This window comes from Nonomuraea jabiensis, assembly GCF_014204795.1.
Lineage (GTDB): Bacteria > Actinomycetota > Actinomycetes > Streptosporangiales > Streptosporangiaceae > Nonomuraea > Nonomuraea jabiensis.
On sequence record NZ_JACHMB010000001.1, the window covers coordinates 1536483 to 1767168 of the forward strand.

The window sequence follows — 230686 nt, forward strand, 5'->3', positions numbered from 1 at the left end:
CCCCAGCTGATCCGGCGGTCTGTTGGTGGGTCGCAGGGATTTTACTGAACGCCAGGTTAACTTCTGACTTCGCTGTGTAATGATACAAGTGCAAGCCGTTACCCACGCGAAAGGATCCACATGCGCCGATCCGCGCGCCTGGTCACCGTCTCCGCGGACCCACTCGCTCCCCCACCCCCCATGGCGCGGGTAGCACGAACGCGGTCAGGTCGGCATGAGCTCGCGCGCGGTTCGGCGTCATGGCGCCTGAGGTGAGTGCGGCGGAGCCCTGATGTCCGTGACCGATCCGGCTTCCCACACGGCCCCTACGGGTTCGTGACCCTCCGGCCGGTTCGGTCCGCCAGGCCCGTGCATGTGCCCGTGCCATGCTCGGTGATCCCACCGGCGCTGATGGTCAGCACACCCCCTCCAGGGTGCTGAGCCGGCGCCGGTGGGTGAGCACCGTGGCACGTCGTCCGGCAGCGCCGAGCCGTAGCCGGGGGCCGAGTTCAGGGCGCAGCTATCGGTAATGCCGAACCGTGGCCGGGAGCCGAGCGCTGGGATCTGGATACTCCACGGTGGTGGCCGACCGCAGCGCCGCGTGCCGTACTGCTTGCTTGAGGGTGAGCTTCAGTAGTTCGCGTAAGGCCGGGGCCCGTGCGCGGGCCGGCTCTACATTGCTTTCGCTCCTTCCATCAGCGGCGCCTCGATCCAGTGAGGGCGAGACGATCACTGCGCCGTCAGGGGCTCGGCCTTGCCGGGAGTGCTGGTGACGGGGGTGACGGCCGCGCCGTCCTGCGGCAGCAGGTTCATTACTTGATGTCCCATAGCGCCGTTGGCTCCAGTGATCAGGATGGTGTTCCTTGGCTCGATGTGCGGATTGCAGCGAGCCTGGCCCGATCGGGCGGGTGCCGGAGATCAGGTGTCCGCCAGACCGGGGAGACGTTCGGTCACCAGGCAACGGGGCCAAGGCGATCGATGAAGATGCCGGTCGGCCCGTCGGCGTCGAGCATCGCCAGCTTGACGATCGGGTCGGTGCCCTCGGTGACCGTCAGCTGGCCGGTGTGATTGTTCATGTCGGTGGCGGCGAACTTGTGGTTGGCGACCTCTCCGGGGGTGACCAGGTTGAATTTGATCTCCGGGAGCGCCTGGGCGTACCGGACGGTGATCATGTTCAGCGCCGCCTTCGACGAGCTGTAGGCGAGCTCGTGCATCTTCGAGGCGCGCTGCTCCGGATCGGTCACGACCGAGAAGGCTCCGACGGCGCTGGACACCATCACCACGCGTGGGTTGTCCGCCGCCTGCAGGAGGGGAAGGAACGCGTGCGTGACTCTGACCGGGCCGTACACGTTGGTGTCGTAGACGGAGTGAATCTCGTCAGCCGTCGCGTCCGCAGGTGCGATGATCCTTCCCGGGGCGCCGGCGTTGTTGATCAACACATCCAGGCGGTCGGTGTGCTCGCGAACGAGCCGTACCGCGTCCTTCACCGAATCGTCCGAGGTCACGTCGAGCGGGACCATGACCGCGTTCGCGCCGTTGTCGGTCAGCTTGGCGGCGGCCGCCCGCCCTCGCTCTTCGTCGCGCGAGCCGAGGAAGATCGTCCAGCCCAGCTCTCCGAGCCGCCGGGCCGCCTCAAAACCGAGTCCCTTGTTGCCGCCGGTGATCAGCACTGTGGTCTGTTCCGAGTTCGTCATGCTCTCTGAGACGAGACAGTCCGATGAGCTGTGACACGGTGTGAGCGGCCTCACAACGGGAGTCCCGTTGTGGGCCGGCAGCTGGTGACGGCGAGGGCGTGCCCGAGACGCGGGTGGTCGGAGATGTCACTGGCGGGGGGTGCTGTCTCGTCTTGAGGGGTGCAGGCAATCCTCTGTCAAGGAGTGGACGATGAACCTCGCGTTGTGGATCGCTGCCGGGCTGCTGGCCGCGGTGGCGGTGAGCGGCGGGATCAGCAAGACGTTCGTGCCCAGGGAGAAGCTGGCTGTGATCCGTGGCGGGGGATGGACCGCGGACGTCGGTGCCGGCTTCGTCAGGACCTTGGGCATTCTTGAGCTCCTGGCTGCGGTGGGCCTGATCGTGCCCGCCGTGCTCGACATTGCGCCGGTTCTGGTGCCGGTGACCGCGGTGTGCTGGATCCTGCTGATGGTCGGTGCGATGGTCACTCACGGCCGGCGCGGCGAGGCGGCGTTCGTGGTGCTGAACCTGTTCTATCTCGTGGTTGCGGCGTTCATCGCGTGGGGGCGCTTCGGTTCTTGGCCCTTCGCCGGATGACCGCTCATCTGGCCCCGGTCCGCGGGGCACGGAGAGAGATGATCATGCGAAGTGCCCATATGGACGGCCCTGATGGTGGGCGGTCAGGTGGCGGTGGCGATGATAGGCGAGGGTTGTCCAACGTCACGGCCAAGCGGGAGCTCGGCCGGCGGCTGCGCTGTCCCTCGTGGTGGCTGGGTTTCAAGGAGGAGTTGGCATGAGCAGGGCCGAAGAGTTTCAGGGGCTGCGGCCGCTGCTGTTCTCGCTCGCGTACCGGATTCTGGGCAGCGTGAGCGAGGCCGAGGACGCGGTCCAGGAGACGTGGCTGCGTTTCGAGGCCGCCGAGACCGAGCCCAGGTCGATCAAGGCGTTCCTGTCGGCCACGGTGACCCGGATCTCCATCGACGTGCTGCGCTCGGCTCGCGTCCGGCGGGAGGAGTACGTCGGGCCGTGGCTTCCCGAGCCGCTGCTCGCCGACCCTTACCAGGACCCGGAGCGGTCGGCGGAGCTGGCCGACTCGCTGTCGATGGCGGCCCTGCTGCTGCTGGAGCGGCTCTCCCCGCTTGAGCGGGCGGTCTTCGTGCTGCGGGAGGTGTTCGACTTCGGCTTTCCGGAGGTCGCGTCGGCCGTGGGGCGCTCGGAGGCGGCCTGCCGTCAGCTGGCGGTACGGGCGCGGCGCCATATGGCCGCAGGCCGGCCGCGCTTCGAGGCGGATCGCAAGGAGCGGGAAGAACTGGCGTCGCGGTTCTTCGACGCCCTCCGCGAAGGCGACGTCGTCGGCCTGCAGAACCTGCTGGCCGCCGACGTGTCGATGGTCGGCGACGGCGGCGGGAAGGCCCCGCAGCTGGCCAGGGCCGTCGTCGGCGCCCAGAACGTGGCCCGGCTGCTCGCCTCCGCCTTCCCCCGGATGGCCCTGGTCGGCGTGACGGGCGAACCGCACGAGGTCAACGGCCAGCCGGGCGCGATCTTCCGCGACCGGGACGGCAAGGTGCTTCACACCCTGACGCTCGATGTGCTCGACGGGCAGATCCAGACGATCCGCGCGGTGATCAACCCCGACAAGCTCGGGCACTTGGGCTCAGTGGCGGACGCCTGGGCAATCGACCGCGAAGTGAGGCAGGTACGCCGGCCCACGAAGTAGCCGCGACTACCGGCGGCCCGTCGAGCGGTTCCGAGCTGCTGCGGATTTCTCGGCTGCGGCGGCCTGTTGGGCCTGTTGGCCGGCCGGTAGGAGTCGGTGCCGGTCTTGAGGGGCCTTCTCCCCCGGAGCCGACATCGCGCAGGCTGTTCAGGTGAGGCCCGCGAGGAGGGCGTGGACGCCGTCGGTGAGTACGCGTTCGCCTTCCTCGCGCGAGTTCAGGAACCAGCCCGGTAGCGGGCTGCGGAGTGAGCAGGTCAGCTCGATGCTGACGATGCCGTGGATCGTGGTCCACACCAGGTACGCCGCGCGTACCGGGTCGTTCGACTGGATGAGCCCGGTCTGGGCTGCGGCCGAGGTGGCCTGGGTGAGGAGGTCGAAGGTGAGGCCGAGAGCGTCGTTCCGGCGCTGGGGTGACGGGTCGAAGTCGGGGAGCGGGCGCTCGAACATCAGCGCATAGAGAGCGGGATCCGCCAGCGCGAACTCCCGGTAGCCGCGCGCCACCGCCATGATCCGGGCGAGCGGGTCGGTGTGGCCGTTCAGTGACGTGGTCATGGCGTCGTGAAGGATGCTGAAGCCGTACTCGTAGATCGCTTCCAAGAGGCCGGCGCGGCCGCCGAAGCAGGTGTAGATGCCCATGGTGGAGGTGCCCGCGACGTCCGCGACGCGGCGGAGGGTGAGGTGGAGGGCGCCCTGTTCGCGCAGGACGCGCATGGCCGCGTCGAGCAGGCCCTGGCGCAGCGCGCCGAGTTCTTTCGGGGTGCTTACGTCTCTCGGCACACTCTCACCATATCTGGCGATAACGCGCATCATAACGAGCGTTATCGCTTGATATCACCGAGAGAAAGGGCTCCAAAGATGGGTGTCCATCGGGTCACGGCGGCGGCGGGGTTCGTGTGCGCCGTCCTGCTCGTGGTGAACTCGGCCCGACGCGCCGGGTTGCTGCCGGAGACGGCGTTCACGCACGCCATCGCGCCGTTCGGGGCGCTGGCGGGTCTCCTCGCGATCACTGGCATCTACCTGGTCATCCGGGGTACGGCAGGCAGTCTCGGACTCATCGGGTACGTGCTCAACTCGGCCGGGCTGGCCGGGGCGTTCGCCGTCGAGTACATCCTGCACTTCGTCTTCCCCTACCTCGGCGGCGGCACGGTCAGCGGGCTGCTGGCCGGGGACACGGGGCGGGCGTTCCTGGTCACGTCGGCCGTGCTGTTGGCGGGGGTGCTGACCTTCAGCGTGGCGGCGATCAGGAGCGGGGCCATGCCCGTGGTCGGCGTGGTGCTCTATGCGGTGGGGATGGTTCCGGGGTCGTTGCGGAGCGTGGTGCCGGTGCCGGTGTACTTGGCCGGGCTCGTGGTGGCGGCGATCGGGGTCGCCTGGATGGCGGCTCGGCTCTGGCGCGTGGAGGAGGAGTTCGTCGGGCGTGGGTCACGGACGACGGGCGTACGGCCGGCGGCCTGAGCGATCATGGCCATGAGGTTCCGGGGTCCGGGACCCGGAGTCGGGGCCTGCGGTTCCGGCTCCTGTGACCGGGCTCCTTGAACCGGGGTTCGGTGCGGGGGCGGGTCGGGCCTGCGATGCGGGCTTCGGGGGGCTGGGTTTCGGGGCCGGGCTTCAGGGGGCCGGGCTTCGGGGGCCTGCGGTGCAAGGTCCGGGGTCCGGTGCGGGTCGGGGCCTGCGGTGCGGACTGCGGGGGCCGGGCTTCGGGGGCCGGGTCGGGGGCCTGCGATGCAAGATCCGGGGTGGGTCTGCGGTGTGGGTTGCGGGGTCCCGGGTTTGGAGGGCGAGGTTCGGGCTCCGGGTTGCAGGGGCCGAGGCGCGGGATACGGGAGTCGAAATGCCGGGTCCGGAATGCGGGGGCCGGGCTCCGGGATTCGGGGTTCGGGGTTCGAGAGCTGGGATGCGGGAGCCGGGATGCCAGGTTCGGGATGCCAGGTTCGGGATGCCAGGTTCGGGATGCCAGGTTCGGGATGCCAGGTTCGGGATGCCAGGTTCGGGATGCGGGGGGCGGCATGCGGGAGCCGGGATGCCCCCGGGTCGGGGTGTAAGTGCGGAGAGCCGGGCGCTTTGGGCGCCCGGCTCTCTGGGGGATCTGGGGGGAGATCCTGCGCCGGCGGCAGGATCTCCCCCGTCAGACCTGGCGGCTCAGGGCTTCGCGGAGGCGGTCGTTCGCCCGCTGGACCCTGCGCCGCGCACGCTGTACGCGCATGACCCGCGCGATGAGGCGCTGCTCCTCCGCCTCTCGGTGGAGGGTTTGTATTCGGTCATTCACCAGGTCATGGATGAGATCCGGCACTGCTCGGCTCCTTGTGATGTGAGTGCTCATCGTTTTGTTCGCTTTCTGGTTGAAGGTGCGGTGTTCAGGCAGCGACCGGGTGCTTGCGGGGACGCCCGCGCGGACGCTTGCGGGGAACGACAGCCCCCCTGAGGATGAGTTCGCCGCCCCAGACGCCCCACGGCTCCTCGCGCTCGAGCGCGCGGGCCAGGCAGGCCTTCTGGATCGGGCAGCCGCCGCAGAGAGCCTTGGCGAACTCGACGTCCTCCGGCGACTCGGCGAACCACAGGTCGGGGTCGGTACGGCAGGGGATCTTGGCTTCGTCGATCAGGTCCATGATCGTCTTCGCCCCCATCTGCTTTCTCCTTTTGTCAGATCTTTTTGATCTTGGTCGGACACCTCGTAGGTGGTCGGGAATCGCGGACAAATAAGTAAGGCCGCGGATCCGTCTGCAGGATCCGCGGCCTGGGGGGCTGTAACGCCGGTCAGGTTATGACCGGTGTATCCCTCCAGGGTTGCGGACCCCACAGTCCACCCTTGGTGAGCTGGTAGGCCGGCAGTTCGATACGTGCGTTGTAGGCAGGAGCAGCTGGCGTGGCAGCGCCGAAGTGGGCGCGCGCACGGTAGGCGGCGGCCTGGCTACGGGCAGCCCTCTCCTGCCGCAGCTTGGCGGGACCATCGACGAGTCTCACCGAGACACGGCATGCGGAAGCGAGCCCCTGCTTAGCTGCCATCTGAATGCTGATCACCGGTGACTCACCTCCACTCTCGAGATCGTCGGAACAGTAGTGTCCGACTCGCTTGACCATGACCCTAAACCGGGAACCCGGGAAGGGGCAACATATTTTCTACCTGCGATTTTGTTACATTGACCGCGCCTGACGGGCTATTGCACGCGGCGTGTCGGCACTATTTCGTCAGGCGGATCATGGCCTCCTGGACGACCGAGACCACGAGCTCGCCCGACGCGGTGAACATCTCGCCGCGAGCGAGCCCACGGGCTCCCCCCGACCAGGGGGACTCCTGAGCATAGAGCAACCAGTCGTCGGCCCTGAAAGGGCGGTGGAACCACATGGCGTGGTCCAGCGAGGCGCCCGCCACGTTGGAGGCGCCCCAGGCCATGCCGTGGGCCAGCAGGATCGTGTCGACCAGCGTGAAGTCGGACGCGTACGCGGCCAGCACGACGTGCAGGAGCGGGTCGTCGGGCAGGTCGGCGTGGTAGCGGAACCACACGTTGGTCTGGGCGCTGCGCAGGTCGGGGTTCTTGAACGCCTCCCAGGTGAGCGGCGAGACGTACCTGGCGTCCACCGGGCGGGGGCGCGAGAACCACTCGAGCAGGTCGGGGTGGTCGCCGACCGCGTCGAGCATCCGGTCCCGGAACGTGGGGAGCGTCTCGGGGTCGGGCACCTGCGGCATGACGGACGCCTGATGCGTCACGCCCTCCTCGGCGATGTGGAACGACGCCGACATCGTGAAGATCGCCTTGCCGTGCTGGACGGCGACGACCCTGCGGGTGGTGAACGAACGGCCGTCGCGCAGGCGCTCGACGTTGTAGACGATCGGGATGGAGGGGTCGCCCGGGCGGATGAAGTAGGCGTGGAGAGAGTGGACGTTACGGTCCTTCGGCACCGTACGGCCGGCCGCGACGAGGGCCTGGGCCGCCACCTGGCCACCGAAGACGCGCTGGATGCGCTCCTCCGGGCTCCGTCCCCGGAAGATGTCGAGCTCGATCTGCTCCAGGTCGAGCAGATCCAGCAGCTCCTTCAGCGCCTCGTTCACGTGTTCGTCCCCCTTGGGGTCTCGGGTGTTGGGGACAAGTCTGACGTGCCCCTTATGTGGGACTAAAGGGGGGCTGTCAGTCGGCGCGGCAGAGAGACAGCACGGCCTCGCCGTAGCGGTCCACCTTGATCTTGCCGACGCCCGCTATCGACAGCAGCTCCTGCTCCGTGGCAGGCGCGCGCTCCGCGATCGCCTGGAGGGTCACGTCCGTGAAGACGACGTACGGCGGGACCTTGGCCTCCTTGGCGGTGGCGGTGCGCCAGGCCTTCAGGCGTTCGAGGAGGGCCTCGTCGTAGTCCGCCGGGCACGTGGAGCAGCGCCCCAGCTTCTGCTCGGCGGCCGCCACCAGCGTCTTCGCGCACACCCGGCAGCTCACCGGCGCCGCCACCGCACGCCGTTCGCGGGGTGCGGTCGAGACGCGGGGCGGGGACGAGGAGGTGCGGGGCCCGAGGCCGTCGAGGAAGCGGGAGGGACGGCGGGTCCTGCGGGCGCCGGGGGCGCGGGCGCCGGCCCAGGACAGGGAGAGGTGCTCCCGGGCGCGGGTGACGCCGACGTAGAGGAGGCGGCGCTCCTCCTCGATCTGCTCCGGGGTCTCGGCGTAGATGATGGGGAGCATGCCGTCGGTCAGGCCGACCAGGAAGACGGCGTCCCACTCCAGGCCCTTGGCGGAGTGGAGGGAGGCCAGGGTGACGCCCTCCACGGGCGGGGCGTGCTGCTCGGAGGCCCGGCGCTCCAGCTCGGCCACGTACGCGGGCAGGTCGGCGCCCTCGGCCGCCAGGTCCTCCGCCAGGTCCGCCAGCGCCTTCAAGGACTCCCATTTCTCCCTGGCCTTGCCGCCGCCCGGCGGGGACGGGGTCAGGCCGATGCCGGTGAGGATGTGGTGGACCTCGGCGGCCAGGGGCTCCCCGGCATAGGAACGGGCGGCGCCGCGCAGGAGGACGACCGCCTGGCGGACCTCCGGACGGTCGAAGAAGCGCTCGGCGCCGCGCAGCACGTACGGGATCTCGGCCTTGGACAGGGCCTCCTCGTACGCCTCCGACTGCGAGTTGACGCGGAACAGGATCGCGATCTCCCGCGAGGGCACGCCCTTGTCCAGCAGTTTCCTGATGGCGCGGGCCACCCCGGCGGCCTCGGCGGGCTCGTCGTCGTAGTCGGAGATCGACGGCTTGGGGCCGTCGGGGCGCTGGGCCACCAGGTCGAGCCGGTGCGGCGATCTGACGATCAGCCGGTTGGCCAGATCGACCACCTGCGGGGTCGAGCGGTAGTCGCGCACCAGCTTGATGACGGTGGCGTCGGGGTGCTCGACCGCGAAGCCCGTCAGGTAGCGCGGGGTGGCGCCGGTGAAGGAGTAGATCGTCTGGTTGGGGTCGCCGACCACGCAGAGGTCGTCGCGGCCCCCGAGCCAGGTGTCGAGCAGCAGCTTCTGCAGCGGGTTGACGTCCTGGTACTCGTCCACCACGAAATAGCGGTACTGCTGGCGGATCTGCCCCGCGACCTCCTGGTGCTCGGTCATCACGGCGGCGGTCAGCTCGAGGATGGTCTCGAAGTCGACCAGGTGGCGTTCGCGCCTGATCTGCTCGTACGCCTCATAAAGGCGAGCGACCTCCTCCGGCGGGACCGGGGGCGTGCGGTGGTGTTTCGCCGCGGCCGCCACGTAGTCCTCCGGCCCGATCTGGGTGACCTTGGCCCACTCGACCTCGGCCGCGATGTCCCGCAACTCGGACCGATCCGGATTTTTCCGGATCTGGCGGCAGGCTTCCACCAGCACCGGAAGCTTGGACTCGATCACCGAGGGCGCCTCGCCCCCGATGACCCTCGGCCAGAAGTAGGTGAGCTGCCGCAGCGCCGCCGCGTGGAACGTGCGCGCCTGCACGCCGGGCGCCCCGAGCGCGCGCAGCCGCTGGCGCAGCTCCCCCGCCGCGCGAGTGGTGAATGTCACAGCGAGCACGCTCTGCGCGTCGACCACCCCGCTGCGGACCGCGTGCGCGATGCGATGGGTGATCGCCCTGGTCTTGCCGGTGCCGGCGCCGGCCAGCACGCACACCGGACCACGCACCGCCTCGGCCACCGCGCGCTGCTCGGGGTCGAGACCGGCAAGGACGTCATCCATGTTGTTCACCCGTACATACTCGCAGGTGTAGCGGACAGCCTCTTTATTCTGGCAACATGCGGGCCGACGTATGTTCATAGTCACCAGATGCAAAGAACTGGTCTCTTCCCTCACAATGGGTCCGACCATCTGCATGGGGGAAAGGAAGGCCGTGCGAACTGCGGTTTTCGCGGGCGTGCTCGCGCTCGCTGCCGTCGTGCTCACACCCGTGGCCGCCAGCGCCAACAAGGAGCCGACGCCCGGCCCCACGGACATCATCGACCAGTACGGGCTCGGCGACTTCGCCTCCGAGACCGTCTCGTACGGCCCCCAGGCACGTCAAGCCATGGACGTCTGGTGGACGCCCGACGGCCAGCAGCGCCCCGGCGTCTTCCTGATCCACGGCGGCTGGTGGTCGGGCGGCGACAAGCGTTACATGAAGGAGATCGTCCGCCAGTACGCCGAGCTGGGCTACACGGTCTTCAACCTCAACTACCGGCTCTCCGGCGACGCGGCGTGGCCCGCGCAGCGCTCGGACGCGCTGGCCGCCATCGCGCTGGCCCGCAAGCACGCCGAGCGGTGGGCGTTCGACCCGAGCAACTACGTGGTGGTGGGCTTCTCCGCCGGCGGCCACATCGCGGCGGCCGTGGGCACGTACGGCGACGGCATCTCCGGCCTCAAGGGCGTCGTGGGGCTGTCGCCGATCATCTCGCCCCTGCGCGCCTACACCGACGGCGAGAAGTCCGACGACCCCAACAAGCGCAAGCTCCGCACGGCCGCCATCCGCCTGGCCGGGGGCTGCGCGCCCAAGGGCAAGTGCTCGCGGATCTGGGCCAGCATGGAGGTGGCCTGGCACGCCAGCCGCAAGGACGCGCCGATGCTGACCGTGCACTCCAAGGACGAGTTCGTGCCGCCGGTGCAGAGCCAGCTGCTCAAGACGATGCTGGGGCAGGTCGGCGTGCCCGTGACGGTGATCACCCAGCCGGGGATCAACCACAGCAACCCGCTCTACCGCGAGCCCGGGGTGGCCGAGCAGGTGCAGGCCTGGATCGCCGACCGCATCGGCTGAGCGGCCGAGGCGGGACACCCCCGCCTCAGGAATGAACTTGCACAGTCCGGTTGTTGCATGGAACGCCTATTTTCCTGACCTCCGGAGGGATCCCCCGACATGGCGCTCACCGTCTACAGCACCACCTGGTGCGGCCCCTGCAAGCGGCTCAAGTCCCAGCTCACCCGCGAGGGCATCAGCTTCAAGGACATTGACATCGAGCGCGACCCGTCGGCCGCGGAGTTCGTGATGAGCGTCAACAACGGCAACCAGGTGGTGCCGACCGTGGTGATCGACACCCCCGACGGCCGCGTGGTGCGTACCAACCCTTCGGCTCTCGAGGTCAAGGCCCTGCTCGGGGCCGCCTGATCACCAGTCGCCGGTCAGCTCGCCGCCGTACCAGGTCTCGATGAGGCGGCGGGCGATCGACACCGGCGGGGGCAGGCGCAGCTCGCCGGACTCCAGCGCCCGCGCCAGCTCCTCGCGCGAGAACCAGCGGGCCTCGGCGATCTCCTCGGCGTCCGGCGTGAGCTCGGTCGAGATCGCCTCGGCGAAGAAGCCCAGCATGAGGCTGCGCGGGAACGGCCAGGGCTGGCTGCCGAGATAGCGCGGGCGGACGACGGTGACGCCGACCTCCTCCGCCACCTCGCGGGCGACGGCGTGCTCCAGCGACTCCCCCGGCTCCACGAACCCTGCCAGGATCGACAGCCGCCCCTCCGGCCACTGCGGGCCGCGGGCGAGCAGGCAGCGGTCGTCCGCGTCGCGGACCAGCATGATCACCGCGGGGTCGACGCGGGGGAAGTGCTGGCTGCCGTCCTGCGGGCAGACCCGGATGTGCCCGCCGGCCTGCACCTCGGTGCGGGTGCCGCAGCGCGGGCAGTATTCGTGGGTCGTGTGCCAGGCCTCCAGCGCCACGGCGTAGACCAGCAGGCCCGCGTCGCGGTCGCCGAGCAGGCCCCCGACCTGGCGCAACCCGGCCGCCACCGGCTCGCCGTCGGGCGTGTCGCGCAGGCTCATGGGCACCGTCACGCGCCCGTTGACGTCGCCCCCCGGAACGCCGGGCAGCGGCGCGGCCACCGCGAAGTAGGCGACCCCGTCCTCGACCCCGAGCAGGTAGCGCTCGCCCGGCGGCGCCTCGGCCGGCGCATAGAGCACCGCCTGCACCGCGTCGCCCGACCGCCGCACCAGCGTGTGACCGTCGTCGATCACCAGCACCCTGGTCGACGGATCGGTCCACGCCCGCTCCAGCCACCGCTCGTTGGCCCGCAGCGCCGAGGATCTGTCGATGGTGCCGCGTGCCAGAAGCAGAGGCCCGATGAGTTGCTCTTCCGCGGTCGTCTCCACAGGCCGCCCCCTCCCGAAATCCCCTGTCATCCTATGACCTCGCAGTTAGCCGGCGATTACGGTATCCGGGCCCCGGGGTGATCTCTCTCGGGCTAAGATCGACGAGTTAGGTTAGCCTTACCTGATCCTTCGGGGGTGCCTTCGCGTTGCGGCTCTACCTGACCGCGCTCAAACCAACCGATTCCGTGACGGACGGCTTCCTGCCCGCGGCCGAGGCGCTGGGGCTGGAGGTCACGGTCCTGACGGATCGGCCGGAGCGGCATCCGTACGCGGTGGCGTGCGACGTCCGCGACCCGCGGGCCCTCATCGACGCCGTCGAGAGTCTCGGCAGGCCGGACGCGATCTTCACCAACTCGGACCACCTGCAGGCGGAGACGGCGCTCGCGGCGGCCTATTTCGGGCTGCCCGGCAAGGACTGGCGGGCCTGCGTGGCCGCCAAGAACAAGTTCCTGATGCGTCGCAGGCTCCTCGAGGCCGGCGTCGAGCAGGTGTGGTCGATCCGGCTCGCCCCCGGCGATCCGGTGCCCGGGCGCCTCCCCTATCCGGTCGTGCTGAAACCGCGTGAGGGCGTGGCCAGCGAGGACGTCATGCTCGTCGAACGCGACCTGGCCGGCGCCGTGGCCCTGGTCAGGAAGCGGCGGCCGGGCGAGACGCTGGTCGTCGAGGAGTACCTGGAAGGGCCGCTGCGGACGCTGGAGACGCTGGGGGACGCGTCCGTGACGCGGGTGCTCGGCGGGTTCGAGACGACGCTGGGGGCGCTGCCGTACTTCATCGAGGAACGGCTCGACTGGGCTCCGCGGGACGGGACGCACGAGCACGTGCTGGCGGCGCTGGGGGCGCTGGGCGTCGGGTTCGGAGCCTGCCACACCGAGTACGTGGTCACTGCGCGAGGGCCCCGGATCGTCGAGGTGAACTACCGGGTGATCGGCGACAACTGCGACTTCCTGCTCGGTGACGTGCTCGGGGTGCCGCTGTTCGAGTGGATCCTGCGGGTGCATCTCGGGGAGGCCGTGCCCGACATTCCGGAAATTTCGTCGTACGGGAGTGCGGTCAGCCTGGTCGCCGGCCGGGCCGGGACCGTCAAGGACGCCCCCGGGGCCGAGACCCTCGTCGAAGGGGACGTCCGGTTGTGGCACCGGCCGCTGCGGGCCGTCGGGGACGTCATCTCGCTCACGCACACGAACCGGGACTATCTGGGCGTCGTACGTGCCGTCGGGCCCTCCCGGGCCGCCGTGGACGCGGCCGTCGAGTCCTACCGGGCCGCGCGGCCGTGGGTGGTCGAATGAGCGATCGGGAGGCCTATCTGGCCGCCCGGGTCCTGAACGCGTTGCTGCGCGAGGACTACGGCGGGCTGTCCTCCCGGATCAGCCGGACCAAGGACGGCGTGGGGCTGCCGCTGGCCGACGGCCGGTGGGTGCGCCTGGAGCCCGGCGCGCTGTTCCAGGACTTCGTGGTCGCGTCGGAGGAGCGGCTCGGGCTGGAGCAGGTGCTGGAGACGCTGGCCGAGGTGGCGGACCCGGCGGACTCGGAGGGCGTCGCGGCCTTCTTCGAGGAATGCCTGGCGGCGCTGACCGCTCTGGAGCTGCACGACTCGCGGGCCGGGGAGGTGCTCGCGCGGGGGCCGTCCTATGAGGCGCTGGCCGCCTTCGTGGACCATCCCGTCTATCCGACCTCGCGGGCGCGGGTGGGGCTGTCGGAGCAGGAGCTGCTGGCCTACGCGCCGGAGTTCGCGCCCTCGTTCGAGCTGCGGTGGGCGGCCGTACCTCGCCGGACGCTCGCGCCCGGCGCCGCCGATCGCCTGCCCGCCGACGTGGCGCCCTGGGAGAGCGACGAGGCGCTGTTCCCCGTGCATCCGCTCGCCGTTGGGGAGGTGCGGAAGATCGACGGGGTACGGGTCCTCGACGAGGCCCGGGTGACCGTGCGGCCCACCCTGTCGATGCGGACCGTCGAGCTCGATCCCCGCACCCATCTCAAGCTCCCGCTGCCGATCAGCACCCTGGGCATGCGCAACCGGCGTTCGATCAAGCCGGGCACGCTCGGCGACGGCGCGAAGGCCGAGCTGCTGCTGCGGGAGCTGGCCGATCCCGACGTCCTGCTGGCCGACGAGCAGACCTACGGGCACGCCGGGCACGAATACCTGGCCTGGATGGTCAGGCGGCTACCCGAAGGCAGGATCGTGCCGGTGGCCGCGCTGGGGGCGCCGGGGGTGCTCGACGAGCTGGGCGACGTCGTCCCCGCCTACCTGCGGCTGCTGCTGCGCTGGAACGTACGGCTCTTCGTGCGCTACGGCGTCGCCCTCGAAGCCCACCAGCAGAACCTCGCCCTGGTCTTCCAGGGCGAGCGCATGCGGCTGCTCGTCAAGGACAACGACGGGCTGCTGGCCTCACCCGCGAGGCTGCGGGCGGCCGGGATCGAGGTGCCCGGGTTCGCCGACGAGCGGATGCTGAACGACGATCCGCACGCGCTGGCCGACGTGTTCGTGACCATCACGCTGCATCTCGCCGCCGCCGCCGTGGCGTTCGGGGCGATGCCGCACGCCGAGGCCGCGGCGCTGCTGCGCGGCACGCTGGCCGAGGCCCTCGACGAGTACGGCGAGGACCCCATGGCCAGGATCCTGCGCGCCAGGACTCTGGACGCGGCCAGGCTCACCGGCAAGTCCATGATCACCGCTGGGACGCTCGTCGCGAAGGAACGCTCCGGCGCCCGCGACGTCAACAAGTTCTACGGCACCAGCGGGCCCAACTACCTGAGGAGAGCTTGAATGCACGCTCCGGCCCTCGACGCGCCCTCCGCCCCGGCTGACGAAACAACTGACGAAACAACGGCTGAGGAAACAGCCGAGGAGGCGACGCTGGCGGCCCTGCTGCGCTGCTGCGTGCGGGAGGTGGCCGGGCCGCGCGGCCTGGTCTGGCCCGCGCCGCCGTACCTGCTGCTGCGGGTGGCGGGCACGCTGCTGCGGGTCCGCACCCACGGCGGCGCCGCGCTGCGCTTCGACGGCCGGCCTGAGCGCCTGGAGGAGGGCGCCTGGCGGCCGCTGACGACCGACGAGCTGGTACGGCTGGTCGAAGGCGACCTCCACGGGGCGAACGGCGAGTTCGCCGCGCAGGTGGCGGCCAGCCGCGAGGCGGTGGCCGCGATCCTGCGCGCGAGGCGGGACGCCGTCCCGCCCGCCGATCCGTGGCTGGCCTCGGAGCAGTCGCTGGTCTACGGCCATCCCTTCCACCCCAGCCCCAAGGCGCGCGGCGGGGACGGCTGGCTGCGCTACGCGCCCGAGGCCCACGCCGAGTTCCCCGTGCGGCTGCTCGGCGTGCGCGAGGACGTGCTGGCCGAGGGCGGCGACGCGGCGGTGCTCGACACGATGGGCGCGGCGCCGCCCGGCTACCGGCTGCTCCCGGCGCACCCGTGGCAACTGGAGCTGCTGCGGCCCGCGTTCGGGGCCGAGCTGATCGACCTGGGGCCGGGCCCGTTGGTGCTGCCGACCTCGTCCGTGCGGACCGTGTACGCGCCCGGGGCGGAGGCGTGCCTGAAGTTCTCCCTGGATGTGCGGATCACGAACTGCGTGCGCAAGAACGCCTGGTACGAGCTGGCCGGCGCCGTGGAGCTCACCTCCCGCCTGGGCCCGATCCTCAAGGAGGTCGCCAACAGGCACCCCGCCACCCGCTGGCTCCCCGAGCCCGGCTACCGCTCGGCGGCTCTCGGCACCCGGCTCCACGAGGGCCTGGGCGTGATCGTCCGGCAGAGCCCCTGGACCGCCTGCTCCCCCGGCGTGACGCCGGTGCTGGCCGCCGCGCTCGCCCTCGGCGCGCCGGTCAAGGACCCGCTCGCCTGGTGGCGGGCGTACGTGGCGGCGGTCGCGCTGCCCGTCCTGGAGCTGTATTTCTCCTACGGCGTCGTCCTGGAACCCCACCTGCAGAACGTCCTGGTCGGCCTGGACGCGGACGGGCTCCCCGCGGAGGCGGTCTTCCGTGACCTGGAGGGCACCAAGCTCGTCGCCGGCCGCCACGACCTCGCCGGCCTGCACCCCGAGGTGGCCGCGGCCCTCACCTACGACGCCGAGCGCGGCTGGGCCCGCGTGGTGTACTGCCTGCTCGTCAACCACCTCACCGAGATCGCCGCCACCGTCGCGGGAGCGGACGACGGGCTGCTGCGCGAGCTGTGGCGGATCGCCCGCGACCTGCTCGCCGGCCAGGCGGACGAGCTCGGCCGGCCGCTGCCCCTGTCGGACCTGCTGGCCGGCGCGCCGCTGCCCGCCAAGGCGAATCTGGGCGTCCGCTGGGCGCGGGCGGCCGACCGCGCCGCCGGTTACGTCCCGATCGCGAACCCGCTGGCATGATCACCGACCGCGTGCAGGACGCCGCGCCGCGCCTCGGTGAGGTCCCCGCCTACCTGTACGACCTGCCCGCGCTGGACGAGCACGCCGCCTCCGTACGGCGGGCGCTCGGCGGGATCGAGCTCTACTACGCCGTCAAGGCCAACCCGGACGCCGAGCTGCTGCGCGTGCTGGCCGGGCACGTGGACGGGTTCGAGGCGTCGTCGGCGGGCGAGCACGCGCACGTCACGACCCTGTTCCCGGGCAAGCCGGTCGCGCTCGGCGGCCCCGGCAAGACCGACGCCGAGCTGCGCCTGCCGCACCACCGCATCCACGTCGAGTCCCCGAACGAGCTGCGCCGCCTCCTCGCCACCGGCCTGGAGGCCGACGTGCTGCTCAGGCTCAACCCCGACCTTCCCGTCGAGGGCGCCGCGCTCACGATGAGCGGGCCGTTCGGCATGGACGAGCAGGGCGTGGCGGAGTGCCTGCCGCTGTTCACCGAGCGGGTACGCCTGCGCGGCCTGCACACCCACCTGGCCAGCGGTCTGGACGCCCCCCAGCTCCTGACCCTCGCCCGGGCCCTGCTGGACCACGAGCACGAGGAGGTCAACCTGGGCGGCGGCATGGCGGTGTCGTACGCGGAGCCGGAGTCGAGGTTCGACTGGGCGGCGTACGGGGCGGGCCTCGCGGCCGTCCGGGGCGGCAAACGCCTGCGGATCGAGCCCGGCCGGGCGCTGACTGCGTACTGCGGCTACTACGTGACCAGGGTCGTGGACGTGAAGCGGGTGCGCGGCGAGGCGTACGCGATCCTGCTGGGCGGCACCCACCACCTGCGGACGCCGGCGACCAAGGGCCACGACCAGCCGTTCACGATCCTGCCCACGGGCAAGGGGCCGGGCCTGGCGGACGAGCCGATCACGTTCGTCGGCCAGCTGTGCACCCCAAAGGACGTTTTTTCCCGAAAAATCGTGACCTCGGCCCGCGTCGGGGACACCGTGGTCTTCGAGATGGCCGGCGCCTACGCCTGGAACATCTCCCACCACGACTTCCTCATGCACCCGAAGCCGGCGTTCCACCATCTACGAGCTTGACCCCCTCGATGAGGGCCACCAGGCCGTCGGCGTCGAGCAGGTCGACCGGGCGCACGGTGCGGTTGGCGCGTACGTAGTGGAAGGCCGCCCGCACCTTCTCCAGCGGCACCCCCGCCAGGTGCGACCAGGCCAGCCGGTACGCGGCCAGCTGCACCGACGCCACCCTGGCGGCCTTCTTCCCCCTGGGCGGCTCGCCGGTCTTCCAGTCGACGACCTCGTAGCCGCCGCCGGGCAGGTCGAAGACCGCGTCCATCCGCCCGCGCACGAGCCGGTCGGCGATCATGGTCTCGAACGGCACCTCCAGATCGACCGGCCGCCGATCGGCCCACTCGCTGGCCTCGAACCGCTCCTGCAGCTCGGCGAGGCGCACATCCGCCTCTTCGAGCTCCTCGTCGTACAGCTCCAGGTCGTCGATCAGCCGCTGCTGGTCCCACCGCGTCTCCAGCCACTTGTGGAACGACGTGCCCCGGCGCGCCAGCGGCGCGGGCTTGACCGGGACGGGGCGGCGGATCCTGCGGGCCAGCTCGCGCGGGTCGCCGGCCAGCGTGACCAGCGACGACACGGTCAGCTTGGCCGGCAGCTCGACGATCGTGGCGGGCCTGCGCCGGTGCAGCTCCCGCTCGCGCAGCAGCAGGTCGGTGTCGCGCTCCCAGGCCCGCAGCCGCTCCTCCTCGAACGCCCGCAGCGGCTCGTCCTCCTCCTCGTCGGCGAGCGCCCCGGCCAGGGCGTCCTCGACCAGGCGGGCGCCGTCGAGCACGGACTCGTAGCGCAGGCCCTCGGGCGTGACCGGCCAGATGGCCTCGGCGGGCTCGGCCAGCAGCGGGTTGGTGGCGCCGTCGGCCAGGTCGCCGGCCCAGACCGAGACGCGGTCGGCGGTGTCGCGGATCTCCAGCAGGAAGTCGGACGGCTCCAGCGGCTTGGTGGCGCTCCCCCAGCGGTAGCCGGAGGCGATCAGGTGGTAGTGGGCGCGGGTCACCGCCACGTACGCGAGCCTGCGCTCCTCCATCAGGTCGCGCTCGCGGCAGTGCTCGTCGAACGCGCCCAGCTCCTCCTTGCTCAGCCCGCCCAGCCGCGGCAGGTCGGCGGCGTCGCCGCGGAGCGGGTAGGGGAGCTTGCGCGGGTTTTCGGTCCAGCGGCTGTTCATGACCGGCGTGGCGGGGAAGATGCTGCCCGTCGCGATCGTCCCCTTCGAGCTGACGAGCTGCGACAGCCCCGGCACGACCACGATCGGCCACTCCAGCCCCTTGGAGGCGTGCACGGTCATGAGCTTGACGCTGTTGCTGTCGCCGACCCGGCCCGCCTCCAGCCCGAACTCCTCGCTCTCCGCCGCCTGCAGGTAGGCCAGGAACGCGCCCAGCGTCGGGTCCTCCGCGTCGCCCGCGAACCTGGACGCGGCGTCGAGGAACGCGTCGAGATCGGCCCGCGCCGCGAACGTGCTCGTCGTGCCGCTGCGCGCGGCCACCTCGACGTCGAGGCCGAGCGTCCGTTCGACCTCGCTGATCAGGTCGGGGAGCGGCTGCGCGGTGTGCGCCCGGAGCCGGCGCAGCTCGTGGGCGAGCGCCACCAGCCGGGTGCGGGCCAGCGGCGAGAACGCCTCCAGCCACTCCTCCCGGTCGGGCAGCTCGTCCAGCGCGTCCACCAGGCTGCCGCGCTCCCCGGCCAGGTCGGCCACCACCTGGTCGAGCGGGTCCTCCTCCCGGCCGCTCTCGCTCAGCTCGCGGGCCAGCAGCCTGGCGTGCTCGCCCAGCACGCGCAGGTCGGCGGGCCCGATCCGCCAGCGGGGCCCGGCCAGCAGCCTGGCCAGCGCGTCGCCGGCCGTCGCGTCGTACAGGACGCGCAGGGTGGCCACGATGTCGGTCACCTCGGGCACGGTCAGCAGGCCACCGAGACCGACCACCTCGACCGGGATGTCGCGCTCCTCCAGCGCCCTGCGCAGCGCGGGGAACTGCGAGCGCTTGCGCGCCAGGATCGCGACGTCCTGGGGCTGCACGGCGAGCGTCTTCTTGCGCTCCTTCTCGCCCCAGGGCAGGCCGTCGGGCGCCGTCTCCGTGCCGAGGATCCTGGCGATGCCGTCGGCGATCCACTTCGCCTCGTCCTCGGCCGTCTCGTGGAAGGCGCAGGTGACCCGGCCGCGCTCGACCCGGTTGGGGCCGGGGACCAGGACGGGCACCTCGCGGGCCTCCATGCGCAGCGGGAGCTGGACGCGGGCGGCGACGTCGAGCACCCGATCGCCGTTGCGGAAGCTGACGCTGAGCTGGCGGACCTCGGCGGGGTCGCCGGTGCTGTTGCGGAAGTCCCGGGGGAAGCGGCGCAGGTTGCCCGCGGAGGCGCCGCGCCAGCCGTAGATGGACTGGCAGGGATCGCCCACGGCGGTGACCGGGTGGCCGCCGCCGTAGAGGGAGCGCAGCAGGACGAGCTGGGCGTGGCTGGTGTCCTGGTATTCGTCGAGCAGGACCACGGAGTAGCGGGCGCGCTCGATCTCGCCGACCTCCTTGTGGTTGGCGGCGATCCTGGCGGCCAGCGACATCTGGTCGCCGTAGTCGATGACCTCCCGGCCGCGCTTGAGCTTTTCGTACGCCTCCACCATCGGCAGCAGCTGCTCCCTGGCGGCCTGGACGCCGAGCGGCTTGCGCTGGGCCACGGTCGTCCTGCCGGTCAGCACGTCGAGCCTGCCCCGCAGCCACTCCCCCACCCGCCGCACGTCGCCGGCCGAGCGCAGGTGCTCCGACAGCTCGCCGGCCAGCTCCAGCACGGCGGCGGTGACCGACGGCGGGCCCAGCTCGATCCGGTCCATCGGCCCGTCGTACATCGCCACCACCCGCGAGGCGAGCTGCCACGACACCGCCGGCGTGACCAGGCGCATGGTCGGCTCCAGCCCTTCGCGCAGGGCGTGGTCGGTGACCAGGCGGGCGGCGTAGGCGTGGTAGGTGGACACGGTCGGCTCGTTGTCGAGCGCGCCCGGCTCCACGAGGCCCGCCTCGGCCAGGCCGTTCAGCCGCTCCCTGACCCGGGTGGCCAGCTCGGCGGCGGCCTTGCGGGTGAAGGTCAGGCCCAGCACGTTCTCCGGTTTGACCAGGCCGTTGGCGACCAGCCAGACCACGCGCCCGGCCATGGTCTCGCTCTTGCCCGAGCCCGCGCCGGCCATGACGACCATGGGCTCCAGCGGGGACTCGATGACCGTGGCCTGCTCGCGGGTGGGGGGCAGGATGCCGAGCTTGCCGGCGAGTTCGGCGGGGGTCAGCACACCTGGCCCCCGTTGTCGTTGACCGGGCAGCTCGCCCTGGCCGCGCACGTGCGGCAGCCGTCGTTGACCTTGGCCTGGAAGAACGGGCCCGACATGCCGGTGGCCACCGTGTCGACCAGGTCCTTGGCCCAGCCCGGGTCCTTGTCGTCGGCCAGCGGGGGCTGCGCCTGCTCCAGCGCGTCGTTCTTGCCCGCCGCCTTGCCGACCTGGACGAGCGCGGCGCCGCCCGGCTCGGTCATGCCGTGCCGCGCGAAGGCCCCGAGCAGCGCGGCGAGCTGGTAGACGCCGAGCTGGGGGTGGCGGTCGAGGTCGCCGGCCTTGGGCTTGGAGCCGCCGGTCTTGAGGTCGATGATCACTGCGCGGTTGTCGGAGTCGCGCTCGACCCGGTCGACGCGGCCCTTGATCTGGACGCCCTCGGTGACCATCGCCGTGAACGCCTCCTCCAGGGCCACCAGCTCGCGCGGATTCTCCTTGTGCCAGCGCAGGAACTTGCCGATCATCTGCTCGGCGACCTGGCGCTGCTTGCGGTTGTACCAGACGCCGCCGAAGTCGAGGTCGCCCCAGACCTGGTTGAGGCGGTCGCCCAGGAGGTCCTCGCTGGGCAGGTCGGTGGCCGCCAGGACGGCCAGGGCGTGGATGATGTTGCCCAGACCCTGGGCGGTGCTCGTGCCCGCCGCGCCGACGGCCGTCTCCAGCAGCCAGCGCAGGCCGCACTTGGTGAAGCTCTCGACCGCCGAGGGCGAGATGCTGACGACGTCGTCGGGCCAGCTCAGCGGGCGGTCGTCGGAGATGGGCGTGAGGGCGTACCAGTCGTTGGGGTGAGCGCCCTGGACACCCGCGGCGGCGAGGCGGGCGAGCTGCCTGGCCGCCTTCTGCCGCATCTTCCTGGGCTTGGTGGGGTCGGTCACCGCGCTGCGGAGGTCGGCCACCAGGGCGGACATGTTCAGCCAGCGGGCGCGGTCGTCCACCGTGGCCGACTCCACCGCTCCCGGCATCAGCTCCGACAGGAACCTGGACGGGCGCTCGTCGGTGTCCTCACCGCCCACCGCGGTCACCACCAGCCTGCGCCTGGCCCTGGTGGCGGCCACGTAGAACAGCCTGCGCTCCTCGGCCAGCAGCTTGGAGGCCAGCGAGGCGGCGTTGGGCTTGGTGCCCTCGACCACCTCGACGAGGTCTTCCACGCCGAGCAGCGACCCGCGCAGCCGCAGGTCCGGCCAGACGCCCTCCTGCACGCCCGCGACCACCACGACGTCCCATTCGAGGCCCTTGGAGCGGTGGGCGGTCAGCACGCGCACGGCGTCGCCGTCGGGGGCCCGGTCGGCCAGCGTGTCGCCGGGGATCTCCTGGGCGGCCAGGTCGTCGATGAACACCTCGGGGCCCGCCTTGGGCATCCGGTCCACGAACCGGGCCGCGTGGTCGAACAGGGCCACCACGGCGTCGAGGTCGCGGTCGGCCTGCGCGCCCCTGGGGCCGCCCTGCAGGCTCAGCTCGGTCCAGCGCTGGGCCAGGCCGCTGGCGTGCCACACGGCCCACAGAAGGTCTTCCGCCGTCCCCTCCTGCTGCGCGGCCTCGCGGGCGGCGGCCAGGAGCTTGGCCACGCGCTCGGCGGGGACGGCGACGTGGTCTTCGACGCGGATGAGCTCCCTGACGTCCTGCACGGCCGCGACCAGCAGCTCGCCGGACGAGCGCGTGCCCTCCGCCTCGTTCTCGGCGATCTTGAGGGCGCGGCGGAGGCGGCGTACGCCGATCATGTCCGTGCCACCGAGCGGCCCCGTCAGCAGCTCCTCGGCCACGCCCTCGTCGAGCTGGGCGGGGTCCATGGCCACGCGGAGCATGGTGAGCAGCGGCCGCACGCCGGGCTCCTGCGCGATCGGCACCTCGTCGCCCGCGATCATCGTCGGCACGCCCGCGTTGACCAGCGCCCGGCGCAGCAGCGGCACCTGGCGCTTGGCCGAGCGGACCAGCACCGCCATCCGGTGCCACGGCACCCCGTCGATCAGGTGCGCGCGCCGCAGCGTGTCGGCCACGATCGCCGCCTCCTGGCTGGTGCTGTCGGCCAGCAGCACCCGCACGTCGCCGGGGTCCGCGTCGGGCAGCGGAGCCAGGTCGCGGTGGTCGTGCTCGTGCCCGTAGGCGTGGTCGGGCATGGGCGCCACCGGCAGCCGGGCCGCCACCCGGCGGGAGGCCTCCAGCAGGTCGGCCCCGCTCCTGCGGCACACCCGCAGCGCCAGCACCGGCGCCTCGCGGCCGTCGACGGTCTTGAACCGCTCCGGGAACTTCATGATGCCCTGCACGTCGGCGCCCCTGAAGCCGTAGATCGACTGGTCGGGGTCGCCGACGGCGACCAGGTCGGCCCCGTCGCCGGCGAGCTGGGCCAGCAGGAACTCCTGTGCCGGGTCGGTGTCCTGGTATTCGTCCACGAACACCACGTCGTGCGCCGCCCGCTCCCGCTCGCGCACCTCCGGCCGGGCCAGTAACGCCGAGGCGGCGCCGATCAGCTCGGCGTAGTCGTAGGTCTCCTCCGGGTCGAGGTCGAACCTGTCCTGGTAACGCTCGGCGAACCTGCCCGCCGCCACCCAGTCGCTCCTGCCGTGCAGCCTGCCGAGGGCGATCAGCCGCTCGGGGTCGAGCCCGCGCTCGTTGGCCCTGGACAGGAAGTCGCGCAGCTCCTCGGCGAAGCCCCGCGTCTTGAGCGGCTCGCGCAGCGACACCGGCCAGTCGAGCGCGCCGCCCTCCAGCTCGCCGTGGAGCAGCCGCCGGATCTCCAGGAGCTGCTCGGGGCCGGTCAGCAGGCGCGGCGGGGCCTTGCCCTCCAGCACGGACTCGCGGCGCAGGAGCGCGTACGCGTAGGAGTGGAAGGTGAGGGCCAGCGGGGTGCGGGTCGTGCGGCGCAGGCGGGCGGTGACCCGCTGGCGCAGCTCCTCGGCGGCCTTGCGGCTGAAGGTGAGGATGAGCACGCGCTCGGGGTCGACGCCGCGCCGCTCGATCCTGTCGACGACGCTCTCCACTATGGTGGTGGTCTTGCCGGTGCCCGGACCTGCGAGAACGAGCAGGGGGCCGCTCTGGTGGGCGACCACGGCACGCTGGTGCTCATCGAGCACAGGGGGCACAACAGGGCCAGTGCTACCGCGCCGCACCAATCGCCAGGTCTGACCACTCACAACACTAGATTCCACCAGACCACAGGGACAGATCGTGCCGTCTTGCCCGGTCTCCCCACGCAATCCGCCTACCGTATCGGGCCGAATCTCCACTTTCTCGCGCGACACGCCGCCTCATGTTCGCCCACGGCGTTGCCCTCTCGCCCCTGGCAATCTCGCTCACCAAGCGTAGGACCTTGTAACTTAGGGTCATGCGCTGGCAGGTCCACTCCGAGAGATCCCTGTACGCGGACCCGTGGCTGGACATCCGGGTGGCGGAGGTGGAGCTGCCCGACGGGCGCCGCCTCGACCACCGGCTCGTACGCACCGCACCCGGCGCGGGGGCGGTCGTCACCGACGACCAGGACCGGGTGCTGCTGATCTGGCGGCATCGCTTCATCACCGACAGCTGGGGCTGGGAGATCCCGCTGGGCCAGGTGGAGGAGGGCGAGATGCCTCAGGCGGCGGCCGCGCGCGAGGTCGAGGAGGAGACGGGCTGGCGTCCCGGCCCGCTGCGCCCGCTGCTGTCGATCCAGCCGACCAACGGCTTCACCGACAGCCTGCACCACATCTACCGCGCCGACTCCGCCACCCACCTCGGCCCGCCGTCGGACCCGTGCGAGGCGGAGCGGGTGGAGTGGGTGCACGCCTCGCGCCTCCGCAAGCTCATCGAGAGCGGCGAGATCGTCTGCGGCACCACCATGTCATCCCTGCTCTACCTCCTGGTGGAGCACCTCCCGAACGGCGGCTTCCACCGCGCCGAAGACCTCACCTTCGACTACGACCCCAACCGCCGCTTCCTCCTCCCCGACCTCCCAGACCTCTTCTGACACCACCGAAAGGGCGGGCGTCCGGGAGCGAGGTGCCGGACGATCGGCCCGGCGGTGGTGCGGGACGGCGGGCGAGCGGAGGCGTGGAGTGGCGCGCTTTTGACCACGGAGCCGGCCAAGAATGCGCGTCGTCACGGCGATCAGCCCGTGAGCCTTCACTACCGGCCAGGACGGACGGCCACCGACGTCGGCGCGTGCGGCCCACCGTGCGCAGCCGTAAAGAATGAAGGCCGTGACGGGCGCACGGCCCGCCACGGGAACTAAGAGAAAAGATGATCGACGACGCGAGCAGTGGCCTTCCCGTCGTCGCGGGGGGCGAAGGTGGCGCGGAAGGCTTCGTAGCGGTCGGTGTGGGCCGCCGCCACGGAGTCGATGTCGCGCAGGGCCTCGATCACCTCGGCCGACGTCGACAGCACCGGCCCCGGCGCCTGCTCGGCCAGGTCCAGGTAGAGCCCCCGCTTGGTCGAGTATTTGGCCAGGTCGTAGCCGTAGAACACGATCGGCCGGCCGGTGCACACGAAGTCGAACATGACCGACGAGTAGTCCGTCACCAGCACATCCGCCACCAACAGCAAGTCGGCAATATCGGGATAAGTGGTGACGTCGTGGGCGATGTCCGGGACGGCGGGCACCGCCTGCATCGGATGCGCCCGCACCAGGATCTCGTGATCGGCCCCGAGGGCCTCGCGCGCCTTGGCGAGGTCGAGCTTGACCATGGCGTTCTTGCGGTCGTAATCCCGCCACGTGGGCGCGTACAGGATCACCCGCTTGCCCTCCACGAGCCCCAGCCGCTCGCGCACGGCGGCGGCCAGCGCCTCGCGGTCGGGCGAGTTGAGGACGTCGTTGCGCGGCAGCCCGCTCTCCAGGATCTCGCCCTTGTAGCCGAACGCCTTGCGCAGCACCGGCGTGGCCCACGGCGACTGTGACAGCAGCAGGTCCCAGCCGCGCACCTCCGCCGCCTGGCGGTGCCAGATCGGCGGCTTCGGGTCGCGCGCCATGTGGGACTGGTCGTTGCCGATGTGCTTGGCCGGGGTGCCGTGCCAGGTCTGCAGCACGACCTGGTCCTCGCGGGCCCTGAACCAGACCGGCAGGAACGAGTTGGTCACGATGTAGCGGGACCTGGCCAGCGCGGCGTGGTGCTCGCGGCTGCCCGCGCGGATGACGGTCGCGCCGCCGGGCGGCACGAAGGCGCCGTCCTTGACGACCCAGATGTGCTCGCGATCGTCGCCCCGCCGCAGCCGCTCCTCGTAGATGGCGCGGACGCTGTCGGCGTAGAGGCGGCCGTCGTTGACGACGTAGACGGTCGCGTCGTTCAGCGGCTCGGTGCGCTGGGCCGGGTAGAACACGCGGCGCAGCACGTGGGTGCCGGCCACGCCCCGCTCGTCGGCGGGCCGGGCCTCCTCGACCGTCACGACAGGCACGTCGAACCGGGTGGAGATCATCCGGTACGTGCGCCCGTCGAGCGTGCGCGGGTCCTCGTCGAGTCCCGGCAGGGCCGCGTGGTCCATGCGCAACGGCACGATCTCGCCCGACGGGTGGCGGATCGACATGTTCCAGGTGCCGGAGGCGAGCGGCACGGGCTCGCCGAAGCGGTCCATGGCCGAGGGCTCGACGCGTACGGAGAACTCCTCGCCGGAGCGCTCCATGGGAAGCAGATAGGACAGCCCGGAGCGGTGCCGCAGCGTCAGCGTGCGGGGACCGGGGGCGTCGGGATAGTGGCCGCGCAGCAGGAGCGCGGAGCCCTCCCAGACGGCCGAGGTGATCACCGGACGGATGCGGTGGGCGGAGACGACCACGCGGTCACGGCGGTCGCCGAGCACGGTGATCTCGCGGTCGCCCACCGGCGTGCGGGTCTCCACGAGGTCGGCGAGCATGACGGACGCCGCCGGGTCGCCCTTGGGCTCGACCCAGAGCCGCCGCCCGTCCTTCTCCTGCAGCAGGGTGGGCACGGCCAGCCCCACCGTGACCTCCGTGCCGTCGCCGGACGGGGTGAAGTCGGCGGCGATGCGGTGGCCGCCCAGGCGGGCGTGGCCCTTGGTCACCGTGCGGCCGGACAGGAAGATCTTCAGCTCCAGGCGCTCGCCCTCGACGGACACGCCCTTCAGCTCGGCCCGGTTGGGCTGGAGCACGATCTGCAGCGCCCGGTCGGACGTCCACACCGGCCGGATCCACAGGCCCGGCTTCACCTTGAGCCCGGCGGGACGCTCGGGCCGGCCGACCGAGGAGCCGCGCAGCAGGCCCGTGGCCCGCGCGCCCCGGCTCCAGAACACGATCTCGGCCCGCCAGGTGGTCGTGTCGGGCACCGACGGGCGGTGCCGCATCCGCCGCCGCACGGCCGACACCACATCGCGTACGGCGCCGCGCCAGCGCAGCGGCCACGGGCTCAGCTCGGCGCTGAACCCGGACCAGTCGTAGTTGCAGCCGGGCTCGCGCGCGCCATGGGTGGCCTCGGGCGCGAGCACGCGCCGCGTGCGCATGCGGATGGGCGGCAGCCAGCGCGGCCCGCGCAGCACCACGGTCGCCCAGTTGAACCTGCGGCTGCGGACGGAGAGCCCCGCCAGGTACGCGAACCCGGTGACGCGCAGCTTGCCGTCGACCCAGACGATGTCGTCGATGTGGGTCACCGGCACCATGTCGGCGCGCCGCAGCCGGTAGAGGTCGGGCGGCAGCTCGTCGCGGAAGGGCAGGTCCGCGTACCAGCGCAGGCCCTTGCGGATGCGCTTGGACGGTTCTGCGGCGGCCGTCACGACCTTGGTGAGCGTCTCGCCCTCGACGAGCTCCTCGTCGGGCCGGTGCTCGATCAGGTGACATATGACACGCCGCGCGACCGGCAGGTCGTGCTTGACGCGCGCGTCCACGGCCGCGAGGTAGGGCCGGACGAGGTCCAGCATCTCGCGCCGACGTGCCGCGCCGCGCTTGACCGCGAGGTCCATGCGGGACCCGAGTGGGCCGCTCAGCACCTCGGTGTCGTACGCCGCGTCGCGACCGCCGGGGCCGACGGCTCGCATGACCGCTTCGAGGGGCTCTCCACGATCGCAAAGATCCTGGACAGCCTTGAGGCGGTCGGCGAGCGAATCGCCGCCCTGGCTCTGGGCTGTGACGCCGGTTGCCATTGGGGTGGCACCGCCTTTCGGGCCGCCATTCAGTGTTCTGCCCATGGTAATGCGAGTCACATGTCACGAATTCGCCGGTTCGGCGAAACGGCAGGTCATGACCCTTACTGAAAATCCGCTGAAGGCCCGTCCCAGCGCGCCTGTCTCATGTCCACCCGATCGCCCCGCAACGGCGTGCCTTCCTCACGCCAATGGGCCAGGCAGCGTTGCAGGTGGTCAGGGGCCGCGCCGGAGCCGTCGGCGTGGACGACGCGCCACCACGGCACGCCGCCGCCCCACGTCGACATCACCTTGCCGACCTGGCGAGGACCGCCCTCGCCCAGGTATTCGGCGATGTCGCCGTAGGCCATGACCTTGCCGGGCGGGATGCGCTCGACGAGGTCGAGCACCCGCTCGGCGAAGGGGTTCAGGGGGTCCATGCGGCCGGGCCCGCTTCGATGATCTCCTCGAACTTGCCGATCTCCATCGCGCTGCCGCCCGTCACGACCTCGATGACGCCGTCGCGCAGCGTGTAGACCTCGCCGTCCTCGCCCACGAGCCGGGCGCCGAGCGCGGCCGAGAGCCGGACGAGTTGAGCGACCTGCCAGTCGGAGCCGGGCTCGCCGACCAGCTGGCCCTGCCAGCGCGCCACCGCATGCGTGCCGCCCCTGTGCGCGGCCACGATCTCGTCATCTCCGCGCAGCCCGAAACCGGCCGGTGCGATGGCCTTCGCGAGCTCCGCGAAGGCGAGTGGCGAATCGCGCACCACCCGCAGCTCGTATCCCATGACGCGGGACCATAGCGGATCTTTACTGTTCCTTGCGCTGATTGAGCACGATGATCGCGCCGCAGAACATGACCAGCGCGACCAGCACTCCTCCCCCGTACAACCACAGCCGCAGCGGATCGGGCCCCGGCCTGGTCGGCACGGGCGAGTCCTCGCCCTGCCCGAAGTGCTCCTGACCTGACATGACGCTGCGCTGCTCCCCGGTCAGCCGCTCGGCGGCGTTGAGCGCGGCGGCCGCGTCGACCACCCCGAACCCGGTCTGGTCGTCGTATCCCGGGGCCGGCCGGCCCCGCGCGCTGGCGGCCAGCGCCTGCGCGACCTGCTCGGGCGGCAGATTCGGATAGCGCGACTTGACGAGCGCGGCCACGCCCGCCACGAGCGCGGCGGCCGAGCTGGTGCCCTCGGACAGCTCGTAACCGCTCTTGCGCTTGACCACGGGCACGCCCACGCCGGGCGCGGCGACCAGCACGGAGAGGTTGTCGCTGCTGAACGTGGCCCGTTTGCCCTGCTTGTCGGTGGCCGCCACGCCGATGACCCCCGGGTAGCCGGCCGGGAAGCTCCAGTAGGAGGTGCCGTTCTCCTTGGCGTAGCCGGTCAGGCCGTCGTTGCCCACGGCGGCGACCAGGACGACGCCCTTGCCGAGCGCGTACGAGACGGCCTCGCGCTCGGACCTGAGCGGGCCGTAGGAGCCGATGGACATGCTGATGACCTGGGCGCCGTGGTTGGCCGCGTACCGCAGGGCCCGCGCGAGCGGGCTCTCCGAGGTCTGCTCCTCGTCCTCCACCGGCGGGACGCTCAGCTCGGGGCTGTCGTCGGTGACCATGGGCAGCGACAGGATGCGGGCCTCGGGTGCGACGCCGACCAGCCCGTCGTCCTCCCCCGATGCCGCGATCAGGCCGGCCATGGCGGTGCCGTGCCTGCCCGGCGCCGTCTCCCTGACCACCGCGCCCGCGCTCATGTCGGGCCCCGCGGTCACCCGCCCCTTCAGCTCCTTGACCTGGTCGTCCACGCCGCTGTCCACGACCGCGACGGTGATGCCCTCACCCTTGGTGACGGTCCAGGCCTGTTCGACGTTGAGGGCGTCGAGCACCCACTGCTGCTGCTCCCGGACGGGGGCGGCGGTGGGTCCGGCCAGTACGAGGAGGGCCGCGGTGAGCGCGCGTACGGTCGCTAGCACACATTCCCCTGGGTGCAGGGCGGCACCTTGGGCGGGTCCGCGAGGAAGTAGGCGATCTGGTTGCCGACGGACTTCGCGGCCGGCCACAGCTCGGAGTGGAGGATCTCCTCCGGCGGGATCGCGGCCCTGGTCCGGCCGTCGGCGTAGCCGGCCGTGGAGAACACGATGTACGGCCCGGCGCCCACCCAGCCGGTGCGCTGGCGCTGGTCGGGGCCGAAGCGTTCGGTCACCGTGCCGGGGAAGGCGACGGGCAGCACGCCCACGCGGTCGTCCTGGGTGAGCTCCTCGCTCGCCGAGACCCTGGACGCCTCGTCCTTCAGCACGGCCACCCCGACCGTGATCACGAACGTGGCGGTCTGGTCGACGTACGTGGCCCGCAGCATCGTGACGCAGCCGTGGTTCTCCAGCACCCCGGCCACGGAGGCGTCCACGCCCTTGCCGCACTCGGTCTCGGGGGCGATGCCGACGCGCCTGGCGTACTGCTGGGCCCGGTCGAGCCCGAGGTACTTCACCTCTTCGGGGAAGACGCCCGTCGCCGGCCACGCCTGCCAGCGCCTGGCGATCTCCTCCTGCTTGTACTGGTTCTGCTCGGCGGGGGTCAGCGGGCGCGAGCGGGTCTCGGCGAACAGCCCGATCGTGCCGAGCAGCACGACCACGGACGAGACGACCACGATGACGCTGAGCAGCATCACGAAGATGCGCCGGTAGCGGACGCCCTGCTGGAGCGCCTCCCTCTCGGCGCGGTCCCTGGCGGCCGCACGCGCGCGGGAACCCGCCGCCGGCCACGTACGCACACGCGACCGCCGGCCGGTGGTGGCGCCGAGCGGATTCCTCCGTTCCGGCGTGGCCCCGCCCTCGGCGCGCGGTAGCCCTGAAGTCGACCTACGAGCCTTCACCACCGCCTCATCCTCGCCCTCCCTGCCCGTCGCCTCGCTACGTAAGGCGGGCTGGGGAGCCGATGCCGTCCCGTGTCTATTTCGTCCCCCTTAGTAGGCGGATCATGCATCTTGTGAGCTGTATGCCCGACGTACGCGCCTGACCAGGATGAATATGACGCCCAGGGAAGCGAACGCGCCGACGGCCGCCGCGGCGGCGATGGCCGCGTACACCGTGACGCGCTTGTCGTCCCTGACGATGACCTCGATGGGGGCAGTCCGCCCGCCGGCCAGCGGCTCGGCCGGGTCCTGGGCCTGGTCGCCCGCGGCGGTCTCGGTGTAGCCGGCCAGCTTGCGGGCCTCGGACAGGGCTCTGGCCGCGTTCACGACGCCGAAGCCGGTGCCGGTGTCGTAACCGCCCGGGGGCCTGTCGGTGGCGCCGGCCGTCAGGGCGCGGGCCACCAGCGGCGGCGACATGCCCGGATATTTGGCCTTGATGAGGGCGGCTATGCCCGAGACCAGCGCGGTCGCCTGCGAGGTGCCCCTGCCGACCCAGTACTCGTCGCCCGGGCCCGCGCCCATGATGTCCACGCCCGGCGCGGCCACCAGCACGGAGGAGTTCCAGTTGGAGAACGTGGCCCGCCGCAGCAACCGGTCCGTCGCCCCCACCGAGACCACCCCGGGGAACGCGGCCGGATAGGAGTAGGGGGCGAAGTCGCCGTCGATCTTCCGGTCGCCGTCGTTGCCCGCGGCGGCCACGAGCACGACGCCCTTGGAGATGGCGTAGCGGATGGCCGCCCGCTCCTCCCTGGTCGCCAGCTCTTTGGAGATCGACATGTTGATCACGTCCGCACCCTCGTCCACCGCGTAGCGAATGCCTTGGGCCACCACGTCCTCGAAGCGCTCGGCCGAGTTGAACTCCCGGAAACCCGGCTCCTCGTCCTCAAGGATGACCCTTACTGACAGTACGTCCGCTTCGGGCGCGACGCCGATGATCCCCAGATTTCCCCCATTGCCGTGCCCGTGCCCGGCGATCAGAGAGGCCATGTACGTGCCGTGCAGGCGGCTCGGGGCCACCCCCGGCGGGTTCGCGCCCTCGGTGAAGTCCTTGCCCACCCGCACCGAGCCGGCCAGGTCGCGATGGTGCGGATCGACGCCCGAGTCGAGCACCGCCACCGTCACCCCGTCGCCCTTGCTGGTGCGCCAGGCCTGGGTCAGCGCCAGCGTCTTGATGACCGGCCGCTGCCCGCCGCGTACGTCGTCCGCCCACGCCGGCGCGGCCCCGCACAGCAGCATCGCGACCGCCACGGCCGCCGTTCCCCGCCTGAGCATGACCCCCGTACTGCCCCGGCTCAGCACCGCCACTCCTCGGCCGCGCAGTCGGGCATCCGCGGCGTGCTCAGGTCGGTCAGCACCCGCTCGGAGATCTCGGTGGCGAAGGCGAAGATCGAGGGCCGCTGCTCGTCCGCCGCGTCCGCGGGCCGGCCGTCCACCTGGCCCGCCGTGGTCAGCACCAGGTACGGCCCCGCCTGCCGCACCGAGCCGGCCTGGCGCACGTCGGGGGTGAAGCGGTCGGCGACCGTGCCGCGGAAGGCCAGCGGGTACAGGCCGGGCACGGGTTTGCCGCTGTCGGAGAAGGCGGCTTTCGCGCGTACGGCGTCCGGCTCGTCGCGCAGCGCGACCACGCCGACCGTGACGAGCACGCCACGCAGCGCGTCGATGTAGGTGGCCCGCAGCAGGCCCTTGCAGCCCGCCTGGCGCAGGGCCTTGACCGCCTTGGGGTCGACCGCGTCGCAGGCGGTCTCGGGCGAGATGCCGATCCGGCTGGCACGTTCCCGGCCGCCCTGCTCGGCGGAGTACGGCAATGTGGCGGGGAAGATACGTCCGCTGGGCCAGGTGCGCCAGCGCTCGGCGACCTCGCGTCTGGCCGCCGCCTGGAGCTCGGCGGCGCTGGGGCCCCGGGTGAGCTCCGTGCCCGCCGCGCTGCCCGACACTCCGGCGGCCACCGCGCAGACCAGGGTCAGCGCGGAGGCCACCACGAGCGTCGGCCACGGACGGGCAGTGTTCACCCCATCGACCTTAATGGCGCCTTCCGGGGAACACCCCCAGAAACCATCAGTAGGAGGGCAGGCTCGGGTCGACGGTCTTGACCCAGCTCAGAACACCCCCACCGACGTGGACGGCGTCGGCGAACCCGGCGTTCTTGACGACGGCCAGCGCCTCGGCCGAGCGCGCGCCGGACTTGCAGTGGAGCACGATGCGCTTGTCCTGCGGCAGCTTCTCCAGGGCCGAGCCGTTGAGGAACTCGCCCTTGGGGATCAGCGTGGCGCCGGGGATCGAGACGATCTCGTACTCGTTGGGCTCGCGGACGTCGACGAGGAAGATGTTCTCGCCGCGGTCCTGCATGCCCTTGAGCTCCAGCGCGGTGATCGTGGAACCGCTGGCGGCCTCGGCGGCCTCGTCCGAGATCGCGCCGCAGAAGGCCTCGTAGTCGTCGAGGAGCTGCGTGACCGTCGGGTTCTTGCCGCACAGGACGCACTCGGGGTCCTTGCGGACCTTGACGTCGCGGTACTTCATCTCCAGGGCGTCGTAGATCATCAGCCGCCCGACCAGCGGGTCGCCGATGCCCGTCAGCAGCTTGATGGCCTCGTTGACCTGGATGGAGCCGATCGACGCGCACAGCACGCCGAGCACGCCGCCCTCGGCGCACGACGGCACCATGCCGGGAGGCGGGGGCTCCGGGTAGAGGCAGCGGTAGCAGGGCCCGTGCTCGGCCCAGAACACGCTGGCCTGGCCGTCGAACCGGTAGATCGAGCCCCAGACGTACGGCTTGCCGAGCAGCACCGCGGCGTCGTTCACCATGTAGCGCGTGGCGAAGTTGTCCGTGCCGTCGACGATGAGGTCGTAGCCGGAGAAGATCTCCATGACGTTCTCTGTGGTCAGCGCCGTGTTGTGGATGACGACGTCGACCAGGGGGTTGATCTCGCGGACCGACGCCGCGGCGCTCTCGGCCTTCAGCCTGCCCACGTCGGACTGGCCGTGGATGATCTGGCGCTGCAGGTTGGACTCATCGACCACATCGAAGTCGATGATGCCGAGGGTGCCGACGCCCGCCGCCGCGAGGTACATCAGCGCGGGCGAGCCCAGGCCCCCGGCGCCCACACACAGCACCTTGGCGTTCTTCAGCCGCTTCTGCCCCGCCATGCCCACATCGGGGATGATCAGGTGGCGCGAGTAGCGGCGCACTTCGTCGACGGTCAGCTCTGCGGCCGGCTCGACCAGCGGTGGCAACGACACGTTCTACGCTCCCGTTCCAGGGGGTCCTATCTCACCTTGAAACCTAGCTGGCGAGTGGGGCATTCCCCAATCGAGTCTCACGGATCAGACGGCGTGCTTCGGCCGCCACGACCTGCGGCATCTCCATCATCGCCACGTGGCCCGCCGTCGGCAGCAAGACAAGCCGCACCTGCGGGAACGTACGGTATGCCTTCGCGGCCATGGCGGGCCGGACCAGACGGTCGTGCTTGCCGTGCACGATCAGGGTCGGGGCCTTGACCTTGGCCGCCTGGCGCCACAGGTTGTCCTCGCCGCGGCGGAAGTATTCGGCCACGATGCCCCTGGCCGACCTGATCATGGCCTCCCCTGAGTAGGGGAGGTCGTCGCGCCTGCGGAGCTCGTCGATCGCGTCGCGCAGGCGTACGGGGTGGACGGCGCTGGTGTTGGCCCAGACCATCGCCACGGAGGCGTTGATGCGGTGCTCGGCGGGCACCAGGCGGAGCCTGCTCGCCACCCATTCGCCCAGTACGGGCACCGCGGCGGCGGCCACCCGGACGGGGCCGTACCTGGGGAGCAGGTCGGGCAGGGCCGGGGAGACGAGGGTGAGCGAGCGGACCAGGTCGGGGCGGGTGGCGGCCACGCGGACGGCGATCGCGCCCCCGAGCGAGTTGCCGAACAGGTGGGCCGGGCCCGTGTGCTCCATCAGCTCGGTCACGGCCCTGGCGTGGCCGGCGACGGTGTAGTCGCCGTCGGCCGGGGCGGGCGAGAAGCCCGCGCCGGGGAGGTCGAGGGCGTGACCGGTGACCGTGTCCTTGAGCTCGTCCATGAGGTCGGTCCAGTTGGTGGCCGACCCGGCCAGGCCGTGCACGAAGACGGCCTGCTCGCGCTGTCCCCGCTGGTCACTCGTCGATCGGACGTGCACCGAGCCGACCATGCGGCCCGGCCAGTCCGGGACCGGTTCCGCCATCGTGGGTCCTTTCTGACGTTCCTTCCTGTTCCCTCAACGATAACCAGCGCGTCTGGGTGGGGTCTGGATTCCGTACAGAAGCGCGCTTACTCCACCTTTTCCGGCATCAGGTACATATGGCCACACATGCCTCAAACGTCCCGCTGGTGTGATCGTCTGCGGCCGCGATGGCATCTCGGGGCCCGGTGCGGCACCCAGATCGGGGCCGGCGGGCGGATCGGTGGCGATCATCGCACGGTTCGGACAAATCGCCATATATCGCGACTTAGAGGTCTAATCGATCTCATCACGCGCCAAGAGTGTGGCAAAAGCCACCGTTCATCGTTTATGGCGCACCAAGGTCGGAAAGCATGACAACCAGCAGCACTTAGCGTGACGGTTGAGGAACGCACCGTTAATGGCGGGACAGACCAGCCTCGAACGCACCACCGCCGGGTGCCGCACAAAAGCGGGAGACATTTTCGGAGGGCGCACAATGCGTCCTCCGAATAATGACGCCGGGCGTCGGCGAAGCGCCCGGCGTAATGGCCGTTGATATGTTCGCGGACTTTCATCGGTCCGGGGGCGGCACCGCAGGCAGGCAGCTCACCACTCGCAGGACCGGCATGGCCGATGACGACAGGCCGGGCCGGGGCGCGAGCATTGCCCTGCGTGGCCGCCCTATCAATTGCGCCGCAATCGGACATATCATGCCATTTCATTGGATAGATCTTTAATGCGAGCAATAAGATTCTTAATGCATAGCAAAATAGGGTCTCTCCAGTTTGCCCGCCCGTCGCCCCGGAAATGACATTCAATGGATGACTCTTCAGCAGCCGTCCAAGACCTGTTTTCAGGTACCCGGAAACGTCGAGAACGGGGCAATCGATCCTTTAGGGGGAAAACGCAATGCCCAAGCTCAAGAGTGTTATCGCAGGCTTCGCCGTCAGCACGGCGCTGACCGGCGGCATGGTCAGCGCGGGCGCGGCCACCACTGCGGTCAGCGCCGACGCCATCAAGCTCAACACCTCATCCATCCTCACCGGCATCGACGACGACTTCGACGAGGGCATCGACGACGGCCTTCTCGATGACGACCTCGGCCGCAGCATCGTCATCGACCGTCGCGACCGTGACCGTCACCGCCGGCAGTGCCGCCGTCACCACGGCTGGGGCGGCGGCTGGGGCGGCGGCGGCTGGGGCTGGGGTCGCCACCGCCGCGGCGGCGAGGTCTGCGTCGTCATCCGCAACGACAACGTCAACGACAACAGGCCCGAGCGGCGTCGGGCGCGTACCTGGTAACAGAACCGTGCATTAATGGCGGGAAGATAAGCGTCCGCACCTTCGGGCAGGTCCTGTCTTCTCGTCTTCCGCGGGGGGTTCAGTGAGGGCTCTCCCGGCCTTTGGCCGGGGGAGCCCTCACTGCGTTGTACGGCGAGGAGCATGGGGGTGGAGTCTTTTGTTTCGACCATGAGGACGTCTGTGGTCAGCCAAATCAAGGTAGTTCCGGTTTGTTGGTGATTTGTCCGGAAATATGCGTCGTGCGGGAGATTCTCTAAGAATCTCGTCCGTAGCGTTTCCCCGATTCGGCCGGATCTGTGTCCGCTGGGCCGGGGGGCGTGAAACAGGGCAATCGAACCTTTAGGGGGAAAACAATGCCCAAGCTCAAGAGTGTCATCGCAGGTCTCGCCGTCAGCACGGCGCTGACCGGTGGCGTGGTAGCCGCGGGCGCGGCCACGTCGCCGGCCGGCGCGGCCGTCCAGGTCAAGTCCGCCGCCCCCGTTCTCGCCGGCAACTGCCGCGGCGCGGGCTGGCGCCGGTGCGGCTGGGGCGGTCGCTGGGGCGGCGGCCGCTGGGCCTGGGGCGGTCCCCGCTGGGGCTGGGGCGGTCCCCGGTGGGGCTGGGGCGGTCACAACAGGGGCGCCCGGGTCCGGATCGTCATCGTCAACCAGAACCACAACATCAACCGGGTCGACCGGGGTGACCGTGGCGAGTGGTAGGACTCAGACACTGAGCTGAGCATTGGCGTGCCCCTGAGGCCGCCGTAGCGGGCGGCATCCCCGAGCGATGACACGCCGCCCACACCAACGAGTGTCCGTATTCAGCGGGACAGGCGCCACCCTCCGGCCGGCGCCGCCCAAGCGAATACGGGCACTCTCTTCTTTCTGCTGGACGGTCATCGCTCCCTCTCCAGCGGCGCCCCCACAAGCCGGGCAGCCCTGTCCCCGCGTCACCGGCCCTCATCGGCACGGACCGCCCGTTCCCCGAGGAGAGGGCGGTCCCGGTCTTCTTCGAAATGGTCCCAGCCGGGTCCGGCTTACCGGCGGCAGGAGACACGTCGAATGCCCGTATTCGGTGGGTCGACGTCGCTGCCGGGGTGGACGTCGGGACCCGGTGAATACGGGCACTCGATCGGCGTGGCCGAAGTTCCATCGCTCAGGGGACTCCTGGTGTGGCACGGCCCGCGCCACGGGTTCGCCTGCGCGGTGAGTTCTACTGCCACGTGGGCTGGTTGTTGTCCTCGTGGTGGTCCATCTCGTGGCGCTCTTCCACGCGCTGCTGCACGTTGCGGTTGCGGTTGGTGTTGATGATGATGATCTTGATGCGGGGCATGCGGTGGCGCCAGTTGGCCCAGCGGCCGCCTCCCCAGCCGCCCCAGCCGCAGCGGCGCCCGCCCCAGTTGCCGCAGCCCTTGGCCAGGACGGAGGTGGCGGTGCCGACCTGGGTCGCCGCTTCGGCCGCGGACATGGCCGCGCCCACGCCGACCACGCCGCCGGAGAGGGCCGTACTCATGGCGAGGCCCGCCATAACACTTTTGAGCTTGGGCATTGCGTTTTCCCCCTACAGGTTCGATTGCCCCGTTCCTCACGTTCCCGGCCAATCCCCGAAAACCCGATCGACTAGGAAACGCCCCGGATGATCCTTAACGAATCATCCGCATCATGCATATTTCCGTCTGAAACAGCAGGCAAACTGGAATTGCCGTCATTTGGCCCACCACAGACATCCCCATGATTCTGCGCAAACGCCGCAGCGTAGATAGATCCGGACACAGCAAGGGCTCCCCAGCCCTAAGGTCTGGAGAGCCCTCGTCGAAAACCTGCCGTGGAGGCGCGGGGAAATCCCCCTACCGCGAAAACGCGGTCATCCCCGCGCCGTCAGTACACGGCTAGGACCAGTTGTCGTCGTTGTTGTGGTGGTGACGGTGCTCGCGCTCGCGCTCGCGCTCGAACCGGTTGATGTTGATGTTCCGGTTGTGGACGTTGACCCGAACGTGGCTGCGCTGGTGGTGCCGACGCCAGCCCCAGCCGCCGCCCCAGCCGCCGCCCCAGCCGCAGCGGCGCCAACCCCAGCTGCCGCAGCCATTGGCGAGGACGGAGGCGGCGGACTTGACCTGAGCGGCGGCACTGGCACTGGCCGAAGTCGTGGCCGCGCCCGCGGCTACCACGCCACCGGTCAGCGCCGTACTGACGGCGAGACCCGCGAAAACAGTCTTGAGCTTGGGCATTGCGTTTTCCCCCTAAAGGATCGATTGCCCCGTTCTCGACATTTCCGGTTATCCCGGAAAGAGGTCTTGGACGTCTGCCGAAGAGCCATCCATGAGGTGTCATTTCCAGACAGCAGCCCAACAAACGACACCTAGCCGGTTTTACCATGCATTAACAGTCTTATTGCTTGCATTAAAGATTTATAGACCGAAATAACGCGACTTATCCGTATATGTCCTATTCGGTGATCGCGTCGTAGAGGGTCGGAGGCAGCACGAAAAACCCCACCTCGCGGTGGGGTGAATGCCTGAGAAAGGCGGACGGGGGCTCAACACGGGAAAACGCGAGAAGCGCCGGCGAGGCCGTGGAGCGCCTCCCCTTACGGAGGCGTGCGGGACCGCTGAGAGAGATTCCGGCGGTGTCAGGCCGTCTTGCGCGTCTTGCGCTTGGCGGGGGCCTTCTCCTCGTCCTTGGACTTGGCGGCGGCCTTCTTGGGCTTGGCGGCCCCGCCCTCCCGCTCCCGCTTCGCGGCCTCCACGCTGGCGCGCAGCGCGGCCATGAGGTCGACCGCCGGTCCGGCCTCCTCTTCCTCCCGGGCCGGGATGACCTCCTTGCCGGCCACCTTCGCCTCGATCACCTGCTGCAGCGCCTCGCGGTACGTGTCGTGGTACTCGCCCGGGTCGAAGTCCGACTCCATGGTGCTGATCAGGGACTCGGCCATCTGGAGTTCCTGAGGCCGTACCTCGATGTCCTCCTCCAGGAAGCCGAAGTCCGGCGTGCGGATCTCGTCGGGCCAGAGCATGGTCTCCAGGACGAAGACGCCGTCCCGTACCCGCAGCGTGGCCAGGGACTCGCGCTGGCGCAGCGCCACCTTGACCACCGCCACCTGGCCCGAGCTCTCCAGGGCGTTGCGCAGCAGCACGTACGGCTTCGCCCCCTGCGCGTCGGGCTCCAGGTAGTACGACTTGGCGAAGTAGATCGGGTCGATCTGCTCGGCCGGGGCGAACTGCAGGACGTCGATCCTGCGGGACGTGCTCAGCGGCAGATCCTCGAAGTCCTCGTCGGTGAGCACGACGATCTCGCCCGTCGGCAGCTCGTAGCCCTTGGCGATGTCGGCGTACGGCACCTCTTCGCCGTCCTGCGTGCACACGCGCTTGTAGCGGATCCGGCCGCCGTCCTCGCGATGGACCTGGTGGAACGTCACGTCCTTCTGCTCGGTGGCGGAGTAGAGCTTGACGGGGATCGTGACCAGGCCAAAGGAGATCGCACCTTTCCAGATGCTGCGCATGGTCACTCCTCAGCTCTCAATCGTTCGCCAATGGGCACATACCCGTCATGGGGCAACCAATGCCATACCCCGTCGAACCGATGCTGGCCGTACCTGGGGAACTACCCTCCGATCGCGAGAGGTACGGACTGGAGGTCAAGTGGGACGGCATCCGCGCCCTCGTCCATCTTGACGGCGGGCTGAGGGTGACGGGGCGGCACGGGGTCGAATACACGCGGAGGTATCCGGAAATATCCGGTTTCGGGATCAAGAACGCGATCATCGACGGCGAGGTCGTCGCGCTCGACAGGGGCGGCAGGCCCAGCTTCGTACGGTTGCAGCACAGGATGCACCTGACCGATCCCGAGCCGATCATGCTGGAGCTGTACCCCGTCACGTATATGCCGTTCGACCTGCTCTATCTCGACGGCACGCCGCTGTTCGACCTGCCCTACGGCGACCGGCGGGCGCTGCTCGACGAACTGGACGTCGGGGCGCCCCCGTACTTCCCCGGCGACTCCGACCTGCTCGCGGCCACGTCCGAGCAGGGCCTGGAGGGTGTGGTCGCCAAGCGGCTGGACTCGCCCTACCGGCCGGGCACCCGGTCCCCATGGTGGATCAAGGTGAAGCACCTGCGTACCAGGGAGGTCGTGATCGGCGGCTGGAAGCCCGGCAAGGGGCGCCGGGCGGGCGGGATCGGCTCGCTGGTGATGGGGATGTTCACCGATCGAGGGCTCGCGTACGTGGGGCACGTCGGGACCGGGTTCACCGACACCGTGCTCGAAGAGCTCTACCGGCGGATGAGCCCGCTGGAGATCCCGCACAGCCCGTTCAGCAACGAGGTTCCGTGGCGAAATCGGTGGGTTAGGCCGGATCTCGTCGGGGAGGTGGCCTACACGATGTGGACCGACGAGCAGCGGCTGCGCCACCCCGTGTGGCGCGGCCTGCGCCCCGACAAGCTCCCCTCGGAGGTGACGCTGTGAACAGCCCGGCGAAGGTGCCGGTAAAGGTCGACGGGCGAGCGCTGACGCTGAGCAACCTGGACAAGGTCCTCTACCCCGAGTTCGGCTTCACCAAGGCCGAGGTCATCGACTACTACAGCCGCGTGGCCCCCGTACTCCTCCCCCATCTCAAGGGCAGGCCCCTGACCGTCAAGCGCTTCCCGAACGGCGTCGACGGCCAGTCCTTCTTCGAGAAGAACGCCCCCGACCACACCCCGGACTGGGTCAGGCGGGTCAAGCTCCCCGTCCCCGGCAGCACCAAGAACCGCGAGGCCATCGACTTCGCCGTCATCGAGGACCTGCCCACGCTCGTCTACTACGCCAACCTGGCCGCGCTCGAGCTGCACGTGCCCCAGTGGCGCGTCGACGAGGACGGCGAGGCGCTGCCGCCCGACACGCTCGTGTTCGACCTCGATCCCGGGCCGCCCGCGACCATCGTCGAGTGCTGCCGCGTGGCCCTCATGCTGCGCGACGTGCTGGCGGCCGACGGGCTCACCGCCCTGCCGAAGACCAGCGGGAACAAGGGCATGCAGCTGTACGCCGACTGGGACTGCCGCGAGGAGCCCTCCGCGTACGCCAAGAGACTGGCCCGGCTCCTGGAGAAGGAGCACCCCACACAGGTCGTCAGCGTGATGGCGAGGAAGGCCAGGCCCGGCAAGGTGTTCATCGACTGGAGCCAGAACAACCCCGCCAAGACCACCGTGGCGCCCTACTCGCTGCGGGCCAGGGAACTGCCGACCGTCTCGACACCGCTGAGGTGGACGGAGGTCGAGGGCTGCGAACGGCCCGAGGAGCTGGTGTTCACGGCGGCCGACGTACTCGCCAGAGTGGAGAAACGTGGCGACCTTTTCGGCCGGGCGTAGGCTGGTGCCGTCCACACCAAGAGGGGGACCAGAAGATGTCGGAGATGGACACACGCCCGGACGAGCTCTCCTACGACCAGGAAGAGGCAGAGCTGTCGATCGAGACGCCCGAGGCGGACGCCGCCGAGCAGCATTTCGAGATCCGCGAGACCGCCGGGAGGCAGCGCCGCGAGCTGCCGCTCGACGTCGACCCCGCCGACGCGGCCGACCAGGACCGCGTGGTGGATCTCGACGACGACGAATATCGCTGAGCACGGCTGCGCGACGACCGGTCGGCCTCGCGGAACGAGGCGATGAACAAATGAACAACGGCCCTACCCGCACGTAGGATGTCCGCACAGCCCGCTGAGAGACCTATGGAGACCCGCGTGACCGCAACCCCGGACGCGAAGCCCCGGGGCACCCGGCTGCCCCGACTCGCCCGCCGCCGGCAGCTGCTGAGCGCCGCGCAGGAAGTGTTCGTGGAGAACGGCTATCACGCGGCCGCCATGGACGAGATCGCCGATCGGGCAGGGGTCAGCAAACCGGTGCTCTACCAGCACTTCCCCGGCAAGCTGGAGCTCTATCTGGCGCTGCTCGACCTCCACGTCGACGACATGGTCAACCGCTGCCGGGAGGCGCTGGCCTCCACCCACGAGAACAAACTCCGCGTGCAGGCGACGTTCAGCGCGTTCTTCGACTTCGTCTCCACGCAGGGCGAGGCGTTCCGGCTGGTGTTCGAGTCCGACCTGCGCAACGTCGCGCCGGTGCGGCAGCGCGTGGAACGCTCGCTGCAGGAGTGCGCGGAGATGGTCAGCGTGCTCATCCAGGAGGACACCGGGTGCACCAGCGACGAGGCGCACCTGCTCGGCGTGGGGCTGGTCGGCATGGCCGAGGTGAGCGCCCGCTACTGGGTGACCCAGCACGGCTCCATCCCGAAGGACGCGGCCGAACAACTCATGGCCCGGCTGGCCTGGCGCGGCATCAGCGGTTTTCCGCGTACGGCATAAACCGTTCGCTGGGCGCGATCATTTGCCCTTTTCCCGGCTACGAGCCGCCACGATGGGAGTGAGCCAGCCCGTCGACTAGGGAGCCACATGGAAGTCAAGATCGGCGTACGCTCCGTACACCGCGAACTCGTTGTCGAGACCGACCTCTCCGCGGAGCAGGTCGAAGAGGAGATCAGGAACGCGTTGTCGGTCGATCGTGGCGTGTTCGCGCTGACCGACGTGAAGGGCAGGCGGATCGTGGTGCCGGTGGCCTCGCTCGGTTTCGTCGAGATCGGTGAGGACGAGGCCCGCCCCGTCGGATTCGGCGGCACCCTCTAGAAGCTTTGCTGACCTGGGGGTACGGCTCACCCGGCCGTACCCCTCCCAGGGCCGGCCCTCGTTCCCCAACCCCCGGCGATCGTCCCGCGCACGGGGCTGTGCGGCTGCGCGGGCTCGGTGCGCGGCGACCGCCCGATCGTCCCGCGCCTGTGGGGCAGCGCGCATGGTGCAGCGCGCACCTACGAGCCGCCGCAAGACCCCAGCCGGTCCCACGGGCAGCCCGCACCCCAGCAGCCGCCGCAAGAGCCCGGCCCGCTCGCCCTGCGCCCGAACGCCCCGCCACCCCACGCCCACGGCCCGACGACCGCGGGCGTCGGCTGTCCGCTGCCCGCGCCCTGCGTCCGGGTCCCGAGGCCCGGGTCCCGCCACGCCGCATCCCGCCGGCCCGACGCCTCCGGCAGCGGCACGAAGGCGCGCCACACCCGCATTGCACCCGCACCGCACCCGGGCCATACCCTCGCCGCACCCGCACCGCAGCCACGCCACATTCGTGCCGCACCCGCGCCACACCCGTGCCACGCCCACCCAACGCCTTCGGGGCCCGTGTTCAGGGACGGTCAGAGGCCCAGGGTGGCCATGCGTTTGTTGTGGGCCTCTGTCAACGTCGCGAAAAGTCGGGAAATGTCGGTGGCGCCTTCCCCCGACACCAGCAACAGCGCCAGGTCGGGCCGTGCCGAGGCCACCTGCTGCCCCTGGCTCAGCGCCTCGCCCACGAGCCGGCGCGCCCACAGCGCCAGCCGCCCGGCCGCCGCGGGCGACGCCTCGATCCCGGCCCTGACCCGCTCGACCGCGAACTGCGAGCGCCCCTCGTCCACCAGCACTTCGTCCACCAGCTTGGCGATCGAGGGATCGAGGTGCCTGGCCGCCTCGCGGTAGAAGTCGAGCGCGATGCCGTCCCCGACGTACGTCTTGACCAGCGCCTGCAGCCAGTCGGCCGGCTTGGTCTGCGCGTGCCAGGCGTCGAGGGCGCCGACGAACGGCGACATCGCCTCGGCGGGATCGGCCCCGAGCTCGGCCAGGCGGTCACGCAGCAGGCGGAAATGGGCATACTCGGTCACGGCCAGCTCGCTCAGCGCCGCCCGGTCGGCCAGCGAGGGCGCGAGCGTGGCGGCGTCCTCCGTCATCCGCGCGTACGCACTGAGCTCGGCGTAGGCGAGCACCCCGAGCAGGTCGACCACTCCTGGAGACTCCGTCATCTGAATTGTGGCACCCGAGCCCGAACCTTCAGGTCCGGAAGGAAGCGCCACCCCTCCTTTCGAAAACATTATGGAGAACCTCGGTAACGGGCCCCGCCCAGGCCCATGCCCTCATCGCAGCCATCCGGCTGTGTGATCAGGCGGCTGCCTTCATCTCGCGCCCGGCTTGGCGCGGCCACGCCTTCACCTTGCTCGGCCTGCGCCGGCTCGTCTACCACCCATCCCGCGCCCACTTCGCCGGGCTTGGTGCCCAGGCGGCCGTGCGGGCCGTCGCCCGTGTTGCGGGAGCCTGCGCTCACCGGCGCGCCGCTGAGAAGCGCGCCCGTGTCTTCCGCCCGCATGGCACCGCCCCTCACGACGCGCGCATGATGAGCTGGAATCGTGATGTCCGGACCGTGTCGCCGTGGACCCGCGCCGGTCGCGTGACCGTGCCCCGCACCGGGCGGCCAGGGGATATCCGCGGGCGGGTGAGGGCTCATCGGTCCCGGCGGCGCGCCCTGCGCGGCCGGGCTGCTGTCAACCAGCCACACGCTACCGGCCTCCCTTCAGCCACACGGGACGGGACCGTGAGAGCAAGCCACCAGCCTCAGCCGGTGGTAGTTGATGGATGGCAGCGTACTTCCGCGAATCTTCGGGAACATACGTAAGCTCGGCCAGCGTTGTGCTATCGAGTACACTGCTCTGTGAAAGTGCGACCGCACTGTGTAAATTCGGGGGTTTCTCCCGGATACCCCCACTTCCGGGTGCGCGGTCGCTGATGACGCGAGAGGGCTGGCTCTACCGCGAGGACCCACGTAACGAGGGCTGTTCATGCCCGTCGGTCCCGGCAGGCCCGCCTTCATTTGAGAACTGAGGCAGGCCACGCTGACGACTTTCCGAGACCTCGGAGTCACACCTGAGATCGCCGATGCCCTCGAGACCGAGGGCATCGTCACACCGTTCCCCATCCAAGAGATGGCTCTCCCGCTCGCCCTGAGCGGCCAGGACCTGATCGGCCAGGCGCGCACCGGCACGGGCAAGACCTACGCGTTCGGCATCGCCATGCTCCAGAGCATCGGCAAGCCGCGCAAGAACCGCAAGAAGCCCCGCGGGCTCGTCGTCGTGCCGACCCGCGAGCTGGCCACGCAGGTCAGCGAAGACCTCGTCACCGCCGCCGGCAAGCTCGGGTCCCGGGTTCTGACCGTTTACGGCGGGCGCGCGTACGAGCCGCAGATCGAGGCTCTCAAGGCCGGGGTCGACGTCATCGTCGGCACCCCCGGCCGCCTGCTCGACCTGGTCAAGCAGAAGCACCTCGACCTGAGCCAGGTCACCACCCTCGTGCTCGACGAGGCCGACCGCATGCTCGACCTGGGCTTCCTGCCCGACGTAGAGCGGATCTTCAACCTGATCCCCGGTCAGCGGCAGACGATGCTGTTCTCGGCGACCATGCCGGGCGAGATCGTCACGCTGTCCCGTAAGTACCTCAACCGTCCGACCCACGTACGCGCCGAGCACGAGAGCGGCGAGGGCGAGACCACGCCGCAGGTCCGCCAGCTCGTGTGGCGCGCGCACCGGATGGACAAGATCGAGATCCTCGGGCGGCTGCTGCAGGCCGAGGGCCGCGGGCTCACGATGGTCTTCTGCGAGACCAAGCGGGCCTGCGACATGGTCGCCGAGCAGCTCGACACGCGCGGCTTCGCCGTCGCGGCCGTGCACGGCGACCTCGGCCAGGGCCAGCGCGAGCAGGCACTGCGCGCGTTCCGCAACGGCAAGATCGACGTGCTGGTGGCCACCGACGTGGCGGCCCGCGGCATCGACATCGACGACGTCACCCACGTGGTCAACTACGACTGCCCCACGGACGACAAGACGTACGTGCACCGCATCGGCCGCACCGGCCGGGCCGGGCGCACGGGCATCTCGGTCACGTTCGTGGAGTGGGAGGAGCTGACCCGCTGGAAGATGATCAACCAGATGCTCGGGCTCGAGTTCGCCGAGCCCGAGGAGACCTACTCCACCTCGCCGCACGTCTACTCCGAGCTCAACATCCCCGAGGGCACCAAGGGCGTCCTGCCGCACGCGAGCCGTTCGCGTGCGGGGCTGTCCGCGGAGCGCCTGGAGGATCTCGGGGAGACAGGCAGGGCCCGCGTCCGTGGCGGCCGTCGCCGCGACGAGCGCGAAGAGCGCCGCGAAGAGCGCCCTGCCCGTACGCCGCGCCAGCGCCGCCGCACCCGTGGCGGCAAGGAGCTGGCGGAGACCGCAGTCGTCGAGACTCCGGAGGTCGAGCTCGTGGATGCCAAGACAGAGGAGACTCCCGCGATCTTCACAACGGACGAGATTCAGGAGGCCGCCGAGCCGAAGCGGACGCGTACGCGGAGGGGGGCGGCTTCGTCTGCCATCGAGCAGGCGCTCGCCGACGCCCCCGAGGCGCCCGTCAAGGCCACCCGGTCGCGGCGGACCGCCGCCGTCACCGCCCCTGAGGCCGACACCGTCGAGGAGGCGCCGGCGAAGAGCACCCGCTCTCGCCGCACCGCCGAGCCGGTGCCCGTGGCCGAGGCTCCACCCGCTGCCCCGCCCGCTGCTCCGGTCGCCGAGCCGGCGCCGAGCTTCCTCGCGACGCCGCCTCCACCGGTGCGCAAGGAGCCGGAGCGGATCGTCCCGCCGAACCCGTTCACGGTGATCTTCCAGTCGCCGGACCTGGCCTCGGACGACGACGACATCGCCCCGTCGGCGGCCACGGAGCGCAAGCAGCAGCGCCGCCAGCCCCGCAGCGGGGGCGGCAACCGCCGCCGCTCGGGCTGAGCGCCGTCTGAACACCGTCTGGAGGGCGCGCATCCGCATCGGGTGCGCGCCTTTCCGGGTAAGAGGCCCGCGGGCCGTCAGAGGCGCTCTGGGCGCGTCTTGGGCTCCCGCCAAGGAGCCGCGTTTGCCCTGCGTGATGCCCGTGACGGTGTCGAGCCGCTGACCTCTGGGTATTGTTGCCCCACGTGAGTACGCCGCGATTCCTCGATCTGCCTCCTGGCGTCGCACCACAGAAGATCGAAACGCCACAGGGCACGTTCGCGGTCCTGGAGGCCCTTCCGGTCAGTGGTGTGATTGAGCGCTGGCCCGCCCTCCTGGTCCCCGGCCTGACAGGCAGCAAGGAGGACTTCCTCGCGGTGCTGATGACCCTGGCCCACTCGGGGCGCAGGGTGATCGCCGTCGATCTGCGCGGCCAGTACGAGACGCCCGGCCCCGACGACCCCGCCGCCTACACCTGCCCCGCGCTCGGCGCCGACGTCGACGCGCTCGCCCAGATCATCGGTGGCGGCGACCCCGTTCACCTGGTGGGCCACTCCTTCGGCGGCCTGGTGGCCAGGGAGGCGGTGATCGACGGGCGCACGAGGTTCGCGTCGTTCACGCTGATGGGGTCCGGGCCCTCGGGCATCGAGGGCAAGCGGGCGGTCAACGGCCGCAAGATCATGGAAGAGGTCCAGGAGTTCGGCCTGGAGCACGTGTGGCACCACCGGCTGGAGCCCGAGGCGCTGTCCAACGACGTGTCCGACGAGATCCTGGCGTTCCTGCGCAAGCGCCTGCTCACCAACTCTCCGACCGCGCTGGCGTGCATGGCCGAGCAGGTGCTGAGCATGCACGACCGCACCGACGAGCTGCGCCAGGTCGAGGTGCCCACGCTCGTGCTGTACGGCGAGCACGACGACGGCTGGCCGCCCGAGGCGCAGTCGGAGATGGCGGCCAGGCTCGGGGCCGAGTCCGTGGTCGTGCCGGGCGCCGTCCACTCGCCCGCCGTCGAGGCGCCGGAGACGACGGCGGCGGCGCTGGTGAGGTTCTGGAACGCGGCCGAGAAACACTATTTGGACACCAAGTCCAATGCCATGTAATTCTTTACTTACTATGGCGAACATCGAGGACCTCGTCGTCCAGCCGCCGCAGAGCGCGACGTGGCAGGTGCATCTCGACCGGTCGATGTGGGTGGGCGGCGTACGCGGTCTCATGCTGCAGGCGCTGCACCCGCTGGCGATGCGCGGTGTCTGGCAGAACTCCAACTTCCAGGAGGACCCGTTCGGACGGCTGCGCCGCACGGCCGACTTCGTGGGGCGCGTGACGTTCGGCAGCCCGGAGCAGGCCGACGAGATCGGCAGGCGGGTGCGCGGCATCCACAAGGCGCTGCGCATCCACGATCCCGACACCGGCCGGACCCATCGGGTGGACGATCCCGAGCTGCTGCTGTGGGTGCACTGCGCGGAGGTGTCGTCGTACCTGGAGGTGGCCAGGCGCGGCGGGCTGGGCCTCACCGAGCGCCAGGCCGACCGCTACCTCCACGAGCAGCGCAAGAGCGCCGCGTACGTCGGCCTGCACCCCGAGGACGTGCCCGGCTCGTGCGCGGAGATGGACGCCTACTTCAAGCAGATGCGTCCTGTCCTGCGCGTCACGGAGGAGGCGGCCTCGACCGTGCGCTTCCTGATGTGGCCGAGGCTGCCGCACGAGCTCAGGCTCCTGTCGGCGGGCAAGCCCGCCTACTTCCCGTTCGGCGCGCTGTGCTACTACACGCTGCCGGACTGGGCCAGGCGGATGTACGGCGCGCTGCCGGAGGTGCCGCGCGCGACGGTCACGGCCGCGCTGAGGGCGTTCAGGCTGGGGATGAACTCGCTGCCGGAGCCCGTGCACGACCACGCCTTCATGCCGGCCACGAGGGAGATGCTGCGGGCCGCCAGGGAGCGTCTCGGCGCGGCCGGGTACGACGTGAGCAAGGGGCTCAAGGGCCTGACCGATCCCCGCCGGTGGCCGCGGGCGCCGGCCGCCTGACCGGCAGGAGCGTGCCGCCCACCAGCACGACTGCCGACACGCCGGCCATCGTCCATCCGCTGCGGCCCATGCCCCCGCCGTCGAACAGCACGCCGAGCAGGGTAGACGCGGTCGCGGCGCCCACGTACCTGGACGACTGGAAGAACCCCACGGCGACCCCGGTCTCGCTCCTGTCGGCGTGCACGAAGACCAGCGAGTTGAGCCCGAACTGGCTGAGCGCCGACGCCACCCCCAGCAGCCCCGCCGCCACCAGCACCAGCCAGACGGGACCGACGGCGGGGACCAGGCAGGAGCCGGCGAGCAGCAGCGCCGCGCTCGCCACCAGCACGGTCCGCATGCCCAACCGCGCCGCCAGCGCCACCGCGACCGGCGTCATGACGATCGCCAGCCCGGCCATGGGGAGCACCAGCAGGCCGGCGATGTGGGCAGGCAGTCCCGCCGAGCGCTGAGCCCACAGCGGCACCACGAAGAACGCCGCGTAGAACACCACGTTGACCAGGGCGAACTGTCCGCAGGTGGCCAGCAGCCCGGGCCTCAGCCGGGGCAGCAGGGGCTGTTTCGCGCCGTCCACGCGGACCTTGGGCAGCCAGCGCAGCGCCGCGGTGAGCGCGACCGCCGCGAGCGGGACGTTGACCAGGAAGATCGCCCGCCAGCCCCACAACGAGACCAGGAACCCGCCGAGCACCGGACCGGCGGCCGCGCTGGCGGTGAGCACCATGGAGATCGTCGCGATCACGCGCGGCGGCGGCCTCCCGTTCTCGCCCGGCATCACGGCCTGCACGATCGCCATCCCGGCGGGCATCGTCGCGCAGCTTCCGAACGCCTGCAGCAGCCTGATCGCGACCAGCGCCGGGTACGAGGGCGCCAGCGCGGCCAGCACGCCCGTGACGGCCATCGTGACCAGCCCGGCACAGAACACCAGCCTCGGGCCCAGCCTGTCGGCCAGCGTGCCCATCACGGGCGGGACGAGGATGCCGGCCAGGTAGAACCCGCCGGCCAGCCACGTCACTGCGGCGATGCCCACGTGGAACTCGGCCTCGATGTGGGCCAGGGCCACGGCGATCATGGACGAGTTCAGGGGATTGAAGAGCGTGCCCAGCGCCACTGCCGCCGGTAACCGCCCGATAGGTGCCACTTTCCCGTCATAACCACTGTTCTCCGCGGGAAACTGCGGACCCTCCGGCAAATGCCATGAGCCGGGGCGAGCGGTCCCCTCCGCCGCTCGCCCCGGCAGGCGGGTCACTCGGCGAGGCCGTCCCACGGATCGCGGTCGGGGGCCGCCGAGCGGCCCTCGGGGCAGTGGCGGCGGAAGTCGCACCAGGAGCAGATCGGGCCGGGGTTCGGCGCGAACAGCTCGTCGATCTCGTCCGGCACCGCCGCCGGCCCGACGGCCGGCCGCTCGCCGGAAGCGGCCGGACTCCTCTTGGGGGGCGCGGGCACGAGCGCGCGGTAGCGCTCGTCGGCCGCCGACGCCTCCGTAGCGACGTCCTCGGCGCGCCGGATGTGGCGGGCCAGCGACTCCTCCGTGTGCCGCCACTCCAGGATCTCGCCGGTCGGCAGGTGGTGGAGCTCGACCGTACGGCAGGGCGTGCGCATCATCGTGGAGGCCGCGACCGCGTACACGGCCAGGGCGAGGGACGAGCGGGCGTCGTCCTCGGTGAGCGGCCGGCGGCCGGTCTTGTAGTCGACCACGACCAGCTCGTCACCGCGCCGGTCGAGCCGGTCGATGCGGCCGGACAGTGCCATCACCTTGGTACGGGTCGCGACCGTGCGCTCCACGCCCACCGGCTCGTCGCTGGGATCTAAGGTCGCGACGTAGCCGGAGACGAGGTCGCGGGCCCGGCCCAGCCAGTGGGCCGACTGCTCGACGTCCCTGAACCCCTCGGCGATCCACCCGTTCGTGACCAGGATGGCGGCCGTCAGCGGGGTCCTGCGGTCGTACGGCTCCCGCCACCACCCCGCCAGCGCGTTGTGCACGCTCGCGCCGACGCTGTTGTGCGCCCACGCGGGGCCCTTGGACGGCTGCGGCCGGTCCAGGTAGGTGAACCGGTAGCGGCGGCGGCAGTCGAGCCACGCGTTCAACCGCGACGGCGTGCACGAGTAGAGCCGCCGCGGCATCCCCTCCAGCGGCAGCTGCGCGCTCATGGCCTCCACTCCGTGGAGGCGGGCTCGGTCGCTCCGAGCCGTCGCCTTCCCTCGTCGCTCTGGTCGCTACGCTCCCGACGCTCCTCAGTCCAGGCGACGGCGCTCCCTCGCACTGACGGCGTCACTCGTCGTCGGGGTCGAGCTTGATCCCGGAGAGCCTGGTGCCGTCGGTCAGGGGGCCGTCGTCGGCGCTTTCCTTACGGGTCAGCGAGCCCGACACCCAGTCGTCGAAGTGCGGCTCGAGGTCGCCGATCGTGACCTCGTCGCCGTGGGCGGCCAGCACCCGCGTCTCGGCCGGCAGCGTGAACAGCCGCCCGCCGATCGAGGTCAGCTGGTCGGGCAGGGCGGGGTATTCGCCGGCCAGCTTGCCGGGCCCGTCGGCCTGCAGGGCCTTGCCGGTGAAGACGGCCCCGAGCGCCTCGCAGTAGAGCGACACGCCGCCGGGCGAGACGCCGGGCGTCTCCATGACGTCGAGCTGGACGTCGGCCACACCGAAGATGCCGTCGTCCTCCATGTCGATGTCGGGCCAGGTCTCCCGCCAGGTCTCCCGCCACAGCGGCTTGTCCTTGGGGTGCAGGGCGACCACGGCCTCGTCCCGGCTGGCCACCTCGATGGCGGCGGAGACGTGGTCGGGCAGGCCCGCCGTGCAGATGACGGCCAGCACTTCCCGCTCGCCCACCTGCTCGAGGATCTTCTCGGCGTCGCGCGCCGGGTCGATGACGATGACTTCGTCGTCGTCACCGATGATCCAGGTGTTGTTCTCGACCTTGTACTCGGTGCCGTCGATGTCGACGACGCCCTCGGTCACCACTCGCTCGATACGCGCTGTCACGCCTCCGAACTCTAGCCCGTCTGCATCAGAGCGCGAATCGAGAGCGTGAAAGCGCGTCTAATCCTCGAGCCGTGGCGAGAACGCGCCGAACGGCACGTCGAGCTCGTGGTCGCGGGCGTCGAGCAACGACAGCTCGGCGAGCGCGATCATGCAGCCGGCGTCGGCCGGCCACGCGATGGCCCACAGCCAGTTGCCGAGCGCCTCGCCCGCGTAGACGGCCCGGTCGACGGCGCCGTCCACGCACCACAGCGCGGTGGGATGCCCGAGCACGCCGATCTTGGCGTTCGGCGGCCCCGAGTCGAACCCCTCGCCCGGGTCGGGGCCGTCCAGCCCGGCGAACGCCGCGCCGAGCCCGATGCCCGGCTCCTCCGCGATGAGCAGCAGGTCGGCGGGGCCTTCCGTCAGCGACGGCCCCGTCAGCGCGACCACGCTGGCCCGGGCGCCGGTGCGCTCGTCGCCGACCTCCCCGAAGCCGGTGACCAGCCAGCCGGCGGGCAACGGCCACGGCAGCCACACGGGCACCACGGCGTTCTTCCTGATGGCCTCCAACGCCGTGCCGGTCGGCGGCCATGGGGGTTGATAGGGCAGGACATCACCGTGCGTGTCGCATCGGTACGCGCTCGACCACGCACTGGGCCCGTGAAGCGGGCCAAAGCACCGAGGACAGGTTGGAGCCGCTCTCACAACTACCCACGGTGCTTTCTCCGGCACCGGCCCGTCAAGGCCGCATCCCGTTGTCCCGTCGTAATGTTGGTCATGTGCACGTAAATTGTGTCGGCGCGATTATCTTCGACGCAGCCGGCCGGTTGCTCCTCATCAAGCGGGGACGTCCGCCGGGCGAGGGGCTGTGGTCCATCCCCGGTGGCCGCCTGGAGGCCGGGGAGACGGACGCCGACGGCGTGCGGCGCGAGGTGATGGAGGAGACCGGGCTGCGCGTGGAGGTGGGCCGCCTGGCGGGCACGGTGGACCGGCCCGGCCTCGGCGGGGCCACGTACGTGATCCGCGACTACCTCGCCACCGTGACGGCGGGCGTGCCCGTCGCCGGGGACGACGCCGACGACGTGCGCTGGTGCGGGCCGGACGAGCTGGCGCGGCTGCCGCTCACCGCCGGCCTCCTGGAGTCCCTGGCCGACTGGGGCGTGCTGCCCCGCTGACACGGCCCCATCCGCCCCACGCACCTGGTCCTACCGGTTCGAGGTGAGGCTGGAGGTCCAGAGGATCAGGTGGTCGGCGTTGTACGTGGTGGACCGCCCGAGCGCCACGACCTCCGAGCCCGACACGGCCACCGCCGTCAGCCACTGCGCTCCCTGGCCGGCCAGCCGGTCCTTGGTCAGGGCCATGCGGTTCCACGACAGGCCGTCCTGCGAGGTCCAGGCCGCGCTGTCGCCCTCTCCCGGCACGCCGTGCCAGCCGACGGCCACCAGCCCCTCGTCCGCCGCGGCCAGGTCGTACACCGCCGCCGCCTGGTCCGCGGGCAGCCAGGCCGTCTGCCAGGTCGAGCCGTCGTCGTCCGAGACCGCCGCGAAGGCGCGCCGCGAACCTCCCGACACGGCCGTGCCGACGGCCACCAGCTTGTCCTGATAAGTCGTGACCCGTCGGAGGCCGGCCGACGTGGCGTCCGGCGGGACCACGCGCTTGCGCGCGCTCCAGTTCACGCCGTCCGAGGAGTGCCAGACCACGCTGCTCTCCTGGTCGGACCCGCCCGAGCCGCCCACGGCCACGTAACCGCCGTCCCCGGTGGCGACCGCGTCGTAGATCCGCACCCCGGAGCCGCCCTGCGGCAGCTTCTTCGACCTGGTGAACTTGCGCAGGTCGGGGGTGAACCACATGGCGGCGCTCGCCGTGCCCATCTGGTCCTTGGCCTCGCCGGCCAGCACGTAGCCCTCCTTGCCGGCCGTCACGACGTGGGTCTCCAGGGAGGGGGCGTTCGGGTCGCGGGCCAGGTCGCCGGTGACGTCCACCTTCCTCCAGCTCTCGCCGTCGTCGGAGGTGACGAGGAGCGGGTCGGTGACGGCCACGTTCGTCTCGGTCGAGCCGACGGCCAGCCAGCCGCGGCTGCCGTGCGCCACGTCCTCCAGCGTCTGCTTGCCCGGGCCGCCGAGGCTCATGGACTTCCAGCTCACCCAGTCCCTGATCGTCCACAGGCCCGCGTCGCCGGAGGCCGAGCCGACGGCGACGTACCTGCCGGCGAAGCTGGCCAGCGCGTTGGTCTCGCGGGCGATCCTGGTCAGGCCCTCGACCTTGCCGAGCTGGACGCGCGAGGCGCCGTCGCGCGGGGGCGCGGCCATGAGCACGAGCTGGTTGTCGACGTCGGAGACCGCCTGGTCGCCGCCGGCGAACAGGGTGCCGCCGTCGGCGATCGTGAACCCGCGCAGCGTCGCGCCCGGCAGGTTGCCGAGGTCGGTCCGCTTGCTCCACGAGCGCCCGTCCGTGCTGGTCAGCACCGAGTAGCGGCCCAGGCCCACCTGCGTGATCGCCGCGATGCCCGACGGGTAGGAGATCAGCGTCTCCACACCCGTGCTCTCGCCGCTCAGGCCGCCGATGGAGCCGCACTGCGACCACTGCGCCCCGGTCGGCGAGCAGTAGACGCGCAGGTCACCCGTGAACGTGGGGAAGCGCGTCGGCACCAGCACGAACCTCTTGGGCGACACGGCCACCATCCCGGTGTGCGGCGCGACCTCGGGCAGCTGGAACGCGGTCGCCTGCCAGTCCCGCCCGCCGTCCGCCGATCGGAGCACCCGCGATCCCTCGCCGACCGCGGGGTCTCCGATGGCGACGACCGTGTCGCCCTTGGCGACCACCGCCTTGATCTCGCGTACCTCCAGCTCCCTGGTCTCGGCCCGCTCCCAGGTCCGGCCGTCGGCGGAGCGCCAGGCCGCGGGGCCCGTACCGCCGTCGTCTCCCGTCGTGCGTCCCACGGCCACGAAACCGGAGGCGGTCCTGGCGATGTCGTTGATCTGGTCGCCGGACCTGAACGCGGCCAGGCCCGCCGCCTCCACGGCCGTCCAGCTGAACCCGTCGGTGCTGGTCCACAGGCCGCGTTCGCCGGACACGCCGTCGCCGCCGCTGGCCAGCCAGCGCCCGCCGCCGCCGACGACCCGCCGGACCGTGGGGGTGGAGGCGCCGTTCACCTGGCCGAGCTGCCAGGTCTTGCCGCCGTCCGGCGAGAACAGGAAGAGCGGGCGCGGGGTCGGGCTCGTCGTGTCGCTGCCGACCGCCACGACCGCGCGGCCCACGGACGTCATGTCGTTGAGCTTCTGGTTGGTGCCGTCGCCCGCGGCCGGCACGGTGAACAGCTCGTCCCCCGAGCGCCCCGTGCCCGCCTCCAGCCGCAGCCCCGGGGGCTCGTCCGAGGTCCACTGCCACACGAGCACGCCGGCGGCCACCAGGATCGCCACGGCCAGGGTCAGGGCGACGGGGGTGGACCTGTTGCGGCGGCGTACGGGGCTGGACCTGCGCACGGCGGCGGGGGCCGGGCCTCGGTGGTGCCGGCCGCCCGACCCCTGCGGCGCCGCGCCGGTGGCGACGAGGAGATCCGGCCGCGTGGGGCGGCCCGCCGGCGGGCGCCCGACGCGCCGCACCTCGGGCTCGCCGTCCTGCTCCGGAGCCTCGGGGGTCTCGTCGTACCCGGCCGGCTCCTCGTCCTGCTCGGGGGCCGGCTCCTGCGCGGGCGCGGCGGCCTCGGCGCGTTCCGGCACGGGATACACCAGCCGGTACGGCGGCGCGGGCCGGGACGACCGCTCAGGGGCGGGTGCGGCCTCCGCGTCCGGCTCGGACCGTTCGGGCGCCTCCTGCGGCGGATGGAGCGGGGTGCCCGCGACCAGCTTGTCCGGGCGGTTGACGACGCGGCGGGGCCGGCGCCGCGGCTCGACCTCGGGTTCGGCGGTCGGCGAGCTGTACGGCCGGCGCCCCTTGGGTGGCTCCTGCGGCTCGTCGTCCGGAATGGGGGCGGCGAACGGCGGCATGCCCCAGGGCGAGGTCAGCGGTAAGCCCCTGGCCCGATCGTCAGTGGGGCCCGGGGGCGAATGGCTGATCCTCGGCTCTTCGGAGGAATGCGGTTCAGAGGCGCCCTCGGGACGAGGTTCGTCGTCATCCGGCGGTCGCCGTAGCGGATCGCTGGGGCCGGAGGCCACGCGCCGTACCTCCTATGGGTCGAACGTCGTACGGGTGGAACGCGGACGCTGGTCCGTTCCACAGGACCAGACCAGCATGACTCAGCCGGAATAGCGAGACCTCTCTAGCGAGATTCCCGGCACCTCCCGACCGGTTTATTCCGAAATGGTGCTAATTGACTGTTTTTTGGCTAGATACAACACACCAAACGCATATACCCCGAGCTGCACCACCGTTCCTGACAACGCCTGCCAGGGCACCGGCACCTTCCCCTGGTCCAGCGCGTCGGCCAGATGCCCGGCCGCGGCGGCCTGCCCGAAGGCCAGCAGGTTGTTCAGCACGTGCAGCGAGATCGCCGACTCCAGCCCTCCGGTACGCACCGTGAGAAAGCCCATGACGACCCCGAACCCGAACACGTCCACGAGCCCCGCCCACGAATACCCGTGCAACGACATGAACAGCGCGGACCCGAGCACGATGGACCAGGCCGGATTCCGCACGTGCGCCCCGACCGCCTGCACGAACCAGCCGCGGAAGACGTACTCCTCGGCGGCCGCCTGGAACGGCACCAGCAGCACGATCACGATGAGCGCGGGCAGGAACCCCGACCAGCCGGCCCAGCCGAACAGGTCGGGGTCCTCGCCGATCGCCGACAGCGCGAGCGCCTGCGCGCCCTGCCCCAGCAGCAGGGCCAGCACCGCCAGGCCCGAGCAGGTCACCAGCCAGCGCCAGCGCAGCCGTCCGGCCACCGACGAGAGCGTGCCGGGGCGCCTGCGCTGGACGAGCGCCGCGGTGCCGTACACGAGGGGCAGCACGGGCGCCAGCGACAGCAACACCACGACCAGCGAGAACACCGGATCGCCGAACAGTTGCCCCTCGGACTCCAGCGGCGCGGGGATCCCGAGGATCAACGACATCACCACGCCGGCCCACACCACCACCGCGCCGATCACGACGAACCCGGTGGCGACGACCAGCGTGCCCACGATCGCCCGCCACGGGCGGGTCGCGGCGTTCCGCGCCAGGTGGTCGTAACTCGCGCCGATCGGCGTCGGCAGGAACCAGGACGGCGGCTGATACGGGTAGACCGGCGGCTGCATGCCGTAAACGGGCGGCTGGTGCCCTGGATTCTCCTGCATCTATCCATTCTGTCCGCGCGATGCGCAATAGTTCACAGACGGCCCACCGATTTAGGCGGATGCTCGGAGACGTACGGCATTTCGACCCTGGGAGCAGTCCATGTCAAGGCTGGGACCTGTCATCACCCTCGCGGCGGGAGCAGTGCTCGCCGTGGGGCTGGGTGTCGCCAGCGTCACCGCGACACCGGCGGCCAACGACGAAGCCGCCAGCACCGCCGCGGAGGCACCGTCGGCGGGCGAGACCGCCGCGGCCCCGTCACGCTCATCGGAGGCCGAGGCTACGGCCTCACCTCAGCGGACAGCGCCGAAGAAGATCGCGAAGGCGGACTACGGAGGCTACGTCAAGGGCAACGGCGGCCTCATCGCGATCTCGATCAGAGACGGCAAGGCCGTCGGCTACTTCTGCGACGGCAAGGCCGAGGCCTGGTTCAAGGGCAGCGAGTCCGACGGCGAGCTGCAACTGACCGGCCTCGGCAGCGCCAAGGTCACCGCCGAGCTGGGCGGCGGCCGGGCCAGGGGCTCGGTCGCGGTCGGCGGCAGGAAGTGGACCTTCGTCGCGCCCGCGGTGGTCAAGCCGTCGGGCCTCTACCGCGCCACCGCGATCGTCAGGGGCGCCAAGCTCCGGGCCGGCTGGATCGTGCTGAAGAACCCGGGAGGCGGCTACACCCAGGTCGGCGCCGCGTTCGAGGGCGACACGCAGGTGCCGATCCCGCAGCTGCAGGGCGACCGGCCCACAGCCCCCGTGACCGTCGGCGACACCACGATCCGGCCCGAGGACGTGGACGGCTTCATCGAGGAGATGCAATGACCGCCGTACCCCAACAGTCCCGCGGCCTGACCCCGCTCCTCGTGCCGCTGCTGGCCGGCGGCCTGGCGGCGCTCGCGCTCGGCGTCTACGGGCGCGTGCACACGCCCACCGGGTTCGCCGTGGGCGTGGCCGGGTTCTCCGGCGCGCTGCCGATGAAGGCGTGGCTGACGACGGGGGCGTTCGTGCTCGCGATCGTGCAGGTCGTCTCGGCCCTGTCGATGTGGGGCCGGCTCGGGGTCACGATCCCGCCCGGTGTGCACCGCTGGTCGGGGCGGATCGCGTTCCTGCTCACGATCCCCGTCGCCTTCCACTGCCTCTACGCCCTGGGCCTGCAGTACGACGTGCCGCGGGTGCTCGCGCACTCGCTGCTCGGCTGCTTCTTCTACGGCGTGTTCACGGCGAAGATGCTGGCCCTGCCCAAGCACGACACGCCCGGCTGGACGCTGCCGGTGCTCGGCGGGCTGGCGTTCACCGCGCTGATCGGGCTCTGGCTGACGTCGTCGTTCTGGTTCTTCACCGCCATCGGCCTCAAGGTGTGAAGCTCTTCGTCCGCCTCAACCCGGCGGCCCGCCCCTTGGCCGCCACGACGAGCGCCATCTTGCGCGAGGCCTCGTCGATCATCTCGTCGCCCAGCATGGCCGCGCCGCGCTTCTCGACCGAGGTGTAGTACTCGTACGCCTCCAAGATGAGCTCGGCGTGGTCATAGTCGTCCTGCGACGGCGAGAAGACCTCGTTGGCCGCGTCCACCTGGGCGGGATGCAGCACCCACTTGCCGTCGAACCCGAGCGCCGCCGACCTCCTGGCGGCCCGTCTGAAGCCCTCGACGTCCTTGATCTGCAGGTAGGGCCCGTCGATGACCTGCAGGTCGTGCATCCTGGCGGCCATGAGCAGCCGCATGAGGATGTAGTGGTAGGCGTCGCCCTCGACGTAGCCGGGCGGCTGCTCGCCGACGACGAGCGTACGCATGTTGATCGACGCCATGAAGTCCGCCGGCCCGAAGACCAGCGTCTCCAGGCGCTTGGAGGAGCCGGCGATGGCGTCGGCGTTCACCAGGCCGCGGGCGTTCTCGATCTGCGCCTCGATGCCGATGCGGCCCACCTCGTATCCCATGGTCTTCTCGATCTGGGTGAGCAGCGTGTCGAGCCAGACGACCTCGGTCGGGTCCTGCACCTTGGGCAGGATCAGGCAGTCGAGGAACTCCCCCGCCCCCTCGACGACCTCGATCACGTCCCGGTACGTCCACTGCGTCGTGAGGTCGTTGACCCTGACCACGCGCGTCTTGCCGGACCAGTCGCCCTCGCGGAGCGCGGTCACGATGTTCTTGCGCGCCTCCTCCTTGGCCAGCGGCGCGACGGCGTCCTCGAGGTCGAGGAAGACCTCGTCGACGGGCAGGGTCTGGGCCTTCTCCAGGAACCTGGGGTTGCTGCCTGGCACGGCGAGCACGGAACGGCGTGAGCGCATGCGACACACGCTACTGTCCCGGCCGGGACGGACTACAGTCGAAGCTGTGAGCGACGACACCGCGGCCATCGAGGAGGGCGCCAAGAAGTCCGGCATCCTCTGGCTCACCCTCGACCGTCCCCGCCTGGCCTGGCACACCTGGCACGACGGCGCGATCTACCTCGTGACGGGCGGCGAGGAGCAGGCGCTGCCCGGCCTCGACGCGCTCGACCGGGTCCACGTCACGCTGCGCAGCAAGGACAACGGCGCCAGGCTGGTGGAGTTCGAGGCCGCGGTCGCGGTCGTCGACCAGGCCGCGGCGGCCGACGCCGTGGCCGCGCTGGCCAAGGAGCGGCTCAACGCCCTCGACAGCGAGCACCTCACCGAGCGCTGGGCCCGCGACTCCACGGTCCTGCGCCTCACCCCCGCCCGCCTCTGAGGAGGTCAGTTCCTGGCGGCCACGGGCTCCGCGTCGCGCTCCGCCGCCGGTGACGGCGAGGCGCTCGCCGTGGCGGTCTGGGCGAGCAGCGCGCCGGACAGCACGAGCAGGCCACCCACGATCTGGAAGACGCCCAGCGTCTCGCCGACCAGGGCCCAGGCCACCACCGCGCCGCCGATGACCTCGAGCGAGGCGACCGTGGCCCCCACCGCGGCCGACAGCCGCCGCACGGCGTTCACCCCCAGGATGTACGCGATCACGGTCGCGATCAGCACCATCCACAGGTACGCCCCCAGCACCGGCAGCGTCCGGCCGCCCTCCGGCGCCACGGTGGCCGTGAAAGCGTCCCACGGGATGTCCCACGGCCGGGCGAACGGGATCAGCACCACGGCCGCCCCCGCCATCCCCCAGGCGATGAGGCCGAGCGGGTCCACGTCGTCGCCGAAGCTATCGTTCATCAGGAAATATCCGGCGCAGCACGCCCCGGCCAGCAGGCCGAGCAGCAGGCCCAGCCCATCCAGCCGCATCCCCTGCCACGCCTCGACCACGATCCCGAGGCCCACGACCGCGACGACCGCCCCGATGTAGGCCGCCCGCGCGAGCCGCACCTTCCGTACGAACCGCACCCAGGCCACCACCATCACCGGCGCCATGAACTCCAGCAGCAGCGCGATCCCCACCGGCAGCCGCGTGATCGCCACGAAATACAGCGACTGCACCCCGGCCACCGCCATCACCGCATACAGCCCGAAGAACGGCAGCCTGGACCTGGGGATCCGCAGCGCCCTGGGCTTCACCACGGCCAGCACGGCCACCAGCAGCAGCCCCGCGCCCGCCATCCGCGTCCAGACGGCCTCGATCGGCGCCAGCCCAGCGGTGATCAGGTACTTGGCCATCGGCCCCGAGAACGCGAAACACCAGGAGGACACGAAAGCGAGCCCGAGCCCCGCATACCTCATCGCATACCACCTGGCCAGTAATCACCGTTAAGCACGTTTGATACTGACATGAGAGGCGTCCGGGGCGCAATGGGGCAGCACTGTTAGCCTGGCCACGTGAAGATCTTCGTGGCCCGGCTGCCGGGCACCCCGGTCTTCGACCCGGCGGGCGACCAGATCGGCCGGGTCAGGGACGTGGTGGTCGGCCTGCGCATCGGCCTGCGGCCCAACGTCCACGGCCTGGTGGTGGAGGTGCAGCCGCGCCGCAGGGTGTTCCTGCCCATCACCCGAGTACGCCGCATCGAGCCGGGTGCCGTGGTCTTCACCGGGCGGCTCAACATGCGCAGGTTCGAGCAGCGCGCCACCGAGACGCTGGTGATCGGCGAGATGCTGGACCTGAGCGTCGAGCACGAGGGCGAGCCCATGACCGTCTACGACGTGGCCATGGACGAGATCAAGCCGTCCCACTGGGAGATCTCCCAGGTGGCCCTCTACAAGGGCAGGCGGCGCGACCCGCGGATCGTCGAGTGGGAAGAGGTCTCCGGGTTCGACAAGCTGCAGAAGGACCAGGGGGCGGCCGGGCTGATCTCCGCGTTCGAGTCGCTGCGGGCCGCCGACATGGCCAGCGCGCTGCACGAGCTGCCCAGCAAGCGGCGCATCGAGATCGCCCGCGCCCTGAACGACGTCCGGCTGGCCGACGTGCTCGAAGAGCTCCCGCCCGACGACCAGATCTCCATCCTCGGCACGCTGGAGCCCGAGCGGGCGGCCGACGTGCTGGAGGAGATGGGCCCCGACGACGCGGCCGACCTGCTGCACGACCTCCCGGAGGAGCAGGCGGCCAAGCTGCTGGCGCTGATGGAGCCCGGGGAGGCCGCCCCCGTGCGGCGCCTGCTGACCTACCCGGAGACCAGCGCGGGCGGCGTGATGACCAACGAGCCGGTCATCCTGCCCCCCACCGCGACGGTGGCCGAGGCGCTGGCCCACATCAGGCAGCAGGACCTCACCCCCGCCGTGGCGGCGCAGGTCTACGTGGCCCGCCCGCCCACCGAGACGCCCACGGGCACCTACCTGGGCGTCTCGCACTTCCAGCGGCTGCTGCGCGAGCCGCCGTCGACACTGCTCGGCAGCGTGATCGACCCGTCGATCGACCCGATCAGGCCGGACTTCACGCTGCGCGAGGTCACCCGCTACCTGGCGAACTACAACCTCGTCGCCGCCCCGGTCGTGGACGAGCTGGGCCGGCTCGTCGGCGCCGTGACGGTGGACGACGTGCTCGACCACATCCTGCCCGAGGACTGGCGTGAGGGGACCGACGACCATGACGACCGAACGGCTTGACCAGCCCCGGGCCCTGCGCCGCTCGCTGCGGCCGCACTACGACCCGGAGGCGTTCGGCCGCCTGTCGGAGCAGATCGCCCGGTTCCTCGGCACCGGGCGCTTCATCGTCTACATGACCGTGGTCGTCTCGATCTGGGTCATCTGGAACGCGGTCGTGCCGCCGGACCTCAAGTTCGACCCGTATCCGTTCATCTTCCTGACGCTGATGCTGTCGCTGCAGGCCAGCTACGCCGCGCCGCTGATCCTGCTGGCCCAGAACCGGCAGGGCGACCGGGACCGGATCCAGTACGAGCAGGACCGCGAGACCGCCGAGCGCAACCAGGCCGAGATCGAGTATCTGACCCGCGAGATCGCGGGGCTGCGCCTGGCGCTGAACGAGCTGGCCACCCGCGACTACCTGCGCGCCGAGCTCGGGCGGCTCGCGGAGGAGCTCAAGGAGAGCCGCTGAGGTCCAGCTTGGCGACCATCGCCCGGACGCGGGTGATCTCCTCCGCGCCCAGCAGGTCGAGGAACTGGGTCCGGACGCCGCGCAGGTAGGTCGGGGTGGCCTCGGCCAGCCGCGCCGCGCCGGCGTCCGTCAGCACGGCGAACAGCCCGCGGGCGTCGTCCGCGCAGGCCTCCCGCGACACCAGCCCGTCCCGCTGCAGCCGGTCGATGAGCCTGGTCAGGCCGCTGCGGGAGAGCAGGACGCGGCCCGCGAGATCGTTCATGCGCAGCCGCCGCTCCGGCGCCTCGGCCAGTCGCGCGAGCACCTCGTACGAGGCCAGCGGCAGCTCGTGGGCGACGAGCAGCTCCGCCTCCAGATGCCGGGTGATGCGCACCTGGGCGCGCTGCATCATCCGCCAGACCGCCAGCTCCTCGGCGGTCAGGCCCTCGTCGCGCAGAAGAGTCACGGAGTAACCTTAGGACGTTGTTGCACAGACATCTAACAGCACGGATTAACCCAGCGAGGCCGCCGGTTCATACCATGGAGGGGCATCCTCACTGGCGCCCTGCGCCTGTCACACATATACCGACAAAGGAGGGACGGCACTCCCTCGTGCCGAGACTTCGATGGCACCTACCCAGGAACAGGTGACGGCAGCCCTAGGCACCGTCATCGACCCCGAGATCCGTCGCCCGATCACGGACCTCGACATGGTCAAGAGCATCGATATCGCTCCCGACGGCGTGGTGCGCGTGGGCATATTCCTCACCGTGGCGGGCTGTCCGCTGAAGGACACCATCCGCCGCGACGTCACCAACGCCGTCGCCAAGCTCGACGGCGTGGCGGGCGTCCAGATCGAGCTCGACGTCATGAGCACCGAGCAGCGCAAGCAGCTGCAGACCAAGCTGCGCGGCGACCGGGGGCCGGAGAAGGAGATCCCGTTCAACCAGCCGGGCTCGCTGACCCGCGTGTTCGCGGTGGCCAGCGGCAAGGGCGGGGTCGGCAAGTCGTCCGTGACGGTCAACCTGGCCGCCACGATGGCCTCCACCGGCATGAAGGTCGGCATCGTCGACGCCGACATCTACGGCCACAGCATCCCGCGCATGCTGGGCGCCGCCGAGCGGCCCACCAAGGTCGAAGACATGATCATGCCGCCGGTGGCCCACGACATCAAGGTCATCTCGGTCGGGATGTTCAAGCCGGAGGGCAACACGCCGGTGGTCTGGCGCGGGCCGATGCTCGACCGGGCGCTCCACCAGTTCCTGGCCGACGTCTACTGGGGCGACCTCGACGTACTCCTCCTCGACCTGCCCCCGGGCACGGGCGACATCGCGATCTCGGTGGCGCAGCGGCTGCCCACGGCGGAGATCCTGGTCGTGACGACGCCGCAGATGGCCGCCGCGGAGGTGGCCGAGCGGGCGGGGTCGATCGCCGCGCAGACGCACCAGCAGATCGCCGGCGTCATCGAGAACATGGCCTGGCTGCCCTGCCCCCACTGCGACGAACGCATCGCCGTGTTCGGGGAGGGCGGCGGCCAGACGGTCGCCGACGCGCTCACCCGCACGCTGGGCGCCCGCGTCCCGCTCCTGGGCCAGGTCCCGATCGACCTGCGGCTCCGCGAGGGGGGCGACGAGGGCAAGCCGCTGGTCCTGACGGAGCCCGACTCACCGGCGGCGGCCGAACTCCGCAAGATCGCCTCCGGCCTCAGCAAGCGCTCCACCAGCCTCAAGGGCCTCCAACTCGGCCTCTCCCCCAACCGCTGACTCTTGCCGCCCACCTGTTTTCCGGCGCCCGTCCTCCGGCCGGGCGCCGCCCCGTCTTCGCTGCCCATCCGGCTCCCTCTTCGCCGCCCCTCCTTCGGGTCCCTTACGGCTGCCTCTTCGCTGCCCCTCCTTCGGGTCCCTTACGGCTGCCTCTTCGCTGCCCCTCCTTCGGGTCCCTTACGGCTGGCTCTTCGCTGCCCGTCCTTCGGGTCCCTTACGTCTACGCACAGCGAGCAACAACCCCGCCGTTTCCAGCACCCGTCCTTCCAGTCTTTACGGCTGCGCACGGTGGGCACCACCCGCCGTCCCGGGTGACCGACCTTCCAGGGAGACGCTTACCAGCTTCCCCGGCGCGCCGCCGTTACGGACGGTGCGACCGGCTGGGTGGTAGACGCGTTGACCGAAGCCCGCCCCAGAGGAACGCGGAGGACCCTCAGAGGGCCTTATGAGCGGGCACGGGCGACAGTGCTCCCCCTTCCCCGGCGCACCCCATTACGGACCGTGCGACCGACTGGAAGGTAGACACGTTGACTAAGGCGCGCCCGGACGGGGCGTGGAGGACCCTCAGAGGGCCGTAGAACCGGTCATGAGCGACGATGGTCCTGGGGATGGGCCGCGGGGCGTTTGAGCCCTCGTGTGCTGTCCGGGGCGCGGCGAGCCGTATGGACGGCGACGAGCCTTCCTTGGCCCGTCAGGTCGCCTCTGCGTCGTAAGGGGGAATCTCCCCGAAGCCGAGCTCGTCCACCGGCTCGGGCGTGTACGGAGCCGTCGTGGCGGGCTCCAGCTCCCGGGGACGATTGTTGTTGTTCCAGTCGTCCTCGAGGTCGTCGAGCAGGTGCTTGCGGACGAAGTTCTTCGGGTTGAGGTCGGCGGGGTCGAAGTTGGCGAACTCCGGGCCCAGCCCGGAACGCAGGTCGTCACGCGCGTTGTTCGCCATTCGGCGCAGGTTGCGCAGCGTCTTGCCCGCCTGAGACGCGGCCTGAGGCAGCTTGTCGGGACCGAAGACGAGCAGCGCGATCACGATCAGCGCTCCGATCTCCATCCACCCGAGTCCGAACACCGTGAGCTCCTACCGCAGTCCAATCACTCCGAGGACAACCCCGGCCTATCCACAGACTAAGGGCTCCCGGGGGTAGGTCGGTCGTTCCCCCTCGGTCATATCACCGACATTGCCCACATACACCCCTCCGGCCCCGGTCAACGCGTCTACCACCCAGCCGGTCGCACCGTCCGTAACGGCGGCGCGCCGGGGAAGCTGGTAAGCGTCTCCCTGGAAGGTCGGTCACCCGGGTCGGCGGGTGGTGCCCACCGTGCGCAGCCGTAAAGGACCGAAGGACGGGCGCCGAAAGCGGCGGCACTGCTGTTCGCCGTGCGCAGCCGTAAAGGACCGAAGGACGGGCGCTGAAAGCGGCGGCACTGCTGTTCGCCGCGCGTAGCCGTAAGGGACCTGAAGGACGGACGCCAAAGACCGCGCGGGGGGCGACCGCCCCGCGCAGCCATAGAGCCCGAAGGAGGGGGCCAAAGACGGCGCGGGTGATGACCGCCGCAGGCAGCCGTAAAACCCGAAGGACGGACACCGAAGACGGCGCAGGCGGCGCCCACCGCACGCAGCTGTAAAACCCCCGGAGACGGCGCGGGGCGACCGCCGCACGCAGCCGTAAGCCCAAGGACGGGCAGCAAAGCACCCGGCCCGCCGCTGAGGGCGGGCCGAGGGCGCGGGCTAGGTGACGATCAAGACGGTGTCGGGTGGGCTAGGGGACGATCAAGACGGCGTCGGGCGGGCTAGGCGGCGATCAAGACGGCGTTGGGGTGGGCTCGTCGTCGGCTACTACGGTCAGGGTGGCGGTGCGTTCCTGGCCGGCGCGCTGGTACTTGATGGTGATCTTGGCGCCCGGCGCCTTGCTGCGGATCAGGGCGATCAGTTCGTTCCCGTCCTGCAGGGCCAGCCCGTCCATCTCCAGGATGACGTCGCCCGCCTTCAGCCCGGCCTTGTCCGCCGGCCCGTTGGCGTCCACCGGCTGGCGGCCGCCGCTGGGAGACGACGCGATCTTGACGCCCTGGCCCTTGTAGTCCTTGTCCAGGACGATGCCGATCCTGGGCCGCTTGGCCTTGCCGGTGGTGATCAGTTCCTCGGCCACGCGCCGCGTCTGGTTGACGGGGATCGCGAAGCCCAGGCCGATGCTGCCGCTCTGGCTGTTCACCGAGCGGCCGAGGGTGGCGATGGCCGAGTTCACGCCGACCACCTCGCCCTTGCCGTTCACCAGCGGGCCGCCCGAGTTGCCCGGGTTGATGGCGGCGTCCGTCTGGATGGCGCTGATGTAGGCGGGCTCCTCCGTGCCGGCGCCCGTCTCGTCGCCCGCGATGACCGGGCGGTTGAGCGAGCTGACGATGCCCGTCGTCACCGTGCCCGTGAGGCCCAGCGGGGAGCCGATCGCGATGACCGGGTCGCCGACCACGACCTGGTCGGAGTTGCCGAGGGTGATCTCCGGCGTCCCGAACGTGTCCTCGGGCTTGATCACGGCCAGGTCCGAGCCGGGGTCGCGGCCCACGATCTTGGCCGGGGTGGTCTTGCGGTTGTTGAACATGATCCGGATCTCGCCGCCCTTGGCGGCCAGCGCGACCACGTGGTTGTTGGTCACCACGTAGCCGTTCTTGATCAGGAAGCCGGAGCCGGTCGCGCCCTCGGTGGTGGTGCCGGCCTCGATCGAGACCACGCTGGGCAGCACCCGCGCGGCCACGCCGGCCACCGATCCGGGCTCCCGGTTGGTGGCGGCGCCGGTCGGCAGGGGGCCGAGGCTGTAGCCGGGGTCGTTGCCGTCACTCGGCTTGGTGAGCAGGTAGGTGCCGACGCTGCCGAGCAGCGAGGCCACCAGAGCGATGGCCACGGCGGTCGAGACGAGCAGGGTCGTGCTCGGCCCGCGCCTGCCGCCCGAGGGGGCCGCGTCCGCGCCCGGAGGCGGCGGCGCCCAGCCCGCGCCCAGGGGAAGCGCCTGACGGGGCGGTGGTGGTGGCGGTGGTGGCGTGCTGCCGCCGGTGGGGCCGGACGGGGACGGGCCGCCGAACAGCGGGCTCTCGTAGGTGCGCGTCCCGTTGTCCGGGCCGGCACCGTAGGAGGGGCCGCTTCCGTAGGAGGGACTGCTTCCGTAAGACGGGCTGCTCCCGTACGAGGGGCCGGTCGCGTAGGAAGGGCTTCCGAACGAGGAGCCGGTCTCGTACGAGGGGCTTCCGAACGACGGGCCGCTGCCCTCCTGGCCGTGCGAGGGGCTCTCGTAGGAGCTCGGGGAGCCGAACGAGGGGCTCGTGAACGTGGGAGCGCCCGAAGCCGGGCCACCGTACGGGGGAACACCCGGAGAGGGGCGACCCGACGGGTCACCCCAGGAGGTGCCGAACGAGGCGGGCGGCTCCGGCAGCCGGCCGGCCTGGTCGGGTGAGTCGTCCGCGGGCAGGAAGTCCGGCCGCCCCTGTGGTTCGGGGTAGTCCGACGGCGTGCGTCCTTCGCTGGGGCGCGTCTCGTCGGTCATCTAAGTCTCACCACTCCTTGGCTCGGCCACCGCAATCCTCGCTCTTGCGGCATACGAGGGTCATAAAGCATTTGTCAGGAATCGCTTGTGACAAATCCCGAACCCAGATCGTATGCCCAGCGCGCTGCCAAGTACGCCAAGTCCAAGTCTCCCAGGCATAGCCGGAGGTCAACCCGACGTCAAGGAGTGGCCGTCGAGGGCGCGCCCGCCGGCGAGGTGCGCGGCTGCTGGAACAGCTCCACCGGCGGCGCCGGGTTGTTCTGTCCGACGCCGGTGGCCGCGAAGAAGGTGCCGAGCGCGACGGCCGCGGAGACCACCCCTACGGCCACGTAGGTCGAACGCCGCCTACCGCCGCGACCAGGGCCCGAGACCCCACCAGTGGCGTCCCTGCGCGGACGGTTGTCCAGCGGTGCGATGGTGTGCGGCCCAGGGATGGGCACCCCGCCGAAGGTGCGGGACGGAAAAGGGCGCTCCCTCGGAGGCAGCGGGCCGCCCGGCTCCGCCATCCGGAGCAGGGACATCGTCAGATCGGCCGGCATCGCCGGCCCCTCCAGGGAGCGCAGGCGCGTCTTCAGCGCCCGCACCGACTCGACCTCTTGCCGGCAGTCGGCACAGAAGGTCAGATGAGCCAGCGCGCGCTCGCGTTCGGTGTGGTTGAGCTCTCCGTCAACGAGCGCGGAAACGCGTTCTCCAAGATGAGCCATCAGACTTCCTCCCCACGGATCACGGTCGGGGGGAGTTGAGAATTACGGGGGGCTCGATGATCGAGCGCCTCCCGCAACTGCGCCCGGCCACGGTGAATACGGCTTCGGACCGTACCCAGCTTGACGCCGAGCGTGGCCGCGATCTCCTCGTAAGAAAGGCCCTCGATGTCACACAGCACGATCGCGGCCCGGAACTCGGGGGCGAGCGCGTCGAGGGCGGCCTGGATATCGGGCTCCAGGTGGGCGTCGTCGAACGCCTGCGCCGGGGACGGCTCACGGCCACGCAGCCGCTCGGCGGCGTCGTCGGCCAGCCCCTCGAACCTGATGCGCTGCTTGCGCCGCGCCATGTCGAGGAACAGGTTCGTCGTGATCCGGTGCAGCCACCCCTCGAACGTGCCCGGGGTGTAGCTCGACAGCGACCTGAAGACGCGGACGAAGACCTCCTGGGTGAGGTCTTCTGCGTCGTGGACATTGCCCGTCAGCCGGTATGCCAGCCGATACACGCGTGCGGAGTGAGTCCGCACCACTTCCTCCCATGTGGGAGGCGTCCAGTCAGACGACACGGGAGTATCCGCCTGGTGGTCGCTTTCGTCCACCAGAACTCCTCTCTTTGGGACCACCGCTACCGCCATAGTGCCTGGTTTCGTCCCTTCGTGCGCACTGCCTGCCTTCCGGACCGGCAAAGCCCGTTTAAACCTGCAACGCCTTAGGTCCCTCCTGAGTTCCCGTCCTGGCGTGTCTCCCCTAGGCTGCGATCGGTGCCAATCACGTGGACCAATCGCACGAAAGTGGGGGGAGGCGGCCGATGACCAACCCGGTGGAGGCCACTCTGGCCTATGCGGAGCAGTTCCATCAGGAAGATGAGCTCCTGCACACGGCGCGACAGCGCGGGCTGGAGATGGGGGCCACACCCATCCTTCCCGGCGGCGGGGCGGCACTGTGCTTCCTCGCCACCGCCGTCAACGCCAAGTCGGTCGTCGAGATCGGCACGGGCTGCGGCGTCTCGGGGCTGTGGCTGCTGCGCGGCATGCGTACGGACGGGACGCTCACGAGCGTGGACGTCGAACCCGAGCACCAGCGGCTGGCCAGGCAGGCGTTCGCGGAGGCGGGCTTCTCCGGCGGGCGGGTGCGGCTCATCTCGGGCCGGGCGCTCGACGTGCTGCCCCGGCTGTCGGACGGCGGCTACGACATGGTGTTCGCCGACGGCGCCAAGCAGGAGTACGTCGACTACCTCGCCGAGGCGGTCCGCCTGCTGCGCGTGGGCGGCATCGTGGCCTTCGGCAACATGCTGTGGCACAACCGGGTGGCCGACCCCGCGCAACGCGACACCGACACGGTGGCGCTGCGCGAGGTGGGCAAGCTGGTGCAGTCGGACGACCGCCTGCGCTCGGTGCTCATCCCGCTGGGCGACGGCCTGCTGGCCGCCATCAAGATCGCCGACTAGCCGCGGGCGAGCCGGCCGGCGCGAGCGGGCCGGCTAGGGGCGGGTGAGCCACTCCAGCAGGAGGCGGACGCCGAACCCCGTGGCGCCCTTGGTCAGCGTGCCCTCGTCGACCGTGCTGCGCCCGACGCCGGCGATGTCGAGGTGCGCCCACGGCCGCCGCCCCGCGAACTCCCGCAGGAACAGCGCCGCCGTGATCGACCCGGCCCCGAACCTGGACCCGGCCTCGACGTTGGCCAGGTCGGCGATCGTCGACTCCAGGGCGGGCGCGTAGTCCTCGATCAGCGGCATCCGCCACAGCCGGTCGTCGCTCTCCTGCCCGGCGTCCAGGAGCTGCTTGGCCAGCGCGTCGTCGGAGGCGTAGACGGCGCCGACGTTGCGGCCGAGCGCCACTGTGATCGCCCCGGTGAGGGTGGCGATGTCCACGACCTCGTCGGGGTCGAGGACGGCGTCGGCGTAGGCGAGGGCGTCGGCCAGCACCAGCCGGCCCTCGGCGTCGGTGTTGAGCACCTCGACCGTGCGCCCGCCGTAATGCTTGATCACGTCGCTGGGCCGCTGCGCCGTGCCGGAGGGCATGTTCTCGGCGGAGGCGATCAGCCCGGTGACCCGTACGGGCGCGCCCAGCTCGGCCAGCGCGCCGAGCACGGCGATCACCACCGCGCCGCCCGCCATGTCGGTCTTCTGGGTCTTCATGTTCTCGTTGGGCTTGAGCGACAGGCCGCCCGAGTCGAACGTGATGCCCTTGCCCACCAGCACCACGTGCCGGTCGGTGGGCTCGGCGGGGGTGTAGGAGAGCTGGATGAGCCGGGGCGGGCTGGCCGAGCCCCGGCCGACGGCGAGGATGCCGCCGAACCCGTCGGCCTGCAGCTGCTCCTCGTCCCAGATCCGCGCGGGCACCCCGACCTCGGCGGCCCGCTCGGCCAGCCACGCGGGGTTCTTGACGGAGGAGGGGGTGTTGGCCAGGTCGCGGGCGAGCGCCACCGCCTGCGCCACGACCTGCGCGCGCCGCACCTGCGCCGCGTCCGCGCCCGCGAAGGCCAGCGCCCGCACCGGTTTCCTGCCGCCGTTGCCGATCTTGAATGAGTACGCCGCGAGCAGCGCCGCCTCGGCGAACGCCGCCACGTCGCCCTCGGGCGCGACCACGGTCAGCGTGTCCCTGCCCTTGGCTCTGCGGGTGAGCGCGGCGCCAGCCTTGCGCAGGGCACGCGGCGAGCCGTCGCCCACTCCGTAGAGCAGGACGCGGCCGACACCGCCGGCCCGTGCCACGGGAACCTCGACGATCTCCCCCGCCTCCCCCTTGGCCTCGTAGTGGGCGAGCAGGTCGGACACCGGCAGGTGCAGCTCGACCTCGGGGCTGAGGGCGGAGTCAAAGGGAACGGCCAGCAGCTCGGCTCCGTCGGGAACCTGGGCGACCACTGACGCAGTGGTCTCAATGGGCACGGATTCTCTCCTCGAACGTCAGCGACCCTGGCGCGGGATTACGCCAGGGCCGTGGAACAGGTGGTCTTTCGGGAGCTCTCAGCCGACGACGTTCTTCAACGCCTCGCCGAGCGCCTTCGCCTCGTCGGCGGAAATCTCCACGACGAGCCGGCCGCCACCCTCCAGGGGGACCCGCATGACAATGCCGCGCCCTTCCTTGGTGACCTCGAGCGGACCATCGCCGGTCCGCGGCTTCATCGCCGCCATGCGTGCATCCCTTCCTGCCTTGGGCTCCCGCGGCCCGCGATTTCCGACCGCCCGTGGGGGGTGGTCGGCGCATTCACGTCTTCTGTGATGTCCTATTCTCCCGCATCGAGAGCGCTCATGGGTAACGATCTCCTCCCAGAATGCGTTGTCGAGCCGTGCGATGACGTCCAAACTGGACTTCGTGCACGCTCGCGCCGCTCTGTTCGATCTCTATGGAGACCACCTGCGCTCGCGCGGTGGACAGGCGTCCGTCGCCTCGCTCGTGAGGCTCATGAAACCCCTGGATATAGCCGCTCCCGCCGTCCGTACCGCGGTGTCACGAATGGTGCGCCAAGGGTGGCTGTGGCCGGTGAAACTCCCGCAGGGAGCCGGCTACGGGCTGACGCCGAAATGCGTCAGGCGCCTGGACGAGGCCGCGCTCAGAATTTACCGAGCCGGGACGCTGACCTGGCACGGCCGGTGGCACCTGATCGTCTTCGCGCCGGTGAAGGAGCGGCCGCGCAGGGAGCGGCTCAGGGCCGACCTGGCGTTCCTCGGGTACGCGTCCTTGTCGGAGACGACGTGGATCGGTCCACGATCGTCGATCGAGCTGGACAACCTGCTCGACAGCGAGGGGGTGCGGGCCGACAGGTTCGACTCGGCGCTGGAGGGCGATCCGCGGGAGCTGGTGGCCAGGGCGTGGGATCTGGAGGCCATCGGCGAGGCGTACGAGCTCTGGCTCGCCGAGGCTGTCACGCTGATCAGCACGCTGCCCGAGAAGGCGCCGGCGGACCAGGTGTTCGCCACCAGGAGCAGGCTCGTGCACGGCTGGCGCAACTTCCTGTTCCGCGACCCGGGCCTGCCGCCCGAGCTGCTGCCCGCGGGCTGGCCGGGCGAGAAGGCCAGGGCGTACTTCGAGCAGGAGGCCGCCCGGCTGCTGCCCGCGGCCGCCGCGTTCGTCGAGAGGGAGTTACTTTGATCCGCTATGACGTGGCCGACACGGTCGCCACCATCACGCTCGACCGTCCCGACGCCATGAACTCGCTGACCGCCGAGACCAAGGACGCGCTCCTCGGCGCGCTGCGCCGCGCGGCGGGCGACCCCGCGATCAGGGCCGTGCTGCTGACCGGCTCGGGCCGGGCCTTCTGCGCGGGCCAGGACCTGCGCGAGCACGCCGGCAACCTGGAGGCGGGCCGCGGCCTGGCCGACACGGTCCGCGTCCACTACAACCCGATTGTGGAGCTGATCACCACCATGGCCAAGCCGGTGGTGGCCGCGGTCAACGGCGTCGCCGCGGGCGCGGGCGCGTCCCTGGCCTTCGCCTGCGACCTGCGGGTGGCCTCGGAGAAGGCGAAGTTCGCGCTGGCGTTCGCGGGCATCGGCCTGGTGCCCGACTCGGGCGCCTCCTGGACGCTGCAGCGCCTGGTCGGCCAGGGCCGCGCGGCCGAGCTGCTGCTGCTCGGCGAGCCGCTCGACGCGGCCCGGGCGCTGGAGCTGGGCCTGGTCACGCGCGTGGTGCCCGCCGACGACGTCCTGAAGACCGCCCACGAGCTGGCCGTACGCCTCGCGCACGGCCCGACCCTCGCCTACGCCGCCACCAAGCGGGCGCTGACCTACGCCGCGACGCACTCGCTGCCCGACGCGCTCGCCATGGAGGCCGACCTCCAGGACGAGTGCGCCGCCACCCAGGATCACCTGAACGCCACCCGCGCCTTCCTCGCCAAGGAACGCCCGACGTTCCGCGCCGAGTGACGCCCGCACCGGACCCCGCCACACCGGACCCGGGCGCACCGGACCCCGCCGCAGCGGACCCGGCCGCGCGGGAGGCCGCCGCGGCTGGAAGCGCGCCCGCGTTCGACGCTCTCCGCGCGGGCGCGCTCGGCCTGCTCACCGGCGGCGGGATCGACGTCTCCGACCCGGTCTACGCCGGACCGCTGGCCAGGCTGAGCCAGGCCGCCGGCGGCCTGCTGGCCTCGCTGGCGCCCGGAACGCTCTGGCCGGACCTGCCCCCGGCCGGCGGCCCCGGCAACGTCACGGGCAGCTACGGCCGCCTCCGGCGGATCGCCACGGCCTGGGCCACCCCCGGCACCGCCCAGCACGGGGACGACGCCGTCGCGGCGCGGGTGGTGGACGCGCTCGACGTGCTCCACGAGCGCCACTACAACGAGCGGCTCCCCGAGACGGGCAACTGGTGGTTCTGGGAGATCGGCACGCCCGCCCACCTGAGCCGGTTGTGCGTGCTGCTCGGCGACCGGCTCGACGCCACCAGGCTCGACGCCTACCTGGGCGCCGTGGACCGGTTCTGCCCGGACGCCGACCGCCGGACCGGCAACCCGCAGGCGGGCGAGAGCGGCGCCAACCGGGCCGACAAGGCCGCCATCCTCGCCTTCCGCGGCATCGCGGGGCGCAGCGCGGACAAGCTGGCGCTGGCCCGCGACGGCCTGTCGGACGTGCGCGACGGCGGGCTCAGGAGCGTGTTCCGCCACGTCGAGTCCGGCGACGGCTTCTACCGCGACGGGTCGTTCATCCAGCACGAGTGCGTCGCCTACACCGGCTCCTACGGTCTGTCGCTGATCATCGCGGTCGCCGAGGCGCTCGCGCTCCTGGACGGTTCGCCGTGGCAGGTCCGCGATCCGGGCCTGCCCGTGGTCCTGGACGCGGTCGAGCGGTCGTATGCCCCGTTCGTCCACGACGGGCTGCTGATGGACACGGTCAGGGGGCGGGCGGCCACGCGGCAGGCGTTCTCCGACGCCGTGGCCGGCCATGGCCTGATCGGCGCCGTCCTGCTGCTGGCCGGGAGCGCGCCCGAGCCGTACGCCGGCCGGTTCCGGGAGCTGGCCAAGGGGTGGATCGAGCGCGGCAAGGCCCGCCCCTACCTGGAGCACGCGGACGTGCCGGAGACCCGGCGGGCGGTCGCGGTGCTGCGTGACGGGAGCGTCGAGGCCGCGCCCGGGCCCGTCGGGCACTTCGTGTTCCCCTCGATGGACCGGATCGTGCACCGGCGGCCCACCTGGTCGTTCGCGCTCAGCCTCTCGTCGCGCCGGATCGCCGCGTACGAGGCGATCAACGGGGAGAACCTGCGCGGCTGGTACACCGGCGACGGCATGACCTACCTCTACACGAGCGACCTGGGCCAGTTCGGCGAGGGCTTCTGGCCGACGGTGGACCCGTACCGGCTGCCGGGGACGACCGTCGACGACCGCGAGCGCGCGGACCTGTCCTTCCGCGTCCACTGCCCGCCCGGCGCGTGGGCCGGCGGCGCGGTGCTCGGCGGCCGGTACGGGGCCGCCGCCATGGAGCTGGCGAGCGAGGGCGCGAGCCTGCGGGCGCTCAAGTCGTGGTTCTTCCTCGACGCGGCCGTGGTGGCGCTCGGCAGCGGCATCACCGGCTCGGACGGGCGCGGGGTGGTGACCGTGGTGGAGAACCGGGCCACGGAGGCCCGGCCGCACGTCGGCGACGGCTGGGCGCACCTGCCCGGGGTCGCGGGTTACGTGCTGGACGGCGCTCAGTGCGCCGTGGAGACGCGTACGGGCAGGTGGCGCGACATCAATGCGGGCGACGACACCGGCGGCGCGGGCGAGCCCGTCACGCGGCGCTACGCGAGCCTCTGGATCGACCACGGCGTCGACCCCGTGAACGCCTCCTACGCGTACACGGTGCTGCCGGGCGCGACGCGCGAGTGGACACGGAGGTACCGTGCGCGGCGTCCCGTGCGGGTGGCCGCCAACACCGCGCGGCTGCAGGCCGTGCGGGCGCGGGGGCTGCTCGCGGCGGTGTTCTGGACGGCCGGGACGCTCGGGGAGATCGCGGTGGACGCGCCGTGCGTGGTGATCATGCGGCGCGCCGGCGGGCGGGTGGCCGTGGCGGTGGCCGACCCGAGCCGGACGGTGGACGTCGTGACGATCACGCTCGATCGCCCGCTGGGCGGGCTCATCAGGGCGGACGACACCGTCACGGCGCGGACCGGGGAGACGACCGCCGTGACCGTCGAGCTCGGCGGGTCGCTGGGCGCGACCCACACCTTCGAGCTCAGCGCGAACGGGCCACGCAGCCCTCGATGTGATCGTTGACCAGGCCGATGGCCTGCATCAACGCGTAGGCCGTGGTCGGGCCGACGAACCTGAAGCCGTGCTTCTTCAGCTCCTTGGCCAGCGCATTGGAGCCGGGCGTGGTGGCGGGCACGTCGGCCATGCTCCTCGGCACGGGGGCGTCCGGGTCGGCGTAGCGCCACACCAGGTCCGACAGGCCCTCGGGGAGGTCCAGGGCGGCCCTGGCGTTGCCGACCACGGCCTCGATCTTGGCCCGGTTGCGCACGATGCCCTCGTCGCCGAGCAGGCGCTCGACGTCCTGCTCGGTGTACGCGGCCACCTTGACGATCGAGAACCGGTCGAAGGCGGCGCGGAAGTTCTCCCGTTTGCGCAGGATCGTCAGCCACGACAGGCCCGACTGGAACGCCTCCAGGGCCACTCGTTCGAAGACCGCGTCGTCGCCGGTGAGCGGGCGGCCCCACTCGTCGTCGTGGTAGGCGATGTAGGCGGCGTTGCCCGCCATGCCCGTCCAGGAGCACCGGATCAGCTCGGTCACGGGCGCCCGTCCCCGTCCTTGCCCTGGGCGGCCGGCGTGGTCTCCGCGCCGTCCTTGGACCCGCCCACCGGCCCGGCGGCCTCGTCGGCCCCGGCTTCGACGGTCTCGTCGGGCTTCTCGTCGGGCTTCTCGTCCGGGCCGTCCTCCGGCTTCTCGTCCGGCGCGGCCTCCGGCTGCTCCCCGACGGAGGGCTCCACAGCGGTGGACTCCACAGCGGAGGGCTCCGCAACGGCGGCGGCTTCCTCGGCCGCCTCGGCCTGCTCGTCCGGCGCGGCCTCCGGGGCCGGATCGCCGTCGCCCGGCGGGATCCGCCACTCCGGGTCCTCCGGCGCCCGCCGCAGGTCCGGCGTGCCGTCCCAGGACACCGTGGCGCCGCTCACCTCCACGGGATCGCCGGACTCCGGCAGCTCGCGCGCCACCGCCGGGGCCTCAGGCGCGTGGTCGGTACGCAGCCCCGCCCCCGGCGCGGCGTAGATCTCCTGGCGCGCGTGCAACCGGCTCGACAGCAGCTCGGAGACCCGCTGCTCCAGCACCGCGATCCGGGTGTCACGCGCGCTGATCGCGTTGGCGGCCCTGCGCAGGGTCTCGTCGACGCTCGCCGTGTGGTAGCCGACCAGATTGACCGGCAGTTGGAGCGCCATGAAGTCGACCGCCGTCAGCTGTCCGGGCTCGGGCAGGTCGAGGGGCGGCACATCCGGCGGGAACTCGGTCAGCTCACCGCCCCTACCGAGGGAGACCAGGACCACACAGGCCAGGATGGCGATGGCGGCGATGGCGAGAATGACCAGCACATTGGCATCGTACTCACACCATCGGGGCATGAGGTCCCGCACTTGCCGCAGTCCGTGCCTCTCCGGGCGGTGAGCGGGCCGGTCAGCCGGCCGCCTCGCCGAGTTCGGCGACGCTGGGCCGGACGGGTTGCGGACGCGCCTCCAGGTGGGCGAACGCCTCCTCCACCGTGGAGGTCCAGGAGATCGCGTCGAAGACGTCGGGCCGGGTGAAGCCCTCGTCGTACAGGTGGTTCATCAGCTGCTTGAGCGGGTCGTACAGACCCCAGGGGTCGAGGATCACCAAGGGGCGGTCGTGGACGCCGAGCACCCGCGCGGTCCAGATCTCGAACAGCTCCTCCAGCGTGCCGATGCCGCCGGGCAGCACGAGGAACGCGTCGGAGCGAGCGTCCATGACCCCCTTGCGCTCGCGCATGTCGGTGGTGACGATCAGCTCGTCCGACTCCTCGTCCGCCACCTCGATGTCCACCAGCACCTGCGGGATCACGCCGATCGTGCGGCCGCCGCCCGCGCGGACGGCCGAGCCGACCGCGCCCATGCAGGAGACCGTGGCGCCGCCGCTCACCAGGGTGTGGCCCCGTCTGGCGAGCTCGGCGCCCACGTGTCCGGCCAGGTCGATGTACTTGTTGTCGATGTTCAGGCTGGAGGCGCAGAAGACGCAGATATTCACATCGAGGAAGCCTATTGGGGCTCGGCGTACTGGGCCGCGGCGGCTTCCAGCTCCTCTTCGCGCTGCCTGGAGCGGGCCCGGTCGGCGTCCACGATGATGCGCACGGCCTCGTCCACGTCGTCGGTGAGGGTGATCAGGTCGAGGTCCTGGGGGGCGATCTTGCCGGTGCCGAGCAGGGTGCCCTTGATCCAGTCGAGCAGCCCGCCCCAGAACTCCGAGCCCATCAGGACCACGGGGAAGGAGGTGACCTTGTGGGTCTGCACCAGCGTCAGCGCCTCGAACAGCTCGTCGAGCGTGCCGAAGCCGCCGGGCAGGGCGATGAAGCCGCACGAGTACTTGACGAACATCGTCTTGCGCACGAAGAAGTAGCGGAACTCGATGCCGAGGTCGACATAGTCGTTCATGCGCTGCTCGAACGGGAGCTCGATGCCGAGCCCGACCGACATAGCGCCGTCCACCCCGCTCGCGCCGCGGTTGGCGGCCTCCATGACGCCCGGGCCGCCGCCCGTGATCACCGCGTAGCCCGCCTCGGCCAGCGCCTGGCCGAGCGCGCGGCCCTGCCGGTACTCGGGCGCTCCGTCGGGGGTGCGGGCGGAGCCGAAGACCGTGACCGCCGGCGGCAGCTCGGCGAGCTGGCCGAAGCCCTCCACGAACTCGGCCTGGATCCGCAGCACCCGCCACGGGTCCATGTGGACCCAGTCGGAGGGCCCCTGGCGGGCGAGCAGGCGCTGGTCGTGCGTGGAGCTGGGCACCAGGCGGCCGCGTACGACCGCCTGGCCCTGACGGCGTTCAGGACGTGACTGTTCCATGCTGGTCACGCTAGCCCTCTTCGGCCGAGATAGGCGTCCTGAGCGCGAACACCGCAGGTCAGACCGGTGAATCCAACCTCTAAAAAATCTTGAAAAAACCAGGGAACCGGATTTCCACCCCCCTGCGTCTAACTGCACGAGGGTGCTGCTCGGGACTGAAAGTGGTCTTCCCCGCCAAATGGCCGGCGAGGAAGGCCACTTTCATGTTGTGAGCCAGTTGAGCATGGCCCGCTCGCTCTCGACGATCTTCGACAGCGACACGTACTCGCCCTGCTGGTGCGCCAGGTTCGGATCTCCGGGACCGTAGTTGACCGCGGGCACCCCCAGCGCGGAGAAGCGGGCGACGTCCGTCCAGCCCAGCTTGGCGCGCGGCGTGCCGCCGACGGCCGCGGCGAAGGCCGCCGCCACCGGGTGCGTCAGCCCCGGCCTGGCCCCGGGCGCGGCGTCGACGAAGCTCACCTCGAACCCGTCGAAGACCTCGCGTACGTGCTCCTGCGCCTGCTCGATCGTCAGATCCGGAGCGAACCGGTAGTTGACGGACACCACGCACAGGTCGGGGATGACGTTGCCCGCGACCCCGCCCCGGACGCCGACCGCGTTCAGGCCCTCGTGGTATTCGAGGCCGTCGACCACCGGCAGCCGCGCCTCGTACGCGTTCAGCCTGGCCAGGACCGGCTCGATCCCGTGAATGGCGTTGACCCCGAACCACGACCTGGCGCTGTGGGCCCGCTTGCCCCTGACGGTGACCTCGGCGCGCAGCGTGCCCTGGCAGCCGCCCTCGATCGTCCCGTCGGTCGGCTCCATGAGCACCGCGAAGTCGGCGGCCAGCCAGTCGGGGTGGTCCCTGGCCACGCGGTTGAGACCGTTGCGCTCGGCCTCGACCTCCTCGCAGTCGTAGAAGACGTACGTGACGTCCTTGTTGGGGGCGGGGACGGTGGCCGCCAGCTTGAGCGCGACCGCCACGCCGGCCTTCATGTCGGACGTGCCGCACCCGTAGAGCAGGTCGCCCTCCACCCGGTTGGGCAGGTTGCCGGCGACGGGGACGGTGTCGAGGTGCCCGGCGATCAGCACCCGCTCGGACGTGCCCAGCTCGGTGCGGGCCACGACCGTCTCGCCCGACCTGTCGACCTTGAGGTGCGGCAGCGCGGACAGCGCCCGCTCGACCGCGTCGGCCAGCGCCCGCTCGTCGCCGCTCACCGACTCGATGTCCACGATCGCCGCGGTCAGCGCGCGGACGTCCTGCGTGAGATCAAGCATCAGGTGTTCACTCCGTGTTCGCGCAGCACGTCGTTGAGCGCCGCCTTGTCGTGTCGCTGCCCCGGCTCCAGGCGCTTGAGCACCAGCACGCACGGCAGGCCGAACGTGCCGCCGGGGAACTCCTTCTGCCGGGTGCCGCCGACGGCCACGCACCAGTCGGGGATGTGGCCGCGGGCCAACTCCTCGCCGGTCTGCACGTCGATCACCGGGATCGAGCCGGACAGGATCGTTCCGGCGCCGACGACCGCGCCCTCGCCCACCCGGGCGCCCTCGACGATCATCGACCGGCTGCCGATCAGCGCGCCGTCGCCGACGACGACCGGCACGGCGTTGGGCGGCTCCAGCACGCCGCCGATGCCCGACCCACCCGACAGGTGGACGTTCTTCCCGATCTGCGCGCACGAGCCGACGGTGGCCCAGGTGTCCACCATGGTCCCCTCGTCCACGTACGCGCCGATGTTCGTGAACGACGGCATCAGCACCACCCCGGGCGCCAGGTACGAGCCCCAGCGGGCGATCGCGCCGGGCACCACGCGCACGCCGTCGAGCGAGCTCTTGAGCGGGACCCGGTCGTGGTGCTGGAAGTCGCCCACCTGCGAGCGCGCCATGCCGAGCACCTTGAAGCTGAGCAGGATGGCCCGTTTGGCGCGTTCGTCCACGACCACCTCGCCACCCTCCAGGCGCGCGGCCCTGGCCTCGCCCCTGTCGAGCAGGTCGACGGCGCCGACGATCAGCCGGCGCGCCTCGGCGTCGGCCGGCGACAGCTCCGCCCGGCGCTCCCACAACTCGTCCACCACCGGGGAAATCGGTGAGGTGGTGCTCACGTCACTCATGGCCACGGAGCTTATCCGCCACGGGTAGGTTCTTCAGGGTGCGCCTGCGCTTCTCCCGTGGAGTCATCACCATCGCGATCATCGTCATCGTGCTCGCCGTGGGCATCTCCGTGGGCCTCTTCAACCTGCTGAAGAAGACCAAGCCGCTGGCGGTGAAGCCGGAGCCGCACTGCACCGTGCGCACCCCGCTCGGCGAGCGCTATCTCGACTTCGAGCAGGCCGAGATCTCCGCCACCATCGCGGCCGTCGCGGCCCGCCGCCGGCTGCCCGAGCGGGCCGTCGTGATCGCGTACGCCACGGCGCTGCAGGAATCCAAGATCTACAACCTGCCCTGGGGCGACCGCGACTCGGTGGGCGTGTTCCAGCAGCGGGAGTCGCAGGGCTGGGGCACCAAGAAGCAGCTCATGGACCCCGTCTACGCCACGAACAAGTTCTTCGCCGCGCTGGAGAAGGTCAAGAACTACCGCAAGCTGCCGGTGGCCGAAGCGGCCCAGGCGGTGCAGCGCTCGGCGGGCGGCTACGCGTACGCGGATCACGAGCCGGAGGCCAAACTGCTCGCCGCCGCCTTCACCGGGCGTGTCCCGCGCGCCGTCCACTGCTGGTACCCGCCGGGCAAGAAGACCCCGGCGCCGCAGCCCCGCACCGCCGAGGCCCGCAAGCAGCTGGCCAGGTCGCTCGGCAGCACGGCCGTCACCTCGGAGCGGCGCGGCTGGCTGATCGCCGCCTGGTCGGTGTCCTTTGCCCAGAAGTACGCGCTGCGCCAGGTCGGGTACGCGGGGGCGACGTGGAAGAACGACGTGGAGCTCGAGAACTGGCAGACCGGCGGCAAGGCCGGCAACCGCGAGGTCGAGCTCTCCTAAGAGGCGCGGCGGACGATGGTGATGGAGCCCGGCGGCAGGGGCTGGGCGTAACTGGCCGTCCACGACTGGCCCTGGATGCGTTCGAACGACAGCAGCCGCCCGTCCGAGGCGCGATAGTCCGCGAAGTCCAGCAGGCCCCGGTCGGGATGGCCGGTGTCGCCCTCGCTGCGGAACGCCGCCGTGCCCCGCTCGATCGGGGAGAACTCCACGCCCTCCATGATCAGCATGCTCTTGGCCGGGACCATGCCCTGCGTGGGCACATCCGTCCAGAGCTGGACCTCCAGGTGGGGCGAGTCACCCTCGTGCGCCTCGACGGAGAGCCACTGGAAGCGGCGTGCGCTGTCCCGGAGGAGATATTCGACCCACTGCTGCCCCTGCCAGGACACGAACAGGGCGCCGAGCACCCGGCGGGGAGACCCGTGCACCTCGATCCGGTCGCCGACCCGGATCGTGCGGGGGTCGGTGTAGTCGGTGCCGGCATGCCCGGGCGCGCTCACAGGCGCCGGCAGCGGGGTCTCGATGGGAGCGACCTCGACCGGCGGCGAGCTCGTTCGGCCCTTCCTGTCCTGTCGCATGGTGGCCAGAAAGGCCCCAAGCAGCAGGAGGACGGTGGCGATGCTCAGCCCGAGTACGACCATGGAGGTCATGCTCATCGATCAGCTCGCTCCACTCGCGGTCTGCCTCGGCAAAAGCCCTTATCAATTTATGCGTGTCAGCCGGATTGCCCGGCTATGACGGGGGATCCTACTGGAGGCGGCGCACCGCCGCACCGATCCGCTCATCAGTCGCGGTGACCGCGATGCGGATGTGCCGCTCACCTGCCGATCCGTAGAACTCGCCCGGCGCGACCAAAATGCCGATTTCGGAAAGCTTGCCGACCTGATCCCAGGCGCTCTGCCCGTTCGACGCCCAGAAGTACAGCCCGGCCGTCGAATGGTCGATGTGCCACCCCGCCCGCTCCAGCGCGGGCCGCAGCAGGGCGCGACGGGCGGCGTACAGCTCGCGCTGCCGGTCGGCGTGCTCGTCGTCGCCGAGCGCGACCGTCATGGCGGCCTGTACGGGCTGGGGCATGATCATGCCGGCGTGCTTGCGCGTCTCCAGCAGTCGCTTGACCAGGACGGGATCTCCCGTCACGAACCCGGCGCGGTAGCCGGCCAGGTTGGAGCGCTTGGAGAGCGAGTGGACCGCGAGCAGCCCTTCGTGGGAGCCGCCGCAGACGTCGGGATGGAGGATCGAGACCGGTTCCTGCTCCCAGCCGAGCTCGATGTAGCACTCGTCGGAGGCCACGACGGCGCCGCGCTCGCGGGCCCAGGAGACCACCTTGCGCAGGTGTTCGGCGGGCAGCACCCGGCCCGTGGGGTTGCCCGGGGAGTTGACCCAGATGAGGTCGACGCGCTCGGGGCCGAGCGCGAGCGTGCTGTCTGAGGCAGTGCCCACCGCCCCGGCCAGCCGGGCGCCCACGTCGTAGGTGGGGTAGGCCAGCTCGGGGAAGACCACCCGCCTGGCGCCCAGGTAGGTGGGCAGCCAGGCGACGAACTCCTTGGAGCCGATCAGCGGGAGCACGTCCTGCTGGTCGACGGTGACGCCGTGCCTGCGCTGCAGCCACCCGGCCGCGGCCTCACGCAGCGCCTTGGTGCCGTGCGTGAACGGGTAGCCGGGGCTGTCGGCCGCCCGCGCGAGAGCGTCCTGGACGATCTGCGGCACGGGATCGACCGGCGTGCCGATCGAGAGGTCGACGATGCCGTCGGGATGTGCGAGCGCGCGCTCCTTGTACGGCTCCAGCCGGTCCCAGGGGAAGTCGGGCAACTTGTTCACGGTTCTCCGTACTCGAAAAGCGCACGCCGACGGGGCGCATCCGGCGCGGATGCCCCCGTATACGGCGCGACAGGATCGTCTAGTGGTCCTCACCCTGCGGCGGCAGGGCGGCCACCACCGGGTGGTCCTTGTCGATCTTCCCGACCTTCGAGGCGCCACCGGGCGAGCCGAGGTCTTCGAAGAAGTCCACGTTCGCCTTGTAGAAGTCCTTCCACTGCTCGGGAAGGTCGTCCTCATAGAAAATCGCCTCGACGGGGCATACAGGCTCACACGCGCCGCAGTCCACGCACTCGTCGGGGTGGATGTAAAGCATGCGCTCGCCCTCGTAGATGCAATCGACGGGGCACTCCTCGATGCACGCCTTGTCCAGGACGTCCACGCAAGGCTGCGCGATGACGTAGGTCACCTCGAGCTCCTTCTTCTCCGCACCATGGCATGACTCTGACCGCGGTTTGCTACGCCCTAGTATTGCCGTGCTTGCCAGCTGGCCGAAACGGAGGGTGGCAAAGTCGTGGCCGCACGTCTCATCATCGCGATCACAAGTCAGGATATAGGTGCACGCATCACCACCCGCAGGCGCGTTCCTGGGGGATTTCGAGATGCCGTGGGCATCCTCGTGTCGTGGGAGAACGGACTACTCAAAGTTCGCAAAAGAGACGGCAGCGTGGTGGAGATCCCAGAAGAGACGCTGGTGGCCGCCAAGGTGGTTCCGGCCGCGCCTCCTCGACCTGAACGGATGTAACGGTAAGTATTCGTTGTGTGACCGTACGTACCTGCGCCGCCGCAGCAGCCATCCTCGCCAGCGCCGGATGCGGCGCGTCGTCCACCCACTCCACCTCCGCCCAGCCCAAGAACCTGCCGCCGGTCAACGTCCAGGCGAGCTCCATGAAGGCCGGCTTCGCCACCATGGACCGGCTGGTCGAGGCCGCCAAGCGCGAGGGGCGGCTCAACGTGATCGCGCTGCCCCACGACTGGGTCAACTACGGCGAGATCATCGAGACGTTCGCCGACAAGTACGGGCTCAAGGTCAACGAACTGGAGCCGAACGCCGGCAGCAAGCGCGAGCTGGACGCCGCCGCGCAGCTCAAGCCCGACGTCTTCGACCTGACCCTGGACGTGGCCGTCTCGGCGGCCGACCGGTTCGCCCCGTACAAGGTGCAGAGCTGGCAGGACCTGCCCGACGACGTCAAGGACCCGTCCGGCGCCTGGTACGCCGCCTACGGCGGCTACATGTCCATCGGGTACGACCCGCGCGAGGTCAAGCCCCCGGCCTCCTTCGCCGACCTGCTCAATCCCGGCTACCGGGTCGCGCTCGACGGCGACCCGCTGCGCGCGGACGGGGCGTTCGACGGCGTGATGGCCGCCTCCATGCGCTCGGGCGTGCCGCAGCCGTCGCAGGGGGTGGCGCTGTTCGCCAAGCTCAAGCAGGCCGGGCGGCTCACCGACCTGGCCAAGGCCAACACGGTCATCGCCTGGGACCACCTGAACGCGGCCCGCAGCGCCGCCCACTCCGACGCGTGGAAGGTCACGATCCCCAAGGACGCGCCGCTCGGCGGCTACCACATGCAGGCCATCAGCAAGACGGCCCCGCATCCGGCCGCGGCCCGCCTCTGGCAGGAGTTCCTGTTCTCGAACGAGGGCCAGAACCTCTTCCAGAAGGGTTTCGCCCGCCCGGCGCGCAGTGAGGCGATGCTCATGAAGGGCACGCTCGACGCCGAGCAGGCCGCGAAACTTCCCAAGGCGCCGGGCCCGCCGGTCCTCATGACAATCCCGCAGGCAGACGCCGCGAAGGCGTATCTCAGCCGGGAATGGACCAAGAGTGTCGGATGAGTCCGATGTGACTTGATATGTCGTAGGGACGTTCAGGCTCTAAAGTGAGCAGACAGCACGGCCAGGGGGGCCCGTTGTCTGATCGAATGTGAGCTGATCGTCTTGCGATATGACACACCGAGCTTGGAGCGGTGGAACAGTCGCGCCTACGACAGCAGCTTCGGCTACGTCTCCACGCAGGGCGCGCCGCTGGTCGACCTGCTGGATCCGCGGCCTGGCGAGCGGGTGCTCGACCTCGGCTGCGGCACGGGCGTGCTCACCGCGCAGATCGCCTTCAGGGGCGCGGACGTGCTGGGCATCGACGGCTCCCCCGCGATGATCGAGAAGGCCATCGCGCAGTACCCCGGGATCAACTTCATCGTCGGCGACGGGCACGACTTCAACGTCGCGAACCCGTACGACGCGGTGTTCTCCAACGCGGCCCTCCACTGGATGAGCCGCGACCCCGGGCTGGTGATCGCCAGGGTGCGCGAGGCGCTGACGCCCGGCGGGCGCTTCGTCGCCGAAATGGGCGGGGCGGGCAACTGCGCCGAGCTGACCGCCGCGATGCTGACGGCCTGGCGCGAGTACGGCCTGCGCGAACCCGATCTTCCGTGGTACTTTCCCTCGCCTGCCGAGTACGCCCGCCGCCTGGAGCAGGAGGGCTTCGTCGTCAGGCTGCTGGAGTACTTCGACCGGCCGACCCCCCTGGACGAGTGCCCCGGCGGGGCCGCCGACTGGGTGCGTATGTTCGCCTCGTCGGTGCTCGAAGGACTCCCGCCGGAGATCGTGGAGCCCCTGCTTCATCGCGTGAACGAGTTGGCCGCGCCCGCCCTCCGCAGGGAGACTGGCTGGATGGCTGACTACGTGCGTCTACGCTTTGCCGCTGTTCGGCGTTGATGCGTTGTACATGATGCGTAGGGCTGATTTGCCGGACTATGGTCTGTTCCGTGGGCGGCGAGATTATGGCTGCACCGCTGCGGCGGCGTGAGGGGCTGGTGAACGGAACGGGATGAACTTCTGCCTGAGCGACCTCGTACCACCGTTGAGGTGGAGCGACGCCACGACGATCACGCTGCTCACCGGGCAGCCGGAGCTGCCCGACGCGTGGTGGCGCAGCCTGCCCATGCCACACGTCCTGGCGGCCATCGGCCCCGAGTCGTTGGGCGAGCTGCTGACGGAGATCGCCCTGGAGCACTGGCCCGCGGCGGCGGTGGGTGACGTCCTGCCGGCGCTGTACGTGCTGGACCCGGAGGAGGCCGACGAGCCCGCCGTCGCGATCGCCCTCGACCGGGCCGGATCGTGGGTCGGGCTGCTGACGCTGACCAGCAGGGAACTGGTGGACCAGCCCTTCATCCAGGCCCGGCCGGTGCTGAACACGCTGTTCTCGGCGGTCCTGGTCCGTCTGGCGCACCCGGCGCCGGCCGCGCCCGCGCACCCGGGGCCGGCTCCCGCCGCGAGCGAGCAGGCGGCGCCGGCCGAGCACCCGCACGCCGTGGCGCCCGAGCCCGCGCTCGTCCCCGAGCCGGAGCCCGTGGCCGAGGAGGCGGCTCCCGAGCCGGTCGAGGAGCCCGACCCCGTGGTCCGGTTCACCGCCGTCGGGTCGGTGATCGACGACCCCGAGCCCGTCGCCCACCTCGTCCCCGCCGGGTCCGTCATCGACGACCCCGAGCCCGACGAGCGCTCCGCCGTTCCGGAGCTCGCCGAAGCCCCGCACGCCGTCGAGGCCGGGCACCCGGCGGACGAGGAGGTCGTGGCGTCCCACGAGGGCGCGCCCGAGGATGCCGCTCCTCAGGAGGACGAGCCCCAGGCCGTCGCGCCGCACGAGGACGCGCCCGAGGCCGCCGCTCCCCAGGAGGACGCCGCCTCGCACGAGAGCGAGCCCGAGGCCGCCGCCCCCCAGGAGGACGCCGCTCCCCAGCAGGACGAGCCTGAGGCCGCCTCGCACGAGAGCGAGTCCGAGGCTGTCGATTCGGAGCGGGACGCGGCCGAGGGCGCTGAGCCGGTGCTGGACGCCGACGCCGAGCCGGTCGCCGACGAGGCGCCCGAACCCGAGCCCCAGCCCGAGCCCCAGCCCGAGCCCCACCCCGAGTCGCAGCCTGTGCTCGACGCCGCCGAGGAGCCCGCCCCCGAACCGGCCGCCCAGGAGGCGCACGTTCAGGAGGCACCCGCTCAAGAGGCGCCGGAACGGGCCGAAGCGCCCGAGCCGGAGCCCGCCCCGTCGCAGAGGCAGCCGCTGCCGGACCTCATCGAGGCCGCGTTCGCCGGGCTCGACGACAAGAGCTGGGCCGTGGCCCAGAACCGCATCTTCACCGACGAGCCCTCCGCCGTGGATCAGCTGGCCAAGCTCTTCGCCGTCCCCCCGGCCGAGATCTCCGCCACCGAGGACGAGCTCCGTACCCGCCTCGACCACTGGCTGGCGAGCGAGGAGGCGGCCCCGTACCGGGCCCATCTGGAGGAGCTGCGCAGGACCCTGGGCCCGGCCGCCCGCAAGGAGCAGCTCATCGGCGCGGCCGACTGGCACAACGTGGAGATCCGCGCCCTGGAGGTCCCGGCCTGGCAGTTCGTGCTGGCGACGCTGTCACCCCAGCCGCAGCCCCAGTTGCAGCCGCAGTCGGCGTTCGGCTCGCCCCAGCTGCCGCCGTCCCCTCCCCCGGGCCCGCCGCAGTTCCAGGCGTTCACCCCGGCCGCCCCGCAGGTGGAGGAGTCGAACGGCGACTCCGGGGAGCACAAGCCGTACCAGCCGCTGAAGGACGTCTCGCAGACCAGGCGCTGCTTCAGGCAGCCCGACGGGCGCTGGTGGCTGCGGATCGACGTGACGGCCGAGCAGCTGGCCGGCGGCGAGTGCGCGCTGCCGACGGGGTTCGCCTCGTACCTGGGCCTGTCCCCCGGCGAGAGCCGGACGGTCAGGAGCGCCGCGGGCGAGCTGACCATGACGTGGCACGGCAGGCCGGTGCTCGAATCCATCGAACGCCTCCTGGTGGACGTGGGCGCGCGAGAGGGCGGGCACCTGTTCCTGACGCTGTCGGACGAGGGCGTGCTCAGGGCCAGGCACCTCCCGGTCGCCGCACAGGGCGCCGAGAAGATCACCAAGGCGCTCCGGCTGGTCGGCTACACGGCCCCGGGCGGCACCCGAGATCAGGCGGCCAGAGTGATCGCCACCAGGATCGGCATGACGGGACCGGTCGCGCTCCCCGACCTGCTCACCAGGCTCCGCGAGCGCGGGGACCGCGACCTGCTCGCCCTCTTGGACTGAGCCGGTGCCGCGGCTCGCGATCGGCCCTGAGTTTCCCAGGGAGCTCAGCGCACTGGCCCAGCCGGTGCGCAGGGACGCCGTTGTCGCGCTGCGCCGGTTCCTGCTGAACGTGGCCGGCGCCCCGCACCCGCAGCGGGTCAGGGGCTGCCGGGATCCGCGGGTCGCGACGCTGCGGCTGGCCGAGGGCCATCGCGGGGTGGTGGTGCGGCAGCGGGACGTGTACTGGCTGCGTACGGTGCTGCCCGACCCCGAGGCCTGGTCGTACGCGCGGCGCTTCAGGTTCGGGGTCAACCCGGTGATCGGCGTGGTCGAGGAGTGGGACGCCGAGGCGCTCGAACGCGTCGAGCCCGCGTTACGCCGATCGGCCAGGTCGTCCGGGCTGTTCGACCCGATCTGCGACGGCGACCTGATGGGCCTCGGCCTGGACGTGCACGCGCTGCCGCTGTTCAGGCTGATCACGACCGAGGCCGACGTGGCCGCGCTCGAACCCCTGCTCCCGCCGACCCAGCACGTCCCGCTCGCCGTGCTGGCCCGCGGCGGCACCCTCGCCGAGGCGTGGCGGGAGCTGGACGCCTGGCGCGCCTCCGACGGGGAGAGCGGGCCGATCGACCCCGAGGACCTGCACGCGGCGCTGCGCCGCAGCCCCGACCGGGCGGTGTTCGTCGCCGACAAGGTGGAGCTGGACCGGGTGCTCGGCGCGCCCGCCTGGTGCACGTTTCTCGACCCGCCGCAGCACCGGCTGGCCAGGGCCGCCCGCTTCGAGCAGCCGGTGCTGGTCGTGGGCGGGGCGGGCACCGGCAAGACGGTCGTCGCTCTGCAGCGGGCCGCTCACCTGGCCGCGCACGGATCGGGGCCCGTGCTGCTCGTGACGTTCTCCCAGGCGCTGGCCGAGGACCTGTCGGCGAAGCTGGACCTGCTGATCGAGGACGAGGTGGTCCGCAAGCGGGTCGAGGTCGGCAACACCGAACGCCTGGCCCTGCGCATCGTGTCCGACGCCGAGGGCCGCCGCCCCGCGCTGGTCGGCCCGGGGGCGCGGACGCTGGCCCAGCTGACGGACGAGGCGCTCAGGCTGCTCTCCCTGGCGACGGGCGGCCTGCTCGACGACGTGGACCCGGGGCGCAAGCCGTACCGGCACATCGTCGTGGACGAGGCGCAGGACGTCAGCCCGTCGCAGTGGCGGCTGCTGCGCGCGGCGGTGCCGCGGGCGCACGACGACCTGTTCGTGGTCGGCGACCCGCACCAGCGGGTCACCGACACGCGGGTGGCGCTCGGTGCGGTCGGCATCCCCGCCGTCCAGCACACGCTGCGGCTCTCCTACCGGCTGTCCCAGGAGCTGCTGTCCTTCGCGGTACGGCTGCGCGGCGGCGGCCCGGCCAGCGGCCTGGTCAAGGGCACGACCAACATGTACGGCTTCCACTCGACGCGTAACGGCCACCGGCCCGTCGTCAGGGCCTACGAGACGCCGGAGTCGGAGCTGGCCGGGCTGCGCAGCACGGTCGAGTCGTGGCTGGCGGACGGCGTGCCCGCGGACGAGATCGCCGTCGGCGCGCGCAGTCCGCGGCTCGTTCGGGATGCCAGGCGGGCGCTGGACGGGCTGGACGTGCGGGCCTCGACGTTCCAACATCTCAAGGGGCTGGAATTCGAGCGGGTGGCGCTCATCGGCGTGGCGGAGGGCGTGGTGCCCGAGCCGCCGCCCGAGGATCCGGACGCTCGGGCTCGTGCCCTGCAACGTGAACGGAGCATACTGTTCGTCGCCTGCACACGGGCTCGTGCGATGCTCTATATCTCCCATTCCGGAAGAGGCAGCCCGTTTTTGTCACTCTAATCACATAGTCTGAACTGCGGATATATCTTCCCTTTGCCGGTTGGACGTCAATGAACCTCAGCCTGAGCGACCTCGCGCCACCCCTGCGATGGACCTCCCCTGGTCAGATCGCGCCGATCGTGGAGGAGCCACAGCTGCCCGAGGCCTGGTGGCAGGCGATCCCCCTCGATCGCGCGTGCGCCATGGTCGGGACGCAGGCCGTGGCCGGCCGTCTGGCCGACCTCGCCGTGGCCTGCTGGGGTCATCTGATGGTCGGCGACATCCTCCCGTTGCTGCGCTTCTCCGACCCCGCCGAGGCCGAGCGGACGCCGGAGACGCTGGGCAAGGACGTGGTGCAGAAGCTGTTCAGCGGCGTGTTCGAGCGGCTGCTCGAACCTGCGCCCGAGGCCGCGCCCGCGCCGTCCAGGCCGGACAGGCCGCTGCCCGAGCTGATCGACGACCTGTTCGGGGCGCTGGACGACCGGCAGCGGGCCATCGCCCGCGACCGGCTCTACGCCGCGCAGCGGGCCACGCTGGACGAGCTGGCCCAGCGTTTCTCGGTCACGCGGGAGCGGATCCGGCAGATCGAGCGCGACCTGCGCGACCACGTGGAGGCATGGCTCGGCAAGCCGGACGCGTCAGCCCTCGTCGCCCACGTCTCCTGGCTGCGCGGCCGGCTCGGCTCCGCGGTCCCGGCCGACGACCTGCAGGCCGCCGTGCCGTGGCACCGGACCGAGCTGCGTTCGCTGGGGATCCCGGCGTGGCGGTTCGTGCGTACGCTGCTGACCGGTTACGACCAGTCCGACGGGTGGCTCGTGGCGGGCGGGGCCGACGAGCTCCGGGAGAAGACGCGGCAGCTGTTCACCGACGGGCCCCGGCCGCTCGGCGAGGCGGTGTCCATGGTCGCCCAGCTCGGCGTGCGTGAGGACGTGGCCGAGCGGTGGATCCTGGCGGTGCCGCAGCTGCGCGTGCTGGGCCAGCACGTCGTGCCGTGGCCGCGCAGCATCAATGAGAAGGCCGAGGCAGTGCTGGCGGTGGCGGGCGCGCCGCTGTCGCCCGAGGAGATCCAGGAGCGCATCGGCGAGGACTACAGCCTGGTCGGCATCCGCAACCAGCTCACCGCCGACGAGCGCTTCCGCCGCGTCGACCGCAACAAGTACGGCCTGACGCGATGGGGCGGCGACGAATACCTGGGGATCAGGGAGATGATCGCCAGGGAGATCGAGCGGGCCGGCGGCGAGGCCTCGGTGAGCACGATCGTCACCAACTTGACCGCCAAGTACGACGTCAGCGAGAGCTCGGTGCGGGCGTACTCGGGCGGGCCGGGCTTCGAGCGGACGCAGCGGGGCTGGATCCGGGTGGCCGGCACCTCGCCGACCGGGGAGGCGGAGCCGTACCAGCCGCGCAAGGACGTGTCGGAGACGCGGCGCAGCTTCCGCTCCCGCGACGGCCGCTGGTGGCACCGGGTGGACGTCAACGCCGAGCACCTGCGCGGCTCCGGTTCGCCGCTGCCGACCGGGTTCGCGGCGTACCTGGGGATGGCGCCGGGCGGGCAGCTCACCGCCTCGACCCCGTCCGGTGACGTGGTGATCAGCTGGCACAACCAGCCGACCATGGGGTCGATCCGCAACGTGCTGGCCGACTTCAAGGCGAGCGAGGGCGACCACGTGTTCCTGACCGTGTCGGACGGGGGCGAGCTGCTGACCCGCTACCTGCCGGCCGCACCGGTCGGGATGCCGCCCGTGAACCGCGCCCTCTACCTCATCGGCTACACCGCCCCCGTCAGCTCGGAGCTGGAGGGGCTGCGGCTGATCGGGGCCAGGATCGGGATGCCCGACACGGCCGGTCGCGAGGAAGTGCTGAGCAGGCTGCGCGAGCGTGGCGACCGGGACATCCTCGGCTTCCTGGGTGCCTGACGCGGCTAGGCTCGGAGGATGCTCCGGATCTACGACACGCGTGCCCGGCAGGTCGAGGAGATCGCCGCGGGGCGGGCGGTGCGCATGTACACGTGCGGGCCGACCGTCTACCGCCACGCGCACGTGGGCAATCTCCGTACGTACCTGCTGTCCGACCTGATCAGGCGGGTGCTCGAACGGCGGCGGGTACGCGTGCTGGCCTGCCAGAACATCACCGACGTGGGCCACCTGACCGACTCCGGCTCCGACAAGGTCCTGGAGCAGGCGCGGGCGGAGGGGCGCTCGGTGGGCGAGCTCGCCCGCTTCTACGAGGACGCCTTCAGGGACGACACCTCGGCGCTCAACATCCGCCCGCCGGAGCACACGCCCCGGGCGAGCGAGACCGTCGACCTGATGATCGAGCTGATCGCCAGGCTGATCGAGCGGGGGCACGCGTACGAGGTGCCGGACGGGTCGGTGTTCTTCGACGTCCAAACCTTCCCCACTTACGGCGAAATTTCGGGAAATCGCCTGGATTCGCTCAAGCCCGCCCACCGCATCGACGCCGTCGACCCGCGCAAGCGCTTCCACGCCGACTGGGCCCTGTGGAAGCCCTCCTCGGGAGAGCTCACGTGGGACTCGCCCTGGGGCCGCGGCTTCCCCGGGTGGCACGTGGAATGCTCGGCCATGTCCCTCCGCTTCCTCGGAGCCGCCTTCGACATCCACGTCGGCGGGATCGACCTCCGTTTCCCGCACCACGAGGACGAGCGGGCCCAGTCCAACGCGGCGACCGGGCACGAGGTGGTGCGGCACTGGGTGCACGGGGAGCACCTGCTGTTCGACGGCCGCAAGATGGCCAAGTCCACGGGGAACGTGGTGCTGCTGTCGGACGTGGCCGCGGCCGGGCTCGACCCGCTCGCCGTACGCATGGCGTTCCTGGAGCACCGCTACCGGCAGCAGCTGAACCTGACCTGGGACACCCTGCGCGCCGCCGACCGTACGGTGCGACGGTGGCGCGCCCGGGTGGCCGAGTGGTCGGAGTCGCCCAGCGCGCCGATGGCCGCCGACTACGCGGAACGGGTGGAGGCCGCCTTCACCGACGACCTGGACACGCCGTCCGCGCTGCGGATCCTCCGGGACCTGGAACGCGACGAGTCCGTCGCGCCCGGGGCCAAGTTCGAGACGTTCCTGCATCTGGACCAGGTGCTGGCGCTCGACCTCTCGACGGAGATCGGCAAGGCTCGGGTGCTGCCTCCCGGGGCCGGGGAGCTCCTGGAGGCGCGGGGCCGGGCGCGGGAGGCTCGGGACTGGGAGGAGGCGGACCGGCTTCGGGAGGAGCTGGCGGAGATGGGGGTACGCGTCGCGGACACCCCGGACGGCCAGACCTGGACCTGACCCTCGCCCGCCCGCACCCTCACCCTCCCCGCAACGCCCTCCACACCCCTGCCACCGGCACCGCACCCTCGCCCGTCGTACAACACCGCCACCCGCCCGACGCCAGCCAGCCAGCCAGCCAGCCACCGTCCCACGGGACACCACCGGACACCACCGGCGGCGGCGATTCGGCTCGGACACGCGCCGCAGGACGCGTCATGCACCCGCGGCTGATCGGGCGGCGGCTGATCGGGCGAAGGCGGCCAGGGCGATGCGCAGCGTTCTGTCGTTCTGGCCTGATGCCTTGGCGTCCGTGGAGTTGACCGAGTAGACGAGGGTCCGGCTCAGGTCGCGGGTCGCGCCGACCCCGGCTGCGTAGCCGTAGCGGGCGCCGGTCTTGCCGTACGCGACGATCCCGCCCGGCAGCACGAGCCTCGTCATGCCGGAGGTGTAAACGGCCGGCTGGTTGCCGCAGTCGTCGTACATCGTCACGTCCGGGACCGTGAACATCGGCTCCAGCTGCGCAGGCGGCACGACCTTCCCCGAGAACAGCGCCTTGACGAACTTCTCCAGGTCCACGGCGGTGGAGATCAGATCACCCGACGCCCAGGTCGAGGTGACGCTGGTCTCGGTCATGTCCACCACCTGGCCCGCACCGTAGGCGATGGCGCCGTCGAAGCCCGCAGGCACGGACTGGTAGCCCTTGTGGTGCGGGCCGCGGATGCGGGGCGAGGCACCGGGCAGGTAGCTGTCCCGCATGCCGAGCGGGCGCAGGATCCTGGACGTGACCTCGCGCTCGTACGAGCGTCCGGTGATCTTCTCGATCAGCAGGCCGGCCACGAACGTGTTGGTGTTGAGGTAGTGCTGCCTGGTGCCGGGCGCGAACTCGATCGGGTTGCGCACGGCCAGCCCGACGTACTCCTCCGGTGTCCAGGTCTTGAACCGCGTCCGGTACACCCAGTCGAACGTGCCGGGCAGATCGGGCGCCGGCAGCCCGCTGGTGTGGTTGAGCAGCTGGCCGACGCGGACTTCCGGATAGGAGTCGGGCAGCAGGCCGGGCAGGTGGTCCTGGACGGTTCCGTCGAGCGAGATCTTGCCCTCGGCCACGAGCTGCAGCACGACCGCGGTGGTGAACATCTTGGTCACGCTGCCCGCCCGGAAGCGTACGTTCGCGGAGGCCTTGCGCCCGGTGGTGATGTCGGCCACGCCGGTCACGCCCCGCCACGAGCCCTTCGTACCGCCCACCCGCACGATCGCGGCGGTGGCGTCGGCAGCGGGCAGGTCCTTGACGGCCTGCTCCAGCGCGGCGGCGTTGATAGGAGGAACCGGCGCGCCGGGATCGGGCTGCACCGCGGCCGGTGGCGGGCAGGCACTCGACGCGGGAGCCGGGGTTGTGGCGGTCGCTTGAGCGGGTGTCGCCACGAGGAGGGTGGCGAGGGCGAGGCAGGCGGCTGACAGCTTCATCGGAGTGTCTCCAAGGGAGAGGGGTGCAGGTGGAATGCGCCCATCCTGTCGATCAGCACCACCGCCGCGGATCGCCGATGCGATCGATTTCTCACTCCCTCTTACGAGGGAGCACCCGTATCCTCCTCACCGGCGATACCCGCCATCCCCCGCACCGCCACCCCGCCGGACACCACGACGCCATGCGACGCCGTCGCCCTCGCAACGTCCCACGCCTCCCGCTATCCGCGCCGCCCTTCGGACGCGGCCGCTTCCCCCTCCGCCCTCCGGACCCGCGCTTCCCCCGCCGCTCCCACCGGCGCCGGGTCGGCGAGGAGTGGGACGGGCCAGCCCGGCGCAACACGCACGACGCCCAGCCAACCCACCGCACCGCAGCCCGGCGGAGCGCGCACGACGCCCAGCCAACCCGCCCGCACCGCGAATCCCCGCCAACCCGCCAGCACCCAAGCTCGGCGCAACGCGGCCTCCCAGCCAGCCCGCCCACACCGCCGCCGGTGCGACGCGCCGCGTCCCGATGCCCGATGCGGCGAGTGAGGGAGGGGTGATCGGACGTGACCAGGCGCTCTGAAGTCCTCCTGCCAGGGTTGTGGAAGGCGGCCGGAGGAGTGATCCCGGGCTGACAGACTTAATGCCAGTTTCGGCGGAGATGGAGGTGTCGGTGAGGCCCTATGCGTGGATGCCGCGGCCTTTGCGGTGGTTCGCTCGGGTGCTGTCCGTAGTGCTCGCGCTGGTCCTGGTGCTGGCAGGGGTCCTCGTCTACACGGTGCGGAAGTCGTTCCCGCAGGTGGACGGATCGCTGCGGCTGCCCGGCCTAACCGGGAATGTGGAGATTTATCGGGATAAATACGGAATCCCGCACATCTACGCCGACACCGCAGCGGACCTGTTCACGGCTCAGGGGTTCGTCCACGCCCAGGACCGCTTCTACGAGATGGACTTCCGCCGCCACCTGACCTCCGGCCGCCTCTCGGAGCTCTACGGCAAGGCCACCGTCGAGAACGACAAGGCCATCAGGACCATGGGCTGGCGCAAGGTCGCCGAGGAGGAGCTCCCCGACCTGGCCCAGAGCACCCGGGACTACCTGGACGCCTACGCGAGAGGCGTGAACGCCTGGCTCAGCGCCAACCCGAACGCCTCCGACCGCAGCCTCGAATACTCCATCCTGAAGATCCAGAACGGCGCGTACCAGCCGGAGAAGTGGACCGCGGCCGACTCCGTGGCCTGGCTGAAGGCCATGGCCTGGGACCTGCGCTCCAACATGGAGGACGAGATCGACCGCGCGCTGGCGCTGACCAAGCTGCCCAAGGAGCGCGTCGAGCAGCTCTACCCCGGCTACCCGTACGACCGCCACAGCCCGATCGTCACCGAGGGCACCATCGACCAGGGGCGCTTCAACCAGCACGCCGAGCCCCAGCAGCGCGCCGACCGCGCGATCGCCCAGGCCGCCAGGACCCTGGACGCCGTACCGAGCACGATGGGCACGGATGACCGCGAGGGCATCGGGTCCAACTCGTGGGTGGTCTCCGGCGAGTACACCAAGAGCGGCAAGCCGCTGCTGGCCAACGACCCGCACCTGTCGCCGCAGATGCCCTCCGTCTGGTACCAGGCGGGGCTGCACTGCAGGAAGATCACGGAGGCGTGCCCGTACGACGTGACGGGGTTCACGTTCTCGGGCGTTCCGGGCGTGGTCATCGGGCGCACGGACAAGATCGCGTGGGGCTTCACCAACCTGGGCCCCGACGTGGCCGACCTCTTCCTGGAGCAGGTGCAGGGCGACACGTACCTGTACAAGGGCCAGCAGCTGAAGCTGGAGACCAGGAAGGAGCAGATCAAGGTCGCGGGGGGCTCCCCCGTCACGATCACGGTCAGGAGCACCCGGCACGGGCCGCTGATCAACGACGTCATCGGCGGCGCCAAACCCAGCGGCGAGGCCAACGCGGTGGCGCTGCAGTGGACGGCGCTGACGCCGGGCCGGACGGCCGACGCGATCTTCGCGCTGAACAAGGCTGGCGACTGGCAGGAGTTCAGGGCGGCGGCGGCGCTGTTCGACGTGCCGTCCCAGAACCTGATCTACGCCGACACCACGGGCAAGATCGGCTACCAGGCTCCCGGGCGCATCCCCGTGCGGGCCAAGGGTGACGGCACGTGGCCCGTCCCGGGATGGACGGGCGAGTACGACTGGATGATGGCCCCCATCCCGTACGACCAGTTACCTTCGGTGGAGAACCCGGCCGACGGGTTCATCGTCACGGCCAACAACGCCGTCATCGACCCCGAACGGTACAAGCCCCTGCTGACCAAGGACTGGGCGCACGGCTACCGCTCCGAACGCATTCGCGACCGCATCAAGGAAGCGCTCAAGAAGGGCCCGATCGACGCGGCGACCATGTCGGCGATCCAGCAGGACACGTACAACGGCTTCGCCGAGACGCTGGTCCCGGCCCTGATGCGGGTGGACCTGGCGGGGCCCAGCGGCGAGGCCAGGCAGCTGCTGAAGACGTGGGACCGCATGCAGGGCCTCGACTCCACCGCCGCCGCCTACTTCAACGCGGTGTGGCGGCAGGTGCTCACCCTGACGTTCGACGACGACCTGCCCGAGGCGGCGCGGCCGGCGGGCGGGGACCGCTGGTACGAGGTCGTCAGACGCCTGCTCGACGCTCCGGACGACCCCTTCTGGGACGACGTGACCACCGAGAACCTCAAGGAGACCCGCGACGACATCCTCCGCCAGGCGCTCGCCTCGGCGTACCAGGAGCTGTCGGACCGGCTCGGGCCGGAGGTCAAGTCCTGGCGCTGGGGCGACCTGCACCAGTTGGAGCTGGTCAACGGCTCGCTGGGGACGTCGGGGATAGCTCCGGTGGAGGCCCTGTTCAACCGCGGGCCGCTGGCCGTGGCGGGCGGCAAGGACGCCGTGAACGCCACGGGGTGGAACGTCCAGAAGGGGTACGAGATCACCGCCGTCCCGTCGATGCGCATGGTCGTCGACCTGTCGGACATGGACAAGTCCCGATGGATCAACCTGACGGGCGCCTCCGGGCACGCCTTCCACGAGAACTACTGGGATCAGGCGGAGACCTGGGCCAAGGGCGACCTGCTGCCGATGTACGCGAAGCCCGAGTCGATCAAGAAGGCGGCCGTCCACACCCTCAAACTCACGCCGTGACCGTACGACCAGCGTTGTAGAGGCGATCCAGACCCTGGGCCGACGCGCCGGCCCCCGCCGCCTTGCCACCATGGCGGCATGAATCGCCTCTGGTACCTCATCGGAGTCCTGCTGGTGCTCGTGGGCCTCGTTCACCTGGGCGTGTTCGTCGTGGACGGCGGGCCGTGGGAGGGCGCGGTGTCGTGGCGCAAGCCGTTCACGTTCGGCGTGTCGTTCGGGCTGAGCGTGCTGACCCTCACCTGGGTCTCCCAGTTCGTCCGGCTCCGCGCCCGCCCGTTCGTGGTCGGCGCCTTCGCGGTGGCCTCCACGCTGGAGGTGGCCCTGATCACCCTCCAGGCGTGGCGGGGCGTCCCGTCCCACTTCAACATGGAGACCGCCGTCGACACGGCCGTCGCGAGGACCCTGGCGGCAGGTGGCGGCGTGCTCGTCGCCATCGGGATCGTCATGACGATCGCCGCGTTCCGCCCTGTTCCAGATCTCGCCCCGAGCATGCGCCTGGCCGTACGCGCGGGCTTCGCCACGCTCCTCGCCGCCATGGCGTTCGGCGCCGTCATGATCGCCCGCGGCGTCGTCGAGGTGATGACGGGGAACCAGCAGCTGGCGTACACGGTGGCCACCGCGCTGAAGCCCGCTCACGCGATCTTCATGCACGGCGTCCTGCTCCTGCCGGCCCTGGCCTGGCTCCTGTCGCGCACGCTGCCTTCCGAAGGCGCCCGCGTCCGCTGGATCCGCCTGGCCACCTGGCTCTACGTGGGCGCCGCCACCGCCGTCTCGGCCCTCGCCCTGGCAGGCATCGAGCCCGTGTCCCCCTCGACCGCCTCCGTCCTGTGCGCCGGGGCCGTCTCCGGCCTGGCCATCGCCTCGCTCATGCTGGGCCGGCTGAAGGGCCCGTCAAGACGCGCCCCCGCACCGCCGGGATGACACCGGCCTCACTCGCCGCCGCGCCGCCGTCGCCACCACAGCTGGGCGCGGGGGTAGCCGCCGTCCTCCAGATCGGCCAGGCGCTCGAAGAGGTTGTACGTAGCCTGGTTGCCGCAGACCATCACCGACCCGAGCATCGACAGCAGGTAGAGCGGCAGCATGGGGAGGCCGACGCACCAGGCCCACTGGGTGGCGTGCCGGCCCTCGTGGCGGACGAGGCGATCGGGGAGCGCGTCCCACCTGGTCAGGACGACGTTTCCCACGGTGAACGCGCCCGCGATGGGGAAGCGGTAGCGGTAGCCGAAGGCCAGGATGAGCCCGTTGGGGCCGGGGTTCCTGGTCGCGCCACCGATGATCGCGATCAGCAGGCCGAGCGGCGTGGCAAGGTTGACGTAGTTCGCCACGCGCCGGAACCGGAAGCGCCTTTCCATGCGTCTCAGTCTTGACCAATCTTGACAAGTCGGAATAATGATCCCCGTCCTGAAATCTCCCACAAGAGCAGGATTATGAGATTCTCCATCCTGGGCGCGCTGCTCGGCACCGTCGCACTGGCAGGAGCCGGCGGAGTTGCGATCACCCAGACGTCAGCGACCGATCCCCTACGATCCACTGACAACCGACCAGGCGCTCTAGGCGCGAACGTGGCGTTAACCACCGTCCCGACCACGAGTCCGGCACCCACGGAGACTCCCACGATCGGGGAGTACACCGCCACGACGAAGGTAGTCAAGAGGCGAGGCGTCTCCTACCTGAATGTATCGATCACAGACGCGCAAGCTGCTCTCTTCTCGATCAAGCAGCGGGTCTGCAAGGGCAGATCCTGCAAGACGACCAGCGTCGATTTCCCGGTGGCCGAGGGCTCGGGAGAGTCCACGAAGCGGCTCGGCCGGGGCACGTACAAGAAAAAGGGCAAACCTGCGGTCAGCCTGACGCCCCTTCCGACGGTGACGGTGAAGGAGCAGGTCACGGTCACGGTCACCGAGCCGGGGCCGACCGTCACGCAGACGGTGACGTTCACCTGTCAGCCGAGCGTCGAGCCGACGCAGACCCTGCCGCCGCCGACGACGACCGCCCCGACGGAGACGCCTCCGCCGACGACCGCCCCGACGGACACGGTGACGCCCACTGCCACGGGTACGGAGTCGCCTCCGGTCACCGACACGCCGACCCCGACCCTGACTGACAACGCGACCGAAACTCCCACCGCAACTCCGACCGAAACCCCGACCCCGACCCCGACCGAGACAGCCACCACGAGCCCGACGGACTCCGTGACACCGACGGAGAGCGCGCCGGGGATCCCCACCTGTCCGCCGCCGGCGGAGGAGACGCCGACAGAGCTCCCCTCCGAGACCCCGCCGGACACGGCGGCCCCGACCGACACCAGCGTCCCGACGGAGACCGCGACCACCACGCCATCGGAATCCCCCAGCGCCACCACCCAGTAGCGACAGGGGAAGCGAGCGGGCCAGGCCACGCGCCTGGCCCGACTCATGCCCGCGCTCACGCCGCCGAGCGACCCCCTAAAGGGTCTTGTACCGTCCTTCGTGGTACAGAAGCGGCGCCGCGTCCGAAGGCGTGTCCAGGGCCGTCACCTCACCCACCACGATCGAGTGGTCCCCGCCGTCGTGCACCGCCGTCGTCACGCACTCCACCGTCGCGATGGCCCCGTCGAACAGCGCCACCCCCGACTCCCCGAGATGATGCGGCCACCGCGCGAGCTGCCCGTTCAACGGCCGGCCCCGGTGGGCGAAGAAGCGCGAGGCGTCCTCCATCGAGGCGGGCAGCACGGAGACCCCCCACACCCCCGCCTCCAGCACCGCGTCATGGAACCGGGCCACCTTCTCCGCGCAGAACAGCACGAGGAGCGGATCAAGGGAGACAGAGGTGAACGAATTCACCGTCATCACATGATCGACATCGTCCAGCCTGGTGGTGACGATCGCGACTCCAGTGGCGAAGCGGCCGACGACCTTGCGGTAAGTCACAGGGTCCACTGGCCGCTCGATGGAATGCACGAACGCTACTTTATGCCGCTACATAGAGTTCTTCTGGGGGTACCCATGCAAGAGCCACGATCCCCCCTCTGACGAGGGCGAAAGCAAATAGGCCGCCACGATGGCCGTCAACCCTCCGTACAGGTACACGTACCCGGGCGCACCATCCGCGATCACCAGATCGCCCGCGCTCAGCTTCAGCGTGAACGGCATCGTGACCAGCAACCACCCGACCGCCGTCATGAAGGCCCCGAGCTTGCCCCGCATCAGCTTTCCCGCCCCCAGGCACACCGCGAACAGCGCCAGCACCCACACGATCGCCGCGATCGGGACGGGCCCCAGCTGCCGTACCGCATGCGTGAATCCGCCCACGACCCCTATGACGACGCCGAGCACGAACAGCATGCCGTACGCCGCCCCGCCCAGCGCCGACTCGGCCTGGCTGCGATGTTCCATGTCGCACGAGGTTAGTGGATGCCCGCGAAGAGATCGTTCTCGCGGGTGTGCGGTGCGCCCAGGCCGCCCGCCTCGATGGGCGGACCGGGCACGGCGGGCCCTGGCACGCCGATGGCCAGCCTGTAGTGCTCGACGCCCAGGACCTCCTGGCCGATGTTGTTGGACAGCGCGAACCACGGGTCGTCCACGACGATCTGCGTGGCGTGCGCGCGCATGGCCTCCATCTTGTTGCCGATCCACGCGCGGGCGTCGATCTCGGTGGTGACGTCCTCGTCCGCGTTGCCGAACGGCATGTCCTCCACGTCCTCCACCAGGAAGCCGACGTCCGCCCCGCGCAGCGCCTCGGTCGTGCGCCGCATGACGGATCGGGCGAGGGCCGTGTGGTAGAACTTCGCGATCTGCCACGGTTCGCCCTCGCCGAAGTCCGGTTTCGCGGCCAGCTCGAACGCTCTGCGCGAAACCCGGTGGGCCTGGATGTGGTCGGGGTGCCCGTAGAAGCCGTTGTCGTCGTACGTGACGAGGACCTGCGGGCGTACCTCCCGGATGACCTTGACGAGCTCCCCCGCCGCCTCGTCGAGGTCGGCGCGCCAGAACGCCTTCGGGTGGTCGTTGGACGCCACCCCCATCATCCCCGAGTCCCGCCAGCGGCCCGGCGCGCCCAGGAAGCGGTGGTCCTCGACGCCGAGCGCCCGGCAGGCGGCGGCGAGCTCGTCGATCCGGTACGGCCCGAGCGCGTCGTCCTGGTCGGCGGCCAGGTGGGCGAGCTCGGCGGGAATGATCTCGCCTTCCTCGCCGAGAGTGCAGGTCACCAGCGTGACGTGGGCTCCCTCGGCGGCGTACTTGGCCATGGTCGCCCCGGTGCCGATCGACTCGTCGTCCGGATGGGCGTGTACGAGGAGGAGCCGTCGATCAGTCATAGGGATGAGCGTACCGACGGGTCCCGGACGCCATGGCTCGGGTTCCTCATCGGCGGTGGCAGGATTGGGCCCATGAGCGAGAGCTTCCCTCGACTGTCTGCCAGGACCCGCCGGTTCACCCTCGGAGTGCCCAGGAGCTTCACGATCACTCCGGACGGCGGCCGGGTGGTCTTCCTCCGCACGAAATCGGGCACCGATCCGGTGACGTGCCTGTGGGAGCTCGACACCGACACCCACGTCGAGCGCCTGGTCGTCGACCCGCGCGCGCTCGACGCCGACGAGGAGAACCTGCCGCCGGAGGAGCGGGCCAGGCGCGAGCGCAGCCGGGAGGCGGCGGGCGGCGTGGTCGCGTACGCCACCGACAAGGACGTCACGCGGGCCTCCTTCGCCCTGTCCGGCGCTCTCTACGTGGTGGACTTCGCGACCGGTCGGACGCGTCGGCTGGACACGCCGGGCGCGGTCATCGACCCCCGCCTGTCCCCGGACGGGGGGCAGGTCGCGTACGTCACCGGCGGCGCGCTGCGCGTCCAGGACCTCGGGTCCGGCGCGGACCGCGCGCTGGCCACGCCGGAGTCGGAGACCGTGACGTACGGGCTGGCCGAGTTCATCGCCGCCGAGGAGATGAGCCGGATGCGCGGCTACTGGTGGGCGCCATCGGGCGACGCGCTGCTGGTCGAACGCGTCGACGAGGCCCCGGTCCACGTCTGGCACATCGCCGACCCGGCCAACCCCGACCGTCCCGCGTCGGCCCAGCGCTATCCGGCCGCCGGCACGCCCAACGCGGTCACCGAGCTGTTCGTGCTGGGGCTCGACGGGTCGCGGGTCGCGGTGCCGTACGAGGAGGAATACCTCACGACGGCGGCCTGGGACACCCACGCGCTGTCGATCGTGACCCTGACGCGCGACCAGCGCACGATGCGGCTGTTCACGGTCGACCCGGCGACGGGCGCGTCCTCACTGGTGCGCGAGGACACCGACCCGGCCTGGGTCGACATCGTCTCCGGCGTGCCCGCCCACCTCGACGACGGGTCGCTGGTGTGGGTGGCCGCTTCGGAGGGCGGCAACCGGCTGTTCGTGGGCGACCGCGCGGTCACCCCGCCCACGCTGCAGGTGCGGGCAGTGCTCGACGTCGATCACGACAGCGTGCTGTTCAGCGCGAGCGGCGATCCGACCGAGGTTCACCTGTGGACGTGGGACGGTCATTCGCTGCTGCCGGTCTCGACCCGTTCCGGGGTGTTCTCGGGGCGGATGTCGGGCGGCGTGGGCGTGCTGACCGAGCAGAGCCTCGACGCCGAGGGCGTGTCGACCACGGTCGTGCGGCGCGACGGCATGGCGGTGCCGATCCCGTCGTTCGCCGAGCGGCCCGGGCTCGACCTGCGCGTCTCGCTCGGCCGTTCCGGCCGTCGCGAGCTGGCCACCGCCGTGGTGCTGCCCTCGTGGCACGAGCAGGGCTCCGGGAAGCTGCCGGTCCTCATGGATCCGTACGGCGGGCCGCACGCGCAGCGCGTGCTCAACCGGCGCGGCGCGTTCCTGGAGAGCCAGTGGTTCGCCGAGCAGGGCTTCGCGGTCATCGTGGCGGACGGTCGCGGCACCCCCGGCCGGGGCCCCGAGTTCGAGCGGTCCGTGCTCAACGACCTGGCGACCCCCGCGCTCGAGGACCAGATCGACGCCCTGCAGGGGGTGGCCGAGCAGTATCCCGACGATCTCGACCTGACGAGGGTGGCCATTCGCGGCTGGTCGTTCGGCGGCTTCCTGGCCGCGCTGGCGGTGCTGCGGCGACCGGACGTGTTCCACGCGGCGGTGGCGGGCGCGCCGGTGACCGACTGGCGGCTGTACGACACGTGCTACACCGAGCGATACCTGGGCCATCCGGACGAGCAGCCCGAGGTGTACGAGAACTCTTCGCTGTTCGCGGACGCGGCCAAGCTCGAACGCCCGCTGCTGCTGATCCACGGTCTGGCCGACGACAACGTGGTGGCCGCCCACACGCTGCGCCTGTCGTCCGCCCTGCTCGCGGCGGGCCGGCAGCACAGCGTGCTCCCGCTGTCCGGGGTGACGCACATGACGCCGCAGGAGGTCGTGGCGGAGAACCTGCTGCTGCTCCAGGTCGACTTCCTGAAGAAGTCGCTGGGCTGACCCCCTGACGCGGCTTCACCGGCGCGGGGCTTCACTGTTGACGTAAGGCGTCGAGCGCTCGGGACACGGCCAGCCCGGCGATCACGGCGCCGCCCAGGACGATCATGGTGACGTACGTGGGCATCGCCAGCAGGGTGAGCTCACCCTGCACGATCGCCAGGATGAGCACGGCGAGCAGCGTGCCGGCGACGCCCCCACGCCCCACGTCGGCGCGCCCCACGTCGGCGCGCCCCACGTCGGTACGCCCCGCGTCGGCGCGCCCCACGTCGGTACGCCCCGCGTCGGCGCGCCCCGCGTCGGCCACCGTGCCCGCCGCGCCGGTGCCGCTCGGAAGGGGGCTGCCGTTCAGAACGCCCGGGAGGCCGGTGCCACCCAGGAGAACGGCCGCCAGCGCGAACACCATGGTGAACAGCCCCTGAGACCCCGGCTGCGCCGCTCCCAGCCGCAACAGCAGCACGAACCCACCCAAAGCGGCAAGCACACATGACCCGGCCAGCCCGACGAGAGGGCCGACCCACCCCGTGGTCAGCCACTGCCGGAACCCCCGCCGCGCCCACAGCAGCCCGCCCGCCACCGAGACGACGGCGAACACCCCGAACCCCACCACGGGCGAGAGCGACGGCGCCTCCGGCAGAAGGATCGTCCTGGCCTGGGTGAACCCGAGCGACAACGCGTCGCAGACCACGGCGGCGGCGAGCGTGACCGCCCAGGCCGGCGCCTCCAGCAGCACCGTGAACGCCCCCATGACCAGCCCGGAGAGCGCGGCGAGCAGGACGACGAGGAGCACCCCGACGACCAGCGGCAGGCCGAGGACGACCACGACGGAGGCGATGAGCACTCCGGACAGCGCGGAGACCGAGCCCACGGCCAGGTTGGGTGTGCCGGCGCGCATCGACAGGGAGAGCGCCACGGCGACCAGGCCGAGCGGCGCGGAGGACGCGAGGATGTTCAGCAGGTGCCCGCCGGGAGCGGTGAACAGGACCATCCCCAGCCCCAGCACCGTGACGACGCCGAGCGCGCCTTCCCAGACCCACTGCCATCTGCCCACGCCGTCGATCGTGACAACGCCACCCCACCATCGCAAGGCCCATCCCGCCCAAAATCCCCACAGACCACCTCCAACCGGTCGAGGCGTGCAGCGGTCTGACAACCCCTGGTAGGACCCGCATCCCCAAAAGACCAAACCCTGGTCCGACGCGATTCCGCCTCCCCCTCCGGCATCGTGAACGCCATGCTCAAGCCCCTCACCATCACCATGGCCTTGCTGGGCCTGGGGACCTTGCCGACCACCTCGGCGTCCGCGGCGGCCACCGCCGGCGGGCCACAGCAGTGGCAGACCTGCCCCAATGACAAGATCGGCATGGAGTGCAGCGACCTCCAGGTCCCGGCCGACTGGCGCAAGCCGGACGGCCGCAAGATCACCCTCAAGCTGGGCCGCCTGAAGGCCACCGGCAAGTCCGAAGGCTCGGTCCTGATCGCCTACGGCGGCCCCGGCGGCCCCGGCATCGGCCTCACGCAGTCCGTCCCCGACTGGTGGGCCAAGCTCCGCGAACGCATGGACATCGTCACGTGGGACACCCGCGGCTACGGCGAGCAGTTCGGAGGCCTCAGCACGGGCCTGCAGTGCGCCTGGACCCGCGTCCCCATCCCCGACTCACCCCGCGACGACGCCGACTTCGGCCGCCTGTCCGACACCAACCGCGGCTACGCCGAGGCCTGCCGACTCAAGGATCCCGAGCTGTTCGCCAACATGAGCTCGGCAGACCAGGCCAGAGACATGGAGGCCATCAGAAAGGCCCTCGGCGACGACAAGCTCAACTACTACGGCGCCTCCTACGCGGGCTTCTACGGCCAGGCCTACGCCCGCCTCTTCCCGGACCGGATCCGCACGATGGTCCTCGACGGCACGTGGAGCCACAGCGCCACCGACTGGGAGCAGGAGCTGGAGGAGATGGCCAAGTCCAACGAGCAGTTCCTGCGACGCTTCTTCACCTGGTGCGCCTCCAACGACTGCGCGGACGTCCCCGCCCTCTGGCGCACCCTGATCGCCCGAGCCGACCGCACCCCCATCCCCACGAAGACCGCCAACGTCGCCTACAAGACCCGCGACCTCCAGAGCTTCGCCCTGGGCCTGGCCCGCCAGGGCACCGCCGCCTGGCCCAAACTGGCCCAGGCGATCCGCAAGGCCGCCGACGGCGACGCCTCCGACTTCGTCCCGCAACGCGGCGCCCGCTACCCCGACCAGGCCACCGGCGTCACCGAATGCGCCGACTGGCCCCGCTTCGCCAACCGCAAGGAGATGACCGCCACCATCAAGCGCCTGCAACGCGTGGCCCCCAACACCGGCACGGCCAACACCCTCGCCTCAGCGACCCTGGGCTGCATCGGCTGGCCCCAGCCGGTCACCAACCCACCCGCCCCTCTCCCCAAGGGCCTCCCACCCATGCTGGGAGCAGGCGCCTGGGGCGAGTCCGACGCCGTGACCCGCGTCCTCTCCCAGGTGCCCGGCAGCGCCACCATCCACCACAACGGCCCCGGCCACACCCTCTATGGCACCAACCCCTGCGCCCGCGACCACATCAACCACTACTTCACCGACCGCACCCTGCCCCCCACCAAAACAGAATGCTGACCCCACAACGTCACCACGGTGGACACCGCCTTGTCGGCAACAACGGCCGGACCTACGCCTTCTCCACCGACCGGCCTCACCACGCACCCACTAGCTAGCACCCAACCACAGACAACCCACGGGAGCGCCGCTCCGGGGGGGTGCGACTCGGGCGCGCCAACAACAGCGCCAAACCCGACACAAGGACTCGCCCCCGGCGCCGACCCCAACTCCAAAGCACCGCCTTTCGACGTCGCACAACAAAACCGCCCGCCCTCGCAACCGGCACCACCAGCCAACAACGCCCCGCGCCCGACACAGGAACTCACTCGGGACGTCAACGCTCAAGACTGAAGCCGATACCGAGATCCACGATGGCGCCGAGACCACCACATGCCCTCCACACAGCACCAACGGGCAACTTCGGCACCGCTGAGGTTGTCACTTCAGGTGTGTAAAGAACGTTTCTGATGGCCTGAGGTCGGTCTTTACCTGATGCGGCCTGGATAGGCGATGTCGAGTTCGATCAGCGCTTCGCGCCAGCCGATGGTGCGTTGTCCTTCGATCAGGCGGGCGGTGCTGGGCGAGTTCTTGATCTTTCCGGTCTCCTCCTTGGTGATGGCGCGTTCGCGGGCGCGTTTGTCCTCGATATTGATGATGGCCAGCCACAGCAGTTTGACCACGGCGTCGTCGCCGGGGAAGTGGCCGCGGGCCTTGGTGACCTTGCGCAGCTGGTAGTTCAGCGACTCGATGCTATTGGTGGTGTAGAGCAGCTTGCGGACCGCCGGGGAGAAGGCGAAGAACGGGGTGAAGCGGTCCCAGGCGGTCTCGAACACACGGGCCGCCTGCGGATACCTCTGGCCCCAGGTGGAGGCGGTGAAGTCGGCCAGGGCGTCGAAGGCGGCTTCCGCACTGGGCGCCGTATAGATCTTCTTGAGCTCGGCGGCCAGCGTGGCGCGGTCACGACGGGCGACCGGCCGCAGCGCGTTGCGGATCAGGTGCACGACGCAGGCCTGCACGATGGTGTGCGGGAAGGCATGGTGGATGGCGTCTTCGAAGCCGTTCAGTCCGTCGGTGCAGGCGATGAGGATGTCGCGCACTCCCCGGTTGCGCAGGTCGGTCATCACAGAGGTCCAAAAACGGGCCGACTCGCCGGCGGTGGCGGCATCGAGCGGGGTCTTGGCCAGCCAGATCCCCAGCACGTGCTTGTCGCCGTCGGCGTCGATACCGATCGCGAGGTAGGCGGGTTTGGCCTGGACGCTGTGGTTGTCGCGGACCTTGACCACGATGGCGTCCAGGAACACCACCGGGTAGACGGCATCCAACGGCCGTGCCTGCCAGGCGCGGACCTCTTCGAGTACGGCGTCGGTGATGTTGGAGATGGCCTCGTGCGACAGTTCGGTGTCGTAGATCTGACGCAGGTGGTGCTGGATGTCGCGCACGCTCATGCCGTGCGCGTACAGGCTGATGATCATGTCGTCCAGGCCGCCGGAGACGCGGCCGGCCCGTTTGGGCACCAGCATCGGCTCGAAGGTGCCGGCCCGGTCGCGGGGCACGGACAGCCGCACCGGCCCCACCCCCGTCTGCACGGTCTTGCCGATCCTGCCGTTGCGGGAGTTGCCGCTGCCATGGCCGGCCACCTCGTGCTTGCCGTAGCCCAGATGCGCCGACAGCTCGCCCTCCAGCGCGCGTTCCAGCACCGCCTTGACCAACTCGCCGAGCATCGAGCCCTGCCCGGTCAGCCGCAGCCCGCCCGCGCTGTCGCGTGAGCGTTCCAGCAGCAGGTCCAGCACGTGATCGCCGAGCAGGTCCCGCAACGGCGTCTCGCCGTCACGCTGGGGGGATTTTTCCCCGCCATGATGAGCAGCCGCCCCCAGCAGCGCCGATGTGTCATCGTGCTGGTCTTGCCCCACCGCGGCCAGCGCGGTTCTTCCCCGTGTCGTGGACATGATCGTGTTCTCCCCCGAGATGGTCAATGATCTTTGCAGATTTCCGTCTACGTTTGGTGATCATTTCCACACCTGGAGTGATACCCCCGCACCGCTTCGCCACCGCATCGGCATCGAGACCTGTCCGTAGGCATGTCCGTGGGCATGGCGGCGTCGTCGGGAGCGGCTGTGGTGACGCGGTGCCAGGCGGCGCACCGATTGCGACACCCGAACGACGGATACACGCCCACAGATGGACTGCTGTCCGCGTACTTCTTTGAGCGCTCCACGAAGTACGGAGATATGTGCACCAGCGCAGCGGCTGTCTCTCCTCCGATCTAACGATTCCCCCGGAGGCTTGGGGTGTCATGAAGGCATCCGCTGACCACGGGCGGGGTGACGGCGCCGGTGGTAGGCGTAGGCCAAGGCGAGCACTATCGGGCCCCACAGCGCAATCGGGGTGATGCACACCATGGCCAGCGCCTGCCACCAGCCGTTCTCATACTCCGTGCGGTCAAAGACGCCGACCCAGGCGAGCACCATCCAGACCGAGATCGCGCTCAGAAGGAGCCCTCCGATCACGGCCGGGACGACCGCCGCCATGGCCGGCACACGTCTGCCGCCGATGACCGGGATCCAGTTCGGGACCACCTCGCCCCAGCCACGCACCAGACCGATGCTGAACAGCGCCACCAACTCGGTGATCACACTGAGCCCGAAGACATAAGGGATAGTGATCCACAACGGTGATACAGGCGCGTCGTTGAGCTGCCCCATGTCGAAGTGAAAGGCAAACGGCAACCTCCACAGGCACGAAGGGAGCAGCAGCCAAGGAAGCGCGTAGGCGACACGGAGCGCCCATCGGGGGACGGGCTGTTCGGTGTCGCTGGTGGCGGGGGCCGCGTGCAGCAGTTTGATCGCCATGGCTGCACTCTCGCCGGGCACCGAGGATAAAAGATCACCTGTGAGAATGACCCGCCTCCCCCATGCGAGCCAATCAGGTGAACGCCCGCAAGACGGATTCGGACAACGCCTGCGCGACGGATCCAGGCGGACGCCAACCGGAGAACGAACTGCTCCAGTTACCGCACCGCCCACCACCCGAGCCCATCAGGTGAACACCCGCAAGACGGATTCGGCCAACCCCACTGCGCGACGGATCCAGGCGAACGTCAACCGGAGAACGAACTGCTCCAGTTACCGCACCGCCCACCACCCGAGCCCATCAGGCGAACACCCACAAAGCGGATTCGGCCAACCCCACTGCGCGACGGATCCAGGCGAACGTCAACCGGAGAACGAACTGCTCCGGTTATCGCACCGCCCGCGTGAGGAGGTCATTGAGGGCGGCCTGCTCTTCCGAAGTGAGCCGGGCCAAGGGTGAAGCCTCAGTGAGCAGGTCGATCAGTCGCTCGCGGAGTGCGACGCCTTCGGGGGTCAGCACGAGTTGTTTGGCCCGGCGGTCACCAGGATGAGGGCGCCGTTCGACGATGCCCTGCTCCTCCAGCCGATCGACCACGAAGGTGGCGTTCGACGGCTCGCAACTCATCCGATCGGCAAGGTCGCGCATGGTCATCGGCCCGGTGAGTTCGCGCAGCGCCACCGCCTGGGCCACCGTCAGGTCCAGCGCGCCCGCCCGCTCCCTGATATGACCCTCAATCTGCTTGGCCAGGGCGCCGACGAGACCGCACAGGTTCCGCTCGGCAATGGCACGCTCCGCGCTGTCGGCGGCACTCCTGCTGGCGGCGCTGCTGCTGGCGGCGCTGCTGCTGGAGGCGCTGCTACTGGGGGCGTCCGCACCCGTGGCCTCCACACCAGTGGCGTCACCGCTGGTGGCGAGGCTGCCGCTGGTCCGGTCGCTGTCGGTGGCGGCGCCCCTGTCTCTGGTCGCGTAGCTGCCTCTGCTCGCGTCGCGGTCGGTGGTGGCGAAGCTGCCGATGGTGGCGTCGCCATCGGTGGTGGCGCCACTGCTGCTGGTCGCCCGGCTGCCGATGGCCGCGAGGCTGCCGCTAGTGGCATCGCTGCCGGTGGCACCGCTGGTGGCGAGGCTGCCGTTGGTCGCGTGGCTGTTCGTGGTGGTGAGGCTAACAGCGGCATCGCTGGCAGTGGCACCCCCGGCAGTGGCACCCCCGGCAGTGGCACCGCTGGTAGAGGTGAGGCTGGGAGTGGGGGCGGGGTCGGGCGGCTTCACAGGGACAGGATAGCTCAAGCATGCATATTTGCAGCTTTAATAGTTCTAGTTGTAAGTTTCTCTGCCATGAACAGCTATGAAGAGCGTCTGCGGCGGCCGTCCTCTGCCCGTTCTCTGCAGCTCGGTGAGCTCAAGATCAGCTATGTGCCTGACGGTGTGGTGCAGCTCAAGCCGTACGGGTGGTTGCTTGAGACGACGGAGCAGGATTGGAAGGACAACGCCGCCTTCCTCGACCACACGGGGAACCTTGTGGGGAGCATCGGTGCGCTGTTGGTGGAGTACGGCGAGAGGGCCTTGTTGATCGATGCCGGGGTGGGGCCCATATCCGTACCTGACGATCCGGAGAACCCGAAGATCGGCTCCATCCGTGGCGGCGAGTTGCTCGACAGCCTCGCCAAGCTGGGCCGGCGGCCCAACGAGATCGAGGCGGTGGCCTTCACCCACCTGCACCTCGACCACCTCGGCTGGGCCTGGCACCCCGCGCCCGGTAGCGAGCGGCCCGCGTTCACCGAGGCTGACTACCTGATCTCCGAGCCCGAGTGGGAGCAGCGGCACCTGAGCCTTGAGCAAGGGACGACCGACGAGATGCTCGCCGCGCTCGCGTCCCGGGTCCGCACCGTGCGGGACGATGAGGAGATCTTCCCGGGGGTGCGGGTGGCGCTGGCTCCTGGGCATACGTTCGGGCACGCCACGTACACGATCACGTCCGGTGGGCAGCGGTTGATCGCGTTCGGCGACGCTCTGCACTCCTCGGTCCAGATCCGGCATCCCGAATGGTTCGCCGGGTCGGACCTGGACTCGGTGGAGTCGACGGTGCAGCGGCAGCGGCTGGTCAACGAGTTGCAGCGTCCGGACACGATCGGCTTCGGTGTGCACTTCGCCGACGTGGTGTTCGGCCGGGTCACCCGCACCGCCACCTCCCGGAACTGGGTGCCCGTGGCATAAGCCCTCATTCGACTGATGTCCATGAGTGACTTAATATCCGTGAGCCACCCACTGTCCCGTGAGTGCTCAAATGTCCCGTACGCTCGGCCACTGCGCCGTGAGTCACCTCTTGCGCCTTGAGTCACCACTGCGCCGTGAGTCGCCCCTTGCGCCTTGAGGCACCCACTGCCCCGTGAGTCGTGAGTCGTGAGTCATTCAAGGCGCCGTAAGTCCCTTAATGCTCCGATGAGTCACCATGGCTGCGCGAGTTACAAAACGCTCCCTGAATCACGAATGTCCGCGAGTCACCTATGCCGGCGTGTCGCCCTGAGGCCCCGTCCAGCACCTAGGCCACCACGCCACTGATGCCTAGCGCAGCACCACTCGATGACCGGGCGGGCGGGCGCTGCGCATAGGCATCACCGCTCCGTGGCCGGTGTCACGCTCAGACCCTCCCCACACGTGTACGTCGCCGGGAGGGTCATGGCTTCACGAGATGCTCCAGGCTGAGGGCCGGTTGGGGCGCAGCAGCCGTGCTCTCTGCTCCGTTGCTGGGCGCGATGGCCCATGTACGCCCGCACCCTTGAGGGCTGCACTTGCGCCAAGCGAGGTCATCGCCTTCGTTGGCCACATACAGCTGCAGCAGCGTCATCGGGCCGCCGGGGGTGAGTTTGTCGGCTACCGGGAAACCCACGGACGCTCAGATCTGCGGTCATCACGCCTGGAGGGGTGGCGTACACCGTCCGACCCCTCGGTGCGTTCGCCGCACCTCCACCGACACGCCTTGCCGGGGGGCGACCAGCACCGCTGTCGCGGCGTTCGACGCCTCGCGAACCAGCGGACCTCCCCCGATCAGCCGTCGAGCCCAGCAGAAACGAAGCCACCAAAGAAGGAACGACCGCTGAGGTGCCTCGCCGTCTTACGCCATCCGACAATTCAACGGCCTCTGCAAGGGGAACCCGAACGCCGCCCAGGGCAACAGGCAAGGTCGCCATCCGACCTATCGGCTACTCCCAGTGATGATGTGAGGCTTTCGCCGCTGCACGTGCCGCCATCAACACAAAAGATCCACAACTTGCGGCATTCGCGTTGACAACGGCTTTGTTTCGGCCGATGCTTTCCTCGCTGCACGCCCACTTTTTGACCATCACGCCCAATATTTGGGCATCGGAGAAGCCGACGCCGTGTTCGCGATGCACCGCTTGAAACCCGAGTTCGGACGCGCCGCAGCCGCCGCAAGGCGGGCCATGCAGGGCGGCGTGGGATCGGAAGCGTCCGACGACAGGAACGTTACGCAATGCCCTGGGGGCGGGTTGACCTGTCATTTACCGCCGATCACAGCGGGGGCGCCGTGAATGTCGCCACCGAACTTCAGAGCCGATTGCTCTCCCGCTGGTGCGATCTGCCGCGCTCGCCGATCGCGTCATCGATCGCCCGCCGCTGGGTGTCGACGATGCTCGCCTCCTGGGATCTGCCTCTCTCCCCCGCACATGAGGCGACGATCGCTGAACTGACCAGCGAGCTGGTCACAAATGCGGTCCAGCATGCGGTCCCGCCCGCTTGCGGATCCCCCGACATAAGGATCAACGTTCGAGTGGGGGGCGCCACGATCTGGCTGGCGGTATGCGACCACGATCGGACCCTTCCGACGCGGCGTGCCCCTGACTTCCTCGCCGAGAGCGGGCGCGGGCTGTTCCTGGTCGAGGCGCAGGCCGACCGGTGGGGCACCGTCCAGCACGCAGCCGGCAAGTACGTCTGGTTCAGCCTGGACTACGTCGGCGGCACCGGACGTGCGGGTGAGATGCCGACCGCCACGGCCTCCGGCGACTGCTCCGCATCCGACGCCACGAACGCTAAGGAGAATCCGTCATGTCCTCCGTCGTCCTGCCCCATGACGTCGTCGGTTCCGGGCCGCACCGCGTGATCGCGCTGCATGGCTGGTTCGGAGATCGCGGCTCCTTCGGGAAGATTCAGCCCTACCTGAACGGCGAGGCCTTCACCTACGCCTTCCCCGACTACCGGGGCTACGGCGAGGCCGGCGATCTCACCGGTGAATACACTCTCGCGGAGATCGCCGCCGATGTGACGGCGCTCGCCGACAAGCTGGGGTGGGAGACCTTCTCCCTGGTCGGCCACTCGATGGGCGGGACGGCGATGCAGCGGGTGATGCTGGACGCGCCTGGCCGGGTCCGCAAGCTCGTGGGCATCTCTCCGGTGCCGGCCTCGGGCGTGCCGTTCGACGACCAGGGGTGGGCGCTGTTCTCCGGCTCCGCCGAGGAGCCCGCCAGCCGTCGCGCGATCATCGATCTGACCACCGGCAACCGGCTTCCGGACGCATGGCTCGATGAGATGGTCGACAACTCGCTGCGGAAGTCCACGGTGACCGCTTACCGGGCCTACTTGGACGCCTGGGCCCGTACCGACTTCCACTCCGAGGTGGTCGGCGCCACCACGCCGGTGCTCGTCATCGCCGGCGAGCACGACCCCGCGCTGTCCGCCGATGTCATGCGGGGCACCTGGCTGCAGTGGTACCCGAACGCCGAACTGCTGACATTCGCCGACGCCGGCCACTACGCGATGGACGAGACGCCGTTGGCTCTGGTCTCCGCCATCGAACGTTTCCTGGCCGCCTGACGATCTCTTGGAGGGGGCTGCCCGTGACCGGCATGAGTACGACGGCCAACGTGTTCGACCCGCGTATCTACGCACAGGGCATCCCACACGAGACGTATCGCTGGCTGCGTGACCACGAACCCGTGCGCTGGCAGGAGGAGCACCAGGTCGGGAACTGGCCGGCGGGGCCCGGATTCTGGGCGGTGACCCGTCACGCGGATGTCGTACGCGTACTTCGCACGCCGACCGAGTTCAGCTCCTGGCTCGGCGCCACCCAGATCCGCGACCCGGACCCCGCCGACCTGTCGTTCATCCGGCAGACGATGCTCAACCTTGATCCGCCGGAACACGGCTGGCTCCGGCGGATCGTCTCCGGCGTGTTCACCGCCCGGCGCATCGAACGCTTCACCGCCGGTATCGCGGCACGAGCACGGTTGCTCGTCGACCAGATCGCCGAGCGAGGCGAGTGCGACCTGCCGGCGGACGTGACCGATGACTACCCGATCCACAACCTCGCTGATCTCCTCGGCATCCCGCCCGAGGATCGCGGCCGGATCCTGGAGTGGACGAACCGCGTGATCGGCTACCAGGACCCCGATCACGCGAGCGCCGTCCTCGGCCCGGACGGCAAGCCGGTCAATCCACGATCCCCCGCCATGCTCACCGACATGTTCGAGTACGCTCACTCGCTCGCCGCCTACAAGCGCCGGAACCCGGCAAGCGACGTCATGACCGCGCTCGCCACGGCCGAGGTGGACGGGCGGCGTCTTACCGATCCCGAACTGTCGATGTTCTTCTTCCTCCTGGTGATCGCGGGCAACGACACCGTACGTTCGGCTCTGCCAGGCGGGCTGCTCGCCCTGCTCGACCACCCTGACCAGCATCGTCGCCTGCTGGACCACCCGGAGCTCCTCGACTCGGCCATCGAGGAGATGCTGCGCTGGCATCCCCCCGTCCTCAGCTTCCGCCGCACCGCCGTCCACGACACGGTCCTGGCCGAACGGCGCATCGCCGCAGGCGACAAGGTCGTCGTCTTCCACGCTGCCGCCAACTTCGACGAACGCCGCTTCGCCGACCCGACGCGTTTCGACATCGCCCGCTCGCCCAATGACCACGTCTCGTTCGGCGACGGGCCGCACGTGTGCCTCGGCTCCCGTTTCGCCCGGCTGCAGCTCCGCGTGTTCTACCGGGAGCTGCTCTGGCGGCTGCCGGACGTGCGACTCGCCGGGCCGCCCGTCCGGCTGGTGTCGAACTTCATCGGCGGCATCAAGCACCTGCCCCTGAGCTACACCCCCGCACCTTCCCTAGGCCTCGAATGACCCCTGACCAGCAAGGCCCGGCCGCCTCCCCGGCCGGCTCGAAAACGATCGACACCGGCCTGCGGCTCCTGGAGATCCTCAAGGACCATCCGGACGGGTTGACGATCACCGAACTCGCCCAGCTCGCCCGGATCCATCGCAACGCCGTCTCCCGTCACCTGACAGCGCTCGGCAACCACAGGCTGGCCGCCCGGGTCGGCACCCGCTACACCCTCGGCCTCGGCATCGTCGAACTCAACGCCGCCGTCCAGCACAGGCTCCGCAGCGCGGCCTCCGCGGCACTCCAGGTGCTCGCCGACGCCTGCAACGCCACCGCTTTCATCACGGTGCTCGACATCGACGAGAGCCAGGCGGTCGTGCTGACCGTGACCGAGCCGCGCGTCTCGCAGATCCACGTCGGCTATCGCGCCGGCACCCGGCATCCGGCGAACCGCGGCGCCTCGGGGATCGCCATCCTGGCCGGCCGCCCGCCCCTCCCCGGGGAGCGCCCGGAGATAACCCAGGCCCGCGTCACCGGCTACTCGGTCACGTCAGGAGAGCTGCAGCCAGGGGCATGGGGCATCGCCGCCCCGATCATCGCGGCAGGGCGCCCGGCCGACGCGAGCGTGGGCGTGGTGACCATCGGGATGCGGGATGAGAACGAGATCGCCCCACGCGTACGGCTCGCCGCAACCGAGATCGCGCGACTCCTCTGACGTCCTCGCCCGCAACCGCCGAGCCGGGGAGCCGGGGAGCCGGCGCGACGATCCTCAGGAGCGGGTGGTGGTGGGAGCGCCGTGCCAGCTGGTCCAGAGGGCGGCGTAGGAGCCGCCCTCCGCCACCAGGTCATCGTGTGAGCCCAGCTCGCTGATCCGGCCGTCCTCCACGACGGCCACCCGGTCGGCGTCGTGGGCCGTGTAGAGGCGGTGGGCGATCGCGATCACGGTGCGGCCGTCGAGGACGGCTGCCAGCGAGCGTTCGAGGTGGCGGGCCGCGCGGGGGTCGATGAGGGAGGTGGCCTCGTCCAGGACCAGGGTGTGCGGGTCGGCGAGCACCAGGCGGGCCAGGGCGAGTTGCTGCGCCTGGGCGGGCGACACCGCCAGGCCGCCGGAGCCCACCTCCGTCTCCAGGCCCGCGGGCAGGGCGAGGACCCAGTCGAGGGCGTCCACTGCCTCGAGCGCCTGGCGCACGGCCGCGTCGGAGGCCTCCGGGCGGGCGATCAGCAGGTTGTCGCGCAGCGAGCCCTTGAACACGTGGTGCTCCTGCGTCACCAGCGCCACGTGGCCGCGAAGCTCGTCCAGCGGCAGGTCCACGAGCGGGACCCCGCCCACGGACACCGAGCCGGTCCGCGGCCCGTGGATGCCCGCCAGCAGCCGGCCCAGCGTGGACTTTCCGGCCCCCGAAGGGCCCACCATGGCGAGTCGTTCGCCGGGCCGGACGGTCAGGGACACGCCGTGCAGCACGTCCCGGCCCTCCCGGTACGCGTACCGGACGTCGGACGCCTCCAGCAGCTCGCCCGAGGGACGCGAGGAGCCGGCCGCCCGGTCGTCGGGTACGTTGGCCACGCCCAGCAGCCGGGCCATGGAGGCCCCGCCCACCTGTAGCTCGTCGATCCACGACAGAAACCTGTCGAGCGGGTCGATCAGCTGCTGCGCGTAGAGCGTGGCGGTGGCCACCTGGGAGAGCGCCACCCAGCCATTGGTGTAGAACAGCCCCCCGACCAGCAGCGTCGCCACCACCGGGATCACGTAGCCCAGCTCGACGGCGGGGAACCACACCGTGCGGAGCCCGAGCGTGTAGCGCTCGGCGGCGAAGGAGCGGCTGATGTCGCCGTCGGTACGCGATCGGCGGCGCGCCTGCAGGCCGAGCGCCTCCACGGCACGGGCCCCCTCGACGGTTTCGGCCAGCCCTTCCGTCATGTCGGCATAGGCGGCGTTCTCGCGGAGGTAGCCGTCCCGTGCCCGCTTCAGGTACCAGCGCGTGGAGACCCCGATCACCGGCCCGGCGAGCAGCATCGGCAGCATCAGCAGGGGGCTGACCAGGAGCATCGCGCCGACCGTGATCAGGAAGGTGACCAGGGCGATCAGCGTCTCCGGGACGGCTTTGCGCACGGTGCGGGAGAGCGAGTCCACGTCACGGGAGGTACGGGTGATCAGGTCTCCGGCCCCGGCCCGCTCGACGGTGGACAGCGGCAGCCCGAGCACCCGGTCCACGAACTCCTCGCGCAGCTCCGCCAGCACCTTCTCGCCGAGCTTGGCGGAGGCCAGCACCGCGAACCGCATGAGCGCGCCCTGCAGCAGCAGGAAGCCCGCGATGGCGGCGGTCACGACGGCGACGTTGACCTCGATGCCGTACTGGACGTCCTCCACCAGCCCGCCGAGCTGCCACGGCACCGCCAGCCCCGCGACGGCCGCCAGGCCGTGCAGGGCCAGCGCGATCGTGAGCTGCCGCGGGTAGCGGAGGGTGAGCCGCCTGGCGTAGGCACGCACCTGTTTTCGATCGGCGACCGGCAAGATTTCGCGAGCCATCCTGCTTCAATCCTTCCCGCGGGTCCGGGGCATGAGGTCAGTCCTCTCCGCGGGTCACGGTGGCGGCGTAAGGCGGTGAGCTGTCCAGCAGTTGCCGGTGCGTGCCCTCCACGAGCACCCGCCCGTCCTGCACGTAGACGACGTGGTCGGTACGGTCGAGCACCAGCGGGCTGGTCGTGCAGATCAGCGTGGTCTTACCGGCCCGGGCCCTGGCCAGGCGTTCGGCGATGCGGACCTCGCTGTGGGCGTCGACGGCGCTGGTGGGCTCGACCAGGATGAGCACCTCCGGGTCGGCCAGCAGCGCCCGGGCCAGGCGCAGCCGCTGCTGCTGCCCGCCCGAGAACTCCCGCCCCGCCTCGGCCACCGGGGCGGACAGGCCGTCGGGCAGCGCCTCCACGATGTCCTCCGCGCAGGCCGCGTACAGGGCCTCGCGCAGTTGCGCGTCGGAGGCCTCGCCGCGCACGTCGAGCTCGTCGCGCAGGCGGCCGGTGAACAGCCGGGCGCCGTTGTCGGCGACCAGGATGCGGGCGCGGACCTCGTCGATGGGCAGCGTCGACAGGTCGGCCGAGCCGAACGTGACGTCGCCGTCGGCGTAGCGGCCGAGCCGGTCGGCGATGGCGGTGGCGTCTTCGGGGGTGTCCGCCGCGACCGCCGTGAGGCAGCCGGGCTGGAGGGTCACGCCGCTGTAGGAGTCGCGCAGCACGCCGCCCGCGCTGGTGCCGGTGCCGCCGGTGACCTCGGGCTGGATGGACAGGATCCGGATCACGCGCCCGGCCGCCACGTGGCCCTTGGTGAGCTTGTCGGCGGCCTCGGTGAGCGTCCGCATGGGGCCGATCAGGAAGACCGCGTAGAGGTAGAACGCGACGAGCTGCCCCGCGGGGATCTCCCCCGCGACGGCGAACGAGGCGCCGACGCCGGTGACGGCCGCGATGAGCAGGCCGGGCAGCACGATCTCGGCGCCTTCGAGCACGGACTCGATCCCGGCCACGCTCACCCCGGCCCGCCGGACCCGCTGCGACTCGGCCCGGTAGCGGTCGGCGAACACCTGCTCGCCGCCGATCCCGCGCAGCACCCGCAGGCCCGCCACGATGTCGGCGGCCCGCGTGGACAGGTCGCCGGACAGCTCGCGCTGCCTGGCCTGGCGCTTGTGCAGGGGCCGGAGCAGCGGCCCCACGGCGGCGGTCATGAGCGGCACGCCGAACAGGACCAGCAGCCCCAGCGGCAGCGAGGTCGAGATGAGGATCACCGTGACGGTGACGATGGCCACGACGGAGCCGATGCCGCGCAGCAGGATGTCGATGGAGTTGCCGATATGGGCGATGTCGGAGTTGCCGACGCTGACGACCTCACCGGTCGAGAGCCGCTTCGGCAGCGTGGCGCCCAGCCTGGCGGACTGCCTGGCGGCCAGCTGCACGGTGCGGTACGCGGCGGCCAGCCAGTTGTAGACGGCCATCCGGTGCCGCATGATCCCGGTGAACGCCTGCATCAGCCCCAGACCGAACAGGACCGACGCCCAGAGCAGCAGCCCCCCGGTGTCCTTGGCGGTGACGGCGTCGATGCCCTTGCCGAGCGCCGCCGGCATCAGCGCCTGCACCAGCCACCACAGCGTGGCGAAGCCGATGCCCGCGAGAAGGGGTGCCGACTGCCGCCGCGCGTTCCACCACAGGTAGCGGAACGGGCTGCGGATGTCGGGCACGCCGGGATCGGCTTCAGGAAGGGAGCGCATGGCCTGACAAGGTTGACAAGCCGAACCCCGCCTCGGCAAACGGTTTTCGAGGGCCCGATGAGGTTCCACGCCCGGAACGTCACCGCGAACGCCGCAGGGGCCAGGCCAGGTTCGACACCTGACCTTTACGAAGCTCAGACATACACCCTGTGTAACAGAGAGTCACTATCTGTGATGAAGTGGGGGTATGAGTGCGGAGGAGCTCCTGCTGAAGACCGGTCGCTATCTGCGCAGGTCGGTCACCAGCGCCGATCTGCATACCCTCTATCTGAAAGGCGGCGTCGAGGGAGACACCTTCTACCGTGACCGGTGGAGTCACGACAAGGTGGTCCGCTCGACGCACGGCGTGAACTGCACGGGCTCGTGCTCGTGGAAGGTGTTCGTCAAGGACGGCATCATCACCTGGGAGGCGCAGGAGACCGACTACCCGAGCGTGGGCCCCGACCGCCCCGAGTACGAGCCGCGCGGCTGCCCGCGCGGCGCCGCCTTCTCCTGGTACACCTACTCGCCGACCCGGGTCCGCTACCCGTACGCCCGTCGCGTCCTCGTCGAGATGTACCTGGAAGCGAAGAAACGCGTGAACGGCGACCCGGTCGACGCATGGGCATATGTCGTGAAAAACCCGTTGAAAAGGCGTCGCTACCAGTCCGCCCGCGGCACCGGCGGCCTCGTCCGCGTCACCTGGGACCTCGCCACCGAGATGATCGCCGCCGCCCACGTCCACACCATCCAGCGGTACGGCCCCGACCGGATCGCCGGCTTCTCCCCCATCCCCGCCATGTCGATGGTCTCCCAGGCGGTCGGCTCCCGGTTCCTGTCGCTGATCGGGGGCGCCATGCTCTCCTTCTACGACTGGTACGCCGACCTGCCCGTGGCCTCCCCCCAGGTCTTCGGCGACCAGACCGACGTGCCGGAGTCGGCCGACTGGTGGGACGCCGCGTACCTGATGATGTGGGGCTCGAACGTCCCCGTCACCCGCACCCCCGACGCGCACTGGATGGCCGAGGCCCGCTACCGGGGCCAGAAGGTCGTCGTGGTCTCCCCCGACTACAGCGACGCCGCCAAGTTCGCCGACGAGTTCGTCAGCGTGCGGCCCGGCACGGACGGCGCGCTGGCCATGGCCATGGGGCACGTGCTGCTGAAGGAGTTCTTCGTCGAGCGCGGGACGCCGTACTTCACCGACTACGTCAAGCGCTTCACCGACCTGCCGTTCCTCGTCCGCCTCGAGGAGCGCGCGGGCGCTTACGTGCCCGGCAGGTTCCTCACCGCCAGGGACCTGGGCTCGGAGGAGGAGGCGGCCGAGTGGAAGACCGTGCTCATGTCGGAGGCCGGCGAGCCCGTCGTGCCGAACGGCTCGGCCGGCTTCCGCTGGACCGAGTCCGGCAAGGGCCGCTGGAACCTCGACCTCGGCACCGACCCCAAGCTCACCCTGTACGGGGGCGAGCCGGCCGAGGTCCTGCTGCCCCGCTTCGACGGCGGCCGCTCGGTACGCAGGGGCGTCCCGACGGTCAAGGTCGGGGAGCACCTGGTGACCACGGTGTTCGACCTGCTGCTGGCCCAGTACGGGGTGGCGCGCGACGGGCTGCCGGGCGTCTGGCCGGCGGGTTACGAGGACGCCGCGGAGCCGTACACGCCGGCCTGGCAGGAGGGCATCACGGGCGTGCCCGCCGGGAGGGCGGTGAAGATCGCCCGAGAGTTCGCGAGGACGGCCGAGTCGACCCGGGGCCGATGCATGATCATCCTGGGGGCGGGCGCCACGCACTGGTTCCACGGCGACACGATGTACCGGGCGTTCCTGTCGCTCCTCCTGCTGACCGGCTGCCAGGGCCGCAACGGCGGCGGCTGGGCGCACTACGTGGGCCAGGAGAAATGCCGGCCCCTGGCCGGCTGGGCGCTGCTGGCCGGCGCCCTCGACTGGGCGCGCCCGCCGCGGCAGGTCCCGGGCACGCCGTACTGGTACCTGCACACCGACCAGTGGCGCTACGACCACTTCGACGCGGGCGACCTGGCCTCGCCCCTCGGTCCCGGCACGTTCCGCGGCAAGCGCACCGCCGAGCTGGTGGCGCAGGCCGTCAGGAACGGCTGGATGCCGATGGCGCCGACGTTCGACCGCAACCCCCTGGAGCTCGGCGACGCCGACGACCCCATCGCCTTCACGCGCGAGGAGCTCCGCTCGGGCCGCCTCGGCTACGCCGCCGAGCGCCCGGACGACCCGCGCAACTGGCCCCGCGTGCTCACGCTCTGGCGCTCGAACCTCCTCGGCTCCTCCGCCAAGGGCAGCGAGTACTTCCAGCACCACCTCCTCGGCGCCATCTCGAACCTGCCGGACCCCGACAGCCGGGCCCCGAGCGGCAAGCTGGACCTGCTGGTCACGCTCGACTTCAGGATGACGTCCTCGACGATCTTCTCCGACATCGTGCTCCCGGCCGCCACCTGGTACGAGAAGCACGACCTGTCGTCCACGGACATGCACCCGTTCGTGCACGCGTTCAACCCGGCGATCAGCCCGCCCTGGGAGACAAAGACCGATTTTTCGGCGTTTCATGCCATCGCCCGCACCTTCAGCAAGCTCGGCGAGAAGCACCTCGGCGTCCGCAGGGACGTGGTCGCGACGGCGTACCAGCACGACACCCCGGGCGAGCTGGCGAGGGGCGGCGGGCCCGAGCTCAAGGTGGTGGAGCGCGACTACGGCGCCATCGCCGAGAAGCTGGCGGCGCTCGGCCCCCTCACGGAGAGGCTGGGCATCCCGGTCAAGGGCGTGACGTTCATGCCCGGCGAGGAGGTGACCTGGCTGGGCCAGTCGTGCGGCCTGGTGCCGCGCGGCGTGGCCAAGGGCCGGCCGGAGCTCGACACCGACGCCAAGGCGTGCGAGGCGATCCTGGCCCTGTCGGGCGTCAGCAACGGCAGGCTGGCCGCGCAGGGCTTCAGGCAGCTCGCCGAGCGCACGGGCAAAGACTTCGAGGACCTGGTCAACGTCTGGCACCGGATCGTCTTCTCCGACACCCAGGCCAGGCCGGTACAGGTCGCCGCCAGCCCCGAGTGGTCGGGCAAGGAGTCGCACGAGCGGCGCTACTCGCCCTTCACCATCAACGTCGAGAACGGCAAGCCCTGGCACACGCTCACCGGCCGCATGCACTTCTTCCTCGATCACGACTGGATGCACGAGTACGGCGAGTCGCTGCCGATCTACCGCCCGCCGCTGGACCTGGCGGCGCTGTTCGGCGAGGCGGGCACGCTGCGCTTCCTGACCCCGCACAGCAAGTGGTCCATCCACTCCGAGTTCCAGGACAACCTGCTCATGCTGTCGCTGTCGAGGGGCGGCCCGACGATCTGGATGTCGGTCGAGGACGCGGCCGGGCTCGGGATCGCGGACAACGACTGGATCGAGGCGGTCAACCGCAACGGCGTGGTCGTGGCCAGGGCGATCGTCTCGCACCGCATGCCGAAGGGCACGGTGTACATGTACCACACGCAGGAACGCCTGATCGACGTGCCCAAGTCGGAGGCGACCGGCCGCAGGGGCGGCATCCACAACGCGCTGACCAGGGTGCTCATCAAGCCCACCCACATGATCGGCGGCTACGCCCAGCTCTCGTACGGCTTCAACTACTTCGGCCCCACCGGCAACCAGCGCGACGAGATCACCACCATCCGCCGCAGATCACAGGAGGTGCGCTTCTGATGGCCACGATCATGGCCCAGATCGCCATGGTGATGAACCTGGACAAGTGCATCGGCTGCCACACCTGCTCGGTCACCTGCAAGCAGACCTGGACCAACCGGGCGGGCGTCGAGTACGTCTGGTTCAACAACGTCGAGACCCGCCCCGGCCAGGGTTACCCGAGGCGCTACGAGGACCAGGACCGCTGGCGCGGCGGCTGGACGCTCGACAGGCGGGGCAGGCTCAAGCTCAGGGCGGGCGGCCGCCTCCGCAAGCTGCTCACCATCTTCGCCAACCCCCTCATGCCCGCGCTCCAGGACTACTACGAGCCCTGGACGTACGACTACGAGAACCTCATCAGGGCGCCCCTCTCCGAGGACGTCCCCGTCGCGCCGCCCAGGTCGCTCATCAGCAACCGGCCCACCAAGATCGAGTGGAGCGCCAACTGGGACGACGACCTCGGCGGCGACCCCTCGCCCGACCCCGTGCTCGCCAAGGTGTCGGACCAGGTCAAGCTGGCCTTCGAGCAGGCGTTCATGTTCTACCTGCCGCGCATCTGCGAGCACTGCCTCAACCCGTCGTGCGTGGCCTCGTGCCCGTCGGGCGCCCTGTACAAGCGGGCCGAGGACGGCATCGTGCTCGTGGACCAGGACAAGTGCCGGGGCTGGCGCATGTGCGTGACGGGCTGCCCGTACAAGAAGATCTACTTCAACCACAAGACCGGCAAAGCGGAGAAGTGCACGTTCTGCTACCCGCGCGTGGAGGTCGGGCTGCCGACGGTCTGCTCGGAGACCTGCGTCGGGCGCCTGCGCTACCTCGGGGTCCTGCTGTACGACGCCGACCGCGTGGCGGCGGCCGCCTCGGTGGCCAACGAGCGCGACCTGTACGAGGCCCAGCTGGACCTGTTCGTCGACCCGTACGACCCGGCGGTGGACGCCGCGGACCTGCCCGCCGACTGGGTGGAGGCCGCCCGGCGGTCCCCGGTGTACGACCTGATCAAGAAATATCGGATAGCGCTGCCGTTGCACCCGGAGTACCGGACTCTCCCGATGGTCTGGTACGTCCCGCCGCTCTCCCCCGTCGTGGACGCGCTCGCCGAAGGCGGCCACGACGGCGAGGACGCGGTCAACCTGTTCGCCGCCATCGAGTCGCTCCGCATCCCCGTCGGCTACCTGGCCGAACTGTTCACCGCCGGCGACCCGGCGCCCGTGACCGCCGCGCTGCGCCGGCTGGCGGCGATGCGCTCGTACATGCGCTCGGTCAACCTGGGGCAGCCGCCCGTCCTGGCGGACGCGGGCCTGGCGGAGGAGCAGGTGCACGACATGTACCGGCTGCTGGCACTGGCCAAGTACGACGAGCGCTATGTGATCCCGACCGCCTTCGGGAACATCCCGCCCGGGATCGTCGAGGAGGGCGGCTGCAGCCTCGACTACGACGGCGGGCCCGGCATGCAGGGCCCGTTCGGCGAGGCGTCGGGCCGGCCCGACCCGGTCGCGGTGGAGACCTTCCACGGCCTGAAGCAGCGCCAGACCAGCGACGAGATCACCCGCGACCGGGTGAACCTGCTCAACTGGGACGGCCGCGGCATCCCCGCCGGCCTGTTCCCGACCAAGAGGAGAAAATCATGAGTAGCGCCGTCGTCTGGCAGGCCGCCGCGCACCTCCTCGCCTATCCCGACGAGCGCTTCTGGCACCGGCTCCCGCTCATCAAGGAGGCCGCCGAGCCGCACTTCGGGACGTTCCTGTCGCGCGTCTCCGACCTCGGGCCCGGCGAGCTGGCAGCGCACTACGTGGAGACGTTCGACCTGCACCGGCGCTGCTGCCTCTACCTCACCTACTACACCGACGGCGACACCCGCCGCCGCGGCCGGTCGCTGGCCGCGCTGAAACAGCGCTACCGGGCGGCCGGGTGGGAACTGATGGACGACGAACTGCCCGACTTCCTGCCGGTGATGCTGGAGTTCGCCGCGCTCGACCCCGCGGGCGCCGAGCTGCTCAGGGAGCACAGGCCGGGGCTGGAGCTGCTGCTCACGGCCCTGACCGACCACGACTCGCCGTACGCGTACGTGATCGGCGCGGTGTGCGCGGTGCTGCCGCCGATCACCGCCGCCGAGCGGCTCCAGGCCACCCGCCTGGCCCAGGCCGGGCCGCCGGCCGAGACCGTAGGAGGTTACCTGTGAGCTGGGCCGAGAGCACGCTCTGGGTGGTCTTGCCGTACCTGACCCTGCTGGTCTTCGCGGGCGGGCTGATCTGGCGCTACCGTTACGACAAGTTCGGCTGGACGACCCGCTCGTCCCAGCTCTACGAGGCCCCGCTGCTGCGCCTGGCCAGCCCGCTGTTCCACTACGGCCTGATCTTCGTGATCATCGGCCACGTGACCGGCCTGCTCATCCCGGTGAGCTGGACCGACGCGATCGGCGTGTCCAACGCCGCCTACCACCTGAACGCCATCATCTGGGGCGGGCTCGCGAGCCTGGCCACGCTGGTCGGGCTGGCCCTGCTGATCTACCGCCGCCGCACCACCGGCCCGGTGTTCACGGCGACCACGGCCAACGACAAGACGATGTACGCGGTGCTGGCGGCCTCGATCGTGGCGGGCGCGGTGACGACGGTCGCCGGGTTCGTGCCGAGCGACGTCAGCTACCGCACCACGGTCGCACCCTGGTTCCGCGGCATCTTCATCCTCCAGCCGGACGCCGCCGCGATGCGTCAGGCCGACGTCCTTTACAAGGTGCACACGCTCATTGGGATGGCGCTGTTCGTACTTTTCCCGTTCAGCCGCCTGGTGCATGCTTTTTCCGCCCCGTTGGGCTATTTGTTCCGTCCTTACATCGTGTATCGGAGTCGCACCCGATAGCGTGCCGGGCGTCTGCCAGGGGCGGGAGTAGGCGAGAATCGACCCTTGTGAAGCACGGGTACACCAACAGCACAGTCGGCGACGGCGCCCTGGTCGTGAAGTGCTACCAGGGCCCGGAGGCGGCGTTCCGGCTGGGCACGGAGAGCAGATACCTGCGCCGGCTGCGCGGCCGGCTCCCGGTCCCCCGCGTTCACCAGGTCACCTCGACCAGCCTGACCACGCGCTTCGTCTCCGGCGCCCACGGCCAGGACCTCATCGACGAGGGACACGGCGCCGAGGTGCTCGCCGAGTGCGGCCGGGTCCTGTCCGGCATCCACCGGCTGGGCATCGTGCACGGCGACTTCGGCCCGCAGAACATGCTGTTCGACCCGGCCACGTTCCGCACGGCCGCGATCCTCGACTGGGAGTGGGCCCACCCCGGACGCCCGGTCGAGGACCTCGCGTGGTGCGAGTGGATCATCCGCAGCCACCACCCGGAGCACGTTGCGCTGCTGTCACGTTTCTTCGCCGCGTACGACGGGCCCGTCCCCTCGTGGGAGGAGCGCCGGGAGGCGATGGTGGCGCGCTGCCGCGACCTGATCGACTTCTGCGCCCGCTGGGAGCCCGGCGGGGCGGGCGAGAAGCTCTGGTACGAACGCCTCGACACGACGGCCGCCTGGACGGAGTAGCGGCGCCTCAGCCCGCCCCGGCGGGCCTCAGGCCGCGGATCAGCGCCACCGCCGCGTCCTCCAGCCCGGTCTCCCGCTCGGTGAGCGCCCGGTCGGCGGCCCGGCGCGCCGCGGCCCGGTCGAGCCCGTCGCCGAAGTCCATGGCGGAGCCCAGCCCGGCGACCAGCGCGACGAGGCCCCGCCGCGCCACCTCGGCGAACTCGACCTCGTCCACGGCCGCCTGCGCGAAGATCACCGCGGACATCGCGCAGTCGAACCCGGGCGGCCCGTCCTGGCTGTTGCACCAGTCGATCACGACCGGGCCCCGGGGCGTGAGCATGACGTTGTCGGGGTGCAGGTCCAGATGGAGCACCCGGTCACCGGGATCGGCGGACGCCAGCGCCGGGATCTCGTGCAGCCGCCGCAGCAGCCGCGCGATGGTCCCGCCCGCCTCCTCGGCGGTGATCTCCCCGTCGAACAGCGCCCGCAACATCGTCGGCCCCGGCAGCCGCCCCATCACCAGCTCGGTGGCCGCCCCGGCGCCGGGGTGGAGCTCGGGCACCGGATATCCGTGGCCGGCCACGTGCGCGATGACCGCTGCCTCCCGCCGCGCGTCGATCGGGATCCGGTAGCGGCGTAAGACCCGCTCGTCGTCGATCGCGTACACGTCCGCGGTGCGCCCGGACCCCAGCAGCTCGCCGACCTCCATGCGCCCCAACCTAGTCAAAAAGCCGTGGCCCGGCCGCGGGGACGCGGGTTAGGTTCCGTCCCATGGCCGAGATCCACGGTGAGTGCGAGGACCGCTTCGGCGAGGTGCGCGAGCTGCTGGCCGCCTCGCTGGCCAAGGACGACGTCGGCGCCTCGGTGGCCGTACACGTGGACGGCGAGCCGGTGGTGGACCTCTGGGGCGGGTACGCCGACGCGGCCCGTACCGTCCCCTGGGAGCGCGACACCATCACCAACGTCTGGTCCACCACCAAGCCGATGACGGCGCTGTGCGCGCTGATCCTCGCCGACCGGGGCGAGCTCGACCTGGCCGCGCCGGTCGCCGCCTACTGGCCGGAGTTCGCCGCGGCGGGCAAGGAGCGGGTGCTCGTACGCCACCTGCTCTCCCACACCGCCGGCCTGCCCGTCTGGGACGGGCCGATGACGGTCGAGGACCTCTACGACTGGCGCCTGGCCACGGCGCGGCTGGCCGGGCAGGCGCCGCGCTGGGAGCCGGGCGCCGCGGCCGGATACCACGCGATCACCCAGGGTTTCCTGGTCGGGGAGGTCGTCCGCCGCGTCACCGGGCGCAGCCTGGGCGCCTTCTTCGCCGAGGAGGTGGCCGGGCCGCTGGGGGCGGACTTCCACATCGGCCTCGCCGCCGAGCACGACCCTCGCCTCTCCCCCGTCATCCCGCCCCCGACGCCCATGACAGACTCGCCCGACGTGCCCGCCAACCCCCTGGTGCGGCCCGAGGACGCCAACACCGTCCCCTGGCGGCGCGCCGAGATCCCGGCCGCGAACGGGCACGGAAACGCCCGCTCGGTCGGCCTCGTACAGTCGGTCCTGGCCTGCGGCGGGACGCTGCGCGGCGTGCGGCTGCTGTCGGAGGCGGGCTGCGCGCGTGCCGTCGAGGAGCAGTTCCGGGGCTTCGACCGGGTCCTGGGCACGCGGATGTGGTACGGCATGGGCTACGGCCTGCTGGAGCCGCGTACGTGCTTCTGGGGCGGGATGGGCGGCTCGCTGGTCGTGATCGACCTCGACGCCCGCATGACGGTGGCGTACGTGATGAACCGGATGCTCAGCCAGGACGACGACCGTGGCATGGGGTTCTTGCTGGCCGCCTATGAGGCGCTGGCCTCCTGACGGATTTGTGGCGGCGCTGTAGCCGTCTTGTAGGGCCGTCCATGATCGTTGTATGCGGAACCCCCCGTAAGAAGGGAAGAGCACGTATGCGCGTTCGTGCAGGTATCGTCGCCGCGGGTATCGCGGCGCTGGCCGCCATCGGCCTCGCCGCCCCGGCGCAGGCCGCAAGCTGGACCTACATCGGCGAATACACCAGCTACAGCAAGTGTGTAGACATGGGCCAGTCGTACCAGCGTGAAGGCTGGGACGAGTACAAGTGCACGCTCAACGGCACCGGCTGGTACTACCTCTGGGTCAGGTAGTCCCCATTCCCCGGCGGCGCCTCCTCGCGAGAGGGGGCGCCGTTCGCGTGCCGGGGCGCCGCCCGCTAGGAGACCTGGCGGGACTCGTCGTTGGTGCTGCTGCGGATCTGCTGGATGCGCTGCTTGGTCAGGCCGAGCAGCTCGCCGATGTCCCCGTCCGACAGGCCGAGCTCGTGCATGTGCTTGACGCGCTTCTTGAGCGTGCGCGTGTAGTCCTCGGCGATCGCGGCGGCCTGGCGCTGGAGGGCGGCGAAGTCATCGAGGTCCTGCTCCGACAGGCCCGGCAGCGCGTAGTGGTAGACGGGCTTGGGCGGCTGCGCGCGGTCGGCGAACAGGAACGGCAGCCCCTCGGCCACGTCCCCGTGCAGCTCCTTCAACGTGCGGGCGGACATGCCGCCGGCCACGCCGTCCACCTGGGCCAGCCACAGGCTGCCCGCCAGGGTGATGTGAACGTCAACGCGGTCCGCGGTCATGGATCCTCCAGCCAGTCGTCACCGAACAGGTGCGCGAGCCCCCGTTCGAGGGAGTCCACCAGGTGCGGGGTCTCCCCGGGGTAGAGCGGGACGATCGCGCGGGCCGCGACCCGGCCCTCGGCGTCCCACAGCAGGAGGAATCGCTGACGTTTCGTCGTTTCCGCCCAGTCGCAGCGCAAGCCATGGGTGTGGGAGAGCCCGATGATCCGATCGCGGATGGCCGCATAGTCGTCTCGTTCCACCACACGCGGCAGACTATATAGCTTGCCCGCTACCGACAAGGGACCTTGTCGGCGAGATTAGTCAGCACCCCAGGCATCGAGGAACGCCCGGACCGCAGCGCGCGCCAGCTCTCGGAGCTCGCCTTCCGGGATCGTACGGGTGCCCATCTGCGAACGAGCCTCCAGCGGGCCGACGAGCAGGGCCATGAACTGCTCGGCCGCGAGGTCGGGATCGGCGGCGCGCAGGCGCCCCGCGAGCGCGAGCCGGGCCATCCGGTCGGCGAGGGCCTGGTTGAGGCGGTCCGGGCCGCTCTCCTTGACGATGTCGAGTATGTCGGGAAAGCGGAGGATCTCCGAGTAGAGCAGCCGGCGCAGCGCGCACGAGCGCCCGTCGGTGTGCAGGCGCAGCAGCTCGTCGGCGACGCCCTCCAGCGTGGCGCGCAGGTCCTCGCCAGGGTCGGCCAGCGGCTCCAGGGCGGCCAGGCGGGCGTTCAGCGTCATCTGGGCGGCGGCCTCGACGGCACTCCTGAACAGGGTGGCCTTGTCCGTCATGTGGTTGTAGACCGTCGGCTTGGCCACGCCCGCCTCGTCGGCGATGTCCTGCACGCAGGCCTGCGCGTAGCCGAGCCGGGCGAACACGGCGAACGCCCCCTCCAGGATCGCCTGCCGCTTGTCGATACGTCCGCGCGTGGTGGTGGCCATGCCTCCGAATTGTACCCGCCGGTTCAACTTCATGGACATACGGGTTGCGAGCGAACACATGAGATAACTACTTTGAACCCATGAGTTCAAATATGCCGGACGACCGGCTGGACGCACGGCTGCTGGGCATGATCGGCGTGATCCTGCTCGGCGGCCTGCTGGGCATCCTCAACAGCACGATGGCCGCCGTCGCCATCGACACCCTGGCCGCCACCTTCGACACCTCGCTGAGCACGATCGGCTGGACGTCCACCGGGTTCCTGCTGGCCGTGACAGCCACCATCCCGTTCACCACCTGGGCCGTCGACCGCTTCGGCGGCAAGCGGCTGTGGCTGGCCGGCCTGGCGCTGTTCCTCGCCGGATCGCTCGGGGCCGGGGTGGCCTGGGACGTGGGCGCCCTGATCGTGTTCCGCGTGGTGCAGGGGTTCGGGGCCGGGCTGCTCGACCCCCTCGTGCTGATCCTGCTGGCCCGTGCCGCCGGGCCCCGCCGGGCCGGGCGGGTGATGGGCCTGATGGGCGTGGTCCTGTCCCTGGGGCCCGTGCTCGGGCCGATCGCGGGCGGCGCCGTGCTGGCCGGCCTGTCGTGGCGGTGGATGTTCCTGCTCAGCGTGCCCTTCGGCCTGGTGGCACTACTGCTCGCGCTGCGCGTGATCCCCGCCGACGAGCCGTCCGCCGGGTCGCCGGCGCGGCTCGACGTCGTGGGGCTGGCGCTGCTCGGGCCCGGGTTCGCGGCCGTCGTCCTGGCCCTGTCGCAGACGGCCGAACAGGGGGCGTTCACCGCCTGGCAGGCGCTGCTGCCGCTGGGGGCGGGCCTGGTCCTGCTCCTCGGGTACGCCGTACACGCCCTGCGAGCGGCCCGGCACGCCCCGGGCACCCCCGGCGCCGCATCCGGCGACCGCCGGACCCCACCCCTGATCGACCTGCGGCTGTTCGCCAGCCGGGGCTTCACCGCCAGCGTCGCGATCATGGGCCTCGGCGGGCTGGCCCTCTTCGCCGCCCTGTTCGCCCTGCCCCTGTACTACCAGCAGGCCCACGGGCACGGCGTGCTCGCCGCCGGGCTGCTGATGGCGCCGCTCGGGCTCGGCGGCGCGCTCGCCATGCCGCTGGCCGGGCAGCTCTCGGACCGCGTCGGCGCCCGCGGCCTGGCCATCGGCGGCGCGCTCGTGGCCGGGCTCAGCGCGCTCGCCTTCACCCGGATCGGCGCGGACACGCCCGAGCTCTGGCCGGCGCTGGCGGCGTTCACGATCGGGCTGGGCAGCGGGTGCTTCAGCGCGCCCACGATGGGCTCGCTCTACCGGGCGCTGCCGCCGTCCATGGTGGCGCAGGGCAGCTCGGTGCTCTACATGCTCAACCAGCTCGGCGCGGCGCTCGGCGTCGCCGTGGTCACGCTCATCCTCCAGACCACCGCAGACGTGATCACCGGCTTCCACGGCATCTTCTGGCTCGTCGTGGCCGTGATCGTGATCATCCTGGCCGCCGTCCCGCTGCTGCCGGGCCGGCCACGTACGCAGGCCGTACCGGCAGCCGAACCCGCGAGGAGCGCGTCATGAGGACCCTGGTGATCAGCGGCGGCACGGACGGCATGGGACGGGCGCTCGCCCGCACCTACCTCGGACGGGGCGACACCGTGGTCGTCATCGGCCGCGACAGGTCCAAGGCCCTGCCCGGGGCGGTGTTCATCCCGGCGGACCTGAGCCTGATCAGCGAGAACCTGCGGGTGATCGACGAGATCAACGCCAAGTTCCCCGTCGTGGACGCGCTCGTGCTGTGCGCGCGCTTCTTCCGTACGCACCGGTTCGTGACGGCGGAGGGCGTGGAGGGGACGTTCGCGCTGGACTACCTGAGCCGCTTCCTCCTCAGCTACGGCCTGACCGCGCCCCGCCTCATCGTGAACGTGTCAGGCCCGGGCGAGCCGACCGACCTCATCCGCTGGAACGACCTCATGCTCGAACGCCGGTACGACGGCATGACCGCCCAGTTCCAGGCCGGCAAGGCGAACGACCTGCTCGGCGTGGCCTTCGCCGCCCGGCACGGCAGCCGTACCCGCTATGTCCTCATGCACCCCAAAGGCGTCTCGACGAGCGTCGCCGGCGAGTACGACGCGGCGACCGCCGCGCACGTGGAGGCGCTCAAGAGGTACGGGCTGCCGGTCGAGGAGGGCATCAAGCCGATCGTCGCCCGCCTCGACGACCCGCCCGCCGAGCCGCTCAGCGCCTTCATCCGGGAGCGCCGGATCGCCCTGGGCCCCGGCCCCTTCGACCCGGCCGCCGCGGAACGGCTCCACGAGCTCACGCTGAAGGTGATCGACTCGACGGGGAATCGCGTGTCCTACCCCTTGTAGTTGAAGATCTGGCGGAGCGTGTGCTGGACCTCCACGAGATCCTGCTGGTCCGCCATCACCTGGTCGATCGACTTGTACGCCTCGGGGTGCTCGTCCACCAGCGCGGCGGCCCGATCCGCGTTCCAGGTGCGGCCGCTCATCGCCGCGGTGAGGGAAGCCGCCGACAGCTCCCGCTTCGCCTTCGTCCGCGACATGCGGCGGCCGGCGCCGTGGGAGCACGAGTTGTACGACTCGGGGTTACCGCGACCGCGCACGATGTACGAGCGCGTGCCCATCGAGCCCGGGATCACGCCCTCGTCACCGGTGTCGGCCTTGATGGCGCCCTTGCGGGTGATCCACAACGTCTTGCCGTAGTGGCTCTCCTGCTGGGTGAAGTTATGGTGACAATTGATCGTACGGACCCGTTCGCCCTTGCCGACGACCTTGAACAGGGCGTTGATCAGGACCCGGTCCATCCGCGCCCGCGAGGCCATGGCGTAGTGCTGTGCCCACAGCATGTCCTCGATGTACGCGGTGAACTCCGGCGTGCTCTGCACCAGATACGCCAGGTCCGGGTCCTCCAGGGTCGCCTCCTGCTGCTTCATCAGCTTCTTCGCGCCCGTGATGTGCATCTGGGCGAGCTGGTTGCCGATGCCGCGCGAGCCCGAGTGGAGCACCGTCCAGACGTGGTCGCGCTCGTCCAGGCAGACCTCGACGAAGTGGTTGCCCGAGCCGAGCGTGCCGAACTGGTCGCTCACTTTCTTGACCTGCTTGGGGGTGAGGTCGGTGTGCGGGAGCCCGAGGTCGCTGAGCGCACGGTCGACCGCCGGGTCCTCGTGCCCCTTGCCGACGCCGGCGGGGATGCGGTGCTCCACCAGCGGCATCAGGGCGGCGAGGGTCTGGGGCAGGTCGGCGGCCGTGAGCGTCGTCTCGGTGGCCACCATGCCGCAGCCGATGTCCACGCCGACGGCGGCCGGGATGATCGCGTTCTCCGTGGGGATCACCGAGCCGACCGTCGCACCGATGCCGACGTGCGCGTCGGGCATGAGAGCGACGTGGCCGGAGACGAACGGCAGGCGGGCGGTGCGAGCGGCCTGCATGATCGCGCCTTCGTCGATCTCGCTGGCCCACGACAGCAGGTTCGGTGCGGGCTGGTTTGGCATGGGATGAAATCTCCTCACTGGTTCTTGATCAGTGTGGCGTGACCAGGAAGGATTTCCCACCCAATTTTATCGAGGACAGGGTGATTCTGCGGGTTGCGAGCACGTGCGGCCCTCAGACGCCCATGCCCTTGCTCCGGGCTACCGGGTCGACTCGTCAGGGCCGGCTGTTCTTGCCGTCCAGCCATAGCGTGTCGGACTCATCGCGATGGGAACCCGAGCCTCCGACGTGTTTGGCGTCGATCTTCGGCCCCTTTTTGATCACGTGCACCAACGCCATCGCGTGCCCACGTCCAAGGTCGTAGTCCTGCTTCAGCCAGTCAATGATCACTCCGGCTTTCACGGACGGTTCGTCGAAGCCACGCTCCTTCGCCAGAACGATGAACTCACGCGGAGTCAGTCCGGTCTTGTCCTCGATGTTGTCGAGGTACGCCTGGAACGACATGCGTTTCTCCATTTCACGGGAGGCCTGTGAGCAGCAAGCTTGTCTTTTGCAAGTATGGTTTGTCAACTGAAGCATGCTGTAAGATCTGCATCATGGCGTCTCGGGAGTACGGACAGTTCTGCGGCCTGGCCCGCGCGATGGAGATGGTCGGCGAACGGTGGAGCATGCTGATCATCCGCAACCTCCTCACCGGGGCCCAGCGCTTCACGGACCTGCACAAGGGCTTGCCCGCCATCCCGACCAACATCCTGTCGGCCCGCCTCAAACAACTCGAAGAGGCAGGACTGGCCACCCGTCGCGCGCTCCCGCATCCCGAACGCGCCGTCGTCTATGAGCTCACCGACTACGGGCGCGACCTCGAACCGGCGCTGATCGCGCTGGGCCGCTGGGGCGCGCGGACACTCACCGAGCCTCGCCCCGGCGAGCTTGTCACCGCCGAGTCGGTCGCCATGTCCTTCCGCACCACTTACCGGCCGGAAGCAGCCCTCGGAGTCACCGTCGGCTACGAGGTCCGCATGGGCGATTTCACGCTCCGCCTGCAGATCACCGATGGAACACTCACGGTCGGCATCGGCCGGCACCCCGCCCCCGACCTCGTCATCGAACGGCTCACCGGCCACCCCATCCGCGAACTGATGAGTGGCAGCAGAACCCCCGACGAAGTACTCAACGACGGCAGCGTGCGCATAGAAGGCGATCCCGCGCTGCTCGATCGATTCGCCGAGATGTTCCGCTTCTGATCAGCAGACCGGCCATGCCGCGCAGGTCAGTCCCCTGAATACATGCGGTTCAGGTCCACGAGCTCCACGTCCGCGCGCCCGCGCGCCGCCTCCACCAGATCGCCGGTGAATCCGGAGCGTGCGAACAGCAGCAGTTTGGGCTGCGTGCCGATCCGGGCGTCGGGAAGCAGCGCGCGCAGGTGGTCCAGCCACTGGAGCTGGGGGACGTCCATGGGCGTGAGCGTGGCCTTGGCCTCGCCGATCGCGATGATCTGATCGGCGGCGAAGGAGTTGGTCTCGGTCACCACGAGGTCGAGCTCATGCCCTTGGCGGTGCGCTCGGCAGGGGATCTCGGTCGGGCGTACGGCACTGGCCGTTCCACCGAGGGTGTCGCTGGAGGCGTGGAGGAAGCACCACTCCCGGGCGAGGTCTTCGAAATGGGGTCCGTAAATCTTGGAGGCCACCGTGTCGGCGTTGGCACGCCAGACGCGGGCGGCCTGGCCGCTGACGAGCTCGGGCTCGCGGCGCTGCGTGATCAGCTGGTGCAGGCGGACGATCGGCTCGGCGATCCGGAAAACGCTCCGCTTGTCCCGCAACGCGTCGTCGACCTGCTCGACGAGGCCGATGCTCCGCAACCCGTTGAGCAGATGCGCCAGGGCGCTCACGGGACGGCCGAGGGCGGCGGCGATCTCCGAGCGACGCTGGTTGCCCGCGCTGATGGCGCTCAACGTGGCCGCGTACGAGGTGGGATCGGAAATCGAGGGCTCCTCCCGCAGCAGCAGCCCGCCTTCGCGGAACATCGCCGAGGCGGGATTCAGCAACCGCCGCTGCACCCATCGATCGAAGGCGTCCAGATCGGCCGGGCCCGATCCACCGCACATCTCCAGGTAGGCAGGGGTGCCGCCGACGAGGGCATGCACCCGGAAAGCCAGCTCCGGGTCGCCGGTCAGGCCCCAGAAGGCGGCGGCATCGCGGAACCCGAAAGGCCGCAGGATCAGCTCCAGCACCGCTCGGCCTCGCAGCGGCGCGCCTCCGCCCAGCAACTGGGCCATCGTGGTCAACGCGCTGCCACAGAGGATCAGACGGGTACGAGTGCGCTCCTTCGCGTGTCCCGTCGGGCTCAAGGCCTGCTGCAGGTACGACGGCAGCGCCGGGGTCGCGGAGACCAGGTACGGAAATTCGTCGACGATCACGGGCGTCGCCCGCTCCTCGCCGAGCCGGAGCAGCTCGTCGAGCCCTTCCCGCCAGTTGCCGAACGAGACCGGCTGCCGCAGCCCGCGATAGGCGGCGTAGGCGGCGCCGAGATCGGCCAGGTTCTGTGCCTCTGTCTGCTGGGTGGCGGCGAACAGCAGGCCCCCGGTTTCCTGGGCGAGCAGTTCGAGCATGAGGGTCTTGCCCTGACGTCGGCGTCCATAGACCAGCCCCAAGGTGGCGCCGTTCGCGGGAGCACTGGCGAAGTCGGCCAGTTCCTCCCACTCCGTGTCGCGCCCGAACAGGCGTTCCGGCTTTTGAAGCATTGCCACACCACCTCCAGCCGGTAACGATGGCCACAACTATGATAGGCAGGCCTATCATAGTTCGCACCATGCTGATCGGAGACTCCTGATCGTCTCGCCGTCGCTCCCGCCTATAGATCCCTGATCCATCCAAGGGGGCGAAAAGCGGACATTTATTGAGAAGGCATGCACGATCTCCCACTACACCGCATGCCGCAGAAAGCAAAAGTTATCCCCAGGATGCCCGCCGTCCATGTACGCGCATCATTCGATGTGCGATTATCGCACCATGAGCACGCTCGACTGGAACGAGATCGGAGAGCGAGTCCGCGAAGCGCGACTAGCCATGCAACTGTCGCAGGACCAGCTGGCCCAGAAGACCGATCTCGACAGAACCATGATCAGCAAGATCGAGGCCGGTTCGAGGCGGCTCGACGCACTGGAGCTCGCCAGGGTGGCCCGTGTGCTGGACATGCCCATCGGCCACTTCCTCAACGCGCCACCGGCGGTCATGTCGCACCGCACACCTCTGGCCGAGGACACAGCGACCAATGCCGCCCAGGCCTCTTATCGCATCGACAGTGCGCTGGCGACGTGGATCCGCGAAATCCGCATGCTGATGTCGCTGGACGTGCTCCAGCCAAGGCCGATCAAACAATATCCGGGTAAGGTCAACGGGATTCCCGCGGCCGTTGAGGCCGCCAGGTGGTTGAGAGGCGAGCTCCACCTCGGAATGGCTGCTATCGAATCAATGGCAGACCTTTGCGAGCAGTGCGGCCAGTACATTCTGGTGATGGACCTCCCGGGGGACGGAGCGTCCGCCGTGGACGGCGACGTGGCGGCGGCGGTGGTGAGTCTCAACGGCGACCCCGGCCGGCGGCGAAGCACCGCGGCGCACGAACTCGGGCATCTCATCCTTGGTGACGAGTACTCAACCGATGTGGGAGTCAGCGCTTCGCGGATGGAACGCGAAGAAGTGATCGATGCTTTCGCGGCAGAACTGCTCTTGCCACTGGAGGCCATTCGGCGTGCCAAGAACACAGAGCAGCCCATCCGATCCACACTTGTCGGCCTGGCGGCTCAATACCGCACATCCTGGAGCCTGGCACTACGGCAGGCGCGAGCGGCCGAGCTGATAAATCCGCCGGAAGAAAAGCGCCTGCGCGCATGCCCGCCGACCTATGCGGAATTCAGGGACTCGGTGGGATGGACCCCACAACCGGATCTCAACTCCATCCGCGTGCCACCGAGTTTCGCGCACGCCGTCATGACGGCGTACCGGCTCGGGCGGATCACCAGCAGTCGCGCCCTGGAGTTGATGCATGGGCAGCTCGAAACGGTGTCAGACCTGCCGCCGAGGTCCGATGAGGACCAGGCCCCATGACGACCGCGACGCCGGGCGACCGATTGCCCCCGCTCGTAGCCGACGCCATGGTGATCCACCATTTCGCAAAATCGGACCGCCTCGACGTTCTTGGGGCCAGCGTCTCCGAACTGTCGACCACGCACATCGTCGCCGATGAGGTGGACAAGTACTGCCATCTGTACCCAACCCTTAGATCGATCCGAGAGCTCGAGTGGTTGCGCGTGCTACCGCAGGACACCGATGAGGAACTGATCGCCTTCGAACGCTGGGTCAATCTGCTGGGCGCCGGCGCGCACGACCTGGGTGAGGCCAGCGTTTTCACCGCTGCCGAGATCCACCGGCTGGTTGCCATCACGGATGATCGGGATGCCACCAAGGTCGGACGTGCATGGGGGCTCGACGTCCACGGAACGGTGTGGCTGCTGACGCGACTTCACGGAATGGGCAAGATGACGCTCGTGGAAATCTGCGGGCATGTGGATGCGCTGAGAGAGACCGGCATGCGCCTGCCTTGCACTGGACGCGAACTTCCGCGGTGGGCACGCGAACGCCGACTTCTCTGAGCCGACGACCCGCCGCGCCGAGCTGCTCGACGCCACGATGCACTGAGCATTTTTCATCCCGAGTAGCGGCCTTCTTCCACGAGCTGCTGCACAAGGATCGCCTGCACGAGCGCGGTCGCTCGATGCGGGCAACAGCCAGCACCTTCCAGCTCTTCAAGGTGGCGACAGCACGCTCGCCGATGGTCCGGATTCGGGCGTGGGCGCGGTTGACGTCTCGCTGTCCGCGCGACACCCAGGGACGATGGCGATGCCGCTTGAACGGCGTCCGGATCGTGCCGCCCGTGCCTTGATAGCCCTTGTCTGCAAAGGTCTTCACGCCGGCGTTGGTCAAGGCGTCGATCAGTCCGACCGTTCGAGCGGCGGTCACGTCGTGCACGGTGCCCGGCAGCGCGGGCGAGGCCCACACCAGTCGGCCCACAGGGTCGGCCGGCAGTTGCACGTTCATTCCATGCTGCTCGTGTTTGCCGCTGCAGTACGGCCGCTCATCGGCGAGGCGGTCGATCGGGATGAGAGTGCCGTCGAGGATGGTGTAGGCCAGCCGGATGCGCGCTCGACGACGGCGTGCACGTCGTCGACCAAGGCGGCCAGGACCAGTAGCGCCTGCCGCGCCGGGTCTAACTTCCGCCACCGGGAGCGGCGTTCGGCGTGCCGGGCGCGGATGAGTTCGGCCAGGCGAATCAGAGTGTGGTTGGACAACTGTTGGCCCTCATCGAAAGTGGCATGCGGGTGGGCTCGTGACCCACGCAGTGACAAGTAGGTTGAGCAGAGTTTGGTCGGGATTACACATCGAAGATGGCAAGATCCGAGCGAGCCGGCCATTGCACCGCGGGGCAGGTGCGGTCACTGTGGTGGCATGCCGGCGATCGACACCATGGACGGGCTACGACTGGCTATCGACGAGTTCGACACGCAGGGCTTCGACCTGCTCGTCGAGGCGAAGGCACTCGACCTGGCCGCGCGATCGCTCGCCGAGTCCGGCCTGTTACTGCTCGGCGAGGTGCACGGCGTCCGGGAGAACCCTCTGATCGTCCAGGGCCTCATGCGGGCACTGCGCGTGACCACGCTGGCACTGGAGTGGCCGGAGCAGCTCAAGCCGGAGCTCAACGCGTACCTCGCGGCACAGGGAGGGCTCGATCATCCGCTGTGGTGGACGGGCGACGGGCGCATCACCGCCGGGCACTTCGCGGTGCTCAAAGCCATGAAGGGTGTACGGATCATCCTGTTCGACGGACTGGCGCTCACGCCCGACTGGTCGCAGCGGGACGCCGCGATGGCGCGAAGGATCCTGGACGCGCACAGCGAGCCGACGCTGGTCCTCGCGGGCAACGCCCATACCCAGACCTTCGCCACCGACTTGGGGACGCCGATGGGGGCGCACCTGACGGCGGCGCGGCCGGCGATGCGGAGCATCCGGATCGCCTACGGGACCGGGAGCTTCTACAACCTTGAGCCACGACGGTCCGGCGGCCACGCGGGAGGCCCGGGGCTGCACAGCGCCGAGAACGGCGAGTTGATCGTGGGGTTGCCCGTGTTCTCCGAAGCGATGGTGCCGCACCTGCCGGACGATCTGCTGCGTGAGCGATTCGGCTGATGATCGGCCCTGGGCTCTGCGGAGAGGACGCGATCTGCTGACCCTCCGCGACCTGCCACATGACATCTTGAAGCGATCGTTTGCCAGCTTCATGACATTTTGCGTGTGTAACGCCACCTTCAGCAAGCAAGGACACTGACCAGTGCCGTCACGATGGAAAGAGCTCAGTATCCGGCCGAACGCGGGCCAGGTGCTCGCCGCGGCCCAACCCGGCACCCCCGCTCTGCTCGCCGAGCGGCAGCGAACCGGTCACTCGCCCGCGGAGATCGTCACCGGTCCCGGCTTCCCACACTGCTAGAAGCCGAGGGTGAACTCCTCCCGCACCTTCTCGAATCCCTGAACATCCAGCTCGCTCATCGGCCCCGTTCCGGGTCGGCCAGGGTGCCCTGCTCGTCGCCCACCACCTCGGCGATGGCCGCGAAGAAGGCGGCGATGCCGGGCAGGTTGGCGCCCTTGGCGCGGGAGGCGGTGAAATCGTCCTGTGAACGCCACTCGACGATGTCCAGCCACTCCTCGTCCGGCAGCCGCACGAGGCGGGCATCCAGGAACCCCTCCCGATCAGTGCGGAAGTCCCTCAACATGGCGGGGCGGGCGGCCAGCAACCCCTCGATCTGGTCCGGTGCCACTTTGAAGCGGGTCAACTCCACAAAGGTCGTCATCGTCAACTCCTTGATCGGCTCTGACGCCAACAATATAGTCACTATTCCTTATAGTCAAGATTTATGACAATCATGCTAGGTGGCCGAATCGAGGATCATACGGACACTTCATCGGCCCACGCCGAATCTCCGTGTCCTCGGATGGCATCGGTGAGGTGGCGAGCGCGTTCACGACGCCCGTCGTGTGCATCGGTGCTGGGAGTGAGCTCGCTGAACGCCTCGACAACGCGGGCGCGCACGCCCGTGGCGGCTTCTTCGTATTTGCCGTCACCGGTCGGGCGCCATGGCGATCGTCTCGTCCCACGAGCAACAGCTGATCGTCCCCGGCCGGCATGGTGTATGCCTCGTGGCTGTCACGCAGGTGCCGGGCCCCTTGGGGGTGAGCCCCCCTAGGCGGGAGTCGCGGCCCACCGAATGGGCGCTGACGAGAACGCTATGGCGTACCCGGCGAGGGGTATCGACCTTCTCGATACCGAAGACGAGATCGCCCTGCTCGGACCCACTGACTACCGGCCCGCGGGTATGCCGCGCCCTGTTCAGACCGAGCGGCCCCGATTTCGCGGATGCCAGTGAGTCGCCGGTCACACCAGGCCAGGCGCGGCGGGGCCCGCGCGGAGATCCGCGGCTACGCGCCCGCCCGGACATCCGCAGCCCTCGCCCACAGGCTGGCGCGTCGTGTCCTCAGGGCACCGGGCCGCTGACCGGCCCCGGACGCCAAGCGCAACCGCTCGGCACGCTTCTTAATGGCCTAACAGAATGATCTCTGCTGTGCTTTTGATCTCGCGCTGTGGCCGAGCGATGGAGACATGTCCGGGCAGGGGGAATCTGTCGGTTCTGGCTGATATCCATGATCACCCAGCGTTTCCGATCATGAGTGGAGCCGTGTGATGACGTCAGCGGGCGCATGGGACTACCTGGACCCGGCCACGAGGGCCGCCTACCAGCGGTTCGACGAGCTCCTCGAGCAGGGACTCGACCCCGGCCCCGGCGTCGACTGGCGGGTCTACGGCACTTACGCACAGATGAAACTCTGGCTGGGTCCGGAGGGCGGCCACGACTACGACGAGCGGGTGCTACGCGTGGTCCGGTCGGTGGCCGAGCGCGACATCGACTTCACCTACCGGGAAGCGCACCACCTCATGGAGCGGGCGGGGTACTGGGTACGGCAGGGACACACTCGCTACGAGGAGCTGTTCCGAATCCCGCTCGCGGCGGCCCGCCGGTTCGACTATCAGCTGCGCCGGGACCTGCTGCGCTGGCTGACGTCGGGACCGTGGCTGAAGGACGCGCGGGCGCTCCTGGCCGGGCAGGTGACCGAGCTGCTCACCGAACCAGCCGAGCACGGCCCGGCCGGGGTGGTCCGGACCGAGATCGGGGACACCGACCACTTCGCCCGCATGCTGGCCGAGGAGTACGGCGCGCGCCTGGTCGAGGTGCTGCCGCTGTTCCGCCATTGGAACACCGCCCGCTCGACCAAGCCCAGCGCCCGGTGGCTCAGGAACGCCGCGCGGATGCTCACCCCCGGCGCGGTCGCCCTGGTCCGTGAGCTGCTCACGCGGCTGGCGGCCTACCGGGGCGGAGACTGGGTCGTCCGTTACGACGATAGGGAGTGGCGGGACAAGGTCTTCCTCAAGGAGGACACCATCGTCGTGGTGCGCGGCATCCTGTGGACCTGTCAGGTCATCGACGAGCGCTGGGTGACCTCGCTCGTCACCGGCGTCGCGATGACCTGCGGCACCGGCAGCAACGGGATGGGCTCCACATGCCGCTGCGAACCCGTCACCAACGCCGCCGTCGGCGTCCTGGCCCGCAGGGGCGGCCTCGACGTGATCGTCCCGCTGTCCAGAATCCAGGCGAAGGTGCGCGCGAGGTCCGTACAGAGGAATCTGAGCCTCGCCCTCGACGCGGTGGCCGTCGAGAACGGGCTGACCGGCGAGCAACTGCTCGACCGGACGGTCCCCACCTTCGGCCTGGACACCGGCGGCGTCCGTGAGGAGAAGATCGGCGACTACCGGGTCAGGCTGTCCGCCGACGTACCCGCCCTGCGCTACATGAACGCCGCGGGCAAGACCGTCAAGTCGCTGCCCAAGGATCTGCGCGCGGAGCTGTCCGATCTGCGGGCCATCCTGAAGGAGCTCAAGCTGGCGCAGGCGGCCGTGCGGTCCCGTTTGGAACAGGCGATCGTTCATGAACGGACGTGGCACTGGCGCGAGGTGACCGAGCACTTCCTCGACCATCCCGTCACCGGTCCCTACGCCCGCACCCTGGTCTGGCAGATCGCCGGCGGCCCGGCTGCCCTGCCGGTCAAGACCTCCGACGGCTGGGAACTGGCCGGCTACCGCCCCGCCCCCGACGCCGTGGCAGGCCTGTGGCATCCGATCCACGCAACCGCCGACGAGGTCGCGGCGTTGCGCGACCATCTTCTCGAAGGTGGTGTACGCCAGCCGTTCAAGCAGGCCTTCCGCGAGATCTACCTGCTGACCCCCGCCGAGGAGCGGACCGGCACCTTCTCCAACCGCTTCGCCGGCCACATTCTGCGCTACGGCCAGGCCCGGACCCTGCTGGGCCAGCGCGGCTGGACCGGCCGGTCGATCGGCCACTGGGACTACGACAACGGCGGCGACCAGGGCGAAGTAGTGCGTGACCTGGCGGGCTGGCAGGCCCGATGGTCCATGCACATCACCTCCGCCCCCGGGGCCGAGACCACCATGCTGTGCGCGACCAGGGGCATCACCTTCCACCGCGACGGGCAACCGGCGTCGATGGCCGATCTGCCGCCGCTGGTGATGTCGGAGATCCTCCGCGAGGCCGACCTAGCCGTGGGCGTGGCCTCGGTCGCCCGCGACGACCAGGCGCTGATCGGCCACGAAGGTTATTGGCGCTCCCATGGCTTCGGCGAGCTGACGGAGACGGCCAAGACCCGGCGCGAGGTGCTGGCGCGGCTGCTGCCGAAACTGAAGATCGCCTCCCGGGTGGAACTGACCGACAGATTCCTTCTTGTCCGGGGTGATCTGAAGACGTACAAGATCCATCTGGGGTCGGCGAACATCCTGATGGAGCCCAACGACGCGTACCTGTGCATCGTCCCGGCGAGCGGGCGCGCGGCCGGATCGGTGTTCCTGCCGTTCGAGGACGACGGAGGGACGCTGTCGGTGGTCCTTTCGAAGGCGTTCCTCCTGGCCAACGACACGGCGATCACCGACCCGACGATCACCCGGCAGCTCGGCTGAACGACCACCCGGACACCGTCGCATCAGATTCCCGGGAGTTACCAGCCGCCTGGGCAGATCGTCCTCAGCCAGCGCCGAGTCCGGGCTCGATCACCGCCCGCGGCTCGTCATTGACCTCCCACGGCTTCCGCTTGGCCACGCATGCTCCAACCACCCGGCTACAGCGAGAGAAAAGCACAGCAGAGATCATGCTGTTAGGACTTCCAAGCCGCCAGACCGTCGGCACGCTCAACCCGCTCATAAATCGGCCACCGGTCGCACAGACGAAGACGAGTCCAACGCATTGTCGAATTGCTGCAAGGAATGCCCCGGCCAGGCGAAGACTTCGGTCCGGGGTGGGCTCCAGCAGGCCCAGCCGGTAACCAGGCAACGGGTGGGCCCGACCAGTCGCCGAAGGCGTGGGGTGCGCCGACAGGCGCCTTGATGAGAACAGCCTGAGCCCCGAGCGCGAAGCGCTCCCTTGGGGAAGCCCTTTTCGCTCGGGGCGGCAGTCCAGCAGGCTCACCTGCTACTTGGCGTTTGCTTTCAGGTAGTCGGTGTTCATGCGGGCGATGGTGTCCAGCGGGATCCCCTTGGGGCACACCGCCGTGCACTCCCCCGTGTTCGTGCAGCCGCCGAACCCCTCCGCGTCCATCTGGTCCACCATGGCCTTGGCGCGGGACAGGCGCTCCGGCTGGCCCTGGGGCAGCAGGCTCAGGTGGGTGATCTTGGCGGCGGTGAACAGGGAGGCGGAGCCGTTCGGGCAGGCCGCCACGCACGCGCCGCAGCCGATGCAGGTCGCCGCGTCGAAGGCCGCGTCCGCGTCCTCCTTGCGTACGGGGATGCTGTGGGCGTCCGGGGCCGAGCCGGCCGGGACCGAGACGAAGCCGCCCGCCTGGATGATCCGGTCGAAGGCGCTGCGGTCCACGACCAGGTCCTTGACGACGGGGAAGGGGGCGGCGCGCCACGGCTCGATGGTGATCGTGGCGCCGTCCTCGAAGTGGCGCATGTGCAGCTGGCACGTCGTCGTCGCGCGCTGTTCGCCGTGGGCGACGCCGTTGATGACCATGCCGCACATGCCGCAGATGCCCTCGCGGCAGTCGTGGTCGAAGGCGATCGGGTCGTCGCCCTCCAGGATGAGGCGCTCGTTGAGGACGTCCAGCATCTCCAGGAAGGACATGTCCGGGGAGACGTCCTCAACCCGGTAGGTCACCATCCGGCCGGAATCGCTAGGGCCGCTCTGGCGCCAGACCTTGAGGGTCAGGTTCACTTGTAGCTCCGCTGGGTCATCTTGACGTACTCGTACTCGAGCGCTTCCTTGTGCAGCACCGGCCCGTCGGGCGTGAACTCCCAGGCCGACACGTGCGCGAAGTGCTCGTCGTCGCGCAGCGCCTCGCCGTCGGCGTCCTGGGACTCGGCGCGGAAGTGGCCGCCGCAGGACTCGGTGCGGACGAGGGCGTCCAGGCACATGAGCTCGGCCAGGTCGAAGAAGTCGGCCACGCGGCCGGCCTTCTCCAGGACCTGGTTCAGCTCCTCCGCCGTGCCGCTCACCTTGACGTTCTGCCAGAACTCCTCGCGCAGCTCGGGGATGCGCTCCAGCGCCTTGCGCAGCGACTCCTCGGTGCGCTCCATGCCGCAGTAGTCCCACATGAGCTTGCCCAGCTCGCGGTGGAAGGAGTCGGGGGTACGGGTGCCGTTCACGGCCAGGAGCCGGTCGATCTTGCTCCGGACCTTGATCTCGGCCTCCGCCACGGCCTCCTCGTCCACGTCGCCGAACGGCCCGGCGGCCAGGTAGTCGCCGAGGGTGGTCGGCAGGACGAAGTAGCCGTCGGCCAGACCCTGCATCAGCGCCGAGGCCCCGAGGCGGTTGGCGCCGTGGTCGGAGAAGTTGGCCTCACCGATGACGAACAGGCCCGGGATCGTGGACTGCAGGTCGTAGTCCACCCACAGCCCGCCCATCGTGTAGTGGACGGCCGGGTAGATGCGCATCGGCACGTCGTACGGGTTCTCGCCGGTGATGCGCTCGTACATCTCGAAGAGGTTGCCGTACTTCTTCTCCACGGCGTCGCGCCCGAGACGCGCGATGGCGTCGCGGAAGTCCAGGTAGACGCCCAGGCCGCCGGGGCCGACGCCGCGGCCCTCGTCGCAGACGTTCTTGGCGGCGCGGGAGGCGATGTCACGCGGGACCAGGTTGCCGAAGGCGGGGTAGATCCGCTCCAGGTAGTAGTCGCGCTCCTCGTCCGGGATGTCCCCGGGGGCGCGGGTGTCGTTCTTGCGCAGCGGCACCCAGACGCGGCCGTCGTTGCGCAGCGACTCCGACATCAGCGTCAGCTTCGACTGGTACTCGCCGGAGACGGGGATGCAGGTCGGGTGGATCTGCGTGTAGCAGGGGTTGGCGAAGTACGCGCCGCGCTCGTGCGCCCGCCAGATCGCCGTCGTGTTGCAGCCCTTGGCGTTCGTGGACAGGAAGAACACGTTCCCGTAGCCGCCGGTGGCCAGCACCACGGCGTCGGCGAGGTGGCGCTCGATCTCGCCGGTCACCATGTCGCGCACGATGACGCCGCGCGCCCGCCCGTCGGAGACGATCACGTCGAGCATCTCGTGCCGGGTGTGCATGGTCACGGTCCCGGCCGCGATCTGCCGCTCCAGCGCCTGGTAGGCGCCCAGCAGGAGCTGCTGGCCCGTCTGGCCGCGGGCGTAGAACGTACGGGAGACCTGGGCGCCGCCGAAGGAGCGGGTGTCGAGCAGGCCGCCGTACTCGCGGGCGAAGGGGACGCCCTGCGCCACGGCCTGGTCGATGATGTTCACCGAGACCTGGGCCAGGCGGTAGACGTTCGACTCGCGGGCGCGGAAGTCGCCGCCCTTCACCGTGTCGTAGAAGAGCCGGTAGATGCTGTCGCCGTCGCCGCGGTAGTTCTTGGCGGCGTTGATCCCGCCCTGCGCGGCGATGGAGTGCGCGCGGCGCGGCGTGTCCTGGTAGCAGAACGACGTGACGTTGTAGCCCAGCTCGCCCAGCGTCGCCGCGGCCGAGCCGCCCGCCAGGCCGGTGCCGACCACGATCACGTTGAGCTTGCGCTTGTTGGCGGGGTTGACCAGCTTCGCGCTGAACTTCCGCTTCTCCCACCGCTCTTCGATGGGCCCGGCCGGAGCCTTGGTGTCCCGGATCTCCGGGCCTTCCGTATATTTCATTACTTCACAACTCCGAAGGTGATCGCGAGCGGCGGCGCGAGGAACCCGATGACCAGCACGGCGGACACCAGTCCGGCGATCGGCCGGAGAGCCTTGTTCCGCGTGCGGTTGGCCCAGCCGAGGGTCTGGAAGGCGCTCCAGATGCCGTGCCGCAGGTGCAGGCCGACCATGACGACGGCGACCACGTAGATCAGGGTCACCCACCACCGGGAGGCGTCGAAGCCGGCGATCATCCGGTCGGCGGGCGCGGAGTCGAAGCCCTTGGGGTTCACGACGCCGAAGGTCAGGTCCAGCAGGTGCCAGACGAGGAAGAGCAGGATCGTGAGGCCGCCGAACCGCATGATGTGCGTCGCGTAGCCGTTCGCCTGCGACTTCTTGGCGACGTACTTGACCGGCCTGGCCTGGTGGGCGCGGCGGGCCAGCGAGATCGCGGCCCACATGTGCAGGACGACCGACGCGACGAGGACGACCTCGAGCAGGGTCAGCACCGTCCGATAGGGCGCGATCGGCTCCAGGAGCGTACGCAGCGCGTGGGCGTACTCGTTGAACGAGTCCTTGCCCAGGAAGATCTTGAGGTTGCCGAGCATGTGGAGGACGAGGAAGATCACCATCACGGCCCCGGTGACGGCCATGACGGCTTTCTTGCCGTTCGACGAGCGCAGGAACCCGCCGGGCCTCCTGCTCGTCGGAGGGTTCTTGCGAGCGGTAACAGGCGCGGTGGCTGCGCCGCGCTCTATCGTGGCAGTCACGTCTTCAAACGCTAGGTATCCAGCAATCATCCGTCCAAGTCATGACGGGTCTGGTTTCGATAGCCACCGGCTATGATGCTTGGTTTGTACGGTCGCCCCACGGAAACGACGCCGCTCGGTGCGAGGAAAATCACATGCAGTTGCAGCAGCTCGCGTACTTCGTGGCGGTCGCGGAGGCCAGGCACTTCACCCAGGCGGCCGAGCGCATGAGGGTCGCGCAGCCGTCGCTCAGCAAGCAGATCAAGGCCCTGGAGGCCGATCTGGGCGCCCCGCTGTTCTCCCGGGCCCGGGGCAACGTCACGCTGACGCCGGCCGGTGAGGCGCTGCTGCCGCTCGCCCGCCGGATCCTCGCCGACGCCGACACCGCCCGGCAGGAGGTGGCCCAGCTCGCCGGGCTCCGCCGGGGCCGGGTGCGGCTCGGCGCCACGCCGTCGCTCTGCGCGGGGCTGATGGCCGACGCGCTGGCCCGCTTCCACCGCGCGTACCCGGGGATCGAGCTGCTGGTGGAGGAGGGCGGCTCGCGTGACCTCGTCAGGGCGCTCGCGCGGGGGCAGCTCGACCTGTCGCTGATCATCATGCCGCTGCAGAGCGACGACCCCTCGCTCGTGACCGAGGAGATCCTGCGGGAGAACCTGGTGGTGGCCGCGCCCTCCCATGAGCGGCCGAAGGGGCCGTACATGGAGATCGAGGCCCTGCGCGGGCGCCAGATGGTGATGTTCAGGCGTGGCTACGACCTTCGGGAGGCCACGCTGGCGGCCTGCCGGCAGGCCGGGTTCGAGCCCAGGTTCGCGGTGCAGGGCGGCGAGATGGACGCCGTGCTGCGGTTCGTGGAGGCGGGGCTGGGCGTGGCCGTGGTGCCCTCGATGGTGCTCGACGGGCGCCCTGGGCTGTCCGGCACGCCGCTCGCGCCGCCGGGGCTCAGCCGTACGATCGCGCTGGCCCAGCGTAAGGACGTCGAGCCGACCAGGGCCGCCCAGGCGTTCAGGGAGACCCTGCTGTCGTTCGTCGTGGAGGCCGGTCACGAGGGCACGCTTCCGCAAGGGGTCGATCTCATCGCAGAATGACTCTGGACAGCCCGACTTCTTAATGAGGCCCCTTGACGGCACATCTCTCGGAAACGCTGACGCTGCTCCTGATCGAGGACAACGACGGCGACGCCTTCCTCGTCGAGGAGCTGCTCAAGCAGGCCCTCGCGCCGCCCAAGGTCTTCTGGGCGCGCAGCCTTCAGGAGGCCAAGGCCAAGCTGACGCCGCAGATCCAGTGCGTCCTGGTCGATCTCTCGTTGCCGGACGCGAGCGGCCTGGAGGCCCTGAAAGAGGTGCTCGCGCTGGCGCCGCACACCGCCGTGCTGGTGCTCACCGGACTTAGAGACTCGCACGTGGGCGTGGCCGCCGTCCAGGCCGGCGCGCAGGACTACCTGGTCAAGAGCGACGTCGACGAGCGGCTGCTGGCCAGGGCGATCCGGTACGCGATGGAACGCAAGCGGGCCGACCTGGCCCACGTCAGCCTGGTGCAGGCGGAGCTGACGGCCAAGGAGAACTCCAGGCTGCAGAACGCCCTGCTCCCCGGCCCTCTGCTGCGTACCGAGGCGATCGAGCACGTCACCCGCTACCTGCCGGGCAGCGGCGGCACGCTGGCCGGCGACTTCTTCGACACCGTGCAGACGCCGGACGGCTCGGTGCACATCGTGGTCGGCGACGTGTGCGGGCACGGGCCCGACGAGGCGGCCCTCGGCGTGGCGCTGCGCATCGCCTGGCGCACGCTGGTCCTCGCCGGCCAGACGGACGACACGCTGCTGCGCACGCTCGACGCCGTGCTGCGGGCCGAGCGGAACAGCCCCGAGATCTTCACCACCCTGTGCATGGCCACGATCAGCCCCGACCTGCGGCACGCCAGGATGCGCGTGGTCGGGCACCCGCCGCCGGTGCTGGTGCGCGACGGCGCCGTCCAGGTGGTCGACGGCACGCCCTCCGGGCCGCCGCTCGGGATCTTCCCGGACGCGGAGTGGTCGGTGATCGACGTGCCGCTGGGCGAGGAGTGGTCCATGATGCTCTACACCGACGGCCTGATCGAGGCCGCGGTGGGTGAGAGCCAGGAGTTGCTCGGCCTGGAGGGCCTGCTGGGTCTCGTACGCGAGCACGGCGCCATCGACCTCGACCGGCTCATCACCCACGTGGGCACCCTGAGCGACGACCTCGCCGTGGTCCTGGTCCGGAGGAGGAGACGATGAGCATCAACCCGCTGCCTCCCGCCAAGGAGCCGATCGGGCTGGGCAGGCTGCCCGTGGCCCGCTGGTTCCTGATCATGGGGCTGGTGGCGGGGATCGTGCTCCTGGCCGCGATCCTGATCGCGATGATGATCGGCGCGCGGGCCCGCGAGATGGCCAGGACGCCCGCCGTCGCGGAGCAGCTCGACGTGCTCAACATGGTGCTGATCGTGCTCTTCGCGGCGATGCTCGCGTTCGGCATCGCGCTGGCCTTCATCCTCCGCTACGCCGTGCTGAAGCCCATCGACCAGCTCGCCGAGCAGGTCCGCACGGTGGCCGCCGGCGACTTCGACCACACCCTGCACGTCGACAGGCCGGCGGAGCTGGCCGAGCTGTCCAGCCACGTCGACTCCATGCGCGCCCGCATCGTGTCGGCCTGGCGGGCGGCCGCCGACCAGGCCGAGGAGCTGCGCAGGTCCAACGGGGAGCTGGAGCAGTTCGCGTACGTGGCCAGCCACGACCTGCAGGAGCCGCTGCGCAAGGTCGCCAGCTTCACGCAGATGCTGGAGCAGCGCTACGGCTCCCAGCTCGACGAGCGGGCCAAGCAGTACATCCAGTACTCGGTCGACGGCGCCAAGCGCATGCAGCTGCTGATCAACGACCTGCTCGACTTCTCCAGGGTCAGCCGGATGACCGGCGGGAAGAGCACGGTCGACACGGGGAAGGCGCTCGACCTGGCGCTGGAGAACCTCTCGGCCGCGATCGAGGACAGCGAGGCCACGGTCACCAGGGACGAGCTGCCCGTGGTCAGGGGCAACCGGGTGCAGCTCACGCAGCTGTTCCAGAACCTGGTCGAGAACGCGATCAAGTTCCGCGCCGGGGCGGCCCCGCGCGTCCACATCGGGGTCACCAGGTCCGGCGGCATGTGGGAGTTCAGCTGTTCCGACAACGGCATCGGGATCGAGCCCAAGTACGCCGACCGCATCTTCCTGATCTTCCAGCGACTTCATGCCCGCGACGTGTATCCAGGTACTGGCATCGGGCTGGCACTTTGCCGCAAGATCGTCGAGTACCACGGCGGACAGCTCTGGCTCGACGGCGAGGCCGAGGGCCAGGGCGCGACGTTCCGCTGGACACTGCCGGCTTCGGGAGACGACGATGAATGAGGGGCGCCCCATCGAGGTGCTTCTGGTGGAGGACGACCAGGGTGACATCCTGCTCACCAAGGAGGCCTTCGACTTCAACAAGGTGCGAAACCGGCTCAACGTGGTCAATGACGGCGAGCAGGCGATGGCGTACCTGCGTAACGAGGACGGCTACACCGACGCGCCGCGGCCCGACCTCATCCTGCTCGACCTCAACCTGCCGCGGATGAGCGGCATGGAGGTGCTGGCCGAGGTCAAGGCCGACGTCGGGTTGCGGACGATACCGGTGGTGATCCTGACGACCTCCGAGGCGGAGGAGGACATCCTGCACAGCTACCGGTTGCACGCCAACGCGTATGTCTCCAAACCGGTGGATTTTGAGCAATTTATCCGGGTTGTCCGGCAGATAGATGATTTTTTCGTGACTGTGGTTAAGTTGCCGGTCCAAGGGCAGCGCCCTGACGGGCGGACGTGACAGGAATCACAGCAAGTCATCGAAATTGTGAGTGACCCCGCTCACAAATTCGCATGCTGTCGTCGTAACGTATCCCCCACCAACGCGCGCCTGAGCGGTCGCTCGCCGCCCGCGCGCCCAGCGAATACGAAAACCACGGACCCCCTGCGCGACGGGTCCGCGGGAGGTGGAGAGGTCCGCGATGACCCAGACTACGCCCGACGCTCCGGTCAGAAGGCAGCGAGCGCAAGTCAAGGTGCGCACGCTGCGCACCGACAGATGGTGGCTTGTTCCGCTGCTGACGTTCCTCGGGCTCAGCTCATTCCTTGTCTACGGCGTGTGGGCGATCATCGACAACAGCTATTTCGTCGATCCCTACATAGCGCCGTTCGCGTCGCCCTGTCTGGCGACGTCATGTCCCGAGGGGGCCCGGCTGTTCGGCCTGGCGCCGTTCGGCGACTGGTACGCACTGCCGCCGGGACTGCTGATCCTCGGCCTGCCGGGCGGTTTCCGGCTTACCTGCTACTACTACCGCAAGTCCTACTATCGCTCGTTCTGGCTCTCGCCTCCGGCGTGCGCCGTCCAGGAGCCGCACGGCAAGTACACCGGCGAGCGGCGCTTCCCGCTGATCCTGCAGAACGTGCACCGCTACTTCTTCTACGCGGCCATCGTGATCGGCCTCATCCTGGCCTACGACGCCGTCCTGGCGCTCGTCCACAAGCCGATCGGCCTGGGCACCTGGATCCTGGTCGTCAACGCCGTCCTGATCAACGCCTACACGCTGTCGTGCCACTCCTGCAGGCACATCACCGCGGGCAGGCTCAACCACTTCTCTCGTCACCCGCTGCGGTACCGGGCCTGGACGTTCGTGTCCAAGCTCAACGCCAAGCACCAACCCCTCGCGTGGGCCTCGATGTTCTCCGTCATGGGCGCCGACCTCTATGTCCGCCTGGTGGCCAAGGGCATCATCGCCTTCCCGTACGCGTAAGGACCAGCTTCAGTGGATAACTCGCTTAACACAGAGCGTCACGAATACGACGTCGTCGTCATCGGCGCGGGCGGCGCCGGCCTGCGGGCCGCGATCGAGGCCCGCCAGCAGGGCAAGAAGACGGCGATCGTGTGCAAGTCGCTGTTCGGCAAGGCGCACACCGTCATGGCCGAGGGCGGCGCGGCCGCCGCGATGGGCAACGTCAACCCGGCCGACAACTGGCAGGTGCACTTCCGCGACACCATGCGCGGCGGCAAGTTCCTCAACAACTGGCGGATGGCCGAGCTGCACGCCAAGGAGGCGCCCGACCGCGTCTGGGAGCTGGAGGCCTGGGGCGCGCTGTTCGACCGCACCAAGGACGGCAAGATCAGCCAGCGCAACTTCGGCGGGCACGAGTACCCGCGGCTCGCACACGTGGGCGACCGTACCGGCCTGGAGCTGATCCGCACCCTGCAGCAGCGCGTCGTCGCCCTCCAGCAGGAGGACTACGAGAAGCACGGCGACTACGAGGCCTACATCAAGGTCTTCGCCGAGTGCACGATCACGCGGCTGCTCAAGGACGGGGAGCGGATCTCGGGCGCGTTCGGCTACTGGCGCGAGTCCGGAAATTTCGTGCTTTTCGATTCGCCCACCGTGGTCCTGGCCACCGGCGGCATCGGCAAGTCGTACGTCGTCACGTCCAACTCCTGGGAGTACACCGGCGACGGCCACGCCCTGGCCCTGCTCGCCGGCGCCAACCTGATCAACATGGAGTTCATCCAGTTCCACCCCACCGGGATGGTCTGGCCGCCCTCCGTGCGCGGCATCCTCGTCACCGAGTCCGTCCGCGGTGACGGCGGCGTGCTGCGCAACTCCGAGGGCAAGCGCTTCATGTTCGACTACATCCCGGACGTCTTCAAGGACAAGTACGCGACCACGGAGGAGGAGGGCGACCGCTGGTACACCGACCAGGCCAACAACCGGCGCCCGCCGGAGCTCCTGCCGCGTGACGAGGTGGCCCGCGCCATCAACGCCGAGGTCAAGGCCGGTCGCGGCTCACCGCAGGGCGGCGTCTTCCTCGACGTCTCGACCCGGCTGCCCGCCGAGGAGATCAAGAAGCGGCTGCCGTCGATGCACCACCAGTTCAAGGAGCTGGCTGACGTCGACATCACCGCCGAGCCCATGCAGGTGGGCCCGACCTGCCACTACATCATGGGCGGCGTCGAGGTGGACGCCGACACCGGCGCGGCGGCCGTGCCCGGGCTCTTCGCCGCGGGCGAGGTGTCCGGCGGCATGCACGGCTCCAACCGGCTGGGCGGCAACTCGCTGTCCGACCTGCTGGTGTTCGGGCGCCGGGCGGGCGCGGGCGCGGCGGCGTACGTGGACTCGCTGGAGGCACGTCCCAAGGTCCTGCCCGAGCTCGTGGAGGAGGCCCGCCAGGAGGCGCTGGCGCCGCTGGGGCGCGACGGCGAGAACCCGTACGAGGTCCACCACGAGCTCCAGCGGACGATGAACGACCTGGTCGGCATCATCCGCAAGGCCGAGGAGGTCTCCGAGGCGCTCCAGGTCGTGGAGAAGCTCAAGGAGCGCGTCCAGGTGGTCGGCGCGGCCGGGTCCCGCATCTACAACCCCGGCTGGCATCTCGCGATCGACCTGCGCAACATGGTGCTGGTCTCGCAGTGCGTGGCGCGCGCCGCGCTGCTGCGCGAGGAGAGCCGCGGCGGGCACACCCGCGACGACTTCCCCGGGATGGACCCGGAATGGCGCCGCAAGCTGCTCGTCTGCTCCACCGAGGACGGCTTCACGGTCAAGGTGGAGGAGAAGCTCCAGCCGAGCATGCGCGACGACCTGATCACCCTGTTCGACCGGGACGAGCTGAAGAAGTACCTCACCGACGAAGAGATGGCCGAGTTCGACGGGATTTCGAAATGAGCTACAAGGCGAAGTTCAAGGTCTGGCGCGGGGAGGGCGGTGAGGGCAAGCTCGAGGACTTCACCGTCGAGGTGAACGAGGGCGAGGTCGTCCTCGACATCATCCACCGGCTGCAGGCCACGCAGGCGCCCGACCTGGCGGTGCGCTGGAACTGCAAGGCGGGCAAGTGCGGCTCGTGCAGCATGGAGATCAACGGCAAGCCGCGGCTGGGCTGCATGACCCGGATGTCCACCTTCGAGGAGGACGAGACCATCACGGTCACGCCGATGCGGACGTTCCCGGTCATCAAGGACCTGGTGACGGACGTGTCGTTCAACTACCAGAAGGCGCGGGAGGTCCCGTCCTTCACGCCGCCGGCCGGCGTCCGGCCCGGCGAGTACCGCATGCAGCAGGTCGATGTCGAGCGGTCCCAGGAGTTCCGCAAGTGCATCGAGTGCTTCATGTGCAACAACGTCTGCCACGTCATCCGCGACCACGAGGAGAACAAGGCCAACTTCTCCGGCCCCCGGTTCCTCATGCGGATCGCCGAGCTGGACATGCACCCGTACGACGTGGCCGACCGTCAGGAGGCCGCGCAGGACCAGCACGGGCTCGGCTACTGCAACATCACCAAGTGCTGCACCGAGGTCTGCCCCGAGCACATCAAGATCACCGACAACGCGCTGATCCCGATGAAGGAGCGCGTGGTGGACCGCAAGTACGACCCGCTGGTGTGGCTCGGCAACAAGATCTTCAAGCGCGCCAAGTAGGCACGCACGAATGAGGGGGGCTGGATCTCCAGCCCCCCTCATTTCCTTGCCCGGCTACTTCTTGCGGCCCCAGCGCCTGCGCTTGGGGTCCGGCATCTCCTTGGTCTGCTCCGGCTGCCCGGCCTCCGGCGGCAGCGGCTGGACGACGGTCGCCTCCGCGTCGGGCGCCAGGTAGGGCGGCGGGTCGTACGCCTGCTGCTCCTGGTTGCGGACCGGCGGGTCGAACAGGGACTGGCCACCGCCCTGCCACGGCTCCGAGTCGCCGGACTCGGCCGCCGAGACCGGGCCGAGCGGGCGCTCCTGGCCGGGAACCTCGTAAGGGTCGGCGCCGCCCGGCGGGATGTCCGCCGGCGGCGGGTCCGCCGGGACCAGCGGCTCGAACGGGTCGCGGAACTCCTTGGGCTTGGGCGGCTCGTGGTTGAAGGAGTCGAACTCGTCCGGGTGCAGCACCACCGGCTCCGCCGGCGGCGGCGGGGGCTCCTGCGCGTAGCCCTGGGGCGGGTACGGGTGCTCCTCGTAGCCGGGGACCGGGCCGCTCGGATACGTCTGCACGGGGACGAAGCTGATGATCGGCGCGTACGCCGTGCCGCCCGGGTAGCCGGGCGCGGGGAAGCCCGCCGTCGTGTAGTAACCGGGCCCCGCCGGGTAGCCGCCGCCCGGAGGAGGCGGAGGCATGTCCGGCCGGCCCATCTGCGGCCCGGCCTTGCGCACGGCCGCCGCGTGGGCCATCCGGCGCAGGCGTCCCTCGAAGATCAGGACGGCGAAGAGCGCGAGCAGGACCAGCACCAGCGCCGGGATGCTGAGCTTCTGCGTCAGCGACTTCTGGTCGAACTCCGGCGCCGCGTTACGCAGCTCCAGCGGCACCTCCTCGGAGGAGGCGGCCTGCGTGTCGCTCGGCTGCGCCGACGGCGCGGTGACCGGCTCGGAGGACGCGACCTCCGGGATGTCGATGGACGGCTCGGAGGTGGTCTGCGACGGGGTCGGGACCGTCTCTACCGTCTGGGTGGGCAGCGGCTGGGGGTTCAGGTTCTGCGGCGGCGGGGCGCTGGTGGTCGCCGGAGCCGCCGTGGTCTTGGTCGGCTTGGGGGTCTTGCTCGCCTTCGTCGGAGTGGAGGTGACGGTCTTGGTGATCGTCGTCTCGGGCTCCTCGGGCTCCGGCGTGCCCGCCGTCTCGGTGACCGTCACGGTGGTCTCCGGCGTGGTGTCGCACACCTCGCCGATGTCACAGGGCTCGACCGGCTGGTACGCCGACACGGACGCGCTCGCGCTCTGTACGATGAACGGCGTCGCCCCGACGCCGGCCAGACCCAGCGCCAGGACGACAGCGGACGCGGCCGTCGCTCGCGTGCGTGCCACCGGTGCCCTCCGCGTATCCCGTAACCTTGGTCAAGGGAATACTAGTCGGGTCAAAGTAACAGTAAAGCCCGAATTAACCTACGTTTTGCTTCTTCGGCGTCTTTGCACCGTGCCAATCACCCACAGGGCTCCCAGCAGCACTCCGATGCCTCCGGCGACCACCGGCAGCCCCTTCGGGCCGTCCAGCGGGCTCGCCCATGCGACAGGGCGAGTGTGCTTCCGCGTCGCGGCCACGTTCCACGGCAGCGGCACCACGCCTTCGGCGCCGCGCGTGGGCTGCCCGGCCGCTCCCGGAGCGGCTTGCGGGGCCGCCATGCCGGGCAGGAGGGGCGCGTCGACCAGCGGGGGCGACGCGCCGGGCATGGCCAGTGAGGGCGGGGCGCCGGGCACCGGCTGCGGCACCGCCTCCGGCAGCCGCGGCGCCTGCGGCAGGCCCTCGGGCAGCCGCGTCAGCCCCTGAGGCAGCTGTGGAGCAGCCTGCGGTGGCCGCTGCAGGCCCTGCGGCGGCTGCGGAACGGCCTGGGGCAGCTGCGGCGCGGCCTGAGGCGGCCGCTGCAGACCCTGAGGCAGTTGCAGGCCCTGCGGTAGCTGCGGCATGGCCTGAGGTGCCCGCTGCAGGCCCTGGGGCGGCTGCGGGACGGCCTGAGCCAGCCCGGGCGCCTGCGGGGCGCCTTGGGGGCCTTGGGGCAGCCCGGCCAGGCCCGGCCCGCCCTGGGGCCACTGCGGCAGCATCTTGAACTGCCTGGGCGCGCCGAGACCGCCGCCCTTCAACCGGCGCGTGGTCCCTCCGACCGCCGCACGCCGCGGCGCGGCCGCTTCAGCGGGCCACTGGCCCTCCAGCAGCACGCCGGCCCCGGCCAGCAACCTGCGTTTGGCATGCGCCCCGGCGACCTCCGCCTCCTCCGTGCCGGCCTGCACCTTCGCCCAGGCCCGTGCGGGCGGGGCAGGCTGCTGCAGTTGAGCGAGGAGCCGCTCCTTCGCCGCGGCGTACTCCCGGCTGGGCACGCCGGACGGCATGCCGGAAGCGGCGGGCCGGGGCTCCGCCGGGCCCACGCGGACTGCCGGGCCGCTGAAGCCCGCGTCCTCGTCCATGACGCGCGTGGCGGCGGTCTTGGTCTTGGTCGTCTGCGGGCCGCCCGTGTCGGCCCGCATCCCGGCCACCGCGGCGAGCACCACCTGCTTCGCCCCCGACGGCGTGGTGAGCGTCACGTCCACTTCCCGCTCACCGGCGAGGTCGCCCAGCTCGCACACCCGCGTCCCGGGCGGGACCGCGCTCGGCAGCACCGAGCCGCCCGTGACGCTCAGCGCCCGGGCCGCCAGGTCCCGCGCGGCCCGCACCCCGCCCCTGGCCGCCCCCAGGCCGGGCTCCGCGGCGGGCGCGGAAGGCGTGCCCGGAGCCGCCGTGGCGCAGGACACCTGCGTCAGCGCCGACGCCGGGCTGGCCGCGATCGCCACCTTGACGCCGTCGGCCATCCCGTTGAGCCGCACCCGGAACCGCTGGACGTCGCCCGTCCTGATCCACATTCCGGGCGTGCTCACCCGCTCCAGCACCAGCGACACCCGGGAGGCCGCCAAAGGCACGGAGGGCACAGCCGCCAGGATCAGAGCGCCCGCAATGATCCAGCCACGCCGCATCACTCCCAACTCCCCCGTTGCGACAGATGTCACTCTTGGTAGTCATTCTGTCACACAGAGGAAGCAACTAATCCCGCGAAAGGAGCAGATTCTCCACAGTCTTCATCACGGGCAGATCCGCCCCGAGCCACTCGACCGAGAAATACTCGCCGGGCCCCAGCCACCGCAGCGCCAGGTGCTCCCGAGCCTCCGGGACCCCCGAGGCCAGCGAGCACAGCCACACGCGCAGCACGTACCCCTCGGAAAGCGACCAGTCCCCGCCCACCTGCTCACCCACCGTGACCTCCACGCCGAGCTCCTCGCGGCACTCGCGGACGAGCGCCGCCGTCTCGCTCTCGCCGGGATCCACCTTCCCGCCAGGGAACTCCCAGCCACCCGCGAGCGCCGGAGGCTCGGCGCGCTGGGCGGCCAGCACCCGAGCGCCCGGCGCGACGATCACCGCGGCCACCACGACCGTGTCGAAATCATTCACAGCGTAGGATTCTGCAGCTTCTTCAGCTGCTCGAGAACGTCGGGGTTCTGGAGGGGGCGGGTGAAACCGATGCGGTTGTCCCGCGCTTGATAGCTGGTGACCTTGATCGGCCCGCACAGCCGGCACCGGGCCTCCAGCATCTTGCCCTTCGACACGACGAGCCCGACGTGACCGGGGTTGTCGGCGGACGTGCCCGGACCGGCGTTGAAGAACACCAGGTCACCGGGCTGTTCCTGGCCCTCTAAAACCTTCACGCCGAACGGCCACTGCCCGAACGTCGTACGCGGGATCGTCAGCCCCGCCTCCCGATAAGCCGCGAAGATGACGCCCGAGCAGTCGAACGCGTCGGGCCCCGTCCCGCCCCACAGATAGGGCTTGCCGCGCTGCGCCAGCGCGTATTCCAAAATCTTGGCCACGATGTCGCTCGGCGCGGCCTCCACCAGCGAGTCGTCGCATTCCTCCGAAGCCTGCGGCGGCACCTTGACGTCGCCCGACTTGGCGTACTTCCTGGCGATCGCCTCGACCTGGTCCACGTACCACCAGGCCCGGTTGTAGACGAACAGCGCCTGCCGCACGTTCTCCGGGGCGCCGTTGCGCTTGAGCATCCGCGCGGCGCCGAGGATCGCGTCGGCCGGGTTGTAGATGTCGCCCACCCCGTCGCCGTCGCCGTCGGAGGCGTACCCGGTGAACTTCGACGACATCGCCACCCTGGCCTTGCCGCCCCACGTGGAGATCAGGAACTGCATCGGCCCGGCCGCGCCCGCGTAGTTGGTGCCGCTCTTGACGCCCGGCAGGTTGGAGCGGCCGTGGTCGGTCTCGCGCTTGCCCACGGCGGCCAGGATGTTCCACTGGACGCCGATCTTCTTGCCGTACTTCTTGTAGAACTCCAGGTATTCGGCGGGGATGTCCGACGCCGCCGAGTCGGACACCTCCTCCACCTGCGTCTTGTCGTTGCAGTCGGGCGAGGTGCCGCCCTCGCTGAGGAACGACGGCAACGAGATCAGCAGCATCGGCGACACGATGACCGCCACCAGGAGCAGCACGCCGGCGGCGCCGATCAGCAGCGCCAGCCGGGTACGTGAGAGCTTCACCCCGAGGTGTCCCCCTCCTGGCCCTCAGCGGCAGGCCGGATGTCGAAGATCCGCCAGTCGGCTCCCGACTGGGTCACCGTGACCGCGTACTCCTCCTGGGCCGTCTGGTTACCGCTCTTGGCGGTGACCTGCCTGGCCGAGGCGACCACGAAGATGATGGAGTTCTTCTCGATCTGCCTGATCTCCTTCAGCCTGGCCGTGGCCTTGGAGACGATCTGGTCGTTGCGGTTCTGCTCGACGGTGCCCGCCGAGGTCATGGTCCTGGTCAGCTCGTTGCCGAGCTCGGCCGTGGTGTACGCCTTGACGCGGGTCGCGTACGCCGCCGGGTCCTCGTCGTACCTGAAGGTGCCGTACTCGGCGGTGAACCGCTCGGCCAGGTCCGCCGTCGCGGCCAGTTGCTCCTTCTTCATCGGCAGGAACGAGTAGATGTCGAACGGCGCGGCGCTCGCGGTCGCCAGCGGCGTGCTCGACGGAGCCGGCGCGCTGGCGACCCTGGCCGGCTCCTGGCCGGGACCGGCCTGCTCCTGCTGGTCGGGCCACATGGTCAGGTAGATGCCGACCGCGGCGATGACCACGACGACTGCGGCGAAGGCCAGCCCCCGCCTGTCACCTCGCTGCGCCATGCTTCAGTCCTTGTCCGGGCTGCTCGGCTTGAGCCAGAACGGCACGTCCGTGCTGTCTCCTCCGGAGCCGCCGTTGCGGCTGCTGCGCAGCCAGAGGGGCGGGGCCTCGGAGGTGCGGGACGAGGGCTCGTCCGAGCCGAAGATCCGGGGGCCGGACGAGCCGCCGGACGGCCTGGTGCCGCCGCCCGACCGGGCGGTGCCGTTGGTCCTCGAACCGCCGCCGAACAGGCCGCCACCCGAACCGCCGCCCGAGCCGCCACCCGAACCGGCCCGCGACCCGCCGCCCGAGCCACCGGAGCCGCCGCCGAACAGCCCGCCGCCGCTCCCGCGCGAGCGCGTGCCGCCCGAGCCGCCCGAGCCGCCGAACCGCGAGCCGCGCGACCCGCCGGACGAACCGCGCGAACCCGACGAACCGCCGCGGGACGCCCAGCCGCCGCCGGACCGGCCGCCGAACCAGCCCCCCGCCGAGCCGCCGCCGGAACCACCCGAGCCACCCGAGCCACCGGAGCCGCCGGAGGCCGTGCCACCGGCCGCGCCGGCCACCCGGGGGCCGCCCGCCGCGGGACCGCGCGTGCGGGTGGGCGCGCCCAGGTTGAGCGGCGGCGCCGTGCCCCTGCGCGGCTCCATCGGAGCCCTGCCGGCCGCCTTGCCGCCCTGCTGGTCGGTGTCCAGCGGCGCGGCCGTGGCCGGTACGCGGGTGCCCGAGGGAACGCCCTCGCCCTCCTCGGCGCGTACCCGGACCTGCCCTGCGGCGCCCGCCGCCGTGGCCGCGGCGCCCGCCGGGTTGGCCGCGCCGGCCGCCCTGATGATCGGCTCGGCCTTGCGCAGCCCCCAGCGGCCGATCCTGGCCGAGGCGACCGGCGGCAGCGCGCCCGCGGACCGCTCGAGGACCGACGAGCTCGCCGCCTCGCCCAGCATGCGGGTGGTGACCGTGTGGCCGTTCATGGAGGCGAACAGGTGCTGGAACGGCCTGCGGTAGAAGAACACCGCGATCGTCAGCAGGGCCATGAACAGCACCTGCAGGCCCCATGGCATGGCCGTGGAGATGATCAGCGCGTACCCGTAGACGAGGACGCTGAGCACCAGCGTGAGCACGGCCTGCCTGAGCAGCGTGCCGACGAGCATCTCCACCCAGCGCATGGCGACGATCCGGCCGCTGCCCGGATGGACGCCGATCAGCAGGAACACCGGCCCGAGGATCAGCAGCAGCAGGAAGCCCACCTTCAGCACCAGCAGCGAGACCGCCACCAGGAAGATGAGCAGCCCGGCCACGATCGCCGCGATGAACGCGCCGACCGCCACGCCGAGCCGGTTGGACCAGTCACGGCCGGAGAAGACGGTGTAGACGGGGTCGTTCTTGAGCTTGTCGGCCAGCGAGGCGTACTCCGACTGGCGGGCGCCCACGTCGGGCGCCGGCTGGCCGGCCACGGCCCGCGGGACCGACTGCATCTCCAGCACCTTGCGGCCCCAGTCGCGCACGATCGGCTGCTGCGGGTCGGCGGTGCCGAACAGGCCCACCAGCCACGGCTTGCAGACCAGCGTGGACCACAGCGCGTCGGCGTTCTGGTCGACGCCCGGCGTGCCGGTCTGGGCGTAGCCGCCGGCCTGGACCTTCGCGTCGGTGCCGCCGGGCGGCGGCAGGCAGGAGGCGCCACCCGCGCCCGGCAGGCCGGAGAAGGCCGAGTTGACGACCTCGCCGGTCTTGTCGGTCACGACCTTGCCCAGCCCGGTGAAGTCGCCGGGACGGCTGAGGAACCAGACCGCCACGGTGACCGCGAGCACCATCCAGATCACGCCCTCGGCGGTCGTGGTGGCGCGCTTGCGGATCAGCCCGTACCAGGCCAGCCAGATGGCGCCGAGGATGACGATCGGCTGGAGGAAGGGCCAGTACATGGCCTTGGCGAGGTTGCTGACGATGTCGTCGACCACGTCCTTGATCGCCTGGAGCGGTCCCTCCGTCGCCGCCGCCTGGTACGTGGTGATCGTCAGCCGGTCGATGGCCTTGGCCGCGGTGAAGATGCCGTTGGCCCACATGTTGCCGAGCACGGCGACGTAGTCGGAGCAGCCCAGGTCGTGGGTGTGCCAGAACTGGCCGCTCATGCCGAACTGGGCATAGTTGGTGGTCGGCGTCTGCGGCCCGCCCTCGGGCGCCGGCGCCTGGATCAGGCCGTCGGTGCCGCCGCCGACCATCTCCGGGTTGAGCGGGCCCGACAGGTCACAGGGCGCCGCGGCGGCCGGGGCCGACAGCCCGCCCACCACGATCGGCACCACGAGAATGCTCGTGACGAGCGCGAGCGCCAGTGCGAGCCGTCGAGACAGCCGGATCTTCATGACCGTACCTCCTGCGCCCTGCCCACGCCCCCCTGAAGATCATCATGCCCGCTGCCGTCGGGTTTGTCGTGCGTCGGGTTCGTGTCGAGCCAACGGAGAAGTTCCTCGGAGATCAGGTCTACTCCGATCCGCCCCGCCCTGCCATCCAGATCGCGGAAAATGCATTCCCCGTTGCCGAGCGAGCGCAGCACGGCCTTGTGCTCCTCCGACGGCTCCACCCCGAGCAGCGACATGACGTGGTCCACCTCCACCCGTTCGGTGGACCTGAACGCGAAGACGGACGACAGGCAGTTGGTCACCTGCTCGTTGAGCAGGTCGCCCGCGTTCTGCGAGACCAGCACGAGAGCGGTGTTGCGGGAACGGCCCATCCGGCTGACCTCGGGCACCAGCTTGGCGCCCTCGGGCGTGGAGGTGATCGCCCACGCCTCGTCCAGGAAGATCGCCTTGGGGGCGCGCCGGTCGAGGCCGTTCATCAGCCTGCGCGCGAACTGGGAGACCAGGTAGAGCAGCGCCACCGACAGCCGCTGCTCGTAGGAGTAGTCGTCCCTGGTCGTGGCCACGTCGGGGAGCGTCAGCCCGCCCAGCGTGAACACGGTCGTCCACCCCTGGCTGTCGATCTGGTCGCCGCCGGAGGGGTCGAAGCAGAGCCTGGCCAGGTGCATCTCCGACATCGAGCGCAGCACCGCGCCCAGGTTCTTCGAGGCGGGGTCGTCGGCCTGCTCCAGGAAGTCGACGACCTTGCCCAGCGACGGGTCGGGCGCGTTGGAGACCGCGGCCACCGCCTGGATCATCGCCGACTCGCGCTCCTCCGACATCCGCGGCAGCAGCAGCCGCAGCGTCTCGGTGGCCATGGTCTTCTTCGCCGCGATGTCGTCGCCGAACGAGAACGGGTCGAGCAGCCCCGGCGCCGCCGACCCCAGCGGGATGATGCGGGCCTTGCGGCCCCGCTTCTCCAGCAGCCGCACCAGCGACTCGGCGTCGCCCTTCGGGTCGATCACCGCGACCGTCACGCCCCTGAGCGCCATCTGGTAGATCATCAGCAGCGCGAGCGTGGTCTTGCCGCCGCCGGGCTCGCCGGTGATCGCGATGGCGGTCGGCCGGTTGCGGGTGGCCGCCACCAGCGGGTCGAAGTGCACGATGCTGCGGGCCCTGCCGACGGTCTCGCCGATGTACGGGCCGAGCCAGCCCTCGGTGCCGTCGCCCGGCCGGTCGCCGAGGTCGACGGTGGCGGTGGCCATGCCGCCCGCGATGGTACGCAGGGGCTGCCGCTGCGCGTAGGCGTTGACGCGTACCCTCTCGCCCGGCAGCGTCTCGCGGAACAGCGAGAACTGGTCGCCCGTCGAGTTGACCACGTCGATGCCCATGTCGCGGTAGTGCTCGACGACCGCCTCCACGCGCTGCACGCAGATGTCCTCGGTGGGGGCCGACACGATCAGGCGGTGCCAGCCGTACACGAAGGGCAGCCGTTCCTTCGTGATGCCGTGCTCCAGCATGCGGGCCGCGTCGATCTGCTCGGCCAGCGCCAGCGGCGCCTCGGCGCCGGCCTCGCGGATGTGGTGGTCCATGTCGCGGGCGTGCGCGAGCTTGCGCGCGACGTCCTTGGACGCCTTGACCGGCGGGATCAGCCGCATCCGCGACGAGATCTCCACGGGGAAGGCGAGCTGGTCCGCGAAGTGCATCCACGGCTCGCCGTCCGGGAACGGCATGAGGTCGGGGAACCGCGCGAACGACAGGTAGGCCACGTACGAGTCGCCCTGCGGCTGCACGATGCGCAGCAGCGACCTGCCGTTGTGGATCTCCCCCTCGACCAGCGACTCGATCTCGCCCTTGCCCCAGCGCCGCTTCGGGCTGGCCGACGGCGGCGGGTCGCCGAGCGCGCCCGCGGCCGCGTGCTGGAACAACCACGCCACCTCGACGGAGGTGGCGTGCCTGGCGTAGAGGGCGCTCGACGTGAGCGCCCTGCCGAGGCGTTCGGCCTGCTCGGTCCAGCGCCCGATCTCGCTGTCGGGGACGTGGTCGTCCTCCATGCCGAGCGCCTTCTCGGTCTTCTGGTAGAAGCCGAAGAGCTGGGACAGCACGCCGGCGCCGAGCTGCTTGCCGCGCGGGCCGAGCCGCACGCCGAGGTAGACCTCCTTGGACCAGAAGTCCTTCGCCCAGACGTGCCGGTACATCTCCTCCAGGTAGTCGCGCCAGCCGGGCCCCTCGTCGGAGGTGGCGTTGAGCGCCATGGCCCACTCGGCGGCGGGGTACGTGCGGTGCGCGACCCTCAGGTGCACCTCGGCGTCGGGCATCCTGATCGCGGCCAGCGCGATCGTGATGTTGGTGGCCAGCGCCTCCCGTTCGTCGGGCGTGACGAACTCATAGCTGACCGTCGGAAGGCGGAAGTACGCCCATGCGTCGGTGTCCGTGAGCAGGATGCGGTCGTCGAAGTACCGGACCGCCAGGCGCTGGTGCGCTCGTGCCGCCCTGCTCATGCCGCCCCCTCGGCGCATGAACGGGCCAGACCTGCTCGCTTGTTCACTTATCGCTCACCGATTCTCGTGCCCGGGGGGTCACTCGCCAACTCCTCTTCGCTCGGTCGGACGGTCTGTGCCTGTGCCGCGAAGCCCGCGATCACGACGCCGGCGAGGGCGAGATAGGCCCGTTTGCCGGCCGCGCGCAACTGCCCCGGGTCGACGACCTCCGCGCCCTCGGGCGCCAGACCGTCCTCCCAGGGGACCCTGACGATGGCCCGGCACCTGCCCCTGGCCACCGACTCCGCCTGCTCGACGTCGGCCATCGAACGCCTGCTCACGCCGTTGACCACCATGACCGCACGCCTGCGCAGCTCCGCGCAGCCGTGCCCGTCGAGCCACTCGTACGTCATGGCCACCGCCTCCGACGCCTCCTCGCTCGCGGGCACCACCAGGACGAGCTGGTCCGCGTACGGCAGCAGCCTGGCCGCCAGCGCGGCGGCCGGGTCGATGACGGCGAGCTTGTAGTGGCGGTCCAGCAGGCGCATGGACTCGCCCAACCGATGGTCGGAGAAGAACGACCGGTCCGCCAGCCGCTGCTCGGCGCCCGCGTCGCTGTCCGCGCTGATCACCTCGAGCCCCGAGGCGGTCCTCGTGGTGTACCCACGCATGGTGAGGTACCCGCTGACGCGGTCGAGCCCGGACAGCAGCGAGGTGAGAGTCTCGGGCGTCTCCGGCTGGATCTTGCTCGTCAGGGTGCCGCCGCCGGTGTTGGCGTCGACGGCCACGACCCTGTCGTCGCGGTAGTGGGCGAAGGTGTGGCCCAGCATGAGCGCCGTCGTACTCTGACCGGCGCCGCCGGTGCAGCCCAGGACCACGATCCTGCGGCTGCCGCCGAACACGCCCCTGGCCCTGGCCTCGTCGATCTCGGACCCGTCGGTCCGGACCCCGCCTCCGCCGACGACCACCTGCGCGATCCTCCGCCACCCGCCGGAGTCCCGCCCCACCACGGACTCGACCCGCCGCACCCGGCCTTCACCTGGGCGGGGGACGGGCACAGGGGCAACGAACTCACCCCCACGCTCACGCGCCGCCGCGCCCCGGGAATCACCAGCATTCGCCGCCGCACCCCGACCGTCACCGGCACCCGCCACACTCTGGCCCTCACCGACGCTCGCCGCGCCCCGGGAGTCACCTGCACTCGCCGCCGCCACGCGCCGATCGCCGGCCGCGGGATCACGCGCGTCGGGCACACCCGCTCCCCGGTCGCCGCGCGTGCCGGGGAGGGATCCACTCCGGTCGCCGCGCGTGCCGGGCGCTGCCGGACCTCGGTCACCACGCGTGCCAGGCACGGCCGCGCCGGGCGCATCGCCCTTCGCCACAAGTCGCCGCACCGTGGACCGCTCGGGCGGTTCAGCCGCGGACCGCTCAGGGCGTTCAGCCGTGGACTGCCCGGGGCGTTCAGCCGTGGGCCGCTCGGGCCGTTCAGCCGCGGACTGCCCGGGGCGTTCAACCGTGGGCCGCTCGCGTTCATCGGCCGCACCGGGCTCCTGCGCGTCGGCACTGCCGGGCACTTCGGCGACCTCAGCGGCCGACTGCGGCGTATCGCCCTCCGGGGCCGCACCCGGCGCATCCCCGCCATCGCGCATCTCGGGGGCGTCGCCGACCGCAGCGGCCCCAGCCGTCTCCGGCGCGTCGCTCTTCCGCCCGTCGCCAGCCGTCTTCGGCGCGTCGTTCTTCGGCTTGTCGCCAACTGTCTCCGGCGTCTCGCTCTTCGGCCCGTCGCCAGCCGTCTCCGACGTGTCGCTCTTCGACCCGTCGCCAGCCGTCTCCGACGTGTCGCTCTTCGGCCCGTCGTCGACCGTCTCCGACGCGTCGCCCTTCGGCCCGTCGTCCGTCGCACCCGGCGCGTTCATGCCACCGCGCGCATCCGTGACCTCTGCCACCGGCTGCGAGAGGCCGACGTCCTGGGCGTCACCGACCGCGCCCGGCAGGTCGCCTGATGCGTCGGGCACGCCAACCGTCGTGCTCGGCGCCGTGTCCTGCTGAGGCGGGGCGGTGGGGGTGGTGTCGAGGGACTCTGTGGCGGGCCTGGTGGCGGCGGGGCGGGGCAGGGGCTTGGCGTCGGGGTTGAGCGGCGGCCAGACGCGCTGCGTGCCGGACAACACCAGCGACGGGCCGAGCCGCGGCGGCTGCCCCTTCCGGTGCTGGTCCCGCGCGACCTCGTCCTCGCGCCGTCCCCCGCCCAGTTGCCCGCGCCGTTCCTCGGGCCGTTCCCCGTCCAGGTCCTCGCGCCGTTCCCCCCGTAGCTCCCCGAGCCGTTCCTCTTCCCGATCCTGGTCCCGCCGCTCGCCCTCCGAGGGGACCGAAGATGCGGCGGGGGCGTCGGCGCTCGCCGCGAGCCGGCGCAGCCGCCGCAGCGCCTCGGTGTCGATGGGCTTGCCGGCGGCGGGCCTGTGGGTCTCGGTCTCCCTGACCGACCCGACCGCCCCGGCCGTCTCGCGGTCGGCCCGCGTGTCGTCGGGCGATCCGGAGCCGAACCTCTGTACGTCCCCATCCCTGCCCGCGGCCTCTTGACCCCGGACCTCGGCCGCGGCTTCGCGGCCCCGCGTCTCGGCAGCGGGCTCCTGGGCCCCGACGTCGGCCAGAGCGGCGGCGGCCTCTCCCCGCCCTGTGCGTTCACGGGCGGCGGCTTCTCTCGCGTCCCCGCGGTCCCAAGCCGCGGCTTCCCTCGCGTCCCCGCGATCCCAAGCCGCGACATCCCTCGCATCCCCGCGATCCCAAGCCGCCACATCCCGCGCGTCCACGGACTCCCGGGTGGGAAGCTCGGAGCTGTCGTGGTTGCCGGGTGGCAGGGCGTCCTGGCGGCGTCCAGGGCCGCCTGGAAGGGCCTCCTCGCGCCGCAACGCACCCACCCCGCCCCTCGGGGCCGAAGGCGGGGCCGTCTCGCGTACCCGGGCCTTGAGGGCGGGCGCGGTGCCGCGGCGGGTGCCCCAGCGGCCGGTGGTCGGCTCCGCCACGGGAGCCTGGGAAGCGGCGGCGGCAGCGGCTGCGACGGCCGGGCGGACCTGGCGCGGGCCGGCGATCCGCTGGCCCTCGCGCCGCCGCTGCGGCTGGCGGGCCTTGCGGGGCGCCTTCGACTTGGCCCGCGCGGGAGTGGTGCGCCAGACGCGGGCGGAGAACGTGACCGTCTCGGGCTCCGACATGGGCGCGAGGCGGTACCACGCCTTCGGCTGGCCCAGGTAGCGGAGCTGGGACTCCAGGAGCTCGGTGAGCCGCTTGCCCTCGATGACGGGGCGGGTGGACAGCCACGTCACGATCCCGGGTGGTACGAGGTACAGCACGTGCCACGGCATCTCCACCGGCACGCCCACCAGGACCAGCAGGAGCGACCACGGAACGAACACCCCGACGAAAACGCCGATCCAGACGATCGGCAGCGGCATCGGCAGCCGTAGGTCGTACAGCTTGTAGAGCCGCTTCTCGATCCGCCAGATGTTCGTATACGTGGGCAGGTCCACGCCGGTCCTCCTCTCCACCCGCTCGTACATGACCGCCGCGGAGCGGTCTCAACCCTTTACTTGATGCCCAGAGCGCCCGCGATCGCCTTCGCCGTCACCTCGATGATGTTGGGAACGTAGAAGATCACGCCGATGGCCACGGCCAGTATCAGGAACTGCACGAAACGTGTGATCTCACGGGTGAAGAGGAAGAAGAGGGCGACCACCGAGACGACGACGAGGAACAGCGGGGCGAAGAACCCGCGCAGGAAGTTGGCGAGGCCCCCGGTGTCGGGGCCGGTCGCCGGGGGTGTCGGCGTCAGTTCGATCAGGTGGAGCAGTACGGTCTTCAAGGTCACTTCTTGTCCTCCCGGGGGGTACCGATGAGCGGCGTGGCCGTGCCTCTATCCAACGACCCGGCCGGCGCCGCGAATGTCGGCGACGAACCACTTGTCGCCCTGCTTCTCGACGGTCAGCCGGTAGGCCATCTCCAGCGTGCCGCCCACGGCCGCGGGATCGGTGGCGTCGGGGGTGGCGGGCGTCTCGCTGTTCGGCACGACCCACACCACGACCGCCTGGATCTCTCGGGTGGCACCCCCCACAGGCACCACGACCTTCTTCAGCTCCCTGAACGTGAACGTGCCGCCGAAGCTCGGCAGGGTCCGGCCCGCGGCGACGTAACGCTGCAGCCCGGCCGCGTCGCCGGAGGCGTAGTCGGTGAAGAAACCCTTCAGTTGCTCTTTGAGCTCGCTCGCGGTGGCCTCGTCGGTCTCCGGCGCGGCGACCTGCGGCACGTCGGCCGGGCCCGGGGCGGGCAGCACCGCGGGGCGGCCGACCACGGCGAACCTGCCGCCCGCCTCGTCGCCCGAGTAGTAGAGCGGGACCGACAGCATCAACCTGCGCGGCCCTGACTGGAAGGCCACGCTGACCAGGGCGTTGTGGGCGTCGCTCGCCTCGATGTCGTACGGCTGGATGGCGACGGCCGCGAACTTGCCGTAGCCGTCCCAGCCCATCTGCGGGTCCATGCCCTCGGCCAGGAAAGCGCCCAGCTTACGCGACCTGCTCGCGGCGTCGTCCGGGCTGAAATTGAGATAGACCCCGGCGAACTGGGCGGCGAAAGCCATGCCCCGGTCGGCCGGAAAACCATGGTGAGCAGGCGCGACGCTATTGGGCGCCGCACTCGTTTGTTGGGTAAATCGCTCAAATGGGGCACGCACCCCATTCACCACGACAACCACGATAACTGCCCAGAGAATGACACGGCCGGTCCATACCAGCCACCGCCCGCCGCCGCCCGACCAGCCGCCGCGCCGCGGCCTGCGAGGCGGCGGCGCGTCGAAGTCAGCCGTGTCAAGGCGCGCGGAAAGCTCGGGCTCGCCAGCGATCCGAGGATCGTGCTGGACGGTAGACCTACGAGCCATCACGCCTCCGCTCGCGCCGATCCCCCCGGCTGGCGCGGTGTCGTCCGTTGCCGATCCCCATCATCCGCGGTGAAGTAGTCACCCTATCCGGTCTCCGCCATTGTTCCAGGAAAGCCACGCCCATGCTGCGGCATGACCGTCCTGACGGCAAACCGGGCCGGAGGGCAGGCCTCATTGCCGATTCCTGAGACTTCCCGGTTGAAACAGCTTTTGACCAGCCCAGATACCTAAATTGGCATAGCGCGAGAGCCACGGATTCCTGTCCTGACGGGCATGGACTCTCGCCACCTGCGGATTCGGTATGGATCGCGGAGCGGAGGCAGGGCCGTCAGGCGGGCTCCGGGTCCTGGGACGGGCGCGGCTGACGCCGGCTGTGCAGGTCCACGACCGTCGGCTGGGCCGCCCGGTCCAGGGACACCACCGTCGGCTGCACCGCCCGCTCCAGGGAGCCGCGCAGGTCCGCCAGCATCTCGGCGGCGTCCCGCTCGCGCATGCGCGTCGCCATCTCGTTGCGCTCGTCGACCTTCCTGCGGAGGTACGCCTCGCGGTTGACCCGCAGGCCGTACATGAGCTCGACCCTGATCAGGGCGAGCTCCTCCTCGAGGCTGATGCCCGCGAGAGTGGGCGCAGGACGTCGTTTGCGGATGATGCGGCGGATCATTGAGGGCCTCCCGAGTCAGCGTGAACGCCGTGACGATTCGACGCGCGGGGGCCCAAAGTGGTTGACGCCTCAGTTATCCCGGCATCAGACGTCCTACCGATTCCCGGGATCAGACGTCTGAGGGGGCATCGCCGCCGTCACCGTGGGTAACTTACCGTAACGAACGGCGGCTTTCCGTGATTTCCCGCGGGACACCCCGGCCCGGGCCGCGCTCAGACGTTGAAGCGGAACTCCACCACGTCGCCGTCGCGCATGACGTAGTCCTTGCCCTCGACGCGGGCCTTGCCCGCCGCGCGGGCGTTGGCGATGGAGCCGACCTCGACCAGGTCGTCGAAGGAGACCACCTCGGCCTTGATGAAGCCGCGCTGGAAGTCGGTGTGGATCACGCCGGCCGCCTCGGGCGCGGTGGCGCCCTTGGGGATCGTCCAGGCCCTGGTCTCCTTCGGCCCGGCCGTGAGGTACGTCTGCAGGCCGAGCGTGTCGAAGCCGACCCTGGCGAGCTGCCGCAGCCCCGACTCCTCCTGGCCGACCGACTGCAGGAGCTCCAGCGCCTCCTCCTCGTCGAGCTCGACCAGCTCCGACTCGATCTTGGCGTCCATGAAGACCGCCTCGGCGGGCGCGACCAGCGTCGCCAGTTGCTCCCGGAGCGCGGAGTCGCCCAGCTCGTCGGCGTCGAGGTTGAACACGTACAGGAACGGCTTGGCCGTCAGCAGGTGGAGGTCGCGCAGCTCCTCGCGGTCGAGGCCGCTCTCGAAGATGGTCTTGCCGGTCTCCAGCACGCTCAGCGCGGCCTCGGCGGCCTCCAGCGCGGACTTCTTGTCCTTGTTGTTGCGCGCCTCCTTCTGCAGGCGCGGGATGGCCTTCTCGACCGTCTGCAGATCGGCCATGATCAGCTCAGTGTTGATGGTCTCGATGTCACGCTTGGGCGAGATATCGCCGTCCACGTGCGTGACGTCGGGGTCGCTGAAGACGCGGACCACCTGGCAGATCGCGTCGGTGTCGCGGATGTTGGCGAGGAACTGGTTTCCCCTGCCCTGCCCCTCCGAGGCCCCCTTGACCAGGCCCGCGACGTCGACGAACTCGACCTTGGCGGGCAGGATCCGGGCCGAGTTGAAGATCTCGGCCAGCTTGGGCAGCCGGTCGTCGGGCACGCCCACGATGCCCACGTTGGGCTCGATGGTGGCGAACGGGTAGTTCGCGGCGAGCGCGTTGCCGGACTTCGTCAGCGCGTTGAAGAGCGTGGACTTGCCGACGTTGGGCAGACCGACGATACCGATAGAGAGACTCACGGAGCCCAAGTTTACGTGCTGAGCGTAACGAGCGTGTCGGGCCGGATCGGCGCGCCGGAGTCCTGCAATCATCGATCGAGTGGATGTCGTCTCGCTTCTCGTAGGTCTGGCCGCCGGGTTCGTCATCGGGTTCCTGGTGGCCAGGACACGGGCGGCGGTGCGGGTGGCCGAGGCGGAGGCGCGGGCCAAGTCGGCTGCCGACAAGCTGGTCTACGTCGAGGAGCAGCTCGCCGAGCGCTTCCAGGCCCTGTCCACGCGCGCCCTCGACGTCAACAACATCCGCTTCCTGGAGCTGGCCGAGACCAGGCTGGCGGCCAGCCGCGCCGAGGCCACGGGCGATCTGGAGCAGCGCAGGCAGGCCGTCGAGCACCTGGTGGAGCCGCTGAAGGACGCGCTCGCCCGGGTCGAGTCGCAGCTGCGCGACACCGAGTCCGGCCAGCGCGCGGCCCGCGCCGAGCTGGCCAAGCAGATGGAGTTCGTACGGCAGAGCAACGAGCAGCTGCGCTCCCAGACCACGGCGCTGGTCAGGGCCCTGCAGCGGCCCGAGGCGCGGGGCAGGTGGGGCGAGCTCCAGCTGCGCAGGGTCGCCGAGATCGCCGGCATGCAGCGCTACTGCGACTTCGACGAGCAGGTCACCGAGGGCTCCATGCGCCCCGACATGGTCGTCAGGCTCGCCGGCGGCAAGAACATCGTGGTCGACTCCAAGGTCTCGCTGGCGGCCTATCTGGAGGCCGCCGAGGCGTCCGACGAGAGCCTCGCCACGGTCCGGCTCGACGCCCACGCCCGGCACGTCCGCGAGCACATCGACCGGCTGGCGGCCAAGTCCTACTGGCAGGGGTTCAACCCGTCGCCGGAGTTCGTGGTGCTGTTCATCCCCGGCGAGGCGTTCCTGGCCCCGGCGCTGGAGCGCGATCCCGGGCTGCTGGAGTACGCGATGACGCGGCGGGTCCACATCGCCACGCCGACGACGCTGATCACGATGCTGCGCACCGCGCACTACGCCTGGCAGCAGGCCGCGCTGAGCGAGAACGCGCGGGCGGTGTTCGAGCTGGGCAAGGAGCTGTACGAACGGCTCTCGTCCCTCGGCAGGAACGTCGACTCGCTCGGCAGGGCGCTGACGCGGGCCGTGGAGGCGTACAACAAGTCGGTCGGATCGCTCGAAAGCCGCGTCCTGGTCACCGCACGCAAGCTGCACGATCTGGGCGTCGTGGACGGCGATCTCGACTCTCCTGAGATGCTCGAAGGCCTGCCCAGACCCCTGGCGTCCCCGGAACTGCTGGAAACCTCGCCTCTGCTTTCCCACTCGAACGGTAAGTTGGCCAACGGGTCGCAATAAATCGGGGGTGGGGCAGTGGGTGAGAAGAGGCGTTCCGCGGTCAGGCTGACCGCTCGCGGCGCCATCGCGCTCGCCCTGGTCTCCACCTTGGCGGGCTACGTGCTGGCGGCCGTGCTCGACATCCAGTACGTCGTGGGCGCGGCGTTCGTGCTGTCGAGCCTGCTGGGCGTGCTCCTGGTCAACCGGCGCGAGCTGCTGTCGCTGGTGGTGACGCCGCCGCTGGTGTTCTTCTGCGCCACCCTCTTCGTCGAGCTGGGCCGCGCGTTCGGCTCGGTGTCGATCGTGCAGTCGCTGGCGCTGGGGCTCTACACGTCGCTGACGCAGGGCGCGCCGTGGCTGTTCGCGGGCTCGGCCGTCGTGCTGGGCGTCGCGTGGCGGCGCGGGCTCCGCGACAACGTACGCGACCTGCGGGAGGAGCTGAAGGCGGGCGCGGAGGTGCCGCGCCCGCGCCAGCCGTTCGTGCCCGAGCCGGAGGGCTACTTCGAGCCCAAGGTCTACGGGACGCCGCGCGGGGACGACTAGGAGACCCGCAGGTCCTTGCGCAGCTCGTGGGGCAGGGCGAAGCGCATGCTCTCCTGCACCGACTCGACCTGGGTCACGTCGTCGAAGCCGTGCTGGGCCAGCCGCGCCAGCACCTCGTCGACCAGCTCCTCCGGGACGGACGCGCCGCTGGTCACGCCGACCGTGGTGACGCCCTCCAGCCACTCGTCGCGGATGAAGGTGGCGTTGTCGACGAGGTAGGAGGCCTCGGCCCCGTAGTCCTTGGCCACCTCCACCAGGCGCTTGGAGTTGGAGGAGTTTTCCGAGCCGACCACGATGACCAGCTGCGCCTCGGCGGCGATCTCCTTGACCGCGACCTGCCGGTTCTGCGTGGCGTAGCAGATGTCGTCGCTCGGCGGGTCGATCAGCGTGGGGAAGCGCTCCTTGAGCCGGGCGACCGTCTCGGTGGTCTCGTCGACCGACAGCGTGGTCTGCGACAGCCAGACCAGCTTGCTCGGGTCCTTGACCTGGACTTTGTCGACCGCGTCGAGCCCGTCCACGAGCTGGATGTGGTCGGGGGCCTCACCGGAGGTGCCCTCGACCTCCTCGTGACCCTCGTGCCCGATCAGGAGGATGTCGTAGTCCTGGCCGGCGAACCGCCTGGCCTCGTTGTGCACCTTGGTGACGAGCGGGCAGGTGGCGTCGATGGTGCGCAGGCTGCGTCGGCGCGCCTCGTCGTGCACCGCCGGGGACACCCCGTGGGCCGAGAACACCACGATCTCGCCCTCGGGCACCTCCTCGGTCTCCTCCACGAAGATGGCGCCCCTGGCCTCCAGCGTCTTGACGACGTGGGTGTTGTGGACGATCTGCTTGCGTACGTAGATCGGCGCACCGTACTGCTCCAGAGCCTTCTCGACCGCTACCACGGCTCGATCGACTCCGGCACAGTAGCCACGCGGCTTGGCTACGAGTACTCGGCGGGAAGTGGGGGTCTGCGGCTCCATACTTTCTATGCTACGTGGAGCGGCCATCAGGCCTGCGCGTGCGTGGTTGCCCGCGGTTTGCCAGACTGGCCGTCCATTACTGACCTCCCAGGGAGACGTCATGTCCCTCAGCGACGTGATACGCAACATCGCCAAGACCGTTACCAACAAGGACGAGCTGAAGGAGAAGGCCAAGGATCTTCCGCTCCTGTTCATCCAGACGACGCTCAGCGCGGCCGGGCAGGCCCTGCTGGTCGTGGACCGGGTGAAGAACTCCATCAAGGGCCTCGGCAGCAAGGAGGAAGAGGAGTCGAAGGACTCGCGCCCCTCCGCCGCCGAGCAGGTCGCCGCGGCTCCGGCCGCGGAGGAGGCCAAGCCGGCCCGCAAGGAGCCGGTGATCTTCGCGCCGCGGCCCAGCGCCGCCGAGCCCAACGGTGTCGCCAAGACCAAGCCCGACCCCGTCATCTTCGCTCCGGCGGGCAAGTCGGAGTCGGCGGCCACCGCCAACCCCGAGACCGCCGCCCCGGCCGCCGAGCCCAAGCCCGCCGCGGCGGACGAGCCCAAGCCCGTGGCCACGGAGGAGCCCGCCACGGCCCCGAAGGCCGCCGCCGAGCCCGCCGTCACGGAGAAGCCCGCCGAGCCCGAGCCCAAGGCCGCCGTGGTGGAGGAGGCCGAGCCCAAGGCCGCCGTCGTGGAGGAGCCCGTCACGGAGGAAGCCGCCAAGGTGGAGGCCGTCAAGGACGAGGCCGCCAAGGCGGAGCCCGTCGCGGAGGAGGCCGTCGCGGCCAAGCCGAAGCGCACCCGCAGGACCACCAAGAAGCCCGCCGCCACCGAGGAGCCCGCCGCGGCCCCCGAGGCGACCGTGGCCCCGGAGCCGGCGTCCGCCCCGGAGCCCGCCCGGGCCCCCGAGCCCGCCGCCGCGCCGGAGCCGGTCGCCGCCGCCCCGGTGGACCTGACCGAGCCGCTGCCCGGCTACTCCGAGCTCACCGTCGCGTCCCTGCGCGCCAGGATGCGCGGCAAGACCGCCGAGCAGATCAGCGACCTCCTCACCTTCGAGAAGGCCACGAAGTCCCGGCCCGAGGTGATCAGGATGTTCGAGAACCGCCTGGCGAAGCTGCAGGCCGGAGAGTAGGTCGTACCGACCCCGTAGTCTTCCGCCATGAGCGAGAAGACCTCACCCGAGTCTCCCCTGCCGATCCGTACGGTCCTGCAGATGGTGGGCGGTTGGATCGGCAGACTCGGCACGGTCTGGGTGGAGGGCCAGATCACCGACCTGAGCGCGCGCGGCGGCACGGTGTTCATGACCCTGCGCGACCCGGTCGCCAACGTGTCGGCCAAGGTCACCACCCCGCGCGGGGTCTACGAGGCCGCCGTGCCGAGGCCGGCCGACGGCGCCAGGGTCGTGATGCAGGTCAAGCCGGACTTCTGGGTCAACAGGGGCTCGTTCGCCTTCACCGCGCTGGAGATCCGTCCGGTCGGCGTGGGCGAGCTGCTGGCCCGGCTGGAGCGGCTCAGGCAGCTGCTGGCCACCGAGGGGCTGTTCAACGCCGACAGGAAGCGGCGGCTGCCGTTCCTGCCCGGCACGATCGGGCTCATCTGCGGCCGCGACTCGGCGGCCGAGCGCGACGTGCTGGAAAACTCCCGCAGGCGCTGGCCGGCCGTGCGGTTCAAGGTCGAGGAGGTGGCCGTCCAGGGGCCCTACGCGGTGGGCGAGGTGACCGAGGCGCTGCGCAAGCTCGACGCCGACTCCTCGGTCGACGTGATCGTCATCGCCCGCGGCGGCGGCTCGCTGGAGGACCTCCTGCCGTTCTCCGACGAGACGCTCGTACGCTCGGTGGCCGCCTGCCGCACCCCCGTGGTGAGCGCGATCGGCCATGAGCAGGACAGCCCGCTGCTCGACCTGGTGGCCGACGTGCGCGCGTCCACCCCGACCGACGCGGCCAAGAAGGTCGTGCCCGACGTCGGGGAGCAGCTCTCGCTGGTGCGCCAGCTCCGCGACCGGGGCCGCAGGGTGGTGAGCGGCTGGCTCGACCGCGAGATGTCCTGGCTGACGTCGGTGCGCTCGCGCCCCTCGCTGGCCGACCCGGTGCGCGAGCTGGAGCGCCGGGCCGAGCAGGTCGAGTCGCTGCGCGACCGGACCAGGCGCTCGCTGGCCGGCTCGCTCGACCGGGCCTCGGACGATCTCACCCACCTGCGGGCCCGCCTGGTCTCGCTGTCCCCCGCGGCCACGCTGGAGCGCGGGTACGCCATCGTCCAGCACCCGTCGGGCGAGGTCGTACGCCTGGCCAAGGACGTCTCCCCCGGCTCGCTGCTGACGATCCGCCTGAGCGACGACCGCCTGACCGTACGCGCGGAGGACCCGGGCGAATCCGGGGACACGTGAGCGATCCGGGGCGTCGCGATGGTCGAGGAGCCGCACGGCCGCGTCCAGGGAGCGAGCCGTCCCGCCCTGGACGGCGCCGACGCGGTGCTCCTCACCCCGAACACAGCGATCATGTGGACGTGCTGCGGCTGCTCGGGGCCCGGGTTCCGGTGTTCGCTCCGGAGGGGGCGGAGCTGGACGGGCTGGCGTACACGCCGGTGAGCGCGGGCGACGAGTTCTCGGCGGCGGGCTTCCGGGTGCGGGCGACCGGCCACGGCTACCGCTGGCCGGCCCCCCGCGAGACCGCTTGACCCCTCCAGAGGCCGTCAGAAGGGCGCGTCGTCGGAGTTGCCCGCCGAGGGCTCGGAGCGGCGCGCCATGGCGGCGGCGAGCTTGACCCTGGCCCCCTGGAGCCACTCCTCGCAGACCGCCGCCAGCTTCTCGCCGCGCTCCCACAGCTCGATGGACTGCTCCAGGGTGAGCCCGCCGGTCTCCAGGCGGCGCACCACCTCGGTCAGCTCCTCGCGGGCCTGCTCGTATGAGGGCGCCTTCTCGTCTCCTGCCACGACCACCACCCTAGAGGGGGCGGCCGACATCGCAGAACAGGCGGCCCCGTCAGCCCTTGGGGCGCTGCTGCAGGACGGAGGCGAGTTCGGCGAGCTCCGGCCAGTCGGCGGTGCCGGTGATCACGAGCGTCACCTCCGGCAGCATACGGACGAGCGAGCGCTGCTTCTTGTCCTCGCGGAAGCGCCGCTCCCACTGGACCTCGCCCACCTGCTGGGTGCCGACGGCCTTGTCGGAGTTGGCCATGCGGCTGGCGAACCCGGCCGCCGGCTGCTCGTTGCTCTGCGTGAACATCGCGTGCTCGCGCTTGGCGGTGGCGTAGCCGAGGAAGAGGACCTGGGCGCCGTTCTCGCCCTTGGCGATCTTGTTGCTGTTGGGGACCCAGCCCGCCGGGTCCTTGCTCGGCGCCCAGACGCCGTACGGCACCGCGTGGCCGAAGTTGGCGACGGTGATCGAGTAGTCGAGCCGCGGGATGTGCTGCTCCCGGCTCTGCGGGGCGATCAGCAGGAACAGCCCGGCCGCCGCGAGGCAGACGAACAGGGCTACCGCGTAACCGTAGAAACCTTGGGTGAACCGTCGCACACTTGGCGAGGTTACCCGCTGGAGGAGGCGGTCGCCGAAGTGGCCGGGCGGATCTGGCCGATGATCGCCAGCACCTCCTCGGCCAGGGCGCGATCGCCCGTGCGGACGACCTCGGACACGGCCGCGGCCAGCGCGCCCGTGACGACCACGACCAGCGCGCCCTCGTCCTCGAACAGCGCCGCGTTGAGCTGCGCCCACTTGCGCAGCCGGTCGCGCATGACCACGTCGAAGCCGGGCGGACCGTCGCCGCGCAGGAACAGGTCGGCCAGCTCGCGCTCCTCCAGGCACCCGTCGAGGTAGGCGCGGGCGGCGCTGATGAACACGCGCATCGGGTCGCTCTCGCCGGCGGCGCGGGCCGTGCGGGCGGCCTGCTTCGTCCGCTGCGTCTGCCGGGCCTGGAACTCCTCGAACAGCGTCAGGTAGAGGTCGGCCTTGCCGGAGAAGTGGTGGTAGAGGCTGCCCACGCTGGCGTCGGCCCTGGCCACCACGTCGGTCACGCCCGCCTCGGCGAACCCGTTGGAGACGAAGACCTCCCTCGCGGCGGCGAGCAGCGAGCTGCGGGTGGCGGCGCCGCGCTCGGACGTCCGCGGCTGGGCGGCCACGTTTTCCACTTCGCTCATGCGATCTCCTCCAGGCTCCATGGTGGAGGCAAGATCTTTGGCGCGCACACCGTATGCCGCAAAATCCGTTCTCCGTGATGGCAGGGCAACCGTGTCGAAGCTTACCGATGTCACCCCCGACCCGTCCCTGCTGCGAGGAAGCGGTCATCTCGGGCAGGAGAAGGGCAGATTATCCGCCTCTGGGCGGGAAGAAGGGGGCAACTACGATCGACGTAGATTCCCCTTAGGAGGCTGCCCATCATGTCCGATCAGACTTCCGTACCGCCCGCGCTCGCCACGGGCGAGCACGCCCCCGATCGCAACCTGGCGTTGGAGTTGGTGCGCGTCACGGAGGCGGCCGCGATGGCGGCGGCCCGGTGGGTCGGCCGGGGCGACAAGAACGGCGCCGACGGCGCGGCGGTGAACGCCATGCGCCAGCTGATCAACACGGTGTCGATGAACGGCGTGGTGGTCATCGGCGAGGGCGAGAAGGACCACGCCCCGATGCTGTTCAACGGTGAGCAGGTGGGCGACGGCAGCGGCCCCGACTGCGACGTGGCCGTGGATCCCATTGACGGCACCCGGCTGACGGCGTTGGGCATGCCCGACGCGGTGTCGGTGATCGCGGTGAGCGAGCGGGGCTCGATGTACGACCCGTCGGCCGTGTTCTACATGGAGAAGCTGGTCACGGGCCCCGAGGCGGCCGACGTGGTCGACATCGAGGCCCCCGTTTCCGCCAACATCAACGCGGTCGCCAGGGCCAAGCACTGCTCGCCCTCCGACGTGACCGTGGTCGTGCTGGACCGGCCCAGGCACGAGGGGCTGGTCAAGGAGATCAGGGAGGCGGGCGCGCGGATCAAGTTCATCACGGACGGCGACGTGGCCGGCGCGATCATGGCGGCCCGCGGCGGCACCGGCATCGACCTGCTGCTGGGCATCGGCGGCACGCCCGAGGGCATCGTGGCCGCGTGCGCGCTCAAGTGCCTGGGCGGCGTGATCCAGGGCAAGCTCTGGCCGCGCGACGACGCCGAGCGTTCCAAGGCCGTGAACGCCGGGCACGACCTCAGCCAGGTGCTCACGACGAACGACCTGGTCAAGTCCGACGACGTGTTCTTCGCGGCGACCGGCATCACGCACGGCGAGCTCATGCAGGGCGTACGGTTCCGCGCCGGCTCGGCGGTGACGGAGTCGCTGGTGATGCGCGGCCGGTCGGGGACCATCCGCAAGATCGAGAGCGAGCACCAGCTCTGGAAGCTGCGCGCCTACAGCGCGATCAACTTCGACACGGCCGGCTGAGGGCTCAGCGGCGGCGCTTGCGGCGGGGTGGCTCCTTGACCTTCACGTCGCCCGCGAAGTTCGTGGTGCGCACCTCGACGACGGGGGCGCCGGGCTCGGTCGGCTGCTTGGTCAGCCGTACGGACTTGCCCTTGGCGACCCTGATCACCTCGAGCCCCTCCGGCACGTGGATCTCCAGCCCGCCGAAGACCAGGGTGGCGTTGATGATGATCTGCCGGTTCTGCAGGATCGCGTCGCGGAAGTCCAGCTTGGTGGTGCCGAACATGGCCGTCACCTCCAGCTCGGCGGGCACGACCCAGCGCCCGCCGCGCTGCTCCTGCTTGAAGATGGCCGACACGGGGCGGCCGTCCAGGTTGAGCGGCTGCTGGTCGGCGGGCAGCAGGTCGGTGGTGAGCGCGGCCAGCTCGCCCAGCGTGCGCGCGGAGTAGAGCACGCCGAGCCGTTCCTCGAGCTCGTCGAGGGTGATCCGGCCGTCGGCGTGCGCGTCCTGCAGCACCTGGGCGATGCGTTCGCGATCGGCGTCGGACGCGCGGAGCTCGTGGGGCGGCGGCACGTCGCTCGCCGCGTGCGGCCGCCGGGCCGACACCCACTCCTCGGCCAGCCGCTCTCCGACTTCCTGCAGTTTCGGCAGCCACGATTGCGCGCGTTCGTTCACACATCCGACGATAACCGGCGCCCGCGAGAATCGCTCGTGCCAAATCAGCAGGTGCGCTCCGTAAGTCGCGGGAATCAGTTGATGCGCGCCAGAAGTCCGGCGATTTCCTCGGCCAGTTCCTGATTCACTTCGGCGTGGCGGTTGAGCAGCCGGTACCACATCGCGCCGAAGACGAGATCGACGGCCAGCTCCAGCTCCACGTCATCCGGCACGGCGCCGCGCGCCAGGACCGCGCGCAGGGCGGCGCGGCGCGGATTTATGATCTTCGCCCGCAGCTCGGCGGCCAGTTCGGCGTCGGACTGGGCGTCGGCCATCAGCCCCACGACGACCTGCCCCGCGACCCCGCGCGCCAGCGTGAACGTCTGCTCCAGGAACGTCACCAGATCGGCCCGCGCGTCGCCGGTGTCCGGCAGCTCCGGCACCTCCTCGGCCAGGACGTCGGTCAGGGCCTCCAGCAGGACCTGCGCCTTGGTCTGCCACCAGCGGTAGACGGTCTGCCGGCCACTGCCCGCCACCTGGGCGATGCCCTTCATGGTCACGTTCTGGTACCCGTCGCGGGCGCACAGGTCGAGCGCCGCCCGGAGGATCGCCTTCCTGGCCACTTCGCTGCGTGGTCTGCCAACCATGGCGCCCACTTTACAAGACACCATGCCTCGTTTATATTCGAGGCAAGATGTCTCGTAATGAGAGGACGACGAAGATGCGAGTAGTGATCGTCGGCGGCACGTCCGGCATCGGCCTGGCGGCGGCGGCCCGGCTGGCCGCGGGCGGCGCCGAGGTGGTCGTCACGGGCCGCTCGGAGGAGCGGCTGCGTTCGGCGTTGAAGCAGCTCGGCGACCAGGCGCGGGGCCCAGTGAGTGGGCAGGTCGTGGACGCGCGCGACACCGGGGCGATGCGGGCGTTCTTCGAGGGGCTGGGCACCGTCGACCACCTGGTCGTCACCGTGACGGGCCGCGGCGGCGCGGGCCCGCTGAGCTCGCTGACCGCCGAGGGGCTGACCGAAGCGTGGCGGAACAAGCTGGTCGCGCACCTGCTGACCGCGCAGGCCGCGCTGGGCGTGCTGAACCCGGAGGGCTCGATCACCTTCGTGACCGCGGCGTCGGCGGGCGCGGCCCTGCCCGGCGTCGCCACGCTGGCGGCGGTGAACGGGGCGATCGAGGCCGCGGTGCCCGGCCTGGCCGTCGAGCTGGCCCCCATCAGGGTGAACGCCGTCTCCCCCGGCGTGATCGACACCGACTGGTGGTCGGAGATCGGCGACGAGGCGCGGGCCGCGTTCATGGAGGGCGCCGCCGAGAGCCTGCCGGTCCGGCGCGTGGGCCGGCCCGAGGACGTGGCGGCCACGATCGAGTACGTGGTGCGCAACGCGTACACGACCGGCATCGTGCTGACCGTGGACGGAGGAGGGCGGCTCAAGGCCTGAGGAATCCCAAGCCCTTCCACGCCGTTGATCCCGGCAAAAGGGAGGTGTGCGCGTGCATCAACCGGCGCGGTGGGGTCTCGGTGTGGCGGGCGCGGGCATAGCGGTGATCCTGGCCCTGGAAGTGACCAGCCTCGACGAGCTGAACCCGATCAGGCGGACCATCAGCGAGCACGGCCTGGGCCCCGACGGCTGGATCTTCGGGCTGGCGGTGGGGCTGCTCGCGGCCGGGTCGGCGGCCATCGGGGTGTCGCTGGCCCGCCAGCGGCTGGCGGGGGTCTTCGGCACCATCGCGCTCATGGGGTGGAGCGTGGGGCTGTTCATGACGGCGTGGTTCGAGAAGCACGACTGGTCGGTCGGCCCGAGCCTGAGCGGGAGCATCCACCGGGTGGGCAGCTTCATCGCCTTCCTCAGCCTGCCGCTGGCTGCGGTGATCATCGCCAGGCCCTGGCGGCACCGCGAGCGGTCGCGGGCCACGCTGGTGGCCTTCGGGCTCGGAATCTGCTCGGTGCTGTGGGTGGCGGGCATCGCCGCGGTCATGTTCATCGGGGCGCGCAACGGGCTGCCGTGGTGGCGCGTCATGCCGCTCGGCCTGGTGGAGCGCGGGATGGCCGTCACGGAGGTGGCCGCCCTGCTCGCGCTCGGCGTCTGGGCCGCCGCCAAGCGGCTGGACACGACGGAGCAAACCGGACGGCTGGTCGACGCCGGGGCCGGTGGGCTGGCGGAACGGAGCGGCGGGCCGCTAACCTGACCCAGCCTCACGTTTGACTCCCCCCATCAGGAGGCCGTCGTGCCGTCCTCGCGTGATCGTCAGGCCCGCATCGCCACGTACGCCGTCTATGCCGTACAGGGCCTGTCCTTCGCCTCGCTCCTCGTCCAGGTCGCCAGCCTGCAGACCAAGCACGGCCTCGACGAGGGCGCGCTGACGCTCCTGCTGCTGATCGTGCCCGTGTTCGCGGGGGTCGGCAGCGTGGCGGCGGGCACGTTCGCCGCCCGGTTCGGCAGCAGGCTGCTGCTGCGCGTCGCCCAGCCCACGGTCGCGCTCGCCGTCGTGCTCGTCGGGCTCGCGCCCAGCGTGCCGCTGCTGGTGCCGGTGCTCCTGGTGTTCGGCGTGGCGTTGGGCGCGGTGGACGCGGGCATGAACATGCAGGGCGTGGCGGTCGAGCGCAGATATGGCGTGCAGGTCCTGAACGGCTTCCACTGCCTGTGGAGCGTGTTCAGCATGCTCGCGGCGGGATGGGCGTCGGTGGCCGCCGACCTGCCGCTACCGGTGATCATGTCGGTCCCGATGGTGTTCGCGCTGGCGGGCTCGCTGGTGTTCGGAGGCGGTCTGTGCACGCCGGAGGAGGAGAAGGTCGAGGACGCCCCCGCCGTCGCCGCCGCGGGCCGCTTCCCCTGGCGGCCGATCATCCCGCTCTGCCTGGCCATGGGGTTCCTGTACATCGGCGACTCCGCCGTGTCGAGCTTCAACACCCTGTTCATGAAGAACGTGCTCTCGGCGGGCCCGCAGGTGATCCCGCTGGCCTACGCCGCCTACCAGGCGACCACGCTGGCCGTCCGGCTCGGCGGCGACCTCGCGGTCCGGCGGTACGGGCCCGCGGCCATCGTCAGGATCGGCGGCCTGATCGCCACCCTGGGGTTCCTCGGCGTCGTCGTGGCCCCGAACCAGCCGCTGGCCATCGTCGCGTTCGGCCTGACCGGGGTGGGGCTGTCGGTGGTGGCGCCGCAGTCGTTCTCGGCGGCGGGCAAGCTCGACCCGGCCGGGACCGGGGTGGCCATCGCCCGGGTGAACCTCTTCAACTACATCGGCTTCGTCGTGGGCACGGCCCTGGTGGGCGGCATCGCGGACGCGGCGGGCCTGCGGTGGGCGTTCGCCGCGCCGCTCGTGCTGGCCGCCGTCATCATCGCGCTCGCCCCGGGCTTCGAGCCCAGGCGCCAGGCTCCCAACCCGTCGGCCGCCTGAGGCCTCACCGCCGCACTTCGGCGACCTCGACGGTACGGCGCTCGCGGAGCGACAGGTCGGCGGCCTCGGCCACGTACAGCGCCTCCAATGCGTCCTCGATCGTGCAGAGGCTCTTCTCGCTGGTCAGGAAGCCGTCGATCTCGTCGCGGTAGGCGGTCTCGAAGCGGGTGACGAAATCGGGCCAGGGATCCCGCGGGCTCGGCGTGCCCTCGGCCGAGTGCAGCGGGGCGCGCGGGCTCAGGCCGACGGCCTGGGTGCGCCGAGTGCCGGCCAGCTCCATGCGCACGTCGTAGCCGCCGCCGTTGTAGCGGGAGCCCTGCAGGGTGACCAGCGTGCCGTCGTCCAGGGTGAGCAGCGCGGCGCTGTTGTCCACGTCGCCCGCCTCGGCGAAGAACGCGGCGCCGCGGTTGGCGCCGGTCGCGTACACGGAGACCACCTCGCGGCCGGTCACCCAGCGCAGGATGTCGAAGTCGTGGATGTGGCAGTCGCGGAAGACGCCGCCGGAGGTGGCGATGTACGCGGCGGGCGGCGGCGCGGGATCGGCGGTGACGAGGTGGACCCGGTGCAGCTCCCCCAGCTCGCCGGCGCGCAGCGCGGCCGCCGCCGCCGCGTAACCGGGGTCGAACCTGCGCTGGAACCCGATCTGCACCCGGTTGCCCGCGCTGGCCTCCAGCACCTTGACGGTCTCGTCCACGGTGCCCGCGACCGGCTTCTCGCAGAAGACCGGGATGCCCTTCTCGCACGCCTTGACGATGAGCTCGGCGTGGGTGCCGGTCGGGGTCGCGATGACCACGGCGTCCGACTCGAACGGGTCCCCCGGCCTGCCGTACGGCGACGTACGCACGGGATCGGCCACGATCAGCTCGTCCACCAGCGGATGCGTGGCCAGGGTCGCGGCGTGAAAGGCTCCGATCCGGCCCAGACCCAGCAGTCCCACACGCATGACGGCTCCAATCTCGATCGGGCTTTCTTTCTAAGCGAGCCCTTCTACCTCAGTCAACATTTTGTCCTGACATTCTTACTTTCAAGCCTCGTACGGCGTCCAGCGCCTTGTGCGCCGGCAGCCGCGCGAACCCCACCACCACGGCCGCCGGCCCCGCCGACTCGCGCATCGGCCCCACGGGCTCGGTGGACAGGCCCAGCTCCTGCGCGACGCGCACGCTCTCCAGCTCGTCCCAGCCGGCCGGCAGCTCCAGGTAGACGTGCAGGCCCGCGTCGATGCCCTTGACCCGCACGTCCGGCAGCTCCTGGGCCAGCGCCCGGACCAGGGCGTCCCTGCGGCGGCGGTATTCGCGGCGCATCCTGCGCAGGTGCCTGTCGTAGCCGCCGGTACGCATGAAGTGCGCCAGCGCGTACTGCTCGACGACCGGCGAGCCCAGGTCCAGCTCGCCCCGCGCCCGGCGGACGGCCTCCGCCAGGTCGGGGGGCGCCGCCACCCAGCCGAGCCGCAGCCCCGGCGCCAGGGCCTTGCTGACGCTGCCCGACAGGATCACCCGGTCGGGGGCCAGGCCCTGGAGGCAGCCGACGGGGTCGCGGTCGAAGCGGAACTCGGCGTCGTAGTCGTCCTCCAGGATGACCCGGTCGCCCGCGTACGCCCACTCCATGAGGGCGGCCCGGCGCGGCGGCGAGAGCACCACGCCGGTCGGGTACTGGTGCGCCGGGGTGACCAGGACGGCGTCGCCGCTCAGCTTCCGCACCTGCAGGCCCTCCTCGTCCACGGGCACCGGCACCAGGTGCGCGCCCGCGCGCCGCAGCAGCGGGACCTGGCGGTGGCTCGTCGGGTCCTCGACGGCGAGCCGGATCGGCCGCTGCCGGCTCAGCACGTGCAGCACCAGGCTCAGGCCCTGCGCCACGCCGCCGACGATGACGAGATTCTCGGGCCGCACGTCCGCCGCCCTGACCCGCCGCAGATAGCCTGCCAGCTCTTCTCGCAGCTCAGGCACCCCGCCAGGGTCCCCGTAATCGAAGGCTTCCGAGGGTACGGTGGTCAGGACGTGCCTGACGGCGGCGAGCCAGCGCTCGCGGGGGAAGTGGCTGAGGTCGGGAGAGGTGGGGCGATGACCGTAGTACGGCCCGCACACGGGGGCGCTCGACGCGCGGGGCACCGGCCTGGGCCGGGGAGGCGTCTTCTGCCGCGGGGCGGCCCGGGGCGCGGTCTTGGGGGTGACCTGGGTGCCGACGCCCACCCGCGACACCAGGAAGCCCTCGGCGACGAGCTGCTCGTACGCCTCCACCACCACGCCCCTGGAGACCTGGAGGTCGGTGGCGAGGTCGCGGGTCGCGGGCAGGCGGGTGCCCGGCGTCAGCCGGCCGCCCCTGATCGAGTCGCGCAGCTCGGAGGCGATCTGCCCGGCGATTCCCCCCTTATCGCGATTTATCTGGATATGGAGGTCGGCCATATTGGTCCTGTCTTCCGGCGGGACATTGGACTGTTTACGCGAACCATTGTCTCCCTAGCATCCTTCGCATGAGAAACGGCATCGTGGGTGCGGCCTCGGCCATGTTCCTCGTCGGAACGCTGGCCGGGGTGTCGGGACTGGTGGACGGCTATCCCATATACGGCGGGCAGGCCGTTCGGTATCTCGTGGCGTCGGTCATCCTGCTTGCCATAACGCGGGCGCTCGGCTTGCGGTTCGTCCGCCTCACGCCGCGCGAGCTGCTCTGCCTCGCCGGCCTCACCCTGTTCGGCCTGGTCATCTTCAACGTCTGCGTGATCGAGTCGACCAGCGCCGCCGGGCCGGCCCTGGTCGGGACCGTGCTCGGCACCGTGCCGCTGGCCCTGGCGCTGGCCGGCGGGCGGCCCGCGCCGCGGCTGCTGGCCGGGGCCTGCGTGGTGGTGGCCGGGGCGACGCTGGCCACGGGGCTCGGCAGCGGCAACCTGCCCGGCCTGCTGTGGGCGCTGGGGGCGCTCGTGGGCGAGGTGTGCTTCTCCATGCTGGCCATCCCGCTGCTGCCGCGGCTGGGGGCGATCAGGGTGTCGGCCTACTCGACGGCGCTGGCCGTGCCGCTGCTGGCCGTGATCGGGCTGGCACACGAGGGCGCCGCGATGTTCCGGCCGCCGACGTGGGCGGAGGCGCTCGGGTTCGCGTACCTGGCGACCGTGGTCACCGTGGTGGCGTTCTTCCTCTGGTACAGCTCGCTGCCCAAGCTGGGCCCCGGCCGGGCCGGGCTCTTCGCGGGGATCATCCCGGTGGGCGCGATCGTGACGGGGGCGGTGCTCGGCGTGGCGATGCCGACCGCGTACGACCTGCTGGGCGCGGGCCTGGTGATCGCCGGCATCCTGGTCGGCCTGACCGCCGGACGGTCGCGGGCGGTCACCGAAGTGGGATCTCCCGGAGGCGCGTAATCTCTTGGGGGACCGAAAGGATGGACATGGGCGAGTTCGACTACACCGACCTGCTGCCGCTGGGAGCCGATGAGACCGAGTATCGGCTGATCACATCGGAGGGGGTGCGGAAGGTCGAGGCGGCCGGGCGTACGTTCCTCGAGGTCGAGCCGGAGGCCCTGCGGCTGCTGACCGAGACGGCCATCCACGACATCTCCCACTTCCTGCGGGCCTCGCACCTCGCCCAGCTCCGGAAGATCGTCGACGACCCCGAGTCGAGCGGCAACGACCGCTTCGTGGCGCTCGACCTGCTCAAGAACGCCTCCATCTCCGCCGGGGGCGTCCTGCCCATGTGCCAGGACACCGGCACCGCGATCGTCATGGGCAAGCGCGGGCGTCACGTGCTGACCGACGGGCTCGACTCCGAGCACATCTCCCGGGGCGTGTACGACGCGTACACCAAGCTCAACCTGCGTTACTCGCAGATGGCCCCCCTGAACATGTGGGACGAGAAGAACACCGGCAACAACCTCCCCGCCCAGATCGAGCTGTACGCCGAGGACCCGCACGGCCACCCGGACGAGTACAAGCTGCTGTTCATGGCCAAGGGCGGCGGCTCGGCCAACAAGTCGTTCCTGTACCAGGAGACCAAGGCCGTGCTCAACGAGAAGCGCATGATGGCCTTCCTGGAGGAGAAGATCCGCTCGCTCGGCACCGCGGCCTGCCCGCCGTACCACCTGGCCGTCGTGGTGGGCGGCACCTCCGCCGAGTACGCGCTGAAGACCGCCAAGTACGCCAGCGCCCGCTACCTCGACTCGATCCCCACGGAGGGGTCGGCGTCCGGGCACGGGTTCCGCGACCTGGAGATGGAGGCCAAGGTCTTCGAGCTGACGCAGAAGCTGGGGATCGGGGCGCAGTTCGGCGGCAAGTACTTCTGCCACGACGTGCGTGTCATCCGCCTGCCCCGGCACGGGGCCTCCTGCCCGGTGGCCATCGCGGTCTCCTGCTCGGCCGACCGCCAGGCGCTGGCCAAGATCACCCCTGAGGGCGTCTTCCTGGAGAAGCTGGAGACGGACCCGGCGCGGTTCCTCCCGGAGACGACGGACGAGCACCTCTCGGACGACGTCGTCCAGATCAACCTCAACCGTCCCATGCCCGAGATCCTCGCCGAGCTCACGAAATATCCCGTCAAGACCCGCCTCTCCCTCACCGGCCCCCTCGTGGTCGCCCGCGACATCGCCCACGCCAAGATCGCGGAGCTGCTGGACAACGGCGGCGAGATGCCCCAGTACCTGAAGGACCACGCCGTCTACTACGCCGGGCCGGCCAAGACCCCTGAGGGGTACGCGTCGGGCTCGTTCGGGCCGACGACCGCCGGGCGGATGGACTCGTACGTGGAGCGCTTCCAGGCGGCCGGCGGCTCCATGGTCATGCTGGCCAAGGGCAACCGGTCGAAGCAGGTCACCGAGGCCTGCCAGAAGCACGGCGGGTTCTACCTCGGCTCCATCGGCGGGCCCGCGGCGCGGCTGGCGCAGGACTGCATCAAGAAGGTCGAGGTGCTGGAGTATCCCGAGCTGGGGATGGAGGCGGTGTGGAAGATCGAGGTCGCGGACTTCCCGGCGTTCATCGTGGTGGACGACAAGGGCGACGACTTCTTCACCGACCGCACCGGCCCCGTGCTGACGATCGGCCGCCGCTGACCGCCTGATCCCCGTGAGGCCCCACCCACCGGCACGGCCGACCGCCGGTGGGGCGGGGCACGGCGGCTCGGGCGGCGGACGGGAACGGACCAGGCGCGGGAGTCGCGGCCCGGAGGCGGTGCGTTGGGGGTGGCGGCGCGGGCTTCTCCTCGGAAGTGCCGGCTCAGGCGGCCACCGGGGCCCGGTGCGGCGCCACGACGGTGCCGTCGGGCAGCAGCAGACCGGTGTCCTCGAACAGCACGACGCCGTTGCAGAGCAGGCTCCAGCCCTGGTCGGGGTGGGCCGCGATCACGTGCGAGGCTTCACGGTCGGGTGAATCGGCACTCGGGCAAGCGGGGTAGTGACTGCACATCTCGCACCTCTCAGATGGCGCTCCTGATTCATGGCTTTCAAAAGGGCAACGTGCGCCCCGACGGCGTGCGAAGGTCCAGAGCGGTCCCGCTCGGTTTCTTCGGCCGGGTGCGAACCTGGGTCTGGCGCATCTTCATCACGTCCTTCAACGGCCTGTCGTTAGTGGTGGAACCTTGGTGTTCGCCCTCATTCTGACGCCGGGCACCGACACTTTGCGGGCCTGTGGGAGAACTCCCTCTCTCATGGCTGTACCATGCCCCCGCCCCCTTACGGGACCCTTACAAGTCGCTGACGGGGCCCCTCAGTTCCTGTCCGTCAGCCTGCCGTACACCTGAAAGTCCCCTGCCTTGCATCATGCACATTTAACGGGGCCGGGAGTGTGCCGCACGACACACCTCACCGCCGAGCTGCGCAAACGCGTTCAGGAAAGCCGGTACGGCAGGCCCGTGCGGACCGTGGGTAAGGCCGTGCGCGCGGCGGGACCAATCTGACTCCCTCGACATTGCCAAGAGACGGCAGCGCCTCCCCGGGAGCGCGGCCGACTACCCTCGGTATCGGAACGTCCGCCCGGACTGCGCCGAGAAACTGCGGGGCCTCATCAACTGGGCCGATGTGGCCAGGAGGTTTGCTGACGTCACGAGTCAGGCGGGTTGACTTAAGTTCGCAACAATTTATCGGCCGCGCCTCTACTGGTCGGTTTACACAAATAGGTAAGCTGCCAGGCATGCGTGCGCCCTCCGGTTACCTACTCGCCGCGCGCTACCGGCTTGTGGAGCCGGTCGGACGCGGCGGCATGGGCACCGTTTGGCGGGCACATGACGAGTTGCTCGACCGCGACGTGGCGGTCAAGGAAGTTCGCCTGCCCAACGTGCTCGACGAGGAGCTGCGCGCCGAGCTGTGCGCGCGCACCGAGCGCGAGGGGCGGGCGACCGCGATGGTCGCGCACCCCTCGGTCATCACCGTCTTCGACGTGGTCACCGAGGACGACCGGCCGTGGATCGTGATGGAGCTGCTGCGGGCCAAGTCCCTGGAACAGCTCATCCAGGAGCAGGGACCGCTCCACCCGCGCCGGGCCGCCGAGATCGGCCGGCAGATCCTCGGGGCGCTGCGCGCCGTCCACGCCAAGGGGATCCTCCACCGCGACGTCAAGCCGAGCAACGTGCTGGTGACCGAGGACCGCGCGGTGCTCACCGACTTCGGTCTGGCCGCGCTGGAAGGTGACGTTTCCATCACCCAGGCGGGCATCGTCCTGGGCTCCGCGGGATACATCGCTCCAGAGCGGGTGCTGGGCTCGAAGGCCAGCCCGGCGGGCGATCTGTGGTCGCTCGGCGCGACCCTCTACACCGCCGTCGAGGGCAGGGGCCTGCACGGGCGCCGTACGGCCGCCGCCGCGCTCGCGGCGCTGACCAGTGGCGAGCCGATCCCGATGACCAAGGCCGGGCCGCTGGCCCCCGTGCTTGACGCGCTGCTCAGGATCGACCCCGCGACCAGGCTCGACTCCGTACGGGCCTCGCTCATGCTGGCCAGGGTCGCCGCCGGGGGCTCGGCCGAGGAGCCGCTGGCGCCGCGCAAGCCCGTACGTTCCGGGCCGACGATCAACTCGTCGTCTTTCACACGCAGGCCCGCGCATCGCGGGCTCCACAGGGCCGACGTCTCCACGACAGCGCTGTCTGTCCCGGTGCCCAGGCAAGAGCGCAAACCCGGTGAGGGCGTGCACAGGAAGCGCGGCGAAGCGCGGCCGGCGCCGTCCGCTTATGCCCGTTTCAAAGCGACGGTGATAAAGTTGTGCCTTCCTCGGCGGTTCTGGCCAAGAGAACTTCGCAAGCGAGGGTAAAGCACTTCCCAAGCGAGAATCGATATCTTCTTCTCATGCCGGAACAGCAGACACGCCTGCTCGCGGAGCGCTACGAGCTCATAGCCCCGCTCGGCCGGGGCACGATGGGCACGGTGTGGCGCGCCCGCGACCGCGCGCTCGGGCGTGAGGTGGCGGTCAAGGAAATCCGCCAGGACCCGGGACTCACCGAGGAACAGCGGGCCGAGCTGCGCGAACGCATGGTCCGCGAGGGCCGCATCGCCGCGCGGATCAACCATCCCTCGGTGGCGTCCATCCACGACGTCCTGATCCAGGACGACAGCCCGTGGATCATCATGGAGCTCATCGAGGCCCGGTCGCTGGAGCAGGTGATCGACGAGGAGGGGCCGCTGCCGCCGCGGCTCGTGGCGGAGATCGGCGTGGACCTGCTCGGGGCGCTGCGCGCCGCGCACGCCCAGGGGATCACCCACCGCGACGTCAAGCCGGGCAACGTGCTCATCACGGAGAGCGGGCGCGTGGTGCTCACCGACTTCGGCATCGCCAAGGCCGAGGGCGACTCGCGGCTGACGAAGACGGGCATGGTGATCGGCTCCCCCGGCTACACGGCCCCGGAACGTGCCAGGGGCGAGTACACCGGTCCCGAGTCGGACATCTGGTCGCTCGGGGCGACGCTCTACTTCGCCGTCGAGGGGCGCCCGGCGTACGAGCGGGCCACGATCGCGGAGACGCTGGCGGCGCTGCTCACCGAGAGCGCCGACCCGCCCACGCAGGCGGGCCAGCTGCGGCCCGTGCTGAACGGGCTGCTGAACAAGGACTACCGGCAGCGCCTCAACGCTGCCAAGGCGGAGACCCTGCTGCGCATGGTCGCCGACACCCCCACGAGCGAAATGCCGGCGATCACGGCTGAGGCTCTCATGGCGCAGGAGGCCGCTTTGCCCGACCCGTTCGCCGCCCGGAAGAATCCGGCCCAGACGAACCCGGCCCAGAAGAATCCGGCCCAGAAGAATCCGGCCCAGCAGCGTCCGGCGCAGCAGAACCCGGCGCAGAAGGCCCCGGTCCCCCAGGCCGGGCCCGCGGGCCCCGCGCCGTACGGGCCGGGAGGCGCGGGCGCTCCCGGCGGCCAGGCGCCCTGGACCCCGGGCCCCGCCGGACAGGGCCCCGCCAAACAGGGCCCCATCGGGCAGGGCCCCGCCAAACAGGGTCCCGCCGGACAGGGCCCCATCGGGCAGGGTCCCGCCGGGCAGGGCCAGGGTCCGGGCGCGCAGGCGCCCAGGGGGCCCGTCGGCGCGCCGGGCGGTCCGGTGCCAGGAAACCCGGGCCGGGGGCCGGCGTCGGGGCCGCACGGGCCGATGACGAGCCCGGGCACGCCCACCGTGCCGCGCAACGCCGCGCCTCAGCGCCAGCCGCAGTCCGGCCCCCAAGGATCCCCTGACCAGGGGTTCGACCCCGAGCGGACGGTCAGCGTCCAGCGCCCCAAGGGCCCGTTCCCGCCGGCTCCGGAGCAGGCCAGGCCGCCGCAGGGGCCCGGCGACGAGGGCGCGGTCGTCACCACGCGCATCCAGCTCCCGCCCGCCCCCGGCCAGCAGGTCTACCCGCCCACCACGCCGCCCGCGGGCCGGCAGCCCGCCCCCCAGCAACCGGGCCCCCAGCAGCCGGGCCCCCAGCAGCAGCCGCCCGCGCCGGGGGGCCAGCAGGTCCCGCAGCAGGGCAAGGGCCTGGGGACCGACCTGTTCGCCATCGCCGGGCAGCCGGAGCAGCCCTCGGGCAACCGCAACGGCATGCTGGTGCTCATGGCGGTGGCCGCCGCGGCCGCCGTGGTGATCGCCGTACTCATCGTCGCGCTGTTCTCCAGCTGACCCGCGCCGCGGCCGTGCGGCGGTCGTGGGTCAGACTGGAAGTCATGAGCGAGTTCAGAATCGAGCATGACTCGATGGGCGAGGTACGCGTGCCCTCAGGAGCCAGGTGGCGCGCGCAGACCCAGCGGGCAGTGGAGAATTTCCCGGTTTCCGGACGCCCCCTTGAGCCGTCCCACATAGCCGCGCTCGGCCTGATCAAGGCGGTGGCCGCCGAGGTGAACGGCGAGCTGGGCGTGATCGACAAGGACCTGGCCGAGGCCGTCGCCCAGGCGGCGGCCGACGTCGCCGAGAACGAGCACGACGCCCACTTCCCGATCGACGTCTTCCAGACCGGCTCCGGCACCTCGTCCAACATGAACGCCAACGAGGTGATCGCGACGCTGGCCGAGGAGCGCCTCGGCCGTCCCGTGCACCCGAACGACCACGTGAACGCCTCCCAGTCGTCCAACGACGTCTTCCCCACCTCGATCCACGTGGCGGCGGCGACGGAGGTCACCTTCCACCTGCTGCCCTCGCTCAGGCATCTGGCGGCGGTGCTGCGGGAGAAGGCGATCGAGTTCGACGGGGTGGTGAAGTCGGGGCGCACCCATCTGATGGACGCGACCCCGGTGACGCTCGGTCAGGAGTTCGGCGGGTACGCCACCCAGGTCGAGAACGGCGCCCTGCGCGTCGCGACGGCTCTTGAGCGCGTGCTCGAACTGCCCCTGGGCGGCACGGCCGTGGGCACGGGCATCAACACCCCGCCGGGCTTCGCCCAGGCGGCCATCGCCAAGCTCGTCGAGGCCACCGGCATCCCGTTCGTCGAGGCCAGTGACCACTTCGAGGCCCAGGGCGCGCAGGACTCGATCGTCGAGCTGTCGGGCCAGCTGAAGGTGGTGGCCGTCTCCCTCACCAAGATCGCCAACGATCTCCGCTGGATGGGCTCGGGCCCGCGGGCCGGGCTGGCCGAGATCAACCTGCCCGATCTGCAGCCCGGCTCGTCCATCATGCCCGGCAAGGTCAACCCGGTGATCCCCGAGGCCACGGCCATGGTCGCGGCCCAGGTCATCGGCAACGACACGGCGATCACGTTCGCCGGCGCGTCCGGCAACTTCGAGCTGAACGTGCAGCTGCCGGTCATCGCGCGCAACATCCTGGAGTCGATCAGGCTGCTGGCGAACGTGTCGCGGCTGCTCGCCGACCGCTGCGTCGCCGGCATCACGGCGAACGCCGAGCGCCTGCGCGAGTACGCCGAGTCGTCCCCGTCGATCGTCACCCCGCTCAACAGGTACGTCGGCTACGAGGAGGCCGCGAAGATCGCCAAGCAGGCCCTGGCCGAGCGCAAGACCATCCGCGAGGTGGTCATCGAGCGCGGCCACGTGGCCGACGGCACCCTGACCGAGGACCAGCTCGACGCCGCGCTCGACGTGTTGTCGATGACCCGGCCTCAGTGACCGGCTGACGCCTGCGCCTGCGTGGCGTGCGCCCACAGGGTGAGCAGGGACAGCGCGGCGCCGGAGTCGACCGCCTCCGCGGCCCGCTTGTAGGCCATGCCGAGGGCGGGCGTGAGGTCGGGCGCGGGCGGCGTGCCCTCGGCGGCCACCACGGCGGCGGCCGCGTTGAGCAGCACGACGTCCCGCACCGGGCCCCGCTCGCCCGCGAGCACGGCCCGCGCCACGGCCGCGTTGTGCCGGGCGTCGCCGCCGCGCAGGTCGTCCTGGCGCGCCCGCGGGATCGACAGGTCGGCCGGGTCGAAGGCGGTGGGCGTGACCGTGCCCCGGCGTACGACCCAGATCGTGGAGGGGCCCGTGGTGGTGAGCTCGTCGAGCCCGTCGTCGCCCCTGAAGACCAGCGAGGAGCAGCCCCGCTGGGCCAGCACGCCCGCGATGACCGGCGCCATCCCCTGGTGAAAGACGCCGACCGCCTGCGCGGGCGGCAGGGCCGGGTTGGTGAGCGGGCCCAGGAAGTTGAAGACCGTGGGCACGCCCAGCTCGCGGCGCGGCCCGGCGGTGCGTCTCAGCCCGGAGTTGAACGCGGGCGCGAAGCAGAACGTGATGCCGACCTCGTCCGCGACCCTGACCACCGCGGCCGGCGGCAGGTCGATGACCACGCCCAGCTCCTCCAGCACGTCCGCCGCGCCCGCCAGCGAGGAGGCGGCCCGGCCGCCGTGCTTGACGACCTTGACGCCCGCGGCGGCGGCGACGATGGCGGCCATGGTGGAGATGTTCACGGTGTGGGCGCGGTCGCCGCCGGTACCGACCAGGTCCACGGGGTCGCCGGAGACCCTGATCGCGGCCGATTTCAGGAGCATGCCGTCGGCGAGCCCCGACACCTCGGCCACGTTCTCGCCCTTGGCCCGGAGCGCGACCGCGAACGCGGCGATCTGGGCGTCCGTGGCCGACTCGCCGATGATCTGCTCCATGGCCCACTTGGCCTGGAGCGAGGTGAGGGACCTGCCGTCGAGCAGCGTGGTGAGCAGTGCTGGCCAGGTGGTGGTCATGGTGAGCGCCCCTTTCGTCAGTGCTCGACGGGGGCGCGTACGACATGCGAGCGGCCGCCTCGTCGAGGCGGCCGGTGCGTATGCGCTGGGAGGTCCGCCTAGGAGGCGGGCCACCACTGGTACGAATACGCGTGCATGCGTTCAAGATAGCAGACCTCGTGATCCACATAGGGCCACACCGATCTATGTCGTCGGCACCCATGCGTCGCGGAGCGGCGAGCGCCTAGGGTTCGGGGTATGGCGAAGGAGCTGACGGGGCGGACCGCGCTTGTGACGGGGGCGGGGGGCGGCATCGGGGCGGCCTGCGCCCGGCGCCTGGCCGCCGAGGGGGCGAAAGTACTGGTCGTCGACCTGCGGGCCGAGCCCGCCGAGAAGGTCGCCGCCGAGATCGGCGGGGTGGCGGTGGTGGCCGATCTGGCCGATCCCGGGTTCGTGGCGGCGCTGCCTGACGAGCCCGTCGACATCGTGGTGAACAACGCCGGGTTCCAGCACGTCTCGCCGATCGAGGACTTCCCGCCCGAGGTGTTCTCGGCGATGCTGCGGGTGATGGTCGAGGCGCCGTTCCTGATCGCGCGGCAGGTGCTGCCCGGCATGTACGCCAGGGGCTGGGGCCGGTTCGTGAACATCTCGTCCGTGCACGGGCTGCGGGCCTCGCCGTTCAAGTCGGCGTACACGACGGCCAAGCACGGGCTGGAGGGCTTCTCCAAGGTCGTCGCGCTCGAAGGGGCGCCACACGGGGTCACCTCGACCTGCGTCTGCCCCGCCTACGTACGGACGGGGCTGGTGGAGGCGCAGATCGCCGACCAGGCTAGAGTGCACGGCATCGAGCCGGACGAGGTCGTCGGGAACATCATGCTGCAGCCCGCCGCGATCAAGCGGCTGATCGAGCCCGAGGAGGTGGCCGAGCTGGTCGCCTACCTCTGCGGCCCCGCCGGGTCGTTCATCACCGGCGTCTCCCTCCCGATGGACGGCGGCTGGACGGCGCACTAAGTGAGTAAAGAGTTCCTGGAGTTGCTGGCCAGAGAGGCTTCGGCGGTCGAGTTCGAAGGGCCGATCATCGAGGCCAGGGCGCGGGGCGCCGACCCGGCCACGATCGAGGAGCTGGAGCAGGCCAAGGTCGAGGCGCTCAAGGTGCGTGACCTGCTCAAGCGGCGCGCCAGGCGCGAGGCCGAGCTGTCGGCCCTCTACGACACGGCCGGCGACCTGGCCGCGCTGCGCGACCTCGACGCCGTGCTGGAGGCCATCGTGCACCGGGCCAGGCAGCTGCTGGCCACCGACGTCGCGTACATGACGCTGCACGATCCCGAGCAGGGCGACACGTACATGCGGGTCACCGACGGGTCGATCTCGGCCAAGTTCAGGGCGTTGCGGCTGGCCATGGGGGCGGGGCTGGGCGGGCTGGTCGCGCAGACGGCCACCCCGTACTCGACGGCCGACTACTTCGCCGACGCCAGGTTCCGGCACAAGCACCACATCGACGAGGCCGTCAAGGAGGAGGGCCTGGTCGCGATCCTGGGCGTGCCGCTGCGGCTGGGGCAGCGGGTGATCGGCGTGCTGATGGCGGCCAACCGCAGCGCGCGGCCGTTCCACCAGGAGGAGGTGTCGCTGCTGGCCAGCCTGGCCGCGCACGCCGCCGTCGCGATCGACAACGCCAGGCTGCTGCAGGAGACCAGGAACGCGCTGGAGGAGCTCTCCCAGGCCCACAGGACCGCCAGGGCGCACGGGGAGGCCGTGGAGCGGGCCGCGCTGGCGCACGACAGGATGACCTCGCTGGTGCTGCGCGGCGGCGGGATCGAGGACGTGGCGGCCGTGGTGACCGACGTGCTCGGCGGCTCGCTGGCGGTGCTCGACGACCTGGGGCGGTCGCTCGCGGGTGACGTGGGGGAGCTCGACGCCGGGGTGTTCGAGTCGGCGCAGGCGTCCAGGGCGCTGGGGCGTACCGTGCGGCGGGGCGACCTGCTGATCGCGTCGGTTGACGTCGGCGGGGAGCCGCTGTGCACGCTGATCCTGCGCAGCGACGACGCCGACGAGCGCATCCTGGAGCGGGCGGCGCTGGTGTGCGCGCTGCTGCTGCTGTTCCGCCGGAGCGTGGCCGAGGCCGAGGGCCGGGTCAGGGGCGAGCTGCTCGACGACCTGATCTCCCGGCCCGGCTCCCCCGGCCTGGCCGACCGGGCGCGGCGGCTGGGCGTCGATCTCTCGGCGCCGCACGTCGTGGTCGTGGTGCGGCACGAGGGCCAGCGGGAACGGGCCGCGTTCTGGGCCTCGTCGCAGGCCACGCTGCGGCACGGGCTCGCGGCCGGCCGGGCGGGCGAGGTGGTGCTGCTGCTGCCGGGGGACAACGCGGGCGGCATCGCGCAGCGCGTCGCCGCCGAGCTGAGCGCGTCGCTGCAGGTGCCCGCCACGGCGGGCGCGTCGAAGGTCTGCCTCCCGGGCGCGGCGGCCCGGCCGCCGGGCGGCGGCGCGCCCGGGGCGGGTGACGTGGCGACGTCCTACCAGGAGGCGCGCAGGTGCGCCGAGGCGCTGATCGCGCTCGGACGGGCGGGTGACGGCGCGAGCGCGGCCGAGCTGGGGTTCGTCGGGCTGCTCGTGGGCGACGGCCGCGACGTGCACGGCTTCGTCGGACGGGTGCTCGGCGCCGTGATCGACTACGACGCCCGCAGGGGCACCGCGCTGGCCGACACGCTGGCCGCCTACTTCGGCTCGGGCGGCTCGCCCTCCCGTACGGCCGAGGCCATGCACATCCACGTCAACACCGTCACGCAGCGGCTCGACCGGATCGGCAAGCTGCTCGGCGACGGCTGGCTGGAGCCGGAACGCGCGCTCGAGATCCAGCTCGCGCTCCGCCTGCACCGGCTCGGCCACACATCCACCCCATAGACTGTGGGCCCCGGCCCCATATGAGTGACGCCGGTCACTCCTTACCGTGACCGGCATGGCCACTTCCATCAAGAAGATCGTCGCCGCGAGCCTGATCGGCACCACCATCGAGTGGTACGACTTCTTCCTGTACGGCTCGGCAGCCGCCCTCGTGTTCAACAAGCTCTTCTTCCCCGAGTCCGACCCGCTCACCGGCACGCTGCTGGCGTTCCTCACCTACGCCGTCGGATTCGTCGCCCGTCCGCTCGGCGGCCTGGTCTTCGGCCACTTCGGCGACCGGCTCGGCCGCAAGACGCTGCTGGTCGTCAGCCTGCTGATGATGGGGGCGGCCACGTTCCTGATCGGCTGCCTGCCGACGTACGAGACCCTGGGCCCGTCCGCGGCGCTGCTGCTGACCGCGCTCCGGCTCGTGCAGGGCTTCGCGCTCGGCGGCGAGTGGGGCGGCGCGGTGCTGATCGTCTCCGAGCACGGTGACACGGCCCGCCGCGGCTTCTGGGCCTCCTGGCCGCAGGCCGGCGCCCCCGGCGGCAACCTGCTGGCCACCGGCGTGCTGGCGGCCCTGGCCGCCTGGCAGTCGGACGAGGCGTTCCTGTCGTGGGGCTGGCGGGTGCCGTTCCTGCTGTCGGGCGTGCTGGTGCTGATCGGCCTGTGGATCCGCCTGACGATCAGCGAGTCGCCGGTGTTCCAGGAGGCGCCGCCGGAGAAGGCGCCGCCCATCGTGGGCGTGCTGCGCCACCACTGGAAGGACGTGCTCACCGCGATCGGCGCGCGCCTCGCGGAGAACATCTCCTTCTACCTGCTCACCGTCTTCGTCATCACCTACGCCAAGTCCGTCAAGATCGACAACTCCACCGTGCTGAACGCGGTGCTGATCGCCTCGGCCATCCACTTCGTCACGATCCCGATGTGGGGCGCGCTGTCGGACCGGATCGGCCGCCGCCCGATCTACCTGGCGGGCGCCGCCGGCATCGGGGTGTGGATCTTCGCGTTCTTCCCGCTCGTGGACACCGGCAACTTCCTGGTGATCACCCTCGCCATCACCGTCGGCCTGCTCTTCCACGGCATGATGTACGGCCCGCAGGCGGCCTTCTTCTCCGAGCTCTTCGGCACGAGGATGCGCTACACCGGCGTCTCCATCGGCGCGCAGCTGTCGGCGATCGTGGCCGGCGCGCTGGCCCCGATCATCGCGGTCGCTCTGCTGAAGAGCTACTCGAGCAGCCTGCCCATCTCGGTCTACCTTGGTCTGGCGGCGCTGCTCACCCTGGGCGCGGTCTACGCCGCCCGCGAGACCCAGGGCAGCGACCTGGCTGAGAGGATCCACGCGCGATGAAGGTCACCACGCCCAGGCTCACCCAGAACGTCCTGACCGTCGAGGGCAGGGACACCGGCGAGCCGGTGCTGTTCGTCCACGGAAACGTCTCCTCGGCCGCCTTCTGGCGCGACAGCATGGCGGCGCTGCCCGGCGGCTACCGCCCGCTCGCGGTCGACCTGCGCGGGTTCGGCGAGAGCGACCCCGCGCCCGTGGACGCCACGAGGGGCCTGCGCGACTGGTCCGACGACCTGATCGAGCTGGTCGAGGCGCTCGGCCTGGACCGGGTGCACCTGGTCGGCTGGAGCCTGGGCGGCGGCATCGTGCTGCAGGTCCTGCGCGACCAGCCGGCCGCCGTCCGGAGCGTCACCCTGGTCAACCCGATCTCGCCGTACGGCTTCGGCGGCACGGAGGGCCCGGACGGCCGCCTCACGCACGCCGACGGCGCGGGAGCGGGCGCCGGCGCCGCCAACCCCGACTTCGTGGCCCGGCTCAAGGCGGGCGACATGTCGGACGAATCCCCCACGTCGCCGCGCAGCGTCCTCCGCTCCTCGTACGTCAAGCACCCCGAGATCGCCGACGAGGACTTCTACGTACGCTCGATGCTCACCACCCGCGTCGGCGAGGCCAACTACCCGGGCGACGCCGTCACCTCGGCGCAGTGGCCCGGCGTGGCCCCCGGCAAGCACGGCATCCTCAACGCCATAGCCCCCACCCACTTCCGCCTGGACGACCTCCACGAGATCGACCCCAAACCGCCCATCCTGTGGATCAGGGGCGCCGACGACGTGATCGTCTCCGACACGTCGCTCTTCGACCTGGCCCACCTGGGCGCGCTCGGCGTCGTACCCGACTCCCCCGGCACCCCGGCCCAGCCCATGGTAGCCCAGACCAGGGCCGTGCTGGAGCGCTACGGCCCCTACCGCGAGGCCGTCATCGACGACTGCGGCCACAGCCCGCACCTGGAGCACCCCGAGGAGTTCCGGCGCCTGCTGACCGCTCACCTCGGGGAGGCATGATGTTCGTCGCGCTCACGTTAGTGGCGAGCCTGCTCACCCCGGCCCCGCAGCTCACGGTGCCGGGCGCGGAGCAGGCCGTGGTGGCCACGCTGGACGACCTGACCACGGCGGGCACCGCGAAGACCGGCCACACCGACCCGGCCGACTGGGCCGGGCTGCACTCGGCCGCCACGGTCAACCCGACGGGCGTGCCTGGCATCCAGATCGACGGCTACTTTCCCGACACCTCCACCACCAACGCCACGCACGGCTGGAACCACGACTCCCAGTTCGTGATCAGGCTCCCCGAGCACTGGAACGGCGGCCTGGTCGTCAGCGGCACCCCCGGCAACAGGGAGCAGTACGCCAACGACTACACGATCTCCGACTGGGTGCTGGCCAAGGGCTACGCGTTCGCCGCCACCGACAAGGGCAACGTCGGCGTGAACTTCCACGAGGACGGCCGCAGCCCCGGCGACGCCATCGCCGAGTGGAACCACCGGGTCACCCAGCTCACCGTGGCCGCCAAGGCCGTCGTCAGGCAGCGGTACGGCAGGAAGGCCCAGCGCACGTTCGTGGCGGGCATCTCCAACGGCGGCTACCTGGTCAGGTGGCAGCTGGAGAACCGGGGCTGGCTCTACGACGGCGGCGTCGACTGGGAGGGCACGCTCTGGCGGGTCAAGGGCGACAACCTGCTGAACTTCCTGCCGCCCGCGCTGAAGGCGTACCCGGACGAGGCCGGGGTGCGGGCGGCCGGGTTCGCGGCGGGCTCGGAGTTCCTGTGGCCGTTCCACCGGCAGTACTACTGGGAGCTCACCCAGCAGCTCTACCAGAAGGAGCTGGACCCGTCCTACCAGGGCGCGGCGGCGGACTACGACTACGACCGGCGCAGGCCGTACGCGGCCGTGGCGAAGATCGCGCTGACCGGCCGGATCACCAAGCCGCTGATCACGATCCACGGGACGCTCGACACGCTGCTGCCGATCTCCCGCGACTCCGACGTCTACGCGAAGATGGTCGGCCCGCACCGGCCGTTCCGCTACTACCGCGTCGAGGGCGGCAACCACCTGGACAGCCTCGTGGACGTCTACCCCGACCGCCTCAAGCCGATGCTCCCGGTCTTCAGGAGCGCCTTCGAGGAGCTGGAGGGCTGGGTCAGTCCTTGAGGTAGCGGTGCCTGCCCGCGCGCGCCAGGCGCACCATGTGACGCGCGCCGGGCAGCCGCCTGCCGATGCGGTGCAGGACGGTGTCCCGGCCCATGGGCGAGCGCCGCCCGAACTCGACCGCGGCGGCGGGCCGTACCTGGATCCTGCCCCTGCGCACCTCCAGCGCGAACCTGAGCCCGATCTCCTCCTCCGCCGTGCGCAGCGACGTCAGCCAGGCGCCGGGGCCGAGCTGGTCGGGCGGCGGCATCATCCGCTTGACCGGCACCTTGGCCACGAGCTGGCCCGCGAGCCGGCCCGGCACGCCGGCCTCGACCAGGGCGGGCGCGCTCACCTCACGGCCGCGCCGCCCCGTGCTGCGCAGCACCAGCTCCAGCGGGGGCCCGCCGCTCGGCGGCACGTACGGCACCGGCAGCACGACGTACACGTGCCCGTCGAGCCGCTTGACCTCCACTCCGCGCGACACCAGGGCGATCGACTCGGAGAACGAGCGCGGCTCGACGGCCAGGCCCAGCTCGCCGTGGTCGGTCCAGCACGGCACCACCAGCCGCGTCCTGGGCCGCTGGGCCAGCACGCCCAGGCAGTTGAGCGGGCCCACGGAGCTGCCGACCCGGCTCCTGGCCTGGTTGGCGCCGCCGAACATGCGTACGTGGACCTCCCACTGGCCCGGCTTGAGCGGCTCGCCGACCGCGGCGGCGGTCACGTCCAGCCGGGCCTCGCCCCTGATCTGCACGCGGACCCGGCGGCGGCCGTCCTGGATGCGCTCCACGTGCTGGGTCAGGGGCAGGAAGTGGATCACTCCCGTCTCGGCGTGGCGCACGTACAGCTCGACGCGGGCCCGCTCGACCGCCTCGGTGACGTCGGTGACGCTCTCGTCCAGGGCCTTGGTCTCCAGCGAGCGCGGCGGGATCCAGTGCAGGCGCTCGCCGTCCTCCCGGTACCTGTCGGGCGTGCCGTCGCCCCCCAGGACCTCCACGGTCAGCGCGAGCACCAGGACGTGGGCGTCCCAGCGCATGTCGGTCAGGTCGGCGCGGAGCCCGGCGCGCTTGGAGGAGTTCGACAGGAGCACGATCTGGTCCAGGCGTCCCATGCGCACGTACGCGGCCACCACGCGCAGCTGGACGGGCAGGTAGCGGTCGAGCCGCTCCGGGAACCGCTCCTCGACCAGCTCCTGCGCCACCCGGAAGTGCAGGCCCCGGTCCACGGACGAGTCGGCGAACCTGGCGGTCAGCAGCGGGCGCAGGACGGCGTAACGGAACCAGTGGGCGTACATGCGGTCGCGCTGGCGGCCCTCGCCCACGCAGGTCTCGATGTCGGCGAGCAGGCGCTTGAGCTCCCTGACCATCGCCCGGGGCTCCTCCTCGGCCCCCGGCCGGTCGCCGAGGTGGCAGCAGACGTGCTCGGCCAGCACGGCGATGACCTTGGCGTGCAGGTAGGCCCGCATCACGAACGCCTGCTCGGCCATCCTGCCGCCGGGCACGGTGAACCCCAGCTCGTGCTCCTCCAGGAAGGCGCGGCGGTAGAGCTGCTGCGGCACGAGCAGCTGGAGCAGGCGGTCGCGCAGGATGTCGGCGCGGGCCGTGCCGCGCTCGAAGGCGGCCATCGGCGGCCCGAAGTCGCGGATCAGGCGGCCGACCAGCACGTCGGCGTCTGTCTCCACGGCCCGCTCGTGCATGCGGGCGACCGCGTCCTTCTCCAGGCGGTCGCCCTGGTCGAGGAAGTAGACGTAGTCGCCGGCGGCGGCCGCCAGGCCCACGTTGCGGCCGCGCATGGGCGTCCCGGTGTGCGGCAGGTGCAGCACGCTCACGTTGTCACGGGTCGCGGCGATGGTGTCGAGGCGCTCGCCGATCCCGTCCGTGGAGCCGTCGTCCACGAAGATCACTTCGTACTCGTCCGGGGGCATCGTCTGCTCCAGGGCGGAGCGGATGCACGCGTCGGCGCTGGCGCCCGGATTGTGGACATTGACGATCACGCTGACCTTGACACCCATGCGGCCAGAGTGGGCCCGTATGCACGTTCGGGCGCGGCGGCTTGCCGATTAGTGAGGGAAAGTTGACCCTCTAATACCAACCGACCGACTGTGAGTGTCCCCAGGCGCCGCAGGGCGTGCCGTAGCGGCCCTTGATGTAGCCGAGGCCCCACTTGATCTGGGTCGCGGCGTTGGTCTGCCAGTCGGCGCCCGCGCTGGCCATCTTGCTGCCGGGCAGGGACTGCGGGATGCCGTACGCGCCGGAGTAGCGGTTCATCGCCCGCTCGTTCCAGCCGCTCTCCTTCTGCCAGAGCCGCTCCAGGCAGCCCCACTGGTCGTCGCCCCAGCCCATGGAGGCGAGCATGGTCTTGGCGGTGGCCTTGTTGCTGCCCGGCGAGGGGTTGCTGCCCGGCGGGAAGTTCTGGGCGGGGAACCCGTCACCGCCCGGCGCCTTCTTCGGCACCACCCAGTCGATGTCGGGGTTCTTGCCCGCGGAGGCCCGGCCTTCCTTGAGCTTGTCCGCCTTGTACGCCTGCTCGGCGGCGTTCTTGAGCGCGTCGTTCTGGGGGTCGGGCGTGTAGAAGCTGCCGCTGGCGATGGCGCCCAGCTGCTCGGGCGTGAACGGCGTCACGGCCGGCCTCTTGGCGTTCTCCATGGCACGGTAGGCGACGAAACCGCCTCCGCCGACCACGACCACCAGCGAGACGGTGGTGATCACCACCGCTTTCACGCTCAGGCGCTTCCTGGGCCGGCGCGCCGGGGGAAGGTCTTCCTTCGGCGGGCGCTCACTCAACTGCGGACCGGGGCTCACGAACCATGAGCTTGCCCTGTACTGGGGGGTGGTTCGCAACCGAAACGCGGGAATCGCTTGGGACCCCGTTGGCTAACTCGCTGGTAAGCGTGGCGTTTCCGAAATACTGTGATATTGCTCACACAAGGGGCAGCTTCTCCTCATGGGCGCCCAAACCGAAGGGAGGCCCCCGCCAGGGTGCCCCGGCTACTTCGGTGTCCCATCTGTGACACGTCACAGTTTGGTGACTTAGTTCGGGCATTCGGGACATGGAATAATAATTTGTGCGTGGCAGGCATCCTCCTGGTTGAAGACGACCCCTCGGTGCGTACGGCTCTCGAGCTGGCGCTGACCCGGCAGGGGCATTCCGTCACCTCCTACGCGACGGGCGAGGAGGCACTCGACCACATCAGGGCCCGCCGCCCGGAGATCGCGATCCTCGACGTGATGCTCCCCGGGATCGACGGGATCGAAGTCTGCCGCCGCGTACGCAAGCTCGACCAGCTCCCCGTCATCCTGCTCACGGCCCGCGGGGACGACCTGGACGTGGTGGTCGGGCTGGAGGCCGGCGCCGACGACTACGTGGTCAAACCGGTCGAGCCCCGGGTCCTGGACGCGCGCATCCGCGCCATCCTGCGCAGGGCCGAGTCCGCCGCCTCCGATCGCATCACCTTCGGCGACCTCGTGATCGACCGGGGCGCGCTCAAGGTCATGCTGGCCAACAAGGAGATCCACCTGACGCCGACGGAGCTGCGGCTGCTGCTGGAGCTCGTACGGCACCCGGGCCAGGTGCTCAACCGCCGCTACCTGCTGCGCGAGGTGTGGGACCACACGCACATCGCCGACTCACGGCTGGTGGACGCCTGCGTGCAGCGGATCCGGGCGAAGATCGAGCCGAAGCCGGCCGAGCCCGTGTTCATCCACACGGTGCGCGGGTTCGGCTACCGCTTCAGTCCTCCGTGATCCCCCTGCCCACGGGACTGCGCGCCCGCCTCGTCATCACGTTCACGCTCGTCGCCGTCACCGCCTCGCTGCTGGTCGCCACCATCGGCTTCGAGCTGGCCAAGACCGCGCTCGTGACGCGCGAGGAGAACACCTCTCTCGACCTCGTGATCAGAGAGCTGGGCAGCATCACGTTCCCCATCGGCAAGCTCGCGCCCGGCGAGGCGGCGCCGACGATCAAGGAACTGGACCGGGTCGCCGCCGCGCTGAGCGGGCCGGGCCGCAGCGTGATCGTCGAGTACGGCACGATGGTCTCCACCGAGGGGCCCATGACCCTGAGCGACGTGCCCAACGAGCTCTACGGCCGGGCCAAGCAGAGCGTGGTCACCCAGCGCAAGGTCATCCGCAACCAGCTCTGGCTCATCGTCGGCGCCGAGGTCTACCGCGACGTCGACGGCGCGTCCCAGGCCACCGGGCTGCGCGCGTTCGTGTTCTTCCCGATGCAGGGCGACGAGAGCCAGCTCAACACGCTCAGGGCCACGCTCGCCCAGGCCGGCGCCGCCATCGTGCTGATCGCGCTGGTCGTGGCGCTGCTGTCGGCCAGGCAGGTGCTGCTGCCGGTCAGGCGGCTGAGCGCGGCCGCGCAGGCGCTCGGCCAGGGCCGGCTGGACACGCGCCTGCCCGTCCACGGGCAGGACGAGCTGGCCGAGCTGACCGCCAGGTTCAACGACGCGGCCGCGGCGCTGGAGCTGAGCGTGGCCGAGCTGCGCTCGCTGGAGGCCATGTCGCGCAGGTTCGTGGCGGACGTCTCGCACGAGCTGCGCACGCCCCTGACCGCCATGACGGCCGTGGCCGACATGCTCTCCGAGGAGGCGGGCCGGCTTCCGGAGGCGCCGGCGGAGGCCGTCCGGCTGGTCCTCAGGGAGATCGAGCGCCTGCGCGAGCTGGTCGAGCACCTCATCGAGATCAGCCGCTTCGACGCGGGCACGGCCACGCTCAACGTCGAGCCGGTAAACGTGGCCGACGCCATCAACGACTGCCTCGAGGTGCGCGGCTGGAGCGATCAGGTGGAGGTGAAGGCGTCGCAGGGCTTGACGGTGAACCTCGACCCGAGGAGGTTCGACGTCATCGTGGCCAACCTGGTCGGCAACGCGCTCAAGCACGGGCAGCGTCCCGTCATGGTGAGCGCCAGAGGCACCGAGAACGGCCTGGAGGTGAAGGTGCGCGACCACGGCAAGGGCATACCGCGCGAGGCGCTGCCGCACGTCTTCGACCGCTTCTTCAAGGCCGGCGCGGGCCGGGCCCGCAGCCAGGGCAGCGGCCTCGGCCTCGCCATCGCCAGGGCGAACGTCCACCTCCACGGCGGCACGATCTCCGTACGCCCGCAGAATCCCGGCACGCTCTTCACGGTCTGGCTACCGCACTCATGACCCGCGCTCTGGTTCTCGCCCTCCTGCTCGCCCTGACGGCCTGCGGCATCTCGCCCACGGACGTCCAGGACCGGGGCAACGCGCCCACCATCAAGATCCCGCCGCCGTCCAAGACGATCTTCCTGATCAGGAACGGCAAGCTCGCCCTGGAGGCGGCCGACGTCGAGAACGACACCGTCGCCAGCCTGCTCGGCGCGCTCTTCGCGGCCTCCTCGCAGCCTCTGGACGGCGGCCGGGACACCGCGCTGCGCGGGTTCACGTACCTGGGCATCAAGGACTCGCTGAACCCCGTGCAGCGCGACGAGGTCCAGCTGCCGCGCACCTCGACGCTGACCGTCTACATCAGGGGCGACGGCACGCTCACCAGGCTCGGCATGGCGCAGATCGTCTGCACGGCCCAGCAGGACGCGGCGTACGAGATGGTGAAGATCGTCCGCGAGAACGTGAACCGCCCCTCCAGGTCGGAGGGGCAGCACACCTGCGGCGAGCTCAAGTGATCACATCGTGATGTCCTCGAGCATCTCCGTCACCAGCGCCGCGATCGGCGAGCGCTCCGACCTGGTCAGCGTGACGTGCGCGAAGAGCGGGTGGCCCTTCAGCTTCTCCACCACCGCGACCACGCCGTCGTGCCGGCCGACGCGGAGGTTGTCACGCTGGGCCACGTCGTGGGTGAGCACGACCCGCGAGTTGGCGCCGATCCGGCTCAGCACGGTCAGCAGCACCCCGCGCTCCAGCGACTGGGCCTCGTCCACGATCACGAACGCGTCGTGCAGCGACCGGCCCCGGATGTGCGTCAGCGGGAGCACCTCCAGCATGCCCCTGTCGAGCACCTCCTCGATCACCTCGGGCGAGGTGATGGCGCCGAGCGTGTCGTAGACCGCCTGCGCCCACGGGCCCATCTTCTCGCCCTCGGTGCCCGGCAGGTAGCCGAGCTCCTGGCCGCCCACGGCGTAGAGGGGGCGGAAGACGACCACCTTGCGGTGCTGGCGGCGCTCCAGGACCGCCTCCAGGCCCGCGCAGAGCGCGAGCGCCGACTTGCCGGTGCCGGCCCGGCCGCCCAGCGAGACGATGCCGATCTCCGGGTCCATCAGCAGGTCGAGCGCGATGCGCTGCTCGGCGGAGCGGCCGTGCAGGCCGAACACCTCGCGGTCGCCGCGCACGAGCTTCACCGACTTGTCGGGCTGCACCCTGCCGAGCGCCGAGCCCTTGGCCGACAGCAGCCGCAGGCCGGTGTGCGCCGGCAGTTCCCTGGCCTCCTCGAGGTCGGCGCTGCCCTGGTCGAAGAGCGCCTCGACGTCCTCCGCGGTCACCTGGACCTCGGCCATCCCGGTCCAGCCCGACTCGTGTACGAGCTCGGCGCGGTATTCCTCGGCCGCCAGGCCGATCGAGGCCGCCTTGACCCGCAGCGGCAGGTCCTTGGACACCAGGACCACGTCGCAGCCCTCGGCGGCCAGCGAGCGGGCCACCGTCAGGATGCGGGTGTCGTTGTCGCCCAGGCGGAACCCGACGGGCAGGATCGACGGATCGCTGTGATTGAGCTCAACCCTGATCGTGCCGTCCCCCGTGGGCATCGCCTCGTCGAGCCTGCCGTACTGGATCCGCAGGTCGTCGAGGTAGCGCAGGGCCTTCCTGGCGAAGTAGCCGAGCTCGGGATGATGGCGCTTCCCCTCCAACTCGGTGATGACCACGATCGGAAGAACCACGTCGTGCTCGGCGAAGCGCGTCATTGCCGCCGGGTCGGCCAGCAGGACTGACGTGTCCAGCACGTACGTGCGCTTGGCCGACAGGTGAGTAGGGTTGCTCGAGGACACTGCCACACGTTCTCCCCCGGGCGCCCATAAGCGCGAGCGCCCTGCAGACGAGGCGGGAATCGGACCGGACCCGCATCCCCGACCGTGAGCTGCCGTCGGCGCCGGGTACCGGCCCCCCTCGGCAGATCTTGGTGCAAAGGCGGGCCCTCTCCGAAATGTCCGGCCTGCGGTCGGACATTTACTACGTTACGTTCTGAATGCCCCGTTGTCGCGTCATGAACCGTAACGTCGGTGTCTCGCAGCGTAATCGCGCAGCGCCCGCAGGAAGTCAACCCTGCGGAAGTCAGGCCAGTAGGCCTCGTGGAAGTAGAACTCGGAGTGAGCGCTCTGCCAGAGCATGAAGCCCGACAGGCGCTGCTCGCCCGAGGTCCGGATGAGAAGGTCCGGATCGGGTTGGCCGCGAGTGTAGAGATGCTCCGCGATGTGCTCCACATCGAGCACCTCGACGAGGTCCTCGATGCTCGCTCCTCTGCTCGCTTGCTCCTGGAGCAGTGAGCGCACCGCATCGGCAATCTCACGCCTTCCTCCATACCCAACTGCAACGTTCACAATCAGGCCTGGACGGTGTGATGATGCTTCCTTTGCGTTTTTCAGGACATTCGCGGTCCGGGCCGGCAGCAGATCCAGCGCGCCGACCGGGCTGATCCGCCAGCCCTCGTCCACCAGCTCCTGCGTCACGTCCTCGATGATGCGCAGCAGCGGCTCCAGCTCCTCCTTCGGCCGGTTGAGGTTGTCGTTGGACAACATCCAGACCGTGACGACCTCGACGCCCGTCTCACGGCACCAGCCGAGCAGCTCCGAGATCTTGTCCGCGCCCTTGCGGTGGCCGCTGGCGACGTCACGCATGCCCATCGCGCGCGCCCACCGGCGGTTGCCGTCGATGATCACCCCGACGTGCCGGGGGATGCTGTCCTTCGACAGCTTGGACTCCAGCCTGTGCTCATACAGCCGGTAGACCAGATCGCGCAGGCCCACGGAGTGCCTCCCCAGCGGTTGCCTTCGGTCGCATGACCCAACAGGCAATTATCACCGCGAATCGCCCGTGCCCGCTCCGTCTAGCGGATTCCTCGCCAGATCTCTACCTTCCAGACATCCTTCCGCCTCATCCACGAGACTCCGGACGAACACCGACAGCTCCGACGACGTCAGCACCGCCCGCATGCCCACGCCCGTCGAGCCCCACGCCTCCACGTACGCCCTCCTGGTCAGCCGCCACTCGCCCTTGGCGGCCTGCCACACGGGGATGGTCCTGAGCTGGCAGCGCAGCTCACCGCCGCCCACCAGGCCCGCCCTGGTGCGGTAGCGGAAGGAGAACAGCTCGCTGTCGGGGTCCTCGTCGGGGAACCTGTCGTCGGGGTCGGTCCACCGCCTGGCCGCTCCGCGCCCCTGCCGGGCCTCGTCCACGCCGCGTGCCAGGCGCGCGAGCAGCCACCCGCACCGCTCTCCGACGCTCCCGTACGGCGTGCCGTCGCGGTGCAGCTCAAGGGTGACCTCGTACGGCGTGCCGACGCTGTCCTTGCATGCCACCGGCGTGACGGTCAGATAAGAGCCGTCGACACAACGCAATCCCCCCATTCTCTGACGGTTTCCGGACGAATATCTGCTAAACCGGCTATGCCGGATCCACCGCTGGCCGGTTGCGGACAGGGGCTGATCAGGGAAGGAACCGCGACCACCAGCGTGGTTTGGGCGGCGGATCGGGCATGCGGCCGCGCTCGCGCAACCAGGCTGCGAAGTCGTCCGCGTCGGTGCGGTAGTTGGGCGGCGGCTCGCTGCGGGAGCGGGCGTAGGCGGCGAACTCCGCGGGCAGGTCGGGGCCGGCCGCGGCGGCGGCGTCGGGCCGGATCCTGGCCACGATGCCGCGCCGCTTGGCGACCAGGCTCGACGCCTGCACCCGCATCCGCTCCGGGTCGAACCCCCGGGGCAGCTCCGCCCCGGCGACGAGCGCCGCCACGACCTGCTCCTGGGCCTCGGCCAGCCGCCGCCGCGCCTCCCCCAGCTCCTCGGCGTCCGCCACCGCGGCCGGGTCCGTGGAGTGCCGGTCCGTCATCCGGACTCCCGGGCCGCGGACATCGCCGTGCGGATTCTGGCCAGCTCGTTCGCCAGGGCGGCGTCGCTCGGGTACTCGTCGTCCCACTCCAGCAGCACTCCCGGCGGGGTGGCGCGGGCGCACAGCTCCGTGAGCAGGTCGAGCACCGGCTCCGGCGCGGAGGTGGTGTGCGTGTCGTGCCAGATGCCGTGGTGCTCGTAGCCGCCGGCGACGTGGACGTACGCGAGGTGCTCCAGCGGCAGGGCGTCGAGCGCGTCCGTGGCCGACAGTCCCAGGTTGAACTGGTTGGTGTAGAGGTTGGCCACGTCGATCAGCAGCCCGACCCCGGTGCGCTCGACCAGCTCGGCGAGGAACTGGGCCTCGGTCAGCTCGTCGTCCGGCCAGCCGAAGATGGCGGCGACGTTCTCCAGGGCGAACGGCACGGGCAGTGCGTCCTGGGCCCTGCGCACGTTCTCGGTGATGACGCGCAGGGATTCGCGGGTGCGCGGCACGGGCAGCAGGTGCCCGGCCTCGATGCCGCCGCCCCGTACGAACGCCAGGTGCTCGCTGACCAGCGGCGAGCCCAGCGCCTCGGCGCAGGCGGCCAGGTGGGCGAGCCGGGCCGGCGAGGGCGGCTCGGCGCCGCCGACGCCGAGCGACACGCCGTGCGGGATCACCGGCATCCCCCTGGTGCGCAGCACGCGTAACGACTCGGGGAGGTCGGCGGGCCTGATGTTCTCGGCGACGACCTCGAGGAAGTCGACGCCCGGCATCCGTTCGATGGACAGGTCCAGCTCGGCCCGCCAGCCGATCCCCACCCCCAGCTCGACCCCGGTACGCTGCCGGGCTTCCGGCTCGGCCATGTCAGCTCCCTCCTCCCCCGCAACCGCCGCCGCAGCCGCTCGCGCCGCCGCAGCCGTGGTGCGAGGCCCCGCCGCAGCTGTGTCCGCTGCTGCATCCGTTGAATCGGCCACTGTACGACTGGTACCGCCTGGACCGGCGGGCCGCTCTGGCCGCGCGCAGGTCGGCCTTCAACTGCGCGTCCGGACCGTACAGGGCGGTGTGCATCCGCCCGTCCCCCGAGCCCAGCGGGTGCGTCTTCCTGGCGTTGCCCAGCCGCTCCACCCCGTGGGCGGTGAGCTCGTGCCGGCGCGACTTCCGGCGGTCGGCGATCGCGGCGGCCGCGCCCGTACCGGTGATCGCCAGGGCGATCAGCGAGAGCATCAGGAGCGGGCTCGGGCCCTCGGCGAGCACGGTGACCACGGCCGCCACGGCCCCCGCGAAAGCCAGCGCCGAGACCACCTGAAGGCCGGCGGCCAGCAGGCCGAGCCGCCTGGCACGGTCGTCGGGCAGGACCAGGCCGGCGTCCGTGAGGCCGCGCTTGAGGTCGGCCATCGCCGGGCTCCTGCGCGCCTCGGTCCTGAGCGCGGACGCCGGGAGCCCGGAACGGTCGGCGACGGTGGCCAGCACCACCTGCTCGACGGGGTCCCGCGACACCGATGGCGCGTGGACGCTGTGCACGTGCCCGCCGCGTGACACGCGCAGATCGCCCGAGCCGGTCAGGAGAGCGACGGCCGTGCCGGCCACCTGCTCCGGGCCGCCCGCCAGATAGGCGATCTCGTAGTGGCTCAGTTTCTGGCCCAGGGCGCGAGTACGGGACGTCGTCGGGACGGCGTGCTCGCGTTTGAATGCGGAGGCGGTGGTGAAGGCAATCGCGGCCAGGGCCACCGAAAGGATCAGCAGGAACAGGTCCATTTAGGCCTCCCTCCTACAGCCGGATCAGGCTGGTTATTCGGAAGGACGCGTAAGGCAGAGGTAAAGGTTTCGTTCTGCTCATTTAGATTATTCGAATTTGGCGTCAGCTGCTCCCGCCGCAACTCGAACCGCCGCCCCCGCAACTCGAACCGCAACTCGACGAACTCCCGCCGCAACCGGACGACCCGCAACCGGACGACCCGCCGCCGAAGTCCATGCCGCCGAAGCCGCCGGAGGAGTCGCTGCCGAAGGTCGAACCGTCGCCGCCGCCGTACGTCCCGCAGGCGCCGGCGCAGTCGCCTCCCGGGTCGCCCGCCGACAGCTCGTCGCACAGGCTCTGGTCCCCGGCGTCCTGCAGCCCGTACAGCGCGACGGGTATGCCGACGGCCAGGGCCAGGGAGCTCTGGTCGGACACGCCCCTCGGGTGGTGGCCGCGGGCCGAGCGCAGGACCTCGTGCCCCTCCCTGGTGAGGACGTTGCGCAGCCTGCGGCGCTGCCGGGCGAGCGCGGCGAGCCCCGAGAAGAGCGCGATCGCGGCGAAGAACAGCACCCCGAGGAACACCGGATCCTCGGCCGCCAGCCCGGCGGCGGCCAGCGCGACCACCAGCAGCGCGAACCCGGCCGCCACCCCCACGGCCGCCTTCTGCAGCTTCCTGCGCCGCCACGCGGTCCCGAACGCCTCCTCCGGCACGATCAGGCCCCGCGCCTGGAGGTCGCCGGCCAGCCCCACCAGCGCCGGATGCGTCTCCAGCTCCCGCCGCAGCTCACCCGCCCGGTAGCCACCCGGCCGGGCGGCCAGCGCGTCCAGCACGGCCTGCTCGATCGGCACCGGCGAGGGCCGCGCGCCGTGGACGGCGGTGACCTGCGACCCGCGTGACACGCGAACGGCGCCGGCCCTCGCGAGGACGGCCAGCGCCGTGTTGATGGCTCGGCGTGGCCCGCCGGACAGGTAGGCCAGCTCGTAATGGGACAGGTTGTGGCCGCCGCCGGTGGGCGCCCGCTCGCTGACGCGCCTGCGCTCGCGCTCGACGCTCTTTTCCGCCACGTTGACCAGTAAGACCACGCCCAGCGCGGCGAAAAGCAGGAAGTAATCCATGGCGGCCCCTCCTAGCGGTACGGCAGTCCGTCAAATTAGACGCAGCCGCCGTACCGCACAAGGGGGTCAGCCGAGGCGGTCCAGGAGGGCGTTGTACTCGTCCCACAGCTCCTTCGGCAGGTGCGAGCCGAACTTGTCGAAGTGGGCCGGGATCAGCGCCGCCTCCTCGCGCCACACTTCCTTGTCGACCGACAGGAGGGTATGCAGGTCCTCCTCGGTCAGGTCCAGGCCCTGGGTGTCGAGTTCGGCCGGCAGCAGACCGATCGCCGTCGGCACCGCCTTGGCCTCGCCGTTGAGCCGGTCGACGATCCACTTGAGCACGCGGCTGTTCTCGCCGAAGCCCGGCCAGATGAACTTGCCCTCGGCGTTCTTGCGGAACCAGTTGACGTAGTAGATCCGCGGCAGCTTGGCGCCCTTGCGGCGGCCGATCTCCAGCCAGTGGCCGAAGTAGTCGCCCATGTTGTAGCCGCAGAACGGCAGCATGGCGAACGGGTCGTGGCGTAGCTCGCCGACCTTGCCCTCGGCCGCGGCGGTCTTCTCGGAGGCGACGTTGGCTCCGAGGAAGACGCCGTGCTCCCAGCTCAGCGACTCCGTGACCAGAGGCACGGCGGTGGCGCGGCGACCGCCGAACAAGATCGCTGAGATGGGCACGCCCTTGGGGTCCTGCCATTCGGGTGCGATGGTCGGGCACTGGGCGGCGGGAGTGGTGAAGCGGGCGTTCGGGTGGGCGGCCGGCTCGCCGCTGCCCGGCGTCCAGGAACGGCCCTTCCAGTCGGTCAGGTGCGCCGGCGGCTCCTCGGTCAGCCCCTCCCACCACACGTCGCCGTCGTCGGTGAGGGCGACGTTGGTGAAGATGCTGTTGCCCCAGAGCGTCTTGATCGCGTTGGCGTTGGTCACCTGGCCGGTGCCGGGCGCGACGCCGAAGAAGCCGGCCTCCGGGTTGATCGCGTAGAGGCGGCCGTCGTCGCCGAAGCGCATCCAGGCGATGTCGTCGCCGATCGTCTCGACCTTCCAGCCCGGGATCGTGGGCTGGAGCATGGCGAGGTTGGTCTTGCCGCAGGCGCTCGGGAAGGCGGCCGCGACGTAGCGGGTCTCGCCGGACGGCGGCGTGAGCTTGAGGATCAGCATGTGCTCGGCCATCCAGCCCTCGTCGCGGGCCATGGCGCTGGCGATGCGCAGCGCGTAGCACTTCTTGCCGAGCAGGGCGTTGCCGCCGTAGCCGGAGCCGTACGACCAGATCTCGCGGGTCTCGGGGAAGTGGCTGATGTACTTCGTCGAGCTGCACGGCCAGGGCACGTCCTGCTGCCCGTGCTCCAGCGGCGCCCCGACGGAGTGGACCGCCTTGACGAACTCGCCCCGTTCCTCGATCCGGCGGAGGGCCCTGTCCCCCATCCTGGTCATGATCCGCATGGAGACGGCCACGTACGCGGAGTCGGTGATCTCGACGCCGAGCTGCGAGATCTCGCCGCCGAGCGGGCCCATGCAGAACGGGACGACGTACATCGTGCGGCCGCGCATGCAGCCCTTGAAGAGCTGCCGGAACGTCCGGCGCATCTCGTCGGGCGCGATCCAGTTGTTGGTCGGGCCCGCGTCCTCCTCGCGCTCGGAGCAGATGAAGGTACGGTCCTCGACCCTGGCCACGTCGCTGGGGTCGGACTTGGCGTAGAAGCTGTTGGGCCGGGCGGCGAGCCGCGTGAACGTGCCCTGATCCACGAGCAGGTTGGTCAGGCGCGTCCACTCCTCTTCGGACCCGTCGCACCACTCGATCCGGTCCGGCTGGGTCAGGGCGGCGATCTCGTTCACCCACGCGGCCAATTCGCTATTGCTGGTCGGTGCGGGCACTTCCACGGAAACGGACACGACTGCGACTCCTCCACTGTCTCAGGGCCCAGTCATCATTAACGACGAAGCGGCATGAAAGCCAATTGGCATAGACCTGTTGGCTTGACCGTCGCCGCAGGCAGCGGCCCTGACGATTGGGGGAGCCTACCCAGCCCGAGCAGATTTAAAAGAGAATTAACATGCAGTGGTCCAGTCCAATTCCGCTGGTCTAAACCAATTTCGCCAGTGGTTTAGTCCATTTCCGCGCCCGTTTCCGCTGCGTGGTCTCAGGAATTGACGTCGGGTCCCGCGGAGCGAACGCGGTCGACGTGCTGGAGCGCGTCCCGCAGGTCGGCGAGCCAGGTGTCGGTGTGCTTGCCGACCAGACGTACGCACCAGGCGAGCGCGTCGCTGCGGCTCCTGGCCACTCCGGCGGCCACGAGCGTGTCCAGCACCTGCCGCTCCGTCTGGCGCAGGCGGGTCATCACGGGCACGGAGAGTGTGGTGAACATCACAGTCTCGCCACCGCAGACCACGCCCCAGGACACCTTCTGCCGGAACTTGCGCTCGGCCTCCCGGGCGATCTCGATCCGCCGCTCGCGCGTCTCCTCCCTGAACCTCCTGGCCAGCCCCTCGACCAGAGCGGCCCGCTCCGCCTCGGGCACGTCGTCCGGGGGGTCGGGGAGGGTGCCGAGCACGGCGATCTCCTCGCGGTCCCTGACGATCTCGGGCGCGCCGGTGAACCAGCCTTCGGGTAGGCGTCCGCTGAACCAGCCGTGAATCTGGGCGGTGTCGTCGTCTGTTGTCATGTAATCACCATTACATAGTTGCACCTGAAATGCACGCCTCTTGGCGCCACGTTTACGCACCCCACGGCCCTCTTGCGCCTCCTGGCCCCCGTCGGCCGCATCCGCCTCACGGGGCTGCGCCGGGCGGACACTCGCAGGGTCCAGCGGAGTCGGCGAGGCTGAGCGGGCGTGGATGAGCGGGCGGCGGCGCTGAGCAAGCGCATGGGCTCAGCGGGGCCAGCGGGGTCGGCGGGACGCGGCTGGCGGGGCGAGCGAGCGAACCGGGCGAGCGGGCCGGGCTGGCGCGGCGAGCGGGCCGGGCGAGCGGCTAGCGGGGCGAGCGGGGGGTTAGCGGACCTTGGCGGCGGCGACTGGGCTTACGCGGACGACGCCTGCCAGGTTGCGGGTGTGTACGGGTGAGATCTTGACGACGTCGCCGGTGCGCGGCGCCTGGATCATCTTCCCGTTGCCCCAATAAATCGCTACGTGGGAGATGTAGTCGGGATTGGTCGGGTCAAGGCGCCAGAAGATCAGATCCCCCGGCTGCGCCTGCGACAGCGGAACCTGCGGCCCCGTCACCCACTGCTGATGCGTCACCCGGGGCATCCGTACCCCCGCCTGGGCGAAGGCCCACTGGACCAGACCGGAGCAGTCGAAGGTGTCGGGCCCCTCGGCGCCCCACACGTACGGCCGGCCGAGCTTGGAGGCGGCGGCCTTCAGCGCCACGGTGATCTGCTCGCCCGTCATGAACGACCCGGAAGTCCAGGTACGGGTCGGGGTCTGCGGCTGCGGGAGCACCGGGTTGACCATGGCCACCTGCGTGCCCTTGGGCAGCCGCCGGAGGATGGCCTTGCGCAGAGTCTCCGAGTTGGTGTCGGGGGCGCTCACGATGAGGGCGTTGTCGTGCGGCAGCCCCAAGGTCCGCCCCACGCTCTTGGACACGACGGCGTCCACCGCGCCGAACCCGGTGGTGGCGTACGCGCCGATGCGGAGCGTCCCGGCCGGGCTTGCCACGCGCCGGTGGAGCGCGAGCCCGCCGTCGTTGCCGAGCACGAACGAGACCGCCACGTCACCCGCCGCGACGTTCTGCCAGAGCGCGTCGGACGAAGCGGTCACCTTGGGCGTGTACGAGCGGAACGTGGATGGATTGACCGCCAGCGTCTGCACCCGCTTGCCGTCGAGCATGACGGACGCCGCGTCGGCCAGCTCCAGCGCCCGCACCCCGCGCAACTTGGCCACCTTCCGTAACAGCTCGTTGGTGAACGGCTTGGGGGTCAGCACGAACAGGTTGGGCTTGTGCAGCTTCTTCAGCGGTTCCACGGGCTGGACGGTGGTGACCGGCGGCGGTTGCTGCTGCCCCTGCTGCTGTTGCGGCCGGCGCTGGGCCAGCGGCGTCTGCTTGAGCGTGGCCTGGGCGCGTACGGGGCCCACGTCCTGCCCGGACCGCGCCAGCAGCAGCACGTCGGCGGTCAGCACCGCCACCAGCGTCACCACGATGAACGGCACCAGCTTGTACGTGTTGCGCCGCCTGGGAGGGTTGACCAGGAAACTGAGGTCCTGCCGGATCCCCGAGGCACGCGAAAAATCCGCCGGGCCAACGTGGGCCCGGCGGTCGTCATGCGGGGGTGTCAGTTGCCGATGTACGGCACTGCCTCAAGGATCTCGACCGTGTTCTGACGGCCGTTGGGCATGGAGTAGGTCGCCTTCTCCCCGATCTTCTTGCCGTTGATCGCCGCCCCGAGCGGGGACTTCGGCGAGTAGACGTCGATCGGCGCTCCGCTCTCCTCGCGGGAGGCGAGCAGGAAGGTGACCTCGTCGTCGTCGCCGACGAAGCGGATGGTCACGGTCATGCCGGGGCCCACCACGCCCTCGGCCTTGGGGGCCTCTCCCACCTGGGCGTTGTCGAGAATCTGCCGGAGGTGGAAGATCCGGGCTTCCATCTTGCCCTGCTCGTCCTTGGCGGCGTGGTAGCCGCCGTTCTCACGCAGGTCGCCCTCTTCGCGGGCGGCTTCGATCTTCTTGGCGATGTCGACGCGCCCGGGGCCAGAGAGATATTCGTACTCCGCCTTCAGGCGGTCGTACGCCTCCTGCGTCAGCCATGTGACGTTCTCATCGCGAGAGTCGGCCACGGGTTCTCCTTGCTTGCCTAGGGGGCCCTGAGATCACTTGAGGTTACGTGTGGTTGAATTGCGAAAGGCTAACAAGTCAACCGCTCCAACGCTTCCCCAAATGTCTCACTATACGAGATTGCAGTACTGGATGTGGACGGAAGTGGCCTGACCACTGGTGTCGAGGCTTTCCTTGATCTGCTTACTACCCCCGCCAGCCGAGATTCTTACTTCCTTGCTGCCCACTTCCGCGTGATAGACGTCCAGCGCCCTGATCCGGCAGACGGCCACCCTATCGTCTGGCTTGTACACCTCAAAGGTGATCTCCGCGCGATTCGCGCTGACGACGTTGAACGTCACCACCTGCGACGGCGCCTCCGAACCGCCCGCCGTCATCGACCACATCACGTAGCCCCAGCCGCCCGCGATGATGGCCACCAGCACGCCGATCACGACGTGGACGACCAGCCGCCCGCCTCGTCTGGGGCGGTCGGGGAAGTCGTCGGGTGTGCCGAGAACGGGCTGGTTCTCGACATCTCTGGTCGCCATGGCGGAATCTCCCTGCACTCCCTGAGCGTTATCCGAGACAATTGTCGCCCGCGGGGGGTGTGCCCTCGCGACCGCCCAGCAGAAACTAACCTCTCTGGGCGAGTGACCGGTCCCTACTGAGGAGACATCGAGCCCGTGAGAGCACCGCTGAGGCTGATGGCCGTCCACGCCCACCCCGATGACGAGTCGAGCAAGGGCGCCGCCACGATGGCGCGTTACGTGCGCGAAGGTGTGGAAGTGCTGGTCTGTACGCTCACGGGCGGTGAGCGGGGTTCGGTGCTCAACCCGAAGATGGACCGGCCCGAGATCGTGGCGAACATCGCCGCGGTGCGCAAGGCCGAGATGGACCGGGCTCGCGAGATCCTTGGCGTGCAGCAGCGTTTCATGGGCTTCATCGACTCCGGGCTGCCGGAGAACGAGGACGAGGCGCTGCCCGAGGGCTGCTTCGCCGTGCAGAAGCTGGAGGACGCCTCGGCGCCGCTGGTGGCGGCCGTGCGGGAGTTCAGGCCGCACGTGATCATCACGTACGACGACGACGGCGGCTACCCCCACCCCGACCACATCATGACCAACAAGGTCTCGGTGGAGGCCTTCGAGGCCGCCGGCGACCCCGACCGCTACCCCGGCACGGGCGACCCGTGGCAGCCGCTGAAGCTCTACTACCAGATGGGCTTCACCAAGGAGCGGTTCGAGGCGCTGCACGAGGCGATGACCGAGCGCGGGCTCGGCTCGCCGTACGCCGACTGGATCTCCCGCTGGGAGGACCGCCCGGCCAAGTGGCCGGTCACCACGCGGGTGCCGTGCGGCGACTACTTCGAGATCCGCGACCAGGCCCTGATCGCCCACGCCACCCAGATCGACCCGGACAGCTGGTGGTTCGTCTGCCCGCGCGAGCTGCAGCAGGAGATCTGGCCGACCGAGGACTACCACCTGGCGCGTTCGCTGGTGGACACGGAGCTGCCGGAGGACGACCTGTTCGCGGGCATCCACGCCGAGGACGTCTCCCCCGCCTGCCACTGACGGGACCACGCTCCCCCAGTGGCAGACTGGAACTGTGAACGTTCTAGCAGCAGGTGATGTGAGTCCGGGCCTGCTCGGCTTCGTCGTCGTGGCCTTCCTCGGCTTTGCCCTCTACTTCCTGGTCAAGTCGATGAACAAGCAGATGTCGAAGATCCAGGTCCCCCACGAGGGCGACGTGGACGACAAGAAGGCCGAGTAGATGCCGATCGAAGTTGTCGACAACTCGACGGAGAGCCGGTTCGAGGTGCTCGTGGACGGCAAGGTCGCCGGGTTCGCCGACTACCGGCTGCTGCCCACGAAGATCGTCTTCACGCACACCGAGGTCCTGCCCGCGTACGAGGGGCAGGGGCTGGCGAGCAGGCTGGTCGCGTTCGCGCTCCAGGCGAGCGCCGACACCGGCCTGCGCGTCGTGCCGCTCTGCCCCTACGTGGCGAAGTACATCAAGCGCCACCCCGAGTTCCAGCACCTGGTCGACAGCTCATTCGGCAGCGGGTGACCACGCGCGTTCCAGCGCCTTGGGCAGGCCCCACCAGCCCAGCGGGGTGAGCACCTCGTCCTTGTCGACGATGCCGAGATAGCCCCACAGGCTCACCACCGAGCCGAAGAGGCTCTCGGTCGCGTTGAGATCGTCGGTGTCCTGCTCGTCGACGTCGATGTCCTCCGACTCGGCGATGAGGCGCGCCATCCGCTCGGGCGAGGCCAGCACCCCCGGCCCCAGCCTCACCAGCGCCGCCACCCCGGCCAGCCAGTCGGCGTGCTGGATCGCGCAGAGGTTGGCCAGCGTCGCGTCCTCCAGGGTGAGCTCCCCGTCCAGGTCGGTGAACTCCTCCAGCAGGTCCCCGCTCTCCGACAGGTCCGAGATCGGCCCCGCGATGCCCGCCGCCACCGCCAGCCACAGCTCGCCGTCGTCGTCCGGCATCGGGCCGTCCTCGAACCCGGCGCAGGCCCGCAGCACGTTGGCGGGGTAGCCGGGCAGGGCGAGCAGCGCGCGCAGGCGCGCCGCCGCCGCGTCCAGCTCCCCGGCGGGCAGCTCGGGCCGCGCGGGCAGGCCGGCGAGGATCCGCCGCAGCTCCGCCAGCGCGAACGCCTCCTCCTCGTCCCAGATCGCGAACGACTCCTCGTCCAGCTCGTCGCTCACCGCGAACCCGGGCACCCTCCCGTCGGCCAGCGGCGTGGACAGCCAGCGCTCCTGCAGCTCCTCGTACGCGCTGCGGGCCGCCCGGTCGCCCGCCGCCAGCGCGTCGGGGTCGATCTCACCGGCCTCGACCCGTTCCTCCAGGTACGCGACCAACCGGCCGAACATCTCCGCCGCCACGGGCCCGCGCTCGTCCTCCTCCGGCCAGACGAAGTAGCTGGGCGTCATGAGGATCGGCTCGGTACCGGTGGACTCGACCCAGCGCTGCACGTCGCCGACCGTGGCGACACCCGACTCGATCGAGCTGAGCGTGGCCTTGGCGGACTCCCAGAACGGGCGGGAGAGGGGGTTGCCCGCCGCCATCATCGCGCGCCGCAGGTCGGGCAGCGCCACCAGCGCCACCCCTGAGGGGACGGCCAGCAGGGCGCGTGCCACGTCTCTGCGGGTGAGGGCGCCGACGGGGCGATCGGCGTGTGCGCAGACGAAGTCCATATCCACGCCCTGTAACCTACGCCGTCCCGGCCTCCCCAGTCAGCCGCCCCCCGCTGAGGTCCTTCTGTGAGGGGGTACGCCCGCGACGCCGGAGGCGGCGGCGTGGGGGCGGACTAGGCTGATCGGGGGAGGTCCTGATGAACCGGTTGAAAGACGCCACGAGCCCCTACCTGTTGCAGCATGCGGACAACCCCGTGGACTGGCACCCGTGGGGCGAGGAGGCCTTCGCGGAGGCCAGGCGGCGCGACGTGCCGCTGCTGATCAGCGTCGGTTACTCGGCGTGTCACTGGTGTCACGTGATGGCGCACGAGAGTTTCGAGGACACCGCCACCGCGCGCCTCATGAACGAGCACTTCGTCAACATCAAGGTCGACCGCGAGGAGCGGCCGGACGTGGACGCCGTCTACATGGGCGCCACCCAGGCCATGACGCGCCAGGGCGGCTGGCCGATGACGGTGTTCGCGACCCCGGAGGGCCACCCGTTCTACTGCGGCACCTACTTCCCGCGCCCCCACTTCCAGCGCCTGCTCACCGAGGTGCACAACGTGTGGGTCGGCGACCGCCAGTCCGTGCTGCAGCAGGGCGCCAAGGTGGTGGAGGCGCTCAACACCAACACCACGCTGCCCAGCGGGGCCGTGCCCCAGGAGGAGACGCTGACGCTGGCGGCGCGGAACCTGCGCCAGGAGTTCGACGCCGTCAACGGCGGGTTCGGCAGGGCGCCGAAGTTCCCGCCGTCGATGGTGCTGGAGTTCCTGCTGCGCGCCGGCGAGCGCGAGATGAGCGGCAAGACGCTCGAGTCGATGGCCCGCGGCGGCATGTACGACCAGCTCGGCGGCGGGTTCGCCCGCTACAGCGTGGACGCGGAGTGGGTCGTGCCGCACTTCGAGAAGATGCTCTACGACAACGCGCTCCTGCTGCGCGTCTACACCCACTGGTGGAAGGCGGGCGGCGGCGAGCTGGCGCGGCGGGTGGCGCTGGAGACGGCCGACTGGCTGCTGCGGGAGCTGCGCACCGAGGAGGGCGGGTTCGCCTCCGCGCTCGACGCCGACAGCGAGGGCGTGGAGGGCAAGTTCTACGTCTGGTCGCCCGAGGAGCTGCGCGAGGTGCTCGGCGAGGACGACGGGCGCTGGGCGCAGGAGCTGTTCGAGGTGACCGGCACGTTCGAGCACGGCACGTCCGTGCTGCAGCTCCCCCGCGATCCCGGCGACCCGGCGCGCTACGCGAGCGTCCGCGAGCGGCTGCTGGCCGCCAGGGACCGGCGCGTACGCCCCGGGCGCGACGACAAGGTCGTGGCCTCGTGGAACGGCCTGGCCATCGCGGCCCTGGCGGAGACCGGCGTGGTGTTCGAGCGGCACGACCTCGTGGCGGCGGCCACGGCCGCGGCCGACCTGCTCGCGCGCACGCACGTGGTGGACGGCAGGCTGCTGCGCACGTCCAAGGACGGCAGGGCGGGCACCAACGCCGGGGTCCTCGAGGACTACGCCAACCTGGCCGAGGGCCTGATCTCCCTGTACGGCGTGACCGGCGAGGCCAGGTGGCTCCGGCTGGCGGGGTCGCTGCTGGACACGGTGCTCGACAGGTTCGCCGACGCCACGGGCGGCTTCTACGACACGGCCGACGACGCCGAACGGCTCTTCCAGCGGCCGCAGGACCCCACGGACAACGCCACCCCGTCGGGCCAGTTCGCGGCCGCGGGCGCGCTGCTCTCCTACGGCGCCCTGACCGGCTCCACGCGGCACAGGGAGGCCGCCCACGCCGCGCTCGGCACGGTGTCCGTGCTGGCCACGGGGCACGCCAGGTTCGCCGGCTGGGGCCTCGCCGTGGCGCTGGCGGCGCTGCACGGGCCCGTGGAGGTGGCCGTGATCGGCCCGGCCGACGACCCGCGTACGGCGGAGCTGCACAGGGCGGCGCTGCTGGCCGACGTGCCGGGGCTGGTGGTCGCCCGCGGCCCCGGCGACTTCCCGCAGCTGCTGGAGGGGCGCGGGCTGGTCGGCGGGACGCCTGCCGCGTACGTGTGCAAGGGCTTCACCTGCCGCCTGCCCGTGACGACGGTCGATGACCTGCGGGCCGAGCTGGCCGCGGCCCGCTAACCCGTCTGCGGGCGGCCCGTGTCGGCCTCGTTGATCGTGTCGCCCCCGGTCGTGGGCTGGTCGGGCGCCTGCTGCTGCGTGGCCGGCGGGCCGGTCTGCTCGTCGGGCTGCTGCTGGTCCTGCTGCGGCCCGTTGTCGCTGGGCTGATCCGTCACCGGCGGGTCATCCGTGGACGGGGGCGCGGTGATGTCGGGCTCGGGCGTGCTGTCGAACCAGTCGTTCGGGTCGGACGGCTGGGGGTAATCCTGGCGGGGACCGTCCTGGTTCTGGTCGGGCGAGCCGTAGTCGGGCCCCCAGCCGTAGTCGGACGGCTCGGGGAACTCCTCGACCGGCTTGCCCGCCATGGCCTCGGTCATGAACGCCCGCCAGATCTGCGCCGGCAGCTGGCCGCCAAACTGCGTGCCGTAGCCGGGGATCGTGACGGTGGCGTTGTCGTCCCTGAACATGTCGACGGCGACGGCGAGCTGCGGCGTGAACCCGTTGAACCAGACGCTCTTCGACTTGTCCGTGGTGCCCGTCTTGCCGGCCACCGGGCGGTCGTAGAGCCGGGCGGCGGTGCCGGTGCCGTACTTGACGACCTGCTGCATCGCGTACGTGGTGTCCGCGGCGGCCTGCTCGCTGACCACCCGCGTCGAGACCGGCTCGACGGTCTTCTTCTTGCCCTCGGCGTCGGTGACCGACATCACCACGTGGGCCTCCATGTGCACGCCCTTGTTGGCGAACGTGGAGAAGCCCGAGGCGTTCTGGACGGCGCTGACCGAGGAGACGCCGAGCGGGAAGGACGCGAAGCTCTGCTGCTTCTCCAGCTGCCCCTTGGGGATGCCCGCCTTCTCGGCGACGGCGGCGACCTTGTCCAGGCCGACCTTCTGGCCGAGGTCCACGAACGCGGTGTTGACCGAGTTCTGGGTGGCCTGCACCAGGTCGATCTCGCCGTAGGAGCGGTCGCTGTCGTTGGGGATCGGCTTGGGGTCGGACGCCACGCGCATCGGCGAGTTGCCGTTGACCCTGGTGGACAGGTCGAAGCCGTTGTCGAGCGCCGCCGCCAGCGTGTACGGCTTGAACGTCGAGCCGGCCATGACCTTGGCCGAGAATGCGCTGTCGTACTGGGACTGCGCGGGACTGCCGCCGTAGAACGCGACGACCTCACCGGTGGCCGGATCGACGGCCGCCAGCCCCGTGTGGACCTTCTTGGGCGTGGCGTCGGGCAGCACGTCCTTGACGGCCCGCTGGGCGGCCTGCATGAGCTTCTTGTCGAACGTCGTGACGACCTTCAGCCCGCCGCCGTTGATGTCCTCGTCGCTGTAGCCGCGCCGGTTGAGCTCGGCCGTCACCTGCTCCAGCATGTACTGGGCCTGCCCCTTGAGCTCGAACGGCTTCTTCGGCGCCGCGAGCTTGGGGAAGCGCTGGGCGGCGACCTCGGCGGGCGTCAGCATGCCGGTCTGGCCCATCGCGTCGATCACGGACTTCCAGCGCTCCTGGGCCGCCGTCAGGTCGGGGCCCTTGGGGTCGGCGAAGCGGCTGGGCTGCTGGATCACCGCCGCGAGGTAGGCGCCCTCGGCCACGCTGAGCTGGCCGACGTCCTTGCCGAAGTAAGCACGGGCGGCCGACTGGACGCCGTTGGCGCCGCGGCCGAAGTAGATCGTGTTGAGGTACTGCTCGAGCACCCAGTCCTTCGACTTGGACTGGTCGACCTTTATCGCGATGAGGATCTCTTTGAACTTCCGGGTGACGGAACGTTCCTGGCTGAGGCCGCTGTAGTAGTTGCGCACGAGCTGCTGGGTGATCGTCGAACCGCCCTGGAGCTGCTGGCCGGTGACGGTGGACCAGACGGCCCGCGCGGTGCCCTTGACCGAGACGCCGCCGTCGTCGTAGAAGGAGCGGTTCTCGGCCGCGATGACCGCGTCCTGCACGTGCTTGGGCACCTTGGCCAGCTCGACGATCTTTCGGTCGATGCCCCGGCGGGCGAGCACGGTCTTGCCGTCGCGGTAATAGATCACCGAGCCCTGCGCGGTGGCCTGCTTCTGCGTGGAATCGGGAATTGGCGTCAGCGCCCATGCGACGGCGAAAAGCCCGACGAGTACGAGGATTCCCGCACCAAATGAAATCAGAAGAAGTCGGAGTACTCGTCGTTTTCGCATCCCGTTACCACCGCCGCTCCGCACCCTCGACCCCCCTCGTCAACCCCCGACACGCTGGGCGAATGTCAAGGCTAGACGATCGACAACGGTGCCTCGTCCCCTAGCGATAGTACGGCTACCGGTCACCGCGGCGCGGAACATCGGCGACCAACGGCAGCACTCGATAAGGAACCGGGGTGTCCAGGGCGATGATCGAATTAGTCCGGAGCACACCCTGTACATCGACGATTCGGTCGATAACCCGTTGCAAATCGGCATTCGTCCGCGCCACCACGCGGCAGAGCAGATCGCTGTCGCCGGTGATCGTGTACACCTCCAGCACCTCCGGGATGGCGGCCAGCCGGTCGGCCACCGGGTCGTGCCCGGCGACCTGCCTTATCTCCATGCTGACAAACGCGGTGACGTCATAGCCGAGCGCCTCCGGCGAAACGTCCGGCCCGAACCCGGTGATCACGCCCCTGGCGACCAGCCGGTCCAGCCGGGCCTGAACGGTGCCGCGGGCCACGCCGAGCCGGCGGGAGCACTCGAGCACCCCGAGGCGGGGCTCCTCCGTCATGAGGGTGATCAACCTCGCGTCCAGCTCATCGATCGTCATACTGTACAGATTTACCGGATATCTCCGAGCGCTGCTAGGCAGATTGTCCACTGATTGAAGTAACTCTTGCGCAGCCAGCCCAGGGATATCGAGAGTTGCCGGTATGAATGATGTCTTTCCGGTCAACGGCATGGACGCCGTCGTGTTCGCCGTGGGCAACGCCAAGCAGGCCGCCCACTACTACTCGACCGCGTTCGGCATGAGGTTGGTGGCCTACCGCGGGCCCGAGAACGGCAGCCGGGACGAGGTCGCGTACGTGCTGGTCTCGGGCGGCGCCACGTTCGAGTTCCGGGGCGCGGTCCGGCCGGGCACGGACCTGGCCAGGCACGTGGCCGAGCACGGCGACGGGGTGATCGACCTGGCGATCCAGGTGCCCGACGTGGAGGCGGCGTACGCGTACGCGGTCGCCCACGGGGCCAGAGGGCTGGCGGAGCCGTACACGATGGAGGACGAGCACGGCAAGGTGCAGGTCGCGGCCATCGCCACCTACGGCGAGACGCGCCACACGCTGGTCGACAGGTCCAACTACAGCGGCCCCCACCTGCCCGGTTACGTGGCCGCCGAGCCGCTGGTGGCGCCGCCGGCGACGAAGGGCGGGCGGCTCTTCCAGGCGATCGACCACTGCGTCGGCAACGTCGAGCTCGGCAAGATGGACGAGTGGGTGGAGTTCTACCGGAAGGTGATGGGCTTCACGAACATGGCGGAGTTCGTCGGTGACGACATCGCCACCGAGTACTCGGCGCTCATGTCCAAGGTCGTCGCCGACGGCACGCGCAAGGTCAAGTTCCCGCTGAACGAGCCGGCCGTCAGCCGCAGGAAGTCGCAGATCGACGAGTTCCTGGAGTTCTACGGCGGCCCCGGGGTGCAGCACATCGCCCTGGCCACCAACGACATCCTGACCACGGTCGACCACATGCGGGCGGCCGGCGTGCAGTTCCTGGACACGCCCGACTCGTACTACGACGACCCCGAGCTGCGGGAGCGCATCGGCAAGGTGCGCGCGCCGATCGAGGAGCTGAAGCGGCGCAAGATCCTCGTGGACCGCGACGAGGACGGCTACCTGCTGCAGATCTTCACCAAGCCGGTGCAGGACAGGCCCACGGTCTTCTTCGAGCTCATCGAGCGGCACGGCTCGCTGGGATTCGGCAAGGGCAACTTCAAGGCCCTGTTCGAGGCGATCGAGCGAGAGCAGGAACGAAGGGGCAATCTATAGTTTGTCCCGACTTAGTGGTGGTCATCAGGACATCATGGGAACACCACCGGGACTGGCGGGACGCTGGCGACGGTTGTTCGCCGGCGTCCTCGACTGGCTCATCGTCAACGTCATCTCCGCCCCCTTCAGCTGGTCGAGCTGGGAGTACGTCTGGGACCGGAGCAGGGGCGCCTGGGACCGCTACCCGGTGGAGCACACCTTCCTGGCCGGTCTCGTGGCCTTCCTGTACTTCTGGCTCCTGCACGCCTTCTGGAACGGACAGACCCTCGGCAAGAGGCTGTTCGGCATGCGGGTCGTGCAGGACAACGGCGCGCCGATCACCGTGGCGCAGGCCGCGGTGAGACAGCTCGTCGAGACGGCGCTCGCCTGGGTCTGCTGCGTAGGCTCGCTGGTGGACCTCGGCTGGATCCTCTTCGACTCACGCAAACAGGCGGTACACGACAAGGCCGCCAGGACGGTCGTGGTGAATGCCTGACTCAGCGTAAGATTTTGGTCACGATCCGAAGGGGGCGTGTTGCCGATGCGTTTCGACAGACGCGGGGTGGCCCTGCTGGCGACGCTGAGCGTGCTGGCCTGTGGGCCCACCGATGGCAGGCCGGCCCACGCGGACGATCCGCCCGCGGTCGCCGGATACCGACCGGGGGCCGCCGGCATCGGCGACCCCGACTTCCCCGAGGACGGCAACGGCGGCTACGACGTGTCCCACTACGACCTGGCCGTCGACTACACCCCGAAGACCAAGCAGCTCGAAGGGCGGACCACCATCCAGGCCGCCGCCACCCAGAACCTGTCGAGCTTCAACCTCGACCTGGCCGGCTACGACGTGCGCCAGGTCACCGTCGACAACGCGGCCGCGAGGTTCAGGCGGGCGGGCGACGAGCTCACCGTGACCCCCTCCCGCCCGCTCGCCAACCGGTCCCGCTTCACCGTCAAGGTCGTCTACGGCGGGCGCCCCAGGGCCGCCCAGGACGCCGCCAACCTGGGCACGTACGGGTTCATCCCGACCGCGGACGGCGCGTTCGTGGCCTCGGAGCCCAACGGCTCCAAGACCTGGTTCCCCAACAACGACCACCCGGCCGACAAGGCCACCTTCAACTTCACGATCACCGTGCCCGCCGGGCTGACCGCCGTGTCCAACGGGGAGCTCCAGGGGCGGCCCACGACCACCGGCGGCAAGACCACCTACCGGTGGCGCGAGCTCCACCCGATGGCGACCTACCTGGCGACCGCCACGATGGGCAAGTTCGACCTGCGCCAGGGCCGCACGCCCGGCGGCATCCCGGAGTTCGCCGCCGTCGATCCCAGGTTCAAGAGCTCGCTCGGCAAGCTCTACCAGCTCTCCGGCGAGGTCACCGACTACTGGTCGAAGGTCTTCGGCCCCTACCCGTTCTCCTCGACCGGCGGCGTCATCGACGACTACATGGCCGGCTACGCGCTGGAAAACCAGACCAAACCCCTCTACGGGGGCTTCGAGCCCGACGCGACCATCATCGCGCACGAGCTGGCCCACCAGTGGTTCGGCGACAGCCTGACCATCAGGCGCTGGAAGGACCTCTGGCTCAACGAGGGCTTCGCCACGTACGCGGAGTGGCTGTGGCAGGAGCACAAGGGCACGAAGACCGCCGAGGCCATCTTCAAGGGCCTGCACGCCCGCCCGGCCGACGACCCGATGTGGGCCTACCCGCCAGGGCGGGCCAAGCCCTCCGACCTGTTCAACTCGTCGGTCTACACGCGCGGCGCCATGACGCTGCAGGCCCTGCGCGACGCGATCGGCGACGACACCTTCTTCAGGCTGCTCAGGACGTGGACCGCCGAGCACCGCTACGGTCACGTCACCACGGAGGAGTTCATCGACCTCGCCGAACGGCTGTCGGGCAAGGACCTCCGCCCGCTCTTCGACGCCTGGCTCTTCCAACCACGCCGTCCCGCCTGACCTGCGGGGAAACGCTTCTCGTCGCTCGGTCCAAGTACGGATGTAAGGCGAACGACGAAGGGAGCGAGGCCAGTGCGCCTCAACGAAGACCCCGCGGCCTTTGAGGCCTTCTATCGCCGCCACGTCGATGCCGTCATGCGTTTCGTGGTCCGGCGGGTGAGCGACCCTCACCTCGCCGCCGACCTGACGGCGGACATCTTCCTGGCGGTCCTTGACTCGGCGCACACCTACGTGCCCGGCCGGGGCACCGAGATCGCCTGGCTGTACGGCGTCGCGCGCAACGTCGTGTCGGCCCGGCACCGGCAGGCCGCCCGGGAGGCCCGGGCGACCGGCCGCGTCGCCGGCCGCCGGCTGATGGACGACGACGACCTCGTGCGGATGGAGGAGCGGATCGACGCCGAGCGGCGGCTGCGCGGCTCCCTGGAGGCCATGCGCGGCCTGCCGGAGGGTGAGCGCGCGGTGCTGGAGCTCGTCGCGATCGACCAGCTCACCGTCGCCGAGGT

209 protein-coding genes and 1 pseudogene (1 of these 210 running past the window's edge) are annotated in these 230686 nt (G+C 70.5%); 100 read left to right on the plus strand and 110 right to left on the minus strand.

The features are described from left to right. Positions 1 to 929: 929 nt before the first annotated feature. Positions 930 to 1649: an SDR family NAD(P)-dependent oxidoreductase gene (locus tag HD596_RS06535; RefSeq protein ID WP_313042995.1), complete on the minus strand. Its 720-nt coding sequence runs from the start codon at positions 1647 to 1649 to the stop codon at positions 930 to 932. 214 nt (positions 1650 to 1863) lie between these two features. Here HD596_RS06535 and HD596_RS06540 point away from each other — a divergent pair, with 214 nt between their 5' ends. Then, the gene (locus tag HD596_RS06540) at positions 1864 to 2247 is read left to right on the plus strand and encodes a DoxX family protein (RefSeq protein ID WP_185068404.1); all 384 of its coding nucleotides are present in this window, start codon (positions 1864 to 1866) and stop codon (positions 2245 to 2247) included. 196 nt (positions 2248 to 2443) lie between these two features. Continuing rightward, positions 2444 to 3367: an RNA polymerase sigma-70 factor gene (locus HD596_RS06545; RefSeq protein ID WP_185068405.1), complete on the plus strand. Its 924-nt coding sequence runs from the start codon at positions 2444 to 2446 to the stop codon at positions 3365 to 3367. Positions 3368 to 3514: 147 nt separating this feature from the next. On the opposite strand, the gene HD596_RS06550 is transcribed toward HD596_RS06545, so the two are convergent. Next, on the minus strand, positions 3515 to 4144 hold the full coding sequence (locus HD596_RS06550) for a TetR/AcrR family transcriptional regulator (RefSeq protein WP_185068406.1): 630 nt from the start codon (positions 4142 to 4144) through the stop codon (positions 3515 to 3517). Positions 4145 to 4222: 78 nt separating this feature from the next. Between HD596_RS06550 and HD596_RS06555 the strand changes: the two genes are divergently transcribed. Then, entirely contained in the window at positions 4223 to 4822 is a 600-nt protein-coding gene (locus HD596_RS06555; protein ID WP_185068407.1) for a hypothetical protein, read from the plus strand. Between the two features lie 670 nt (positions 4823 to 5492). On the opposite strand, the gene HD596_RS06560 is transcribed toward HD596_RS06555, so the two are convergent. The 4 genes from HD596_RS06560 to HD596_RS06575 all read right to left on the minus strand — a co-directional run bounded on the left by HD596_RS06560 (position 5493) and on the right by HD596_RS06575 (position 9525). Continuing rightward, the gene (locus tag HD596_RS06560) at positions 5493 to 5657 is read right to left on the minus strand and encodes a hypothetical protein (protein WP_185068408.1); all 165 of its coding nucleotides are present in this window, start codon (positions 5655 to 5657) and stop codon (positions 5493 to 5495) included. A 64-nt stretch (positions 5658 to 5721) separates the two neighbouring features. Beyond that, positions 5722 to 5991, minus strand: coding sequence for a WhiB family transcriptional regulator (locus HD596_RS06565; RefSeq protein WP_185068409.1), 270 nt, complete (start codon positions 5989 to 5991; stop codon positions 5722 to 5724). Positions 5992 to 6545: 554 nt separating this feature from the next. Next, positions 6546 to 7415: an acyl-CoA thioesterase II gene (gene tesB, locus HD596_RS06570; protein WP_185068410.1), complete on the minus strand. Its 870-nt coding sequence runs from the start codon at positions 7413 to 7415 to the stop codon at positions 6546 to 6548. 76 nt (positions 7416 to 7491) lie between these two features. Further along, complete coding sequence (locus HD596_RS06575) at positions 7492 to 9525, minus strand: ATP-dependent DNA helicase UvrD2 (protein ID WP_185068411.1); 2034 nt, start codon at positions 9523 to 9525, stop codon at positions 7492 to 7494. Positions 9526 to 9676: 151 nt separating this feature from the next. On the opposite strand from HD596_RS06575, the gene HD596_RS06580 reads away from it, so the two are divergent. Then, a complete protein-coding gene (locus tag HD596_RS06580; RefSeq protein WP_313042996.1) occupies positions 9677 to 10573 on the plus strand; it encodes an alpha/beta hydrolase in 897 nt (298 codons plus the stop codon). Between the two features lie 99 nt (positions 10574 to 10672). Beyond that, positions 10673 to 10921: a mycoredoxin gene (locus HD596_RS06585; protein WP_185068413.1), complete on the plus strand. Its 249-nt coding sequence runs from the start codon at positions 10673 to 10675 to the stop codon at positions 10919 to 10921. On the opposite strand, the gene nudC is transcribed toward HD596_RS06585, so the two are convergent. Continuing rightward, positions 10922 to 11896 carry an NAD(+) diphosphatase gene (gene nudC / locus HD596_RS06590; protein ID WP_313042998.1) on the minus strand — a complete coding sequence of 325 codons (975 nt, stop codon included), beginning with the start codon at positions 11894 to 11896 and terminating at the stop codon, positions 10922 to 10924. A gap of 146 nt (positions 11897 to 12042) precedes the next feature. Between nudC and HD596_RS06595 the strand changes: the two genes are divergently transcribed. Genes HD596_RS06595 through HD596_RS06610 form a run of 4 tightly spaced genes read left to right on the plus strand, consistent with a single transcriptional unit; the run spans position 12043 to position 17296 of the window. After that, positions 12043 to 13182, plus strand: a complete 1140-nt coding sequence (locus tag HD596_RS06595) for an ATP-grasp domain-containing protein (protein ID WP_185068415.1) — start codon at positions 12043 to 12045, stop codon at positions 13180 to 13182. Further along, positions 13179 to 14657 carry an IucA/IucC family protein gene (locus HD596_RS06600; protein WP_185068416.1) on the plus strand — a complete coding sequence of 493 codons (1479 nt, stop codon included), beginning with the start codon at positions 13179 to 13181 and terminating at the stop codon, positions 14655 to 14657. Before HD596_RS06595 ends, HD596_RS06600 begins: the two co-directional genes overlap by 4 nt. Continuing rightward, positions 14658 to 16229 carry an IucA/IucC family protein gene (locus tag HD596_RS06605; RefSeq protein ID WP_185068417.1) on the plus strand — a complete coding sequence of 524 codons (1572 nt, stop codon included), beginning with the start codon at positions 14658 to 14660 and terminating at the stop codon, positions 16227 to 16229. It begins immediately after the preceding gene. Beyond that, complete coding sequence (locus HD596_RS06610) at positions 16226 to 17296, plus strand: type III PLP-dependent enzyme domain-containing protein (protein ID WP_185068418.1); 1071 nt, start codon at positions 16226 to 16228, stop codon at positions 17294 to 17296. Before HD596_RS06605 ends, HD596_RS06610 begins: the two co-directional genes overlap by 4 nt. Here the strand turns inward: HD596_RS06610 and HD596_RS06615 are convergent. Together HD596_RS06615 and HD596_RS06620 are read right to left on the minus strand one after the other, a co-directional pair. Beyond that, positions 17256 to 20540, minus strand: coding sequence for an ATP-dependent helicase (locus HD596_RS06615; protein WP_185068419.1), 3285 nt, complete (start codon positions 20538 to 20540; stop codon positions 17256 to 17258). The two genes, HD596_RS06610 and HD596_RS06615, sit on opposite strands and share 41 nt — an antisense overlap. Continuing rightward, positions 20534 to 23641: an ATP-dependent helicase gene (locus HD596_RS06620; protein WP_313043004.1), complete on the minus strand. Its 3108-nt coding sequence runs from the start codon at positions 23639 to 23641 to the stop codon at positions 20534 to 20536. The genes HD596_RS06615 and HD596_RS06620 overlap by 7 nt, the downstream gene beginning before the upstream one ends. Before the next feature lie 251 nt (positions 23642 to 23892). Between HD596_RS06620 and HD596_RS06625 the strand changes: the two genes are divergently transcribed. Beyond that, on the plus strand, positions 23893 to 24510 hold the full coding sequence (locus tag HD596_RS06625; RefSeq protein ID WP_185068421.1) for an NUDIX domain-containing protein: 618 nt from the start codon (positions 23893 to 23895) through the stop codon (positions 24508 to 24510). A 260-nt stretch (positions 24511 to 24770) separates the two neighbouring features. Here the strand turns inward: HD596_RS06625 and HD596_RS06630 are convergent, their stop codons facing one another. From HD596_RS06630 to HD596_RS06670, 9 genes are all read right to left on the minus strand, one after another. Further along, entirely contained in the window at positions 24771 to 27518 is a 2748-nt protein-coding gene (locus HD596_RS06630; RefSeq protein WP_185068422.1) for a CDP-glycerol glycerophosphotransferase family protein, read from the minus strand. Between the two features lie 209 nt (positions 27519 to 27727). After that, positions 27728 to 28042 (minus strand): MGMT family protein, encoded by a 315-nt coding sequence (locus tag HD596_RS06635; protein ID WP_185068423.1) that lies wholly within the window; start codon positions 28040 to 28042, stop codon positions 27728 to 27730. Further along, positions 28030 to 28389, minus strand: a complete 360-nt coding sequence (locus tag HD596_RS06640; protein ID WP_185068424.1) for a hypothetical protein — start codon at positions 28387 to 28389, stop codon at positions 28030 to 28032. The genes HD596_RS06635 and HD596_RS06640 overlap by 13 nt, the downstream gene beginning before the upstream one ends. A 22-nt stretch (positions 28390 to 28411) precedes the next feature. Further along, the gene (locus HD596_RS06645; protein WP_185068425.1) at positions 28412 to 29566 is read right to left on the minus strand and encodes a S8 family serine peptidase; all 1155 of its coding nucleotides are present in this window, start codon (positions 29564 to 29566) and stop codon (positions 28412 to 28414) included. Continuing rightward, entirely contained in the window at positions 29560 to 30360 is an 801-nt protein-coding gene (locus tag HD596_RS06650) for a hypothetical protein (RefSeq protein ID WP_185068426.1), read from the minus strand. Before HD596_RS06650 ends, HD596_RS06645 begins: the two co-directional genes overlap by 7 nt. 204 nt (positions 30361 to 30564) lie before the next feature. Then, positions 30565 to 31773, minus strand: coding sequence for a S8 family serine peptidase (locus HD596_RS06655; RefSeq protein WP_185068427.1), 1209 nt, complete (start codon positions 31771 to 31773; stop codon positions 30565 to 30567). A 20-nt stretch (positions 31774 to 31793) separates the two neighbouring features. Further along, positions 31794 to 32510, minus strand: a complete 717-nt coding sequence (locus HD596_RS06660) for a hypothetical protein (protein WP_313043009.1) — start codon at positions 32508 to 32510, stop codon at positions 31794 to 31796. A gap of 46 nt (positions 32511 to 32556) precedes the next feature. Beyond that, positions 32557 to 33738 carry an adenylyltransferase/sulfurtransferase MoeZ gene (moeZ, locus tag HD596_RS06665; protein WP_185068428.1) on the minus strand — a complete coding sequence of 394 codons (1182 nt, stop codon included), beginning with the start codon at positions 33736 to 33738 and terminating at the stop codon, positions 32557 to 32559. Between the two features lie 43 nt (positions 33739 to 33781). Further along, positions 33782 to 34684, minus strand: coding sequence for an alpha/beta fold hydrolase (locus tag HD596_RS06670; RefSeq protein WP_185068429.1), 903 nt, complete (start codon positions 34682 to 34684; stop codon positions 33782 to 33784). Between the two features lie 888 nt (positions 34685 to 35572). On the opposite strand from HD596_RS06670, the gene HD596_RS06675 reads away from it, so the two are divergent. Together HD596_RS06675 and HD596_RS06680 are read left to right on the plus strand one after the other, a co-directional pair. Next, complete coding sequence (locus HD596_RS06675; protein ID WP_185068430.1) at positions 35573 to 35965, plus strand: hypothetical protein; 393 nt, start codon at positions 35573 to 35575, stop codon at positions 35963 to 35965. Positions 35966 to 36318: 353 nt separating this feature from the next. Then, a complete protein-coding gene (locus HD596_RS06680; protein ID WP_185068431.1) occupies positions 36319 to 36663 on the plus strand; it encodes a hypothetical protein in 345 nt (114 codons plus the stop codon). Positions 36664 to 37156: 493 nt separating this feature from the next. Here HD596_RS06680 and HD596_RS06685 read toward each other — a convergent pair whose 3' ends face one another. The 3 genes from HD596_RS06685 to ku form a co-directional block, all read right to left on the minus strand. Beyond that, positions 37157 to 37456: a hypothetical protein gene (locus HD596_RS06685; protein WP_185068432.1), complete on the minus strand. Its 300-nt coding sequence runs from the start codon at positions 37454 to 37456 to the stop codon at positions 37157 to 37159. Between the two features lie 376 nt (positions 37457 to 37832). Continuing rightward, positions 37833 to 38171, minus strand: coding sequence for a hypothetical protein (locus HD596_RS06690; protein ID WP_185068433.1), 339 nt, complete (start codon positions 38169 to 38171; stop codon positions 37833 to 37835). A 401-nt stretch (positions 38172 to 38572) separates the two neighbouring features. Further along, complete coding sequence (ku, locus tag HD596_RS06695; RefSeq protein ID WP_185068434.1) at positions 38573 to 39439, minus strand: non-homologous end joining protein Ku; 867 nt, start codon at positions 39437 to 39439, stop codon at positions 38573 to 38575. Positions 39440 to 39498: 59 nt separating this feature from the next. Here ku and ligD (HD596_RS06700) point away from each other — a divergent pair, with 59 nt between their 5' ends. The 5 genes from ligD (HD596_RS06700) (at position 39499) to HD596_RS06720 (ending at position 42589) form a co-directional block, all read left to right on the plus strand. Further along, positions 39499 to 40401 (plus strand): non-homologous end-joining DNA ligase, encoded by a 903-nt coding sequence (gene ligD / locus HD596_RS06700; RefSeq protein WP_246554172.1) that lies wholly within the window; start codon positions 39499 to 39501, stop codon positions 40399 to 40401. Further along, the gene (ligD, locus tag HD596_RS06705; protein WP_185068436.1) at positions 40398 to 41282 is read left to right on the plus strand and encodes a non-homologous end-joining DNA ligase; all 885 of its coding nucleotides are present in this window, start codon (positions 40398 to 40400) and stop codon (positions 41280 to 41282) included. Before ligD (HD596_RS06700) ends, ligD (HD596_RS06705) begins: the two co-directional genes overlap by 4 nt. 44 nt (positions 41283 to 41326) lie before the next feature. Next, positions 41327 to 41533, plus strand: coding sequence for a hypothetical protein (locus tag HD596_RS06710; protein WP_185068437.1), 207 nt, complete (start codon positions 41327 to 41329; stop codon positions 41531 to 41533). 117 nt (positions 41534 to 41650) lie between these two features. Further along, entirely contained in the window at positions 41651 to 42271 is a 621-nt protein-coding gene (locus tag HD596_RS06715) for a TetR/AcrR family transcriptional regulator (RefSeq protein WP_313043020.1), read from the plus strand. An 87-nt stretch (positions 42272 to 42358) separates the two neighbouring features. Beyond that, a complete protein-coding gene (locus tag HD596_RS06720; protein ID WP_185068439.1) occupies positions 42359 to 42589 on the plus strand; it encodes a DUF3107 domain-containing protein in 231 nt (76 codons plus the stop codon). Between the two features lie 179 nt (positions 42590 to 42768). On the opposite strand, the gene HD596_RS06725 is transcribed toward HD596_RS06720, so the two are convergent. The 3 genes from HD596_RS06725 to HD596_RS06735 all read right to left on the minus strand — a co-directional run bounded on the left by HD596_RS06725 (position 42769) and on the right by HD596_RS06735 (position 44126). Then, entirely contained in the window at positions 42769 to 43017 is a 249-nt protein-coding gene (locus HD596_RS06725) for a hypothetical protein (RefSeq protein ID WP_185068440.1), read from the minus strand. 129 nt (positions 43018 to 43146) lie between these two features. Continuing rightward, positions 43147 to 43785 carry a ferritin-like fold-containing protein gene (locus tag HD596_RS06730; RefSeq protein ID WP_185068441.1) on the minus strand — a complete coding sequence of 213 codons (639 nt, stop codon included), beginning with the start codon at positions 43783 to 43785 and terminating at the stop codon, positions 43147 to 43149. A 68-nt stretch (positions 43786 to 43853) separates the two neighbouring features. Next, positions 43854 to 44126, minus strand: coding sequence for a hypothetical protein (locus HD596_RS06735; RefSeq protein ID WP_185068442.1), 273 nt, complete (start codon positions 44124 to 44126; stop codon positions 43854 to 43856). A 613-nt stretch (positions 44127 to 44739) separates the two neighbouring features. Here HD596_RS06735 and HD596_RS06740 point away from each other — a divergent pair. The 3 genes from HD596_RS06740 to HD596_RS06750 all read left to right on the plus strand — a co-directional run bounded on the left by HD596_RS06740 (position 44740) and on the right by HD596_RS06750 (position 48567). Then, entirely contained in the window at positions 44740 to 46566 is a 1827-nt protein-coding gene (locus HD596_RS06740; protein ID WP_221519212.1) for a DEAD/DEAH box helicase, read from the plus strand. Positions 46567 to 46751: 185 nt separating this feature from the next. Then, positions 46752 to 47642: an alpha/beta fold hydrolase gene (locus HD596_RS06745; RefSeq protein ID WP_185068443.1), complete on the plus strand. Its 891-nt coding sequence runs from the start codon at positions 46752 to 46754 to the stop codon at positions 47640 to 47642. Between the two features lie 13 nt (positions 47643 to 47655). Beyond that, positions 47656 to 48567 carry an oxygenase MpaB family protein gene (locus tag HD596_RS06750; RefSeq protein ID WP_185068444.1) on the plus strand — a complete coding sequence of 304 codons (912 nt, stop codon included), beginning with the start codon at positions 47656 to 47658 and terminating at the stop codon, positions 48565 to 48567. Here the strand turns inward: HD596_RS06750 and HD596_RS06755 are convergent. The 4 genes from HD596_RS06755 to HD596_RS06770 all read right to left on the minus strand — a co-directional run bounded on the left by HD596_RS06755 (position 48518) and on the right by HD596_RS06770 (position 52255). Further along, positions 48518 to 49702 (minus strand): MFS transporter, encoded by a 1185-nt coding sequence (locus tag HD596_RS06755; protein WP_185068445.1) that lies wholly within the window; start codon positions 49700 to 49702, stop codon positions 48518 to 48520. The two genes, HD596_RS06750 and HD596_RS06755, sit on opposite strands and share 50 nt — an antisense overlap. A 104-nt stretch (positions 49703 to 49806) precedes the next feature. After that, a complete protein-coding gene (locus HD596_RS06760; RefSeq protein ID WP_185068446.1) occupies positions 49807 to 50712 on the minus strand; it encodes a RecB family exonuclease in 906 nt (301 codons plus the stop codon). 121 nt (positions 50713 to 50833) lie between these two features. Beyond that, positions 50834 to 51544, minus strand: a complete 711-nt coding sequence (locus tag HD596_RS06765; protein ID WP_185068447.1) for an MBL fold metallo-hydrolase — start codon at positions 51542 to 51544, stop codon at positions 50834 to 50836. A 57-nt stretch (positions 51545 to 51601) separates the two neighbouring features. After that, a complete protein-coding gene (locus tag HD596_RS06770; RefSeq protein WP_313043025.1) occupies positions 51602 to 52255 on the minus strand; it encodes a DUF6758 family protein in 654 nt (217 codons plus the stop codon). A gap of 47 nt (positions 52256 to 52302) precedes the next feature. Here HD596_RS06770 and HD596_RS61375 point away from each other — a divergent pair, with 47 nt between their 5' ends. After that, entirely contained in the window at positions 52303 to 52698 is a 396-nt protein-coding gene (locus HD596_RS61375; RefSeq protein WP_313043026.1) for an NUDIX hydrolase, read from the plus strand. Positions 52699 to 52728: 30 nt separating this feature from the next. Here HD596_RS61375 and HD596_RS06780 read toward each other — a convergent pair whose 3' ends face one another. Together HD596_RS06780 and HD596_RS06785 are read right to left on the minus strand one after the other, a co-directional pair. Next, positions 52729 to 55509 carry a DUF6242 domain-containing protein gene (locus HD596_RS06780; protein ID WP_185068450.1) on the minus strand — a complete coding sequence of 927 codons (2781 nt, stop codon included), beginning with the start codon at positions 55507 to 55509 and terminating at the stop codon, positions 52729 to 52731. 303 nt (positions 55510 to 55812) lie between these two features. After that, a complete protein-coding gene (locus tag HD596_RS06785) occupies positions 55813 to 56796 on the minus strand; it encodes a CPBP family intramembrane glutamic endopeptidase (protein WP_185068451.1) in 984 nt (327 codons plus the stop codon). A gap of 100 nt (positions 56797 to 56896) precedes the next feature. Here HD596_RS06785 and HD596_RS06790 point away from each other — a divergent pair, with 100 nt between their 5' ends. After that, positions 56897 to 57604, plus strand: coding sequence for a hypothetical protein (locus HD596_RS06790; RefSeq protein WP_185068452.1), 708 nt, complete (start codon positions 56897 to 56899; stop codon positions 57602 to 57604). Beyond that, the gene (locus tag HD596_RS06795; RefSeq protein WP_185068453.1) at positions 57601 to 58143 is read left to right on the plus strand and encodes a DUF6529 family protein; all 543 of its coding nucleotides are present in this window, start codon (positions 57601 to 57603) and stop codon (positions 58141 to 58143) included. The genes HD596_RS06790 and HD596_RS06795 overlap by 4 nt, the downstream gene beginning before the upstream one ends. Here the strand turns inward: HD596_RS06795 and HD596_RS06800 are convergent. Then, positions 58133 to 59065: an HpcH/HpaI aldolase/citrate lyase family protein gene (locus HD596_RS06800; protein ID WP_185068454.1), complete on the minus strand. Its 933-nt coding sequence runs from the start codon at positions 59063 to 59065 to the stop codon at positions 58133 to 58135. The genes HD596_RS06795 and HD596_RS06800 overlap by 11 nt on opposite strands. Positions 59066 to 59111: 46 nt before the next feature. Between HD596_RS06800 and HD596_RS06805 the strand changes: the two genes are divergently transcribed. Continuing rightward, positions 59112 to 59483 (plus strand): hypothetical protein, encoded by a 372-nt coding sequence (locus HD596_RS06805; RefSeq protein WP_185068455.1) that lies wholly within the window; start codon positions 59112 to 59114, stop codon positions 59481 to 59483. Between the two features lie 5 nt (positions 59484 to 59488). Here HD596_RS06805 and HD596_RS06810 read toward each other — a convergent pair whose 3' ends face one another. Further along, positions 59489 to 60442 (minus strand): EamA family transporter, encoded by a 954-nt coding sequence (locus HD596_RS06810; protein WP_185068456.1) that lies wholly within the window; start codon positions 60440 to 60442, stop codon positions 59489 to 59491. Between the two features lie 96 nt (positions 60443 to 60538). Here HD596_RS06810 and HD596_RS06815 point away from each other — a divergent pair, with 96 nt between their 5' ends. Beyond that, positions 60539 to 61759 (plus strand): magnesium transporter MgtE N-terminal domain-containing protein, encoded by a 1221-nt coding sequence (locus tag HD596_RS06815; RefSeq protein WP_313043035.1) that lies wholly within the window; start codon positions 60539 to 60541, stop codon positions 61757 to 61759. Beyond that, positions 61740 to 62207, plus strand: a complete 468-nt coding sequence (locus HD596_RS06820; protein WP_185068457.1) for a DUF1003 domain-containing protein — start codon at positions 61740 to 61742, stop codon at positions 62205 to 62207. Before HD596_RS06815 ends, HD596_RS06820 begins: the two co-directional genes overlap by 20 nt. On the opposite strand, the gene HD596_RS06825 is transcribed toward HD596_RS06820, so the two are convergent. After that, the gene (locus HD596_RS06825) at positions 62191 to 62652 is read right to left on the minus strand and encodes a MarR family winged helix-turn-helix transcriptional regulator (protein WP_313043038.1); all 462 of its coding nucleotides are present in this window, start codon (positions 62650 to 62652) and stop codon (positions 62191 to 62193) included. The genes HD596_RS06820 and HD596_RS06825 overlap by 17 nt on opposite strands. Positions 62653 to 62812: 160 nt before the next feature. On the opposite strand from HD596_RS06825, the gene HD596_RS06830 reads away from it, so the two are divergent. Next, the gene (locus tag HD596_RS06830) at positions 62813 to 63949 is read left to right on the plus strand and encodes an Mrp/NBP35 family ATP-binding protein (protein ID WP_185068458.1); all 1137 of its coding nucleotides are present in this window, start codon (positions 62813 to 62815) and stop codon (positions 63947 to 63949) included. 691 nt (positions 63950 to 64640) lie between these two features. On the opposite strand, the gene HD596_RS06835 is transcribed toward HD596_RS06830, so the two are convergent. The 4 genes from HD596_RS06835 to sigE all read right to left on the minus strand — a co-directional run bounded on the left by HD596_RS06835 (position 64641) and on the right by sigE (position 68806). Continuing rightward, positions 64641 to 65009, minus strand: a complete 369-nt coding sequence (locus tag HD596_RS06835) for a sec-independent translocase (protein ID WP_185068459.1) — start codon at positions 65007 to 65009, stop codon at positions 64641 to 64643. 733 nt (positions 65010 to 65742) lie between these two features. Beyond that, positions 65743 to 67470, minus strand: a complete 1728-nt coding sequence (locus tag HD596_RS06840) for a S1C family serine protease (RefSeq protein WP_185068460.1) — start codon at positions 67468 to 67470, stop codon at positions 65743 to 65745. A gap of 179 nt (positions 67471 to 67649) precedes the next feature. After that, complete coding sequence (locus tag HD596_RS06845) at positions 67650 to 68174, minus strand: anti-sigma factor family protein (protein WP_185068461.1); 525 nt, start codon at positions 68172 to 68174, stop codon at positions 67650 to 67652. Next, complete coding sequence (gene sigE / locus HD596_RS06850) at positions 68174 to 68806, minus strand: RNA polymerase sigma factor SigE (protein WP_185068462.1); 633 nt, start codon at positions 68804 to 68806, stop codon at positions 68174 to 68176. The genes HD596_RS06845 and sigE overlap by 1 nt, the downstream gene beginning before the upstream one ends. Positions 68807 to 68979: 173 nt before the next feature. On the opposite strand from sigE, the gene HD596_RS06855 reads away from it, so the two are divergent. Then, positions 68980 to 69618 carry an O-methyltransferase gene (locus HD596_RS06855; RefSeq protein ID WP_185068463.1) on the plus strand — a complete coding sequence of 213 codons (639 nt, stop codon included), beginning with the start codon at positions 68980 to 68982 and terminating at the stop codon, positions 69616 to 69618. Positions 69619 to 69651: 33 nt separating this feature from the next. On the opposite strand, the gene HD596_RS06860 is transcribed toward HD596_RS06855, so the two are convergent. Both HD596_RS06860 and HD596_RS06865 read right to left on the minus strand, forming a co-directional pair. Next, positions 69652 to 71055, minus strand: coding sequence for a leucyl aminopeptidase (locus HD596_RS06860; RefSeq protein ID WP_185068464.1), 1404 nt, complete (start codon positions 71053 to 71055; stop codon positions 69652 to 69654). A 78-nt stretch (positions 71056 to 71133) separates the two neighbouring features. After that, positions 71134 to 71301 (minus strand): DUF3117 domain-containing protein, encoded by a 168-nt coding sequence (locus HD596_RS06865; RefSeq protein WP_020545024.1) that lies wholly within the window; start codon positions 71299 to 71301, stop codon positions 71134 to 71136. A 160-nt stretch (positions 71302 to 71461) separates the two neighbouring features. On the opposite strand from HD596_RS06865, the gene HD596_RS06870 reads away from it, so the two are divergent. From HD596_RS06870 to HD596_RS06880, 3 genes are read left to right on the plus strand one after another with little or no spacing between them, the layout of a single operon-like run. Then, positions 71462 to 72259: a PaaX family transcriptional regulator gene (locus HD596_RS06870; RefSeq protein WP_246554179.1), complete on the plus strand. Its 798-nt coding sequence runs from the start codon at positions 71462 to 71464 to the stop codon at positions 72257 to 72259. Continuing rightward, a complete protein-coding gene (locus tag HD596_RS06875; RefSeq protein ID WP_185068465.1) occupies positions 72256 to 73032 on the plus strand; it encodes an enoyl-CoA hydratase-related protein in 777 nt (258 codons plus the stop codon). Before HD596_RS06870 ends, HD596_RS06875 begins: the two co-directional genes overlap by 4 nt. Continuing rightward, positions 73029 to 75350, plus strand: coding sequence for a polysaccharide lyase 8 family protein (locus HD596_RS06880; RefSeq protein WP_185068466.1), 2322 nt, complete (start codon positions 73029 to 73031; stop codon positions 75348 to 75350). Before HD596_RS06875 ends, HD596_RS06880 begins: the two co-directional genes overlap by 4 nt. Here HD596_RS06880 and HD596_RS06885 read toward each other — a convergent pair. From HD596_RS06885 to HD596_RS06910, 6 genes are all read right to left on the minus strand, one after another. Continuing rightward, positions 75310 to 75831 carry a DNA-3-methyladenine glycosylase I gene (locus HD596_RS06885; protein ID WP_221520255.1) on the minus strand — a complete coding sequence of 174 codons (522 nt, stop codon included), beginning with the start codon at positions 75829 to 75831 and terminating at the stop codon, positions 75310 to 75312. The genes HD596_RS06880 and HD596_RS06885 overlap by 41 nt on opposite strands. Before the next feature lie 29 nt (positions 75832 to 75860). Further along, entirely contained in the window at positions 75861 to 76655 is a 795-nt protein-coding gene (locus HD596_RS06890) for a hypothetical protein (RefSeq protein ID WP_185068468.1), read from the minus strand. A gap of 82 nt (positions 76656 to 76737) precedes the next feature. Further along, the gene (locus HD596_RS06895; protein ID WP_185068469.1) at positions 76738 to 77322 is read right to left on the minus strand and encodes an LOG family protein; all 585 of its coding nucleotides are present in this window, start codon (positions 77320 to 77322) and stop codon (positions 76738 to 76740) included. 11 nt (positions 77323 to 77333) lie between these two features. Further along, positions 77334 to 78131: an LOG family protein gene (locus HD596_RS06900; RefSeq protein WP_185068470.1), complete on the minus strand. Its 798-nt coding sequence runs from the start codon at positions 78129 to 78131 to the stop codon at positions 77334 to 77336. A 201-nt stretch (positions 78132 to 78332) separates the two neighbouring features. Further along, positions 78333 to 79388 carry a succinyl-diaminopimelate desuccinylase gene (gene dapE, locus HD596_RS06905; protein ID WP_185068471.1) on the minus strand — a complete coding sequence of 352 codons (1056 nt, stop codon included), beginning with the start codon at positions 79386 to 79388 and terminating at the stop codon, positions 78333 to 78335. Further along, entirely contained in the window at positions 79388 to 80221 is an 834-nt protein-coding gene (locus HD596_RS06910; RefSeq protein ID WP_185068472.1) for a 2,3,4,5-tetrahydropyridine-2,6-dicarboxylate N-succinyltransferase, read from the minus strand. Before HD596_RS06910 ends, dapE begins: the two co-directional genes overlap by 1 nt. 38 nt (positions 80222 to 80259) lie before the next feature. On the opposite strand from HD596_RS06910, the gene HD596_RS06915 reads away from it, so the two are divergent. Beyond that, positions 80260 to 81081 (plus strand): hypothetical protein, encoded by an 822-nt coding sequence (locus HD596_RS06915; protein ID WP_313043045.1) that lies wholly within the window; start codon positions 80260 to 80262, stop codon positions 81079 to 81081. On the opposite strand, the gene HD596_RS06920 is transcribed toward HD596_RS06915, so the two are convergent. From HD596_RS06920 to fdxA, 3 genes are all read right to left on the minus strand, one after another. Beyond that, entirely contained in the window at positions 81078 to 81734 is a 657-nt protein-coding gene (locus HD596_RS06920) for a DUF4178 domain-containing protein (protein ID WP_246554182.1), read from the minus strand. The two genes, HD596_RS06915 and HD596_RS06920, sit on opposite strands and share 4 nt — an antisense overlap. 91 nt (positions 81735 to 81825) lie before the next feature. After that, positions 81826 to 82896: a succinyldiaminopimelate transaminase gene (gene dapC, locus HD596_RS06925; protein ID WP_185068473.1), complete on the minus strand. Its 1071-nt coding sequence runs from the start codon at positions 82894 to 82896 to the stop codon at positions 81826 to 81828. Between the two features lie 79 nt (positions 82897 to 82975). After that, positions 82976 to 83302: a ferredoxin gene (gene fdxA / locus HD596_RS06930; RefSeq protein WP_080047500.1), complete on the minus strand. Its 327-nt coding sequence runs from the start codon at positions 83300 to 83302 to the stop codon at positions 82976 to 82978. Positions 83303 to 83407: 105 nt separating this feature from the next. On the opposite strand from fdxA, the gene HD596_RS06935 reads away from it, so the two are divergent. The 7 genes from HD596_RS06935 to cysS all read left to right on the plus strand — a co-directional run bounded on the left by HD596_RS06935 (position 83408) and on the right by cysS (position 93055). Continuing rightward, the gene (locus HD596_RS06935) at positions 83408 to 83638 is read left to right on the plus strand and encodes a putative acetyltransferase (protein WP_185068474.1); all 231 of its coding nucleotides are present in this window, start codon (positions 83408 to 83410) and stop codon (positions 83636 to 83638) included. A gap of 17 nt (positions 83639 to 83655) precedes the next feature. Then, positions 83656 to 84726: an ABC transporter substrate-binding protein gene (locus HD596_RS06940; protein ID WP_185068475.1), complete on the plus strand. Its 1071-nt coding sequence runs from the start codon at positions 83656 to 83658 to the stop codon at positions 84724 to 84726. A 123-nt stretch (positions 84727 to 84849) separates the two neighbouring features. After that, positions 84850 to 85605, plus strand: a complete 756-nt coding sequence (locus tag HD596_RS06945) for a class I SAM-dependent methyltransferase (protein ID WP_246554185.1) — start codon at positions 84850 to 84852, stop codon at positions 85603 to 85605. A 112-nt stretch (positions 85606 to 85717) separates the two neighbouring features. Next, positions 85718 to 87961 carry a hypothetical protein gene (locus tag HD596_RS06950; protein WP_185068477.1) on the plus strand — a complete coding sequence of 748 codons (2244 nt, stop codon included), beginning with the start codon at positions 85718 to 85720 and terminating at the stop codon, positions 87959 to 87961. A 4-nt stretch (positions 87962 to 87965) separates the two neighbouring features. Beyond that, on the plus strand, positions 87966 to 89786 hold the full coding sequence (locus HD596_RS06955) for a UvrD-helicase domain-containing protein (protein ID WP_185068478.1): 1821 nt from the start codon (positions 87966 to 87968) through the stop codon (positions 89784 to 89786). 119 nt (positions 89787 to 89905) lie between these two features. Next, positions 89906 to 91681, plus strand: a complete 1776-nt coding sequence (locus tag HD596_RS06960) for a sigma factor-like helix-turn-helix DNA-binding protein (protein ID WP_313043053.1) — start codon at positions 89906 to 89908, stop codon at positions 91679 to 91681. Between the two features lie 18 nt (positions 91682 to 91699). Continuing rightward, positions 91700 to 93055 (plus strand): cysteine--tRNA ligase, encoded by a 1356-nt coding sequence (cysS, locus tag HD596_RS06965; protein WP_185068480.1) that lies wholly within the window; start codon positions 91700 to 91702, stop codon positions 93053 to 93055. 195 nt (positions 93056 to 93250) lie between these two features. On the opposite strand, the gene HD596_RS06970 is transcribed toward cysS, so the two are convergent. Next, positions 93251 to 94498, minus strand: a complete 1248-nt coding sequence (locus tag HD596_RS06970) for a serine hydrolase domain-containing protein (RefSeq protein ID WP_185068481.1) — start codon at positions 94496 to 94498, stop codon at positions 93251 to 93253. Positions 94499 to 95174: 676 nt separating this feature from the next. Between HD596_RS06970 and HD596_RS06975 the strand changes: the two genes are divergently transcribed. Continuing rightward, positions 95175 to 97661, plus strand: a complete 2487-nt coding sequence (locus HD596_RS06975; RefSeq protein ID WP_246555740.1) for a penicillin acylase family protein — start codon at positions 95175 to 95177, stop codon at positions 97659 to 97661. Positions 97662 to 97739: 78 nt separating this feature from the next. Continuing rightward, entirely contained in the window at positions 97740 to 98582 is an 843-nt protein-coding gene (locus HD596_RS06980; RefSeq protein ID WP_185068483.1) for a hypothetical protein, read from the plus strand. Positions 98583 to 98590: 8 nt separating this feature from the next. On the opposite strand, the gene HD596_RS06985 is transcribed toward HD596_RS06980, so the two are convergent. Beyond that, a complete protein-coding gene (locus HD596_RS06985) occupies positions 98591 to 99013 on the minus strand; it encodes a hypothetical protein (protein WP_185068484.1) in 423 nt (140 codons plus the stop codon). Between the two features lie 75 nt (positions 99014 to 99088). Here HD596_RS06985 and HD596_RS06990 point away from each other — a divergent pair, with 75 nt between their 5' ends. Next, positions 99089 to 100030 (plus strand): hypothetical protein, encoded by a 942-nt coding sequence (locus tag HD596_RS06990; protein WP_185068485.1) that lies wholly within the window; start codon positions 99089 to 99091, stop codon positions 100028 to 100030. A 75-nt stretch (positions 100031 to 100105) separates the two neighbouring features. On the opposite strand, the gene HD596_RS06995 is transcribed toward HD596_RS06990, so the two are convergent. From HD596_RS06995 to mshB, 3 genes are read right to left on the minus strand one after another with little or no spacing between them, the layout of a single operon-like run. Continuing rightward, positions 100106 to 100600, minus strand: coding sequence for a flavin reductase family protein (locus HD596_RS06995; protein ID WP_313043059.1), 495 nt, complete (start codon positions 100598 to 100600; stop codon positions 100106 to 100108). Positions 100601 to 100618: 18 nt separating this feature from the next. Next, positions 100619 to 101035 (minus strand): DUF6113 family protein, encoded by a 417-nt coding sequence (locus HD596_RS07000; RefSeq protein ID WP_185068486.1) that lies wholly within the window; start codon positions 101033 to 101035, stop codon positions 100619 to 100621. A gap of 11 nt (positions 101036 to 101046) precedes the next feature. Then, complete coding sequence (mshB, locus tag HD596_RS07005; protein ID WP_185068487.1) at positions 101047 to 101952, minus strand: N-acetyl-1-D-myo-inositol-2-amino-2-deoxy-alpha-D-glucopyranoside deacetylase; 906 nt, start codon at positions 101950 to 101952, stop codon at positions 101047 to 101049. A gap of 72 nt (positions 101953 to 102024) precedes the next feature. Between mshB and HD596_RS07010 the strand changes: the two genes are divergently transcribed. Further along, a complete protein-coding gene (locus HD596_RS07010) occupies positions 102025 to 104088 on the plus strand; it encodes a S9 family peptidase (RefSeq protein ID WP_185068488.1) in 2064 nt (687 codons plus the stop codon). A gap of 31 nt (positions 104089 to 104119) precedes the next feature. On the opposite strand, the gene HD596_RS07015 is transcribed toward HD596_RS07010, so the two are convergent. Further along, entirely contained in the window at positions 104120 to 105136 is a 1017-nt protein-coding gene (locus tag HD596_RS07015; RefSeq protein WP_185068489.1) for an ABC transporter permease subunit, read from the minus strand. Positions 105137 to 105319: 183 nt separating this feature from the next. Between HD596_RS07015 and HD596_RS07020 the strand changes: the two genes are divergently transcribed. Then, on the plus strand, positions 105320 to 106720 hold the full coding sequence (locus HD596_RS07020) for an alpha/beta fold hydrolase (RefSeq protein WP_185068490.1): 1401 nt from the start codon (positions 105320 to 105322) through the stop codon (positions 106718 to 106720). Between the two features lie 467 nt (positions 106721 to 107187). Here HD596_RS07020 and HD596_RS07025 read toward each other — a convergent pair whose 3' ends face one another. From HD596_RS07025 to HD596_RS64660, 3 genes are all read right to left on the minus strand, one after another. Continuing rightward, positions 107188 to 108516, minus strand: coding sequence for an IS256 family transposase (locus HD596_RS07025; RefSeq protein WP_376776139.1), 1329 nt, complete (start codon positions 108514 to 108516; stop codon positions 107188 to 107190). 477 nt (positions 108517 to 108993) lie between these two features. Next, entirely contained in the window at positions 108994 to 109551 is a 558-nt protein-coding gene (locus tag HD596_RS07030) for a hypothetical protein (RefSeq protein WP_185068491.1), read from the minus strand. A gap of 388 nt (positions 109552 to 109939) precedes the next feature. Then, positions 109940 to 110818, minus strand: a complete 879-nt coding sequence (locus tag HD596_RS64660; RefSeq protein WP_221519214.1) for a MarR family winged helix-turn-helix transcriptional regulator — start codon at positions 110816 to 110818, stop codon at positions 109940 to 109942. A gap of 144 nt (positions 110819 to 110962) precedes the next feature. On the opposite strand from HD596_RS64660, the gene HD596_RS07040 reads away from it, so the two are divergent. The 5 genes from HD596_RS07040 to HD596_RS07060 all read left to right on the plus strand — a co-directional run bounded on the left by HD596_RS07040 (position 110963) and on the right by HD596_RS07060 (position 116369). Further along, positions 110963 to 111763: an MBL fold metallo-hydrolase gene (locus tag HD596_RS07040; RefSeq protein WP_313043064.1), complete on the plus strand. Its 801-nt coding sequence runs from the start codon at positions 110963 to 110965 to the stop codon at positions 111761 to 111763. Between the two features lie 1330 nt (positions 111764 to 113093). Next, complete coding sequence (locus HD596_RS07045) at positions 113094 to 113666, plus strand: ATP-binding protein (RefSeq protein WP_185068493.1); 573 nt, start codon at positions 113094 to 113096, stop codon at positions 113664 to 113666. Further along, the gene (locus tag HD596_RS07050) at positions 113612 to 114376 is read left to right on the plus strand and encodes an alpha/beta fold hydrolase (RefSeq protein ID WP_185068494.1); all 765 of its coding nucleotides are present in this window, start codon (positions 113612 to 113614) and stop codon (positions 114374 to 114376) included. Before HD596_RS07045 ends, HD596_RS07050 begins: the two co-directional genes overlap by 55 nt. A 32-nt stretch (positions 114377 to 114408) precedes the next feature. Then, positions 114409 to 115674, plus strand: coding sequence for a cytochrome P450 (locus HD596_RS07055; protein WP_185078330.1), 1266 nt, complete (start codon positions 114409 to 114411; stop codon positions 115672 to 115674). Further along, positions 115671 to 116369, plus strand: a complete 699-nt coding sequence (locus HD596_RS07060) for an IclR family transcriptional regulator (protein WP_185068495.1) — start codon at positions 115671 to 115673, stop codon at positions 116367 to 116369. Before HD596_RS07055 ends, HD596_RS07060 begins: the two co-directional genes overlap by 4 nt. Positions 116370 to 116423: 54 nt before the next feature. On the opposite strand, the gene HD596_RS07065 is transcribed toward HD596_RS07060, so the two are convergent. Both HD596_RS07065 and HD596_RS07070 read right to left on the minus strand, forming a co-directional pair. Next, on the minus strand, positions 116424 to 118181 hold the full coding sequence (locus HD596_RS07065) for an ABC transporter ATP-binding protein (RefSeq protein WP_185068496.1): 1758 nt from the start codon (positions 118179 to 118181) through the stop codon (positions 116424 to 116426). Between the two features lie 37 nt (positions 118182 to 118218). Continuing rightward, positions 118219 to 119907, minus strand: a complete 1689-nt coding sequence (locus tag HD596_RS07070; protein WP_185068497.1) for an ABC transporter transmembrane domain-containing protein — start codon at positions 119905 to 119907, stop codon at positions 118219 to 118221. Between the two features lie 187 nt (positions 119908 to 120094). Here HD596_RS07070 and HD596_RS07075 point away from each other — a divergent pair, with 187 nt between their 5' ends. From HD596_RS07075 to HD596_RS63575, 5 genes are read left to right on the plus strand one after another with little or no spacing between them, the layout of a single operon-like run. Then, on the plus strand, positions 120095 to 123589 hold the full coding sequence (locus tag HD596_RS07075) for a nitrate reductase subunit alpha (protein ID WP_185068498.1): 3495 nt from the start codon (positions 120095 to 120097) through the stop codon (positions 123587 to 123589). Continuing rightward, positions 123589 to 125196: a nitrate reductase subunit beta gene (narH, locus tag HD596_RS07080; protein WP_185068499.1), complete on the plus strand. Its 1608-nt coding sequence runs from the start codon at positions 123589 to 123591 to the stop codon at positions 125194 to 125196. Before HD596_RS07075 ends, narH begins: the two co-directional genes overlap by 1 nt. After that, complete coding sequence (gene narJ / locus HD596_RS61385) at positions 125193 to 125747, plus strand: nitrate reductase molybdenum cofactor assembly chaperone (protein ID WP_185068500.1); 555 nt, start codon at positions 125193 to 125195, stop codon at positions 125745 to 125747. Before narH ends, narJ begins: the two co-directional genes overlap by 4 nt. Then, entirely contained in the window at positions 125744 to 126424 is a 681-nt protein-coding gene (gene narI, locus HD596_RS61390; protein ID WP_185068501.1) for a respiratory nitrate reductase subunit gamma, read from the plus strand. Before narJ ends, narI begins: the two co-directional genes overlap by 4 nt. 47 nt (positions 126425 to 126471) lie before the next feature. Beyond that, positions 126472 to 127092: a phosphotransferase gene (locus HD596_RS63575; protein ID WP_185068502.1), complete on the plus strand. Its 621-nt coding sequence runs from the start codon at positions 126472 to 126474 to the stop codon at positions 127090 to 127092. Positions 127093 to 127099: 7 nt separating this feature from the next. Here HD596_RS63575 and HD596_RS07100 read toward each other — a convergent pair whose 3' ends face one another. After that, positions 127100 to 127780 (minus strand): phosphotransferase, encoded by a 681-nt coding sequence (locus HD596_RS07100; protein WP_185068503.1) that lies wholly within the window; start codon positions 127778 to 127780, stop codon positions 127100 to 127102. A 62-nt stretch (positions 127781 to 127842) separates the two neighbouring features. On the opposite strand from HD596_RS07100, the gene HD596_RS07105 reads away from it, so the two are divergent. Together HD596_RS07105 and HD596_RS07110 are read left to right on the plus strand one after the other, a co-directional pair. Then, a complete protein-coding gene (locus HD596_RS07105) occupies positions 127843 to 128922 on the plus strand; it encodes a serine hydrolase domain-containing protein (protein WP_185068504.1) in 1080 nt (359 codons plus the stop codon). An 86-nt stretch (positions 128923 to 129008) separates the two neighbouring features. Beyond that, positions 129009 to 129224 carry a hypothetical protein gene (locus tag HD596_RS07110; RefSeq protein WP_185068505.1) on the plus strand — a complete coding sequence of 72 codons (216 nt, stop codon included), beginning with the start codon at positions 129009 to 129011 and terminating at the stop codon, positions 129222 to 129224. 65 nt (positions 129225 to 129289) lie between these two features. Here the strand turns inward: HD596_RS07110 and HD596_RS07115 are convergent, their stop codons facing one another. From HD596_RS07115 to HD596_RS07125, 3 genes are read right to left on the minus strand one after another with little or no spacing between them, the layout of a single operon-like run. Then, positions 129290 to 129697, minus strand: a complete 408-nt coding sequence (locus HD596_RS07115) for a hypothetical protein (RefSeq protein WP_185068506.1) — start codon at positions 129695 to 129697, stop codon at positions 129290 to 129292. Then, positions 129694 to 129942 (minus strand): hypothetical protein, encoded by a 249-nt coding sequence (locus tag HD596_RS07120; protein ID WP_185068507.1) that lies wholly within the window; start codon positions 129940 to 129942, stop codon positions 129694 to 129696. The genes HD596_RS07115 and HD596_RS07120 overlap by 4 nt, the downstream gene beginning before the upstream one ends. A gap of 54 nt (positions 129943 to 129996) precedes the next feature. After that, a complete protein-coding gene (locus HD596_RS07125) occupies positions 129997 to 130620 on the minus strand; it encodes a TetR/AcrR family transcriptional regulator (protein ID WP_185068508.1) in 624 nt (207 codons plus the stop codon). A gap of 80 nt (positions 130621 to 130700) precedes the next feature. Between HD596_RS07125 and HD596_RS07130 the strand changes: the two genes are divergently transcribed. Together HD596_RS07130 and HD596_RS07135 are read left to right on the plus strand one after the other, a co-directional pair. Further along, positions 130701 to 132170 (plus strand): DHA2 family efflux MFS transporter permease subunit, encoded by a 1470-nt coding sequence (locus tag HD596_RS07130; RefSeq protein WP_185068509.1) that lies wholly within the window; start codon positions 130701 to 130703, stop codon positions 132168 to 132170. Further along, on the plus strand, positions 132167 to 132961 hold the full coding sequence (locus tag HD596_RS07135; protein WP_185068510.1) for an SDR family NAD(P)-dependent oxidoreductase: 795 nt from the start codon (positions 132167 to 132169) through the stop codon (positions 132959 to 132961). The genes HD596_RS07130 and HD596_RS07135 overlap by 4 nt, the downstream gene beginning before the upstream one ends. Here HD596_RS07135 and HD596_RS07140 read toward each other — a convergent pair. Together HD596_RS07140 and HD596_RS07145 are read right to left on the minus strand one after the other, a co-directional pair. Then, a complete protein-coding gene (locus HD596_RS07140; protein ID WP_185068511.1) occupies positions 132949 to 134103 on the minus strand; it encodes an RtcB family protein in 1155 nt (384 codons plus the stop codon). The two genes, HD596_RS07135 and HD596_RS07140, sit on opposite strands and share 13 nt — an antisense overlap. A gap of 154 nt (positions 134104 to 134257) precedes the next feature. Further along, on the minus strand, positions 134258 to 134545 hold the full coding sequence (locus tag HD596_RS07145) for a DUF4287 domain-containing protein (RefSeq protein WP_185068512.1): 288 nt from the start codon (positions 134543 to 134545) through the stop codon (positions 134258 to 134260). Between the two features lie 26 nt (positions 134546 to 134571). On the opposite strand from HD596_RS07145, the gene HD596_RS07150 reads away from it, so the two are divergent. Continuing rightward, positions 134572 to 135285, plus strand: coding sequence for a winged helix-turn-helix transcriptional regulator (locus tag HD596_RS07150; protein ID WP_313043074.1), 714 nt, complete (start codon positions 134572 to 134574; stop codon positions 135283 to 135285). 26 nt (positions 135286 to 135311) lie between these two features. On the opposite strand, the gene HD596_RS07155 is transcribed toward HD596_RS07150, so the two are convergent. Further along, on the minus strand, positions 135312 to 136781 hold the full coding sequence (locus HD596_RS07155) for an AAA family ATPase (RefSeq protein ID WP_185068513.1): 1470 nt from the start codon (positions 136779 to 136781) through the stop codon (positions 135312 to 135314). A 268-nt stretch (positions 136782 to 137049) separates the two neighbouring features. Here HD596_RS07155 and HD596_RS07160 point away from each other — a divergent pair, with 268 nt between their 5' ends. Next, the gene (locus tag HD596_RS07160; RefSeq protein ID WP_246554188.1) at positions 137050 to 138144 is read left to right on the plus strand and encodes a helix-turn-helix domain-containing protein; all 1095 of its coding nucleotides are present in this window, start codon (positions 137050 to 137052) and stop codon (positions 138142 to 138144) included. After that, the gene (locus HD596_RS07165; protein WP_185068514.1) at positions 138141 to 138689 is read left to right on the plus strand and encodes a PIN domain-containing protein; all 549 of its coding nucleotides are present in this window, start codon (positions 138141 to 138143) and stop codon (positions 138687 to 138689) included. Before HD596_RS07160 ends, HD596_RS07165 begins: the two co-directional genes overlap by 4 nt. A gap of 53 nt (positions 138690 to 138742) precedes the next feature. Here HD596_RS07165 and HD596_RS07170 read toward each other — a convergent pair. Next, positions 138743 to 139385 (minus strand): annotated as a pseudogene (locus HD596_RS07170) (transposase family protein). A gap of 157 nt (positions 139386 to 139542) precedes the next feature. Here HD596_RS07170 and HD596_RS07175 point away from each other — a divergent pair. Next, the gene (locus HD596_RS07175) at positions 139543 to 140280 is read left to right on the plus strand and encodes a TraB/GumN family protein (RefSeq protein WP_185068515.1); all 738 of its coding nucleotides are present in this window, start codon (positions 139543 to 139545) and stop codon (positions 140278 to 140280) included. Positions 140281 to 140633: 353 nt separating this feature from the next. Here HD596_RS07175 and HD596_RS07180 read toward each other — a convergent pair whose 3' ends face one another. After that, the gene (locus HD596_RS07180; RefSeq protein ID WP_185068516.1) at positions 140634 to 140939 is read right to left on the minus strand and encodes an antibiotic biosynthesis monooxygenase family protein; all 306 of its coding nucleotides are present in this window, start codon (positions 140937 to 140939) and stop codon (positions 140634 to 140636) included. An 887-nt stretch (positions 140940 to 141826) separates the two neighbouring features. Between HD596_RS07180 and HD596_RS07185 the strand changes: the two genes are divergently transcribed. Next, positions 141827 to 144169, plus strand: coding sequence for a DUF4132 domain-containing protein (locus HD596_RS07185; protein WP_185068517.1), 2343 nt, complete (start codon positions 141827 to 141829; stop codon positions 144167 to 144169). Positions 144170 to 144677: 508 nt separating this feature from the next. Here HD596_RS07185 and HD596_RS07190 read toward each other — a convergent pair. Genes HD596_RS07190 through HD596_RS07200 form a run of 3 tightly spaced genes read right to left on the minus strand, consistent with a single transcriptional unit; the run spans position 144678 to position 148086 of the window. Beyond that, positions 144678 to 145418, minus strand: coding sequence for a succinate dehydrogenase/fumarate reductase iron-sulfur subunit (locus HD596_RS07190; protein ID WP_185068518.1), 741 nt, complete (start codon positions 145416 to 145418; stop codon positions 144678 to 144680). Further along, positions 145415 to 147337: a fumarate reductase/succinate dehydrogenase flavoprotein subunit gene (locus HD596_RS07195; RefSeq protein ID WP_185068519.1), complete on the minus strand. Its 1923-nt coding sequence runs from the start codon at positions 147335 to 147337 to the stop codon at positions 145415 to 145417. The genes HD596_RS07190 and HD596_RS07195 overlap by 4 nt, the downstream gene beginning before the upstream one ends. Next, positions 147337 to 148086 carry a succinate dehydrogenase cytochrome b subunit gene (locus tag HD596_RS07200; protein ID WP_313043084.1) on the minus strand — a complete coding sequence of 250 codons (750 nt, stop codon included), beginning with the start codon at positions 148084 to 148086 and terminating at the stop codon, positions 147337 to 147339. Before HD596_RS07200 ends, HD596_RS07195 begins: the two co-directional genes overlap by 1 nt. A 134-nt stretch (positions 148087 to 148220) precedes the next feature. Between HD596_RS07200 and HD596_RS07205 the strand changes: the two genes are divergently transcribed. From HD596_RS07205 to HD596_RS07235, 7 genes are all read left to right on the plus strand, one after another. Then, positions 148221 to 149150, plus strand: coding sequence for a LysR family transcriptional regulator (locus HD596_RS07205; RefSeq protein WP_185068521.1), 930 nt, complete (start codon positions 148221 to 148223; stop codon positions 149148 to 149150). Positions 149151 to 149182: 32 nt separating this feature from the next. Continuing rightward, the gene (locus tag HD596_RS07210; RefSeq protein ID WP_185068522.1) at positions 149183 to 150316 is read left to right on the plus strand and encodes a PP2C family protein-serine/threonine phosphatase; all 1134 of its coding nucleotides are present in this window, start codon (positions 149183 to 149185) and stop codon (positions 150314 to 150316) included. Beyond that, entirely contained in the window at positions 150313 to 151458 is a 1146-nt protein-coding gene (locus HD596_RS07215; protein WP_185068523.1) for a sensor histidine kinase, read from the plus strand. The genes HD596_RS07210 and HD596_RS07215 overlap by 4 nt, the downstream gene beginning before the upstream one ends. Further along, on the plus strand, positions 151451 to 151912 hold the full coding sequence (locus tag HD596_RS07220) for a response regulator (protein WP_185068524.1): 462 nt from the start codon (positions 151451 to 151453) through the stop codon (positions 151910 to 151912). Before HD596_RS07215 ends, HD596_RS07220 begins: the two co-directional genes overlap by 8 nt. A gap of 181 nt (positions 151913 to 152093) precedes the next feature. After that, complete coding sequence (gene sdhC / locus HD596_RS07225) at positions 152094 to 152879, plus strand: succinate dehydrogenase subunit SdhC (protein ID WP_185068525.1); 786 nt, start codon at positions 152094 to 152096, stop codon at positions 152877 to 152879. A gap of 12 nt (positions 152880 to 152891) precedes the next feature. Then, positions 152892 to 154790: a fumarate reductase/succinate dehydrogenase flavoprotein subunit gene (locus HD596_RS07230; RefSeq protein WP_185068526.1), complete on the plus strand. Its 1899-nt coding sequence runs from the start codon at positions 152892 to 152894 to the stop codon at positions 154788 to 154790. Then, positions 154787 to 155539, plus strand: a complete 753-nt coding sequence (locus tag HD596_RS07235; protein ID WP_185068527.1) for a succinate dehydrogenase/fumarate reductase iron-sulfur subunit — start codon at positions 154787 to 154789, stop codon at positions 155537 to 155539. Before HD596_RS07230 ends, HD596_RS07235 begins: the two co-directional genes overlap by 4 nt. A gap of 54 nt (positions 155540 to 155593) precedes the next feature. On the opposite strand, the gene HD596_RS07240 is transcribed toward HD596_RS07235, so the two are convergent. From HD596_RS07240 to ychF, 12 genes are all read right to left on the minus strand, one after another. Beyond that, positions 155594 to 156895, minus strand: coding sequence for a hypothetical protein (locus HD596_RS07240; protein ID WP_185068528.1), 1302 nt, complete (start codon positions 156893 to 156895; stop codon positions 155594 to 155596). A gap of 78 nt (positions 156896 to 156973) precedes the next feature. After that, positions 156974 to 158485 carry a hypothetical protein gene (locus tag HD596_RS07245; protein ID WP_185068529.1) on the minus strand — a complete coding sequence of 504 codons (1512 nt, stop codon included), beginning with the start codon at positions 158483 to 158485 and terminating at the stop codon, positions 156974 to 156976. A gap of 112 nt (positions 158486 to 158597) precedes the next feature. Then, positions 158598 to 159002, minus strand: a complete 405-nt coding sequence (locus HD596_RS07250; protein ID WP_313043091.1) for a (deoxy)nucleoside triphosphate pyrophosphohydrolase — start codon at positions 159000 to 159002, stop codon at positions 158598 to 158600. Continuing rightward, positions 158999 to 160093, minus strand: a complete 1095-nt coding sequence (locus HD596_RS07255; protein WP_185068530.1) for a C40 family peptidase — start codon at positions 160091 to 160093, stop codon at positions 158999 to 159001. Before HD596_RS07255 ends, HD596_RS07250 begins: the two co-directional genes overlap by 4 nt. Then, on the minus strand, positions 160090 to 160716 hold the full coding sequence (locus HD596_RS07260) for a hypothetical protein (protein ID WP_185068531.1): 627 nt from the start codon (positions 160714 to 160716) through the stop codon (positions 160090 to 160092). The genes HD596_RS07255 and HD596_RS07260 overlap by 4 nt, the downstream gene beginning before the upstream one ends. A 3-nt stretch (positions 160717 to 160719) precedes the next feature. Continuing rightward, positions 160720 to 163047: a type IV secretion system protein gene (locus tag HD596_RS07265; protein WP_185068532.1), complete on the minus strand. Its 2328-nt coding sequence runs from the start codon at positions 163045 to 163047 to the stop codon at positions 160720 to 160722. Then, positions 163044 to 165521, minus strand: a complete 2478-nt coding sequence (locus HD596_RS07270) for an ATP-binding protein (protein WP_185068533.1) — start codon at positions 165519 to 165521, stop codon at positions 163044 to 163046. Before HD596_RS07270 ends, HD596_RS07265 begins: the two co-directional genes overlap by 4 nt. Before the next feature lie 47 nt (positions 165522 to 165568). Further along, positions 165569 to 169021: a TcpE family conjugal transfer membrane protein gene (locus HD596_RS07275; protein ID WP_185068534.1), complete on the minus strand. Its 3453-nt coding sequence runs from the start codon at positions 169019 to 169021 to the stop codon at positions 165569 to 165571. A 56-nt stretch (positions 169022 to 169077) separates the two neighbouring features. Then, the gene (locus tag HD596_RS07280; protein WP_185068535.1) at positions 169078 to 169359 is read right to left on the minus strand and encodes a hypothetical protein; all 282 of its coding nucleotides are present in this window, start codon (positions 169357 to 169359) and stop codon (positions 169078 to 169080) included. A 45-nt stretch (positions 169360 to 169404) separates the two neighbouring features. Beyond that, on the minus strand, positions 169405 to 170124 hold the full coding sequence (locus HD596_RS07285) for a conjugal transfer protein (RefSeq protein WP_246554195.1): 720 nt from the start codon (positions 170122 to 170124) through the stop codon (positions 169405 to 169407). Between the two features lie 625 nt (positions 170125 to 170749). Beyond that, on the minus strand, positions 170750 to 171082 hold the full coding sequence (locus HD596_RS07290) for a hypothetical protein (RefSeq protein ID WP_185068537.1): 333 nt from the start codon (positions 171080 to 171082) through the stop codon (positions 170750 to 170752). Positions 171083 to 171294: 212 nt separating this feature from the next. Continuing rightward, positions 171295 to 172371 (minus strand): redox-regulated ATPase YchF, encoded by a 1077-nt coding sequence (ychF, locus tag HD596_RS07295; protein ID WP_185068538.1) that lies wholly within the window; start codon positions 172369 to 172371, stop codon positions 171295 to 171297. 79 nt (positions 172372 to 172450) lie between these two features. Between ychF and HD596_RS07300 the strand changes: the two genes are divergently transcribed. Together HD596_RS07300 and HD596_RS07305 are read left to right on the plus strand one after the other, a co-directional pair. Further along, entirely contained in the window at positions 172451 to 173707 is a 1257-nt protein-coding gene (locus HD596_RS07300) for a DNA recombination protein RmuC (RefSeq protein ID WP_185068539.1), read from the plus strand. 15 nt (positions 173708 to 173722) lie between these two features. Further along, positions 173723 to 174229, plus strand: a complete 507-nt coding sequence (locus tag HD596_RS07305) for a DUF6542 domain-containing protein (protein ID WP_185068540.1) — start codon at positions 173723 to 173725, stop codon at positions 174227 to 174229. Here HD596_RS07305 and HD596_RS07310 read toward each other — a convergent pair. Beyond that, complete coding sequence (locus HD596_RS07310) at positions 174226 to 175191, minus strand: 4-hydroxy-3-methylbut-2-enyl diphosphate reductase (RefSeq protein ID WP_185068541.1); 966 nt, start codon at positions 175189 to 175191, stop codon at positions 174226 to 174228. The two genes, HD596_RS07305 and HD596_RS07310, sit on opposite strands and share 4 nt — an antisense overlap. 100 nt (positions 175192 to 175291) lie before the next feature. On the opposite strand from HD596_RS07310, the gene HD596_RS07315 reads away from it, so the two are divergent. The 3 genes from HD596_RS07315 (at position 175292) to HD596_RS07325 (ending at position 177843) form a co-directional block, all read left to right on the plus strand. Further along, positions 175292 to 176302, plus strand: a complete 1011-nt coding sequence (locus tag HD596_RS07315) for a hypothetical protein (RefSeq protein WP_185068542.1) — start codon at positions 175292 to 175294, stop codon at positions 176300 to 176302. A gap of 27 nt (positions 176303 to 176329) precedes the next feature. Continuing rightward, on the plus strand, positions 176330 to 177553 hold the full coding sequence (gene xseA, locus HD596_RS07320; protein ID WP_185068543.1) for an exodeoxyribonuclease VII large subunit: 1224 nt from the start codon (positions 176330 to 176332) through the stop codon (positions 177551 to 177553). A gap of 119 nt (positions 177554 to 177672) precedes the next feature. After that, a complete protein-coding gene (locus HD596_RS07325) occupies positions 177673 to 177843 on the plus strand; it encodes a hypothetical protein (RefSeq protein WP_185068544.1) in 171 nt (56 codons plus the stop codon). 15 nt (positions 177844 to 177858) lie between these two features. Here HD596_RS07325 and HD596_RS07330 read toward each other — a convergent pair whose 3' ends face one another. The 3 genes from HD596_RS07330 to HD596_RS07340 are packed head-to-tail and all read right to left on the minus strand — an operon-like array spanning position 177859 to position 179298. Then, positions 177859 to 178128 carry an exodeoxyribonuclease VII small subunit gene (locus HD596_RS07330; RefSeq protein WP_185068545.1) on the minus strand — a complete coding sequence of 90 codons (270 nt, stop codon included), beginning with the start codon at positions 178126 to 178128 and terminating at the stop codon, positions 177859 to 177861. Positions 178129 to 178147: 19 nt separating this feature from the next. Beyond that, a complete protein-coding gene (locus tag HD596_RS07335; protein WP_185068546.1) occupies positions 178148 to 178678 on the minus strand; it encodes a DUF4245 domain-containing protein in 531 nt (176 codons plus the stop codon). A gap of 11 nt (positions 178679 to 178689) precedes the next feature. Continuing rightward, a complete protein-coding gene (locus tag HD596_RS07340; RefSeq protein ID WP_185068547.1) occupies positions 178690 to 179298 on the minus strand; it encodes a TetR/AcrR family transcriptional regulator in 609 nt (202 codons plus the stop codon). Positions 179299 to 179538: 240 nt separating this feature from the next. Here HD596_RS07340 and glpX point away from each other — a divergent pair, with 240 nt between their 5' ends. Further along, complete coding sequence (gene glpX / locus HD596_RS07345) at positions 179539 to 180573, plus strand: class II fructose-bisphosphatase (RefSeq protein WP_185068548.1); 1035 nt, start codon at positions 179539 to 179541, stop codon at positions 180571 to 180573. A gap of 4 nt (positions 180574 to 180577) precedes the next feature. Here glpX and HD596_RS07350 read toward each other — a convergent pair whose 3' ends face one another. Beyond that, positions 180578 to 181228, minus strand: coding sequence for a DUF1707 SHOCT-like domain-containing protein (locus tag HD596_RS07350; protein WP_185068549.1), 651 nt, complete (start codon positions 181226 to 181228; stop codon positions 180578 to 180580). A gap of 74 nt (positions 181229 to 181302) precedes the next feature. After that, entirely contained in the window at positions 181303 to 181854 is a 552-nt protein-coding gene (locus HD596_RS07355; protein WP_185068550.1) for a TetR/AcrR family transcriptional regulator, read from the minus strand. Positions 181855 to 181928: 74 nt separating this feature from the next. On the opposite strand from HD596_RS07355, the gene HD596_RS07360 reads away from it, so the two are divergent. From HD596_RS07360 to HD596_RS07370, 3 genes are read left to right on the plus strand one after another with little or no spacing between them, the layout of a single operon-like run. Further along, complete coding sequence (locus HD596_RS07360) at positions 181929 to 182648, plus strand: SDR family oxidoreductase (RefSeq protein ID WP_185068551.1); 720 nt, start codon at positions 181929 to 181931, stop codon at positions 182646 to 182648. A 52-nt stretch (positions 182649 to 182700) separates the two neighbouring features. Then, positions 182701 to 183396, plus strand: a complete 696-nt coding sequence (locus HD596_RS07365) for a DUF998 domain-containing protein (RefSeq protein ID WP_185068552.1) — start codon at positions 182701 to 182703, stop codon at positions 183394 to 183396. 39 nt (positions 183397 to 183435) lie between these two features. After that, a complete protein-coding gene (locus HD596_RS07370; RefSeq protein WP_185068553.1) occupies positions 183436 to 184608 on the plus strand; it encodes an MFS transporter in 1173 nt (390 codons plus the stop codon). Positions 184609 to 184612: 4 nt separating this feature from the next. Here HD596_RS07370 and HD596_RS07375 read toward each other — a convergent pair whose 3' ends face one another. Together HD596_RS07375 and pdxR are read right to left on the minus strand one after the other, a co-directional pair. Further along, positions 184613 to 185551: a Gfo/Idh/MocA family protein gene (locus HD596_RS07375; protein ID WP_185068554.1), complete on the minus strand. Its 939-nt coding sequence runs from the start codon at positions 185549 to 185551 to the stop codon at positions 184613 to 184615. Positions 185552 to 185600: 49 nt separating this feature from the next. Then, positions 185601 to 187007, minus strand: a complete 1407-nt coding sequence (pdxR, locus tag HD596_RS07380) for a MocR-like pyridoxine biosynthesis transcription factor PdxR (protein WP_185068555.1) — start codon at positions 187005 to 187007, stop codon at positions 185601 to 185603. Positions 187008 to 187075: 68 nt separating this feature from the next. On the opposite strand from pdxR, the gene HD596_RS07385 reads away from it, so the two are divergent. Beyond that, the gene (locus HD596_RS07385) at positions 187076 to 187954 is read left to right on the plus strand and encodes a DMT family transporter (protein ID WP_185068556.1); all 879 of its coding nucleotides are present in this window, start codon (positions 187076 to 187078) and stop codon (positions 187952 to 187954) included. A 26-nt stretch (positions 187955 to 187980) separates the two neighbouring features. Next, positions 187981 to 189633, plus strand: coding sequence for a fumarate hydratase (locus HD596_RS07390; protein WP_185068557.1), 1653 nt, complete (start codon positions 187981 to 187983; stop codon positions 189631 to 189633). A gap of 163 nt (positions 189634 to 189796) precedes the next feature. Here the strand turns inward: HD596_RS07390 and HD596_RS07395 are convergent, their stop codons facing one another. Continuing rightward, positions 189797 to 189985, minus strand: coding sequence for a DUF5999 family protein (locus HD596_RS07395; protein ID WP_185068558.1), 189 nt, complete (start codon positions 189983 to 189985; stop codon positions 189797 to 189799). Between the two features lie 723 nt (positions 189986 to 190708). Here HD596_RS07395 and HD596_RS07400 point away from each other — a divergent pair. The 3 genes from HD596_RS07400 to HD596_RS07410 are packed head-to-tail and all read left to right on the plus strand — an operon-like array spanning position 190709 to position 195086. Further along, positions 190709 to 191818 (plus strand): serine/threonine-protein kinase, encoded by a 1110-nt coding sequence (locus tag HD596_RS07400; RefSeq protein ID WP_185068559.1) that lies wholly within the window; start codon positions 190709 to 190711, stop codon positions 191816 to 191818. Positions 191819 to 191853: 35 nt separating this feature from the next. Further along, positions 191854 to 193653, plus strand: a complete 1800-nt coding sequence (locus tag HD596_RS63580) for a serine/threonine-protein kinase (RefSeq protein ID WP_185068560.1) — start codon at positions 191854 to 191856, stop codon at positions 193651 to 193653. A 44-nt stretch (positions 193654 to 193697) separates the two neighbouring features. After that, positions 193698 to 195086 (plus strand): class II fumarate hydratase, encoded by a 1389-nt coding sequence (locus HD596_RS07410; protein WP_185068561.1) that lies wholly within the window; start codon positions 193698 to 193700, stop codon positions 195084 to 195086. Here HD596_RS07410 and trpD read toward each other — a convergent pair. Continuing rightward, positions 195080 to 196132 (minus strand): anthranilate phosphoribosyltransferase, encoded by a 1053-nt coding sequence (gene trpD, locus HD596_RS07415; protein WP_185068562.1) that lies wholly within the window; start codon positions 196130 to 196132, stop codon positions 195080 to 195082. The genes HD596_RS07410 and trpD overlap by 7 nt on opposite strands. 237 nt (positions 196133 to 196369) lie before the next feature. On the opposite strand from trpD, the gene HD596_RS07420 reads away from it, so the two are divergent. Genes HD596_RS07420 through HD596_RS07440 form a run of 5 tightly spaced genes read left to right on the plus strand, consistent with a single transcriptional unit; the run spans position 196370 to position 202482 of the window. Then, a complete protein-coding gene (locus HD596_RS07420; protein WP_185068563.1) occupies positions 196370 to 197122 on the plus strand; it encodes a 3-hydroxybutyrate dehydrogenase in 753 nt (250 codons plus the stop codon). Then, positions 197123 to 199009: a helix-turn-helix domain-containing protein gene (locus HD596_RS07425; RefSeq protein ID WP_185068564.1), complete on the plus strand. Its 1887-nt coding sequence runs from the start codon at positions 197123 to 197125 to the stop codon at positions 199007 to 199009. 55 nt (positions 199010 to 199064) lie between these two features. Beyond that, positions 199065 to 200339 (plus strand): MFS transporter, encoded by a 1275-nt coding sequence (locus HD596_RS07430; RefSeq protein WP_185068565.1) that lies wholly within the window; start codon positions 199065 to 199067, stop codon positions 200337 to 200339. Then, a complete protein-coding gene (locus HD596_RS07435) occupies positions 200336 to 201337 on the plus strand; it encodes an alpha/beta fold hydrolase (RefSeq protein WP_185068566.1) in 1002 nt (333 codons plus the stop codon). Before HD596_RS07430 ends, HD596_RS07435 begins: the two co-directional genes overlap by 4 nt. Further along, positions 201334 to 202482, plus strand: a complete 1149-nt coding sequence (locus HD596_RS07440) for an alpha/beta hydrolase family protein (protein WP_246554197.1) — start codon at positions 201334 to 201336, stop codon at positions 202480 to 202482. The genes HD596_RS07435 and HD596_RS07440 overlap by 4 nt, the downstream gene beginning before the upstream one ends. Here HD596_RS07440 and HD596_RS07445 read toward each other — a convergent pair. Both HD596_RS07445 and HD596_RS07450 read right to left on the minus strand, forming a co-directional pair. Then, on the minus strand, positions 202472 to 204469 hold the full coding sequence (locus tag HD596_RS07445) for a glycosyltransferase family 2 protein (RefSeq protein WP_185068567.1): 1998 nt from the start codon (positions 204467 to 204469) through the stop codon (positions 202472 to 202474). The two genes, HD596_RS07440 and HD596_RS07445, sit on opposite strands and share 11 nt — an antisense overlap. 70 nt (positions 204470 to 204539) lie before the next feature. Then, a complete protein-coding gene (locus HD596_RS07450) occupies positions 204540 to 205169 on the minus strand; it encodes an aggregation-promoting factor C-terminal-like domain-containing protein (protein WP_313043130.1) in 630 nt (209 codons plus the stop codon). A 357-nt stretch (positions 205170 to 205526) separates the two neighbouring features. Here HD596_RS07450 and HD596_RS07455 point away from each other — a divergent pair, with 357 nt between their 5' ends. The 3 genes from HD596_RS07455 to HD596_RS07465 are packed head-to-tail and all read left to right on the plus strand — an operon-like array spanning position 205527 to position 208107. Further along, positions 205527 to 206201: a response regulator gene (locus HD596_RS07455; RefSeq protein WP_185068568.1), complete on the plus strand. Its 675-nt coding sequence runs from the start codon at positions 205527 to 205529 to the stop codon at positions 206199 to 206201. Next, positions 206198 to 207610: an ATP-binding protein gene (locus HD596_RS07460; protein ID WP_185068569.1), complete on the plus strand. Its 1413-nt coding sequence runs from the start codon at positions 206198 to 206200 to the stop codon at positions 207608 to 207610. Before HD596_RS07455 ends, HD596_RS07460 begins: the two co-directional genes overlap by 4 nt. Continuing rightward, positions 207607 to 208107: a hypothetical protein gene (locus HD596_RS07465; protein WP_185068570.1), complete on the plus strand. Its 501-nt coding sequence runs from the start codon at positions 207607 to 207609 to the stop codon at positions 208105 to 208107. The genes HD596_RS07460 and HD596_RS07465 overlap by 4 nt, the downstream gene beginning before the upstream one ends. Here the strand turns inward: HD596_RS07465 and phoH2 are convergent, their stop codons facing one another. From phoH2 to HD596_RS07525, 12 genes are all read right to left on the minus strand, one after another. Continuing rightward, on the minus strand, positions 208108 to 209376 hold the full coding sequence (gene phoH2, locus HD596_RS07470; protein ID WP_185078336.1) for an RNA 5'-3' helicase PhoH2: 1269 nt from the start codon (positions 209374 to 209376) through the stop codon (positions 208108 to 208110). A gap of 258 nt (positions 209377 to 209634) precedes the next feature. Next, a complete protein-coding gene (locus HD596_RS07475) occupies positions 209635 to 210396 on the minus strand; it encodes an isoprenyl transferase (RefSeq protein WP_185068571.1) in 762 nt (253 codons plus the stop codon). Between the two features lie 51 nt (positions 210397 to 210447). Beyond that, positions 210448 to 210948: a hypothetical protein gene (locus tag HD596_RS07480; RefSeq protein ID WP_313043134.1), complete on the minus strand. Its 501-nt coding sequence runs from the start codon at positions 210946 to 210948 to the stop codon at positions 210448 to 210450. A 127-nt stretch (positions 210949 to 211075) separates the two neighbouring features. After that, on the minus strand, positions 211076 to 211471 hold the full coding sequence (locus HD596_RS07485) for an SCO6045 C-terminal-like domain-containing protein (RefSeq protein WP_221519217.1): 396 nt from the start codon (positions 211469 to 211471) through the stop codon (positions 211076 to 211078). Then, the gene (locus HD596_RS07490) at positions 211468 to 212313 is read right to left on the minus strand and encodes an MbnB/TglH/ChrH family RiPP precursor modification enzyme (protein WP_185068573.1); all 846 of its coding nucleotides are present in this window, start codon (positions 212311 to 212313) and stop codon (positions 211468 to 211470) included. Before HD596_RS07490 ends, HD596_RS07485 begins: the two co-directional genes overlap by 4 nt. Position 212314: 1 nt before the next feature. Next, positions 212315 to 213205 carry a TIGR04222 domain-containing membrane protein gene (locus tag HD596_RS07495; protein WP_185068574.1) on the minus strand — a complete coding sequence of 297 codons (891 nt, stop codon included), beginning with the start codon at positions 213203 to 213205 and terminating at the stop codon, positions 212315 to 212317. Positions 213206 to 213308: 103 nt separating this feature from the next. Further along, complete coding sequence (locus HD596_RS07500; RefSeq protein WP_185068575.1) at positions 213309 to 214301, minus strand: TIGR04222 domain-containing membrane protein; 993 nt, start codon at positions 214299 to 214301, stop codon at positions 213309 to 213311. A 66-nt stretch (positions 214302 to 214367) separates the two neighbouring features. Continuing rightward, on the minus strand, positions 214368 to 216161 hold the full coding sequence (locus HD596_RS07505; protein ID WP_185068576.1) for a phosphoenolpyruvate carboxykinase (GTP): 1794 nt from the start codon (positions 216159 to 216161) through the stop codon (positions 214368 to 214370). Between the two features lie 248 nt (positions 216162 to 216409). Next, positions 216410 to 216931, minus strand: a complete 522-nt coding sequence (gene abmR, locus HD596_RS07510) for an ATP-binding transcription factor AbmR (protein WP_185068577.1) — start codon at positions 216929 to 216931, stop codon at positions 216410 to 216412. Positions 216932 to 217258: 327 nt separating this feature from the next. Further along, a complete protein-coding gene (locus HD596_RS64665; RefSeq protein ID WP_313043140.1) occupies positions 217259 to 218416 on the minus strand; it encodes a C40 family peptidase in 1158 nt (385 codons plus the stop codon). Positions 218417 to 218538: 122 nt separating this feature from the next. Further along, positions 218539 to 219039, minus strand: coding sequence for a transcription elongation factor GreA (gene greA / locus HD596_RS07520; RefSeq protein ID WP_148437100.1), 501 nt, complete (start codon positions 219037 to 219039; stop codon positions 218539 to 218541). A gap of 108 nt (positions 219040 to 219147) precedes the next feature. After that, positions 219148 to 219567 (minus strand): DUF4307 domain-containing protein, encoded by a 420-nt coding sequence (locus HD596_RS07525; RefSeq protein ID WP_185068578.1) that lies wholly within the window; start codon positions 219565 to 219567, stop codon positions 219148 to 219150. A 156-nt stretch (positions 219568 to 219723) separates the two neighbouring features. On the opposite strand from HD596_RS07525, the gene mca reads away from it, so the two are divergent. Genes mca through HD596_RS07540 form a run of 3 tightly spaced genes read left to right on the plus strand, consistent with a single transcriptional unit; the run spans position 219724 to position 221083 of the window. Beyond that, on the plus strand, positions 219724 to 220587 hold the full coding sequence (gene mca / locus HD596_RS07530) for a mycothiol conjugate amidase Mca (protein ID WP_221520280.1): 864 nt from the start codon (positions 219724 to 219726) through the stop codon (positions 220585 to 220587). A 34-nt stretch (positions 220588 to 220621) separates the two neighbouring features. Next, positions 220622 to 220786 carry a hypothetical protein gene (locus tag HD596_RS07535; protein ID WP_185068580.1) on the plus strand — a complete coding sequence of 55 codons (165 nt, stop codon included), beginning with the start codon at positions 220622 to 220624 and terminating at the stop codon, positions 220784 to 220786. Next, a complete protein-coding gene (locus tag HD596_RS07540) occupies positions 220787 to 221083 on the plus strand; it encodes a GNAT family N-acetyltransferase (protein WP_185068581.1) in 297 nt (98 codons plus the stop codon). Here HD596_RS07540 and HD596_RS07545 read toward each other — a convergent pair. Next, the gene (locus HD596_RS07545) at positions 221066 to 222214 is read right to left on the minus strand and encodes a hypothetical protein (protein ID WP_185078339.1); all 1149 of its coding nucleotides are present in this window, start codon (positions 222212 to 222214) and stop codon (positions 221066 to 221068) included. The genes HD596_RS07540 and HD596_RS07545 overlap by 18 nt on opposite strands. A gap of 137 nt (positions 222215 to 222351) precedes the next feature. Between HD596_RS07545 and HD596_RS07550 the strand changes: the two genes are divergently transcribed. After that, positions 222352 to 224304 carry a thioredoxin domain-containing protein gene (locus HD596_RS07550; RefSeq protein ID WP_246554199.1) on the plus strand — a complete coding sequence of 651 codons (1953 nt, stop codon included), beginning with the start codon at positions 222352 to 222354 and terminating at the stop codon, positions 224302 to 224304. Here the strand turns inward: HD596_RS07550 and HD596_RS07555 are convergent. Then, positions 224301 to 226301 (minus strand): transglycosylase domain-containing protein, encoded by a 2001-nt coding sequence (locus tag HD596_RS07555; protein WP_185068582.1) that lies wholly within the window; start codon positions 226299 to 226301, stop codon positions 224301 to 224303. The two genes, HD596_RS07550 and HD596_RS07555, sit on opposite strands and share 4 nt — an antisense overlap. A 256-nt stretch (positions 226302 to 226557) precedes the next feature. Beyond that, the gene (locus HD596_RS07560) at positions 226558 to 227037 is read right to left on the minus strand and encodes an Lrp/AsnC family transcriptional regulator (RefSeq protein ID WP_185068583.1); all 480 of its coding nucleotides are present in this window, start codon (positions 227035 to 227037) and stop codon (positions 226558 to 226560) included. Between the two features lie 103 nt (positions 227038 to 227140). Between HD596_RS07560 and hppD the strand changes: the two genes are divergently transcribed. From hppD to HD596_RS07580, 4 genes are all read left to right on the plus strand, one after another. Beyond that, positions 227141 to 228250, plus strand: coding sequence for a 4-hydroxyphenylpyruvate dioxygenase (hppD, locus tag HD596_RS07565; RefSeq protein WP_185068584.1), 1110 nt, complete (start codon positions 227141 to 227143; stop codon positions 228248 to 228250). Between the two features lie 34 nt (positions 228251 to 228284). Beyond that, the gene (locus HD596_RS07570; RefSeq protein WP_185068585.1) at positions 228285 to 228725 is read left to right on the plus strand and encodes an RDD family protein; all 441 of its coding nucleotides are present in this window, start codon (positions 228285 to 228287) and stop codon (positions 228723 to 228725) included. Between the two features lie 45 nt (positions 228726 to 228770). Beyond that, positions 228771 to 230183 (plus strand): M1 family metallopeptidase, encoded by a 1413-nt coding sequence (locus HD596_RS07575; protein WP_185068586.1) that lies wholly within the window; start codon positions 228771 to 228773, stop codon positions 230181 to 230183. Between the two features lie 72 nt (positions 230184 to 230255). Continuing rightward, positions 230256 to 230686, plus strand: partial view of an RNA polymerase sigma factor gene (locus tag HD596_RS07580; RefSeq protein ID WP_185068587.1) — the 5' portion only. Its footprint extends 118 nt past the window's final position; the window shows 431 of its 549 coding nt (coding positions 1–431); it begins with the start codon at positions 230256 to 230258; its stop codon lies off the right edge, out of view.

Bases quoted from the DNA above. Each gene is read 5' to 3' on its own strand.
- HD596_RS06540 (WP_185068404.1), top strand. From the start codon at position 1,864: ATGAACCTCGCGTTGTGGATCGCTGCCGGGCTGCTGGCCGCGGTGGCG.
- HD596_RS06545 (WP_185068405.1), top strand. From the start codon at position 2,444: ATGAGCAGGGCCGAAGAGTTTCAGGGGCTGCGGCCGCTGCTGTTCTCG.
- HD596_RS06555 (WP_185068407.1), top strand. From the start codon at position 4,223: ATGGGTGTCCATCGGGTCACGGCGGCGGCGGGGTTCGTGTGCGCCGTC.
- HD596_RS06565 (WP_185068409.1), bottom strand. From the start codon at position 5,991: ATGGGGGCGAAGACGATCATGGACCTGATCGACGAAGCCAAGATCCCC.
- HD596_RS06575 (WP_185068411.1), bottom strand. From the start codon at position 9,525: ATGGATGACGTCCTTGCCGGTCTCGACCCCGAGCAGCGCGCGGTGGCC.
- HD596_RS06585 (WP_185068413.1), top strand. From the start codon at position 10,673: ATGGCGCTCACCGTCTACAGCACCACCTGGTGCGGCCCCTGCAAGCGG.
- HD596_RS06600 (WP_185068416.1), top strand. From the start codon at position 13,179: ATGAGCGATCGGGAGGCCTATCTGGCCGCCCGGGTCCTGAACGCGTTG.
- HD596_RS06605 (WP_185068417.1), top strand. From the start codon at position 14,658: ATGCACGCTCCGGCCCTCGACGCGCCCTCCGCCCCGGCTGACGAAACA.
- HD596_RS06610 (WP_185068418.1), top strand. From the start codon at position 16,226: ATGATCACCGACCGCGTGCAGGACGCCGCGCCGCGCCTCGGTGAGGTC.
- HD596_RS06625 (WP_185068421.1), top strand. From the start codon at position 23,893: ATGCGCTGGCAGGTCCACTCCGAGAGATCCCTGTACGCGGACCCGTGG.
- HD596_RS06630 (WP_185068422.1), bottom strand. From the start codon at position 27,518: ATGCGAGCCGTCGGCCCCGGCGGTCGCGACGCGGCGTACGACACCGAG.
- HD596_RS06635 (WP_185068423.1), bottom strand. From the start codon at position 28,042: ATGGACCCCCTGAACCCCTTCGCCGAGCGGGTGCTCGACCTCGTCGAG.
- HD596_RS06640 (WP_185068424.1), bottom strand. From the start codon at position 28,389: ATGGGATACGAGCTGCGGGTGGTGCGCGATTCGCCACTCGCCTTCGCG.
- HD596_RS06655 (WP_185068427.1), bottom strand. From the start codon at position 31,773: ATGCTCAGGCGGGGAACGGCGGCCGTGGCGGTCGCGATGCTGCTGTGC.
- HD596_RS06670 (WP_185068429.1), bottom strand. From the start codon at position 34,684: ATGGCGGAACCGGTCCCGGACTGGCCGGGCCGCATGGTCGGCTCGGTG.
- HD596_RS06675 (WP_185068430.1), top strand. From the start codon at position 35,573: ATGCCCAAGCTCAAGAGTGTTATCGCAGGCTTCGCCGTCAGCACGGCG.
- HD596_RS06680 (WP_185068431.1), top strand. From the start codon at position 36,319: ATGCCCAAGCTCAAGAGTGTCATCGCAGGTCTCGCCGTCAGCACGGCG.
- HD596_RS06685 (WP_185068432.1), bottom strand. From the start codon at position 37,456: ATGAGTACGGCCCTCTCCGGCGGCGTGGTCGGCGTGGGCGCGGCCATG.
- HD596_RS06690 (WP_185068433.1), bottom strand. From the start codon at position 38,171: ATGCCCAAGCTCAAGACTGTTTTCGCGGGTCTCGCCGTCAGTACGGCG.
- ku (WP_185068434.1), bottom strand. From the start codon at position 39,439: ATGCGCAGCATCTGGAAAGGTGCGATCTCCTTTGGCCTGGTCACGATC.
- ligD (WP_246554172.1), top strand. From the start codon at position 39,499: ATGCCATACCCCGTCGAACCGATGCTGGCCGTACCTGGGGAACTACCC.
- HD596_RS06710 (WP_185068437.1), top strand. From the start codon at position 41,327: ATGGACACACGCCCGGACGAGCTCTCCTACGACCAGGAAGAGGCAGAG.
- HD596_RS06720 (WP_185068439.1), top strand. From the start codon at position 42,359: ATGGAAGTCAAGATCGGCGTACGCTCCGTACACCGCGAACTCGTTGTC.
- HD596_RS06725 (WP_185068440.1), bottom strand. From the start codon at position 43,017: ATGCGGGTGTGGCGCGCCTTCGTGCCGCTGCCGGAGGCGTCGGGCCGG.
- HD596_RS06730 (WP_185068441.1), bottom strand. From the start codon at position 43,785: ATGACGGAGTCTCCAGGAGTGGTCGACCTGCTCGGGGTGCTCGCCTAC.
- HD596_RS06735 (WP_185068442.1), bottom strand. From the start codon at position 44,126: ATGCGGGCGGAAGACACGGGCGCGCTTCTCAGCGGCGCGCCGGTGAGC.
- HD596_RS06740 (WP_221519212.1), top strand. From the start codon at position 44,740: ATGGCTCTCCCGCTCGCCCTGAGCGGCCAGGACCTGATCGGCCAGGCG.
- HD596_RS06750 (WP_185068444.1), top strand. From the start codon at position 47,656: ATGGCGAACATCGAGGACCTCGTCGTCCAGCCGCCGCAGAGCGCGACG.
- HD596_RS06760 (WP_185068446.1), bottom strand. From the start codon at position 50,712: ATGAGCGCGCAGCTGCCGCTGGAGGGGATGCCGCGGCGGCTCTACTCG.
- HD596_RS06780 (WP_185068450.1), bottom strand. From the start codon at position 55,509: ATGCCGCCGTTCGCCGCCCCCATTCCGGACGACGAGCCGCAGGAGCCA.
- HD596_RS06785 (WP_185068451.1), bottom strand. From the start codon at position 56,796: ATGCAGGAGAATCCAGGGCACCAGCCGCCCGTTTACGGCATGCAGCCG.
- HD596_RS06790 (WP_185068452.1), top strand. From the start codon at position 56,897: ATGTCAAGGCTGGGACCTGTCATCACCCTCGCGGCGGGAGCAGTGCTC.
- HD596_RS06795 (WP_185068453.1), top strand. From the start codon at position 57,601: ATGACCGCCGTACCCCAACAGTCCCGCGGCCTGACCCCGCTCCTCGTG.
- HD596_RS06800 (WP_185068454.1), bottom strand. From the start codon at position 59,065: ATGCGCTCACGCCGTTCCGTGCTCGCCGTGCCAGGCAGCAACCCCAGG.
- HD596_RS06810 (WP_185068456.1), bottom strand. From the start codon at position 60,442: ATGAGGTATGCGGGGCTCGGGCTCGCTTTCGTGTCCTCCTGGTGTTTC.
- HD596_RS06820 (WP_185068457.1), top strand. From the start codon at position 61,740: ATGACGACCGAACGGCTTGACCAGCCCCGGGCCCTGCGCCGCTCGCTG.
- HD596_RS06830 (WP_185068458.1), top strand. From the start codon at position 62,813: ATGGCACCTACCCAGGAACAGGTGACGGCAGCCCTAGGCACCGTCATC.
- HD596_RS06840 (WP_185068460.1), bottom strand. From the start codon at position 67,470: ATGACCGACGAGACGCGCCCCAGCGAAGGACGCACGCCGTCGGACTAC.
- HD596_RS06845 (WP_185068461.1), bottom strand. From the start codon at position 68,174: ATGGCTCATCTTGGAGAACGCGTTTCCGCGCTCGTTGACGGAGAGCTC.
- sigE (WP_185068462.1), bottom strand. From the start codon at position 68,806: ATGGCGGTAGCGGTGGTCCCAAAGAGAGGAGTTCTGGTGGACGAAAGC.
- HD596_RS06855 (WP_185068463.1), top strand. From the start codon at position 68,980: ATGACCAACCCGGTGGAGGCCACTCTGGCCTATGCGGAGCAGTTCCAT.
- HD596_RS06865 (WP_020545024.1), bottom strand. From the start codon at position 71,301: ATGGCGGCGATGAAGCCGCGGACCGGCGATGGTCCGCTCGAGGTCACC.
- HD596_RS06870 (WP_246554179.1), top strand. From the start codon at position 71,462: ATGACGTCCAAACTGGACTTCGTGCACGCTCGCGCCGCTCTGTTCGAT.
- HD596_RS06885 (WP_221520255.1), bottom strand. From the start codon at position 75,831: ATGGCGGGCAACGCCGCCTACATCGCCTACCACGACGACGAGTGGGGC.
- HD596_RS06900 (WP_185068470.1), bottom strand. From the start codon at position 78,131: ATGGAACAGTCACGTCCTGAACGCCGTCAGGGCCAGGCGGTCGTACGC.
- dapE (WP_185068471.1), bottom strand. From the start codon at position 79,388: ATGCTTGATCTCACGCAGGACGTCCGCGCGCTGACCGCGGCGATCGTG.
- HD596_RS06910 (WP_185068472.1), bottom strand. From the start codon at position 80,221: ATGAGTGACGTGAGCACCACCTCACCGATTTCCCCGGTGGTGGACGAG.
- HD596_RS06920 (WP_246554182.1), bottom strand. From the start codon at position 81,734: ATGAGCATGACCTCCATGGTCGTACTCGGGCTGAGCATCGCCACCGTC.
- HD596_RS06950 (WP_185068477.1), top strand. From the start codon at position 85,718: ATGAACTTCTGCCTGAGCGACCTCGTACCACCGTTGAGGTGGAGCGAC.
- cysS (WP_185068480.1), top strand. From the start codon at position 91,700: ATGCTCCGGATCTACGACACGCGTGCCCGGCAGGTCGAGGAGATCGCC.
- HD596_RS06970 (WP_185068481.1), bottom strand. From the start codon at position 94,498: ATGAAGCTGTCAGCCGCCTGCCTCGCCCTCGCCACCCTCCTCGTGGCG.
- HD596_RS06975 (WP_246555740.1), top strand. From the start codon at position 95,175: ATGCCGCGGCCTTTGCGGTGGTTCGCTCGGGTGCTGTCCGTAGTGCTC.
- HD596_RS06980 (WP_185068483.1), top strand. From the start codon at position 97,740: ATGAATCGCCTCTGGTACCTCATCGGAGTCCTGCTGGTGCTCGTGGGC.
- HD596_RS06985 (WP_185068484.1), bottom strand. From the start codon at position 99,013: ATGGAAAGGCGCTTCCGGTTCCGGCGCGTGGCGAACTACGTCAACCTT.
- HD596_RS06990 (WP_185068485.1), top strand. From the start codon at position 99,089: ATGAGATTCTCCATCCTGGGCGCGCTGCTCGGCACCGTCGCACTGGCA.
- HD596_RS07000 (WP_185068486.1), bottom strand. From the start codon at position 101,035: ATGGAACATCGCAGCCAGGCCGAGTCGGCGCTGGGCGGGGCGGCGTAC.
- mshB (WP_185068487.1), bottom strand. From the start codon at position 101,952: ATGACTGATCGACGGCTCCTCCTCGTACACGCCCATCCGGACGACGAG.
- HD596_RS07010 (WP_185068488.1), top strand. From the start codon at position 102,025: ATGAGCGAGAGCTTCCCTCGACTGTCTGCCAGGACCCGCCGGTTCACC.
- HD596_RS07020 (WP_185068490.1), top strand. From the start codon at position 105,320: ATGCTCAAGCCCCTCACCATCACCATGGCCTTGCTGGGCCTGGGGACC.
- HD596_RS07030 (WP_185068491.1), bottom strand. From the start codon at position 109,551: ATGGCGATCAAACTGCTGCACGCGGCCCCCGCCACCAGCGACACCGAA.
- HD596_RS07050 (WP_185068494.1), top strand. From the start codon at position 113,612: ATGTCCTCCGTCGTCCTGCCCCATGACGTCGTCGGTTCCGGGCCGCAC.
- HD596_RS07055 (WP_185078330.1), top strand. From the start codon at position 114,409: ATGAGTACGACGGCCAACGTGTTCGACCCGCGTATCTACGCACAGGGC.
- HD596_RS07060 (WP_185068495.1), top strand. From the start codon at position 115,671: ATGACCCCTGACCAGCAAGGCCCGGCCGCCTCCCCGGCCGGCTCGAAA.
- HD596_RS07065 (WP_185068496.1), bottom strand. From the start codon at position 118,181: ATGGCTCGCGAAATCTTGCCGGTCGCCGATCGAAAACAGGTGCGTGCC.
- HD596_RS07070 (WP_185068497.1), bottom strand. From the start codon at position 119,907: ATGCGCTCCCTTCCTGAAGCCGATCCCGGCGTGCCCGACATCCGCAGC.
- HD596_RS07075 (WP_185068498.1), top strand. From the start codon at position 120,095: ATGAGTGCGGAGGAGCTCCTGCTGAAGACCGGTCGCTATCTGCGCAGG.
- narH (WP_185068499.1), top strand. From the start codon at position 123,589: ATGGCCACGATCATGGCCCAGATCGCCATGGTGATGAACCTGGACAAG.
- narJ (WP_185068500.1), top strand. From the start codon at position 125,193: ATGAGTAGCGCCGTCGTCTGGCAGGCCGCCGCGCACCTCCTCGCCTAT.
- HD596_RS07100 (WP_185068503.1), bottom strand. From the start codon at position 127,780: ATGGAGGTCGGCGAGCTGCTGGGGTCCGGGCGCACCGCGGACGTGTAC.
- HD596_RS07105 (WP_185068504.1), top strand. From the start codon at position 127,843: ATGGCCGAGATCCACGGTGAGTGCGAGGACCGCTTCGGCGAGGTGCGC.
- HD596_RS07110 (WP_185068505.1), top strand. From the start codon at position 129,009: ATGCGCGTTCGTGCAGGTATCGTCGCCGCGGGTATCGCGGCGCTGGCC.
- HD596_RS07115 (WP_185068506.1), bottom strand. From the start codon at position 129,697: ATGACCGCGGACCGCGTTGACGTTCACATCACCCTGGCGGGCAGCCTG.
- HD596_RS07125 (WP_185068508.1), bottom strand. From the start codon at position 130,620: ATGGCCACCACCACGCGCGGACGTATCGACAAGCGGCAGGCGATCCTG.
- HD596_RS07130 (WP_185068509.1), top strand. From the start codon at position 130,701: ATGAGTTCAAATATGCCGGACGACCGGCTGGACGCACGGCTGCTGGGC.
- HD596_RS07135 (WP_185068510.1), top strand. From the start codon at position 132,167: ATGAGGACCCTGGTGATCAGCGGCGGCACGGACGGCATGGGACGGGCG.
- HD596_RS07140 (WP_185068511.1), bottom strand. From the start codon at position 134,103: ATGCCAAACCAGCCCGCACCGAACCTGCTGTCGTGGGCCAGCGAGATC.
- HD596_RS07145 (WP_185068512.1), bottom strand. From the start codon at position 134,545: ATGTCGTTCCAGGCGTACCTCGACAACATCGAGGACAAGACCGGACTG.
- HD596_RS07155 (WP_185068513.1), bottom strand. From the start codon at position 136,781: ATGCTTCAAAAGCCGGAACGCCTGTTCGGGCGCGACACGGAGTGGGAG.
- HD596_RS07160 (WP_246554188.1), top strand. From the start codon at position 137,050: ATGAGCACGCTCGACTGGAACGAGATCGGAGAGCGAGTCCGCGAAGCG.
- HD596_RS07165 (WP_185068514.1), top strand. From the start codon at position 138,141: ATGACGACCGCGACGCCGGGCGACCGATTGCCCCCGCTCGTAGCCGAC.
- HD596_RS07175 (WP_185068515.1), top strand. From the start codon at position 139,543: ATGCCGGCGATCGACACCATGGACGGGCTACGACTGGCTATCGACGAG.
- HD596_RS07180 (WP_185068516.1), bottom strand. From the start codon at position 140,939: ATGACGACCTTTGTGGAGTTGACCCGCTTCAAAGTGGCACCGGACCAG.
- HD596_RS07185 (WP_185068517.1), top strand. From the start codon at position 141,827: ATGACGTCAGCGGGCGCATGGGACTACCTGGACCCGGCCACGAGGGCC.
- HD596_RS07195 (WP_185068519.1), bottom strand. From the start codon at position 147,337: ATGAAATATACGGAAGGCCCGGAGATCCGGGACACCAAGGCTCCGGCC.
- HD596_RS07205 (WP_185068521.1), top strand. From the start codon at position 148,221: ATGCAGTTGCAGCAGCTCGCGTACTTCGTGGCGGTCGCGGAGGCCAGG.
- HD596_RS07215 (WP_185068523.1), top strand. From the start codon at position 150,313: ATGAGCATCAACCCGCTGCCTCCCGCCAAGGAGCCGATCGGGCTGGGC.
- HD596_RS07220 (WP_185068524.1), top strand. From the start codon at position 151,451: ATGAATGAGGGGCGCCCCATCGAGGTGCTTCTGGTGGAGGACGACCAG.
- sdhC (WP_185068525.1), top strand. From the start codon at position 152,094: ATGACCCAGACTACGCCCGACGCTCCGGTCAGAAGGCAGCGAGCGCAA.
- HD596_RS07235 (WP_185068527.1), top strand. From the start codon at position 154,787: ATGAGCTACAAGGCGAAGTTCAAGGTCTGGCGCGGGGAGGGCGGTGAG.
- HD596_RS07260 (WP_185068531.1), bottom strand. From the start codon at position 160,716: ATGGCGCAGCGAGGTGACAGGCGGGGGCTGGCCTTCGCCGCAGTCGTC.
- HD596_RS07265 (WP_185068532.1), bottom strand. From the start codon at position 163,047: ATGAAGATCCGGCTGTCTCGACGGCTCGCACTGGCGCTCGCGCTCGTC.
- HD596_RS07270 (WP_185068533.1), bottom strand. From the start codon at position 165,521: ATGAGCAGGGCGGCACGAGCGCACCAGCGCCTGGCGGTCCGGTACTTC.
- HD596_RS07285 (WP_246554195.1), bottom strand. From the start codon at position 170,124: ATGGCTTTCGCCGCCCAGTTCGCCGGGGTCTATCTCAATTTCAGCCCG.
- HD596_RS07290 (WP_185068537.1), bottom strand. From the start codon at position 171,082: ATGATCCGCCGCATCATCCGCAAACGACGTCCTGCGCCCACTCTCGCG.
- HD596_RS07310 (WP_185068541.1), bottom strand. From the start codon at position 175,191: ATGGAGCCGCAGACCCCCACTTCCCGCCGAGTACTCGTAGCCAAGCCG.
- HD596_RS07315 (WP_185068542.1), top strand. From the start codon at position 175,292: ATGTCCCTCAGCGACGTGATACGCAACATCGCCAAGACCGTTACCAAC.
- xseA (WP_185068543.1), top strand. From the start codon at position 176,330: ATGAGCGAGAAGACCTCACCCGAGTCTCCCCTGCCGATCCGTACGGTC.
- HD596_RS07330 (WP_185068545.1), bottom strand. From the start codon at position 178,128: ATGTCGGCCGCCCCCTCTAGGGTGGTGGTCGTGGCAGGAGACGAGAAG.
- HD596_RS07340 (WP_185068547.1), bottom strand. From the start codon at position 179,298: ATGAGCGAAGTGGAAAACGTGGCCGCCCAGCCGCGGACGTCCGAGCGC.
- glpX (WP_185068548.1), top strand. From the start codon at position 179,539: ATGTCCGATCAGACTTCCGTACCGCCCGCGCTCGCCACGGGCGAGCAC.
- HD596_RS07355 (WP_185068550.1), bottom strand. From the start codon at position 181,854: ATGGTTGGCAGACCACGCAGCGAAGTGGCCAGGAAGGCGATCCTCCGG.
- HD596_RS07360 (WP_185068551.1), top strand. From the start codon at position 181,929: ATGCGAGTAGTGATCGTCGGCGGCACGTCCGGCATCGGCCTGGCGGCG.
- HD596_RS07375 (WP_185068554.1), bottom strand. From the start codon at position 185,551: ATGCGTGTGGGACTGCTGGGTCTGGGCCGGATCGGAGCCTTTCACGCC.
- pdxR (WP_185068555.1), bottom strand. From the start codon at position 187,007: ATGGCCGACCTCCATATCCAGATAAATCGCGATAAGGGGGGAATCGCC.
- HD596_RS07385 (WP_185068556.1), top strand. From the start codon at position 187,076: ATGAGAAACGGCATCGTGGGTGCGGCCTCGGCCATGTTCCTCGTCGGA.
- HD596_RS07390 (WP_185068557.1), top strand. From the start codon at position 187,981: ATGGGCGAGTTCGACTACACCGACCTGCTGCCGCTGGGAGCCGATGAG.
- HD596_RS07395 (WP_185068558.1), bottom strand. From the start codon at position 189,985: ATGTGCAGTCACTACCCCGCTTGCCCGAGTGCCGATTCACCCGACCGT.
- HD596_RS07400 (WP_185068559.1), top strand. From the start codon at position 190,709: ATGCGTGCGCCCTCCGGTTACCTACTCGCCGCGCGCTACCGGCTTGTG.
- HD596_RS63580 (WP_185068560.1), top strand. From the start codon at position 191,854: ATGCCGGAACAGCAGACACGCCTGCTCGCGGAGCGCTACGAGCTCATA.
- HD596_RS07410 (WP_185068561.1), top strand. From the start codon at position 193,698: ATGAGCGAGTTCAGAATCGAGCATGACTCGATGGGCGAGGTACGCGTG.
- trpD (WP_185068562.1), bottom strand. From the start codon at position 196,132: ATGACCACCACCTGGCCAGCACTGCTCACCACGCTGCTCGACGGCAGG.
- HD596_RS07420 (WP_185068563.1), top strand. From the start codon at position 196,370: ATGGCGAAGGAGCTGACGGGGCGGACCGCGCTTGTGACGGGGGCGGGG.
- HD596_RS07430 (WP_185068565.1), top strand. From the start codon at position 199,065: ATGGCCACTTCCATCAAGAAGATCGTCGCCGCGAGCCTGATCGGCACC.
- HD596_RS07435 (WP_185068566.1), top strand. From the start codon at position 200,336: ATGAAGGTCACCACGCCCAGGCTCACCCAGAACGTCCTGACCGTCGAG.
- HD596_RS07440 (WP_246554197.1), top strand. From the start codon at position 201,334: ATGATGTTCGTCGCGCTCACGTTAGTGGCGAGCCTGCTCACCCCGGCC.
- HD596_RS07445 (WP_185068567.1), bottom strand. From the start codon at position 204,469: ATGGGTGTCAAGGTCAGCGTGATCGTCAATGTCCACAATCCGGGCGCC.
- HD596_RS07465 (WP_185068570.1), top strand. From the start codon at position 207,607: ATGACCCGCGCTCTGGTTCTCGCCCTCCTGCTCGCCCTGACGGCCTGC.
- HD596_RS07485 (WP_221519217.1), bottom strand. From the start codon at position 211,471: ATGACGGACCGGCACTCCACGGACCCGGCCGCGGTGGCGGACGCCGAG.
- HD596_RS07490 (WP_185068573.1), bottom strand. From the start codon at position 212,313: ATGGCCGAGCCGGAAGCCCGGCAGCGTACCGGGGTCGAGCTGGGGGTG.
- HD596_RS07495 (WP_185068574.1), bottom strand. From the start codon at position 213,205: ATGGACCTGTTCCTGCTGATCCTTTCGGTGGCCCTGGCCGCGATTGCC.
- HD596_RS07500 (WP_185068575.1), bottom strand. From the start codon at position 214,301: ATGGATTACTTCCTGCTTTTCGCCGCGCTGGGCGTGGTCTTACTGGTC.
- abmR (WP_185068577.1), bottom strand. From the start codon at position 216,931: ATGACAACAGACGACGACACCGCCCAGATTCACGGCTGGTTCAGCGGA.
- HD596_RS07525 (WP_185068578.1), bottom strand. From the start codon at position 219,567: ATGGCGACCAGAGATGTCGAGAACCAGCCCGTTCTCGGCACACCCGAC.
- mca (WP_221520280.1), top strand. From the start codon at position 219,724: ATGGCCGTCCACGCCCACCCCGATGACGAGTCGAGCAAGGGCGCCGCC.
- HD596_RS07540 (WP_185068581.1), top strand. From the start codon at position 220,787: ATGCCGATCGAAGTTGTCGACAACTCGACGGAGAGCCGGTTCGAGGTG.
- HD596_RS07545 (WP_185078339.1), bottom strand. From the start codon at position 222,214: ATGGACTTCGTCTGCGCACACGCCGATCGCCCCGTCGGCGCCCTCACC.
- HD596_RS07550 (WP_246554199.1), top strand. From the start codon at position 222,352: ATGAACCGGTTGAAAGACGCCACGAGCCCCTACCTGTTGCAGCATGCG.
- HD596_RS07560 (WP_185068583.1), bottom strand. From the start codon at position 227,037: ATGACGATCGATGAGCTGGACGCGAGGTTGATCACCCTCATGACGGAG.
- hppD (WP_185068584.1), top strand. From the start codon at position 227,141: ATGAATGATGTCTTTCCGGTCAACGGCATGGACGCCGTCGTGTTCGCC.
- HD596_RS07570 (WP_185068585.1), top strand. From the start codon at position 228,285: ATGGGAACACCACCGGGACTGGCGGGACGCTGGCGACGGTTGTTCGCC.
- HD596_RS07575 (WP_185068586.1), top strand. From the start codon at position 228,771: ATGCGTTTCGACAGACGCGGGGTGGCCCTGCTGGCGACGCTGAGCGTG.